We start from the raw sequence: 226,198 nt of genomic DNA on the forward strand, positions 1-226,198 counted from the left end.
CGCCGCCCTGCTCTCCTCCGCCGCCGCGCCCGCGGCCGCCGCGGCCGAACGGCAGGCGCCGCTCAAGACCGTGTACGGCTGGGCGAAGAAGTCGGGGAACTCGGCCATGATCGTCACACCGTACCGGGCGAGCCGGGGCGAGGTCGGCGAGAGCGGGCTGAAGGCCTGGCACCTGGGCAAGCGGGCCGGGGACCCGATCCGGATCGACTACACCGAGGGCCTGCTCTTCCGCCAGGTCAACAAGAAGTGCGGCAAGGCCCCGGCCGGCCACCCGTACGACACCCGGAGCAAGGGGGACCTCGGCGCCAAGACGTGCGACCCGATCGACCTGTACAACCGGCTCCGCAAGGGCAGGGTCCCGGTGAAGGTCGTCTACGACCCGGCGGGCCCGATGGCCGTCAAGGTCTACGAGCTGATCCTGCCCTAGGAGCGCGCCCTGGGATCGCGCCGGGACGACCGTCACCGGGGCCGGCGCGCAGGCCGGCGCCGGAGGGCACCGGCCTCGAGGCCGCCGCTCCCCACGCGGCCGCCGCCCTGCGGGTCCTGCGCACCTACGCGGCCTGAGAGCCCGCCGCCGGGGGCAGGCCGAGCTCGGCGAAGACGGGCCGGTGGTCGGTGTCGGGGAGCGGGTGCACGCTGAAGGCGTGCACCGGCATCCGGGAGTCGGCGAGCACATGGTCGATCGTCACGCCGGGGACGGGCTCCCAGCCGTGCTGCGGCCAGGTCGGCGTCAGTCCCTGGCCGGTCACGTCGGCCGCGTCGTGGTACCCGCTGTCCAGCAGGGCGCGGACCGGCGGGTGGTCGAGGGTGGCGTTGAAGTCGCCGGCCAGCACCTTCAGATGCCCGCCCGCCTCCGGCAGCGCCTCCAGCCCCTCGTTCCAGCACGGGATCTTGCGGGTGTAGTTCGGCGCGCACGGGTGCACGGAGACGACCTCGACCTCGTGCCCGGACGGATGACTGATCACGCCTCTGGCCTGCCGGAACGTGCCCAGTTCGATGATCGGCCGCTCGCTGACGGGATGCCTGGAGTAGATGCCCGAGCCGCCCACGCCGCTCTTGGCGCGGTCGACCACGTGCGGCATGAGCGTGCGCAGCCCCGCGCCGTCCAGGCGGTCTCGGGCCTCCGGGGTGAGCTCCTGCAGCGTGAGCACGTCGGGGCCGAGGTCGCGCACCAGCTTCATCAGGGCCGCGGTGTCGCCCGCGCCCACCGCCAGGTTCGCCGCGAGCACCCGCAGCCGCTGGCCGCCGGAGGGGGGCGCGCCGCCGTCCGTGAGATGCCGGGGGAGCACGACCGCGGCCAGCGCCACGCTCGTGGCCAGGGCCACGGCCGCCGCGGCCCACCGGCGCAGTCCCAGCGCCATGAGCAGCGGGACCGCCGAGGCCGCCGCGACGTAGGGCGTGAACGCCACCAGCGCGATCCACTGCCACACGGGGATCCAGCCGCCGACCCTCAGCACCGCCCACCCGGCGAACGGCAGCAGCACCAGCCAGACCAGCGCGCTCACCCATCTTGTCCTGATCATGGAACGGCAGAGTAACGGGCCCTTGTGCAGATTCCGTGGAGATTCGTGGCGTTGCCGGGGGAGACGCGCCGGTCGTTCCGGCCGGTCCGCGGCGGAGCGGGCCACCGCGGACCGTCGGCGGGCCCGGTGCCGGGCCCCTCCCTACCGGAGCAGGCCGCGGCCGGTGACCAGGGGCAGGTCCAGGGCCGTCAGCAGGCCCGGCGCCGCCTCGACCACCGCGGGAACGGCGTTGACCAGCCGCATCGCGGTCGCCTTCAGCCCGGCGGTGTTGTGGTCGCCGTCGCTTCCCAGCAACTGCAGGTCCAGCGTGTAGTCCGGCTCGCCGGTGACCACGACGCGGTAGCAGCCCTTGCCCGCGGGCTGCGGCCAGTCCGGTCCGAGGTCGTCGCGGAGCCGGGTCACGTGCTCCAGCACGATCACCGGACGGCCCTGCGACATGCCCCTGACCTCGAAGCGCAGCGCGGCGGCCGTGCCCTTCTCGATCGTCCCGGAGGCGACCTCGAACGTCTCCGGCGCCGGCAGGCGGGTGTACCACTCCTCGACGCCGTCGAGCCCGACGTCCAGCCCGGCCGCGAGCTGGCGGACCACGCTGCCCCACGCCATGGTCAGCACCCCCGGCTGGAGCAGGAGCGGGACGTCCTCCATCGGCCGCCCGAAGCCCATGATGTCGAACAGCACGGTGCCCTGGTCGTAGGTGGCGTAGTTGAGCACCTCCATGCAGCGCACCTGGTCGATGCGCTCGCTGATGCCCGTCAGCGAGAGCGGCAGCCAGTCGTTGGCGTAGCCGGGGTCGATGCCGTTCACCCAGATCGACGCCGAGCCCTCCCGGGCGGCCTCGCGGACGGGGCCGTCCAGCGAGCCGTCGGGGAACTGCAGGAAGACCGGGCTGCTGGAGACGACGTTCGCGCCCGAGCGCAGGATCCGGGTCAGGTCGTCCAGCGCCTCGAAGATCCGGTTGTCGGCCATCGCGGTGTAGACGACGCAGTCGGGCCGCAGCGCCAGCAGCGCCTCGGCGTCGCCGGTGGCGGTGACGCCGAGCGGGCCCAGCCCCGCCAGCTCGCCCGCGTCGCGGCCGACCTTGGCCGGGTTCGACACGTAGACGCCGACGAGCTCCAGGTCGGGCCGGGCGCGGATGCCCGCCAGCGTGTGCCGCCCGACGTTGCCGGTGCTCCACTGCACCACCCGGTAGACCATGGTCCCTCCGCAACAGATCGTGTCCGTGAGCGCCGCCGTACCGGTCAGAGGTCGGGCAGGCCGAGGTCGAGGTTGGGCTGGTCGAGGCCGCCGTCGACCTCCAGCACCTTGCCGGTCAGGTAGCCGCCCGCGGGCGAGGCGAGGAACAGCACCGCCGCCGCCACGTCCTCCGGCTCCCCGATCCGCCGCAGGGGGGTGCCCTGCTCCATCTGCGTCCGCAGGACGTCGTCGGTCATGACGATGTCCAGGGCCGAGGTGGCGACCGAGCCGACCGCGATCGCGTTGACGCGGATCCGGGGTGCCAGGTCCCGCGCCGCCAGCCGCGTGTAGTGCGCGAGCGCCGCCTTGGCCGTGCCGTAGGCGAGGTAGCCGCGCCCGGACACGCGTCCCATCGCCGAGGAGATGTTCACCACGGCGCCGCCCGGTTCCAGCAGGTACGGCACGGCGGCCCGGGTCAGCTCGTGCGCGATGCCCACGTTGAACTGGAACGCGTTCTCCAGGTGTCGGCGCCCGGTGTCCAGGAAGGCCCTGGGGAGTGCGCCGCCCACGTTGTTGACCACGACGTCCAGGCGGCCGAAGTCCGCCACGGCCCGCTGCGCGAGCGCCTCGGCGGCCCCGGGCTCGCTCAGGTCGGCGGGGACCACCAGGGCCCGCCTGCCTGCGGCCTCCACCTCGGCGGCCACGTCGCGCAACTGCTCCTCGGTCCGGGCGGAGATCACCACGTCCGCTCCGGCCTGCGCCAGCGCCACCGCGCTCGCGGCCCCGATGCCGCGGCCCGCGCCGGTGACCACGGCGACCCGGCCGGGGATGCGGAAACGGTCCAGGATCATCTGCTCGACCTCCCTGACCGCAGCCTAGAACCAAAATAGAACTTGTTTCAATATCAGGCGCGGGGTGATCCCCTCCGGGAGAGGGATTGTCACCGGTGTGAGCGGGGCCGCAGTGCCGAATGTGCGCCGGGGACAGAAGAACGCCCGCCCGTGCCGGAGTAGCGTCCGGTGCGGGAGGACTCGTGTGCGCTGCCCATGACGTCGAACGCTCGCCGGCCGGCATCCCCCGGGAGTACGCCGAGGTGTTCCGCCCCTATCTGGACGACCTCGCCGAGGAGATGATCGGCGAGATCCGGGCGAGCGTGCCCGAGTACTCCAGGCCGAGCGGGGCCTACGCGCGGGTCGTGCGCCGGGCCGTGGAGGAGGCGCTCAGCGGGTTCGTGAACCGGACGGGCGACCGGGACGCGGGCCATGCCCGGCTGCTGGAGGTCTACCGGAGCATCGGCGCGGGAGAGGCGAGCGAGGGCCGCCCGCTGGACTCGCTCCAGTCCGCGCTGCGGACCTGCGCCCGGGTGGCCTGGCGCCGGATGGCGGTGGAGTCCGAGCGGCTGGACCTGACCCGCCGGCGCATGTGGGAGATCGGTGAGGCGGTCCTGGTCTACCTGGACGAGATCGCCGCGGCGGCGGCCGAGGGGTACGCCGAGGCGCAGGCCAGGGCGGCGGGAGAGCTCGAACTGCGCCGCCGCAGGCTGGTCGGGCTGCTCGTCGCCGACCCGCCGCCCGACGTGCGGGCGGTGGAGGACCTGGCCAGGTCGGCGCGGTGGACCCCGCCGCGCACGCTGGCCTGCGTCGCGCTGGCCCCGCGCGGGCCGGAGCAGCCGCCCAGGCCCGGCCTGCCGCCGGACGTGCTCGCCGACTTCGACCGTCCCGACCTCTGCCTGGTCGTGCCCGACCCGGACGGGCCCGGGCGGCAGGGGCTCCTCGACTCGCTGCTGCCCGACTGGATCGTGGCCGCCGGGCCCGGGGTCGGGCTGGGGGAGGGGGCGCTCTCGTTGCGGCTGGCCGTACGGGCGCTGGCCCTCGCCCGCCGGGGCGTGCTGGGCTCCGCGACGATGGTCAGGGCGGCCGAGCACCTGTCGACTCTCATGATCTTCCAGGACGAGTCGCTGATCCAGATCATGGAGCGGGTACGGCTCGCGCCCCTGCGCGGGCTCCGCCCCGCCCAGCGCGACCGGCTGGCCGAGACGCTGCTGGCCTGGCTGCAGAGCGGCTACAACGCCACCGAGGTCGCGGCCCGGCTGCACATCCATCCGCAGACCGTGCGCTACCGGCTCCGCCAGGCCACCGAGCTCTTCGCCGACCAGCTGAAGGACCCGGAGGGCAGGTTCGAGCTGGAGACCGTGCTGCGGGCCTGGGCCCTGCGCACGGGCGGGCGCGGGCGCTGAGCGGGCGGGCCGCGCCGTACGCCCCGGGCCCGGCGCGTCGGGCTCCGCGCGGTCACCGTCCGGACGGTCGCGGCTCCGGCCCGTCCCGGCGGGGAGGCTCCGGGCCGCCGGGCGGGTGCCCGGAGCTCCCGGAGGGGGACGCGCGCAGGAGCTCCCGGCCGCCGTAGTAGACGATGGCGGTCAGCGGCACCGAGACGAGGGCCCCGGCCACCCCGCCCAGGATGGTGCCCGAGGACAGGGCCAGGCCGATGACGAGGGGGTGGACGCGGACGTAGCCGCCCATCACCCACGGTTCCAGGACGTGCTCCTCCAACTGGTTCTCCACCAGCAGCACGACCAGCAGGACGAGGCCGATCACCGGCCCGCGGGCGCCGAGGGCGACGACGACCGCCAGCGATCCGGCGACGAGGGAGCCGATGAAGGGGATGAAGCTGCCGAAGAAGATGACCACGGCCAGCGGCAGCGCCAGCGGCACGCCCAGCAGCAGCATCGCCAGGCCCAGCACGACCGCGTGGATGGAGGCGATGACCAGCGTGCCCTGGATGTAGTGGCGCAGCACCGACCAGCTCGCGTCCCCGGCCCGGCCGGCCCGCTCCCGATGGCGCTCGGGCAGCCGGTCGACGAGCCAGCGCCAGATCCGGTCACCGTCCTTGATCAGGAAGAACGCGACGAAGACCGCGAGGACCGTGCCCGCGAGGAACTCGACGATCCGCCTGGCCACCGAGGTGAGGCCGCCGGCCTGCCCCAGCTGCCTGCGCAGCGCCTCCAGCGCCTGGTCGTCGGCCCTGGCGAGCTGGTCGGCCGGGACGCCGAGCCGGAGGAGGAGGTCGCGGAGCTGGCGCACGCTCTCCACGAGCCGGTCGGCCAGGGCGGGGAACTCGGCGGCGGCGCCCCGGCCGACCAGCCAGCCCACCGCGCCGATCACCAGCAGCGCGGCGAGCAGGACCAGCCAGGTCGCGGCGAGCCGCGGCATCCGCCGCATGAGCCACGCGGCCGGCGGCCGCAGCACGGTGGTGAGCAGCAGGGCGACCACGCACGCCAGGACCACCAGGCGGAGCTGTACGACCACCTGGAGCAGGAGGTATCCGGCGGCGGCCAGGGCCACCAGCCAGAGCGCCCATCCGCCGGACACGACGAGCGACCGCGGCCACAGCGCCCTGCCGCCGCCCGATCGCCTCATATGTCACCTCAGATCCGTCACATCCCTGGATGCCCGAGATCGGGGACTCCTAACTCGGCGCGGTACGGCGTGCGCGCCTGACATACACCGGCCCGCCGCGGGCAGACCTCCCGGATCGGCGGGACCGCGCCGGAGAGCCCGCACCGGTCCGCGCCGGCGCCGGCACGGGGGCCGGTGCAGGGATCGGCGCCGCGACCGGCACAGGGGCCGGCGCCGGGATCGACACCGTATCGAGGAGGACGCACATGTCTCAGCCTGACGAGGGCAGGCCGCTCGCCGACCGCCGGGGCGGCGGGGAGGAGTACGAGGAGCCGGACATCGCCGGCGAGTTCGCCCCGTCCCCGACGGACCCGGCCGGTCAGCCGGGGGACGATCCGGACGACCGGGTCTACGGGCAGGACGAGGGGTACGAGAAGCCGACCGAGGTGTGAGGCCGAGGCTCGGGACGTACAGTCCCAGGTGGTGACGAACTCTCTTCTTGCGGGGCGAAGGTCATCGCATGGACATCCAGCGGAAAAGGCTTGTACCGGGCGGCCGTGTCCGCCGGGCGGAGAGCGGCCCGTCCGGGGTCTCGTAGAAGACGGCCCCGTGCCGGTCCCGCTGCACGGCCGTACGGGCCGCCACCGAGCCGACCCTCGGTGCGATCCGCCCCTGAGAGAGGAGAGCGCTGGATGAGCATGACCCAGAAGATGGACGTCATCGGTGTGCTGATGCACGACCACCAGGAGGTCGAGCAGATGTTCGCCGAGCTGGAAGGGCTGGGCGCGGGCGACGCCGACCGGCGCCGGCAGCTGACCGAGCAGGTCATCACCGAGCTGGTGCGTCACTCGGTCGCGGAGGAGGCTTACCTCTACCCGGCCGTCCGCCGGCTTGTCGCCGGCGGTGACGCGCTGGCCGACCGGGAGCTGAGCGAGCACGCCGAGGCCGAGGAGACCATGAAGGAGCTGGAGCGGACCGACGTCTCCGAGGCGCGGCACGGCGTCCTGCTCAACCGGCTGATGGCCGAGGTCCGGGCGCACGTGCAGGAGGAGGAGAACGAGCTCTTCCCCAAGCTGCGCGCCGCCGCCGACGAGGGCCAGCTGGCCGAGCTGGGCCACAAGGTCCAGGCGATCAAGAAGATCGCACCGACCCGGCCGCACCCGTCGGCTCCGGACACGCCCCCGGGCAACATGGTGATGGGGCCGCTCGCCGGCCTGGTCGACCGGGTGCGCGACGCCATCACGGGGCGCGGCAAGGAGTGAGACGGCGCTTCCCCCCGGGACCGGTGCGTCCCGGGGGGAAGTTCTCACCTTCTCCGGAGGCGTGCCGGGAAGCCGGGCCGGCGGTTTCGAACCCGGACGGCCCCGGGAGCTGCCGATCACCGGCCCGGACGCGACGGTCCTGGCGGTGGCGGCTCTGACGGCCCGGGCACGGGAGACCGCCGCCCCGGCGCCAGGAGGCGCCGGGGCGGCGGATTCGCGGGATTCTGCCTGCGGGATTCTCAGAGGTTGTTCCCCAGGTCTCCGCGACGCCGGCCCTTGAGGCGGCCGGTCTCGTCGGTGTCGCCCTCGGCGTCGATCTGCTCCTTGCGGACCTTCCCCGAGACGGTCTCCTGCTCGGTGACCTGCTCCTTGGTCAGGCGGACGCGCTCGACGGGGACGGTCTCCGTGGTGATGACGGGCCGCTCCTCGTGCAGGGTGATCTCGTGCTCGTCCTCGGTGAGCTCGGGGCCGCGCAGCGCCTCGTCCACGTTGGCGTCGGTGATGGGCTCGCGCTCCACGCGCGCCCGCTCGCGGGTGACGGGAACGGTGATCTGCTGTTCCTCGGTGACGATGTACTTGCGCAGGCGGGCCCTGCCGGTCGGGTGGGACTCGGTGCCGACGTGCATCCGCTCCTCCGAGCGGGTCATCGCGTCGTCGGTGGAGCGGCCGAGGTCCTCCTCGGAGCGGCCCAGCCGCTCGCGCTCGCGCAGGCCGCCGGTGTGCGCCCAGCCGGTCTCGCCCGGCCGGTTGGCCTCCTGCCAGGACGACTCCCAGTCGATGTCGTAGTAGCGGTAGAGCTCCTGCTCCTCCTCTGCGGAGAGGTGGCCCCGGGCGTCCACGTCGACGTGCGGGGCGTCCTTGATCGTTTCCTTGTCGTAGGGGACCTCGATGTGGTCCTGGACCAGGTTGGCGTCACGAATCGGTACGAAGGTCTCGTTGATGCCGAAGAGTCCCGTCTTCACGCACAGCCACTCGGGCCGGCCTGTGGCGTCGTCGAGGAAGACGTGCTTGACCTCGCCCACCTTGTCGCCGTCGGCGGCATAGAGCGTGTGGTTGATCACCAGCGGTATCTGCTCCTGCGTGATCATCGTTCCCCTCATCTCTCTACTCGTCCGTCCCCGTGGCTATACCGCCGCCTATCTGATGAAAACATCATTTATGGGCGCTTAGCGGATATTTATCAATAAATGTCCGTTGTTGATGCGGGGCGCCAGACCACCTCGCCGTCGATCCGCTCGGCGGTCGGTGCGAGCCCGAGGCGGCGGGCGACGGCCGAGGAGGCGGCGTGGTCCGGATGGATCGCGGCCGCGATCGCGGCCGCGCCCCGGCGGGCGAGCCAGGCGGTCATGGCGAGGGCGGCCTCGGTCGCGACGCCCCTGCCCTGCCACGGCGTGCCGACCACCCAGGCGACCATGGTCCGCTCCGGGGTGACGGTGGACTGGACGTAGCCGACCAGGGCGCCGTCCAGGCGGATCACCCAGTTGAGCCAGGTCTCCGCGCTGCCGGGCGGCGGGCCGGCGACCATCCGGGCGTAGCGGTCGCGCAGTTGCGCGGGGGTGGCGGGGGAGCCGCCGATGAAGGCGTGCAGGGCGGGGTCGGCGAGCGCCCGGGCCATCTCCTCCGCGTGCTCCACCGCCAGCGGTTCGAGCACGAGCCGGTCCGTGGCGATCTCTTCGGCGTGCATGGAAGGCTTCATGGACAGCGGAGTGTGGCACAGCGGGAGATCGTCCGCCTCCCGATTCCGGCGGGTGCGCCGGAGCGCGCGCGGCCGGACGGCGGGCCCGCCGGGGAACTGGACGGAGGGCCCGCCGGGGAACCGGACGGAGGGCTGCCCCTACGCCCGGGTGACGGCCTGGTCGACGGTGTCGGGGGAGAGGACGTGATCGACGACCATGACGGCGGCGCCGATCACGCCCGCCCGGTCGCCCAGCTCGCTGGAGGTGATGGTCAGGTGCTGGGTGGCCAGGGGGAGCGAGCGGCTGTAGATGACCTCGCGCAGGCCGGCGAGCACCTGCTCCCCGGCCTCCGCGATGTCGCCGCCGACCACGATCACCGAGGGGTTGAAGAAGTTCACGATCGAGGCGAGGACGTCGCCGAGCTCGCGTCCGGTCTGGCGGATGAGCTGGACGGCCTGGGTGTTGCCCGCGCGGACCAGGCGGACCACGTCGCGGCTGCCGGCGGCCTCCACGCCGGCGGCGCGGAGCCGGGCCGCCATGGCGGCCCCGCCCGCGACGGCCTCCAGGCAGCCGACGTTGCCGCAGCGGCAGACGGTGTCGAGGGCGGAGGCGACCCGGATGTGCCCGATGTCCCCGGCCGCGCCCTGCGCCCCGCGGTGCAGCCGGCGGTCGCTGATGATGCCGCAGCCGATGCCGGTGCCGACCTTGACGAAGATCAGGTGGTCGGCCTCGGGCCGGGCGGCCCAGTGCTCGCCCAGCGCCATGATGTTCACGTCGTTGTCGGCCAGGACGGGCGCCCCCAGCCGCTCGCCGAGCCACTCGGGGACGGGGAAGCCGTCCCAGCCCGGCATTATCGGCGGGTTGACCGGCCTCCCCGAGCTGTGCTCGACCGGGCCGGGCAGCCCGACGCCGATGCCGCAGACCTCGCGCGGGGAGTGGCCGGTCTCGGCGAGCATCTCCTCGAAGGTGTGCTGGAGCCAGGTGAGCGTCGCCTCGGGGCCCCGGTCGATCGGCACCTCGGCCGCGCGCTCCGCCAGGACCTCGGTGGCCAGGTCGGTGACGGCCACCCGGGCGTGGGTGGCGCCCAGGTCGGCGGCGAGGACGACGCGGGCGGAGCGGTTGAAGGTGAAGGCGACGGCGGGACGGCCGCCCGAGGAGACGGCCTCCTCGGTGGGGACGATCCACTGCTGGCTGAGGAGCGCGTCCAGCCGCTGCGCCAGGGTGGAGCGGGCCAGCCCGGTCAACTGCACCAGCTCGGCCCGGGTCCGGGCCCGGCCGTCGCGCAGGATGCTCAGAAGCGCCCCCGCGCCGGCGATGGAACCGCTCGCTTCGCTCAGCATGCGCACAGTCAACACCCCTCGTTTTCGCCACGTCAAAACGACTTAGCCTGACCCTGCCCGTTCATTATGCCTGATATTGCATCACTTTTGATTGAGTGGCGCCATAAGTAAGGGCTGATGCTCCGGGTGGGGAAGGAAATCAGTCGATCTGCGGCGGATGAGGTCGCCGTGCCCGGCAGGTGGCGGGCACGGCCGGTCACCCGGCGGGGGCCCCTCCCGGATCGCGGTGCTCCAGGCTCTCCCGGAGGTTGCGCCGTACCGGGGCGTAGTGGGCCTCGACGGACCGGATGAACGCGGAGACGTCGCGGGCGGCGACCGCCCGGGCGATCGCGCGGTGCGCCTCGACCGTCTCCCGCACGGACTCGGAGGTCGTGCCGAGCGAGGGCGCCACGATGGCGTGCACGTCCCAGAAGGCGGCGGTGAGCTGGGTGAGCAGCTCGTTGCCGAGCGGTTCCAGGAGCAGCAGGTGGAACTCGCGGTCCTGCTCGATGAAGGACTCGCCCCGGGCGGCGCACTCGGCCATCTGCTCGGCGAGGTCGAGCAGCTCGCCGTGGAGGGACTCGTCGGAGGCGTTGACGATGGAGGCCGCCATCCCCTGCTCCACGGTCTGGCGGACCTCGACCAGCTCGGACAGGACCCTGAAGTCGTCGGCCCGGCTGAGCAGGCCCCGGAAGGTCAGGCTCTCCACGAGCGCGGCCAGGGAGAGCCGCCCGACGTAGGTGCCGTGCCCGTGGCGGACCTCGACGATGTCCAGCGCGGTGAGGGTCTTGATCGCCTCACGGACGCTGGAGCGGCTCGCGCCGACGGCCTCGCACAGCTCCGCCTCGGTCGGCAGGGCGTCGCCCGGCCCCAGGCGGTTCTGCAGGATGTACTGCTTGATGCGCTCGGCGACCTCGTGCCGGCGCGGTGTCGCGCCGCGTGACGGTCGCGAGATGGGCGCGATCTCGACCAACCTCTTGCCCTTCCGTGGGGTGCCCTCTACATTCCAACCCTATCGGCATCAGACATCAGACGTCATATGATTGCCGTGATTCCCCCCGCGGCCTTCCGAGACGGCCGAGAACGAAGAGGAGTGGACGACGTGACCCATCCCACCGCCGTGTCCCTGGACCGCCGAGGCTTCCTGCGGTTCGTCGGGGCGGCGGGCGCCGCCGCCGCGTTCACCGGCTCGCTGGCCGCCTGCTCCGGTCCGGCCTCGACAGGGAGCGCGGCCCCGGCCGCCGCCGACACCATCGAGGCCGGCATCTCCTACGCCCTGTCCACCGGCTTCGACCCGATGACCTCCTCCGGCGCGACCCCGGTCGCCGCCAACATGCACGTCTTCGAGGCCCTGTTCGACCTCGACCCGGTGAGCCGCGAGTCCTACGCCGCGCTGGCCGCCGGCGAGCTGGAGAAGGCCGGCGAGACGACCTACCGGGTCGCGCTCCGGGAGGGCGCGACCTTCCACGACGGCTCGCCGGTGACGGCCGACGACGTGGTCTTCAGTTTCCGGCGGGTGATGGACCCGGCGAACGCCTCGCTCATGGTGCAGTTCATCCCGTTCGTCGAGAGCGTCGCCGCGACCGGCCCGAAGAGCGTGGAGATCAAGCTCAAGTACGCCTTCCCGCTGCTCAAGGAGCGGCTCGCGGTCGTCAAGATCGTGCCCAAGGCGCTCGTGGAGAAGGACGGGACCGCCTTCGACGCCAGGCCCGTCGGATCCGGGCCGTACCGGCTGGTCGAGGCCACCAAGGAAGACAAGATCGTCTTTGAGCGGTGGGACGAGTACAACGGCACCCGCCCGGCCAAGGCGAAGAACATGGTCTGGCGGCTGCTGTCCGACCCGTCGGCCCGCGTCACCGCGCTGGAGTCCGGCCGGGTCGCGGTCATCGAGGACGTCCCCTACATCGACGTGGAGAAGGTCGCCCGCAAGAGCACGCTGGAGGCCGCCCAGTCCTTCGGCCTGCTCTTCCTCATGTTCAACTGCGCCGAGAAGCCCTTCGACGACAAGCGCGTACGGCAGGCGCTGCACTACGCCATCGACACCGAGAAGCTGATCAGGACGGCGATGCTCGGCAACGCCGCCGCGGCCACCGGCTACGTCCAGCAGACCCACCCGGCCTACGCCGAGGCCGCGACCGTCTACGGCTACGACCCCGAGAAGGCCAAGGCTCTGCTGAAGGAGGCGGGCGTCTCCGGGCTGAAGGTCACCATGGTGACCACCGACGCCGGCTGGGTGAAGGACGCCGTCCCGGTCATCAAGGAGGGCTGGGACGCCGCCGGCGTGGAGACCACCCTCGACATCGGCCAGTCCGGCGGGCAGTACACCAACAAGATCGACCCCGGGAAGTTCCAGGTCCTGGTGGCCCCCGGCGATCCGTCGGTCTTCGGCAACGACATGGACCTGCTGCTGCGCTGGTTCTTCGACGGCCTCTGGCCCGAGAAGCGCTTCCGCTGGAACGGCACCGCCGAGGCGGAGAAGGTCCTGGAGCTGCTCGACGCGGCGGCGAAGACGGACGACGCGGCCGAGCAGAAGAGGCTCTGGGCCGAGGCGGTCGACATCATCGCCGAGGAGGCCCCGCTTTACCCGATCCTGCACCGCAAGCTGCCCACCGCCTGGAACGAGAAGAAGCTCACCGGCTTCAGGCCCGTCCCCACCACGGGCCTGTCGTTCCTCGACGTCGGCCTCGCCTGATCCGCACGACCGGCCCGATCCGCGTGATCCGCCCATCCGCGTGATCCACCGCTCCCGGCCGGTCCGCCCGCTGATCCGCCCGCGACGAGAAAGACACCATGTCCGCGTTTCTACGACTGGCCGCGAGACGGCTGGCGACCCTGCCGCTCATGCTGGCCGGGGTCACCCTGCTCGTCTTCGTCGTCCTGCAGTTCTCGCCGAACGACCCGGCCTACAACGCGCTCGGCGAGAGCGCGAGTCCCGAGGCCCGGGCGGCCTACGCGCAGGCGCACGGGCTGAACGACCCGCTCCCGCTGCGGTACGCGCGGTTCCTCGGGCAACTGGCGCAGGGCGACCTCGGCCACACCGCCCCGCCGGCCGCCCCGGTGGCCGACCGCATCGCCACGGCCTTCCCGCTGACCGTGCAGCTCACCCTGCTCGGGCTCGTGCTCGCGGTCGCCGGAGCCCTCGCCCTCGGCATCACCGGCGCGCTCTTCCGCGACCGCTGGCCCGACCAGCTGACCCGGCTGCTCTCGATCGCGGGCGTGGCGGTGCCGTCCTTCTGGCTCGGCATCCTGCTGATCCAGGAGTTCGCGCTCGGCGCCGGGCTCTTCCCGACCGGCGGCTACGTCAACCCCGCCGACTCCCTCACCGGGTGGCTGCAGTCGCTCACCCTCCCGGCGGCCGCCATCGCCGTGCCCGTCGCGGCCTCGCTGGCGCGCCTGGTCCGCACCTCGATGGTCGAGGAGCTGGACCGCGACTACATCCGCACCGCCACGGGCAACGGACTGCCCCGCGCGGTCGTGGTGCGCGGGGCGCTGCGCAACGCGCTCATCACCCCGCTGACCGTGCTCGGCCTGCGGGTGGGCTACCTGCTCAGCGGCGCCGTGGTCATCGAGACCATCTTCGACCTGCCCGGCATGGGCAAGCTCATCCTCGACGGCGTCACCAACGGCGACGTCGCCCTGGTGCAGGGTGCGGTGCTGGCGATCGCGGTGACGTTCCTCGTGGTCAACCTCGTCGTCGACCTGCTCTACCTCGTCGTCAACCCGCGGATCCGGGTGGTGTGACCATGTTCCGATCCCAGCTCACCGCCCGGCTCTCCCGTCCGGGCATCCGCTTCTCCCGCCTCTCCCCGGCCGCGCTCGTCTCCCTCGCCATCCTGGCGGCGGTCGGGCTGCTGGCCGCGGCGGCCCCGCTGGTGGCGGGCGACCCGCTCGCGACCGGCGTCCCGGCCACCCCGCCCGACGCCGAGCACTGGTTCGGCACCGACCGCGCCGGGCGCGACGTCCTGGCCCGCGTCGTGCACGGCGCACGGTCCTCGCTGCTCATCGGCCTGGGGGCGACCGCCGTCGCGGTGCTCGCCGGCGCGGTGCTCGGCAGCCTCGCGGCCACCTCCCGCAAGCTCGTCGGCGAGGGCATCATGCGCGTCCTCGACGTGGTCATGTCCTTCCCCGGAATCGCGCTCGCCGCGGTGCTGGTGGCGGTCTTCGGCCGCAACCTCCCGGTGCTGATCGGGACCATCGCCTTCCTGTACGTCCCGCAGCTCACCCGGGTGGTACGGGCCAACGTCCTGGCCCAGTACGGCGAGGACTACGTCGCGGCCGAACGGGTGATCGGCGCCCCGCGCCGGTACATCCTGGTCCGGCACGTCGCGGTCAACTGCGCCGCACCGATCATGGTCTTCGCGACCGTGCTGGTGGCCGACGCGATCATCTTCGAGGCGAGCCTGTCGTTCATCGGCGCGGGCATCCAGGACCCGGCCCCGAGCTGGGGCAACGTCCTGGCGTACGGCAGGCAGATCGTGCTGTCCGGCGGCTGGTGGGCGACGTTCTTCCCCGGCCTGGCGATCCTGGTCACGGTGCTCGCGCTCAACCTGCTCGCCGAGGGGCTGACCGACGCCTGGGCCGCCCCGCGCACGGCTCTCCGAAAGACGCGGCAGGCCGCCGGGCTCCCGGCCGCCGAGGCCGCGACCGCCGTACCGGCCGCGGACTCCGTGGTGACCGGGCTGGCGGACGGCGCGCGGGCAGACTCCGCGGACGCCGTGGAGGCCGTACCTCCCGGCGGCGCCGCGCCCGTGGACGAGGCGCCGGGCTCCGGCCCGGACGCCGGGGTCCAGGCCGCGCTCGCCCGGCTCGCCGCGGTGACGACCGGGCGCGCGCCCCGGGTCGCCCCGCTGCCGCCGGGGGCCGCGACCCTGCTCTCGGTCAGGGACCTGACGATCCGCTTCCCGCAGCGCTACGGCGACGTCCCGGTCGTGCAGTCGCTCTCGTTCGACGTGCGCGCCGGTGAGACGCTCGGCCTGGTCGGGGAGTCCGGCTGCGGCAAGAGCCTGACCAGCCTCGCGATCATGGGCCTGCTCCCGCGCGGCGCGCAGGCCGGCGGGAGCATCGAGTACGGCGGGCGGGACATCCTCGCCCTGCCTCCCCGGCAGCGGCGGGCGATCTCCGGCCCGGAGATCGCCATGGTCTACCAGGACGCGATGTCCTCGCTGAACCCGTCGGTCCTCGCCGGGACCCAGCTGAGGCAGCTCACCCGCAGGGGCGGCACGCGCAGCCCCGAGGAGCTGCTCGAACTGGTCGGCCTGGACCCCCGGCGGACCCTGCGCAGCTACCCGCACGAGCTCTCCGGCGGCCAGCGCCAGCGGGTGCTGATCGCGATGGCGCTCTCCCGCAGCCCGCGCCTGCTCGTCGCCGACGAGCCGACGACCGCGCTCGACGTGACCGTGCAGGCCCAGGTGGTCGAGCTGCTCGGGCGGCTCCGCGACGAGCTCGGCTTCGCCATGGTGCTCGTCTCGCACGACCTCGGCCTGGTCGGCGAGCTGGCGCACCGGATCGCGGTGATGTACGCCGGCCAGCTCGCGGAGGCCGGCACGGCCCCGGCGCTGTTCTCCGGCGTCCGGCACCACTACGCCCGCGGACTGCTCGGCTCCGTGCTCTCCCTGGAGGCCGGGGCCGAGCGGCTGCACCAGGTCCCGGGCGTGGTGCCCGCGCCGCAGGACTTCGGCCCCGGCTGCCGCTTCGCCGGCCGGTGCGCGGCCGCCACCGGGATCTGCCGCACGACGCGGCCGGAGCTCGACGGCGACCCGCACGTCCACGCGCACGCCTGCTTCCACCCGGGCACCGTACGGGCCGGGGAGCGGTTGCAGCCGAGCGGCGCCCACGAAGGAGGACGGCCGTGAACAAGCCGGTCATGAACAAGCCGGCCATGAACGGGTCGGCCGCGACGGAGCCGGTCGCCGGCGGGCCCGCCGTACCCGCGGGGAACGAGCCGGTCGTCAGCCTCGACCGGGTGCACGTCGTGCACACCGCGCGCAGCGGCGGACTGATCCGCCGCGACCGGGTGCACGCCCTCACCGACGCGACCGTGTCCGTCGGCCGGGGTGAGATCCTCGGCGTCGTCGGGGAGTCCGGCTGCGGCAAGTCCACACTGGCCAAGGTGGTGGTCGGCCTCCAGCCGCCCAGCTCGGGCACGGTGCGCTTCCGCGGCGACGACCTGTGGTCCCTGCCCGCGAAGGCGCGGCGCGAGAGCTTCGGCTCGGCCGTCGCCATGGTGTTCCAGGACGCCTCCACCGCGCTCAACCCCCGGCTGCCCATCCGGCGCATCCTGCGCGACCCGCTGGACGTGCACGGGCGCGGGACCGTACGGCAGCGCGAGGAGCGCGTGCGCGAGCTGCTCGGTCTGGTCGGGCTGCCCGGCCACGTCGCGGACGCGCTGCCCGGCGGGCTCTCCGGCGGGCAGCGCCAGCGGGTCGCCGTGGCCCGCGCCCTGGCGCTCGAACCCGACGTGATCGTCGCCGACGAGCCCACCAGCGCGCTCGACGTCTCGGTCCGCGCCCAGGTGCTCAACCTCCTGGTGGACCTGCGCGCCCGGCTCGGGCTCGGCCTGGTGTTCATCTCGCACGACATCCAGACGGTCCGCTACCTCGCCGACCGGATCGCGGTCATGTACCTCGGCCGCGTCGTCGAGGAGGGCCCGGCCGCCGAGGTGGCCGGGGCGGCCCGCCACCCGTACACCCGCGCGCTGTTCTCCGCCGCCCCGAGCCTGCTCGGCGGGAGCGAGCGGATCGTGCTGACCGGCCCGGTGCCGTCGGCCACGCACCCGCCGTCGGGCTGCCCGTTCCGCACCCGCTGCTGGAAGGCGACCGAGGAGTGCGCGGCAGAGTTCCCCGCAGCAGGGTTCCCGCACGCCGTGCAGGCGGGCCCGGACAGCCGCCACTCCTGGCACTGCATCCACCCGGAGACCCCCGCATGACCGCGGACCTTCGCGCGGGCGGAGGTCTCCACGTGACCGCGGACCCCTCGTGAACGGGGATCCCCGCATGATCGAACGCCTCCGCGCGGCCGGAAACGCCGTACGGACCCATCCCGAAACCCAGATCTCCCCGGAAACCCAGACAAGGAGCACCCTGTGAGCGCCCGTGAACCCCGCTTCGGCGGAGTCGTCCCCCCGGTCGTCACCCCCCTGACACCGGACGGCGAGGTCGACGCCGCCTCGCTGGAGCGGCTGGTCGACTTCCAGATCGAGGCCGGGGTCACCGGCCTGTTCGCGCTCGGCAGCTCCGGCGAGTCCGCCTTCCTCACCGACGCCCGGCGCGACAAGGCGCTGGAGGTCGTCATCCGGACGGCCGCGGGCCGGGTTCCCGTGCTCGCCGGCTGCATCGAGACGACGACCGCCCGGGTGGTCGAGCGGGCCGAGATCGCCGCGAAGCTCGGCGCCGACGCCACCGTGGTGACCGCGCCGTTCTACACCCGCATCCACCCCCTGGAGATCGACCGCCACTTCCGGGCGGTCCGGTCCGCGGTCGACCTGCCGATGTTCGCCTACGACGTACCGGTCTCGGTCCACAGCAAGCTGGCCGTCGACCAGGTGCTGGCGCTGGCCGCCGACGGGGTGATCGACGGGCTCAAGGACTCCAGCGGCGACGACGTCGGCTTCCGCCAGGTCGTGCTCGGCACCGCGGACCTGCCGGGCTTCTCGGCGCTGACCGGCCACGAGGTCGTCGTCGACGCGATGATGCTCGCCGGGGCGGACGGCGCGGTGCCGGGCCTGGGCAACGTCGACCCGCACGGGTACGTGCGCCTGGTCCGGGCCTGCGCCGAGGGCCGCTGGGACGACGCCAGGGCCGAGCAGGACCGCCTGACCCGGCTGTTCGGCATCGTCGACGCGGTGGACCCGGCGACCGCCGGGGGCAGCACCCGGGGCGTCGGCGCGTTCAAGGCGGGGCTCGCCCTGCGCGGCGTCATCGCGCACGCGGCGGTCTCCGCGCCGATGCGCGAGCTGACCGCCGACGAGACCCGCGCCGTGGCCGCCCGCCTGGAGGAGGCCGGGCTCCTGTGATCGCGTTCGCAGCGCGGACCGCTCCGGGCGGAGAGGTCCCGCCGACGTGAGCCCTTCCGAGACGGGCGGGCGGGCCCCGGCGCGTCCGGGGCCGGTCGTCGGAGTGGACATCGGCGGCACCAAGACCTCGGCCGGACTGGTCGATCCCTCCGGCGAGCTGCTGGCCGTACGGACCAGGCCGACCCCCGCGACCCGGGGACCGGCCGAGGTCATGCGGACCGCCGCCGAGCTGGTCCGCGAACTGGCGGAGCTCGGCGGCGGCGCAGGGTCCGGTGGCGGCGTGAAGCCCGGCCACGCGGGGCCCGGCGGCCCGGGGCCCGACGGCGGCCCGGGGACCGTCACGGCGGTGGGCGTCGGCAGCGCCGGGGTCGTCGACCCCCGGCGCGGCGTGGTGGTCTCGGCCACCGGCGCCATCGCCGGGTGGGCCGGCACCGACCTGCGCGGCGAGCTCTCCCGGGCGCTCGGCCTGCCGGTCGCCGTGGACAACGACGTGCACGCGCACGCGCTCGGCGAGCAGTGGCGCGGGGCCGCCGCGGGCTACCGCGACGTGCTGCTGGTCGCGGCCGGCACCGGCATCGGCGCCTCTCTCCTCCTCGGCGGCCGGGTACGGCACGGCGCGCACTCCGCGGCCGGCCACGCCGGTCACCTGCCGGTCGCCGCGGCGGCCGGCCGGCCCTGCCCGTGCGGCGGGCGCGGCCACGTCGAGGCGGTCGCCTCGGGCCCCGCCCTGCTCGCCGAGTACCGCCGCCGCGCCGCCGCCGTCCACACCGGCGAGGCCGCGGTTCCGGGACCCCGTGCCGCCGCGGCCGAAGTCGCCCGTCGGGACGAGGTCACGCACCTCGCCGAGGTCGCCCGGCTCGCCGAGGCGGGCGACCCGGTCGCCGCGGCCGTCCTGACCGAGGGCGCGACCGCGCTCGGCTCGGCGATCGGAGGTCTCCTGAACGTCATCGACCCGGAGATCGTGGTCGTCGGCGGCGGCGTCGCCGGATGCGGCGCGCTCTGGTGGGACGCGCTCCTGGAGGCGGTCAGCGCCGAGGCGCTGCCCGCGCTGCGTGACATCCCCGTCGAACCCGCCGCGCTCGGCGGCGCCGCCGCTCTGCTCGGCGCGGCCCGGCTCGTCCTGGAGCCGGAGCGATGAGCCCGGCATGCACCGCCGTACGGCTGGCTCCGGAGGCGGCCGGACGGACCCCCGCATGATCCGAACGATTTCCGAGGTGTTCCCGTGAATCCGCTACTCGCCGCGTTGCGCGGCCGTCTCGTGGTGTCCTGCCAGGCCTACCCCGGCGAGCCGATGCGCGACCCGGAGACGATGCGCCGGGTGGCGCAGGCGGTCGCGATCGGCGGCGCGGCGGGCATCCGCGCCCAGGGACTGGAGGACCTGCGGCTCATCCGGGCCGCGCTCGACCTGCCGCTCATCGGCCTGTGGAAGGACGGCGACGGCGACGTCTTCATCACGCCCACCCTCGAGCACGCCCTCGCGGTGGCCGGGACCGGCGCCGACGTCGTCGCCCTCGACGGCACCGGCCGCCCGCGCCCGGACCGCCGTACGCTCGCCGAGACCGTCCGGGCGGTGCACGAGCGCACCGGGCGGCCGGTCATGGCCGACGTCTCGACCTACGAGGAGGGCGTGGCCGCTGCGGAGGCGGGCGCCGACGTCGTGGGGACGACCCTCGCCGGATACACCCCGTACTCGCGCGTCGGCCCCGGCCCGGACCTCGACCTGGTCGCCCGGCTCTCCGCGGACCTGCCCGTCCCGGTGATCGCCGAAGGCCGGATCCACAGCCCCGAGCAGGCCGCCGAGGCCCTCCGGCGCGGTGCCCACGCCGTCGTCGTCGGCACCGCCATAACACACCCGGCGACCATCACCCGCTGGTTCACCGAGGCCGTCGCCCAGGACGCCCGCTCCGGCTGAGCGGGACGGTCCGGTCCGTCCCGCGGCCTCCACCTCAGGCCGGGGCACTGGGCGTCTTCGCCGAGCAGGAGATCCGATCCATATTCTGAGATCTCAGCGGAATGCCTGTCTTCGCTGGCCTTCTTGTTTGAATGATCCGACCACTTGCCTCCGGGAGAGCCGTGATCGACGCGCATCACCATGTGTGGGACCTGTCCGTGCGGGACCAGGACTGGATCACCGGGCCGGCGCTGGCGCCGCTGCGGAGGGACTTCGCGATCGGGGACCTCCCGGCCGCGGCGAACGGGGTCACGGCCACCGTGCTCGTGCAGACGGTCACCGTACGGGAGGAGACGCCGGAGTTCCTGGCCCTGGCCGAGGCGCACGGGCTCATCGCGGCGGTGGTCGGCTGGACGGACCTGACCGCGTCCTCGGCCGCCGAGGACCTCGCCGCGCTCCGGGCCGCGCCCGGCGGCGGCTACCTGCGGGGCGTCCGGCACCAGGTGCAGGGGGAGGCGGACCCGCGCTGGCTCTGCCGGGACGACGTGCGCGCCGGACTGCGGGCGGTGGGGGAGGCCGGCCTCGTCTACGAGCTGCTGACCCTGCCGCACCAGCTCCCCGCCGCGATCGAGACCGTGACCGCCCTGCCGGGGACGGCCTTCGTGCTCGACCACTGCTCCAAGCCGCCGGTCGCCTCGGGTGGGCTGGAGCCCTGGGCCGGGCTGGTCCGGGAGCTGGCCGCCCGGCCCAACGTCACCTGCAAGCTCTCCGGGCTGGTCACCGAGGCCGACTGGGCGACGTGGACGGTCGAGGACCTGCGGCCCTACGCCGAGACGGTCCTGGAGGCCTTCGGGCCGGAGCGGGTCATGTTCGGCTCCGACTGGCCCGTCTGCCTGCTCGCCGCGCCGTACGAGGACGTGCTCGGTACGGCGAGGGCGCTCACGGCGGGCCTGTCCGCCGCCGAGCGGGACGACGTGTTCGGCGGCGTCGCGGCCCGGGTGTACGGGATCGGCTGAACCGACCCGGTGTCCCGGGAGACACCGTGTTCCCGGGAGGGCGTTTCCGCCGGGGAGTCCTTGGCTCCTCCCATGGACGGCCGGTGTTCCTCCGGGGCCGGAGTCACTGCAGGGCGGGGGCCTCCTCGGCGAGGATCGCGGCCGGGATGAGGGCGATCGCGCTGATCCCGCCGTAGGGGGAGGGGCGCAGGGTGACCCGGACGCCCTGGCGGGAGGCGAGCATCGCGACCACGAACAGCCCGAGCCGGTCGCTGTCGGCGAGATCGAACTCCGGGCTCTCGGCCAGGCGGCGGTTGAGCTCGGCCAGCTCCGGCTCCGGGATGCCCAGCCCGCGGTCCTCCACTTCGACCGCCAGCCCGGCCGCGGCGAGCTCGGCGCGGACGAGCACCCGGGTCTGCGGCGGGGAGAACACCGTCGCGTTCTCCACCAGTTCCGCGATCAGGTGGATGACGTCGGCCACGGCGCTCCCGGTCAGCGCGGCGGAGGGCACGGGCAGCACCTGCACCCGGGCGTACTCCTCGACCTCCGCCACCGCCGCGCGCAGCACGTCCACCACCGGGACCGGCTTGCGCCAGCCCCGGCCGGGCGTCGCGCCGGACAGGATGATCAGGTTCTCCGCGTGGCGGCGCATCCTGGTGGTGAGGTGGTCCAGGCTGTAGAGGTCGGCGAGCGTCTCGGGCTGCTCCTCCTTGCGCTGCATCGCGTCGAGCTGGGTGAGCTGGCGGTGGAGCAGCGACTGGTTGCGCCGGGCCAGGCTGACGAAGACCTGGCTGACCCCCCGGCGGAGCTTGGCCTGGTCCGCGGCGGCCTCGTAGGCGGTGTGCCGGACCGAGTCCAGCGCGTGCCCGATGTCGCGGATCTCCGGGGCCCCCTCGATCTCGGGCAGCGACTCCTCCGGCGCGTCCTGTCCCCGTCGCAACCGGTCCACCAGGTGCGGGAGCCGTACCTCCGCCAGCTCCCCGGCCGCGTCCCGCAGCGCGCCCAGCTCGGCGGCGAGCCGCCCGGCGAACCGCAGGGAGAGCAGCACCGAGAGCACCAGCATGATCAGGCCGAGCCCGCCGGCGACCGCGATCTGGACCAGGATGCCGACCGCGGCCGGGGTGACCCGGGTGACCAGCAGGTCGACGACCTCGGCCTGGTCGCGCTCCACCTCGGTCCAGAGCCGCTCCACCGGCGTCAGGTCGGACGGCACCTGGCGGGAGGCCGTCACCCGGCTCTCCAGCAGCACGAAGTCGCGGTGGAGCAGGGCGAACTCCCGCCGGTCGTACGGCGCGCGCAGCCCGGCGTCGAGCGTGGCCATGGCCTGCCGCCGCACCAGGCGGTGGGTCGAGACCATCCTGGTGAACGCGGCGTGCTCGGCGTCGCTCAGCCTCCCGCCCCCGCCCGCGGCCGACAGCAGCGCCCGCTGCCGGGCCAGGAGCTCCTTGGCCTCGCCGAGCGCGGTGACCGACCGGGCCTGCTGGTAGATCGTGATGTCCGGGACCAGGATCATCTGGTCGTACACGCGGAACGTCGCATCGATGATCTTGTTGTAGGAGTCGATCACCCGGACGGGGTCCGCGGAGCGGGAGTCGACCAGGGCGCGGATGGCGGGGAGCCGGTCGAGCTCGGCGAAGAGGGTGGTGAGCCGGATCCGCAGGTCCTCGTCGACCGCGTCCTGCGTGTCGTCGGCGGACGCCAGCCTGCGGAACGCCGCGAGAGCCTGGTCGGACGTGAGCCGCTGCCGGACGAGGGTCTCCTGGTCCGCCCTGCCGCGCAGGTGGCGGGCCGACTGCAGCCGCTCGTGCTGGAGCTCGATGACCGCCTTCTCCGACGGGGTGGCCACGCCGTTGACCAGGGTGTTGATCTCCAGGAGCCGCATGCCGTCACCCAGGGTCAGGCCGGCGGCGAAGCCCCAGAGCAGCACGAGGGAGACGATCGGCACCAGCAGCAGGGCGGTGACTTTGAAGCGAATCGGCCGGCCAGAGTTGTCCATGCGTCGCCTTGGGGGGAAATTTCGTGATGAAATGCGCGATCAGGATCGCCTGAGATTACACCTCACGGCGACGGTCAGGTCAGCACCACTCTCCTGGAGGCACCCCGTGCGGCTCCCGCGCACCCCGTCCGGCTGGACCATCGCGGTCTTCGGCCTGCTCGCGTTCCTGCTCGGCCTCCTGGGGCTGTTCTCGCCCTCCACGACACTGGAGATGCTCGGGTTCGAGGTCCTCGAGACCCGCGCGCCCGGCGACTACACCCTGGTCTACATGGCCGCCTCGTCCATGGCCGCGGTGAACATGGGGATCTACTACATGCTCGCGGCGGCCGTGGACTTCCGGCCCTTCTTCCTCTGGACCGTCCCGTTCCGCCTGGTCACCTTCACCGTCTTCACCACGCTGGTGGTCACCGGCGAGGCACCCGCGAAGTTCCTCGGCGTCGGACTGTGGGAGGGACTGGGCGCGGTGATCACCGGGGCTGCGCTGTGGTGGGAGTCCCGCCGGACGCCGGCCCCGCAGGCCGCCTGAAGAAGGCCGCGACCGCGACGGGGTCGACGGAGCCGGTGAGCAGGGCGAGCATCTCGTCCCTGCGCGCGGGGTCCACCTTGAACGGGTGGCCGAACACGCGCGGGCCGGCTCCGTCCGGCAGCACCCGGGTCAGCATCAGGTCGCCGGGAAGGGCCTGCCCGGACAGGAGCGCGTCGGTCACGGTCACCTTGTCCTCGCCGCCGTCCTCGCAGTCGCTCAGGGTGACCTCCTCCCCGGCCACGGACAGGACCTCCCACAGCCGCGTCGGGACCCTCCGCCACGACTCCAGCAGCCGCACCTCGTCCTCGCGCAGCCACTCGCCCCGCGCGTCCAGGAACTCGCCGATCACGTCGTGCTCGAACAGGGCCAGGTCGGCCAGGGCGAGCTCCGCCACCCGCACGCTCCGCGCCACCAGCTCCTCGACCAGATGGCGGCGGGCCGGACGGTAGAGGTAGGCGGTCAGCTGCCGGAACAGGTGCGCGGCCCGGTCCGGGAGCTCCCGGCGGGGGTCGGTGCGGCAGGCGGCGTACTCGGCCGCGTCCCGCTCCGCCGGAGCCAGGCCCGGATCGAGGGCGAGCGCCTCGGCGACGAGGCCGGCCGCCTCGAACGAGCGGCCCTCGCCCTCGGCCGAGCGGGCCGCCAGCAGCAGCGCGGCGGGCTCGGTCCGGGGGAGCGCCGCGACCAGGCCGGGCGGGAGCGGCTCCCGCTCCACCTCGTCGGCGACCCGCGCGAGGGTCTCCGCCGAACGCGACAGGTTGGCGATCACCGCGGACAGGTCCGCGCCCTCGTCCCGGGGCATGAGTTCGCTCATCCGTCCATCATGTTCCAGCGGAGGTGCCCGCGGTGCACCGGGCGGGTTCGCGGAGAGGGGAACGGCGTCCGCCCGGCACGCGGCGGCGCCGCCGTCCCGGGCGGGGGACGGCGGCGCCGCGGTCGTGGTGCGTGCCGGGGACCGGCTCCGCGGCCGGCCCGGCGCCGGTCTACGGCCTGGTCAGGCCGAGGGTGTAGGAACCGGATCCGCTGTAGGCGTGGACCCGGACCCGGTAGGTGCCCGCCGTGCCGTTGTAGGTGAAGGCCTCGTCGGGGTTGGGCGTGATCCCCTGGGCCACGGTGGTCCAGGTGGAGCCGCTGAGCTTCTGCAGGTAGGCGTCGTAGTCGGTGCCGTTCGGGCCGTCCAGGCAGATGCGGTGGGTGCCCGCGGCGGCGGTGTAGCCGCCGGTGCCCGGCTGGTAGGCGTTCTGGTTGGAGCTCAGCGAGCCGTTGTAGGTGTTCTGGTAGCCGGAGCAGCCGGTCGGCGGGGTGGTGCCGCCCGCCAGGGTGAGGCCGTACACCGAGAGGATCTCGTTGACGGGCTGGTGGTAGGTGGTGCCGCCGGAGGAGCAGTTGCCCGAGCCGCCGGAGGTGACGCCCTGGGCCTGGTCGCCGGAGATGTAGGAGCCGCCGGAGTCACCGGGCTCGGCGCACACCGTGGTGCGGGTCACGCCGGAGATGGTGCCCTCGGGGTAGGTGACGCTGGTGTTGTGCTGGCTGATGGTGCCGCAGTGGTAGCCCGTCGTGGAGCCGGAGCGGCAGATGGACGAGCCGACCGCCCGCTGGGTGGAGCCGCGGACCGGCAGGATGCCGGAGTTGTAGGCGTTGACGACGCCGGTGGGGGTCCAGTTCGAGTTGACCTCGACCCAGGCGTAGTCGTTGCCGGGGAAGGACGAGCCGCGGAAGGTGCCCTGGGCGACCCGGTTGTGGCCCTGGGTGGCGGTGCCGACGTCGCCGCAGTGGCCGGCGGTGACGAAGCCGCCCTGGCTGCCGGCCTTGGTCACCGAGAAGCCGACCGAGCAGCGCCCGCCCATGTAGTAGGCGTCGCCGCCGCGCACGTCGTAGAACGGCTTGGGCTCCTCGCTGGAGGCCTCGACCCGGACGAGCGAGGCGTCGAGGCCGCTGCCGTCCACGAAGGACTGGGCCTCGGCGGTGTCGCGGGCGAGCACGACGACGCTGTTGTTCTGCACGTCGACGTACCAGGACGGGATCGACCTGGGCGCGCTGCCGGCCAGCTCGTCGAGCCGGGCCTTGGCCGCGTCCAGCGTGGCCAGCGAGTGCTTGACGAGCTTGGCCTGCGCGCCGGCCTTGAGGATCGCGGAGACCTTGGTGGAGTCGCTGGTGGCGACCACGAACTCGGCGGTGGGGCCGGTCACCCAGGCGCCGGCGAAGTGCTCGCCGAGCTGCCTGCTGAGCGTCGGTTCGACCTTGGCCGCGGCGGCCTCGTTGACCAGGCGGGCCGCGGCCTGCTCGCCGGTGAGGCCGAGGTCGCGCTTGAGGGCGTCGATCAGCCCGGGCTCGGGCTGGGCGGCGGCCGCGGCCTGCGCCTTGGCCTGGGCGTAGAGGGACTCGGGGGCGGATGAGCCGCCGGGGCCCGCGTGGGCGATGGCAGGGGTGGCCACCAGCGTGAGGGCGAGCGCGAAGCCCGCCGTCACGGCACTGCTGCGGAGCATGTGATCTCTCCTCATGTTGGGGGGTGCGCCGTTAACGTAACGGCGCGGCCACGAGGAGCGGCTCTATCAGTTCGTCCCTATCGCCGCGTTATGGGTCCCTTGCGGTAGGGCCGGGCCGCGGGGCGGAAGCCGGTCCGGGCCGGGAAGCGGGGCTTCCCGGCCCGGACCGGGGCGGTGCCGTTCGGCCGGGCACCGGCCCGGCGTCACCCGGCGGTGCGGTTCACAGGCGCTGCCAGAGCGCGGGAACGTTCGGCGGCTCCCAGCCCGGCAGCGAGGTGTGCCCCTGCAGGCACCGGTAGGTCGCGCCGCCGTAGGTCACCTGCGCGCCCACGGCGTAGGCGGTGTTCGGAGCCCAGGTGCCGCCCGGCTGGGTCACGGTCGGCGACGGGCTGGGGTCGGGGCCGCCGCCCGCGGTGGCCAGGGTGAGGCCGTAGGCGGAGAGGATCTCGTTGACGGGCTGGTGGTAGGTGGTGCCGCCGGAGGAGCAGGTGCCCGAGCCGCCGGAGGTGACGCCCTGGGCCTGGTCGCCGGAGATGTAGGAGCCGCCGGAGTCGCCGGGCTCGGCGCACACCGTGGTGCGGGTCACGCCGGTGATGGTGCCCTCGGGGTAGGTGACGCTGGTGTTGTGCTGGCTGATGGTGCCGCAGTGGTACTGGGTGGTGGAGCCGGAGCGGCAGATGGACGAGCCGACCGCCCGCTGGGTGGAGCCGCGGACCGGCAGGATGCCGGAGTTGTAGGCGTTGACGACGCCGGTGGGGGTCCAGTTCGAGTTGACCTCGACCCAGGCGTAGTCGTTGCCGGGGAAGGACGAGCCGCGGAAGGTGCCCTGGGCGACCCGGTTGTGGCCGCTGGTCGTGGTCCCGGCCCGGCCGCAGTGGCCGGCGGTGACGAAGCCGCCCTGGCTGCCGGCCTTGGTCACCGAGAAGCCGACCGAGCAGCGCCCGCCGGAGCCCATGTAGTAGGCGTCGCCGCCGCGCACGTCGTAGAGGGCCCTGGGCTGCTCGTCCGACTGCTCCACGCGGACCACGGAGGCGGCCAGGCCGCTGCCGCCCACGGCGCCGCGGGCCTCGGCGGTGTCGCGGGCGAGCACGACGACGCTGTTGCTCCGCACGTCGACGTACCAGAGCGAGGCCGCCTCGGAGATCTCCTCCGCGCGCTGGTCGAGCTGGGCCTTGGCCGCGTCCAGCGTGGCCAGCGAGTGCTTGACGAGCTTGGCCTGCGCGCCGGCCTTGAGGATGGCGGAGACCTTGGTGGAGTCGCTGGTGGCGACCACGAACTCGGCGGTGGGGCCGGTCACCCAGGCACCGGCGTAGCTTCCGCCGAGCCGCTGGCGCAGGACGGGCTCGACCGCGCTCGCGGCGGCCTCGTTGATCAGGCGGGTGGAGGCCTGCTCGCCGGTGAGGTTCAGGTCGCGCTTGAGGGCCTCGACCATCCCGGGCTCGGGCCGGACGGTGGTCGCCGCCTCCGCCCTGGCCTGGGCGTAGAGGGACTCGGGGGCGGAACCGCCGGAGGTCACGGCGTGGGCGATGGCGGGGACGGCCACCAGCGTGAGGGCGAGCGCGAGGCCCGCCGTCACGGCTCTGCTGCGGAGCATGGGGATCTCTCCTCGTGTTCGGGGGGTGCGCCGCCACGGTAAGGGCGCGGACACGAGGAATGGCTCTCCCAATTAATCACTAGCGTCGTGTTATATATGTTTGTTCGCTAGTAAAGCTCCTTGTGTGACTTAGGTGGATAATGCGAAGTTATGGCCGTCCTGCGGTCCGAGGCTATGGCGAGGTGCCGAAGCTCGGGTTGCCGGCCAGCCAGGAGGCGTAACGGCCGCTGCGCCGTACGGCGTCGGAGTGCGCGGCCCTGGCGTGCTCGGCGACCACGTCGGCGGCCGGTGCGGCGGGCCCGTCCGGGTGCCAGCCGAGCAGTTGCCGCCAGCGCAGCGGCGCGCCGGCGATCGGGACCATTCCCAGCCCGGCCGCGGGCTGGAAGGTCGCCTGGCACAGGACGGCGGCCCGGCCGACCTTGGCCAGATGCATGGCCGTGGCCACGTCGGTCTCGTACATGGTCCGGGGCGTGAACCCCGCGCGGGAGCAGGCCGCGGCGAAGCAGTCGCCGAAGCAGCCGTCGCCCGGGGTGGCCGCCCACTGCTGCCCGGCCAGCTCGGCCAGCTCCACCTCCTGCCGCCCCACCAGCGGATGGTCCTCGTTGAGCAGGACGAAGACCGGGTCCACCCCCACGGTGCGCCACACCACCGGACCGTCCACGGGCGGAGGACTCTCGCCGCAGGTGCCGATGATCGCGAAGTCGAGCCGGCCCGTCATCACCATGGTGGTCAGCTCCCTGGCCGACCAGGAGGAGTAGGTGATGACCGGCGTCGACGGCCAGGCCGTCATGAGCCGGTCCACCAGCCCGCCGAGGATCGGCCCGTTGGTGGCCCCCAGCCGGTACTGGGGGATCTCCCCGCCGGTGTTGGCGAACCGCACGGCCTCCTCCTGGAGCTCCCGGGCGGCGGGCAGCAGCACCCGCGCCCTGGCCAGCACCAGCTCCCCGAGAGGCGTGGGCCTCGCGCCGTTGTGGTCGCGGTCGAACAGCGCCCCCCCGAGCACCCGCTCTATCCGCTTGAGCTGCGCGGTCAGCGCGGGCTGGGCCAGCCCGAGATGGGTGGCCGCCTTGGTGACACTCCCGGCCTCGGCGACCGCGCGCACGATCCTGAGGTGTCGGAGCTCGAGATCCATATCGCGAAGGTAAGGCCGTGACGGTATGCCCGCAATCCAAACAAGTCATGAAATCTGACTCAATTTCGTGGAATCGTTCCAAACGCGGGAGCCGTCCGGGAGGTGAGCACGAGCCGCGACGGGGTAGGCGGATCCCATGACGATGGGAATCGATCCGAAGGACCTGGCGGAGGACGACCTCCTGCGGGAGCTGCGGCAGCTGCACGCGACCCGGACCGACACGTTCCTGCACGGCTCCGGGGACGCGCTGGCCAACCACACCGCGCGCACCGAGGAACTCGAGGAGGAGTACCTGCGCCGCCATCCCGAGCGCCAGGTCGACCCCGAGCGGCTGCGCGAGGGAGCCCGGCAGCGCTGACCGGTGCCCGCGCGGACCGCCGGGCCCGACCCGAGGAGGTACGGCCATGCACATCCAGCACGACGTCCAGACCATGTCCACCGACGACACCACGGTCTACGAGGCGGTGGCCGCGGTCTCCACGCAGCGCCGCGCCGCCCACGTCGCCGACGTGGTCCACATGACGGGCCTGCCCGAGGAGACCGTACGGCGGAGCCTCGCCTTCCTGACGGAGAACGGGTGGCTCAAGACCCGGGGCGGCATCTACATCCTCGGCCCGCACGACTGGGAAGTGGACTACTGACCCGCGGCCCGCTCCACCTGCTCGCCGACGGGCGGCGCCCCGGGACGGTTGTCGATCTCGACGTGCGGGACCGCCGGCGGCTCGTCCACCCTGATCGCCCGCAGGTACTCCCCGAACCGGGCGAGCTTCCCGGCGTCGCGGGCCAGGCCCCGCCGCTCCAGCCGGGCGCGCAGGGTCGGCCCGTCCGACCGCACCCACACCAGCCGGACCGGGGGCCCGCCCAGCTCTGCGACCCAGCGCTCCCACAGCGCCGCGTCATGGACCTGGCTCGTGAAGGGGCCGTCGAGCAGCACCGGGCAGCCGTGGGCGCGGATCTGCCGGGCCAGCGCGGTCAGGCCGGCGTACTCGTGGCACTTGACGTGCTCGTCGTACCACGGCCCCTCGCGCTCGCTGGGATCGCGGCCGTGCGCCCGGAGGGTGGCGGCGGCGAATCCGCCGTAGACCGTGTCCTTGTCCAGCAGCGCGGGCACGGGGGCGAGCCGGGCCAGCAGGGCCGCCGCCACGGTCGACTTGCCCGCTCCCGGCGGCCCGCTGACGATCCACAGGGGCGCGGTCACGACCAGGTCTTGCCCACGGCGTCGGCGACCGCGAGGGCCTGGGCGAGCCCGGCGTCGAAGGCCGGGCGCCAGAGCGCCGGGTCGAGCACGTTGGCGCCGAAGACGGCGACGGACGCCTCGTCGGGGGCGACGTGGGCGACCGCGGCGTCGCCGAGCTCGGCGACCTCGGACCTGAAACGCGACCTCGGGGAGAGGTGCGCCATCGGCTCCACGATCACCACGGCCGAGGAGCCCTTCGCCAGGTCGGCGTTGGTCGCCGAGCGGACGCCGCCGTCCATGTAGCGGCGGCCGCCGATCTCCACCGGGGGGAAGACGCAGGGGACGGCGCAGCTGGAGGCGACCGCCGAGACCAGGGGCGCCCCGGAGTCACGGTCCCAGACGACGAACTCGCCGGTGCCGGCGTCGACCGCGGTGACGAGCAGCCGGCACTCCGGCCACTCCTTCACCGGCAGCCGCTCGCCGATCGTCTCGATCCTGGCCCCGGTGTCCTTGGTCGCCATCGCCATCGCCCCCACCCGCCTGCGGGCCTCCCGGGGCTCCAGCGACGGGTCGAACAGGATGCCGAAGGCGGCCATGACCGCCTCCATGTCGACGGCGGGAACCCTCGCCTCCGTCTCCGACCCGGCCTGGGCGGCGACCGCGCTCTCCAGATCCGCGCCGGTGGTGACCAGCGCGCCCACCACCGATCCCGCCGAGGTGCCCACCACGAGGTCCGCCGTCCCCAGCTCCACGCCCGCGCGCCGCAGGCCGGTGACGATCCCGGCCTCCCACGCGATCCCCGCGACTCCGCCGCCGCCCAGCACCAGTGCTCTCGTCATGTGCCCATTTCTACCCGATCATCCTGTGCAGTCCCAGATGTGCGGGGCCGGACGTCGCGCCCCCGCATGCCGTCGTGCTCCGGGTCGACGCCCCACGAGATGATCCGCTCCGGGTGGATGCGGATGACCTCCCGGCTGAGGTACGGCGCGGGCGGGTCGTGGTCCTCGACGGCCTCGGCGGTGCCCCGGATCTCCACGCCCCTGACCCGCCAGGGGTCGGTGGAGGCCAGGTCGTCCACCACGAACGCCACCCGGCCGGCCGCCCTGACGTTGCGGAACTTCTTCGTCGCGCCCAGCGCCCGGCCGTAGATGTCGATCGTGCCGGTCGCGGGGTTGTACCGGAAGCCGGTGGGACTGTTCTGGAGGGCGCCGCCGGGCGCCGCCGTGGCCAGCCGGCCGAGCCTCTGCCCGGCGAGGTAGTCGAGTTCCGCCTCGGTGAACACCTGTGTGGTCGTCATGGTGGCAGCCTGCAACCTGAAGCATGGTTAAGGTCAAGTAGGGTGAAGCGTGTCCCAGAACTCGGAGCTCACCGTCGGCCAGGTCGCCGCACGCAGTGGAGTCGCCGTCTCGGCCCTGCACTTCTACGAGGCCAAGGGCCTGATCCGCAGCCGCCGTACGGCGGGCAACCAGCGCCGCTACAGCCGCGACACGCTGCGCAGGATCGCCTTCATCCGGGTCTCCCAGCGGGTCGGCATCCCGCTGAAGACGATCCAGCACGCCCTGTCGGCGCTCCCGGACGAGCGCACCCCGAACCGGGAGGACTGGGCGCGGCTCTCGGCGCTGTGGCGGGCGGAGCTGGACGACCGGATCCGGCAGCTCCAGCGCCTGCGCGACGGCCTGACCGACTGCATCGGGTGCGGCTGCCTCTCCCTGGACCGCTGCGCGCTGGCCAACCCCGGCGACATGCTGGCCGCGCAGGGGCCGGGCTCGCGGCTGATGGTCGCACCGCGCCGGGACGTCCCGCGGTCGTGCGAGTACCGGGGCGGGGAGAGCCGGGAGGAGGACGCGGAGGCCGCCGGCGCGTAGGGGGAGGCGGGCCGGGCCTGGCGGGAGCGGCGGGCCGGAGCCGTGCGGGTCCGGGGCCCGGATCCCGTGGGGCCGGATTCCGTGGGCTCAGATCCCGTGGGCCCGGATCCCGTGGACTCAGATCCCGTGGGCGCGGAGCCAGGCGCGGTTGGCGCGCTGGTCGTCCAGGATGCGCCCGATGTCCTGGCCGGAGGCCGGGGCGTCCTGCTCCACGACCAGCCAGCCCTCGTAGCCGCCCAGCTCACGCAGGACGCCGGGCAGGTCGACGTCCCCGCGGCCCAGGGGAGTGAACGCGCCGGCCGCGACCGCCGCCGCCAGGTCGCCGCCCGCCCGCCTGACCCGGTCGAGGACCTCCCGGTCGGCGTCCTTGAGGTGGAGCTGCCCGATCCGGCCGCCCCACCGCCGCGCCGCCGCCACCGGGTCCCCGCCCGCCAGCCAGAGGTGGCCGGTGTCCAGGCAGAGCGAGACGTCGGTGAGGTCGAGCACCCGCTCGACCTCCTCCGGGGTCTCCACCAGCGTGCCCAGGTGGTGGTGGAAGACGGGTTCGAGGCCGGCCTGCCGGCAGCGGTCGGCCGCCCGCTGGATCCGGCCGGCGAAGGCGGCCCACTCCCCGGCCGGCAGCCCCGGCGCGGCTCCGGAGGCGAACCGGGCGGGATGGGCGGGGCAGGCCAGGGTCGGCCGGGGGGCGAACCGCGGGTCGTCTGCCGGGGTGCCGGAGGACACCGGTACGCCGGAGGGCATCGCCGCGCCGGAGAGCACAGCCGTGCCGGGGGACGCAGCCGTGCCGGAGGACACCGCAGCGCCGGAGAAGACCGCCAGCGCGGTCTCCAGCCCGGCCAGATCGGCGGCGAACCCCTCGGCGTCGTCGTAGCGCAGGTCGATCCAGCCGCCCGCCAGGCCCATCCCGGTCCTGGCCAGCCGCTCCCCGAGCGCCGCACCGGTGCCCAGGTAGCCGATCGGGCCGGAGTCGACGCCGTCGTAGCCGGCCTCGGCCAGCGCGTACAGCAGGGCGTCGGGGCCCAGCGGGGCCTCGTCCGTCCGGTAGATCCCGAAGTTGACGGGGGCGTTCGCGACCTTGATCGCCATGGCTACTCCATGGGGGCCAGCCAGCGGAGGGGGTTGTCGTGGGTGATGAGGCGGATGGTCTCCTCGGTGATCCCGGCCTCGCGCAGCCGGGGGAGGAAGGTGCGGAACAGGTGACCGTATCCGGGTCCACCGTACCTCTGGATCTCGGAGACCCGGCAGACTCCGCTGCTGAGCAGCAGCCGGTGGGCGTGGCCCGCCTCGATGAGGTCCAGCGTGTCCCTGAGCCGGTCACCGCCCAGCGAGGTGAGCCGGACGTAGCCGCCGGCCTCGGCGACCTTGCGGGTGACCGCGGGGTCGCTCCCGGTGTCGCCGACGGCGATCCGGGCGGCGGGCAGGCCCTCGGCGAGCAGGATCTCCAGCAGGGCCAGGCCGCCGCGGTGGTGGACGGCGACGGGCAGCCCCGAGGCGAGGGACGCCCGGGCGGCGGCGGCCGCGCAGCGCTCCTCGGTCCCGGAGGGCTCCCCGGTCCAGGCGCCGATCTCGCCGATCACGCCGGGCCGGGCGCTGGTGCCGTCCAGGCCCTCGCCGATCTCGGTCATGAGGTGCCGGGTGAGCTCGTCCACGCCGGCGTCCAGCGCCCAGGAGGGGTTGAACGGGCCGGCGAAGAACCCCGTCCCGGCGACCACGGAGACTCTGCTGCCGGCGGTCGTCCTGGCCAGCGCGGCGGCGTCGCGGCCGGTGCCGATGGCGCTGAGCTCGACGACCAGGCCGAGGCGGTCGGACTGGCGCAGCTCGCGGAGCTCCGCGGTGACCGCCTGCTCCTCGTCGAGCCACCGGTGCGGATCGGAGTCGGCGCCGACCGCCCAGCGCATGTCGTTGCGGAGGCGTTCGCCGGGGAGCACGGATCCGTCGATCTCGGCAGGCGGGACGGGGCCGGTGAGGGTTCTGACCAGAGGCGCATCGGGCATGAACGGACATTAACCCATATTTGGTGTAAAAATCTCACAGCTTTCCAGGGTTTTACCTTCGGGCCGGCCGGCCGGTCTCCGGCCGCCGCCGCACGGGCCCGGTCGCCGTGCGGGCCCGCGCCGGGGGAGGGTCCGCCCGGCGGCCGCCGTGATGAAAATTACATGGGCGCACCCGCCCTTGCATGGCCTTTGTTAGTTGAGTATTCAAACTATTGACGACGCACCGGAGGCCATGTGACCCTCTGGGCGCTCATGCACGCGCATCACGGGCGGTCGAAGGTCAGGTTCCCGCTCCCTGACCGTGCATGGCGGTTTGTCCATTGCTCCGCGGAGGGAAAGCCGTACATGCGAAGAAGACTGGTCGGCGCGCTCGCCGTCGCGGCGGTGACGTGCGCGACGGCGGGTGTGGCCGTCACGGGTCAGGCGGCGTCGGCGGCCGTCGTCCCGGCCGCCACCGTGACCGCCGCCTCGGCCGCGGCCGCCGAGACCAACGAGTGGAAGAACGTCAGGATCGACGGCGGCGGGTTCGTGCCGGGGATCATCTTCAACCAGACAGAGAAGAACCTCGTCTACGCCCGCACCGACATCGGCGGCGCCTACCGGTGGGACCAGCCCACCAAGACCTGGATCCCGCTGCTCGACTGGGTGGGCTGGGACAAGTGGGGCTACAACGGCGTGGTCAGCCTGGCCACCGACCCGGTGGAGCCCGACCGGGTCTACGTCGCCGCCGGGATGTACACCAACGACTGGGACCCCAACAAGGGCGCGATCCTGCGCTCCGCCGACCGGGGCAAGACCTGGAAGGCCACCGAGCTGCCGTTCAAGCTCGGCGGCAACATGCCGGGCCGGGGGATGGGCGAGCGGCTGGCCGTCGACCCGAACGACAACAACGTCGTCTACCTCGGCGCGCCCGACGGCAACGGCCTGTGGCGCAGCACCGACAAGGGAGTCACCTGGGCCAAGGTGACCAGCTTCACCAACCCCGGCGACTACGCCGCCGACCCGAGCGACCCCAACGGCTACATGAGCCACCGGCCGGGCGTGGTCTGGGTGACCTTCGACCCGACCTCGGCGGCGAAGGGGCAGACCACCAAGAAGATCTACGTCGGCGTGGCCGACAAGGAGAACACGGTCTACAGCTCCTCCGACGGCGGCGCCACCTGGTCCCGCGTCGCCGGACAGCCGACCGGCTACATCGCCCACAAGGGCGTGCTGGACCACTCCAGCGGCACCCTCTACATCGCCACCAGCGACACCGGCGGGCCGTACGACGGCGCCAAGGGCGACGTGTGGAAGCTGGACACCGCCACCGGCGCGTGGACGCGGATCAGCCCGGTCCCGTCCAGCTCGGCCGACGACTACTTCGGCTACAGCGGCCTGACGATCGACCGGCAGGACCCCGACACGATCATGGTCGCCACCCAGGTCTCCTGGTGGCCCGACGCGATCTTCTTCCGCTCCACCGACGGCGGCGCGAACTGGACCAGGATCTGGGACTGGGGCTCCTACCCCAGCCGGACCAAGCGCTACACGATGGACGTCTCCTCCTCGCCGTGGCTGACCTTCGGGACGAACCCGCAGCCGCCCGAGGAGGCGCCCAAGCTCGGCTGGATGAACGAGTCGGTGGAGATCGACCCGTTCGACTCCAACCGGATGATGTACGGCACCGGCGCCACGATCTACGGCACCGAGGAGCTGAAGAAGTGGGACACCGGTGAGACGTTCACCATCAAACCGATGGTGAAGGGCCTGGAGGAGACCGCGGTCCTCGACCTGATCAGCCCGCCCTCCGGCGCGCCGCTGGTCAGCGCCCTCGGCGACATCGGCGGCTTCCGGCACACCGACCTCACCAAGGTCCCGCCGATGATGTTCACCGCCCCGAACTTCACCTCGGCCACCAGCCTCGACTACGCCGAGACCAGCCCGGGCGTGATGGTCCGCGCGGGCAACTTCGCCGACGCCGACCGGCCGAACGACAGCCACGTCGCCTTCTCCACCGACGGCGGGGCCAACTGGTTCCAGGGGAGCGAGCCCGCCGGGATCAACGAGGGCGGCACCGTCGCCGCGGCGGCCGACGGCTCCCGGTTCGTCTGGGCGCCCAAGGGCGTGGCCGTGCACTACTCGGTCGGCTACGGCAACAGCTGGACCGCCTCCACCGGCATCCCCACGAGCGCCGTGGTCGAGTCCGACCGGGTGAACGCCAAGAGGTTCTACGGCTTCAGCGCCGGGAAGTTCTACGCCAGCACCGACGGCGGCGCCACGTTCACCGCCACCGCCGCGACCGGCCTGCCCGCCGAGGGCAACGTCAAGTTCAAGGCCGTGCCCGGCCGCGAGGGCCACATCTGGCTCGCGGGCGGCGACGCCGCCAAGGGCGCCTCGGGCATCTGGCGCTCCACCGACGGCGGCGCGTCCTTCACCAGGCTCTCCGGGATCACCGGCGCGGTGAACATCGGCTTCGGCAAGGCCGCCGAGGGCCGGAGCTACCAGGCGCTGTACGCGGTCGCCACGATCGGCGGCGTGACCGGCGTCTTCCGCTCCGACGACACCGGCGCCACCTGGGTCCGGGTCAACGACGACCAGCACCAGTACGGCAACATGGGCGAGGCCCTGACCGGCGACCCCCGGATCTACGGCCGCGTCTACCTGGGCACCAACGGCCGGGGCATCGTCTACGCCGACACCGGCGGCGACACCCCGCCGCCCCCGGACGACACCACCCCGCCGTCCAGGCCCGGCAAGCCCGCCGCCTCGGCGGTCACCCCGACCGGCGCCACGCTGACCTGGACGGCCTCGACCGACGACGTCGGGGTGGAGGGCTACGACGTCTACCGCGAGGCCGGGGCGACGGACGTGAAGGCGGGTTCCTCCTCCTCCGCGTCATTCTCCCTGACCGGGCTGGCGGCGGACACCTCCTACACCTACTACGTCGTGGCCCGCGACGCCGCCGGCAACGCCTCGGCCGCCTCCGACCCGGTGACCTTCACGACCGCCCCGGGCCCCGGCGGCGGAGAGGGCTGCACCGCGGCCTACAAGGCCGGCAACTCCTGGCCCGGAGGTTTCCAGGGCGAGGTGACGGTGAAGAACACCGGCACCGCGGCGATCACGGGCTGGACCGTGAAGTGGTCGTTCCCGGACGGCCAGAAGATCACCCAGCTCTGGAGCGGCGCGCACACCCAGACCGGGGCGGACGTCACGGTCAAGAACGCCGGCTGGAACGGCGCGCTGAACGCGGGCGCGTCCACCTCGTTCGGCTTCACCGGCACCTGGACCGGGGCCAACGGCGCCCCGGCCGCCGTCACCTGCACCGCGAGCTGACGGCCGCACCGTGAGCTGACGGCCGCGCCGGGAGCTGACGGAGCGCCGGGAACCGCCGGCCGCGACGGATACCGCCGCCGTCCCCCGCCCCGGGGACGGCGGCTCATCCGGTCGTACGGCGGGCGTCCGCCGTACGACCGGGTCCGTGTTCCTCCCCGGGGAGGAGCGTCGCCCGGATCCGCCCGCCTATCCTGGAACGAAACCGACTGCCCGGGGGAACGCGTGGCCATCTCAGACAAGATGCGGCAGACCGAGGACGGCATGGAGCCGCCCACCTCGGTCGGTGACGCCGAGGGGATGAAGGCCGACGCCGCCGAGCGCTCTCCCATCCGCTCCGGCCTGCACGGCAGGCTCGACGCGATCAGGGCCACCCGCACCGGCCGGCTCACCCTGAAGATCGTCATCGGCGGCATCGGCGGAGTGCTGGTCGTCGCCGGGCTCATCATGGTGCCCTTCCCGGGCCCCGGCTGGGCGGTCGTCTTCGCCGGCCTGGCGGTGCTGGCCCTGGAGTTCCACTGGGCCCACCGGCTGCTGGAGTTCGGCAAGCGGACCCTGGCGGCCTGGATGGCCTGGCTCGGCCGGCAGAACTGGTTCGTCAAGGCCGCCGTCATCCTCGTGGCAGCCGCCACCGCCACCGCCATCGTCTACTTCGGCGTCAAGCTCAGCTTCGGCGTCGACCTCGTCACCGAGGCCCAGAAGCTCCTGCGCCTGTAGCCCCGCCGTTCCGCCCGCGGGGGGACGGCGGGCGTTGCACGGCGGTGACGCGATCCGCTCCCTGACCCGGCCGCTCCCTGACCCGGCCGCTCCCTGACCCGGCCGCGGCGGGGCGCGGGCCGTACGGGGACCGGCCTTGAAGAGGCAACCGGTTCGGTATAGATCAGAGGTCAGAGGATCTTTCCGGCCTACGCTTCGGTGGTGCCTGTGAGACGTGGGATGTACCGCCTGCTCCGCCGTACCGCCGTCGTGGCCGCGGTGACGGCCACCGCCGTACCCGCGCACGCCGCGTTCCCCGCGCACGCCGCGTTCCCCGCGCACGCCGCGTTCCCCGCGCACGCCGTGACGCGCGCCGCCGCGCCGGTGGACGTCAGGCTGCCCGGCACCTCGACGACCGTGCGCGAGGACCCGGCGGACCCGGCCCGGGTCGCCTCCTACACGGTCGGCAAGGCGGTCTACCTGCGCCGGGGGAGCCGGTTCGTGCGCAGGACCGGCGACGCCGAGGTCACGGTCGCCCCCAAGGGCACCGTGGCGCTGGCCGTGCCGTCCTCCTACACCGCGGGCTACGACTCGGTGACCGTCTTCGACATCGCGACGGGCCGGGGCACCCGGATCCGCACGGTGAGGAAGCCGCTGGTCGCGGGCTTCGCCCGCTGGTCCAGGGACGGGAGGAAGGCGGTGCTGACCGTGCGGAGGAAGTCGGGGAACGGCTGGGCGGCCACCGGCTTCGTGCTCGTCGACGCGGCGGCGAAGTCCGCCCGCGTGGTGACCGTGCCCGGCGCGGACCCGGCCGCGCGTTTCCGGTGGAGCCCCGACGGGGCGGAGCTGGTGGCCGGCCACCGGGGCGGGACCCGCTTCTACGGGCAGGACGGCAAGGTACGGCGCACGCTGGCCGGGACGGGCGCGCCCGCCGGGGGAGACGACGCCTTCTCGCCCTCGGGCCGGGGGATGACGACCTGGTGCCCGGCCGCCTACACCGAGCACGTCTGCGTCTGGGACCGGACCACCGGCAGGCTCGCCGCCAGGGTGAACCTCCGGCCGGAGACCCTGTGGGGCTGGTGGGACGAGAAGCACCTGGTCGCGGTCGTCGCCCACGGCGGCGCCTACCGGGCGATCCTGTCAGACCTGCGCGGCGGGACCGTCCGGGTGCTGGCCGAGATCCCCGCCGCCGACTGGCGGAAGAAGCTCTACCTGGGCTACCGGACGGCGCGTTAGCCCCCGGCGGGGCACGGACGCCGGGCGGCCCGCTCCTCCGGCGGCGGACGCCGGCACGGGAACCCGCCCCCTCCTCTCCGGGGCGCCGCGGCTTCCGGCGGCCCCGGGGCAACCGGGCTGCAAGGGATCCGCAAACGTGCGGATCTACGCTCCGGGCATGCTCGACATGGAGTACTCCAAGACCTTCCGGCCGTTCCTCTTCATCCCCGGCGCGCACATCGTGTGGCTGCCGATCGGGCTCTTCTTCGTGATCGGCGAACTCACCGGGAACGAGATCCCGATGAAGAGCGGATCCGCCCTGACACTGGGGATCATCTTCTGCTCGTTCGGCGTGGCGGCCGTCGTCGCCACGGTCGTGTTCGCCCTCTGCCTGCGGATGCGCGACCGCCGCCGCCGGGCCCTGCTGGAGTACGGCCTGCGGGCGCGGGCCGTCGTCACCGAGGTCTCCGCCATGCCCAGCAGGATCAACGGCCGGCAGCTGATGAAGCTGCACGTCTCGTCGCCCGAGGTACCCGGGCTGGCGTTCCGGCAGGTCACCTTCCACCCGGTGCCCGAGGGGACCGACGTGACCGTGGCCTACGACCCGGAGGAGCCGGGCAGGGGCGTCGTCGCCGACGACCTGCGCGCGCTGGCCCGGGCCGGCGCGAGGGCCTGCGACCACCGGTGCGGGGCGGCGGGCTGACCCTTCCGCCGGCCCCGGAAGGCGGGCCGTCAGAGGTAGAGGCCGGTGCCGTTGTCGGTCTGCAGGGTGGCGACGGCGTGCAGGTCGCGCTCGCGCATGACCAGGTAGAGCTGGCCGTGGACCTCGACCTCGTACTGGTCCTCGGGGTTGAACAGGACCTTGTCGCCGACCTTCACGGTGCGGGCGCCGGCGCCGACGCCGCAGACCTCGCCCCAGACGAGCCGGTTGGCCATCTTCACGGTCGCCGGGATCACGATGCCCGCCGTGCTGCGCCGCTCCTCGCTGTCCTGCTCGACCTTGACCATGACGCGGTCGTGGAGCATCTGGATCTCGAACTTCGGGTCAGCCACGACAGAAGTTTAGGGGACGGGCGGCGCCGTACCGGCTGGTCCGCGCCCCCGCGTCCCGCGGCGCCGGGCGCCGGGAGCGGACCCGCGGTGCGGCGCGCGTTCCAGGCCGGGCCTCCGGGGGCGGTGCGCAGTAGTCTCCGGATATGACGGATCCCTCCCCTGGCCTGGCCGACGAGTTCGTCGACTGGTACCTGAGCGCCAATCCCATCTACGCCTCCCTGGCAGGGGCGCCCGGCCACGACCGGACCCTCGGAGACTTCACCGCGGCGGGCATCCTCGCCCGGGAGAGCGAGTCGCGCCGCTGGCTGGAGCGGCTCCAGGAGGTGAAAGGCGGCGGGTTCGAGGACGAGATCGACCGCGAGCTGATCATCTCCGCGCTGCGGGGCTCTCTCGCCTACGAGGCGTGGCCCTCCTGGCGGCGCGACCCGTCCGGCTACGTGGGGCCGGTCTTCTCGTCCTTCTTCAGCCCCTTCCTGAACCGGCTGGCGGGCGAGGAGGAGCTGGTGGACGCCGCCGCCGCGCGGCTGGCCGAGGTGCCGGACGTGCTGGCCGCCTGCCGGGCGAACCTCGACCCGGAGCTGGCCGCCCCGCTGCTGGTGGAGCGGGGGCTCGGCCAGGCGCGGACCGGCCGGCGCTTCCTCACCGAGACCGTGCCCGCCCTGGTCGCCGACGAGCGGCTGCGCGCCCGGCTGGCCGGGGCGGCCGAGCCCGCGGCGGCGGCCTTCGACGAGCTGGTCGGGTTCCTCGGCGGCTTCGAGGCGCGGGGCGACTGGCGGATGGGGGAGGGGCTCTACTCCACGCTGCTGCGCGAGCGGGAGATGCTCGGGTACGGCGCGGCCGAGCTGCGCGAGCGCGGCCAGGCCGCCTACGACGAGCTGGACGCCGAGATGCGGGAGGTGGCCCGGCGGCTGACCGGCGGCTCCGACGACTGGCACGCGGCCATCGCCGAGCTCCAGGACGACCACGCGCCGACCCTGGAGGACATGCGCGCCGAGTACGAGGCGGAGACCGGGCGGGCCAGGGAGTTCGTCCGCGAGCGCAGGCTGGTGACCTTCGCCGCGGGCGAGGAGTGCCGGGTGGTGCCGTCGCCGGAGTTCCAGCGGCCGATCCTGTCGGTCGCCTCCTACCTCTCGCCGCCGCCGCTGTCGACCTCCCGGATCGGCCACTTCTTCGTGCCGTTCACCCCCGACTCCTTCACCGAGGAGCAGGTCCGCCAGCGGCTGCGGACCAACGCCCGGGCGCAGATGCCCTCGATCGCGGTGCACGAGGCCTACCCCGGCCACCACTGGCACCTGTCGTGGGTGGCCGACAGCCCGCGCCGGGCCCGCAAGCTCTTCCGCACGCCGTACTTCACCGAGGGCTGGGCGCTGTACGTGGAGAAGGTCATGCGGGAGGAGGGCTACTTCACCACCCCCGCGCAGGAGCTCGCCCACCTGGAGTTCCGCCTCTTCCGCGCGGCCCGCATCATCGTGGACACCTCGCTGCACTGCGGGGACATGAGCATCGAGGAGGCGGAGCACTTCATGACCACCAAGTCCTCGCTCACGCCGGGCACCGCCAAGGGCGAGGTCAACCGCTACTGCGCCTGGCCGACCCAGGCCCCCTCCTACCTGACCGGGGCACTGGAGATCGACCGCATCCGCGCCGACTACACGGCGGCCGGCCGCGGCGACCTGCGGACCTTCCACGACACCCTGGCGGGTTCCGGCGGGCTGCCCCTGGGCCTGGCCCGCCGGGTGGCGCTGGAGGGCTGACGCCCCCGGCCGTCCGCGACCGGCGGGGAGCCGGTCCCCCGGGGCGCGGACGGCCGGGGGTCCCGCCCGGCGGCGGGCCGGACGGTCAGCGGGCGGCCGCCCCGCTCTCGACGGGCAGGCCCGCCTCGACCCAGTCCTGGATGCCCTCGCGGTACTTGCGCACGCCGGTGTAGCCGAGGGCGGTCAGCCGGCGGGCCACCGCCTCGCTGTTGCCGCAGGCCGGGTTGGAGCAGTAGGTGACGATGGCGGCGTCGCGGTCGGGGAGGAGCTCGGCCGCGCGGGCGGCGACCTCGCTCTCGACCAGGGCGATCGCGCCGGGCAGGTGCTGCTGGGCGTAGTAGCCGCCGCCGAGGGCGTCCACGACGACGACGGTTCCCGCCTCGATCGCGGTCCTCAGCTCGTCGCGGCTGATCAGTGCGGTCATGCTGGCCTCCTCCGGCCTAAATGGACTATAGTCCGTTTCTGTGAGTGATTCGGAATTTAACGGACCACGGTCCGCTTCGTCAAGCGAGCCGCTGCGGACGCTGCTGGGCGAGCCGCCCAGGGAGCGGGCCGACGCCGCGCGCAACCGGGCGAAGGTGCTGGCCGCGGCGGCCAGGCTGTTCCGGGAGAAGGGGGTGGACGGCGTCTCGATGGACGCCGTCGCGGCCGAGGCGGAGGTGGGCAAGGGCACGCTGTTCCGCCGCTTCGGCGACAAGTCGGGCCTGGCCGCGGCGCTCCTCGACGAACGCGAGCGCGGACTGCAGGAGGCGATCCTGTCCGGCCCGCCGCCCCTGGGACCGGGGGCGCCGGCGGCGGAGCGGCTGGCGGCCTTCGTGGACGCCTACCTCGACCACCTGCTGGACCACCTGGACCTGGCCCGCATGTCGGAGACCGCCAGCCCCGGCGCCCGCTACCGGATCGGCGCCTACCGGTTCTGGCGCCTGCACGTGGCGATCCTGCTGGCCGAGGCGCATCCGGGATGCGACGCCGACCCGCTCGCGCACGCGCTGCTCGCCCCGCTGGCCGCCGACCACATGACGGTCCTGGTCGCCGAGTACGGCCCGGCGCGGGCGAGGGAGGCGGTCCGCGCGCTCGTTCCGGAGTGACCTGGCCGGGAGGGCGGGAACGGGTGCGGTCGCGGAGCCTGCCGAGTCCGAAAAGCTACCGTCAGGTAACCAAAGTCACATGAGTGCCTCTCATAATCAATGATGCGCCCCTTGTGCTCTGAAAGGTCACCTCTGTGCGGATTGCTCCATTTGCCCGTCTATCACGGCCGGTCCGGTGGCTCGCCCGGATCCTCACCGCCCTCCTCGTCCTGGCGATCATCCTCGCCGGGACGGTGACCTGGACGGTCCGCCGGTCGTTCCCACAGCTCTCCGGTGAGGTGAGGCTCCCCGGCCTGGCCGCGGCGGTGACCGTCCACCGGGACGCGCAGGGCATCCCGCAGATCTACGCCGACACCTCGGCCGACCTGCTCAGGGCCCAGGGCTACGTGCACGCCCAGGACCGCTTCTGGGAGATGGACTTCCGCCGCAAGACCACCGCGGGCCGCCTGTCGGAGCTGTTCGGCTCCTCGACCCTGGACATCGACAAGGTCGTGCGGACCCTCGGCTGGCGGCGCACCGCCGAGGCCGAGCTCCCGCTGCTGCGTCCCGAGACCCGCCGGGCGCTGGAGGACTACGCGGCCGGGGTCAACGCCTGGATGGCCCAGCACGACGGGTTCGCCGAGAAGAGCCTCGAGTACGGCGTGCTCAAGCTGACCAACTCCGGCTACGAGCCCGAGCCGTGGACCCCGGCCGACTCCCTTGCCTGGCTCAAGGCCATGGCCTGGGACCTGCGCTCCAACATGGAGTCCGAGATCGACCGCGCCCTGGTCGCGGCCAGGCTCCCGGCCGGGCGGGCCGCGCAGCTCTACCCGGGCTACCCCTTCGACCGGCACCGGACGATCGTGACCGGGACCGGGAGCGGGAGCGCCGAGGAGCCCAAGGGCGGCAGGCCGGTGGGCGCGGCGGACGCGCTGGCGGAGGCCGCCGAGCTGGTGGGCGCCGCCCCCGCCCTCCTGGGGACCGCGGGCGGCGACGTCGCCGGGATCGGCTCCAACTCCTGGGTGGTGGGCGGCGCCCACACCGCCACCGGCAAGCCGCTGCTCGCCAACGACCCGCACCTCGGCCCCAAGATGCCCTCGATCTGGTACCAGGCCGGGCTGCACTGCCGTACCAAGAGCGCGGCCTGCCCCTACGACGTGACCGGCTACACCTTCGCGGGCCTGCCCGGCGTGGTGATCGGCCACAACGACAGGATCGCCTGGGGCTTCACCAACCTCGGCCCCGACGTCAGCGACCTGTACCTGGAGCGCGTCAAGGGCGACACCGTCGAGGTCGAGGGCGAGTGGGAGCCGGTCCGGACGCGCACCGAGCAGATCGAGGTGGCCGGGGGCGAGACGGTCGAGCTGAAGGTCCGCAGCACCGGCCACGGCCCGATCATCTCCGGCGTGCTCGGCGACGCCCGCCAGGCCGTGCCCGGGGCCGCCGCGCGCCTCGGTGAGAAGGCCGACGGGCTGGAGGTGGCGCTGCGCTGGACCGCGCTCGACCCCGGCCGCACCGCCGACGCCATCCTGCTGATGAACCGCGCCGAGAACTTCGAGCAGTTCCGCGAGGGCGCAGCCTCCTTCGAGGCCCCGTCGCAGAACCTGATCTACGCCGACGTCGAGGGCAACATCGGCTACCAGGCGCCCGGGAAGATCCCGGTCCGCTCCGAGGGCGACGGCACCATGCCGGTGCCCGGCTGGGACGGAAAGCACGAGTGGACCGGCTTCGTCCCGTTCGAGAAGCTGCCGTCGGTCTACAACCCGTCCGAGGGCTACATCGTCACCGCCAACAACGCGGTCGTCCGCCCGAGCGAGGACCTCTTCCTGACCTCCGACTGGTCCCACGGCTACCGCTCCCAGCGGATCGTGGAGCGGATCGAGGAGGCCACCGCCGGGGGCAAGGTCACCGCCGAGACCATGGGCGAGATCCTGATGGACGACCGCAACAACCTCGCCCCGCTCCTCGTCCCGCACCTGCTCCGCCTCGGCGCCCCGAACGACACACTCAAGGGCTGGGACTTCGGCCAGGGCCGCGACTCGGCCGGGGCCGCCTACTTCAACGCGGTGTGGCTGAACCTGCTGGAGCGCGTCTTCACCGACGAGCTGTCCGGTCCCGTCGCCCCCGGCGGCAACGACCGCTGGTACGAGGTGGTCCGCAAGCTCCTCGACGCCCCCGAGGACCCCTTCTGGGACGACGTCCGCACCTCCGGCGCCACCGAGCGCCGCGACGACATGCTCAGGGCGGCGATGGCCGACGCCGACGCCGAGCTGCGCGAGCGGCTCGGCGACGACCCGGCGCGCTGGGCCTGGGGCGACCTGCACACCCTGGACCTCACCCACGAGACCTTCGGTACCAGCGGCATCGCCCCGGTCGAGTGGCTGTTCAACCGGGGCCCGCTGCGCACGTCCGGCGGCAAGGACACCGTGAACGCCACCGGCTGGGACGCCACCGAGGGCTACCAGGTCAACTGGGTGCCGTCGATGCGCATGGTCGTGGACCTCGCGGACATGGACCGCTCGCGGTGGATCAACCTGACCGGCGCCTCCGGCCACGCCTTCCACGCCAACTACGACGACCAGGCCGAACTCTGGGCGGACGGGAGGTTCACCCCGATGCTCTCCACCGAGCAGGCCGTACGGCGGGCCGCCGAGAACACCCTCACGCTGACCCCGTGACCCCGTGACCCCGTGACCCCGTGACCCCGTGACCCCGTGACCCGGTGGGCGGCCCGCCCCGGCGCGGGCCGCCCGCCGGCCCGGGTCCGCCCGTCCGGGGACTGCGGCTACGCCGTGGTGCGGGCGCGGCGGCGGGTCTCGGGGACGATCAGCGGGGTGCCGCTCTGCGGGTCGGTGATGATCTCGCAGCGCAGGTCGAAGACCTCCCGGACCAGCTCGGCGGTGACGATCTCCACCGGGTCGCCCTCGGCCACGATCCTGCCGTCGCGCATCACGATCAGGTGGGTGGCGTACCGGCAGGCCTGGTTGAGGTCGTGCAGCACCGCGACCAGCGTCCGCCCCTGCTCGTGCAGGTCGGCGCAGAGGTCGAGGACCTCGATCTGGTGGGCGATGTCGAGGAAGGTCGTCGGCTCGTCCAGCAGCAGGATCGGCGTCTCCTGGGCCAGCGCCATGGCCAGCCAGACGCGCTGGCGCTGGCCGCCGGAGAGCTCGTCCACGCAGCGCTCGGCCAGGTCGGTCACGCCGGTGGACTCCATCGCGGAGGCCACCGCGACCTCGTCCTGCCTGGACCACTGGCGCATCAGCCGCTGGTGCGGGTAGCGGCCCCGGCCGACCAGGTCGGCGACGGTGATGCCGTCGGGCACGATCGAGCTCTGCGGGAGCAGGCCGAGGCGGCGCGCGACCTCCTTGGACGGCAGTGAGGTGATCAGCGCGCCGTCGAGGTGGACCGTCCCGGCGCGCGGCTTGAGCATGCGGGCCAGCGCGCGCAGCGTCGTGGACTTGCCGCAGGCGTTCGGCCCGATGATCACGGTGAACGAGCCGTCCGGGATCGCCACGTCCAGCCCGGTCGCGACCGTGCGCTTGTCGTAGGAGAGCGTCAGTCCGGTGCCGTGCAGTCTCAACGTCGTTCCTTCCGGAGCATGAACACCAGGTACGTGCCGCCGAGCGCGGCGGTCATGATCCCCACGGGGAGCTGGACGGGCGCGAGCACGCGCTGCGCGGCCAGGTCGGCCCCCGCCAGCAGGACCGCGCCCATCAGGGCGGAGGAGACCAGAGTGATGCCGGGGGAGCGGGAGACCCGCCGGGCGAGCTGGGGGGCCGCCATCGCGATGAAGATCACCGGACCGGCGGCCGCGGTGGCGACGCCGCACAGCAGCACGCCCGCCGCGATGGCCGCCGCGCGCACCGGCTCCACCCGGATCCCGGCGGCCCTGGCCGCGTCGTCGCCCATCTCCATCATCCGCAGCGGCCGGGAGACCAGCGCGCAGACCGGCAGGAGGACCGCCAGCGCGCAGGCGACCGGGACCGCGTGCTCCCAGCCGCGCCCGCTCAGGCTGCCGGTGATCCAGGCGCCCGCGCTGGCGGCGTCGTTGATGTTGGCCCGGGTCAGCAGGTACCAGTCGGCGGAGACCAGCAGCGCGCTGACGCCGATGCCGACGAGGATCAGCCGGTAGTTCTGCACGCCGCCCCGGAACGCCAGCGCGTAGACCAGCAGCGCGCACGCCACGCAGCCCAGCAGCGAGCCGCCCGCGATCTGCCAGGCGGACCCTCCCATCATGACCGCGACGATGCCGCCGGTCGAGGCGCCGGCGGTGAAGCCGATGAAGTCGGGGCTGCCGAGCGGGTTGCGGGTCAGGCTCTGGAAGATCGCGCCGCTCAGCCCGAACGCCGCTCCGACCAGCAGGCCCGTCACGACCCGGGGCGCGCGCAGCCTGCCGACGATGAGCTCGGCGGCCGGGGTGCCCTGGCCGAACAGCGAGGACACGATGTCGGGGATGGGGACGGTGAACTCGCCGGTGGAGAGGGAGACCAGGCTGACCGCGACGCCCGTGAGGATCATCGCGACCGCGGCGGCGACTCCGCGGGGGGAGAGCCGCGCGGACCACGGGCCCAGGCGGAGGACGGTCATGGGGCCGGGCTCCTTGTCGCGGAGGACGTCGAACGGGGGCGAGGCGGCGCCGGGCGGGAGGTGCGGCGCGGCGGGGACGGGCGGGCGGTCACAGCGCGGCGAGTCTTCTGCGACGGGCGAGGAGGATGAACACCGGGGCGCCGACGACGGAGCACATGATGCCCACCTGCACCTCCTCGGGTGCCGCGATCACCCGGCCGACGATGTCGGAGCCGAGCAGCACCAGGGGGGAGAGCACGGCGGTGTACGGCAGCACCCAGCGCTGGTCGGGGCCGGTGAAGGAGCGCACCGCGTGCGGTACGGCCAGGCCGACGAACCAGAGCGGTCCGGCGGCGGCGGTGGCGGATCCGCACAGCAGGGTGACGGCGATCGCGGTCAGCGCCCGGGTACGGCCCACGCCCACGCCGAGGGCGCGTCCCGCGTCGTCGCCGAGGGCGAGCGCGTTGAGCGGCCCGGCCAGCAGCAGCCCGAGGACCAGGCCGGCGGCGAGGAACGGCGCGAGCCGTACGGCGATCTCGGGGGTCGGCCCGGCCAGCGAACCGGTCAGCCAGAACCGCATCCGGTCGAAGGTGGCGGTGTCCATGCGGAGGATCGCCGAGGACGCGGCGTGGAAGACCATGCCCAGGGCGACGCCCGCCAGCGCCAGCCGTACCGGGCTCGTTCCGGACCGTCCCGCCGAGCCCAGCGCGTAGACCAGGACGGCCGAGAGCGCCGCTCCGGCGAAGGCGAACCAGACGTAGACCGCCGGGTCGGACAGGCCCAGCAGCCCGAGGGCGACGGTCACGCCGAGCGCGGCGCCGTAGTTGACGCCGAGCAGGCCCGGGTCGGCCAGCGGGTTGCGGGTCAGACTCTGCATGAGCGCCCCGGCCAGGCCGAGCGCCGCGCCCACCCCGAGACCGAGGAAGGTGCGCGGCACGCGCAACTCCCGGATCACGGTGTGGTCGACCGAGCCGTCGGGCGAGGTCAGCGCGTCCACCACGGTGGAGAGCGGGACCGAACGGGAGCCCACGGCGATGCTGACCAGCACCAGCAGCACCAGAACGCCGACGGAGGCCAGCAGCCCTGCGGCCAGCGCGGCGGAGCGCCCTCTGCGGCGGCGCGGCGGCGCCTGCCCGGGCGCCGGTCCGGGATCCCGCCCGGGCGCCGCCTCGATCACACCGGCCGGGCTCACCCGACCCCCCTTCGTCTTCACAGTTAGGTAAGGCTAATCTAAAGTTCAACTACTCAGGTAAGCCTAACCTTTGGAGAGGGAAATGTCGCTACCCGTCCTGTCCCGGAGGGGGTTCCTGGCCGCCGGTCTCGGCACCGCCCTGCTCACCCTCACCGCCTGCGGAGAGGGAGCGGAGAAGGCCCCGGAAGGCGCCGCATCCCCCTCCGCGCCGGCCGCGGGCCCGTGGAGCTTCACCGACGACAGGGGCAAGAAGATCGACCTGCCCAAGCGTCCCGAGCGGATCGTGGCGCAGATCGGCGCCGCCGCCGTGCTCTGGGACTTCGGCGTCCGGCCGATCGCGGTCTTCGGCCCGCACAAGCTGAAGGACGGGTCCAAGGACCCGCAGATCGGCGACGTCGACCTGGCCAAGGTGGAGACGCTCGGCAACGTCTGGGACGAGTTCAACGTCGAGAAGTACATCTCGCTCCAGCCCGAGCTGCTGATCAGCGGCATGTACAACGGCGACACCCTCTGGTATGTCCCGGAGAAGTCCACCGCCACCATCGAGCAGGTCGCGCCCACCCTCGGCGTCAAGCTGTTCGGCAGGTCGATCCCCAACCTGATCGCCAAGTACGGCGAGGTGGCCGCGTCCCTCGGCGCCGACCTGAACGCCCCCGCGGTGACCGGGGCGAAGGCCGGGTTCGAGGCGGCGTCCAAGGCGCTGCCCACCCCCGAGGCCAGGCAGTTGAAGATCATGGTCATGGCGGGCGGTCCGGAGGCACTGTGGATCGCCCACTTCAAGGACCACATCGACGTGGGCTACATGAAGGAGCTGGGCCTGGACGTCGTCGTCCCCGACAAGGTCGAGAAGACCGGCTACTGGGAGACCCTGAGCTGGGAGAACGCCGACAAGTACGACGCGGACGTGATCCTCGTCGACGCCCGCGCCCAGTCCATGCAGGTCCCGGAGATGATGAAGAAGCCGACCTTCGCCCAGCTTCCCGCGGTCAAGGCCGGGCAGGTCTACCCCTGGCGCGCCGAGCAGCGCTACAGCTACCAGGGCTACACCGCCATGCTGGAGGAGCTCGCCGCCAACCTGGCCAAGGCCAAGAAGCTCGACGGCTGACGGGCGCCCGGGGGGACGGGGGCGCCCCACCGCCAGGCGCGGGCACCCGAGGCGCGGGCACCGTCAGGCGTAGGCGCCGCGGACCTCGACGATGTCGGCCAGCGGGAACTCCAGGTAGTCCCCGGCCTCCTCGCACCACGCGTCGAGCACGCCGCTGCGCAGTTCGCCGTGGCTGATGGTGGCGGTCAGGCCGTCGGCCAGGGTGATCCCCGCCCGGACGCCGCGGTCCACCACGAAGCCGAGCAGGGACTGCTGGGCGGTGGGCAGCCGGGAGGCCATCCGGCCGATGACCGCCCACGTGCGCCCGGCGGTCCGCGGGCCCCCGCCCTCGGCGGCGAACAGCCGCCGTGCGTGCTCGCGCGGGTCCGGCGGCGGCTCCACCAGCACCTGGGCGGGCGGCTCCAGTTCGGCGACCTGGCCGCCGGGCAGCAGGATCAGCCGCCCGCCCTGCGGCTCCTCGATCCGGGCGCGCCGGATGGTGATCTCCCCGGTGTCCTCGACGGGCACCGGGGCGTAGCCGTTCTCCCGCAGCGCGGCGAGGGTCCGGTCGGCGGGCATCGCGCTGGCCAGCACGGTCGGCGCGAGCAGCCGCAGGCCCAGCCTGCCCAGCCGCCGGTGGGCGGCGATCTCGGCCAGCAGCGCCGGGTCGGAGGCCTGCACGATGCAGGCGACCGTGGTCACGGTCACCTCGCCGTGCCGTCTGGCCACGTCGCGCACCAGGTAGTCGAGGGGCTGGGGGACCGTGCCCACCTCGCCGAGGTCGGCCAGCAGTCCCTCGGCGGTGTAGCCGGAGTCCAGGGCGCCGCGCACGCTCGCCGGGCTGAAGCGCCACACCGAGGCCGCTCCGCGCGACTCCCGCTCGGCGACCCGGTCCAGCAGCTCGGCGAGCTCGGTGGAGGGCGGCCCGGTCACCACCGCGGTCAGGTCGGCGCCGAACAGGGCGCTCCGCCGCACGCTGGCCAGGGCTCTGGTCGAGCACTCCACCAGAACCGGGTCGTGTTCCACGGCCGGTGAGGAGTCGTCGGTCTCATCCCCGGCGTCGGCGTCCAGGGCGGCCAGGGCGCGGCCCAGATCGGTGATCGCGTCCTGGGCCACCAGTCCGAGCAGCCGGGCCTCCTCCAGCACTCCGGGGACGCACTCGGCGAGCAGCGCCCGGTCGAGCAGCGGGGCGTGCCAGTGGGTCAGCCGGACCAGGCCGGCGCGGTCGGCGCAGGCCGTACTGGCCGGGAGGCCGGCCAGCACGCCGAGAACCGCGCGGCGGGCCCGGGCCACCGCGGGCCCGGAGGGGTCGTCGCCGAGCACCGTGCCGTACTTGCCGCCGCTGCGGCGCAGCGACGAGCGCTCCATCCGCCACCACGCCGCCAGCAGCACCCGGAGCCGGGCCGCCGCGTCGTCCAGCCGCCACCGGTCGAACCGCTCGGTGGGCACCAGCCCGCCGGCCGGCTCGTCCCAGGCCAGCAGCCGGGCCACCGCGCAGATCTCCAGCAGCAGCCGGGTCTCGTCCTCGTCGCAGCCGGTCTCCTTGGCCACCCGCCGGACCTCGCGCACCCCGACGCCGCCCGCCTTGAGCAGCGGCAGCGGGGTCTTGGCGGTGTTCTCCAGCATCGCGGCACACCGCTCGACCACGTGCGGGGCGGCCAGCGTCATCAGGTGGTCCACGCCCTCGGGGTCCACCGGGTGCGTGGCGAGGTCGGGCGGGACGGGGGTGAAGGGCGGGCGGTAGTCGGGGCCGCGCAGCGCGAGCGCCACCTCCCGCGGCATCTCGGCCACGTTCCAGCTGGGCCGGAAGACCAGTCCGTGGTCGGCGGCCCACTTCTCGGGGGTGCCCGGCACGACGAACCGGCCGCCGTCCACGTCGCGGACCGGGCCGTCCCAGGCGAACTCCTCCAGCAGCCGGCCGGCCCCGGCGGGGGCCCGCTCCAGCAGGGCGGCCACCCGCGCCGGGTCGGACAGGATCTCGGAGATCCTGGTGACGGTGCGCCGTTTGGGACCGTGCGGCAGGCCGAGCGAGCGCGCGAGCCCGCGCAGGGCGTCGGCGCTGACCGTCCAGGAGTTCAGGTAGTGGGCCAGCGGCTCGCCCAGCCCGCAGGGGGCCGTCCACCAGCGGGCGAGCGCGCCGACGATCCGGACCCGCCCCTCGTCGTCGGGCCAGGCCAGCGCGTGGTCGAACAGCACGTCGAGCCAGGGGGCGAGCTCGGACGCCGGCACGCCCAGGAGGTCCGCCAGGGACTGCGGGCCGGCCTGGTCGCCCAGGACCAGCGAGGCCTCGGCCACCTCCAGGGCGGGCAGCGGCAGACGGCGCAGCACCTCCATCACGGCGAAGCCGTTGCCCAGCCGCTGCGCCAGGGTGTCCAGGCGGCGCGGCCACGGCGGGGCGATGGCGTCCAGCCGGTTGGCCAGGACTCGGGCGAGCCGTTCTTCGTCGAGGGTTTTCAACCAGCCGAGCAGGTGATCGTCCATCTCGCAGCTCTCTTAGGAATCTCGCTCGGGGGACTCTCCGTGAGCCATGGACATCAACGGTAATGCAGAGGGCATGCCGGGGGGCATGCACCGCGCGGAATGCAACGCGTTCCATGGCGGGCGGGGCGCAGGGTGGCGGGTGCGGGACGGCCTGCGGCACGGTGGGGCGGCCTGCGGCGCGGCGGGGTGCGGCGCGGCGGGGGGCCGGGTGTGGCCCGCTCCGGGACCGGCGACGGGGGGATGCCGGTCCCGGAGCCGGCCGGCGCCAGGTGAGGGGAAGAGGCGGCGCCTTCTCCGGATGGTCTCTGCGGGGTCCCTCCGGGCGGTCCGGATGCCCGGGGACGGGGTGGGGCGGGCGGGGCGGGGGGCGGGCCGGCGGATCCGCGCGGGGCGGCTCAGACGCCCGCGGGGGCCGGGCTCTCCGCGGAGGGTCCGGCGGGGCCCGGGAGGCCGGGCTCTCCGGGGGCCTCGCGGGTCTCGTGGGTCTCGTGGGCGAGGACGGCCCAGACGATCTTTCCGTAGGGGGCGAGCGGCGCCCAGCCCCAGCGGGCGCTGAGCGACTCGACGATGTGCAGCCCGAGCCCGCCGATCTCCAGGGGGGAGGGGTCGCGGAGGGTGGGGGAGCCGGAGCCCGGGTCGTTGAGGGCGCACACGACCAGGACGCCCCGGCGGATCAGGGAGAGCCGTACGGGCTCCCTGGTGCGGGAGTCGGCCAGCCGGAGCCCGTGCCGGATCGCGTTGGTGGCCAGCTCGGAGACGACCAGCTCCATGTTCTCGCACAGGCCGCCGAGCCGCCAGCCGGTGAGGGTCCCCAGGGCGAAGCTCCGCGCGGAGTGCACGGACTCGGTGTTCGGCGGGAGCACGAAAGTGGCGCTGGCCGCGGGGAACGCGGCCGTGGGCGTCGCCGGGGGACCGGACAGGAGGTCACGGGCCGCGTCGGGCCACCAGCCGACCGGGGGCCACCAGTCGAGCGCCGTCCACGTGGAACGCGGAGGAGCGGTTTGGGCGGACTGCACGCAGATCATCATGAGGCAAACTCATGTGCAGGTGCAAGAGCGAATGCACGTGCATAAGGATCGTGCAGGCGCTACGGTACCCCTGATTCGGTAGCTTCCGGCAGAAAGGGGATCTTGTCATTGGCCGGGAAATCCCCGGCTGCGAGGTGACACACTGTCGATCAGGAAGCGAGCAAGGAGCACCACGTGTCCATCGACCCTCCGGGTACCGGTTCCACCGTCCGGCGCATCATGCTCGGCGCGAGCCTGCGCCGCCTGCGTGAGGGGAACGGGCTCACCAGAGAGGCCGCGGGATTCCACATCCGCGCCTCCGAGTCCAAGATCAGCCGGATGGAGCTGGGCCGGGTGGGTTTCAAGACCCGGGACGTGGAGGACCTGCTCACCCTGTACGGCGTGCTCGACGACGCGGAACGGCGCGGCCTGCTGGAGATGGTCCGCGAGGCGAACACCCCGGGCTGGTGGCACAAGTACGGCGATCTGCTGCCGGGCTGGTTCGCCACCTACGTGGGGCTGGAAGAGGCGGCGAACGTGATCCGCACCTACGAGGTGCAGTTCGTTCCCGGCCTCCTGCAGACGTCCGCCTACGCGCGCACCGTCTACCGGCTGGGCTACCCGGACGTGCCGGACGCGGAGATCGAGCGCCGCGTGCATATGCGCATGCAACGGCAGGACCGCCTGACGGCGAAGGGCGGCCCCCGCCTGTGGGCCGTCATCGACGAGGCGGCACTGAAGCGGCCGATCGGAGGCAGGGAGATCATGCGCGAGCAGCTCCAGCACCTGCTGGAGGCGGCCACGCTTCCCAACATCACCCTCCAGGTGATGCCCTTCAAGTTCGGCATGCATGCGGCCGAGGGTGGCGCGTTCAGCATCCTCAGATTTCCCGAGTCCGACCTGTCGGACGTCGTTTACGTCGAGCAGCTCTGGGGGGCCCTCTACCTGGACAAGCGTGAGGACGTGGATCCATACCTCACGGCCATGGAGCAGCTGTGCGTGGAGAGCACAACGCCCGGGGGGACCACCGAGTTACTCGGCGCCCTTCTCAGAGAGATCTAAATGGAGCAGACCTATAACGGCATGCCCGCCACGGACCTGGCCGGGGCCGACTGGCGAAAGAGCCGCTACAGCAACTCGCAGGGCAACTGCGTCGAGCTCGCCGAACTGCCGGACGGCAGCGTAGCGGTCAGGAACTCCCGCTTTCCGGACGGTCCGGCCCTGATCTACACCCGCGACGAGATCCGTGCGCTGGTGCTCGGGGTGAAGGACGGGGAGTTCGACAGCCTGACGGCGTAACACCGTTTTTACCTCCGGCGCGCGCGATTAACCCGGGCGCGCCGGTCGCGTAACAGGGGAGACGGGCCGGCCGGGCAGAGTTCGGACCACAGTCAAGAAGGGGGACCGAACCGTGCTCGACCAGATGACCCTGTACCCCGTGGCCGACGACGTGCTGTTCGCGCCAGGCGGTCGCGTCGTGATCCGGACCTACGGAGTCGGGTCGGCGGCCACGGCCGGCGGCGCGCTCCCGGTGTCCTACCGCACATGGGTCACCGGGGTGCGCGACCGGCCGCGCTACTGGAGCTGGGGCCATTTCGAGGACGCCCGCCGGGGCCACCGGATGGTCGTCGAGTGGCTGACCGGCCGGGGCCCGCAGCCCGCCGCCGCGGCGGCCTGACCCGCGGCCCGCACCGCGATCCGCGCCCTGTACGGCCCGCACCTCCTCGGCTAGTCTACCAACCAAGCATTCGCTTGGGATGGGGAGGCGCCTCCATGCGGCGTGGGATCTACCTGATCGAAGAGGTCGACTTCCGGCCGATGAACTCGCGCAGGCCGCTGGAGTACCTGACCTGGCTCACCCGCTACAAGAAGGAGGACGAGACCCTCGACGCCCCGGAGCTGACCACGGGGCTGTCGATCAGATCGCGCGAGATCGACCTCGTCGGAGCCTTCTACGCCGTGGGCATCACCGGCCACCCGCAGTTCAGGGCCGTCACGCTCTGGGACTGCCACGGCGGCTGGGACGGCGGCTGGCGGCAGATGATGAACATCTACGACGGCGTCGACGACAGGCTGTTCCTGTCCGACATCGACGACCTGCGCTTCTCCGCCTTCTCCCGGCCGCTCGGCGCGGTCCGGGGCAGCCCGGCCCTGGCCGACATCACCGCCGAGGGCTACGCCGCGCCGTTCTACCTCTTCGAGAGCGCGCGGGTCCGCCCCGGCGCGGCCCTGGACTACCTCGACGCCGTCCGCGAGGAGCGCGCACCCGTCCTGGCCGACCACGGCCACCGCCCCGTCGGCCTGTACGAGGTGCTGTTCTGCGACAGCGAGGTGGTCACGGTCTGGGGCATGTCCCTGGACGCGCACCTGGCCGTGCAGCGCGCCCGGGACGCCGCCCTCGGCCTGGACGACGAGGCCGAGCCGGACGAGCGCCTGCTCGCCTGGGGCAGGCGCGCCAGGGACTTCCTCGACGGACCCTGGCGCGAGACCCTCCTGGCCCCCTTCCCCGGCTCCCGCCTCTCCCCGGTGTGAGTCCGCCGGCGGCGGGTGCCGTCCGCCCCGCCTGCCTGCGGCGCGTCCGCGGACCCCGCGGGGCGCCGGCCGTCAGACCGGGGCGTTCCAGGTCAGGAGCACCGGCTTGCCGTGTTCGAAGCCGAGCCGGGAGTACGTGCCGGTGTCCAGCCGGAAGAAGCGGCCCTCCTCGGGAGGCTGGCCCAGCCAGCAGGCCGCCAGGACCCGCAGGAAGTGGCCGTGCGCGACCAGGACGACGTCGCCCGCCGCGGCCCCGGCCCGGGCGATGACCCGGTCGGCGCGCTCGGCGACCTGCGCGGCGCTCTCACCCGGATGCCCGGCGTCGCCGGGGATCACCCCGTCGCGCCAGAGGTACCAGCCCGGACGGGTCTCGCGGATCGAGGCGGTGGTGATGCCCTCGTAGCCGCCGTAGTCCCACTCCCACATGTCCGGCACGGGCTCGTAGCCGGTCAGCCCTGCCAGCTCGGCCGTCCTGCGGGCCCGCAGGGCGGGGCTGACCAGGACGAGGTCGAAGGACCTGCCCGCGACGAGCGGGGCCAGCGCCCGCGCCTGGTCCTCGCCCACGGGCGTCAGCGGGAGGTCGGTGCGCCCGGTGTGCCGCCGGTCGCGGCTCCACTCGGTCTCGCCGTGGCGCAGCAGAATCATCTCGTTCATTGCGACCATCATGCCGGTACGGCTCCCGCCGTCCCGGACCGGCCCCGCCGCGGTTCAGCCTCCCGCGAGCTCCTCGACGACCGGGGTGAAGGCCTCCAGGTCCCGCTCGTGGTGGAGTACGTAGTAGGACAGGTCGTGGGTGTCGCGCCAGTGCCGGAGCTTGTCCGCGACGTCCCCGCGGGTGCCGAGCAGGACCTGGGGGGTCTCGTCCTGCCGGGAGGAGTCGGCGGCGCTCCACGGCTCGTCCCGTCTGCGCTCGCCGAGCTGCTGGACGCTGGTGCCCAGCTCGATCGCGCCGTAGCGCTCCGCCGCGGCCCGCCGTACCACGTCGATCTTGGCGAGGAACGCGGCCAGGCCGCCGTCCGCGCCGTCGGGGCCGGTGCCGTCCGCCCTGACCCGCATGCCGAGGTTGATCACGTCGGCCTCGCGGGCGGCGAGCCGGAGCATGCGCGGCCCGCCGCCGCCGAGCAGCAGCCGGGGGCCGGGCCGCCGGAACGGCTTGGGGTGCTGGTCCAGCCCGTCGATCCGGTAGTGCTCGCCGCGGAAGGTGAACGGGCCGTCGCCCCAGAGCCCCTTGAGGACGGCGATCGCCTCGGCGAGCCGGTCCACCCGGGTGCCCGGCGGATCGAGCGCCAGGCCCGCGGCGGCGTAGTCGGCGGCCATCCAGCCGGTGCCCAGGCCGAGCTCCAGGCGGCCCTCCGAGAGCAGGTCGACGGTGGCCGCCTCCTTGGCGAGCACGGCCGGGTGCCGGAAGTCGTTGGCGAACACCAGGGTGCCGACCTTCAGCCGGCTGGTCGCGCAGGCCGCCGCGGTCATCGCCGCGACCGGGGCCAGGCGCGGGCCCACCAGGTGGTCGGGGACGAGCAGCACGTCGAACCCGGCCCCCTCCAGGCGCCGGGCCTTCTCGGCCCACTCCCTGCCCGAGGAGGCCTGCCTGACCACCGCGGCGAACCGGAACGGCCGATCCATCGGCATCATCCTCCCTGAGAGGTCGGGACGGGGTCCTCCGGCAATTCTGCATACCAAGCGCTTGCTTTAGAAGAGGTGAGGCTCGAAACTGGGCCCATGGCTGACGAGACCCCGGTCCGCGACGTGACCGACGACGAGGTCGCCTTCTTCGGGGAGAACGGCTGGGCGCGGCTGCCGCGCCTGGTGGAGCCCGGCCACGCGGCGCTGCTCCGCGAGCGGGCGATGGAACACCTCGCCGCGCGCACCCGGGCCGTCACCTCCCAGGTGGACCTGGCGTTCGGGCAGTCCAGGGACATCGCCGAGACCGACGGGCACTTCAGGGCGCTGGCCCACGCCCCCGCGCTGGGCCGCTCGGCCGTACGGCTGCTGCGCGGGGTGGCCGCGGTGCGGGTGCAGGTGACGAACCTGCTGATCAAGGAGCCGGAGGGCGGGGGGCACGGCGCCACCGAGTTCCACCAGGACTTCCCGTGGATGCCGATGGACCGCTCGGCGATGCTCACCGTCTGGCTCGCGCTGGCGGACGTGCCCGCCGACATGGGCTCCCTGCGGTTCTACAGCGGCTCCCACCGGTACGGCGTGCTCGGCCGCTCCTTCGCCCGCGACGGCGACGACCAGCTCAGCCAGCACCCCTGGCTCAAGGAGCTGGAGCTCTCCCCGCCGCTCGACCTCGCCGCCGGGGACGCGACCGTGCACCACGCGCTGACCGTGCACGGAGCGGCGGCCAACCGCCGCGACAGCCCCCGGCTGTCGTTCACCGTCACCTACTTCGACGCCGGAGCCCTCTACACCGGCACGCCGTACCGGCAGACCGACGGTCTGGGCCTGGCCGTCAACGAGCCGTTCGAGCACCCGAAGTTCCCGGTGGTCGCCCAGTGAACGCCGGGCACCCGGTGGACGCCGAGCGTCCCGGGGCCGTGGAGACCGTCGCGGGTCCCGTGGCGGACGTGGGCGCGACGCTGATGCACGAGCACGTCTTCGGGCTCAGCCCGGAGATCCTGTGGAACTGGCCGGACATCCCGGAGGGCTGGAACCTGGAGACGCGGGCACGCGAGGCCGCGGACAGGCTGACCGAGCTGAAGGAGCACGGCGTCGACACGATCGTGGACCTGACCGTGATCGGTCTCGGCCGCTACGTGCCCGCCGTCCAGCGGGTGGCCGAGCTGACCGAGGTCAACATCGTCGCCGCGACCGGCCTGTACACCTACGACGCGCTCCCGCCCTACTTCGGCAACCGCGGCCCCGGCTCGCTGTTCGGCGGCCCGGACCGGCTGGCCGAGTTCTTCGTCAGGGACATCACCGAGGGCATCGGCGAGACCGGGGTGAAGGCGGGCGTCCTCAAGTGCGCCTCCGACCACCTGGGCATGACCGCCGGCTGCGAGCGGGTCTTCCGCGCGGTCGCCGAGGCGCACCGGGCCACCGGCGCGCCGATCTCGACCCACTCCCACAGCGCCTCCCGCGGCGGGCTGGAGCAGCAGAGGCTCCTGGCCGCCGAGGGCGTGGACCTGGGCCGGGTGGTGATCGGCCACGCCGGGGACTCCACCGACCTGGCCTACCTGGAGGAGCTCGTCGCGGGCGGCTCCTACCTGGGCATGGACCGCTTCGGCATCGACACGATCAGCTCGTTCGAGGACCGGGTGGCGACGGTGGCGGCCATGTGCGAGCGCGGCCACGCCGGGCGCATGGTCCTGTCCCACGACTCCTACTGCTTCAACGACCGCTTCGACCACGAGGTGGTACGGCGCCGCCACCCCGACTACCACCTGCTGCACATCTCCCGGGACGTCCTGCCCGAGCTGCGCAGGCGGGGCGTGACCGAGGAGCAGATCCACCAGATGCTCGTCGCCAACCCCCGCGACATCCTCACCCCGCGGGAGCCGTACTGAGCCCGCCGCGGCCGAACCCGGAGCAGGGAGCCCATCATGATCGACGCTGACGACTTCGACGTCGGCGCGGCCTGGCACGTCGCCGCGCCGTACGACTTCCTGCGCAGGCTCCGCCACGAGCGGCCGGTCTTCCGCAGCGAGCACCTGGGCGCCTACGTCCTGACCCGGTACGCCGACGTCCGCGCCGCCTACGGCGACCCGAGGCGGTTCTCCTCCGAGGGCTCGCTGACCATCTCCCGGAGCCTGTCCGAGGAGACGCGCCTCAAGCTGGGCGAGCACGGCTCGTTCCTGTCGAGTTTCGTGGCCAACGTGGACCCGCCCGTGCACACCCGGCTGCGCCGCTCCGTCTCGCGGGCCTTCACCCCGCGTGCCGTCGCCGCGCTGGAGCAGCGCTTCCGGGCGCTGAACGGGGAGCTGCTCGACCGGGTGGCCCCGGACGGCGGCGGCGACCTGGTCGCGGAGATCGCGCACGTGCCCTCGGCCAAGCTCACCGCCCGCTTCATCGGCGTTCCCGAGGAGGACGAGGAGTTCGTCAAGCAGCACGTGAAGGACTGGTTCCAGCTGTTCCTCTCGCCGCAGCCGCCCGACCGGCAGCTCGCGCTGGCCGAGAGCTTCCTGGTCTACCTGGACTACGTGGACGGGCTCGTCGCCTCCCGGGCGAAGGATCCCCGCGACGACTTCACCTCCCTGATGACCTCCCTGATCGGCACCGAGCTCTCGCACCGCGAGGTGGTCGAGCTGATCTCCACGATCCTGCTCGGCGGCAACGACACCGTCCCCAACCAGCTCGGCAACAGCGTGCTGCGGCTGCTGCGCGAGGGCGTCTGGCCGGTCCCGCCGGAGCGGGTCCGCAACGCGGTCGAGGAGTGCATGCGCGTCGACGGCGCCAGCCTGGGCTCCTTCCGCTACGCCAGGAGCGACGTCGAACTGCACGGCACGACGATCCCGGCCGGGGCGCTCTGCCTGCTCTCCACCGACTCCGCGGCCCACGACGAGACCGTCTTCGCCGAGCCCGAACGGTTCGTGATCGACCGGCCCAACGCCGACGCGCACATGACCCTGGGCTACGGCATCCACTTCTGCGTCGGCGCGGCCCTGGGCCGGCTCCAGCTCCGCACCGCCCTGGAGGTCCTCGGCGAGCGCCTCCCGGGGCTCCGGCTGGTCCCCGGACAGGAGATCGCCTACCGCGCCTCGATCGTCGGCCGCGGCCTGACCGCGCTGGCCGTGGAGTGGTGACGCACGCGGCGGCGCGCTTCGCCGGGAAGGTCGCGCTGGTCACCGGTGCGGGCTCGGGGATCGGCGCGGCCACCGCGCACCGGCTCGCCGCCGAGGGCGCCCGGGTCGGGGTCGCCGACCTGCGGCCCGCGGGCGCGCGCTCGGTCGCCGCGGCGATCGAGGCCGCGGGCGGTACGGCGCGCGCCCTCCGCTGCGACGTGTCCGACGAGGCGGCCGTGGCGGCGGCCGTCGCCGAGCTGACCGGCTCGTTCGGGCCGCTGGACGTGCTGCACTCCAACGCCGCCTGCCTGGACCGCGAGGTCTACGGCCGGGACCTGGACCTGCTCGACATGGACGTGGAGGTCTGGGACCGGACGATGGCGGTCAACCTGCGCGGCGCGATGCTCACCGTCAAGCACGCGGTCCCGGCGATGGCCGACGGCGGCGCGATCGTGCTGACCTCCTCGGTCTCGGGCCTGGTCGGGGACGCCGACCACGCGGCCTACGGCGCCTCCAAGGCGGCGCTGACCGGGCTCGTCCGCTATGTCGCCACCATGTACGGCTCCCGCGGCATCCGGTGCAACGCGGTCGCCCCCGGCCTGGTCATGACCGACCTGGCGAAGGCCGTGATGACGCCGGAGCGGCTGGCGGAGAAGGCGGCCGAGCGCGTCCTGCCGTGGGCGGCCGAGCCGGGCGACGTGGCCGCGCTCGTCGCCTTCCTCGCCTCCGGTGAGGCGCGCTGCGTGACCGGCCAGACGGTCGTCGTCGACGGCGGCACCACGGCGCACCGGCCCGAACACGCGATCAGGACATGGTCTCGTGAGAAGCTGGACAAGTGACGATTTCTGTGGGTCTGGTGGGCGCCGGCCCGTGGGCGGAGAAGGTGCACGCGCCGGCGCTGGCGGCCGGGCCGCACACCCGGCTGGCGGGAGTGTGGGCCCGCAGGCCCGAGGCGGCGGCCCGGCTGGGCGCCCCGGTCTTCGAGCGGATCGAGGCGCTGTTCGACTCCTGCGAGGCGGTGGTCTTCTCGGTGCCGCCCGACGTGCAGGCCGAGCTGGGAGTGATGGCGGCCAAGGCGGGCAAGGCGCTGCTGCTGGAGAAGCCGCTCGCGGCCGACCTGGACGGCGCGCGGCGGCTCTCCGACGCCATCGGGGAGGCGGGCGTGGCCTCCCAGATGTGCCTGACCTGGCGCTACTCGGCGGCGGTGCGGGCCTTCCTGGCGCGGGTCTCGGCCATCGAGCCGTTCGGCGGGCACGCGGCCAGCATCTCCGGCGCCATGCTCGGCGGAGACTTCGCCAGCCCCTGGCGGCTGGAGCGCGGCGCCGTCCTCGACGTCGGCCCGCACATGATCGACATGCTGGACGCCGCGCTCGGCACGGTGACCGGGGTGCGCGCGCACGGCAACCCGACGGGCTGGGTCGGCCTGCTGCTGGAGCACGAGACCGGCGCGGTCAGCGAGGCCTCGCTCTGCCTGAGCGCGCCCGGGGAGACCCCGCCCTCCCACGTGGACGTCTACGGCAGGCTCGGCCGGGAGTCCGTCGACCGCAACGCCCTGGGCCCCGACGTCTTCACCACGATGATCGCCGAGTTCGCCGGGACCGTGCGCAACGGCGGCGGACACCCGCTCGACGCCCTGCACGGCCTGCGCCTCCAGGAGATCATCGCCGCAGCCGAGGCGCAGCTCGGCTAGGAACGGGCGCCGCGGTGACGGTCCGCCGGAGGGGATGACGGTCTCCCCGGGCGCGCTCGCCGGGACCGGTCCTCGGCGTGCGGGTCAGGCGGACTCCCGGACGACGAGGGCGGGTTCGAAGATGATCGAGGTCGCCGGCCGCTCGGGCTGGTCGACCCGGGCGAGCAGCAGGCGGGCCATCTCGGCGGCCATGTCCTCCACGGGGTGGCGGACGGTGGTGAGCGCCGGACGGCTGGCGGCCGCCACGCTGCTGTCGTCGAAGCCGATCACGGCGACGTCCTCCGGCACCCTGAGGCCGTGCTGCCGGAGCACGAACAGAGCGGCCTGGGCCATCACGTCGTTGGCGGCGAAGACGCCGTCGAGGCCGGGGTGCTCGGCGAGCAGCCGCTCCATGGCGGCCTCCCCGCTGTGGTAGGTGAAGTTCCCCTCGGCGCAGGGGATGTAGGGGTGGCCGTGCACGGCCATGGCGTCCCGGAAGCCGGCCAGCCGGGCCTGCGCGGCCGGCAGGTTGGGCGGGCCGGTGATGGTCGCGACCCGCCGCCGGCCCCGGGCGACGAGGTGGTCGGCGGCGAGCTTGGCCCCGGTCCGGTGCTCGACGTCGACGTAGCTGATCGGGATCGGCTCGGCGGGTCTGGCGAAGAGCACGGCGGGCAGGCCCGCGTCGGCGAGGAGCCGGGGGAGGAGGTCCTCGGCGTGGGTGGAGACCAGCAGTGCCCCGTCGGCGTTGCCCTGGCGCAGGTAGGTGAGCACCTGGGCGCGGGTCTCGGCGTCGTCGGCGAACATCAGGATCGGGTGGATGCCCCGGGGGCGGAGGAACCCGATGATGCCGGAGGCCACCCGGCCGAAGAACGGGTCGGTGAAGACCTGGCCGGGGGAGGGCTCGCCCGGCTCCTCCCCGCTGGCGCCGGAGACGACCAGGGCGACCACGCCGGCGCGGCGGGTCACCAGGGAGCGGGCCGCCTGGTTGGGGACGTAGCCGGTGGCGGCGACGGCCTGCCTGACCGCCTCCTGGATCGCGGGGTCGACGTTTCGGATGCCGTTGATCACCCGGGAGACCGTGGCGCGGGAGACGCCCGCCGCCCGGGCCACGTCCTCCAGGGTGGGGGATGATCCTGAGGGCGGTGGGGCTGCGTTCACCGGGACTTTATAGCACATTCGGAAATCGCTATCCCATGATCTCGCGGCTCTGACCTGGAACTCCGCAGCAGGACGCGGGGTGGAGGCTGCTGGTTCCCGTGATTTTAACGCCTTAGGCTGCAGTGTCCCGTTAGATAGCCGTGATCGTCGGGATCAAAGGTGCTCATCCGATCGAGTTAGAGAGCGCTCTCTAATGGGTTGCGGCACCCTTGTCGCAGGTCGTCGCCGTCAGGGAAGGGCGGAAATGCCCTTTCTGGAGTGCTCTTTGTTACGCAAAGGTGCCCAGAAGGTTTCGGATCGGTGCGGGAGAGCCTTGACATCATTTGCCCGTCGGGTGCACGCTCTCTCACGGAGAGCGCTCTCCCTTCGTTGCCGTCACGCACGGCGGACACCCCCCACACCGAGGAGAGGTCGTGCACCTGACGCGCAGTTCAGGCGGGTACCGGACCGGAACGTCCGGAACCTCCCGCTAGGCCGGCACGGCCGCAAGGCGTGCCCGGTTCGGGGCGGCGCGCCGCAGGCCGGCCGCGGTCCCTCTCCTCCCTCACCATCAAGGACCCAAGGAGGGTTCCATGGGCAAGCTCCGCCCCCGGTTTCTCGCCCCGATGCTCGCCGCGGTCGCGCTGACCGTGGGCGTGGCCGCCTGCGGCGGTGACGGCGGCACCGGCACCGGCACCGCCGCGTCCGGCGCGCCGGCCGAGAAGATCAAGCTCACCGTCGCGCTGTTCAGCGACTTCCACTACGCGCCGCTGTACGAGGAGTTCAAGAAGACCCACCCCAACGTGGAGATCGTGGAGCGCCGCGCGCAGTTCAACGACCACCACACCAACCTCATCACCCAGCTGGCCACCGGCGCGGGCGCCGCGGACGTGGTGGCCGTCGAGGGCGGTTACGTCGGCGCCTTCACCCCCACGCCGGACAAGTTCCACAACCTCAAGGACTACGGCCTGGACAAGCGGCAGAGCGAGTACCTGGACTGGAAGTGGCAGCTGGGCGTCTCCAACGACGGCTCCGCGCTGCTGGGCCTGGGCACCGACGTCGGCGGCCTGGCCATGTGCTACCGCCCCGACCTGTTCGAGAAGGCCGGCCTGCCCACCGCCCGCGACGAGGTGTCGGCGCTCTGGCCCACCTGGGACCAGTACATCGAGACGGGCAAGAAGTTCGTCGCGGCCAAGGTGGAGGGCGCCAAGTTCACCGACGGTCCCGGCGAGCACTTCCGCGCCATGGTCGAGCAGGCCCCGGTCGGCTACTACGACGAGCAGTACAACGTCATCGCGGGGACCAACCCCGAGGTGCGCAAGGCCTACGACATGGGCGTCAGGATCGTCGACGAGGGACTCTCGGCCAAGCTCGCCGCCTTCACTCCGCCGTGGAACACCGGCATCGCCAAGGGCACCTTCGCCACCATGGTCTGCCCCGCCTGGAAGACCGGCACGATCAAGGACCAGAACCCCGGTGAGGGCGCCTGGGACATCGCCGCGGTGCCCGGCGGCGGCGGCAACCAGGGCGGCACCCACCTGATGCTGCCCAAGCAGGGCAAGCACCCCAAGGAGGCGGCCGAGCTCATCGACCTGCTGACGAGCAAGGAGAGCCAGATCAAACTCTTCAAGGAGGCCAGCGCGCTGCCCTCGCTGCCCGCCCTGTACGACGACCCGGCGGTGTCGGAGTTCGTCAACCCGTACTTCGGCAACGCGCCGATCGGCAAGATCTTCACCGACGCGGCCAAGGCGCTCAAGCCGCAGAAGGTGGGCCCCAAGGCCGGCGACATCCTGAAGGCCTTCGGTGACGGCCTGCAGCGGGTCGAGCAGGGCAAGCAGAACCCGGAGGAGGCCTGGGCCCAGGCGCTGAAGGACGTCGACCGGGTCAAGTAGCCCGGCCCCGCGCGCCCGCCGCCGGACCCCTGTCCCGCCCGTCCGCCCGCCCGTCCGCCCGCCGGTCCCGGTACCGCCGGGCGGGCGGGCAGGCGGCGTCCGCTCCCCGACCCCTCCCCGCCCCCACCCGTCACCGAAGGATCTGCCATGGCCACCCGCGCACCCGACCGCCCGGCGGCGGTCGCATCGGGCGAACCGGTGCGACCTCGCCGCCGCCTCCGGCGCCACCTGGTCCACCAGCTCGACGTCAAGGGCTCCCCGTACGCGTACGTGGCCCCGTTCTTCCTGCTCTTCTCCGCGTTCGGGTTGTTCCCGCTCGCCTACACCGCCTGGGTGAGCCTGCACGAGTGGACGCTGCTGGCCGACGAGCACCCCTTCGTCGGCCTGGACAACTTCAGGACGCTGCTGGCCGACGACTACTTCTGGAACGCCGCGTTCAACACCCTGTCCATCGGGGTGCTGTCCACCGCCCCCCAGCTGCTGCTGGCCATCTGGCTGGCCCACCTGCTCAACCGGCCGCTGCGGGCGCAGACCTTCTTCCGCGTCACGCTGCTGCTGCCCAACGTCACCAGCGTGGTCGCGGTGGTGGTCATCTTCAGCCAGCTGTTCGGCCGGGACTTCGGCATGATCAACTGGATGCTGTCCTGGTTCGGGGTCGGAGGCGTCGCCTGGAACGAGGGGGTGGCCAGCTCCCACGCGGCCATCTCCATCATGATCATGTGGCGGTGGACCGGCTACAACGCGCTGATCTTCCTGGCGGCCATGCAGGCCGTACCGCGTGAGCTGTACGAGGCGGCCACCATCGACGGTGCGGGCAGTATGACCCAGCTCCGCCGGATCACGATCCCGATGATCAAGCCCACGATCGTCTTCGTCGTCATCACCTCGACGATCGGCGCCATGCAGGTGCTCGCCGAGCCGCTGCTCTTCGGCAGCTACAGCCCCACGGGCGGCGTGGACCGGCAGTACCAGACGCTCGCGCTGTTCATCTACGAGAACTTCGTCAAGCTCGACTTCGGCTACGCCTCCGCCATCTCCTGGATGATGTTCGTCTTCATCGTCGTGGTCGCGGGCGTCAACTACCTGCTGACCCGACGCACGAAGGGAGGGCTGGTATGACCGCCCCGCGGCCCACGGCCCGTACGGCCAGGCGCGGCGCCCCCGGCGGCGCCCGGCGGCTCACCTACCTCACGCTGCTGGCGGTGGCGTTCTTCTCGGCGGTCCCGCTGTACTACAGCGTCGTGGTGGCCTCCCGCGACAACGCGGCCCTGGCCGAGGTCCCGCCCCCGCTCCTGCCCGGCGGGAACTTCTTCGCCAACGTCGCCCGCGTGTTCGACACCGTGCCCTTCGCGCTGGCGCTGGCCAACTCCGTCCTGGTCTCCGGGACCATCGCGCTGGCGGTGATGTTCTTCTCCACGCTGGCCGGGTTCGCCTTCGCAAAGCTCCGCTTCCGCGGCCGCAACGCCCTGCTGCTGCTCACGGTGGCGACCATGATGGTCCCCACCCAGCTCGGGATCATCCCGCTCTACATGCTCATGGTGAAGCTGGAGTGGACCGGCACCATGTACGCGCTGATCGTCCCCGCGCTGGTCAACGCCTTCGGGGTGTTCTTCATGACGCAGTACCTGTCGCGGGCGCTCCCGACCGAGCTGCTGGAGGCGGGCCGGGTCGACGGCTGCACCACCTGGGGGCTGTTCTGGCACGTGGTGCTCCCGGTCGCCCGCCCCGCGGCCGCCGTGCTCGGCATGCTCACCTTCATGTCCGCCTGGAACGACTACTTCTGGCCGCTGGTCGTGCTGACCCCGGAGAACCCCACCGTGCAGGTCGCCCTGTCCACGCTGGCCGCCGGGTACGTCAACGACTACGTGCTCGGCCTGGCCGGCACCGCGCTCGGCACGCTGCCTCTGGTCATCGTGTTCGGCCTGCTCGGCAAGCAGATCATCGGAGGCATCATGCAGGGAGCCGTCAAGGGGTAGCGGCGCCCCGGTCCCGGTCCCGCTCGGGGGGTCCGGGGCCGGTCCCCCCGCCGTACCGCGGCCCGCGCCCCCGGTCCGCGGTACGGCCTCCCTCTTCTGCCGGGAGCCTGCTCGGAGGCCCTGCGTCACGGTGGTGCTCCGGCGGGTTGATAGCGTTTGCCCGACGCGTGACGTGGAGCGAAGTCCGGTGTGAGCCCGGCGCTGTCCCGCAACTGTCATGGCCTCCACGGCCGAGCCAGGTCGCCTCCCGCCGCGCCGGCGCTGTCAACCCTCGTGGGAAAGGGTGATCCGTCATGTTCCAGCGGGTCCTCGGTTCCAGCAGAAGAAAGGACCCTCTCGTGAGGCCCGTACGTACCGCCTTCGCGGGCGCGCTTCTCGGCGTGCTGGCCCTGGCCGGATGCGGTCAGAGCTCGACCACCGCCCAGCCTGGCGCCCCCGCCTCCGCCTCCGCGACCCCCTCGGCGGCGGGCGCGTTCCCCGTCACCGTCGAGGCGGCCAACGGCCCGGTCACCCTCGCCGAGCGGCCCGAGCGGATCGTCTCCCTCTCGCCCACCGCCACCGAGACCCTGTTCGCCGTCGGCGCCGGAGCCCAGGTCGTCGCGGTCGACGACCAGTCGAACTTCCCGGCCGAGGCGCCCAAGACCGACCTGTCGGGCTTCAAGCCGAACGCCGAGGCGGTCATCGCGCAGAAGCCCGACCTGGTCGTGCTCGCCAACGACGTCGAGGGCATCGTGGCCAAGCTGGCGAAGGTCGGCGTCCCGGTGCTGCTGGAGCCCGCCGCCACCAAGCTCGACGAGGCCTACGACCAGATCGCCGACCTCGGCGCGGCCACCGGCAACACGGCCAAGGCCGAGGAGGTCGTGGCCGGGATGAAGAAGAAGATCGACGAGATCGCGGCCGCCGCGCCCAAGGACAAGAAGCTCACCTACTATCACGAGCTGGACACCACGCCCTACTCGGTGACCTCCACCACCTTCCTCGGCCAGGTCTATGCCCTGTTCGGCCTGACCAACATCGCCGACAAGGCCCCCGACCTGGCCGGCGGCTACCCCAAGCTCTCCTCCGAGTTCGTCGCCCAGGCCGACCCGGACCTGATCTTCCTCGCCGACACCAAGTGCTGCGGCCAGTCCAAGGACACCATCGCCAAGCGTCCCGGCTGGTCCAAGCTCTCCGCCGTCGAGAACGACCGGGTCATCGCCCTGGACGACGACGTCGCCTCCCGCTGGGGGCCGCGCGTGGCCGACCTCGCCCAGCAGGTCGGCGAGGCCGTCCAGAAGGCCGCCTCCGAGTAAGTGACCGATCCATCCGGCTCCGCCGCCCCTGTACGGCGGGCGTCCCGGCTCCGGGCGGGGGCGGCCGCCGCCGCGGTGGGGGTGCTCCTGGTGAGCGCGACCGCCGGGCTGCTGGCCGGGGCGGCGGACATCGCGCCCGGGCGGGTGGTTCTCCAACTGCTCGACTGGCTCCCGTTCGTCTCGGCGGACTCCGGTCTCACCCCGGTCGAGCAGGGCCTGCTCTGGGAGATCCGGCTGCCCCGGGTGCTGCTCGGGGCGGTCGTCGGAGGCCTGCTGGCGATCGCCGGGGCGGCCTACCAGGGCGTGTTCCGCAACCCGCTGGCCGATCCCTACCTGCTCGGCGCCGCCGCGGGCGCGGGACTCACCACCACCGTGGTGGTCGTGTTCCTCAAGGGCGACGACACGTCCCTCGCCGTCCCGGCCGCGGCCTTCGCCGGGGCCGTGGGCGGCGTCCTGCTCGCCTACGCCCTGGGCAACGTCGCCGACCGGAGCGGCGGGACCGCCACCCTGGTCCTGGCCGGGGTCGCGGTGACCTCCTTCCTCACCGCCGTGCAGACGTTCATCCAGCAGCTCGGCATCGAGGAGCTCCAGCGCATCTACGCCTGGATCCTCGGCACCGTCGACGGCGGCTGGGGCAAGGTCACCCTGGTCGTGCCCTACGCGGCCGTCTCGGTGACCGCGCTGCTGCTGCACGGGCGGCTGCTCGACGTGCTCTCCGTCGGCGACGACGAGGCCGTCAGCCTCGGCCTCAACGCGCCGCGGGTCCGGCTCGTCGTGCTGCTGGCCGCCTCCCTGGCCACCGCCTCGGCGGTCGCCGTCAGCGGCCTGATCGGCTTCGTCGGCATCGTCGTCCCGCATGTGGTCCGCCGCCTGGCGGGAGGCTCCTACCGGATCGTGCTCCCGCTCTCCCTGCTCGGCGGAGCGGCCTTCCTGGTCCTCGCCGACGTGATGGCCCGGACCGTGCTCGCCCCGGCGGAACTGCCCATCGGGGTGGTCACCGCCTTCGTCGGCGCGCCGTTCTTCGTGGCCGTCCTGCGCATGACGAGGAGGGTGGAGACGTGAGCCGCACGTCACGCGGGCGGGCCTCCGGATCCGCGGAGCCTCCGGCGCGCGGGGCGGACCCTCCGGGCGGGGAGGGGACGGCCAGCCGCATCAGGGCACGCGACCTGTCGGTCGCCCTCGACGGGCGGACCGTGCTGTCCGGCGTCGCCCTCGACGTGCGGGCCGGTGACTGGCTCGCCGTGATCGGGGCCAACGGCGCGGGCAAGTCCACGCTGCTGAAGGCCGTCGCGGGGGTGCTGCCCTGCTCCGGCGAGGTGCTCATCGACGACACGCCCGTCCGCCGGCTCAGGCCCCGGGAACGGGCACGGCTCCTCGCCTACGCCCCCCAGTCCCCGGCGCTCCCGCCGGACATGACCGTGTTCGACTACGCCCTGCTGGGCCGCACGCCGTACATCCCCTACCTGGGGCGGGAGAGCCGCCACGACCGGGAGGCGACCGCCTCGGTGCTGGAGCGCCTGGACCTGGCGCCGTTCGCCGCCCGCGCGCTCGGCCACCTGTCGGGCGGTGAGCGCCAGCGGGTCGTGCTCGCCCGGGCCCTGGTCCAGCAGGCCCCCGTGCTCCTGCTCGACGAGCCCACCACGGCACTCGACCTGGGCCACCAGCAGCAGGTGCTGGAGCTCGTCGACCGGCTCCGGCTGGCCGACGGCCTGACCGTGGTCACGACCCTGCACGACCTGAGCGTGGCGGGGCAGTACGCCGACTCGATGATGCTGGTCTCCGCGGGCCGGGTCGCCGCTTCGGGGACCCCCGCGGACGTGCTCACCGAGGAACTGATCGACGAGCACTTCGGCGCCCGCGTCCGGATCGGGACCGGTCCGGACGGCAGGCCCGGAGTCCACCTGGAGCGCCCATGCCGCTGACCCCCCCGCCGGAGACCACCGGGCCCGGACCCGTCCGGCCCGGGGGGGCCCGGGACACCGCCGGACCGGACACGGCCCCGATCGGTCACGTGCCGGACGCCGGCCTGCCGGGGCGCCCGCGGCTGAGTCACCGCCAGGAGGACGGCGCCCTCCTGGCCTCGCTGCTGTGGGAGTTCGGCCCCGGCCGGCGGGGGATCTCCTCGGCCATGCTCGGCGGCGGCATCGGCCCGGTCGAGTGGGTGCTCAACGCCCAGGTGCCCGGCGGCTACGCGCGGATGGACCCGGTGGAGCACCTGCTGGAGATGGCCCCGCCCGGCCGCGGCGTCGGCATGCTCACCGCCGCCTCGGTGGGCCGCTTCACCCGGGCGGACGACGGCGGGGCGCACGCGGTGAGCACCGTCGGCCTGCGCGTGCCGACCTGGGCCGCCGCCCCCGAGGGCGCCGCCGACCCCGAGCTCGCCCCCGCGCACCTCCCCGGCACGATCAACATCGTCGTCGCCGTCCCGGTGGCGATGAGCGACGCCGCTCTGGTGAACGCGGTGATGACGGTGACCGAGGCCAAGACCCAGGCGCTGGTCGAGGAGGGCTTCCCCTGCACGGGCACCGCCTCCGACGCGGTCTGCGTCGTGGCCGCCGCGGACGGCCCCGAGGAGCTGTTCGGCGGCCCCCGCTCGGTCTGGGGCGCCCGCATCGCCCGCGCCGTCCACCGGGCCGTACGGCAGGGCGCCCGCGACTGGGCGGGTCAGGGCCCCTCGCGCGCGGCCCGGCGGGCCCGGTAGGCGGCCATCTTGGCGCGGGCGCCGCAGCCGTCCATCGAGCACCAGCGGCGGTGACCGGACCGGCTGGTGTCCAGGAACAGCAGCGTGCACGGCTCCAGTCCGCACTCCCGTACGCGTGCGGCCAGCGGCCCGCCGAGCAGGTCGACGGCGTCGCGGGCGATCTCGGCCAGCAGCGTCTCGGCGGTCGCCTCGCCCCGGACCCGCCGCAGGCGGCCGCCGGAGCCGGCCTCCAGCCGTTCCGCCGGACCCGGCCGGGCGGCCCAGCCGTTCACGACCGCCAGCGCCTCCGGAGGGATCTCCCGTTCCCGCCGCGAGGCGGTGAACAGCTCGTACACCGCCTCGCGGAGGACGTGCGCCTGACGCAGCTCCGGTTCGCCCACCGCGGGAGTCCGGGGGAGCGCCGGGGAGTCAGGGGGGACCAGGCCCGCCTCGGCGAACCAGCGGCCCAGGTCGGCGGGGGTCGCCAGCCGCTCGACGCGCTCCGTCCGCCGTCTGCTCACGGTGGCGATGAGGTTCAGGCAGTGCCGGCCGCCGTGGAACCGGAAAGTGCTCACCGTGTTGAAGTTACCGGATGAGCCGGTAACCTTCCTCCCATGACACCTAACGATCTTGTGGCCCGTGTCCGCGAGGGGCACCGCCGCCTGGAGAACCTGCTCGCCGATCTCGCCGACGCCGACGTCCGGGCGCCTTCCGCGCTGCCGGGGTGGTCGCGCGGCCATGTGATCACCCATCTGGAGCAGAACGCCGCCGCCTTCACCCGCCAGGCGGAGTACGCCCGCCGGAACGAGCTCGTCGACGTCTACGACGGCGGGGCCGCCGGCCGCGCCGCCGCCATCGAGCGCGAGGCCGGCCGCGGAGCCGGGGAGCTCCGCCAGGCCCTCGCCGAGGCGCACGCCGCGCTGGAGGACGCCTGGGCGGGGACCGGGGAGGACGTCTGGGGGCGGCCCGTCCGCTACCGCGACTCCACCCTCCTCGACACGGTCTACGCCCGCTGGCGCGAGGCCGAGGTCCACATGGCCGACCTGGACCTGGGCCACCGGCCGTCGGAGTGGCCGCTCGGCTTCTGCGACCACCTCGTGGACTTCCTGGCCCCCCGCGTGCCCGCCGGGACGCACCTGACGATGGTCGCCGACGACGCGGACCGCCGGTGGAGCGCCGGGAGCGGCGACCCCGTCGTCCTGCGCGGGAACGCGCGCGACCTGGCCGCATGGCTGGCCGGGCGGGCCCCCGTCGGGCCGGTCGCCGCCGAGGCCGGCTCCCCGCCCGAGCTCGGCCCCTGGCCGTGATCACCCCCGCCGCCCTGGAATGATCACCGGGTGGCCGCTCCGTCCTCCCGTACCGTGACGCCGTAGTCGCGGGCCGCCCCCTCGGCCGTGACCTTCCCGGCGCGCAGGTCGGCCGCCACCTCCTCCGGCGGCCGGTCGTACGGCGAGCCGATGCCGCCGCCGCCCGTGGTCTCCACCACGAACGCCTCGCCGGCCGCGAACAGCACGTTGTTGACCTTCGAGTCGAGCCGCTCCAGCGTGCCGTCCGCGTGCCGCCGGTAGAAGCCGCCGACCCGGCCCGGCAGGCCGCCGGAGCGGCCCGGGGGAGGGGTGCGCAGCCGGTCGCCCCGGGTGGTGACGTGCGCGTCGGTCAGGAAGCGGATCACCGTGCGGGAGCCGAGCCCGCCGCGGTGGCGGCCGGGACCGCCGGAGTCGGGGACGGTCTCCACCGACTCCACGATCAGCGGGCAGCGGGTCTCGACCGGTTCGGCCTGCGGGACCGAGTTGCGCCCGATGCCGAAGTGCACCCCCGTCGCGTCCGGCCCGTCCTTGCCCTGCCGGGCCCCGACCCCGCCGAAGTCGTAGGACAGGTGGATCCAGTACGGCGCGCGCACGGCCGCGATGGAGAACGGCTGCAGGATGCCGCTGGCGGCGATGGCCCGCTCGGGCACGGCGTCCGACAGCGCCTGGAAGATCGCCTCCATGGCCGCGTAGATCGGTACGAACCGGCCGCCGCAGGGATGCGGGGAACGGGCGTCGAGCAGCGAGCCGGGCGGGAGCCGTACCTCGATCGCCCGCAGGCAGCCGTCGTTCATCGCGATCGAGGGATCGAGGAAGCAGCGGACCGCGAACACCGCGGCGGCCAGCGACTGCGAGGCCGAGGCGTTGATCGCCGCCGGGACCTGCGGGTCCGTCCCGGTGAAGTCCGCGACCACCCGTCCCCGCTCCACGGTGACCGCCACCCGGACCGTGTGGGAGCGGGCGGTGTCGATGCCGTCGTCGTCGATCGGGTAGGACGAGGCGTAGCGGCCCGGCGGCAGGGCGGCCAGGGCGGCGCGGGTCCTGGCCTCGGTGTGGTCGAGGTAGTCGTCGATGCCCCGCGCGAGCCCGGCGGGGCCGTACTCGCCGAGCATCGCCTCGATCCGGGCGGCGGCGACGGCGGTGCCCGCGATGAGCGCGCGCACGTCGCCCATGACCTTGTCCGGAGTGCGGCTGTTGGCCCGCAGGATCGCCTCGATCGCCGGTTCGATCCCCCGGGCGGTGGCCAGGCGGACCGGCGGGAGCTGGAGGCCCTCCAGGAAGACGTCGGTGGCCAGCGGGGCCATGCCGCCCGCGGACAGGCCGCCGAGGTCGGAGACGTGGATCATCGTGGCGGTGAAGTAGGCGGGGGAGCCGCCGACGAAGACCGGCCGGTAGACCAGCAGGTCGTTGGTGTGCACGCCGCCCCGGTAGGGGTCGTTGAGCACGAAGACGTCGCCGGGGCGCATGACGGCGGCCGGGATGTCCTTCAGCAGCTCCGGCAGGGCGACCTTGAGCGCCATGCTGTTCATGAGCGTGGTGGCCATCGACTGGGCGACCAGGCGGCCGGAGGCGTCGAGGACGGCCGCCGAGGCGTCCGAGCCCTCGACGATGAACGTCGAGTACGCCGACCGGACGACGACGATGCTGGCCTCCTCCGCCGCCACGACCAGCGCGTTCCGCAGCACCTCGGCGGTCAGCGCGTCGCTCATGCGTCCTCCCCGGCCAGGGCGCCCGGCCGGGGCGCGCGGACGCCGGCCCGCCCGGCCGCCGTGCGGACCGCGGTGAGCGTCACCGCCGTGTCCTCCCCCAGGACGGCCCGCCACCCGGGCGGCACCACGATCGTGGACTCCGCGTCCTCCACGATCGCCGGGCCCTCGGCCTCCCGCAGGGAGGCCCTGGTGAACACCGGCGTCTCGACGTACCCTCCGGCCTCGGTGAAGTAGGCCGCCCGCCGCGCGGCGGCCGGGGCGCCGCGCCCCGCCGTGCCCCCGCCCGCCGTGCCCCTGCCCGCAGTGCCCCCGCCCGCCGCGGGGACGGCGGGGCGGGGGGCGGCCTGGGTGACGCGGACGCGGTAGCCGACGACCTCGACCGGGCCCCGCTGGGCGATGCCGTACACCTGCTCGTACCTGGCGGAGAACCGCTCGGCGAGGTCGCCGGGGGAGCCGGTCCAGGGGACGGTGAGGTCGTGGGCCTGGCCGATGAAGCGGACGTCGGCCGAGCGGTCCACCCGCACGCCGGGGGCGCCGAGCCGTACGCCCAGATCGGCGGCGGCCGCCTCGGCGAGCTCGGAGAACACCCGCTCGGGGTCGGCGTCCAGCGCGGAGCGCACGCGGTCGGCCGACAGGTCGCCGGCCAGCAGCCCGGCGGCCGAGGCGACGCCGCAGTGGGCCGGGACGACCACGGTGGAGATGCCGAAGCGGGCGGCGACCCGGGCGGCGTGCATCGGGCCCGCACCGCCGAAGGCGACCATCGCGAAGCCGCGCGGGTCGATGCCGCGCTGGACGGTCACCACGTGCACGGCCGAGCCCATCGAGGCGTTGGCGATCTCGTGGACGGCGTGCGCGGCCTCGGCCCGGGAGACGCCCAGCGGCCCGGCCAGGCGCAGGTCGATCGCCTTCTCGGCGAGCTCCCGGGCGAGCGGCATGGCGCCGCCAGCGAAGGACGCGGGGTCCAGGTAGCCGAGCACCAGGTCGGCGTCCGTCACGGTCGGCTCCTCGCCGCCCAGGCCGTAGCAGGCCGGGCCGGGCGCCGAACCCGCCGAGCGCGGGCCGACGCGCAGCGCGCCGGCCGGATCCACCCACGCGACGCTGCCGCCGCCGGCCCCGACCTCCGCCAGGTCGATGGCGGGCGTCTTGACCGGCACGCCGGTCCCGGCCCGGCGTCCGCCGAAGCTGCCCTTGCCGCCGACGTGGAACTCGTGGGTGATCTCCGGCCTGCCGTTCCTGATCACGCAGGCCTTGGCCGTCGTGCCGCCCATGTCGAAGGAGATCGCGTCCGGGTGCCCGGACGCGACGGCGGCCAGCACCCCGGCCGCCGGGCCGGACTCGATCGTCGCCACCGCCCGCCGCGCGGCCAGCTCGACCGGCATCACACCGCCGCCCGACTCCATCACGCGGATCGGGGCGGTGATCCCGATCCCGGCCAGCCGGGCGGTCAGCCGCCGCAGGTAGCCCTCCATCACCGGCCCGACGTAGGCGGACATGATGGTGGTCGTCGCCCTCTCGTACTCGCGCAGTTCCGGCCAGACCTCGGAGGAGACCACCACGGTGGGGACCGTCCGGCGCAGGATGCCGGCGAGCCGCCGCTCGTGGGAGGGGTCGGCGTAGGAGTGCAGCAGGCAGACGGCGGCCGACGTGATGCCGCGCCGCGCGATCTCCGCGCCGACGCGGGCCGCCGCGTCCTCGTCCAGCGGCTCCAGCTCCTCGCCGGAGCAGGAGATCCGCCCGGGCACCTCGAAGCAGTCCTCGGCCGCGACCGGCGGCGGGGGAGGGTCGAAGCGCAGGTCGTAGCGGTCCTCCTCGACGCGGGCGTAGCGGCCGAGCGGGATCGCGGAGCGGAATCCGGCGGTGGTGACGTAGGCGACCCGGACGCCCCGGCGCTCCAGCACGGCGTTGGTCGCCAGGGTGGTGGCGTGCACGACCCCGGTCACCAGCGCGGGGTCGGTACGGCCCAGCGCGGCGACGACGCCCGCGACGATCCCCTCGGCCGGGTCGTCGTGGGTGCTCAGGCACTTGGCGACCCTGATCCCGCCGTCCGGCCCGCGCAGCACCACGTCCGTGAAGGTCCCGCCGACGTCGACGCCGACCGAGTAGCCCACGAGACCTCCCCGCCCGCCGGTCCGCGGGTTCCCGGACCGCAGATTATTACCCTACCAAGCGCTTGTCTACATTTCCTTCTATTGACTTCAGCCGATAGGTTGCGACCCTTGACCTATCCCCTTCATGGAGTGACGATGCGGCGGCTCGGAACGGTCCTTGCGCTCCTCGGCGGTGCGGCGCTCGCGCTCGCCGCGATGCCGGCTGCCCTGGCGCACGAACATCCCAGCGGGATCACCGACCTGGTGACCCCGGCGGTCGTCCGCGTCGAGGCGAAGGCCAAGGTCGACATCACCCTGCTCGACCACATCGGCGCGCTGGTGCACGTCGAGCGGAGCTACGAGGTGCCGATCGGCAGCGGCACCGGGACCGTCGTCAACCCCGAGGGCGCCATCGTCACCCTGACCCGGGTGGTGCAGACCGACAAGGACGTCGCGATCCACGCCGCGAACAAGATCTTCGCCGAGCACCACAAGGTGAAGATCCCCGACGACTTCGAGCGGCACACCCTTGACGACAAGACCCTCAACCGGCACCTGCAGGAGTGCTACCCGCCGAAGAAGCCGACCGCGACCTGCATCATCGACGTCACCACCGAGATCCGGGTCTTCCCCAACATCTCGCCGGCCGACGACGAGGGGTTCAGCGCGGAGGTCGTCCGTGCCGGGAGCCGGCCGGACAGCCCCGTCGTGCTGATGCCGACCGGGCGCGCCGACGGCAGCGCCGGCCTGCCCACCGCGCCGCTGGCCGCCAAGGTGCCCGACAAGGAGGGCTCGCCGGTCGCGGTGGCCGGGTTCACCGGGCGGCCGTCGGCGGACCTCAAGGAGAAGGTGGACATCGCCCACCTTCGGGCCGGGGGCGCCGGTGACGGCGGGCGGCAGTTCAAGGACCCCGAGGGCAAGGTCGACGAGCCGCCCAAGCTGGGCAAGCTGATCGACCAGGGGCTGCTCGGCGGACCGGTGATCGAGGACAAGGAGGGCAAGGTCGTCGGGCTGCTGGTGGGCGGAGGCGCCGAGGGCCGGATGATCGGCGTCCGGGAGATCACCAAGGCGCTGGCCGAGGCCGGGGTCACCCCGCGGCGCGGCCCGATCGACGCCGCGTTCGAGCAGGCGCTGATCCGCTTCCACACCAAGTACTACGGCGACGCCGTCCCCGGCTTCCAGCGCGTCCTGGAGCTGTACCCCGGGCACACGGTGGCCGCGGCGCACCTGAAGACCTCCCAGGACAAGCGCGGCACCGCCGAGGACGAGGGGACCAGGCGCGCCGCGGCCGAATCCCCCGCCGGCGGGAAGGCGGGCCTGCCGCTCTGGCCGTTCCTGGTGGGCGGCGGCGTCCTGGTGGCGGCCGTGGTCGCCGGCGCGCTGCTGTACTGGCGGCGCGGCGCCCCGCCCGGCGGCGACGGGACCGCGGGGACCGGAGAGCGGGGACTCGGCACCGGCGAGAGGCCGTTCGGCACGGGTGAGCGGCCGTTCGGCACAGGGGAGAGAGGGTTCGGCACCGGAGAGGGGCCGTTCGGCACCGGAGACCGGGCCGCCTTCCCGGCCGGGGCCGCGGGGGGCACCGCCGGGAGCACCGGCCCCCGGACCGGCACGCCGCCCGCCGGGCCCCGCCGTCCCCCGATCGACGAGGAATCCGGCGCCACCGTGGTGGTCGGCCGGTCCTTCCCCCCGCTGCCGGTCGTCTCCCCGCCCGCCGGGCAGACCCCCGCCTCGGGCACGCCCGCCGCCTCCGGCCACCCGGCCGGTCCCGGCCAGGCTCCCGCGGCCGGGCAGCCCGTCCTGGTCGCCAGGAACCCCGGCGCGAGGCCGGGCGACACCGCCGAGGGCACGACCGCGGGCGGCGCCGCGGTCAGCCAGAAGTACTGCACCGCCTGCGGGATGCGGCTCGGTCCCGCGCACCGCTTCTGCGGCTACTGCGGCCATCCGGCCGAGGCGTGACGGCACCGGTGAACGAGAGATCCCTGATCGGCCGGGAAATCGCCGGGTACCACGTCGAGGACGTCATCGGCAAGGGCGGCATGGCCGTGGTCTACCTCGCGGTGGACTCCCGGCTCGGCCGCCGCGTGGCGCTGAAGGTCCTCAACCCGCTGCTGGGCGAGGACGACCGGTTCCGCCAGCGCTTCATCCTGGAGTCGCGGACGGTCGCCGGCATCGACCACCCCAACATCATCCCGATCTACGAGGCGGACGCCGCCGACGACGGCACCCTCTACATCGCGATGCGCTACGTCGACGGCCCCGACCTGCGCCGCCTCTTCTACGACCGGGGGCCGCTGCCGATCAGCCAGGTCAACCGGATCGCGGCCCAGGTCGCCGCGGCGCTGGACACCTCGCACGCGCACGACCTGATCCACCGCGACGTCAAGCCCGCCAACATCCTGATCGCCGGGCACGCCGAGGGCGAGCACGTCTACCTCACCGACTTCGGCATCACCAAGCACCGCACCTCGATCTCCGGGCTGACCCAGACCGACCAGTTCATCGGCACCCCCCGCTACATGTCGCCCGAGCAGATCAACAAGGAGGTCATCGACGGCCGCTGCGACCAGTACGGCCTGGCCTGCGTGGTCTACGAGGCGCTGGCCGGGCGGCTGCCGTTCCAGCGGGACAACGAGATCGCGCTGCTCTGGGCGCACCTGGCCGAGCCGCCCACGCCGCTCAGCTCGCTCCGGCCCGAGCTCCCCGCGGAGGTCGACGGCGTCATGATGCGGGCGCTGGCCAAGTCCCCCGAGCAGCGCTACGGCAGCTGCACCGAGTTCGTCGCCGAGCTCCGCGACGCGATCAGCGGCCAGTCCTACCGGCTCCAGGAGGGCGGCGGGACCCACCAGCTCTCCCGTCCCTACCAGACGGGGGAGGGCGGGCCCCTCACCCGGCCCGGAGCCGCACGGCCGCGCAGGCGGGGCGTCATCGCCGGCGCGGGGGCGGCGATCGCGCTGATCGTCGCGCTGGTGACGGTCCTCGCCCTGATCCTGCGGGGCGGGGGCGACGCGTGGGAGCCCTACCGGGGTTCGGCCGCGGTGCCCGTCGCCTTCGAGCATCCCGAGGGGTGGACCGCGCTCCAGCACGCCGACGCGTTCACGGTGGCGGCCCCCCGGGCGGAGGAGTTCCGGGCGCTGTTCAGCACCCCGGTCACCGCCGACTGGGCGGCCGTCAACGAGATCATCAAGACCGAGCCGGAGGAGGCCACCGGGGTCTACACGCAGACGCTGGACACGCTCGACCCGCGCGGCGGGGCGCAGCAGCTCCAGGAGACCCTGCAGTCCTCGCTGCCCGGCACGGTCAGCGTGTTCTCCCAGGTGGTGCAGGTCAGCGTCGCCGGCCAGCCCGGCGTGCGGCTGGAGGGGTCCATCGCCGACCCGCAGCGCGGCGGGCAGCTCGACTTCGTCGGCTACGCCGTGGAGCGGCCGGAGGAGCCCGCGCTCATGATCTATTTCTGCGCGCCCGGCGGCTGCGACGACTCGGTGGCCAACCGGCTCGTGCGGAGCGTGTCCTTCCCCTCCAAGTGATCTTCTCCATGGCCTGTCCGTCTGGTTGTGTGTACTTGTGATCCGCTTGTAAGCGACTTGTTTGGGCGTTTTGTCCTATATGCAAGGAGGGCGGGAGGGTCTACTCTCCCCGCATGGTGGTTCCCCTCCCCGCCCTCCGGCACCTCCGCACGGTGCCGAGAGTCGATCTGGTGATCGGTGGCGCGATCATCGCCCTCGGCACGCTCGAGGCCTTCACCGTCGCGGCCGAGTACGGCGCGGCCGAGACGCCCGAGCTGTGGTGGATCGGCCAGGCCCTCGTCACGGGCGTGCTGGTCTGGTTCCGCCGCACGTCGCCGGTGGCCGTCTTCATCCTCATGATCATCGCCCAGTACGCCTGGCACCGCCAGGGCTACGAGCACTGCCAGGTCTGGCAGCTGTTCTCCCTGCTGCTCGTCTTCCACACCGTCGGTGCCGAGCTGCCGTTCAAACCCGGCCTGGCCTGGGCCGCCACCGGCGTCCTCGTCTTCGACTCCGGCGCGGTCGACCACCGGTGGCTCCCGATGGAGGAGGTCGTCTTCCTGACCGTCGTCTTCGGCGCCGCCTACCTCACCGGTCTGGCCCTGCACGTCTACGCCTCCCGGGCCCGCCGCCTCGCCGAGCACGCCGTACGGCTGGAACGCGACAGGGAGCTCCGGACCGCCGAGGCCGTCGCCGAGGAGCGGGTCCGCATCGCCCGCGAACTGCACGACGTCGTCGCGCACAGCGTGAGCATGATGGTCATGCAGGCCGGGCTGGTGCGCCGCCGGGGCGGCGGGGACGAGAGCGCGCTGCTCGGCATCGAGCGCTCGGGCCGTGAGGCGGTCGAGGAACTGCGCGTCATGCTCGGCGCGCTGCGCATGCCGCTGGAGGAGTCCATCCCGCAGGCCGGGCTGAACCAGCTCGCCACCACGGTCTCCACGCTCGCCTCCTCGGGCCTGCGGGTCACGCTGGAGGTCGCGGGCGAGCCCGTACGGCTCCCGCCCGGCCTGGACCTGTCGGCCTACCGCATCGCGCAGGAGGCGCTCACCAACGCCGTCAAGCACGCGGGCGAGTCCGCCATCTCGGTCCGCGTCACCTACCACGCCGGCTCCGTGGAGCTGGAGGTCCTGGACGGCGGAGGCGCCCCGGGCGGCGCCCCGTCCGGCCTGTCGACCGGAAACGGCCTCATCGGCATGCGCGAGCGCGCCGAGTTGTTCGGCGGCTCCTTCGAGGCGGGCCCGCGCCCCGAAGGCGGCTTCCGGGTCCACGCACGCCTGCCCATCTCCCAGGAGGTTCTGGTATGACCGCCATCCGCATCGTGATCGCCGACGACCAGGCGATGGTCCGCGCCGGACTGAAGCTCGTGGTGGAGAGCGAGCCCGGCATGGAGGTGGTGGGAGAGGCCCCGGACGGGGTGGAGGCCGTCGCCGTGGCGCTCCGCACGCGCCCCGACATCGTGCTGATGGACATCTCCATGCCCCGCATGGACGGCCTCACCGCGGCCCGGCAGCTGCTCGACCAGCCGGACCCGCCCAAGGTGGTCATGCTCACCACCTTCGACACCGACGAGAACCTCTACGCCGCCCTGCGCGCCGGGACCAGCGGCTTCCTGCTCAAGGTCTCCCCGCCCGAGCAGCTCGTCGAGGCCATCCGCGTGGTGGTCGGCGGCGACGCCCTGCTGGACCCGGCGGTGACGACCCGTGTGATCGCCTCCTTCGCCGGCCGCCACGAGCCCTCGGCCCCGCCCCAGCTCGCCGAGCTGACCCCGCGCGAGCTGGAGGTCCTGCGCTTCCTGGCCCGCGGCCTGACCAACGCGGAGATCGCACGCGAGCTCTTCGTGGGGGAGGCCACGGTCAAGACCCACGTGGCACGGGTGCTGATGAAGCTGCAGCTGCGCGACCGGGCCCAGGCGGTGGTGTTCGCCTACGAGTCGGGCGTGGTACGGCCGGGCGCGGCCGTCTGACGGGTCGTACGGCCGGGCGCGGCCGTCTGACGGGCGGTACGGCCGCTCGCCCCCGTGCCCCCGCCCGCCGGTACGGCGCGGCGGTTCGGGGCTTCCGGGAGCGGGCGGTGCGAGATCCACGGTGGTGCTCAGGCGGTGGTCTTCGCGGGTTCCTGCGCCGTCCGGGCGGCCGGGTAGTGGGAGATCCACTCCTCGCGGCTCATCTTGAGCATCTTGACGCCGAGGTAGCCCAGCGAGATCACCGGGATGCCCCAGAAGACCACGGTCGCCGGGCCGTACGCCACTGCCATGGAGCCGGCGTAGCCGAGCGCGGTGACGAGCGGGACCCACCAGTGGGAGAACCCGGCCAGCCAGACGCCGATGGCCAGGACCGGCATGCCGAAGATGGCGAAGAAGATCCACGGCATCTGGAAGCCGAAGACGACGCCGGGCAGGTTGATCATCTCGTCCATGATGGCCGTGGCCCTGTCGGGGCTGTAGTTCTTCCCGAGCCACCACTCGACCGGGTCGGCCATGAGCAGGCCCGAGGTGTTGATGTAGCCGAGGATGACGAGCGGGCCGGCGATGTGCCCGAACACTGTCGCGCGGCGCCGCATCACGTGCAGCAGGCCGAGGGCGGCCAGGGCCATCAGCAGATACGCCCAGTGGTAGAGCACCGACTGGACCTGGGCGAGGACGGGGTTGTCGCCGAAGCTGACCGCCTCGCGCTCGTCGCCCCAGGTGCCGGGGTCGATGACGACGGCGATCGCCTGCAGGAGCGGGGCGACGATGAGCAGCACGCCGGAGGCGACGCGCCGGAAGTCGGCTGAGTCCTTGAACATGAGGGGTTCCTTGCCTGTGCGGAGGCCTGAACTGGCCTTACGTAGAGGAAGGTAGCCAGCCGGACCGCATCCGGTCGTCCGCCGCCGGGCTGATCCGGCCTCCCCCTGCCGGGGTAAGGGACGTCACCCGTGAGCTGCGACGCCCGCCGCCTCCCGGTCGCGAGAGGTCCGGCATGCGGACGGCGTCCGTGGTTTTTTCCGGTGGCCCTTCCGGAAGGCTCAGTGCGGCCGACTTCGTTGATCAGCCGATATTCATCCGGAAGCCTGACTTTCCTATTTTATTCACTGTTTGTGACGATTAATGAGGCTTTTTCATCTCCGGGTGATCTCGTAGTTCTGCAGGACGGCGATGGCCTTGCACAAGTGCCCGGCCTTGCCGGGACTGCAGCGGAGCCGCCGGAGGATGCGCCGGCTCTTGAGCTGGGCGTTGGCGCGCTCGCCGGGACCACGTAGCCGGGCGTGGGAGCGGTTGGCCTGCTTCTGCGAGACGGGCTTGTTCCGACCCTTGCAGGGCGTGGCGATCGGGCCTTCGGCGCCTTGGTAGCCCTTGCCGGCGAGGGTGAGGATGCCGGCCCGCTCCAGCGCGCGCAGGATGCCCCGGATGCGGGCGGCGGTCAGGTCGTGGACCTTGCCCGGCAGGGCGCCGGAGGTCCACAGGATCGTCCCGTCCGGGGAGGCGATGACCTGCACGTTCATGCCGTGCACGCGGTGCTTGGCCGAGGAGTGCGGCCGGTCCGCCTTCACCCGGTCGGTGCGGATGAGCATGCCGTCCAGGACCAGGTAGTGCGGTCTCTCTTTCCCGGCCTTGCGCAGGGCCCGGTCGAGTTTCGGGGAACGGGTCGGCAGCAGGCGCACGGTCTCCTCCACGTAGCGCCAGGCGGTGGCCACCCGGACGCCGAACCCGGCGGCGATCTCGGCGAACGTCTCGCCCTCGCGCAGGTAGACAAGGACGAGCAGGGCCTGCTGGCCGGGGTTGAGCCGCCGCCGGGGGTGCCGATCGTCTTGCGGTGCCGTCGGATGATGCCGGCCGCGTAGGTCGGCGTTGGACGCGACAAATCGACCGCGGCGCGGTAGAACAGCACCTGAAGCTCCTGGCTGTGACGGTGATGGTTGTGGTGATCAACCCGTCTACCAGGAGCTTCTCTACGTCATCAGGCGAACGCCGTACCCGCCATCATGCTGTGACCGACATGCCTTCCGCTCGGGGATGAAAAAGGTTCATGGCAGAGTGGCTGGATATGATCAATACCACTTCTCGTAGTGGCCTGGCGCTGCCTTGGAGGACTGGTGGCACGGACTCCTATGCCTATCTCCGAAAGATCAACGGAAAATGGTTTGTGGTGCAATATTCGCGTTCCACTGGAGAACTCCTCACGGCCTTCATGCCCAATGCCAAGCAGCTCAACGCGATGCTGAGGATTCTGGGTAAACGCCGATGAGTGAACTCTACTGTGAGCCGCCGCACCTGACGGTCGGAGTTTATGGGCGTGGCCCCGAGGCCGACACCTTCGCGGCACTGTGCTCGATCATGCCGGAAGTCGGCGGCTCTCCGGTCGGCACCTTCGAGGTCGCACCGATCGATCTCTCGTTCGACTTGCTGTCTGATCTCGGAACGTCGAGGCGGGTGATCAAGGCATCCGGCGACAGGCTCAGGAATCTTCTGGCCGGAGAGGACGCGGATTTGCGGGTGGTGAAGGCAGCCTTCTCGCACAGGGCCTTTGGTCCGGTCGTCGTCGAATACATCCTCAAGTATGGGCCGGACAGGCATCCGGTCGGAGTGACGACGAGCGCTGGGACGCTGGGGATGCCGGATTGGACATGGTCGAAGTCCGACCGGAGGAAAGGTCGGTCGCTAGCCGCCTGGAGCGTCGAAGTCCTGCGGGCGGCCGCGGAGAGATGTAAGCCGCTATATGGAGCTGTGGGGGTGGAGTTTTCTCTCCCGACGCCGCAGCAGCTTGTGGTAGATCATGCACTTATGCCGACGGAGATGTACCTCTCCAGGAAACTGCTGGGTGGAGGCGCTGAGTCCGGGGCCGCTTTCCGGGGGTTGTTTCCGCAGACTTCACATTGGAGCGATGGGATGTTTGTCTCCGCGTGGGATCCATATGTAGACCAAGGGAATGGGCTTGGTTCGACCGATTCCATCGCTTCCGCTGTACAGCCGATGATCGCTGCCATGATAAGGCGATCCGGGAGATAGCCTCTGTGTCGGAAAGGGCGGTTTTGGCGGAGGAGACCTCGTGTCGAAGGCGTTCTCTGGTATCTGGCGATCGAGCCCGCGGGGGATCCTATCAGCCCCGCCTTCGACCGCCGCTCACCGGCGGATCGCGGTGCCCCGCGAGGAAGGTTTCCTGAAGGAACTGGAAAGCCTTGGTGAGACCGTCGAGGGGTGCGAACCGTTCGTCGAGGGAAAAGTGTGGCGGAGGGTCTCCGGGTCTGATGTCCTCATGTACTTCGAGGAGAGCGGTGGCCTCGGAGTCATGAGCATCGACGCGTTTTCGTGAGCCGCCGCGGGATCATCGGACCCCTTCGGCGTAAGGATTCGTGTCATCGGCCGGGAGGCCGGGAGGCCGGGAGGCCGGGAGGTGAGATCCCGCCCGGCCGTCGTCTGACGATGCCCCTCGGGGGCGCGGGTGTCTCTCCCCGCCGTGATGGCACGGACGCGATGAGGACTTGGGCCTGCCGCCGGGGAGGCGTCTGATCGCGGGTGTGCTGGGTACGTCGTCCCCGGACCGCATGGGGCCGCCGGGCGGGGTTCCGGGTGCGGGCTCGCCGGATTTCCGGTGGTCACACGGCTGCGGTCGCCATGCCAGGGGGTCCTGATGACTGCGTGACGATCACCCAATAAGGTCTAGACCAAAGCTGTGAAGTCCGACAATCGGGAAGATATGTAATGCTCCACGAGAAGCTGTCGCCGGTCTACGACAACGTGCTCCGCCGCAACCCCGGCGAGACCGAGTTCCACCAGGCCGTCCGGGAGGTGCTGGAGAGCATCGGCCCGGCCCTCGGCAAGCACCCGGAGTACGCCGAATCCAAGATCATCGAACGGATCTGCGAGCCCGAGCGGCAGGTCATCTTCCGGGTGCCGTGGGAGGACGACCGCGGCGAGGTGCACATCAACCGCGGTTTCCGGGTCGAGTTCAACAGCGCGCTGGGGCCGTACAAGGGCGGCCTGCGCTTCCACCCCTCGGTCTACCTGGGCATCGTCAAGTTCCTGGGCTTCGAGCAGATCTTCAAGAACAGCCTGACCGGCCTGCCCATCGGCGGAGGCAAGGGCGGCTCGGACTTCGACCCCAAGGGCCGCTCCCAGCGCGAGATCATGCGCTTCTGCCAGAGCTTCATGACCGAGCTCTACCGCCACATCGGCGAGCACACCGACGTCCCGGCCGGTGACATCGGCGTCGGCGGGCGCGAGGTCGGCTACCTGTTCGGCCAGTACAAGCGGATCACCAACCGCTACGAGTCCGGCGTCATCACCGGCAAGGGCCTCAGCTTCGGCGGCGCGCAGGTGCGCACCGAGGCCACCGGGTACGGCTGCGCGTTCTTCGTCGACGAGATGCTCAAGGCCCGCGGCACCTCCTTCGACGGCAAGCGCGTCGTGGTCTCCGGCTCGGGCAACGTCGCGATCTACACGATCGAGAAGATCCAGCAGCTCGGCGGCACGGTGGTCGCCTGCTCCGACTCCTCCGGCTACGTCGTCGACGACCAGGGCATCGACCTCGCCCTGCTCAAGCAGGTCAAGGAGGTCGAGCGGCTCCGCGTCGACGTCTACGCCAAGCGGCGCGGCGGCGCGGCGTCCTTCGTGCCGGGGCGGAGCGTCTGGGAGGTGCCCTGCGAGGTGGCGATGCCGTCCGCCACGCAGAACGAGATCACCGGTCGCGACGCCGAGCTGCTGGTCCGCGGCGGGTGCATCGCGGTGGGCGAGGGCGCCAACATGCCCACCATGCCGGAGGGCGTCCGGATCTTCCAGGAGGCGGGCGTGGCCTTCGGGCCGGGCAAGGCCGCCAACGCCGGCGGTGTGGCCACCAGCGCGCTGGAGATGCAGCAGAACGCCAGCCGCGACTCGTGGACGTTCGAGTTCTCCGAGCGCCGCCTGGCGGAGATCATGCGCGACATCCACGGCCGCTGCCTGGCCACCGCCGACGAGTACGGCATGCCGGGCAACTATGTGGCCGGCGCCAACATCGACGGCTTCAAGCGGGTCGCCGACGCGATGCTCGCCCTCGGCCTGATCTGACCGGCCTCGGTCCGCCCGGCCGGTCGGGCCGGGTGGATCAGGGGGTGACGGCCCGCCGGATGCCGGCGAGCGAGGCGGCCAGGAGCCGGTCGCGGCCGGTGGACTCCGCGTAGTCGGCGAGCGCCGCGCAGAGGAACACGGCCAGCACGCGCGCCGCCAGCTCGCGCTCGGGGCCGATCGGGCGCCCGTAGGCCGTGAGCAGTGCCGCACGGGATGTGCCGGAGAAACCCGCGTAGGCCAGCGAGAGGTCGACGGCCGGGTCGGCCAGGCAGATGTCCACCCAGTCGATGACGCCGGTCGCCCGGCCGTCCGGGCCGACCAGCAGGTGCCGCAGGTGCAGGTCGCCGTGGACGACTGAGACCGGACCGGGCGGAGGACCCGCCTTCTCGCCCTCGGCCAGGAGCCGTTCGACGGCCGGATCCGGCGTCCGCAGACCACGCCGGGAGAGGGCGGCCAGCCGCTCGCGGGCCATCGGCGCCCGCACCCCGGGATCGCCCCGGCGCATCGGGTCGACGGGCAGCTCCGCGCCCGCCCCGGCGGCCAGGCGCGGGTCGTGCAGGGCCCGCAGGAAAGCGCCGAGACCGGAGGCGGCCCGCACCAGGCCGGCCTCGGAGAGATCGGCCTCGGCCAGCTCCCGGCCGGGGATCAGCTCCGCGCCCCAGAACGGCCACGGGTAGGAGCCGCCGGGACGCCCGACGTGTGTGGGGACCGGAACCGCCAGCGGCAGCCCGGGTGCCAGCGCGGGCAGGGTCGCGATCTCCCGCCCGATGCCGGGCAGCACGACGGCGCGGCGCGGGAACCGGAACACCCACCGCCCGCCGACGAGGTGGACGGTGTTGTCCCAGCCGGTGGCGAGCGGCTCGACCGGCGCGTCGCGCAGGTCGGGGAACTGCCCGCCCACCAGCGCCGCCGCCTCGGCGGTCCCGACGTCGTGCTCGGCCTCCCACTCCGCGCGGGGCGGCGCGCTCCCCGGACCGCTGCTCGTCATGATCGCCATGCTAGCCCGGCGGGCGCACGCCGTACGGGGACCGGGACCGCGTCCGGGCGGAGTGGGAGGCGGCAGGGTGCCGGGCGGTCGCGGGCCGTCCGCGGGCGGGACGTGCCCGGCCGCGGGTGAGGAGACCGGCGGTCCGTCTCTCTGATCCCGGCGCGTCGCGTCCTCTCGGGAATCCCGGTTGACACCACTCTATTCGTAGTACTATGTTCATACCACTCCAAATGGAGTACTACAGGAAGAGTGAAAGAGGATCGCATGCGAAAGCTCGTCTACTACATCGGCATGACCATCGACGGCTTCATCGCCGCCCCCGACGGCGGTGTGGACTTCTTCCCGGTGGGCAAGGACGTCCTGGACTTCATCGTCGAGGAGTATCCGGAGACGCTGCCCACGCACGTCCGCGGGCAGCTCGGCGTCGACGCCGAGAACCGGAGCTTCGACACCGGCATCCAGGGGCGGGTCACCTACGAGCCCGCCCTGGAGATCGGGGTGACCAGCCCCTACGCCCACCTGCGCCAGTACGTGGTCTCGGAGAGCATCACCGAGAGCCCCGACCCGGCGGTCGAGATCGTCTCCGGCGACCCCCTGGCCAAGGTCCGCGAGCTCAAGGCGGAGGACGGCAAGGACATCTACCTGGCGGGCGGCGGCCGGCTCGCCGGGACCCTGCTGCCGGAGATCGACCGGCTGGTCGTCAAGCTCTACCCGGTCGTCGCCGGGGCCGGGATCCCGCTGTTCACCACCGGGTTCTCCCCGGTGGACTTCACGCTCGCCGGCACCCGCGTCCTCGACGGCGGCATGGTCGTGCTCACCTACGACAGGACGTGATCCCGGGCGGAGGGCCGGGCCCCGGACCGAGAGGGACGGGGCCCGGGATTCGCGCGACGCGGGGACCGGGGCTCAGCCGGTGGGCGGCGGGTTTCAGGATCGCGCTCACCGGTTTGTGAAGGGGGCTTGAGCGGAGCCGGGGGTGACGGGCGTGGTCACGCGCATGGCTCCGCCGCCGGTGCCGGGTGGAGGTCGAGGGCGCACCACACGGTGCGCCCGAGGGTGCCGTGGTCGCGCACGCCCCAGCGCCCGCCGGACAGCTCGCGCACGATGGCCAGGCCGCGGCCCCCCTCCACGTCGTCCGGTACGGCGTCGCAGGCACGGGGGCGCGAGAGCGCCCCGCCCGGGTCCGTGACCTCGATGAGGAGGAGGTCCGCCATCCGGACGAGCATGAACAGCACCAGGTCGCACGCCCTGCCGCGGTCGGCGTGCACGGCCGCGTTGGTGACGAGCTCGGAGGTGGCCAGCCGCACGTTCTCGTAGGCCGGATGGTCGGACCCGAGCCATTCCCGCACGCAGGTGCGGGCCTGCGAAGCGGAGGCGGGATCGAGTCTCAGATAGGCCTCTCCGAGGATTTCGGATCCGACCTCTCCCGGGCTGATGACTGCGTTCATGTTGGACCTGTCCGGCGGCGGGTTCGCGGATTCGTCTTCCGAGCATCGCACTCCTTGGATACCGTCTGTAGCGGAACGACCACGCTCATGGTCAACGGAATCCGTGAAATGGACTGTGAAACCGTAGGGGGCGTCCGGTGCCGAAACCCACCGAGCTCGATCCCAGTGTGTCGCCGATCGCCTTTTTCGGCTACGAGCTGCGGAGATACCGGCAGGAGGCCGGTCTGACCCAGTCGAAGCTGGCCAGCCGGGCCGGGTTCGCGCTGGGCACGATCTCGATGGCGGAGACCGGACGGCGGCCTCCGACGGAGGATTTCGCACGGCGCTGCGACGAGGCGTTGGGGGTGGACGGGGCGCTCATCAGGATCAAGGAGATGATCGACAACGTCTCCGCCCGCCTGCCCGCCTGGTTCCGCCCCTGGGCGGAGATAGAGCAGACCGCCGAAGTCCTCCGCACCTGGGAACCGCTCATCGTGCCGGGCCTGCTCCAGACCGAGGAGTACGCCCGGGCGCTCTTCAGCGGCGAGCCGCGCGTCTCGGCCGGGGGAGTGGAGCGGGACGTGGCCGCCCGGATGGAGCGCCAGCGCATCCTGGAACGGGAGGACCCGCCCATGCTCTGGGTCGTCCTCGACGAGGGTGTGCTCGGCCGGTGCATCGGCGGCGACGCCGTCATGGCGGCGCAGCTCGGCCGCCTCCTGGAGGCGGCCGAACTGCCGCACGTCACCGTCCAGGTGCTTCCCTTCGAGGCGGGCAGCACCGTCGGCCTGCTGGGCGGTTTCGTCATTGCACAGGTCCGGGGGCTTGCGAATACTGCCTACATGGAGTCGGCCGGCCAGGGCCAGGTGACCGACCGGCCCGACGACGTGGCGGACATCACCACGAAATACGAGGCGATCCGCGCGGAGGCGCTCCCTCAGCGGGCATCGCTGAAACTTGTGCGGGAGATGAGAGACCGATGGATCGGGAACTGAACGAGGCATTCTGGGTGAAGTCGCCGTTCTCCGGCGGCAACGGCGGCAACTGTGTGGAGATCGCCAAACTGCCGGGCGGCAGGGTCGGCGTCCGCGACAGCAAGGATCGGTCTGGTCCGGCACTGGTGTTCACTCCGTCCGAGTGGACCGCCTTCACCCACTGGGTCCGTATGGACGACACGGTCTGAACGCGTGCCGTACGGCCCGTACGGCCGCGCCCGCCGCACGCGGGCGCGGCCGTGCAGGAGCATCCGGCGGGTGGGACCGGTCAGCGGGTTTCCACCCAGATGTCGACGATCTGGTGCGGGGTGATGCCGGTGACCGAGGCGGTTCCGGCGGGCTGCCACGGGCCGATGATGGGGATCAGGCCGACCTCCGGCAGGAAGTGGCGTTGGAGCACCCGGATCCGGTGCTCGCCCGTTCCGGTGGCGCAGTAGCTGGAGGCCTGCTGCCCGGAGACCTGGTAGCTGCAGTTCGTGGGCGCGGCCGAGGCGCCGGGGGCTGTCGCCGAGGCCAGCACCGTGGTCAGGAACGCGGCCGCCGATACGGCCGCCGCGCGTTTTCTCGCACTCATGCATGACTCCTGAAGGCTGGGGACGTCGTGAGCATGCGGGCGGGGCCGCTGCAGCGGCCGGCGCTTATCTATAGGAAACTTTCCTAAAAGAAAAGCTAGCCCCCGCCCGTCCCGGGGTCAACACTCCGGTGGACGATCTCCTGGGGCTCCAGCTCGGCGCGCACGGGCCGGATCAGGCGGGATCAGGCCGGATCAGGGCGGATCCTCTTCGGAGGCTCGCTCCCCGCGCTGGTCAAGCCAGCCGAGGACCACGGCGGCGTCGCCGGGCGCGAGGTGCTCGGCGAGGACGCGCCGGAACTCCTGCTCACCGAGGGCCTCGCGCTGGCGGCCGAGCCAGTACAGGTTGACGTCCGTCTCGGGCACCTGGAGCTCGGCGTGGACGACCAGGCTGAGAAGGAGGTACGGGACGGCCTCGGCGGCCTGGCCCGTCTCGGCGTACAGCGCGCCGAGCTGGCCGTAGCCGGTCGCGAGGTTCGCGCGGTCGCCGAGCTCCTCGTCGATGTCCAGGGCCTTGCGGTACCACTCCAGCGCCCGGTCGTAGTCCCCGCGGTTCTCGGCGATCATGCCGATGAAGACGAGGACGCCGTGCCGCGCCTCCTGGATCGCCCGCTCGATCGTCTCGACGACGACGGCTCCCGGTGAGCGGAGCACCTCCTCGTAGGTGACGCGCAGCTCCGCCTCGCGGAGCCGGTCGGCGAGCCGGCGGACCCATTCGAGGTCGGCGTCGGTGCAGGAGACGACGCGGGGCCACCGCCCCCCCGGAGGGTGTCCCGCTCGGCGGGGAGGCTTTCGCGGTGCGGCGCCCGGCGGGCCGGCCGCGCACCTGGACCCCGGCGAAGACGGCCGCGACGACGCCCGCGACGGCGCTGACCACGGCGACCGCCAGCTCCGCGATGTCCATATGATCAGATTACGGCGTGGAGCGTTCTGACGGCTCCCGGTCGTCGGAAGCGGTGAATCACCGGTAGGTCCGGGAAGCCGGGCCGCGGACTCCGCGAGGGTTCTCCGGCGGGGGCGCCGCGCCGCTCCGAGCCTTCACGGCCTCGTAAGATTTCGGCGTTTGCGCCGCGTCTACGCTTGCCCCGTGATCAGATCTCGTACGGCGGCCGCCCTCGCGACCGTCGCCCTGCTGTCGGCGGGATGCGCCGCCACCGGGAACGAAGCGGCCGGTCCGGCCCGGGGCGACGGGTCGCCGCCCGCGGATTCCGCGCCCGCTCCGGCCGCCACGCCCGCTCCCGCCACCGCGAGCGGTTCCGGCGAGCGGCCGGAACCGGCGGCCTCGAGGGCCCCCGTCCCGGAGGCGCTGGCGTTCACCGCGAAGACGCTGTCCGGCGAGACCTTCGAGGGGGCGAGCCTGGCGGGCAGACCGGTGGTCTTCTGGTTCTGGGCGCCGTGGTGCCCCAACTGCCGTTCGGAGGCGCCCGCCGTCAAGGCCGCGGCGGAGAAGTACGGCGACGTCGCCTTCGTCGGGGTCGCGAGCCTCGACACCGAGGCCGCGATGAAGGAGTTCGTCCGGAGCACCGGGACCGGGACCGTCACGCATCTCTCCGACGAGAAGGGCGCGGTGTGGACCAGGCTGGGGGTCAGCCGGCAGTCCACGTTCGTGTTCATGAAGCCGGACGGCTCGGCGGAGAAGGCCCCGGGCCCGATGGACTCGGGCGAGCTGAACGGGCACGTCGAGAAGCTGCGCGCCGGATAGTGCCCGCCGACCTGCCGCTCGCACTGGCGCTCGCCGCGGGCACGGTCGCGGCCTTCAACCCGTGCGGCTTCGCGATGCTCCCGGCGTACCTCACCATGCTGATCGTCGACGACGGCGCCGGCGGCGGAACAGGCGGAGCCGTACGGCGCGGCCCGATGGCGCGGGCGGTACTGCTGTCGGCCGCGATGACCGCCGGATTCGTCACCGTCTTCGGCCTGTTCGGACTGGTCGTCACCCTGCTGGCCGTCTCCGTCGGGCGGTACCTGCCGTGGGTGACCGTCGTGATCGGGGCCGCTCTCGCCGGGCTGGGCCTGCGGCTGCTGAGCGGCAGGGAGTTCCTGGTGCGCGTGCCTGGGCTCGGCGGCGGCCGGGTGGCCGCCTCCCCGGTCGCGCTGTACGGCTACGGGCTGTCCTACGCGGTGGCCTCCCTGTCCTGCACCGCCGGGCCGTTCCTCGCGGTCACCTCGGCCTCCCTGACCGGCGGCGGCGTTCTGGGCGGCCTGGCCGTCTTCGCCGCCTACGCGGCCGGCATGGGTGCGGTCGTCACCCTGCTCTCGCTGGCCGTGGCGCTGGCGCACGGCGCGGCGGTCGCCCGGATGCGCCGCGTCCTGCCCCACGTGCCGCGGATCAGCGGAGGTCTCCTGCTGCCGGCCGGGCTGTACGTCGCCTACTACGGCTGGTACGAGCTCCGCGTTCTCGCGGGCTCGTCCGCCGACGATCCGATCGTGGGCGCGGTGACGGCCGTGCAGGGCGCGGTCGCCGCCGGGGTCGAGGCGCTCGGCGCGGGAGGGATCGCCGCCGTGCTCGCCGTTCTCGTCCTCGGCGCGGTGGCTCTGCGCCGGGTACGGCGGGGCGCCCGGCCCCGCCGGTGACGCCCGCCGACCGTGATCGGCCCGGCGGCGCCTGCCCGCTCAGCGCAGGGCCGCGAACCAGCGTCCCGCCTCCCGCCAGTGGTCGGCCGTGCCGAACCCGCCGGCCAGGGCCAGGCGGACGAGGTCGGTCACCGAGACCGTGGCCCACCCGAACCAGCCGCCGACGGCGCCGTCGCGGCGGAGCCGTAACCGCTCGACGCGGCTCCGCGTGCCGGGCGCTTCGGCCTCGACGACGACCCGGCCGCCGGGCCGCACCAGCTCCCGGATCCTGCGCAGCAGCGCCGCCGGGTCGCCGCCGATGCCGATGTTGCCGTCGGCGAGCAGCGCGGTCGCCCAGGCTCCGCCGCCGGGCACGTCGCCGAAGACGTCCCGCAGCAGGGCGAACCCTCCGGCCCGGCGGGTCAGGTGGACGGCGTGCGGGGTGACGTCGATGCCCAGGGCGGGAACGCCCCGCCGGGCGAGGGCGACGGTGAGCCGCCCCGGTCCCGAGCCGACGTCCAGCGTGGGACCGGAGCACCGGGACAGGATCGACTCGTCGCCGTCGATCGGCTCCATCCAGCGGGCCGCCTCCAGCGGCCTGCGGGTCCCGTCGACGTACTCGATCTCGGTCGCCGCTCCGGCGAGGGAGGCGGCGTAGAGCTCTCCCACCATCACGGGGCCCCCGCTCCCGTGACGGCGGCTCCGGGCCGGGCCCCGGCCCCGGTCACGGCCCGGAGCGCGGCGGCGAACCGGGAGCCGGGCGCCCCGGCCGCGATCCGGAGGGCGTCGTCCGCGGTGTCCACGTCGTCCAGCTCCGGCATGACCGCCACCGTCAGCCCGGCCCCGCGCAGGCGCGCGAGCTGGACGGCCCCCGTGTCCGGCCGGGACATGGGCACGCCGAGCAGCAGGGCGGGGTCGGGGCGGCGCAGGCCCAGCAGCCAGAAGCCGCCGTCGGCCGCCGGGCCGTACACCGCGTCACGGCCGTCCAGCGCGACGGCGGCGGCCCGCAGCAGGTCCGGGGAGACCTGTGGGGTGTCCATGCCGATCAGCACGGCGGGCTCCGGATGCAGCCGGAAGGCGTCGGAGAAGGCCGCGGCGAGCCGCTCGTCGAGGCCGGATCCGCGCTGAGGGATCACGGTGAACCCCTCGGGCAGCCAGGCCCCGGGGAGGCCGTCGAGGGCCAGGACCCGGTGCCGCACCGGGACGGCGACGACGGCGCGCAGGGTGTCCTCCAGCGCCGCGGCGGCCAGGCGCGCGGCCTGGCCGGGGGTGAACGGCGGGGTGAGACGGGTCTTGACCCGCCCCGCCACGGGCTCCTTGGCGATGACCACGATCTGCGTCATGCCGTCTCTCCCACGGGCTCCTCCACGGGCTTTCCGGGGAGCCGTCCCATGACACGCCGCATGTCGCCGACGGCCCGCAGGGTCCCGCGCACCGTGCCGGTCACCTTGGACCGCCCGGCGCGGGGCAGGTAGTCCACCCGGGCCTCGCCGATCCGCCAGCCGGCCGCCGCGGCGCGCAGCACCGTCTCCAGCGGGTAGCCGAAGCGGCGGTCGGTCATCCCCAGCCCGAGGAGGCCGCCGCGCCTGGCCGCCCGCATCGGGCCGAGGTCGTGCAGCCGGGCACCGGTGCGCCGCCGCAGGCGCGCGGCCAGTACGGCGTTGCCCGCCCGCGCGTGCACCGGCCAGGAGGCACCGGGCCGCGGGACGCGCCGGCCGAGCATCAGGTCGCTCCAGCCCGCCCGGACCGGGTCGGCGACGAGCGGCAGCTGGCGGGGGTCGAGGGAGGCGTCGGCGTCCATGAAGCACACGATGTCGGCGGTGGCGGCCAGCAGTCCGGCGTGGCAGGCCGCGCCGAACCCGCGCCGGGGCTCGGTGACCACCAGCGCGCCGAGTCCGGCGGCGACCTCGGCGGAGCGGTCGGTGGAGCCGTTGTCGACCACGATCGGGCGGTAGCCGTACGGCATGCGCCCGAGCACCCAGGCGAGCGCGGACTCCTCGTCGAGGCACGGAAGCACCACGTCGATCTTCATGGCTCCGACGGTAGACCGGACGGCACCGGACAACCCTTACGAAGTGATGACATGGTCGGGGGGAGTTCGCAGCTCCGACCTACGGTGAGAAAGTGATCGAAAGCTCCCGGCCCCGGGCCGGAAGGACGGCCGGCCGTCTCGCGCCGGCGGTCTGGGCGGTCCTGGTCGCCGCGGCCTTCGCGGCGGGCGCGGTCCTGCACGGCCTCGGGGTGCTCGCCATCGATCACCTGCCGCCGCTGCACGGCCACTTCCGCGTGCCGCCGATCACGCTGCTGCCCGCCGCCGCCTTCGCGGCCGTGGCGGTCACGCTGCTGCCGTCCCTGGTCATGCGGCAGGGCTTCGGGCAGGCGCTGGCCGTCGCGTACGGCTGCGCGCTGGTGTGGACGGTGCTGCTGGCGGTCTCGGCCGACGGGCTCGCGGAGCCGTTCACCCATCCGGAGGAGTACCCGGCGGTGCTGCCCGCGGTGGGCGGCGACCCGCTGGGCTGGCTGGCCGGTTTCACCGGGCGCCTGCCGGAGTACCCGACCCACGTGCGCGGGCACCCGCCGCTGCCGGTGCTCGTCGTGTGGGCGCTCGCCGCGGCCGGGCTCCCGGGGCCGCTGCCGGCGGCACTGCTGGCCGTCGCCACCGGCTGCTCCGCCTCGGTGGCGATCGCGCTGACCGTGCGGCGGCTGGCCGGGGAGGAGGCGGCCCGCCGGGCGCTGCCGTACCTGGCGCTCACCCCCGCCTCCGTCTGGATCGCCACCAGCATGGACGCCTTCTTCGCCGGGGTGGGGGCGTGGGGCGTCGCCCTGCTGGTCCTCGGCCGGAGCGGGGCGGCGCGGGCCGCCTGCGCGGGTGCCGGGGGCGTGCTGCTGGGTGCGCTGCCGTACCTCAGCTACGGGCTGGTCCCCTACCTGCTGATCCCGGTGGCAGCCGCGGCGGTGGTCCGGCCGCCGCGGGCCGCCGTGCTCGCGGTCCTGGCCGGGGCCGCCGCGGTGACGGCCGCGTTCGCCGCCGGGGGCTTCCTCTGGCCCGCCGGGGTGCTGGCCACCCACGCGGAATGGGCCGCCGATCCCGGCGCGGCCCGGCCGTACCTGTACTTCCTGGTGGCGAACCTGGCCGTGCTGGCGCTGCTGACCGGTCCCGCCGCCGCCACCGGCCTGGCACGGCTCGCGTCCCGCACGGCACCCTCCCGCACGGCACCCTCCCGCACGGCGCCGGAAGGTCCGGCGGCTCCGGGCCGGGCCGCCGCGCGCGGTGTGGGGGCCGTGGTGGCCGCGGCCCTGGTGGCGGTGCTCGCCCTGGACGCCAGCGGGGTGACCCGGGGCGAGGTGGAGCGCATCTGGGTGCCCTACGCGCTCTGGATCGGCCCGGCCGCGAGCCTGGCGGGCGGCCGCCGCCCGCTCGCGGCCCAGGCCGTCACCGGGCTGCTGCTGCAGGGACTGGTCGTCTCGCCCTGGTGAGTCCGCCCGGAGGTCATCCCAGCGGGGCGGTGGAGAACTCCCGCATCCCCTCGGCGAACCCGATGGAGGCGCGGAAGCCGAGCTCCTCACGGGCCCGCTCGGGCGAGGCCGTGATGTGCCGCACGTCGCCGAGCCGGTAGCCGCCCGTGACCACCGGGTCGGGACCGCCGCGCTCGGACGCCAGGGCGGCGGCCATCTCGCCGACGGTGTGCGGGACCCCGCTGGCCACGTTGTAGGCGACCAGCCGTCCCGGTTCCCGCGCGCTCGACGCCGGGCCCGCCGCCAGGTCCGCCGCCGCCAGGTTCGCCTCCGCGACGTCGCGGACGTGGACGAAGTCGCGCCGCTGCCGCCCGTCCTCGAACACCCGGGGCGCCGCGCCCCGCTCCAGCGCCGACCGGAAGATCGCGGCCACGCCCGCGTAGGGGGTGTCGCGGGGCATCCGGGGCCCGTACACGTTGTGGTAGCGCAGGGCGACGGCCGTACCGCCGGTCTCGCGCGCCCAGCCCGCCGCCAGATGCTCCTGGGCCAGTTTGGTGGTGGCGTAGGCGTTGCGCGGGTCGGGCGGGGCGTCCTCGCCGATCGCCGCGGGGTCCAGCGCCGCGCCGCACCGGGGGCAGCGAGGCTCGAACCGCCCCCGTTCGAGATCCCGTACGGCGCGCGGACCCGGCCGGACCCGGCCGTGCTCGGCGCAGTCGTAGGCGCCCTCGCCGTAGACCACCATCGAGGAGGCCAGCACCAGGCGGCCGACGCCGTGCCGGGCCATCGCCGCCAGGAGCACCGCCGTGCCGTACACGTTGACCGACGCGTAGTCCGGCAGATCGGCCACGTCCGCGCCGAGCCCGACCTTGGCCGCCTGGTGGACGACCAGGTCCATCCCGCGCAGCGGCCCGTCGAGCGCACGTCCGTCGCGGACGTCCCCGGCGGTCACCCCCGGGGCGGCCCGCAGGTCGAGGCCGGTCACCTCGTGCCCGGCCCGGCGGAAGGCGTCGGCCGCGTGGCCGCCGATGAACCCGGCGGCACCGGTGATCAGCACTCTCATCGGGCCGACGCTAACCGGGGGACGGAACCGGGGGAAGGCCGGGCGCGGTGACGTTCGCAGGCCGTAAGGACTCGGCGGCCCCGCGGAGCGGAAGGCGAAACGTTCTCACGGCCGTGGACGATCGGAGGCAGTGGCCCGGGCGGCAGCGGGGACTTCAGGGCATGACCATTAGTTGATGTTCTTTTACCTCTTTTGGGAGTAGGCCGTAACCGGCGGGCCGAGTTCTCTCCGGGGTGGATTTCTTTGCATTAAGTGCCAAATTTCGGTCTGGTTGGTGCTCATGTGGGGCAAGGTTCTGTTTTTTCAGCTGAGAATCGGGGAGAGAGACCTAATCTGGGGACAGGCGAAACCCGATCCGGGGAAGATAGGCCGTGGCGCCGTTCGTGGAGCGGCCGGTCGGCCTCCTGGAGGAGGTCCCAGCAGGCGCCTGCCCGCCGTCCCCGTCGTTCAGCGCCGTTTCCTTCCGAGGAGAGTTCCGATATGAGCGATCACCACAGCCGGTGCGGAGAGTGTGGCGGCGTGCGGCCGGCACAGGACACCGCCGAGTACACCCGCGAACGGCTGCTGCTGATCGCCAAGGTCGGATTCTGCGCCTGCCGCGCGGCGACCGCGGACGACGGCCGGGCTCCCGCCGCGCAGGGGCGCGCCGGAGCCGAGGCCGTCGGCGTCAAGGTCGCCGAGGCCCCGGCCGCCGAGTCGCGGTCCGGCGAGCTGAAGGTCGGCGAGCTGAGGATCGGTGAGCCGAAGGCCGGGCCCAGGGTCGCCGAGACCCAGCCCGTCGGCTCCCGCGTCGCCGGTTGAGCCCCACGCCCGGCGTCGCCGGTTGAGCGGTGCGGCACCCGCCCCCGTCCCGGGGCCGGGTGCCGCGCTCTGTCGTGCCCTGCCGGGCTCCCGCGCTCCCGCCTGCCGCCGGTGTCCCTGAGGCCCGTCGGACGGAAGGAAGTCGTGTGCCCAAAACGGGACAAGGTGTGTATATTTTCCTTCAGTGAGTCCCATCTGAAGGAGGATTTGTGGCCAGGGCGTTCCCCCGGGTGCTGTTCGACGAGGCACACAACGAGTCGTGGACCATCCGGCGGGAGGTGGCCGAGGCGATCAATCCCGGCCACCCCGACGACAACAGCTACGCCCGCGCCGCCGAGCTCCTGCGCCGCCTCGGCCACACCGTCGCCGCGCACACCGGGGGCGCCGTCACCCCGGACGTGCTCGCCGGCGCCGACGCCTTCGTGATCGCCCACCCCTCGGCCGCCCGCTGGGAGCGCACCACCGGACTGGGCAGCCCGGTCTTCACCGGCGCCGAGCTCGACGCGATCGAGGCCCACGTCCGCGGCGGCGGCGGCCTGGTCGTCCTGGCCGAGTGCGAGCAGGACAAGTACGGCAGCAACCTCACCGAGCTGCTCGCCCGCTTCGGCGTCGGCGTCGAGCACGCCACCGTCCAGGACCCCAGGAACGCCCACAACGGCGTGGCCTCATGGATCCTCGGCGTCCCCGGCGGCGCCGGCGAGGAGGACCTCCTCGCCGGCGCGGGCCGCGCCTGCTTCTACCGCGCCGGGGTGCTCACCGCCCCCGAGGACGCGACGGTCCTGTTCTCCACCTCGCCCACCGCCGACCCCGCCGGGGAGCCCCTCGCGGTGGCCGTACGGCACGGCGCGGGCCGCGTCGTCGTGATCGCCGACTCCGACCTGTTCGGCGACGACTCGATCGCCGACTACGACCACGCCGCGCTCTGGGGCAACCTCGTCACCTGGGCCTCCCGCATCCCCGCCCCGGACGCGGCGGAGGGTGCGGCGGACCCGTCGTCCAGGGCGGAGGCCCTGGCGACGTTCCGCGAGCTCAAGGACGCGGTCGAGCGGCTCAAGCCGCTGCAGGCCAAGGACGGCTCCATCGAGGGCGACCGGGACCGGGCCGTCGCGCTGATCTCCGAGATCGTCGGGCACGTCGCCGCCCTCGCCCCCCGCTTCCCGCACGACGAGGCCTACCTCGCCGCGGTCGTCGCCGACTTCCGCAAGTGGGTCGAGCAGGGCCTCGGCGTCCCCGACTTCCTCGACTCGCTCGACGCCTTCCACCCCGACACCCAGCGGGTCGACGGCCTGGAGCACCTCGTCGTCTTCCCGATGTACACCCAGAACGGCTCCACCTCCCGGCACGTCGAGGCCGTCTGGATCCGGACCGTCTGGCCGGAGTGGCTGGCCGAACTGGAGCGCACCCGCTACGACAACCCGATGTTCGTGCCGATCGCCTTCGAGGACTTCACCTCCGGCTACGACACCAACTCCGCGGTGCTCTTCCCCGAGACCGTCGCAGTCCGCCAGACCCCGGCCCGCTTCACCTGGGGCGGGATCTTCTGCGACCGCGAGGCCGCCCGCTTCCGCAAGGTCGGTCGCGCGGCCGCCGGCACCCTCAAGCTGGCGCTCCCGCCGGACGCCGCCCGCCTGCTGGAGTCCCAGGAGCTGGCCCAGGACACCTTCGTGCTCTGGGACCTGGTGCACGACCGCACGCACAGCCACGGCGACCTGCCGTTCGACCCGTTCATGATCAAGCAGCGCATGCCGTACTGGCTCTACTCCCTGGAGGAGCTGCGCTGCGACCTGACCGCGTACGGCGAGGCCGTGGAGCTGGAGAAGGAGGGAGTGCCGCACGCCCGCTACGTCCAGTACGCCATCCTGTTCGACCGGCTCTTCCGCTTCCCGATCACCGGTGACCGGGTCCGCAACTACGACGGCCTCGGCGGCCAGCTGCTCTTCGCCTACCTGCACCGCAACGACGTCGTCCGGTGGACCGACAACCGGCTCAGCGTCGACTGGTCCCGGCTCGCCGGCTGCGTCGCCGACCTGCGCGGCGAGGTGGAGAAGCTCTACCGCGACGGCATCGACCGCTCCAAGCTCGCCCACTGGCTCGCCGCCCACGAGCTCGTCGCCGCCTACGTCGAGCCGCACCCGGCCTCGGTCTGGGCGAAGGGCGTGGACGCGCTGCCCACCGAAGGCTTCCCGAAGGCCGTGGTGGACGCGGTGCTGCCCGACGAGTTCCCGCTGAGCATGTTCTACGAGGCCCTGCGCCGTAAGCTCGGCGAGGTCGTCGACTCCACGAAGGGGATCCGAGCATGATCATTGTTGTCGCCGGCGCGGCCGGCCCCGCGGGCCAGGCGGTCGTCCGCCGCTTCACGGACAAGGGACACACCGTCATCGGCGTCGACAAGTCCGGCGCCGACGGCGCGCTCGCCGTCGACCTGCTCGACTTCGACGCCGTGAAGAAGCTGGCCGCCGACGTCCGGGCCGAGCACGGCCGCGTGGACGGCCTGGTCCACCTGGTCGGTGGCTGGCGCGGCTCCAAGACCTTCGCCGAGACGAAGCTGGAGGACTGGGCGCTCCTGCACGACCTGCTGGTCCGCACCCTCCAGCACGTCACGCTCGCCTTCGAGCCCCTGCTCACGGCGAGCGGGCGCGGGCGCTTCGCCATCGTCTCCGCCAAGGCCGCCGAGAGGCCCACCCAGGGCAACGCGGCCTACGGCGCCGCCAAGGCCGCCGCCGAGGCCTGGACCCTCGCCTTCGCCGACGCCCTGCAGGGCACCGGCGCCACCGCGAACATCCTGGTCGTCAAGGCCCTCGTGCACGAGGCCATGCGCGCGGCGGACCCCGAGAAGACGTTCCCCGGCTTCACCGACGTCGACGACCTCGCCGCGGCGGTCGAGGGCCTGTGGGACACCGACGCCAACGGCACCAGAACGGACCTCACGCAGTGACCGACGCAGTGAACGGTGCCGCGGACGCCGCGGGCACCGGCACGACCGACGCCGTCCGCAGGCACGATCCGGCGGTGAAGGGCTTCGCCAGCGACAACTACGCCGGGGTCCACCCGGAGGTCCTCGCCGCGGTCGCGCTCGCCAACGGCGGACACCAGACCGCCTACGGCGACGACGTCTACACCGAGGCGCTCCAGGAGGTCTTCCGCAGGCACTTCGGCCCGGCCGCCGAGGCCTGGCCGGTGTTCAACGGCACCGGCGCCAACGTGGTCGCGCTGCGCGCGATGACCGCCCACTGGGAGGCCGTGGTCTGCGCCGAGTCGGCGCACATCCACACCGATGAGGGCGGTGCGCCGGAGCGCACGGCCGGGCTCAAACTGCTGCCCGTGGCGACCCCCGACGGCAAGCTCACCCCCGAGCTGATCGACCGGCAGGCGTGGGGCTTCGGCGACGAGCACCGCGCCCAGCCCAGGGTCGTCTCGATCACGCAGACCACCGAGCTGGGCACGCTCTACACGCCGGAGGAGGTCAGGGCGATCTGCGAGCACGCCCACGGCCTGGGCATGCTCGTCCACCTCGACGGCGCCCGGGCCGCCAACGCCGCCGCCGCGCTGGACGTGCCGCTGCGCGCGTTCACCACCGACGCGGGCGTGGACGTGATGTCCTTCGGCGGCACCAAGGCCGGGCTGATGTTCGGCGAGGCGGTCGTCGTGCTCGACCCCGGGGCCGTGCGCGGCCTGCGCTACCTGCGCAAGAGCGCGATGCAGCTCGCCTCCAAGATGCGCTTCGTCTCGGTGCAGTTCGAGGCGCTGCTCGCCGGCGACCTGTGGCTGCGCAACGCCCGCAACGCCAACGCGATGGCGCTGCGGCTGGCCGAGGCCGTCCGGGACATCCCGGGTGTGGAGATTCCGCGCCCGGTGCAGGCCAACGCGGTCTTCGCGGTCCTGCCGCGGGACGTCACCGAGCGGCTGCAGAAGCGCTTCCGCTTCTACACCTGGAACGAGGCCACCGGCGAGGTCCGCTGGATGACCGCGTTCGACACCACCGAGGCCGACGTCGACGCCTTCGCCGCCGCCGTCGCCGAGGAGATAGCATTCCCGGTATGAAGCTCCGCAGCCCGGGTCTGTGGCGGGCCGCCTTACGGCGGACCCGCTAGCCAGCCCAGCCTGCGCACAGAGAACGGCCGCCGTCCACCGGCGGCCGTTTCGTCTTCCCACGGCCGGCGGTCCGGCGGTCCCTTCCACCGAGAAAGGGACAGAAATGACATCGACCCCCGTCCAGCCCCCGGTGCGGGCCCAGGCCCCGGCTCCGGCCCGGATGCCGGCTCCGGCGGCGGCCCCGGTGGCCGCGCCGGCGCCCAGGCGCGTCTTCTCCGCCTTCCAGGCGAGCGGCCGCCTCACCCTCGGCAACTACCTCGGCGCGATCCTGCCCGCCGTACGCCTCCAGGACGAAGCCGCCTGCGTCTACGCCGTCGCCGACCTGCACGCCCTGACCGTCAGGCACGACCCCGCGCACCTGCGCGCCCGTACCCGCGAGGTGGCGACCCTGCTCCTGGCCTCCGGGCTGGACCGCTCCCCGCTCTACCTCCAGTCGCGGGTTCCCGCCCACACCGAGCTGTCGTACCTGATGGAGAGCACGGCCCACGACGGCGAGATGCGCAGGATGATCCAGTTCAAGGAGAAGTCGGCGGCCCAGGAGGAGGTACGGCTCTCGCTGCTGACCTATCCCGCGCTGATGGCCGCCGACATCCTGCTCCACCGGGCGGACCTGGTCCCGGTGGGGGAGGACCAGCGCCAGCACCTCGAGCTCACCCGTGACCTGGCGCTCCGCTTCAACCGCCGGTACGGCGAGACCTTCGTCGTCCCCGAGGCCGTCCACCCCGAGACCGCCGCCCGGGTCATGGACCTGGCCGTACCCACCGCGAAGATGAGCAAGTCCGCCGTCTCGGAGGCGGGGACAGTCTACCTGCTCGACCCGCCCGCCGACATCCGGCGCAAGATCATGAGGGCGGTGACCGACTCCGGGAGCGGGGTCCGCCACGATCCGGCGGCCAAGCCGGGGGTCTCCAACCTGCTCGTGATCCTCGCGGCCTGCTCGGGCCGGCCCGTCGCGTCGCTCTCCTACGGCTCGTACGGCGCCCTGAAGAAGGACACCGCCGAGGCGGTCATCGAGGCGCTGACCCCGGTCCGGGAGCGCTTCGCGGTCCTCTCCGCCGACCCGGCGGAACTGGACCGGCTCCTCGCCGCCGCGGCGGCCCGGGTGATCGAGGAGACCTCCGGCCTGATGGCCGCCGCCCGCCGGGCCATCGGCCTGGGTTGAGGCCTCCACGGTCCAGGCCTCCACGGTCCAGGCCTCCACGGTCCAGGCCTCCACGGTCCGTCCCCGGAGGGGCCCGGCCCTCGCGCACGACCCGGCGGGGAGTCGCGGGGGCCGCGGCCCCGTCCGGGGCGCGGACCGGTGCCTACTTGTGGCCGGTCTCGTTCTCGTACTGGGTGAGCTGCTGTTCCAGCGCCTTCATCAGCTCGAACACCTGGCTCGGCGGAATGCGGATCCGGCTGACGATGCGGGTGGGCACGCTGACGAAGTGCTGACCCGAGGACGGGTCGTTGGCGAGCTGGGGCGGCCGTGTGATCACCGCGAAGTCCAGGACGAAGCCATCCTGGGTGTGCCACACCGAAGCGAAATTGGCGTACTGCCCCATCTCGACCTCGGCGGAGATGCTCACCTCCAGGCGGTTCTCCGGCTCGTCGTTCACCATTCAGCCTCCTCCGGCCAGGTCGGCTCCGTGCTGCCCTGACCGGGATCCGGCCGCGCAGGGGGACGCACCGGCGCTATTCACGTATGGAAGGCAGCGGTTTGGCGCCCCGCTGCCTGAGCATGTCGGTCATCAACTTGATCTCGCCGCTCTGGGTGTTGACGATGTGCCGGGCCATGGTGGCCACCTCGTCGCGGTCGGACAGCTTCAGCAGGGCCTCCGCCATCTGCACTCCGCCCTCGTGGTGGCGGATCATGAGCTGGAGGAAGAGGATCTCCTGCTCCTTCCCGGCGGCCCCGCGGAGCCTGCCGAGCTCCTCCTCGCCGGCCATGCCCGGCATCGCACCCGTTGCGGCGGACGGCGTCGCCGCCGTGCCGCCGTGGCCGTGACCGGCCATCCAGGCCATTGCCGGGCGTTCGCTCGACTGGTCGAGCTCCCACTGCTGCAGCCAGCCCATGAACATGCCGCGCTGGGCGGTCTGGGTGACGATGACGTCGTAGGCGAGCAGTCTGAGCGCGTCGTCCGTGCTGCCGTCCCTGGCGGTGAACGACATCTCCACGGCCTGGGCGTGGTGGACGGCCATGTCGCGGGCGAACCCGGCCTCGGCGGAGGCGTCGGTCGGCTCACCGCTCCGGCCGAGGACCAGCACCAGGACGGCGGCCGCGGCCAGGCAGGCCAGAAGCACGCCGAGCACCATGCGCCGCCGGGGGCTCGGAGACGTCTCCGCGGAATTTTCCATGACCAGTCAAGCGTACTCACCCTGGAGAACACCGCGTTATCACGTACCAGCCGTCCCTTATTCTCCCTATACGCCGGGAGGGCATAAGGTGACCCGGAGTTGTGCGCCGGGTGGAGGAACGATGTCGAAGGACAAGACGCAGGCAAGGCGGGACCACCTCGCCAAGATGCGTGCTCAGCAGAAGGCCAAGGAGCGCAAGACCGCGCTGCTGATGTGGGGCGTCGGAGGGGCCGTCATCGTCCTGCTCGTCGGGCTGGTCGGCTTCTACATGGTCAATCAGGCCGAGGAGACCTCGCTGGACGCCGTCACCAGCGCCAAGTACCCCGGCAGCGAGCATGTGCAGACCAAGGTGGCCTACAAGGAGAGCCCGCCGATGGGCGGACCGCACCACCCGGCGTGGCAGAACTGCGGGATCTACGACGCTCCGATCAACAACGAGAACGCCGTGCACTCGATGGAGCACGGCGCCGTGTGGATCACCTACCAGCCGGATCTGCCCAAGGAGCAGGTGGACACCCTGAAGGAGCTGGCCTCCAAGGACTTCATGCTCCTGAGCCCGTACCCCGGCCTGCCCGCCAAGGTCGTGGCCAGCTCCTGGAACAAGCAGCTCAAGCTGAACAGCGCCGACGACCCGCGTCTGCCGAAGTTCATCCAGAAGTACAAGCAGGGCGCCGAGACGCCCGAGCTCGGCGCGACCTGCGACAGCGACATCACCACGACGACCTCGGAGAACCCGATCCCGGAGGCCAGCCCGACGCCGGCCCCGAGCGGCAGTCCGTCCACGGAGCCCGAGGCCTCCCCGTCGCCCAGCTCCTGACGCCCCGGATCCCGGGAACAGGACCCACCGGCCGGTACGGCTCCCGCGGGAGCCGTACCGGCCGGCGCGTTCTCAGGCCAGGACCTGCTCCAACCGGATCGCCTCCAGCCCGTGCGCCTCGGCCACGGGCCGGTTCGTCAGGTGCCCCTCGTGCGTGTTGAGGCCCAGGGCCAGGGCGGGATCGGCGCGCAGCGCCTCGCGCCAGCCCAGGTCGGCGATGGCCAGGGCGTAGGGCAGGGTCACGTTGGTCAGCGCGTAGGTCGAGGTGTGCGGGACCGCGCCCGGCATGTTGGCCACGCAGTAGAAGACCGAGTCGTGGACCCGGTAGGTCGGCTCGGCGTGCGTGGTCGGGCGGGAGTCCTCGAAGCAGCCGCCCTGGTCGATGGAGATGTCCACCAGCACCGAGCCCGGCCGCATCCTGCTGACCAGGTCGTTGCTGACCAGTTTGGGAGCCTTCGCGCCGGGCACCAGCACCGCGCCGATGACCAGGTCGGCGTTGAGGACCGCGCGCTCGACCTCGTAGGTGTTCGACGCGACGGTCTGGCAGTGCCCCCGGTAGACGACGTCGGCCTGGCGGAGCCGGTCGATGTTCCGGTCCAGGAGCACCACCTCGGCGTGCATGCCCAGCGCGATGACCGCGGCGTTCATCCCGGAGACCCCGGCGCCGATCACCACCACGTTGGCCGCGTGCACGCCCGAGACGCCGCCCATCAGCACCCCGCGCCCCCCGCCCTGCCGCATCAGGTGGTAGGCGCCCACCTGCGGGGCGAGCCGCCCGGCCACCTCCGACATCGGGGCCAGCAGCGGCAGGAAGCCGTCCGGGGTCTGCACGGTCTCGTAGGCGACGCCGGTGACGCCGGAGTCGAGCATGGCCCGGGTGCACGCCTCGGAGGCGGCCAGGTGCAGGTAGGTGAAGAGCACCTGCCCCTTGCGCATCCGGTGGTACTCCTCGGCGACGGGCTCCTTGACCTTCAGGACGAGGTCGCCCTCCGCCCACACGTCGTCGGCGCCCTCCAGGATGGTCGCACCCACGCTCTCGAAGTCGGAGTCGGGGATCGAGGACCCGGCGCCGGCGCCCCTCTCGACGAAGACCCGGTGCCCGTGCCGGACGAACTCGTGGGCCCCGGCGGGAGTGAGGGCCACGCGGTACTCGTGGTTCTTGACCTCGCGGGGAACTGCGATCTTCACGACCCCTCCATGAATTCGCGCCTGTCGTCCTCTTCACTCTGCGTTCCCGGGAAAGGGGCCGCCATGCGCAACCTGCAAAGAGTCGATCGCCTGTGATTACATTCTGTTAACTTCAGCTCCTGAACGTGTTCACCCGGATGGATTTGACCGGTTGATTACACGCTCTTTGCGTAGATCGGTAGGCTCACCGCAGCAGACGCGAGGAACGCTGGGACACAGGAAATGACGATGGAGACGCACGCGGGTCCGGGTGGGCCGCCCGGGCCTCAAGGACCTCCACCGAACCCGCCCTACGGCCCCCCGCCGGGGCCCGGCGGCCCTGCGCCGAACCCGCCCCACGGTCCTCCCCGGGGACCGGGAGGCCAGGGGCCCGCGGGCCCGCAGGGCTCCGGGGCGCCGCAGCCCGCCGGGCCGCCCGGCGAGCCCAGGGCCAGCCGGGCCACCACCGTCACACTGATCGTCGCGCTGGTGCTCGTGGTGCTGGTCACCGGGGTGCTCGGCACCATCGCGGTGCTCATGACGCGCAACCCCGACGTGCCGCTCGGCGCCCCGCCGCCCCGCCGGCTGGCCGTGCCCATCCACTTCGCCCCGGTCACCGCGGCGCAGCCGGGAGCCTGCGCGTCCTCCACGGGCTATCCCGACGACACCGGGCAGACCTGTTACACGGTCGCCGCCGGGATCGAGGTCACCGCCGTGCGGAAGATCGAGGCGGTCCGGGAGAGCGGCGGCTCGTACTCCGTCCGGATCGTCTTCGCACCCGCGTTCCGCGACCAGATCGGCAGCGTGACGGAGGAGGCGGACGGCCAGCAGCTCGCGATCGTGGTGGGCGGCAAGGTCGTGGCGGCCCCCCGCGTCGACGAGGTGATCACCGAGGACACCCTGCGGATCTCCGGCTCCCTGACGAAGGAGCAGGCCGAGGCCATGGTCGCCCGGCTCCTGGGCGCCGGCTCGGCGTCCCCCGCGGGACCCTCCACGACGCCCGGCGCGGAGACCTCCGCGGTGCCCTCCGGCGTGCCTTCCACGGTGCCCAGCACGGTGCCGGGCGCGGACACCGGCGCCCCCCGGCCGGGGGCCTCGACCCCGCCGGCCACGGGCGCGCCGTCCGGCTCCGCCGCCCCCTCGTCCCCCGCGACGGCCCCGGCCACCGCCCCCGCGGCGAACCGCACGGCGAACCCGGCGGCGACCAGGACGAACCCCGCCGCCGGCCCCACGTCGAGCGGCCGTCCGTCGTCCGGGAGCGACGCGCACCCCCGTTACCGGGACTGCAGGGAAGCGGTGCGCAACGGCTACGGCCCCTACTACAAGGAGATCCACGAGGAGTACGCCTGGTACGTCGACAAGGACCGGGACGGGGTCGCCTGCGACCTCGACGACCTGCGCTGACAGCGCCCGGGCGTCCGCCGTACGGTCCCGGCCCGGAGCGCCGGCGGTTCAGGCGATGAGCCGCTCGACGGCGTCGATGCCGAAGTACACCAGGAAGACCAGCGCGACCACCCAGAGCAGCCAGGGGAGCCGCCGGGCCCGGCCGGTCGCCGCCTGGACGACCGTGTAGGCGATCACGCCCGCGCCGACCCCGTTGGTGATGCTGTAGGTGAACGGCATCAGCACGATCGTGAGGAACGCCGGGATCGCCATGGTCAGGTCGTCCCAGGGGACGTTCTTGGCCTGCGTCATCATCAGCGCGCCCACCAGCACCAGCGCGGGCGCCGCCGCGGCGGCCGGGACGACCGTCGCGACCGGCGTGAACAGCAGCGTCAGTGTGAACAGCCCGCCGGTGACCAGGGCGGCCAGACCGGTCCTGGCCCCCTCGCCGACCCCGGCCGCCGACTCCACGAAGACCGTGCCCGCCGAGGCGCTGGAGAGCCCGCCGATCGCCCCGGCCACCCCGTCGACGGTCAGGATCGCGCCCAGCCGCGGGACCCGGCCCTGCTCGTCCACCAGCCCCGCCTCGTCGCTGACGCCGATGATGGTGCCCATCGCGTCGAAGAACCCCGACAGCACGAGAGTGAACAGCACGACCGTCGCGGTCACCGCCCCCGCCCTGGCGAACCCGCCGAACAGGTCGACCTGGCCGATCAGCCCGAAATCCGGCGCCGCCACCAGCGCGTCCGGCACGCGCGGGACCACCACGCCCCAGGACGCCGGGTCGATCGCCGCGACCGAGTTCACCACCACCGCCAGCACGGCCGTGACCGCTATGCCGATCAGGATGGCCGCCGGGGTCCTGCGCACGTACAGGACGATCATCAGCAGCAGCCCGAGGCAGAACAACGCGACCGGCCAGCCCGACAGGTGCCCGGTCGTGCCCAGTTGCACGGGCGTGCCCTCGCCCCGCGCCACGAACCCCGCGTCCACGAGGCCGATCAGCGCGATGAAGGCGCCGATCCCCACGCTGATCGCGTGCTTGAGCGCGAGCGGGATGGCGTTCATGATCAGTTGCCGGAGCCCGGAGACGGCCAGCAGCACGATCACCAGGCCCTCCAGCACGACCAGCCCCATGGCCTGCGCCCAGGTCATGTGCGGCGCGGCCTGGTAGGCGACCACCGCGTTCAGCCCCAGCCCCGCCGCGAGGCCGAACGGCGCGTTGCCCGCCACCGCCATGAGGACCGTGCCGACCGCCGCCGCCAGGATGGTGGCCGTGGTGAGCTGCGGCACCGACAGCTTCGCCCCGGTGACGTCGGTGGCCCCGCCCAGGATGATCGGATTGAGCAGGATGATGTAGGCCATCGCCATGAACGTGGTCAGGCCGCCCCGCACCTCCCGGCCGACGGTCGTGCCCCGCGCCGACAGCTCGAAGAACCGGTCCACGGATCCCCCTCTCGCACGTGGGGGATGATCGCCTCCTACCCGCTCAGCGCGATGTCATGGGGGCGGATCGGCACCCGGGGCAGCTCCAGCCCCGTCGCGGCCCGTACCGCGGCCGCCACCGCGGGGGTGGACGAGAGCGTGGGCGGCTCGCCCGCGCCGCGCAGGCCGTACGGCGCGTGCGGGTCGGGGTTCTCCAGGATCGAGACCTTCATCGGCGGCATGTCCAGGACGGTCGGGATCAGGTAGTCGGTGAACGACGGGTTGCGCACCCTGCCGTCCGAGACGACGACCTCCTCCATCAGCGCCAGTCCCAGCCCCTGCGCCGAGCCGCCGTGGATCTGGCCCTCCAGCGCGACCGGGTTCAGGATCCTCCCGACGTCCTGCACCGCCGCCAGCTCCACCACCTTGACCAGGCCGAGCTCGGTGTCCACGTCCACCACCGCCCGGTGCACGCACAGCGCGAGCTGGGTGTGCGAGTCGCCCTGCCCGGTCACCGGATCCATCGGGAAGGTCGGCCGGTGCCGGTAGACCCGGGTCTCCTCGACCGGGCCGCTCCGCTCCAGGGCCTCCGCCAGCGTCGCCCCGGCGGCCCGCAGCGCGTCCAGCCGCTCCCGCACCGCCTCGCACGCGGCCCGGACCGCGCCGCCGGTGACGTACGACTGCCGGGAGGCCGAGGAGGAGCCCGCCGAGCCCACCGCCGTGTCGGCCGCGGCCACCGTCACCCGCTCGATCCCCAGCTCCGTCCGGGCGATCTGCTCCTGGACGGTCACCAGCCCCTGCCCGACCTCGGCCGCCGCGGTGTGCACGAGCACGTGCGGCTCGCCGCCGAGCAGCTCCACCCGGACCCGGGCGGTGGAGTAGTCGTCGAAGCCCTCGGAGAAGCAGATGTTCTTGATGCCCACGCCGTACCCGACGCCGCGCCGCACGCCTTCGCCGCGGGTGGCCTGCGAGACGCCGCCGGGCATGTCCAGCAGGCCGCCGGAGGCCTCGGGCGGGAGCGGCATCGCGGCGAGCTCGCGGAGCATGTCCGCCAGCGGGGCGGGGGAGTCGATCACCTGCCCGTTGGCCAGCCGCGACCCCTGGGAGACGGCGTTGCGGACCCTGATCTCCACCGGGTCCAGGCCGCAGGCGGCGGCGAGCCTGTCCATCTGCGACTCGTAGGCGAAGCACGCCTGCACCGCGCCGAAGCCGCGCATCGCGCCGCACGGCGGGTTGTTGGTGTAGACGCCGTAGGCGTCGACGCGGACGTTCGGGACCACGTACGGCCCCACGCCCAGCGAGGCGGCGTTGCCGACCACGGCCGGGGAGGTGGAGCAGTAGGCCCCGCCGTCCAGCAGGATCTCCGCGCGGACGTAGACCAGCCTCCCGTCGCGGGTCGCGCCGTGCTCGTAGCGCATCCGGGCCGGGTGCCGGTGCACGTGCCCGAAGAACGACTCCTCCCGGCCGTAGACGATCTTCACCGGGCGGCCGGTGCGCAACGCCAGCATGCACGCGTGCACCTGCATGGACAGGTCCTCGCGGGCGCCGAACGCGCCGCCCACCCCGGCCAGCGTCAGCCGTACCTTCTCCGCGGGCAGCCCGAGGCACGGCGCGATCTGGTCGCGGTCCACGTGCAGCCACTGGGTGGCGACGAACAGGTCCACCCCGCCGTCCTCGGCCGGTACGGCCAGGCCCGACTCCGGCCCGAGGAAGGCCTGGTCCTGCATGCCGACCTCGTACTCCCCGGTGACCACGACGGGGGCCTCGAGGGCCGCGGGGCCGAGGCCCACCCGGACCGGCTGGTGGCGCAGCACGTTGCCGGAGCCGTGGACCGCGGGGCAGTCCGGGTCGAAGGCCGCCCGGCGCGGATCGGTCACCGCCTCGCGGACCTCGTAGTCCACGACGACGGCCCGTGCCGCCCGGCGGGCCCGCTCGGGATGGTCGGCGGCGACCAGCGCGACCGGCTCGCCCTGGTAGCGGACCTGGTCCACGGCGAGCACCGGCTGGTCCCTGCGCTCCAGGCCGTAGAACTTCTCGCCCGGCACGTCCTCGTGGGTGAGCACGGCGAACACGCCGGGCATCGCCAGCGCGGGGCCGATGTCGATCGAGCGGATCCACGCCGACGGGTGCGGGCTGCGCAGGGTCACGCCCCAGATCATGTCGGCGAGGTACAGGTCGGAGGAGTAGGCGAACTCGCCCGTCACCTTCAGCGTCCCGTCGGGACGCGGCGCGCTCTCCCCGACGCCCCGGCTGCTGCGCCGTGTCTCGGTTCCGCTCATCCGGCCAGTACATCAAGCCGGTCGGGGAGGCGCCACGGCGCACGCCGCGGAACGCGGGACCCGGTGCACGGCGGCCGGGCGTCCCGGCGTCATGAACGCCGGCGTGCGGAGAAGGTTTTCCCGGCGGGTGGGCGGCGAATTCGGTCACTTTTGCGAAAAGGCTGTGACGGATTATCGCCTGCTCTGCCCCTGTGGATTAAGAATGGCTGTGAGATGAGAGTGGGCTCTCAGGGGAGCCGGGCCGGCCCGGCCGTCCGGCAGGAGGGCCGATCTCTTTTTCGCCGCCGGTCCAGAATAATAATTGGTCGTGCTTTCCCGGGCTTATCCGCTCGTCCGCGGCGGCGGGCGGGCGAAGGCGCCCGGCCCGTCCCGCCCGGTCTCCGGGCGGGGTGCGGGCGCTCCATGCCGCCTCGCTCCGCCGGAGCGAGGCCCCGAGCGCCCGGACCTCTGCGTTCACACAGCTCGCAGTGGGAGCCGTCGTGCGGCGGGCGCCGGGATCCTCTGCTCGTCACGGTGCCGGGGGACCGGTGGCGCATGCCGCGGGGGTGGGCCGGAACCCGGCTTACCAGGGGCCGTTCCAGGCGGAATGCTGAACAGTGGACCCAGAAGGGGCAGACGAATCGGCGGTGGCGGTCGTAGCATTGGCCGTGACGGCCACTGCGGCCGTAAACATAACGGCGAGGGCAGACAAGGCGAGACGTCGGCGCACGGGAGACTCCTGTCGTGGGTTCTGCTATCTAGTCAATATCTTTCAAGGAGTAACGTGGCCGGTCAAGACTTAGTCGGGCAGCGCATCAAAACCGTCCGCCGCCAGCGCGGACTCTCTCAGGCACAGCTGGCTCATCCCGAACTCTCCGACAGCTACGTCTCGCTCATTGAGAGTGGCAAACGTACACCAACTCCGGCGGTTCTGGAGTTGCTGGCCCAGAAGCTCGACTGCTCTCTCACCTATCTGGTGAACGGCGTGACGGCCGAGCAGATGCGGGAGATCGAGCTCAACATGAGCTACGCGCAGCTGGCGCTGGACAACGGAGAGGTGGCCGAGGCCCGCACCCGCTACGCGGAGCTGCTCGCCGACGGCGGGCTCGCCGGCCTGCCGAAGGTCAGGCAGGACGCCGAGTACGGGCTGGCACTGGCGACCGAGGGATCCGGCGACCTGGAGGGCGCCCTCGCCCTGCTGTACGGCCTGAGCCGGAACGGGGCGGCGGACATGACGCCCGAGCGGCACGTCGCCGTGGCCGTGGCGCTCTGCCGGTGCCACCGCGAGCAGGGCGACCTGACGCGGGCGGTGGAGGTGGCCGAGCGGATCCTGGGCGGCGCGGTGCGCCCGGCCTGGACCGAGGAGCTGCTCGCGCTGGCCTCGCAGCTCCTGACCGCCTACATCGAGCGCGGCGACCTCCTGCGCGCCCAGAACTTCACCGCCGAGCTGCTGGCCGCCGCCGAACTGCTCGGCACACCGCACGCACTGACCCTCGCACACTGGGGAGCGGGGATCGTCGCGGTGGAATCCGGGCGTGGCGAGGAGGCGGTCGCGCACATCGAGCGGGCCGTCACCATCCAGTCGGAGTTCGGCGACGCCGGCCGTCTGTGGCGGCTGCGCGGAGACTACGCGCAGCTCATGCTGATGGTGCGGCCCGCCGAGGCCCAGGCCTGGCGCGACCTGCTGCTCCGGGTGGAGGTCGAGCTCGCGGAGAGCCCGGTCACCCGGACGGCGAGGATGCGCTGCGCCATCAACCTCGCCCACGCCGAGCTGCTGCTGGGTCAGCCGGACCGGGCGGTGCAGCACATCCGCACGGTGTGCGACATGCTGGACGGGGTGTCGAAGGACCTCCAGACCAAGGTCCGGCTCCTGGCCGGTCAGACCATGGCCGAGCTGGGCAGGCACGACGAGGCGCTGCTCGAGCTGGCGACGGCGGCGCGGCTGCTGGACGAGGTGCCCGCCACCCGGCTGACCGCCCACTCCTGGCTGACCGCCGCGGAGATCCTGGAGCGGATCGACGAGCCCGAGCGCAGCGTGGCCGCCTACCACCGGGCGCTGGCCTGCGTCGGCCTGTAGGGCGCGGGCGGCGGTGCGGCCCGGCCGCAATGCCGGGAGACGGGGCGGGACCGGGCCACGGCCTCGGTAGCCTTGGGGTTGCCATGAAGACTTCCCCTTTCGCGGCCGCCTTCGTGCTGCTCGCCGCCCTCGTCCTCGGTACGGCCCCCGCCTCGCCTGCCTTCGCCCACGACACGCTCAAGAGCAGCGACCCCGCCAAGGGGGAGAAGGTCGAGAGCCTGGAGGAGGTGAAGCTGACGTTCAGCGCCGGGGTGCGCTTCCCCAACGTGGTCCTGCGCGCCGGGGACGGCACGCCGTACCACGACGGCAAGCCGGCCGCCGACGGCGCGGTGGTGCGGCAGAAGGTCAAGGCGGGCCTCCCCCCGGGCGAGTACGTCATCGCCTACCGGGTGGTCTCCTCCGACGGCCACCCGATCGAGGGCGAGATCCCGTTCACCCTGGCCGGGGACCCGGCGCCGAGCGCCACCTCGTCCGGGAGCGCCACCCCGGACGAGAGCCCCGCACCGGAGGGCTCCGGCACCACCGCCCCGTCGGCCGCTGCTCCGTCGGCCACCGCCCCGTCGACCACGGTGCCGCTCACCCCGGCGGCGGACACGGCGGGAGCGGAGGGCTCCGGCGGCGGGGTGCCCGGCTGGGCCTGGCTCGTGGTCGGCGGCCTGACCGGCGTCGGCATCGGGATGTTCTTCAGCATGCGCAACAAGAAGCAGCCATGAGCGCCGCGGAGAAGGGCCGGAGCGACCGGACCGCCAAGCCGCCGCGGAGCGGCGCCGGCCGGACCGGAGCAGGACAGGGCAGACCGGGGCAGGGCAGACCGGGGCAGGGCAGGCCCGGACAGGGCGGATCCCGGCAGGGCGGGAACGAGCCGGCGGTCGCCGGCCCCGCGCGGGACGGGACCGCCCGGACGGTGCGGCTGGCGCTGGCCGTGGCCGCCGCCGCCGTCGCCGCCCTGGTGGCCGCGATGGTCGCGACCGGCGCCGCGAGCCCCCGGATCATCCCCGGCCTGTCCGACGAGGGCGCGCTCACCCGCTGGGGGCTGCCGCTGGCCAAGCTCACGATGGACGCGGCCGGCGTGCTCACCGTGGGCGCGCTGCTGGCCGCCGCGGTCTTCCTCCCCAGCGACAAGGGCCTGCTCGGCAAGGCCGCCCTGGCCTATGTCAGGGCCGCCTCCTGGCTCGCCCTCGTCTGGGCGGGCGCCGCGGTCGCCACGATGGTCTTCAGCCTGTCCGACGCGCTCGGCCTGCCCGTCGCCGACGTGCTCGGCGGAGACGAGCTCACCAGCTTCGCCGGCCAGGTCTCCCAGGGCATCGCGCTCACCCTGGTCGTGCTGTTCTCGCTGGCGCTCGCGCTGTTCGCCCGGGGGGCGATCACCGCGGGGGCGGCCGGCGGCCTGCTCGTGCTCGCCCTGGCGACCCTGCTCCCGCCCGCGCTGACCGGCCACTCGGCCTCCTCTCCCAACCACGACCTGGCCACCACCGGCGTCGCCGTGCACCTGGTGGTCCTCGCGCTCTGGGTGGGCGGGCTCGCCGTGCTCTGCGCCCACGCGCTGCGCGGGCAGGCGCAGCTGGAGGTCGCCGCCGCCCGGTTCTCCTCCATGGCGCTGTGGTGCTTCGTCGGCGTCGGCCTGTCCGGCCTGTTCAGCGTGGTGGCCCGGCTGACCTCGGCCGCCGAGCTGTTCACCTCCGCGTACGGCCTGCTGCTGCTGGCCAAGACCGCCGCGTTCGCGCTGCTCGGCGCGGCCGGCTGGTGGCACCGGAGGCGGACCCTGCCCGCGCTGGCCTCGGGCGGGAGCGGGGCGTTCGTGCGCTTCGCCTCCGGCGAGATCCTCATCATGTTCGCGGCCGTCGGGCTGGCCGTCGCGCTCTCCCGCACCGCACCGCCCCCCGCGGTCCTCCCGGTCGACCGGGCCTTCGAACTGCTCGGCTACTCCATGCCGCCGGAGATCTCCCTGGCCAACCTGGCCTCCCTGTGGTGGTTCGACCTGTTCTCCGGCACGCTGGTCGCCCTGCTCGCCGGTCTCTACCTCGCGGGCGTGCTCCGGCTCGCCAGGCGGGGCGACTCCTGGCCGTGGGGCCGTACGCTCGCGTGGTTCACCGGCGTGCTGATCCTGCTGGTCGCCACCCAGAGCGGTGTCGCCCGCTACGCCAAGGTGCTGTTCAGCGTGCACATGGCCGAGCACATGACGCTGTCCATGCTGGTCCCGATCTTCCTGGTGCTCGGCGCCCCCGTCACCCTGGCGCTGCGCGCGCTCCGGCCGGCCGCCCGCCGGGGGGACCGGGGCCCCCGCGAGTGGCTGACCGTGATCCTGCACAGCGGGTTCGTGCGCTTCGTCGGCCACCCGGCGATCGCCACCGCCGTCTTCGTCGTCTCCACCTACGCCCTCTACTTCACCCCGCTGTTCACCTCCGCGATGGAGGAGCACCTGGGCCACATCGCGATGACGGTGCACTTCCTGCTCAGCGGCTGCCTGTTCTTCTGGGTGATCATCGGGGTGGATCCGGCGCCGCACCGGCTCCCGCACGTGGCACGGCTGATCCTGCTGTTCGTCACCATGCCCTTCCACGCGTTCTTCGGGATCGCGCTGATGAACATGGGCACCGTGCTCGCCGCCGACTGGTACGACCAGCTCGGCCGTACCTGGGGCGCCTCCTCCCTCGCCGACCAGCAGGACGGCGGGGCCATCGCCTGGGGCTTCGGGGAGATCCCGACGCTGATCGTGCTGATCGCGCTGGCCTTCCAGTGGTGGCGCGACGACGACCGCCGGGCCCGGCGCGCCGACCGCAGGGCCGACGCCGCCGCGGCGCGCACCGGCGGCAGCGGCGACGCCGAGCTCGACGCGTACAACGACTACCTCGCCAAGCTCGACAGGCGCGATCGCGGGGAGTAGCGCGACGGACACGGACCTCTATCCTTCGTGCGCCGCCCCGGCCGCCTGCCGGTAACCTTGCAGACAGGGGTTGGGGCATCGCCGCAGCGGGTGCAGTGCTGGACCTGTCACGCGCCACGCTCATCCATGTGCTCGGCCGGGGGGCCGGCCGCCACATGTGCACCAGGAAGGTTGAGGAGTGTCCGAAGAACTTCGCATGCGCGAGGGACGGAGCCTCGCGCAGGCTCTCGAGGAACACCTCGTCGACTGGTCGGAGCGCACCGGGATCGCGGTCGAGACCTGGGCGCTACCGACCCATGACGCCCCTCCGCGGATCGCGCGGGCCGTCCTGGCCACACTGGGAGAGGCGCTGTCCAACGTGGAGCGGCACAGCGGGGCCGCCCTCGTCTCGGTCGCCGTCACCCTCGGCCCCGGCGGCCTGCGCATGACGGTGAGCGACCACGGCGAGGGCTTCGACGGCCCGGCGACGGGCCGGGGCGTCACCGCCATGCGGGACCACCTGAGGGGGGTCGGCGGCACGCTCACCGTCAACGGGGTCCCGGGCGAGGGCACCACCGTGACCGCGGTGGTGCCCCGCCGCAGACGCGGTTAGCCGTCCCCGGGCCGGGGGAGGCCCCTGATCCGGGGCCGGAGGCTCAGGGGAGGGTCAGGATCTCGTGACCGGTGTCGGTGACGAGGACGGTGTGCTCGAACTGGGCGGTCCGCTTGCGGTCCCTGGTCACCGCGGTCCAGCCGTCGGGCCAGATGTCGTAGTCGATGGTGCCGAGCGTCAGCATGGGTTCGATGGTGAACGTCATGCCGGGCTCCAGGGTGACCGACAGCGACGGGTCGTCGTAGTGCGGGACGATCAGGCCGGAGTGGAAGGTCGTGCCGATGCCGTGGCCGGTGAAGTCGCGCACGACGCCGTAGCCGAACCGCTTGGCGTAGGCCTCGATGATCCGGCCGACCACGTTGAGCTGGCGGCCGGGGGCGACGGCCCTGATGGCCCGGTCGGTGGCCTCGCGGGTGCGCTCGACCAGCAGGCGGGACTCCTCGTCCACCTCGCCCACCAGGAAGGTGGCGTCGGTGTCGCCGTGCACGCCGCCGATGAAGGCGGTGATGTCGACGTTGACGATGTCGCCGTCGCGCAGCACGGTGTCGTCCGGGATGCCGTGGCAGATCACCTCGTTGATGGAGGTGCACAGGGACTTGGGGTAGCCGCGGTAGCCGAGGGTGCTGGGGTAGGCGCCGTGGTCGAGGAGGAACTCGTGGCCGATCCGGTCGAGCTCGTCGGTGGTGACGCCCGGCGCGACGTGCCTGCCGACCTCCTGCAGCGCCTGCCCGGCGAGCCTGCCCGCGATCCGCATCCGCTCGATGATCTCGGGGGTCTTGACGTCGGGCTCACCGGTCTTCGGGGTTTTCTTCCCGACGTACTCCGGCCGCTGGATGTGGGCGGGGACCTTGCGCATGGGCGAGACCCGCCCGGGCTGGAGCACTGTCGTCATGGTTGCAAAGTCTAGTTGCGGTTTCCACCGGGCAGGATTGTCCACATGGGTGATCAGTGGTGGTTCTGCCTGAAGCACATGGCGGTCGAGCCGGAGAAGGGCTGCCCGAACAAGGACAGGATGGGTCCCTACGAGACCAGTGAGGCCGCGGCCGACGCGCTGAGGACCGCGGCCGACCGCAACAAGCGGTGGAAGGAAGGCGACCGGGACTGGGACGGAGACTGACGTCCGCAGGAGCGTCGCCGTCCCGGCGGCGCCCCGGGGCGGAGGGCCCCGCGGTTCCCCGAGAACCCCCGGGGCCCCCGGCCAGGGCGAGGGCTCCCGGGTTCCCCGCCCGGCGGGGACGGGTCCGGGGGCCGTCTCCCGGGTTCCCCGCCCGGAGGCGGACGGTCCCTAGCCGCCGACGACCGCGTAGGCGCGCACCGGGAAGGTGCCCAGTCCCGCCAGCAGCGGCGGGGCGGCGTGGAAGCGGAAGCCGGTGTCGGGGAGCGCGGCCAGGCCGGTCAGGTGCTCCACGATCGGGATGCCCGCCCCGAGCAGCAGCGTGTGTGCGGGGCGGGGCCCGCGCGGCGGGGTGTCGTCGATGTTCAGGCTGTCGATCCCGACCAGCGCCGGTCCCCGGTCCGCGAGCCACTGCGCCGCCTCGGGTTCGAGGTAGGGGTGGTCGCGGAAGTACGCCTCGGTGCCGAAGTGCCGGTCCCAGCCGGTCTGCACGAGCACGGCCCTGCCCCGCACGTCCAGGCCGTCCAGCAGGCCGGTGCCGACCGAGCGCAGGCCCTCGGCCCGCACCACCAGGCCGGGCAGGTCGGCGATCGCCTCCAGCGGCACCCCGGACAGGTCGGGGCCGTCGGGATAGCGGTGGTACGGCGTGTCGAGGTAGGTGCCGGTGTTGGCGACCAGCTCGACGCTGCCGATGTGGAACTCGGTGCCCGGCGCGTAGACCTCGCGCGAGCCCTCCCGGCTCAGGTGCACGCCGAGCCGGGGCCCGGGGATCCCCGGATAGGTGACCATGCCCTCGGTGATCGGGTGGCTCAGCTCGACCAGTCGCCTCACGGGGCGCTCACCGCCTTCTTCTTCGACCGGGCCGTGAGCATCCTGGCGACGGCGGCCACGCCGATCGCGGCCCAGACGACGTTGAGGATGGCCGAGGGCCAGGCCGCGTGGTAGGCCGTGTTGACCAGCAGGGCGATCGAGCCGAAGAGGTTGATCGCCTGGTACGGCATGCCGTCCCCGGCCATCCGGGAGGCCGAGACCATGGCGTAGCCGTACAGCATGGCCGCGGCTCCGGCCCAGCCGATCAGGTTGACGAGAAGGGGCACGGGGTCACGCCCCGAGGGAAGAGGTGCTCATGCGTCCCATGATTCCCAGGGGGTTATCTGAAGGGCAAGTTAAGGTTTCTTACCTGCCGCGTAAGCTGAGCTGCATGGAGATCGACCCCCGCCGCCTGCGGGTGCTGCACGAGGTCGCCCGCCGCGGCGGCGTCGTGCGCGCCGCGGAGGCCATGCACCTGACCGCCTCCGCGGTCTCCCAGCAGCTCGCCCTGCTGGAGAGGGAGGTCGGGCTGGCGCTCATCGACCGCTCGCAGCGCAAGGCCTCCCTCACCCCGGCCGGGCAGGTGCTCGCCGGGTACGCGGAGCGGATCGAGGAGGAACTCGCCGAGGCCCGGCGGGAGCTGACCCGCTTCACCGGGCGCCTGTCCGGGCCGGTGTCCGTGGCGGCCTTCCCGACCGTCATCCGCCATCTGCTGGTGCCCGCCCTGGACATCCTGGCCGAGCGGCATCCGCGGATCGCCCCCCGCATCGTCGAGCTGTACGGCCCGCCCGCGCTGCGGGAACTCCGGCTCGGCGGGGTGGACCTGGTCGTCACCGAGCACGACGCGGACGATCCGGGCCCCGCTCAGCCGTCCCTGCACTCCCACCGGGTCTACGTGGACGAGTACCGGATCGTGGCCCCGCCGGGCTGGGCCGAGGTCCCGGACGACGTGGCGGAGCTGGGCGGCGTCCCCTGGGTGGCCGGCCACCCCGACCAGGCCTGCGGCCGCGCACTGGAGCGGCTGGCGGCGCTGCACGGCTTCACCCCGCGGCGGGTCCACGTGATCGAGGAGTTCCCGCCCACCCTGGCGCTGGTCGCCGCGGGCCACGGCGTGGCGATCGTGCCCTCCCTGGCGCTGCTGGAGGTCCCGGCGGGGGAGGCGGTGGTCACCGGCATCCCCGGGGTCGGCGCGCGCAGGATCGACGCGGTGACCCGCGTCAGCCGTACCCGCTCGGGGGAGCCCGACCCGGTGCAGGCCGTGGTCATCGCGGCCCTGCGCGAGGCCGCCGACGGCCTCGCCGCCCGGCTCGGGGAGCACTGGACGCCGCGGTGGCGCGCCTCTCCCGCGCCCGGACCGGAGCCGGACGGCACGCGGGCGGAGCCGGTGCCCGGGCGCGGGACCGGTGACCCCGGGCAGGGCCGGCCGCAGTAGGGCCGGTCGGGACAGGGAAGGGCGGGCGGGGCCGGTCGGGGCAAGGCAGGGACGGGTGGTCCCGGGCGGCGTCAGTCGGGGAGGCGGGGACCGCTGAGGCGCTCCAGCAGGCGGGCGAGGCGGTCGCGCAGGCCGGGGCGGCGGGAGGGCTCGCCCGCGGCCATGCTCACCAGGTGCTGGGCGCCGTCGAAGGAGAGCGGGGCCCGGGCCGGGACCGCCAGGGCGTCGTGGGCCAGGTCCTCCAGCTCGGGGTCGCCGCCGTCCAGGGCGAGGATCGTCGCCCCGGTGCGGCGGGCGTCGCTCACCCGCTCCAGCAGGGTCTCCGGCGCCCGCTCCTCCGCCACCACGAACAGCGTCTCGCCCCGCTGCGCCCGTTCGATCCGCTCCAGCCCCACCCGCAGGTGGGCGGGGGCGTCCGCGGCCGGGGCCCAGCGGACCAGCGTGGGGGCGAGCTGCGGCAGGCCGGACAGCCGGGCCTCGTCGCCCAGGTGCGCGGCCAGGTGCCAGGGCTCCTCCGCGGGGGTGCCGACCACCAGCAGCCCGCCCGGGGAGCGGGTCGCGCGCAGCGCGAGGCCCAGCTCGCGGGTGCGCTCGACCCAGGAGGTCGATCCCAGGACCTCGCGCAGAAATGCCACCGACCCAGCGTCCATGGGTGCAATCGTGCCTCAGGGACCCTGGGACTGTCTGCGGAACCCAGCTCTGGCATGATCTGGGCTGGAGCGTGCGGGCGGCGGGCCCGGGGAGAGCCCCGGGAGGGCGCGACCGCGCGAGCGGCCCGGCACACAGCGGGGCGAGAGCGATGAGGAGCGATGAGTGAGCACTGACCTTCCGGACGTGAGCGGGATCTCCGTCGGCATCCTGGGCGGCACCGGCGACCAGGGCAAGGGGCTGGCCAGGCGGTTCGCCATCGCGGGGCACACCGTGCTGATCGGGTCGCGCAACGAGGAGCGGGCCCGGGAGGCGGCCGGGAGCCTGTCCGGGCTGGCCGGGCCGGTGCGGGGCGCCGGCAACGCGGCCGTGGCCGCCGAGGCCGACGTGGTGGTCGTGGCGGTGCCGTGGGACGGCCACAGGGCCACCCTGGAGTCCCTCCGCGCCGAGCTCGACGGGAAGATCGTCGTCGACTGCGTCAACCCGCTCGGCTTCGACAAGCAGGGCGCCTACGCGCTGCCCGTCGAGGAGGGCAGCGCGGCCCAGCAGGCCGCCGCCGTCCTGACCGGCAGCCGCGTGGTCGGCGCCTTCCACCACGTCTCGGCCGTGCTGCTGCTGGACCCCGAGGTCGACGAGGTCGACCTGGACGTGCTCGTGCTGGGCGACGACCGCGAGGCCACCGACACCGTCCAGGCGCTGGCGAACCGGATCGCCGGAGTCCGCGGCGTGTACGGCGGCCGCCTGCGCAACGCCCACCAGGTCGAGGCCCTCACCGCCAACCTGATCTCCATCAACCGCCGCTACAAGGCGCACGCCGGCTTCCGCGTCACCGACGTCTGACCGCGCCGCCCGCGACGGGAGGGCGCCCCGTCCCGGCGGACGGGCGCAGCCGGGCCGTGATCCGTGGAGATGCCTTCCGGATCACGATGAGCCCTGCCGGGACGCTAGAGGATCAGGGCCGGCAGGGGGCGGGCGGAGCCGCTGCCGTCGTAGTCGTGCCAGGCGGCGGCGAGCCGGTTCACGGCGTCGGTCAGCTCCTCCTCGGGGAACAGGAACGGCAGCCGGACGAAGTCCCCGTGCCCGCCGAGCGGGTCGAACGCCCGCCCCGGCGGGATCGCGACCCGGTGGCGGAGGGCCACCTGGGCGAAGGCGTCGGCGTCGCCGTGCGGGAGCCGTACCCAGACGGTCTGGCCGCCCAGCGCGGGCTCCACGCTCCAGGAGGGCAGCGCGCGGGCCAGCTCGGCCAGGAGGTGGTCGTGGCGGCGGCGCAGCACCGCGGCGCGCTCGCGGCGCAGCTCGCCGGAACGGGCCAGCAGGCGGGCGGCGGCGAACTGGGAGAGCACGTCGCCGCCGAGGTCGTGCACGGCCCGGAGCCGCGCGAGCCGGGAGACCACCGGTTCGGCGGCGCGGACCCAGCCGACCCGCAGGCCGCCCCAGACGATCTTGCTGAGCGAGCCGATCGTGATGATCTGCTCGCCCGGGTGGAAGGAGCAGAGCGGGGGCGGCGGCTCGCCGGAGAAGCAGAGCTCGGCCGGGACCTCGTCGTCGATGAGCGGCACGTCGTACTCGGCGGCGAGCCCGGCCAGGCGGCGCCGGACCAGGGAGGGCATGACCGAGCCCGTCGGGTTCTGCCCGGTCGGGACCAGGTAGGCGAGGGCGGGCCGGGCGGCCAGCGCCGCGCCGAACCCGGCCGGACCGGGCCCCGCCGCGCCGGCTTCTCCGGGGCGGGCTTCTTGAGGGCCGTGTTCCGCGGTGCCGCGTTCCTGAGGGCCGGACTCCGGCATGACGGCGGCCGTGCGGAACCGGGCGGCCGCCTCCCGGAAGGTCTCCAGAGCGCCGGGATAGGTGACGGGCTCGGTCAGCACGGTGTCGCCGGGGGAGAGGAACACCGCGGCCAGCAGCGTCAGCGCCTGCTGCGCGCCGTTGGTGACGAGGATCTCCCCGGGGGAGGTGGGGACGCCGCGCGCCCGGTAGTAGGCGGCGAGCGCCTCGCGCAGCGCCGGGTGCCCGGCCGGGTGGTAGCCGATGTCGTGGCGGACGGCCGCCAGCTCCGCCGCGGCCTGCGCGTAGGCCTCGATCAGGGCGGGCGGCGGCTCGTCCGGGGCGACGCAGGACAGCAGGGCGACGCCGTCCGGCAGGCCCAGCAGATGCTGGTGCAGGGGGTTGACCGCCATGCCCGCGGACGCCCGGGTGGCGGGCACGGCGGCCGGTGAGACCCGGGTGCCGCTGCCCTGCCTGCGGGTCACCTTGCCCTCCTGCTGGAGCTGGTCGTAGGCCGCGACCACGGTGCCCCGGCCGACCGCGAGCCTGCGGGCCAGGGTGCGCTCGGGCGGGAGCGGGCTACCGGGTGGCAGCTCGCCGTCGTCGATCAGCGCGCGGAGCCGTACGGCCAGCAGCAGGTAGAGCGGGCCCCTGCCGGAGGACCACCTGCCGAGCCGCGCGGTGAGCTCGTCTAAATTGGATCGCATGATGAGCCAATCTTGCCTGATTGGCTCTGACGGACAAGCCATTGAACGGACATCGTTGACATATGACTGAACTGCGCCCGGAGACCCGTACCGTCCACCTGCCCCAGCCGCCGCTGAACGGCAGCCGCCCGATCGCGGTGCCGCTCTACCAGACCTCCGGCTTCGTGTTCGACGACCCGGCCGTCTTCGCCGACGGCATGAACCGCCCCGACGGGGCGTTCGTCTACGGCCGCCTGTCCAACCCCACGGTCCGCGCCCTGGAGGAGGCCGTGGCCGGGCTGGAGGGCGGCGCCGGCGCCGTGGCCACCGGCTCGGGCATGGGCGCGATCAACGCCGTGTTCCTCGGCCTGCTCCAGCCCGGCGACCACCTGATCGCCCAGAAGGCCCTCTACGGCGGCACCGCTGCGGTGATCAACGACCTGGTGGCGCGGTTCGGCATGGAGGTGACCTACGTCCCCGAGGACGACCCGGAGGCGCTGCGCGCGGCGGTCCGGCCGTCCACGAAGCTGGTCTACCTGGAGACGATCGCCAACCCGGTGACGCAGGTGGCCGACCTGCCGGGGATGTGCGCCGCGGCCCGCGAGGCCGGGCTCGTCTCGGTGGTGGACAACACCTTCGCCTCGCCGGTCCTGTGCCGCCCGATCGAGCACGGCGCCGACGTCGTGGTCCACTCCACGACCAAGTACCTCAGCGGCCACGCCGACGTGCTCGGCGGCATCGCGGTCTTCGCCGACGACGGGCTCTACCGGAAGGTGTGGAAGTTCTCCACCCACCTGGGCGCGACCGCCGATCCGTTCGCCGCCTGGCTCACCCTGCGCGGCATCCAGACGCTGCCGCTGCGCATGGAACGCCACTGCGCCAACGCCCGCGAGCTGGCCGTCCGCCTGGACGCCCACCCGGCGGTGGCGGCCGTGCACTGGCCGGGCCTGCCCACCCACCCCTCGTACGCGCTGGCGGCCAAGCTGCTGCCGGACTTCGGCGGGGTCTTCTCCTTCGACCTGGTCGGCGGGCGCGCGGCCGGGGAGAGGTTCATGAGCTCGGTACGGCTGGCGCTGCTGGCCCCCTCGCTCGGCGGCGTGGAGACGCTGATCATGCAGCCGTCGACCACCTCCCACAAGTCGCTGACCGCCGAGGAGCTCGTCCGGCACGGGATCGAGGAGGGGACCGTCCGGGTGGCGGTCGGCATCGAGCACGTCGAGGACCTCTGGGCGGACTTCGCCCAGGCGCTCGCCTGACGCCCGGCCGGTCCCCGGATCCCGGCCCGGCCCGGCCCGGCCCGGGACGGCACGCGCCGGGGCGTTCCCGGCGGCACCGGTCGTCCGGCGCGCGTGCCGGTGCGGTTTCATGGGTCTCCGGATCATCTGCGCGAGAGGGGACGTACGTGAGGGTCGGGGATGTCGAGCGGGCGGCCGAGCGGATCGCCGGGCACGCCCGCCGTACTCCGGTGCTGGAGATGTCGCCGGGGCTGTTCCTGAAGCTGGAGACGGCGCAGCACTCCGGGTCGTTCAAGGTCCGGGGCGGGTTCAACCGCGCGCTGGCCGCGCGGGAGGCCGGGGCGCTGCCCGAGGCCGGCCTGATCGCCGCCAGCGGCGGCAACCACGGCCTGGCGGTGGCCTATGCCGCGCGGGCGCTCGGCGTCCGGGCGGAGATCTTCGTGCCCACGGTGTCGAGCCCGGTGAAGGTCGCCGGGCTGCGGGCGCTGGGCGCGGAGGTGACCCAGACCGGCGAGATCTACGCCGAGGCGTACGAGGCGTCGGCCAAGCGGGCCGCGGCGACCGGCGCGCTGGAGGTCCACGCCTACGACCACCCCGACGTGGTCGCCGGGCAGGGCACGGTGGGGCTGGAGGTGCTGGAGCAGACCGGGGGAGTGGACACGGTCCTGGTCGCGGTCGGCGGCGGCGGGCTGGTCGCCGGGATCACCGCCGCCGTCGCGGGCCGGGCGCGGGTGGTGGCCGTGGAGCCGGAGCTGATCCCCACCCTGAACCGGGCGCTGGCCGCCGGAGGCCCGGTCCAGGTGGAGGTGAGCGGGGTGGGCGCGGACGCCCTGGGCGCCAGCCGGATCGGCCGGATCGCCTACGAGGTGACCAGCGCCGCGGGGGTGGGGAGCCTGCTCGTGCCCGACGAGGCGATCATCGAGGCCCGGCAGGAGCTCTGGCGCTCCTGCCGCCTCGCGGCCGAGCCCGCCGGGGCCGCGGCCTTCGCCGCCCTGCACTCCGGCGCCTACGTCCCGGCCCCGGGGGAGCGGGTGGCCGTCATCGTCTGCGGGGCCAACACCGACCCGGCCACCCTGGGGAAGCGGGCCGGCTGAGGGCGGCGGGCCGCCGGACCGGGGTCCGGCGGCCCGCCGCGCGAGAGGTCAGTGGTAGCTGTGCTCGGGGGCGGGGAAGGCCCCGCCGGACACCTCGTCGGCGAAGGCGCGCACCGCCCGGTCCATCTCCTCGGCCAGGTTGGAGTACTTCTTGACGAACTTGGCCGGGCGCTCGGTGAGGCCCATGAGGTCCTGCCAGACGAGGACCTGGGCGTCGGTCGACGGGCCCGCGCCGATGCCGATCGTGGGAATCGACAGGGAGGTCGTGACCCGCTCGGCGAGGTCGGCCGGGACGCACTCCAGGACGACGGAGAAGGCGCCGGCCGCCTCCAGGTCCTTGGCGTCGGCCATCAGCTCGTCACCGGACTGGCCGCGGCCCTGCACCCGGTAGCCGCCGAAGGCGTTGACCGACTGCGGGGTCAGGCCGAGGTGGGCCATGACCGGGATGCCGGCCGAGACGAGGGCCTCGACCTGCGGGAGCACCCGGCGCCCGCCCTCCAGCTTGACCGCGTGGGCGCCCGCCTCCTTCATGAACCGCACGGCCGTCTCCAGGGCCTGCTGGGGAGAGGCCTGGTAGGAGCCGAAGGGCAGGTCGGCCACGACCAGAGCGCGGGAGGAGCCCCGCACCACGGCCGCGGTCAGCGGCATGAGGTCGTCGACGGAGACCGGCAGCGTCGAGTCGTATCCGTAGACCACCATGGCCGCCGAGTCGCCGACGAGCAGGACCGGGATGCCGGCCTCGTCGAAGACCCTGGCGGTCATCGCGTCGTACGCGGTGACCATCGGCCACCTCTCGCCCCGCTCCTTGGCGGCGGCGATGTCGCGTACGGTGATCCTTCGCCCTGCCTGGCCGCCGTAGAGAGCGGTCGGCCGACCGGTGACGGAAGAGGACATGGGAACCCTCCAGAGTCTCGAGGCGCCCCTGTGGCGTCCCCGGACGTTTCCGATGATGACATGCGTTCGCTTGGTTAAACACCCCCCGCTCCCGAGGTAATCCGGTGGCGGAGCGGTCGGTGCCGTACGCCACAATGCGGGGGGAGGTAAGCAACGAAAATGGCCATCGAACCTTACCGTCGGTTGCTGGCACTGCCGGGCGTGCGGACGCTGCTCCTGGTCGGCCTGCTCGCGAGGGTCCCGTCCACCGCCGTGAACATGACGCTCACGCTGCACGTGGCGGAGACCCTGGACCTGGGTTTCACGCAGGTGGGTCTGATCGTGCTGGCCGCCACGGTCGGCACGGCCGTCGGGTCGCCGCTGTCCGGGCGGTTCGTCGACCGGTACGGCCTGCGCCCCGTGCTGCTGGCGACCACCGCCGCCCAGGCGGTCTTCTGGGCGACGGCGTGGGCGATGCCGTTCCCGGTCCTCCTCGTCTGCTCCGCGGCGGCGGGCCTGCTGGCCCTCCCGGTGTTCAGCGTGATCCGCCAGTGCCTGGCCGCGCTGCTCCCGGTGGAGCAGCGCCGGACCGGCTTCTCCCTCGACTCGATGCTGGTCGAGGTGTCCTACATGACGGGGCCCGCACTCGGCGTGGCCGGCATGACGACGCTCGGCAGCGCGTGGACGATGGGCTTCCTCGCGGCCGGCCTGGTCGGCTCCGGGTCGGCGCTCATCCTGCTGAACCCGCCCACCCGCTCCGCCGAGGAGATGGAGACGGCCGGGGAGAAGGTCCCCCGGCGCCAGTGGCTCACCCCGGGCCTGGTCACCCTGCTCGGCACCGCCGCGGCGGCCACCTTCGTGCTGACCGCCACCGAGCTCTCGCTGGTCGCGGTGATGAAGAACGCGGGCGACACGGCATGGACCGGCCTGGCCATCGGCATCTGGTGCGTCTACTCGCTGATCGGCGGCTTCGTGTACGGCGGGCTGCCGCGCGGGCTCTCGCCGCTGGTCCTGATCGGGGCGATGGGCCTGCTCACCATCCCCGTCGGGCTGATCGACGGCGACTGGTGGTGGCTGGTGCTGGCGCTGGTCCCCGCCGGGGTGCTGTGCGCCCCCGGTCTCTCCTCCACGGTCGAGGCCCTGAGCCGCCGGGTCCCCGCCGGAGCGCGGGGCGAGGCCATGGGGCTGCACGGCACGGCGCTCCTGATCGGTGGCGCGGCCTCCGCGCCGATCGCAGGGGCGGTCATCGACGGCCCCGGCCCCGGCTGGGCGTTCGCCGTCGCGGGGCTGGTGGGCGTGGTGATGGTACTGATCGCCCTGCCGTTCTGGCGCAGGGCCGCCTCCCCGGTCGGGAAGTCCGAGCCGGTCGCGGTCTGAGGCCGTACGGGGCCGGGTCCCCGGACCGGGCGGGCGGCCGGTGAACGCCCGATTAATACGAAACGGCACCGTTGCGTATCGAAACAGATAGCGATACGCTTGCGTTGCGAAACTTTGTCGTATCGAAAAACGGGGTTCCCATGAATGAGCGGCTCGGCCACCCGCGGCGGTGGCAGATCCTGGGAGTGCTGGTCTTCAGCCTCCTGGCGGTCGTCCTCGACAACACCATCCTCAACGTCGCGCTGAAGACGATCGCCGACCCCCGGGAAGGGCTGGGCGCGACCCAGGGGCAGCTGGAGTGGGCGATCAACTCCTACACGCTCGTCTTCGCCGGGCTGCTGTTCACCTTCGGGGTGATCGGAGACCGGACCGGGCGCAAGCGCATGCTGATGATCGGCATGGTCCTGTTCGGCCTGGCCTCGCTGGCCAGCGCCTACGCCCAGGATCCGGCCCAGCTGATCGTGGCCCGGGCGTTCATGGGGATCGGCGGCGCCGCGATCATGCCGGCCACCCTGGCGATCATCTCCAACGTCTTCCCGCCGCAGGAGCGCGGCAAGGCGATCGGCGTCTGGGCCGGCGGCGTCGGCCTGGCCGTGGCGATCGGCCCCATCACCGGGGGCCTGCTCCTGGAGCACTTCTGGTGGGGGTCGGTCTTCCTGGTCAACCTGCCGATCGTGGCGGTCAGCATGGTGCTCATCGGCCTGGTCGTGCCCGAGTCGCGCGACCCCAGGCCGTCCAAGCTCGACCCGGTCGGCGTGATCCTGTCCATCGTGGGCCTGGTCGCCCTCACCTACGGCATCATCCGCGGCGGAGAGCTGGCCACGGTCGCCAGCGTCGAGGTGCTCGCCCCGGTGATCCTGGGCCTGGCCGTGCTGGCCGCCTTCGTCTGGTACGAGCGCCGCATCGACCACCCGGCCTTCGACGTCACCTACTTCCGCGACCCCCGCTTCTCCACCGCGATCGGCCTGATCGGGATCGTGTTCTTCGCGATGATGGGCGCGATGTTCTTCCTGGTCTTCTACCTGCAGATCGTGCTGGGCTTCACCCCGCTGCAGGCCGGGGCGCTGATGATCCCGTTCGCCGTGGCGCAGCTCGTCTTCGCCCCCCTCAGCCAGCAGGTGACCGCCCGCTTCGGCGCCAGGCTGACCGCCACGGTGAGCATGGTCGTCGTGGCCGCCGCCCTCGCCGCCTACGCGCTGATGGACCGCGACACCCCGATCCTGGTGTTCGAGATCGTCTTCTTCGTCCAGGGCGCGGCGATGGCCAACCTCATGCCGCCCGCCACCACCGCGATCATGGAGGCGCTGCCCCGTGAGAAGGCGGGCGTCGGCTCGGCCATGAGCAACACCGTCCGCCAGGTGGCCGGCGCGCTCGGCGTGGCCCTGCTCGGCTCGCTGCTCTCGGCGAACTACCGCGACGGGATCACCCCGGCCCTGGCCGGCCTGCCGGAGGAGCTGCGGCACACGGCGGCCGAATCCCTGCCCGCCACCACGGCCCTCGCCGAGAGGCTCGGCGAGCGCGGTACCGCGCTGGTCGAGCCCGCCATGCGGGCCTTCCTCGACGGCATGCACGTCACCGCCCTGGTCGCGGCGGGCATCGCCCTCGCCGGAGCCCTGATGGTCATGCGCTGGCTGCCCGGCAAGCACGCTCCCGCGGTCGCGGCCGCGGAGCGGGGGCCGGAGAAGGAACCGGCGGTAGTGTAGGCACGCTATGACGACCAGGGACGAGACACGGCCGGCGCGCCCCGCGGGCCGGCCCCGCAGCGAGAAGGCGGAGAAGGCGATCATCGAGGCGACCCTCGACCTGATCAGCGAGAGCGCGAGCATCTCCGACCTCTCGATCGAGGCGATCGCCGCCCGGGCGGGTGTGGGCAAGACCACGATCTACCGGCGCTGGTCCAACAAGGAGGACCTGGTCGTCGACGCCCTCGCCGTGCTCAAGTCCCCGCTGCCCCCGCTGGCGGGCCGGTCGGTCCGCGAAGACCTGATCACCTGCATGGAGGTCATGCGCCGGGAGGCCGGCGACGTGCGCGGCCGGTGCGTGATGAACATCGCGATGAACGAGAACGACCGGCACCCCCGCCTGGTGGAGCGCGTCCGCCAGGCGACGCTCCAGCCGCGCCAGGAGGCGCTGCGGGCGATGCTCCAGCGGGGTGTCGAGACCGGCGAGCTCCGGGCCGACCTCGACGTCGCGATCGCGACGGCGATGGTGGTCGGCACCGTGATGTGGTACGTCAAGTCGGCGGGACCCGGTGAGGCCGGGGCGGACTCCGGGACCCTCGCCGAACGCCTCGCCGACCACATCCTGGCCGGTCTCTCCGACCGCTGATCCGTCCCGGGACCGGCGCGGGCGGCATTCCTCCGCGGGCGCGGGCGCGCAGGGCGCGGTCTCCGGACCGCGCCCTGCGGCTTTCCCCGCCGGGGATCCGCCGGGGATCCCGTCCGGCCGGACCCGAGGCGCCGCGGGGGAAAACCCCTCTAGGAAAAACATGAACATTGTTCTACTCTCGCGGGCATGCGTCCGTTGCGCAGGGCCGCGACCGCCGTCGCGCTGACCCTCGGCCTCCTGCTGCCCGCCACCGCCGCCCTCGCCCACGAGGAGCGCCCGGTCACCTTCCCCGACGGCACGGGCAGCGTCCCGCAGCGCCGTACCTCCGAACCCGACCTGCTCGTCTGCAAGACCGACCGGGCGGACTTCGAGAAGCGGATCGCCGGCTTCCCCGCCGACCTGAGACGGCGCAACCTGGAGCTGTTCGAGCGCTGCCGGGAGAAGGGATACCGGCACCTGCAGGAGGCCGTCGACCGGGTCGACCGGGCGGGGATGAACATCGCCATCCTGCCCGGCGTCTACCTGGAGGAGCCCAGCCAGCCCGAACCCGCGGGGAAGTGCGCGAACCTGGACGCCCGCTGGTCGGACTGGGGCTACCAGATCCTCTCCTTCGAGCAGCAGAAGCAGTGCCCGCACAACCAGAACCTGGTCGCCGTCCTCGGCGTCGAGGACCTGCAGATCGAGGGCACCGGCGCGGGCCCGCTGGATGTGATCATCGACGCGCAGTACAAGAAGCTGAACGCCATCCGCGCCGACATGACCGACGGGATCTACTTCCGCAACTTCACCGCCCAGCGGACCACGTTCAACTCGCTGTACATCCTGGCCACCGACGGGTTCGTCATCGACGGCATGCTCACCCGGTGGAACGACGAGTACGGCTTCCTCACCTTCGCCAGCGACCACGGCCTCTACACCGACTGCGAGTCCTACGGCAACGGCGACTCCGGCATCTACCCGGGCAGCGCCTCCGACATCAACGACGGCCGCGGCCACGACGTGCCGCGCTACTCGATCGAGATCCGGCGCTGCAAGAGCCACCACAACATGGTCGGCTACTCCGGTACGGCGGGCGACTCGGTCTACGCCCACGACAACGAGTTCTACGAGAACATGGGCGGCGCCTCGATGGACAGCGCCTTCGCCGGGCACCCGGGCCTGCCGCAGAACCACGCGAAGTTCGAGCGGAACAAGATCTACGACAACAACCAGGACTACTACCGGCACGTCGCCGACGGCACCTGCGCCAAGCCCCCGGCCGAGCGCGGCTACGAGCGGGGCGTCGTCTGCCCGCAGATCGGAATGCCCCCGGGCACCGGGATCATCACCGCGGGCGGCAACTGGAACGTCTTCCGGGACAACTGGATCTGGGGCCACGACAAGGCCGCCTTCAACCTGCTGGCCGTACCCGCCTTCATCCGGGGGGAGGAGGCGTGGGACAAGCAGTTCGACACCTCCCACCACAACCTCTACGAGGGCAACCGGCTCGGGGTCTCTCCCACCGGGGAGGCCCGCCCCAACGGCGCGGGCGTCTCCTGGGACGGCCAGGGCACCGGCAACTGCTGGCAGCGCGACATCGGCCCCTCCACCCCCTGGGCGCTGCCCGCCTGCGGCTCGGCCGGACCGTCCCGGGTCCTCAGCGAGCCGGTGAAGATCGCCAAGAACTACCTGTGCAACGACTACAGCATCAGGGACCGGCGGCTCCCGGCTGGCTGCGACTGGTACGGCTCGACCGGCCTGGCCCGCGTCGAGGTCCAGCTCGCCCTGGCCACGTCCCTGGTGCTCGGGCTGGTGGCGGTCCTGCTCCGGCGCCGCAGGCTCCCCTCGCGCGCCGGGCTGGCGGTCACGCTCACCGGACTGGCGGGCCTGGTCCTGGACGTCTTCGGGGCGGCCTACGAGTACACCGTGCTGCCCGCCGCCGCCCTGGCGCTGATGGGCGCGTGGTGGATCGGGGCCGGGCGGCTCGCGGGGCTCGCCGGGCGCAGGGTGTTCGGCTGGTTCACGGTCGTCCTCGGCGTCCTCGCCCTGGCCGACGCGTTCGACAAGGCGGTCATGATGATCCCGCTGCTCCCGGTCGGCCCCGGCTGGATCCGCGGCCTGCTCACCGGCGTCTGGACGCTCTGGGCGGTCGTCCTGCTCGCCCCGCGGCCCCGCCGTACGGCTCCCGCCGGGGTTGCGCAGGAGGCGCACGCGTGAGGCCCTCGCTCAGGGCGTCGGCGCTGGCGGGCGCCTGCCTGCTGCTGGCCGCGTGCAACGTCTCCACCGGCCACCACGCCCCCGGCACCGACCACGGCGTGGCCACCGCGCCTCCGGCCTACGACACCTACGGCGCTCCCAAGGGCCCGACGATCGAGATCACGATCACCGGGGGGAGGGCCACCCCCGCCCCCGGCCGCGTCGAGGTCGTCAAGGGGCACGCGGTCCGCCTGGTCGTCACCTCCGACACCGCCGACGAGCTCCACGTGCACGGCTTCGACCTGACCCGCGCCCTGGAACCGGGGACGCCGGCCACCGTCGACTTCATCGCCGACCGCACCGGCCTGTTCGAGGTCGAGACCCACGACTCCGGGCTGGTCCTGACCCAGCTCGCCGTACGATGACCCTCCCGGCGGCGGAAGTCCTCGCGCACGGCGTGGGGGACCGGCACGACCTGCCGATCCCGCTGTTCTACGCCTTCGCCGGGGCCTTCGCGGCGCTGTTCGCCTCGTTCCTGGGGCTCGCCCTGCTCTGGGCGGACTCCCGGTTCAGGGGCGGCGCGGCGGGGCGGCCGGTGCGGCTCCCCGAGGGTCCGCGGACCCGCTGGACCCTGCGGATCCTCGGCCTGGCCGGGACCGCCTTCACCGCTGCGTGGATGGTCCTGGGCCCCGACGACCCGGAGCGGAACCCGGCCGCCCACCTGGTCTACGTGGTCCTCTGGGTCGGGCTCGTCCCGGCGTCGCTGCTGTTCGGCCCGGTCTGGAAGCTGCTCAACCCGCTGCGCACGATCCATCTGCTCGTGAGCGGCCGGGGCGGCGGCCGCAGCGGCGGCACCCGCGACGACCCCGGGGCCCGCGGCCCCGCCCCCTTCGGCTACTGGCCGGCCGCGCTCGGCCTGGCCGCCTTCACCTGGATGGAGCTGGTCTCCCCGGAACCGGCCTCGACGACCACCCTGCTGGTCTTCTTCGCCCTGTACGGCGCGGCGCATGTGACGGGGGCCTTCGTCTACGGCCCGGTCTGGTTCGACCGGGCCGACGCCTTCGAGGTCTACTCCGCCCTGATCGGCAGGCTGGCCCCGCTGGGCCGCAGGGACGACGGCAGGCTCGTGCTGCGCAACCCCTTCGACGGGCTCGACGCCCTGCGCCCCGCCCGCGGCCTGGTCGCCACCGTGTGCGTGCTGCTCGGCTCGACCGGCTACGACGGCTTCTCCGGCTCCCCGTGGTGGGTGGAGACCCTGCAGACCGGGCCGCTGGGCCGTACCGCCACCGGCACCCTCGGCCTGCTCGCCGCGATCCTCCTGGTGGCGCTGCTGTTCGGAGCGTGCGCCGGCGCGGCAGGGCTGATCGGGGGCGCCCGTACGGCGGGCGCGGCAGGAGCGGCCGGAGCAAGCGGAGCGGCGGGGACGATCAGAGCGGCGGGGACGGCCGGGGGAGCCGTACCCGCCGGGGCGCCCGCCGTACCGGCCGGGACCGGGACGGCCCCGAGGTTCGCCCACTCGCTGGTCCCGATCGCGGTCGGCTACCTGGTCGCGCACTACTTCTCCCTCCTCGTCATCGAGGGGCAGCAGGCGGCGATCCTCTCCCTCGGCCTGGACCGGACCGTGGACGCCGAGGCCGTCGGCCCCGGCGTGATCGCCTCCGTCCAGGTCCTGGCCATCGTGGGCGGCCACGTCGCGGGCGTCGTCGCCGCCCACGACCGCTCCGTCCGGCTCTTCGCCCCGGCGAGGGCGGTCGCCGGGCAGATCCCGCTGCTGGTCCTGATGATCTGCTACACCGTCGGCGGGCTCACCCTCCTGTTCGCGGCATGATGGAGGCCGTGGGATCCTCCGTACGACGAAGCCCGGTCCAGCAGCGCAGCGTGGAACGGGTGAACCAGATGCTCGACGCGGCCGCCGCCCTGCTCGACGAGGGCGGCTACGACGCACTGAGCACCCGCGCCGTGGCGGTCCGCGCCGAGGTGCCGATCGGCTCGATCTACCACTTCTTCCGCGACAAGCGCGGCCTGGCCGACGCCCTGGCCCGGCGCAACCTGGAGAGCTTCCTCGCCGGGATCGACCGGCGGCTGGACGGCGCGACGCACTGGCAGGCCATCGTCGACCTGGTCGTCGACGAGTACGTCGAGATGAAGCGCACGGTCCCCGGCTTCGCGGTCGTGGACTTCCACGGCAACCGCGTGGTCGCCGAGTCCCTGGCCGCCCACCTCGCCCAGCGCATCGCCCCGGTCGACGCCGACGCCCTGACCCGCCCGCTCCTGGTCGCCGTCGAGGCCGCCGACGCCCTCCTCAAACTCGCCTTCCGCGAGTCACCGGAGGGCGACCCCTACTACGTCACCGAGACCAAGGAACTCCTCCGCGCCTACCTCGGCCGTGCCCTGCCCCACTGAGTGCGGGGCCCGGCCGCCGGTGACGGGGCGGCAGCGCGACCGCCTTCCCGGATGCCTTCCGGCTCAGGCCACGAGCAGGCGGAGGCCGAGATCTGCCGCGTCGAGGCCGGCGAGACCGCTGTTGCGCTCGGCCCACCGGCCGGAGCCGAGGTCGTCGCCGAGGCTCCGTACCGCCCGCTGCTCGGCCTCCGGCCCGACCCTCGTCCACACCGACATCGCACGGCGCACGTGATCCTCCAGATACGCCGCCGGTCGGCGCCAGTACGCCTCGAACAGGCCGTCGGCGCAGTCCCACGGGATGGGCACCGGCTCGGCGCGGGCGCCGATCGCGTCGGCCATCCCGGCGAGCGAGGGAAATTCCGCGAGGACGGTGGCGAACTCGGGCAGGTAGTCGCGGGTGAGCCAGAAGCGGTCCCGCCATCCGGGTTCGTCGGTGTCGAACGTGAGCACCACCACGCGGTGGGCCACGCGCCGCATCTCGCGCAGCCCCGCCATCGGGTCCCCCCAGTGGTGAACGGTGGAGACGGCCATCGCGACGTCGAAGGAGCGGTCCTCGAACGGCAGGCTCTCCGCGGCGGCGGCCACGCACGGCGCCGAGCCGGCAGGCCGCTGCCCCCGCATGACCGCCGACGGCTCCACCGCGGTCACGTCGCGATCGGCAGGCTCGTAGGAGCCGGTGCCGGCCCCGACGTTCAGCACCGTCCGCGCGTCCCCGAGCGCGTCCCAGATCTGCGCGGCGATCCGCGGCTCGGTACGCCGTGTCGCGGTGTAAGCGCCGCCGATCGCGTCGTACAGCCGTGCGCCGAGCATCTCCAGTTGCTCCTCCGGCGTCACTTCCAGTCCCTTCGCCCGTGCCGCAAGCTCCCTGTCGATGGCCGCCACCATGGCGTCAGCGCGATCACGCCGCTCCAGCAGCAGGCCGCGCAGCCGGCGCAGGTGCGCGACCGCGTCGGTGGACGGGTCGCCGACCAGTTCCGCGACCTCCCGCAGCCCGAAGCCCAACCGCCGGTAGGCCAGCACCTCCCGCAGCCGCTCCACGTCGCCCGCCGAATAGGCCCGGTACCCGGCCGCCGTCCGCGCCGACGGCCGGACGAGTCCGATCCCGTCATAGTGATGCAGCGTGCGGACGCTCACGCCGGCCAGCCCGGCCACGTGCCCCACGGTCCAGTGATCCTCCACGGAACCGACTATGCCGCCTGACGCCACGTGAGGGTCAAGACTCACTCACGGCGGCAAGGCTTGAGCTCGCGGCCAAGGTGCAGGTGAGCCCGCCGTATCGGAACGGCGTCCCTCCTGCCCGGTGACCTCCGGCCGTCAGCGGCGGCGGGGGCCGACGAGGACGGCGGGGTCGAAGACGATCTCGTACGGCTCGACGAGGGAGAGCAGCTCCCCGGCCCGCGCGGCGGCGATCTTGACGGACTCGCCCTCCTCGGCGGCGAACACCTCCACCAGGGGCATCACGCCCTCGCCGTGCAGCTCCACCCGCATGAACACCGGGACCCCGGCCGCGGCGTAGGACGCGGGCTTGACGAGGTAGTCGCGCTTGCGGTTGCTGGGACTGACGATCTCGACGGCCATGAGGACGTCGCCGGAGTCCAGCACGACCTCGTTGGCGATGATGGGCTCCGCCCACCCGACCACGACGTCCGGGATGAACCCCTCCTCGCGGACCCGGACGTTCGCCGCCTCCACCACCTCGACGTCGTCCGGGGCGGCGTCGTCGAGGATGCGCACCAGCCGCTTCGCGCAGAGCGCGTGGCCGGAGGCGGGGGCAGGACTCACGACGAAACTCCCGTCGATGAGCTCGATGCGCTCCTCGGTCTCGGGAAGCGCCAGCCAGTCCTCGACGGTGTAGGGCCCGTGCTGCGAAGGGAGAAGGACCAGCGAGCGGTGGGACTCCCGCGCCTCCGGCCACTCCTCGTCGGGAAGTGCGCTCATCGGCTCCTCGCCTTGCATGCAGCCCAGTCTGGCACCCCCCCACCCCGCCCTGCCAGGGGAGGAGACGCCGCATCGCGAACCGTGAAGGGGAGATTACCGCGGTTACGATCCGTTGACCGACCGGATACGGAGAGGTGTCAGGGGGCGGTCTCGCGCCAGCGGTTGGTGATGGGCAGGCGGCGGTCGCGGCCGAAGTTCTTGGGGGTGATCTTGGGGCCCGGAGGATACTGGCGGCGCTTGTACTCGGCCAGGTCGACCAGGCGGATCACCCGGGCGACCAGCGCGGGGTCGTGGCCGGCGGCGGTCAGCTCGGCCGAGCCCATGTCCTTTTCGACGTAGTCGTCCAGGAGCCGGTCCAGCACGTCGTACTCCGGCAGGGAGTCGGTGTCGCGCTGGTCGGGGCGGAGCTCCGCGCTGGGCTCCTTCTCGATGGAGTTCTCCGGGATCGGCGGGACCGCGAAACCGTGCAGGAACGCGCCGGACGTGCCCGCCTGGGCGTTGCGCCAGCGGGCCAGCTTCCAGACCAGGGTCTTCAGGACGTCCTTGATGGGCGCGAAGCCGCCCGCCGAGTCGCCGTAGAGCGTCGAGTAGCCGGTGGCCAGCTCGCTCTTGTTGCCGGTGGTCAGCACCAGGTGGCCGTGCTGGTTGGACAGGCCCATCAGGATCATGCCGCGCACCCGGGCCTGGAGGTTCTCCGCCGCCAGGCCGGTCAGGTGGACGTCCTTCTCGAAGGCGGCCACGATGTCGGCGATCGGCACGATCTGGGCGTTGATCCCCTGCCGGTCCACCAGCTCCTGCGCGTCGCCCAGCGAGTGCTCGGAGGAGTAGATCGAGGGCATCAGCACCGCGTGGACCCGGTCGGGGCCGATCGCGTCGGAGGCGATGGTGGCGGTCAGCGCCGAGTCGATGCCGCCGGACAGCCCGAGGATCACGGACCGGAAGCCGTTCTTGGCGACGTAGTCGCGGACCGCCAGGACCAGGGCGGAGTAGACCTCGGCGGTGTCGTCGAGGTGCGCGGCGACCGTCGGGGGCTCCGGCTCGTACGGCTCCAGCGGCCGGGCCGAGAGCTCCACCCGCTCCACCGTGATCACGGTGCCGTCCCCGGCGTCCACCTCGAACGCGCCCAGCCCGCCGTAGGTCGCCTCGGGCAGCTCCAGGTCCGCCACCAGCAGCTCCTCGGTGAACTGCGCGGCCCGCGCGACCAGCTCGCCCGAGGCGGAGACGACGATCGAGTCGCCGTCGAAGACCAGCTCGTCCTGGCCGCCCACCTGGTTGGCGTAGGCGAGGGTGCAGCCCGCCTCCCGGGCCCGCCGGGAGACGAGCGCCAGGCGCACGTCGTCCTTCTCCCGCTCGTACGGCGAGGCGTTCGGCACCACCAGCAGCCCGGCTCCGGCCTCGGCCGCCACCGCGACCGGCCCGCCGTCCTGCCACAGGTCCTCGCAGACCGCGATCGCCACGTCCACCCCGTGCAGCCGGAAGACCGGGAGCCGGTCGCCGCGGACGAAGTAGCGGTACTCGTCGAAGACGCCGTAGTTCGGAAGGTGGTGCTTGGCGGTCTTGACGACCACCCGGCCCCGGTGGAGCAGCGCCGCCGCGTCGAGCGGGGCGCCCTTGGGCTGCCCGACCCGGGGGGCGAGCCCGGCCCGGTCGACGTACCCGACGACGACCGGGATCTCGCCGAGCCCCTCCTCGGCCAGGCGGCGGGCCGCCGACTCGACCGCCGAGATCGACGCCTCCACGAACGAGGTCCGCAGCACGAGGTCCTCGACCGGGTAGCCGGTGAGGAACATCTCGGTGAAGACGGCCAGGTGCGCGCCGCGGTCGGCGGCGCGCCGGGTCCACTCGACGAGCTTGCCGGCGTTGGCCGCCAGGTCGCCGACCGCGGGGTTGGTCTGGGCCAGGGCGATTCGGAGTTGAGCCACGATCTCACCTTATTCCCGTCATGCGGGGGGACGGGAAGAGGGTGGCTCGGGGCCGCTCAGCCCAGGACGTGGAGCAGGCCGAGGTTCCTGGCCGCGGCGGGCTCGGTCACCTGCTGCCGGCGCCCGTCGGGCCCGATGTACACCAGGGTGTTGCGGGTCGTGCCCTTGACCCGGACCACCAGGCGGCCGTCGGGCAGGTAGCGGGCGCCGATCAGCCTGCCCTTGACCGGGACGGCGGTCCGGGCGCCGGTCCGGGTGTCGTAGATCGCCGGAGTGAAGGCCTGCGGCCAGCCGCCGTCCCCGGCCGGCGCGTTCGCGCCGATCACGTTCACCACGACCCTGCCGCCGTCCTCCGACAGGCTCTCCACGTGGTTGGCGAGCCTGATGCCGGGAACGCGGCGGGAGGCGCCGGTGACGGTGTCCAGCAGGTGGACGCCCTCGGCGGTCCCGGCGTAACCGGCCAGCGTCCGGCCGTCCCCGGACCAGGCCAGGTGGCAGACGCCGAGGGTCTTGCCGAGCTTCTTCAGGCCCTTGCCGTCCGCGCCGACCACCGCGACGGTCGCCGCCTCGGTGGTGCCCTTCAGGGGGAAGGCGACGCGCCTGCCGTCGGGCGACCAGACCGGGGTCATGCAGGGCCCGCCGTACGCCGCGCCCCGGGCGATCACCTTGTCGCCGGCGGCGCTCTTGACGTGCAGCCGGGAGCCGCCGTCGATCCACGCGATCCGCCGGCCGTCCGGGGAGGCGGAGAACTGGCCGGCGAAGCTTCCCCCGCCGACCGACTGGCGGCTCCAGCCGCCCCGGTAGGCCGACACCTCGACCTTGCCGTTCGCCGCGTAGGCGAAGTAGACGGCGGCTCCGGAGGGCCGCGCGGGGGCCTCGGCCGAGGCGGGGGCGGCGGCGGACACGGCGAGCGCGGCGCCGAGGGCGAGAGCCCGGTACTTCACGACGATCTCCTAGGGGAAACGCGGCGGCGACGATCGGAGCCCGGGGAAGCCGGTGGGGCCCGTCGCGGCCACGGAGAGCAGACTGCGCCGTAACCTATCGCCCCTCCCCGGCCCGGCCGCGGCCCGGGGAGGCCTTTCCCGGCCGTGTCCGCCAGGTCGCGGCCGCACCCGCCGGGCCGTCGTCCCCGGAACCCCGCTGTCCCCGGAACCCCGTCATCTCCGGAACCCCGTCATCTCCGGAACCCCGTCATCTCCGGAACCCCGTCATCTCCGGAACCAGGCCGTGCTCCCCGGAGCCACCGCCCCGGCGGACGCCTCGGCGGAGGCGAGCACCGGCGTGCCGTGCTCCACCGGGTACGGCTCGCCGCCGAAGACGGTCACGCAGACCATGTCCCCGCGCCGGAACGCGAGCACGTCCTCCCGGCCGGTGGGCAGCCACTCCAGCGGGCCCTCGAAGCCGGGGCGCATCCGCAGGGCGTCGCGGTGCAGGCTCCAGGTCGACTCCGGCCGGGACATCTGCTCCTCGATCGCGAACGCCCCGAACCACTCCGGCTGCGGCAGCCACGTCTCCGCCGAGGCGGAGAAGCCGAACGACGGACCCGCCGCCGTCCACGGCAGCGGCACCCGGCAGCCGTCGCGGCCGTGCTCGGTCCTGCCCGAGCGGAACCAGGTGGGGTCCTGGCGGGCCTCGTCCGGCAGGTCCATGACCTCCGGCAGGCCGGCCTCCTCGCCCTGGTACAGGTAGACCGAGCCGGGCAGGGCCAGCACCAGCATCGCCGCCGCCCGCGCCCGCCGTACGCCCAGCTCGACGTCGACCGTCCCGCGCGGCCGGGTGTCCGGGCCGCCGGTGCGGGAGACCAGGCCGTAGCGGCTGACCGCCCGGTGCACGTCGTGGTTGGCCAGCGTCCAGGTGATCACCGCTCCGGTGGAGACGACCTGCTCCAGGCCCCGGTCGATGGAGTCGCGGAAGCGGGCGGCGTCCCAGGGGCAGACCAGCAGGTCGAAGTAGAACGCCTGCTGCAGTTCGTCGGGGCGCAGGTACAGCGCCAGGTCGCCCACCGTCGGCACCCAGATCTCCCCCACCAGCGTGCGCTCGCGGGCGTCGGCGAGCTTGCGCCAGCGGCGCAGCACCTCGTGCACCTCCGGCTGGTTCTGGGCCAGGATGTTGTACTCGGGGTGGTGCGGCCAGTCGGGCAGGTCGGCGTGCTTGAACAGCATGTGCACCACGTCGATGCGGAAGCCGTCCACCCCCCGGTCGAACCAGAAGCGCAGCACGTCCTCGAAGTAGGCGGCCACCTCGGGGTTGCGCCAGTTGAAGTCGGGCTGAGCGGGATCGAAGCTGTGCAGGTACCACGCGTCGCCGACCCGGGTCCACGCCGGGCCGCCGAAGACCGAGAGCCAGTTGTTGGGCGGGTCGCCGTCCCGGTCGGGCCGGAAGATGAACCGCTCGCGGGCCGCCGGGTCACCGGCCAGCGCCGCCCGGAACCACGGGTGCTCCACCGAGCAGTGGTTGGGCACCAGGTCCATGAAGACCTTCAGCCCGCGGGCGTGGGCGTCGGCCAGCAGCCGGTCGAAGGCCGGCAGCCCGCCGTAGCGGGTGTCGATGCCGGTGTAGTCGGCCACGTCGTAGCCGTGGTCGGCGCCGGGGGAGGGGTAGCAGGGGTTCAGCCAGATCCCGTCGACGCCCAGCGCGGTCAGGTAGTCCAGCCGGGTGCGCAGCCCGTCCAGGTCGCCGACGCCGTCGCCGTCTGCGTCGGCGAACGAACGCAGGTACACCTGGTAGACGACGGCGTCACGCCACCACATGGATTCCTCCCCGTCGGAGCCCGGACCTGTCCGCAGGGGTTCCTCCCCGCCGGATTCCGGATCTACCCCCGTCCGAGCGGGAGGACGGCCTCCACGGACGTGCCGCCGCCGGGCGCCGGCCTCACCGCGCAGGTCCCGCCCAGTTCGGTGGCGCGCTCGCGCATCGAGACCATGCCGATCCCGGACCTGGACCCCTGGGGCAGCCCGCACCCGTCGTCGGTGATCCGGACCGTGAGCGAGGACCCCCCGCGCCGCAGCGCGACCGCCGCCGAGCGGGCCCCCGCGTGCTTGCGGACGTTGGTGAGCGCCTCCTGCGCGATCCGGTAGGCGGCGACCTCGGCCGCCGCGGGCAGGTCGGAGAGGTCCCCCGAGGCCTCCACCGCGACCGGGAGCCCGCCCTCGGCCGCCAGCGCCCGTACGGCTCCCGCCAGGCCGAGTTCGTCCAGGGTGGGCGGGCGCAGGCCGTAGACCAGCTCCTTGATCTCCTGGCTGACCGAGTCCATCCCGGCGCGCAGGTCGAGCAGGAGCCGGTCGGCCGAGGCCGGGGCGGTGCGCAGGCTGATCCTGGCCATGTTGATCGACATCGCCATGTCGGCCAGCGCGTGGCCCAGCCCGTCGTGCAGGTCCCTGCGCAGGCGGCGGCGCTCCTCCTCGCGGGCGGTCAGGATGCGCTCCCGGGAGCGCTGCAGGTCGGCGGTCAGCCGTACGGCGTGCGCCACGTCGGCCACATACGGCGCGACCGCGGCGATCAGCCGGTCGTTGTGGGCCGCGGCGAACCGGCGCGGCCCCGGAGAGCCGAGCAGCAGGCGGCCGACCGGCTCTCCGTGCCAGACCAGCGGGACCACCCGCGGGGCCGGGCCCAGCAGGCCGAGGTTCACCCGCCGTCCCTCGATCCCGTCCACCTCGACGGCGACTCCGGTGACGCCGAGCCCGTCGCGGATCACGGCGGCGACGGCGGCCAGCGCGCCCGCGGGCTCGGCCTCGCCGACCTCCCGCGCCAGCCGGGCGGCCAGGACGGCCGGATCGCCGTGCGTGCCGTACATGAGCCGGTCGACCAGGAGCCGGAGCCGGTCGCGCAGGGGGTGGAAGAAGACCCCGGCGGACAGGGCGGCGACCAGGCCGCCGATCCGGTCGTAGCCGGAGAGCACCAGCCCGGTCACGGCACTCGCGCCGAAGTAGACCGTGCTGACCGCGGCGATCAGTCCGGCGGCCACGAAGGCGCGGCTGATCACGGTGTCGATGCCGTACAGCCGGTAGCGCAGCGCGGCGAAGGCGAGGGCGACGGCGGTGATGGCGGTCCACAGGGTGGACATCGGCCACCAGTCCCGCCCTCCGGCGAGGAAGACCGTGTAGATCGCGAAGGCGGAGAGGGGCCAGGCGATCTGGCGCCGTCCGGTGGGGCCGGCCCGGAGGAAGCGCAGCACCAGGGAGAGCATGGCCACCACCACGAGCGCCACGAGCAGGTTCTGGAAGAGGACCTGGCCGGTGACGGAGTAGGGGGCGAGCGCCTCCACTCCGATCGGGTTGGGGATCGGCTCGGGCCAGGGGGAAAGCTCCCGGGGCGGTGACGGCAGGAGGAGCTGGTAGACCGTCTGCCCGGCCATCGCGGCCGCCGCCAGCGCCGCCACCGGCCGCCAGCGCGCCGACGGCAGGCGGCCGTCGGGGGAGTAGAGCGGGAGGATGATGGCCAGCAGCGCGCCGCCGCTTCCCCAGCCCACGGCCATCACCCAGCGCAGGTATCCGGCGGCGGCGAGGTCCCCGCCGCCCGCGGCGGCCAGCACCGCCGAGGTGGCGAAGACGTTGAGCGCGCAGCCCAGGCCGCCCGCGCACATCAGCCAGCCCGTGACCGGGGGCGCGCGGTGGGCCAGCAGGAACACCCCCACCAGGGGGAAGGTCACGCCCGCCACGTGGTCGGGCGTCGCCGGGATGTCCGGCGTCCAGCCGGGGGGCAGGTCGAGGCTCATGACGAACCCCGCCACGGTGAGCAGGACGGAGGCGACGGCCATGGCGGCGGCGAGGGCCCCACGGGGAGAGGCGGCGAACGCGGCCGTCGCTCCCGGGCCCGGGCGGCCGGCGGCCGCGGGATCGTGCGCCGGGTCCCCCGCGCCGGGTCCGCGCGTGACCTCCTGCGCCTCCTCCGCGCAGGGAAGGGCGCGGCCTTCCGCCCGCCTGGACACCGCTACCTGCCCGGGTCGCCCGGATTGACCAGACCCGACTCGTACGCCGCGACGACGAGCTGCGCGCGGTCGAACAGGCCGAGGTGCTCCAGGAGCTTGCTCACCGTCCCGGCCACGTCCTGCTCGGCCACCATGAGGGTGGCCGCGATCTGCCGGTTGGTGAGCCCCCGGGCGACCAGCTTCAGCAGGTCCAGCTCGGCGTCGCCGAGCCCGGCGAGCGCGGGCGGGGCGGCGGGGTCGGTGCGCCCGGCGAAGGCCGAGATGAGCCGGGTGGTGACGGCGGGGTCGATCAGCGCGTCCCCGGCCTGCGCGGCGCGCATCGCGCTGATGAGCTGCTCGGGCGCGGAGGTCTTGAGCACGAAGCCGCTCACCCCGGCCCGCAGCGCCGAGTAGAGGTTGTCGTCGGTGCCGAACGTGGTCATCATGATCACCTTGGGCGGGTCCTGGTCGGCGAGGATCCGCCGTGCGGCGGTCAGGCCGTCCAGCCGGGGCATCTGGATGTCCATCAGCACCACGTCGGGACGGGCCTCGCGGACCAGTGCGATCGCCTGCTCGCCGTCCCCCGCCTCACCGGCCAGCTCGAAGCCGGGCTCGTTGTCCAGCACCACCCGCAGGCCGGTGCGGACCAGCGCCTGGTCGTCGACCACGACGACCCGCAGGGCCGGCTCCCCGCCCCGGGGCTTCCCCGCCGGGGGCTCTCCCGCCGGGCGTACGGCCGACCGCTCCCCGGGCAGGTCCAGGTGGGGGGCCTGGACCAGCATGTCGGACTCCAGGCGCTGCAGGGTGGCGCCGAGGTCCAGGCCCAGCTCGTCGCGGAGCACGGCCCTGGCGCGGCGGAGTGCGCCCAGCGCGTCGCCCTGCCGGCCGCCCCGGTAGAGGGCGAGCGCCAGCAGCCGCCAGCCCTCCTCCCGGAGCGGATGGGCCGAGACGTGCGCCTCCAGGTCCGCGACCAGCGCCGAGGACTGGCCCAGCGCGAGCCCGGCGTCGGCGTGGCGCTCGATCGCGGTCAGCCGGAGCTCCTCCAGCCGTCCGGCCTCCGTGACCGCCCACGACAGGTCGGCGAACTCGGCCAGCGCGGGACCCCGCCACAGCGAGAGCGCCTCCCGGGTGCGTTCCCACACCGCCGCCGGGCCGCCCTCCAGCTTGACCAGGCTCTCGAACCGCCAGGAGTCCACCTGGCCGGTCTCGGCGCGCAGCGCGTAGCCCGGCGGGGCCGAGACCAGCACCGCGGCCTCCTCGCGCGGCGCGCGGTGCGGCTCCAGCGCGCGCCGCAGCCGCGAGACGTATCCCTGGATGGTGGACAGCGCCTGGGCCGGCGGCTCGCCCGGCCAGAGCTCGTCGATGAGCACGCTCACCGGGACGGCGCGGCCCCCCGCCACCAGGAGCCGGGCCAGCACCGCCATCTGGCGTTGACCGCCGAGGTCGAGCACCACGTCGCCGTGGCGCGCCTGGAACGGTCCTAGAGTACGAAATGTCAGCATCGCAGCTGTAAGAGTACGGCTACCTGGACTGACGTCATACGGCAACATTCACCATCGCTCGCTTGCTGGGAGAAGGATCAGCGGCAGGGTTCCGCGTCCAGGGTCAGCGGCAGCACCGCCTCGACCACCGTTCCGCCCTCCGGCGGCGATGTGATCGAGCAGGTGCCGCCGAGCTCGGCGGCCCGCTCGCGCATGGAGGCCAGCCCCACGCCGGACCTCCGGCCGGGCGGCACCCCCGGGCCGCCGTCGCTCACCCGGACGCGCAGGCGGGCGCCGCCCGGGTCTCCGCCGGCCGGGTCTCCGCCGTGCGGGCCTCCGCCGCGCTCCAGCGAGACCCGTACGGCGCTCGCCCCGGCGTGCTTGCGCGCGTTGGTCAGCGCCTCCTGGACGATCCGGTAGGCCGCCACCTCGGCGGCGGCCGGCAGGCCGGTGAGGTCGCCGCTCGCCTCGACCGCGACGGCGGGCCCGGCCATCTCCCCGATCGCCCCGGCCAGGCCGAGCTCGTCCAGGGCAGGGGGGCGCAGGCCGTACACCAGGTGCCTGATGTCGCTGGTCACGCTGTCCATGCCGGAGCGCAGCCCGTCGAGCAGCCGCTCGGCGCTCTCCGGGGAGACGCGCAGGGAACGCCGGGCCGCGTTGATGGACATCGCCATGCCGCTGAGCGACTGGCCGAGACCGTCGTGCAGGTCGCGGCGGAGGCGGCGGCGCTCCTCCTCGCGGGCGGCGATGATCCGCTCGCGGGAGCGGTGCAGCGCGCCGACCAGCCGGACCGCGTGGGCGGCGTCGGCGATGTACGGCGCGAGCGCGGCGATGACCCGCTCGTTGTGCGCGGCGGGCAGCCGCCGGGTCCCCGGAGGACCGATGAGCAGGTGCCCGACCGGCTCGCCGTGCCAGACCAGGGGGACCTCGCGGACCACCTCGCCGAGCTCGCCCGCGCCCGCCTGGCCGGGCCACTCCCCGAAGGCGCCTGCCGGGGACGGCTCCGCCCCGGGAGGCGCGGGCGGTTCGGCGAACCGCACGGCCACTCCCGTGACGGAGAGCCCCTCACGCAGCACCTCCAGGGCCGCGGGCAGCCCCTCGGCGGGATCGGTCCGCTGCAGCCGCCGCCTCAGCTCCCCGGCCAGCGCCACCGGGTCGCCCTTGCTGCCGTAGAGCAGCCGGTCGGCGCCGCGCTGCAGCACCCTGCGGAGCGGATGGAAGAAGGCACCGGCGAGCAGCGCGGCCAGCAGTCCGCCGAACTGGTCGAGATCCGACAGCAGCAGGCTGGAGGCGGCGCCCGCCCCCACGTAGACGCCGCCGATGACACCGACGAGACCCGCGCCGACCAGGGTCCGGGTGATCAGGGTGTCGATCTCGTAGAGCCCGTGCCGCAGGATCGCGAACGCGATCGCGGCGGGGATGAGCGGGATGGTGAACGAGGCCAGCCACCAGAGCGGGCCGCCCGCCACCCACGGGACGATCAGGCCCGCGAACGCGAGCAGCGGCCAGGCGATCCGCCGCCGCTCGACCGGGTCCGCCCGGTGGAAGCGCACCGCCAGGGAGAGGAACGCCAGTCCCATCGCCGCGGTGCCGAGCCAGTACAGGATCTCCTTGGCGGCCGGCGACGGCGGCACCGCCTCGATGACGACGAGCAGCGAGCGCAGGGCCTCCAGCCCCTGCACCAGGCAGGCGAAGACGACCAGCGCCCGCCACCGGGGCGAGGGCGGCCGGCCGGTCGGATAGAGCAGGGGCAGCAGCACGCCCAGCAGGAGCGTCGCCAGCGCCCAGCTCAGCCCGACGGCCGCCCACAGGGGTTTGGGCGCGCCGAAGGCGTAGGGGGAGGAGGAGTGCAGCCGCGCGACGTTGCCCGCCAGGATGTTGACCGCGCAGGCCAGGCCGCCCGCCACCAGCAGCCAGCCGACGGCCAGCCGCGGCCGCCGCAGGATCAGCAGCGCCCCGAAGACCGGGAAGGCGGTCCCCGCCATGTCCTCGGGCGCGAAGGGCAGCGGGGTGTACGACGGCTGCGGCAGCATGGCGGTCACCACGATGTTCGCGCACTCCATGGCCACGGAGAGTGCGGCGGTCAGCACGCCGGCCAGGCGCAGGCGCCCATGCGCCGTCGCGGGACGGCCCCCTGGCTCCGGGAGGACGCCTCCCGGCCCGGGTCGGTCCGGCTCGCGCGCCACCTTGCCCCTCCGTGCCCCTCTATATGCGGACTTAGAGGGACACTAGCCGGAATAGAGCAATGTTCAATCAACATGCGCTCAACATGATGTCGCCGCAGTACGGCGGCGCAGCGCCGGGCCGATCGCGAGCAGCCCGGCGGCGGCGACGAGGTTGACCGCGCCGACGGTCAGCCAGAGGGCGGCGGGGCCGGCCGCGAGCAGCCGGGTGCCGAGCAGCGGGGCCAGCATGGTCCCGGCCGACCAGGCGAAGCCGAACATGCCCGAGTAGCGCCCGCGCAGGTGGGGCGGGGCGAGCGAGGCCACGATGGCGCCGGGGATGCCCGCGGTGACGATCTCGCCGAGTGTCCAGACCACCACGGTGGACGCGTACCCGGCGACGCCGGAGACGAGGACGTTCAGCGCGAAGCCCCCGCCGATGACCGCGTACCCGATCGCCAGCACGGTGCTGTGGTCCCGCTTGCCGAACCAGTCGCCGGTCAGCGGCTGGACGAGCACGATCAGGACGCCGTTGACCGCCATGACCAGGCCGTAGGAGCTCTCACCGAGGCCCGCGCCGGTCATGGCCAGCGGCAGCGTCGTGAACGCCTGGGCGTAGACCAGGCTGGAGAGCACGCAGATCACGATGTAGGCGACCATCAGCCGGTCCCTCAGCACCGCGCCGAACCCGCCGCCCGCGCGCTCGCCCGGCTCCGGGCGGGTCTCCGGCACCGCCCGCCACACCAGCAGGCCGAAGACCACCGCGGTGACCGCGTTGAACCAGAACATCCAGGCGTACCCTGCCTCGGCCAGCCGGCCCCCGATCACCATCGCCACCGCGAAGCCCAGGTTCAGCGCCCAGAACAGCAGGCCGTAGGCGCGCGGCCGGTCCTCGGGCGAGACGAGGTCGGCCACCAGCGCGTTGGAGGCGGGCCGGTAGGCGTCGATCGTGAGGCCGAGCACGAACATCGCCGTCACGATCGCGGGCAGCGAGGTGCTCGCCCCCAGCGCGACCATGGTCACGGCGGTCGCGACCATGCCGCCGGTCAGGGTGATCCGCCGCCCGAACCGGTCGGCCAGCCAGCCGGCGAGGATCTGCGAGATCAGCGAGCCCGCGCCGAACACCGCCATCACCGCGCCCGCGGCCGCCAGCGACATGCCGCGCGACTGGGTCAGGTAGACGCCGATGAACGGCTCGACCATCATGCCCACCCGGTTGACCAGCGTCCCCGTCCACAGGGCCCAGAACGCCCGGGGAAGTCCGCCGATCTTGGATTGCAGGAACGTGGGCTTGGGCTTGGGCTTGGCGATGGTCGTGGTCGTCATGGGACCAGGGTTGGACAGGTGTTCGCAAAGCTGCCAATCTTTTAGCCGTGTCTAAAGGGTCGGGCGGTGTCCGGAAGAGGTCCTGCCACGTCGAGTGGGTCTTCGCTCCCGACGACGTGGCCCGGATCCGCTTCGCCTTCTCACCGATCTGGGAGCTGGTCGCCAGCCTGCGCACGCTCCGCGACCCGGCCCGGCGCTCCCTCCACCTGCCCTGGCTGCGCGCCGTACGGCCCCGCCTGGCGGGCCTGGACCTGTCCGAGCTGTTCGCCCTGGTGCCCACGGCCGGCTACCTCGTCGACTTCGTCACCCCTACTCCCGACACCCCCGAGCCCGACTTCGCCGCCGAACTGGAGCGGGTCCGGCGCACGCCGCCGGACCGGGCCGCCGTCGAGGCGGGCTGGGTCTCCGGGGCCGACCCGCGGATCATCGAGCGGTTCCGGGCCGACCCCGGGACGGGGGTGGCCCGGGTCGCCGACACCCTCCAGCGCTACTGGGAGGTCGCCTTCGCCGAGTTCTGGCCCCGCGTCCACGGGCTGCTGGAGGCGGAGGTGACCCGCCGCTCCCGTCAGCTCGCCGCGGGCGGCGCCCGGGAGCTCTTCGCCGACCTGCACCCGAACGTCTCCTGGCGCGGCGACCGGCTCGCGGTCGTGCGCAACTGGGAGTACTCCGCCCCGCTCGGCGGAGACGGCCTGGTGCTCGTGCCGACCGCCTTCTGGTGGCCGGACACGGCCACGATGGTCGAGCCGTACCAGCCGATGCTCGTCTACCCGGCCACCGGCGTCGGCACCCTGTGGAGCTCGGGCCCGCCGCCCGCGCCCGGCGCGCTGGCCGCGCTGATCGGCCGGACCCGCGCGCAGATCCTCCTCGCCCTCGCCGACCCGTCGACCACCTCGGCCCTGGCCCGGCGGATGGAGCTCACCCCGGGCGCGGTCAGCCAGCACCTGACCGTCCTGACCGGCGGCGGCCTGGCGGTCCGCCGGCGGCTCGGCCGCGAGGTCGTCTACAGCCGCACCCCGGTCGGCGACTCCCTGGTCTGCACCCCCTGAGCCCGAGGCGGACCGCGCCCGCCGGAAACGGGACGGAGTAACGTGGGCGAAACACACAGCGGGCAGACTGGGTAGAGGACCAGGCGTGTCGCACCGCGCCGGCAATGGAGGAGAGGCCTTGGACCGCCAGCAGGAGTTCGTTCTCCGCACGCTCGAGGAGCGCGACATCCGGTTCATCCGGCTCTGGTTCACCGACGTGCTCGGGTTCCTCAAGTCGGTCGCCATCGCCCCGGCCGAGCTGGAGGGCGCCTTCGCCGAGGGCATCGGCTTCGACGGCTCGGCGATCGAGGGCTTCGCCCGCGTCTACGAGTCGGACATGCTGGCCAAGCCCGACCCCTCCACCTTCCAGATCCTGCCCTGGCGCAGCGAGAACCCGGGCGCCGCCCGGATGTTCTGCGACATCCTCATGCCGGACGGCTCGCCCTCGCACGCCGACCCCCGCTGGGTGCTCAAGAAGACCCTGGCCAAGGCCTCCGACATGGGCTTCAGCTTCTACACCCACCCCGAGGTCGAGTTCTTCCTGCTGAAGAACCGGCCCGAGCGCGGCACCCGCCCCGAGCCCATCGACGAGGGCGGCTACTTCGACCACACCCCGCACAGCTCCGGCCACGACTTCCGGCGCCAGGCGATCATGATGCTGGAGTCGATGGGCATCTCCGTCGAGTACAGCCACCACGAGGGCGGCCCCGGCCAGCAGGAGATCGACCTGCGCTACGCCGACGCGCTGACCACCGCCGACAACATCATGACCTTCCGGCTGGTCATGAAGGAGGTCGCGCTGGAGCAGGGCATCTGGGCGAGCTTCATGCCCAAGCCCTTCACCGAGTACCCCGGTTCCGGCATGCACACCCACATGTCGCTGTTCGAGGGCGACCGCAACGCCTTCCACGAGCCCGGCGCCGAGTACCAGCTCTCCAAGACCGGCCGCGCCTTCATCGGCGGCCTGCTCACCCACGCCGCCGAGATCACCGCCGTCTGCAACCAGTGGGTCAACTCCTACAAGCGCCTGTGGGGCGGGGCCGAGGCGATCGCCGGTCAGGGCGGCGAGGCCCCCAGCTACATCTCCTGGGGCCACAACAACCGCTCCGCGCTGGTCCGCGTCCCGATGTACAAGCCGCACAAGAGCGGATCCACCCGCATCGAGTTCCGCTCGCTCGACTCCGCCTGCAACCCCTACCTGGCCTTCGCGGTGATCCTCGCCGCCGGGCTCAAGGGCATCGAGGAGGGCTACGAGATGCCCCCCGGCGCCGAGGACGACGTCTGGGCGCTGACCAGCGCCGAACGCCGCGCCCTGGGCATCGCCCCGCTCCCGCAGTCGCTGGACGAGGCCATCGCGGTCATGGAGCGCAGCGAGCTGGTCGCCGAGACCCTCGGCGAGCACGTCTTCGACTACTTCCTGCGCAACAAGCGCACCGAGTGGAACGAGTACCGCCGCCAGGTCACCGAGTTCGAGCTCGGCCGCTACCTCCCGGTGCTGTAAGACCAGGCCAGAGCAATTCTTGCAACGTAGAGGTGCTTCCGGTACGGCTTGCGCCAGGTGTCCCCGGAGCGGGGACGTGATGCCTACTTTCTCGACGGCGCTGCGCCGGGGCGAGGTGGCATTCGGGGACGGACGGCCCGTGAGCCGCTCGCGCGGCCGTCCGGCCGCGTACGCGGGCATCGGCGCTGATCGCGTCGCCCGACCGGGCGGGGCCGGAGATCGCCGCGGGGCAGGGGATGCCGTTCGGTGCCGGGGCCGCACCGCGGACTCGCCGGACGAGTCGCGCCCGCCTGCTCGACGCCCTCGATCAGCGCGGCTGCGAGCGGCACCGGCCCCGCATCCCTTCTCTCGTACTTCATCCGAAGGCGCGCCACGAAGGCCGTCCGCGCTTCCGCATGCGCCCGGCCGGCCTCGTCGACGGTCTCCTGCACGTCGGCCTCGTCGTCCCGGAACCACGCCATGAGACTCCAACCCTCCCGGTCGACGTGCCATGGTCGCCGGAACGGGCAACGGTCTCGAGCCTGAAAGGGTTCCGCGACACGACGCGGCGCCTCCCGGACGAGCGGCAGCCGAGTATGTCGGAGGTCCCGGCTGGATTCCGTGCACATGACCGACTTCGATGGGCAGGACCGGCCGGAGCCTCCTCTCGCGGGCGATGAGACCGCCACCCTCCTGGGGCCGGGCTCCCAGCCTGCGCTGGATCCTGTGCCATATGATCGAGGAGTACGCGCGGCACAACGGCCACGCCGACCTCCTCCGCGAGTCGGTGGACGGTCTGACGGGGGAGTAGCGGCCGGGGCGTCGGCCGGTCACGGGCCGTGGCCGCCGCGGGCGGACGCCGTTCACGGGCGCCGCCCGTCCGGCGGTCGCACGCGCCGGGCGTGGTGCTCCCGTTACCGGGTCTTCACGCCGGCGGTACCCGCCCCTGGTTGGGTTTAGCCTCAACCATTCCGGTAATATCGGCCGGTCTCTTTGCTTGTCACATATCAATGATCGATCGCCGATTGAGGCGACAGGAGGTGCGGCATGACGACGGCTGCTGGTCTGCAGACCGTGGTGACCGTCCCGGCACGTTTCCGCGGCCCCGAAGGCGTCGCGAACGGCGGATGGATCGCGGGCACGGTCTCCGAGGCGCTGCACGGCGCCCGGTACGACTCGGCCGTCGAGGTCACGCTGCACGCGCCCACCCCGCTGGAGACCGAGCTGGACCTGCGCCAGCTGGCCAACACCGCCACCCTCACGCACGGTGAGACCCTCCTCGTCGAGGCCATCGCGGTGGCCGAGCGGCTCGACGCCCCGGCGTTCGTGCCCTTCAACGAGGCGGCCCGCGCCGAGCGCGGCTTCGCCGGGCTGACCGCCCACGCCTTCTCCGGCTGCTTCGCCTGCGGCCTGCGCGAGCCCGGCGACGGCCTGCGCATCTTCCCCGGCCGGGTCGAGGGCGCCGAGTCGGTGGCCGCCGGCTGGCGGGTGCCGATCACGGTCGCCGACCAGGACGGCGTCATCCCCGACGCCGTCGTCTGGGCCGCGCTCGACTGCGCCACCGGCTGGGCCCACTTCGCGCCCGGCGAGTTCGCGCTGCTCGGCCGGCTGACCGCCCAGGTCCACCGGCGGATCTACCCCGGCGGCACCTACTCCGTGGTCGCCCGCGCCACCGGCCGCGAGGGCCGCAAGCTCTTCGGTGAGAGCGCGATCTACGAGGTGGACGGCACCCTGGTCGCCGCCGCCAAGGCCACCTGGATCGCCCCCGCCTGACCCGGCCCGGCCGGGGGAGACCCCGGCCGGAGCCCTCGCCTCCGCGGTGCCCGGTAGGGGCCGCCGAGCCCGCGCTCCCGCCGCGGGCGGTCTCCGGCCGACCGGGTTCCCGCCGCCCGCACCGTCACCCGGGGCCCCGCCGCGGGCGGCTGCTCGCGGGGTGACAATTTCCGCCGGATAAATCGCCCTCCGGGGCGGAGAGCCCGCCGCGATCCGCGACTACCTTCGGCGGGCATGGCCTCCTCTTCCGCCGCACCGCAGGACCTGGCCGCAGCCCCCGTGCCGTGGTTCGAGCGCCTGCTCGTCGTCCTGTTCGTCGTGGTGCCCTTCCTCGCGGTGCTGGCCGCCGTCCCCTTCGCCTGGGGATGGGGCCTGACCTGGCGGGACGTGGTCATCGCCGGGGTGATGTACCTCGTCACCGGATTCGGCATCACCGTTGGCTACCACCGGCACTTCACCCACCGCTCCTTCCAGGCGAAGACCTGGCTGCGGGTCGTGATGGCGGTCGCCGGGGGCATGTCGCTCCAGGGCCCGGTCATCCGCTGGGTGGCCGACCACCGGCGGCACCACAAGTACGCCGACCGGGAGGGCGATCCGCACTCGCCGTGGCGGTTCGGCTCCGGTTTCGTCGGGCTGAGCAAGGGGCTGTTCCACGCCCACGTCGGCTGGCTGTTCCGCCCGGAGCGCACCTCGCGGCGGCGCTTCTGCCCCGACCTGCTCGCCGACCGGCCGATCAGGATCCTCTCCCACAACCTGGCGTACGTGCCGGTCGTGCTGCTCTCGCTCGGCCTGCCCACCCTCGCGGGAGGGCTGTGGGGCGGCTCGTGGCACGCCGCCCTGACCGCCTACTTCTGGGGCGGGCTGGTACGGATCTTCGCCCAGCACCACGTGACCTGGTCGATCAACTCCGTCTGCCACACCTTCGGCAAGGAGGAGTTCTCGGTCAGGGACCGCTCCCGGAACGTGTGGTGGCTGGCCGTCGTCTCGCTGGGCGAGGCCTGGCACAACCTGCACCACGCCGACCCCACCTGCGCCCGGCACGGCGTGCTCCGCGGCCAGCTCGACCCCAGCGCCAGGCTGATCTGGCTGTTCGAGCGGTTCGGCTGGGCCTGGGACGTGCGCTGGCCGGACACCGCCCGCCTCGCCGCCCGCCGCGTGAACGCCGTGGCCTGAGCGCGGTGGCCTGAGCGCGGTGGCCTGAGCGCGGTGGCCTCGGCGCCACCGCGACCCGCCGGCTGCCGGCCGGGGAACCGGCCGCCCGGCTGGCCGACACGCTGGGCAGGGCGAGGCGCTGCGCGAGACGGTCTCCGCGCTGCTGCGCAGCGGCCGCCGGCCGGGCGTCTCCCTGATCGCCGCGCTGGCCTGCCTTCTCGTGCTGTCCCCGGTGACCGCACCATCCCGCCGGGCGCGACGGGAGACGAGAGACGGGGGACGGGGGACGGGGGACGGGGGACCGGGTGCCGGCGCGGTCCGTGACCGTACGGCGGGCGGATGAGAGCGGCCTCCCCGCCGGGGCGAACACCGGGAGAACGGACTTTCCCCGCACGCCGCATAATTGCCGCATGAGGATCACCGTCATCGAGCACGAGACCGCGGCGGGCCTGGGATTCTTCGCCGAGTGGCTGGCCGGGGCCGGGGCCGGCTGCGAGGTCGTCCGGCCGTATCTGGGGGAGGCGGTGCCGGAGCGCGCGGCCGACGGGCTGATCGTGCTCGGCGGCGAGGCGGCGGCCTGGGAGGACGAGGACCACCCCTGGCTGCCCGCCACCCGCGGCCTGCTCCGCCGCTCGGTGGACGGCGGCGTGCCGACCCTGGGCGTCTGCCTGGGCGCCCAGCTGCTGACCCTCGCCTGCGGCGGGACGGTCGAGCGCGGCGACCGCGGGCTGGAGGTCGGCGCGTGCCGGGTCGCCCCGCTGCCCGCCGCGAGCGGCGATCCGCTCTTCGACGGGCTGCTCGACGGCGCGGAGCCCGCGGTGGCGGTGCAGTACCACCGGGACGCGATGACCCGGCTGCCTCCGGGCGCGGTGCCGCTGGCCACCGGGGACGTCTACCCCAACCAGGCCTACCGGCTCGGCGAGCGGGCGTGGGCGGTGCAGTTCCATCCCGAGGCGACCCCCGAGATCTTCCTCGACTGGACGAACGGCTCCGCCGACCACCTGACCGGCCAGGGCCACTCCGTCGAGGAGCTGAACACCGGGGTCAAGGCCGCCGAGGCGCGGCTCGCCGCGACCTGGAGGCCGCTCGCGGAGCGCTTCGCCGCCGTGGTCGCGGACACGTGATCGGCCGATCGCGGGGAGGAACGGCCGGCGGCGCCGCACGGCTCCGGCGGTAGCCCGGGCGGCGGCGTTCCGGGGGCGTGACGTGTGCTCTGTGATCCCGTGATGCAGGATTGAGGAGGCCGGCGGTGCTCGCGACCGGAGACGAGGAAGGGGCGGTGGACACCGTGCCCCGCATGCAGACGACCGCCGGGCGGCTGGCCCGGCTCGGCTTCGCCGACGGGGCCAGGGCCGAGCGGCTCCTCCACGGGCTCGGGCCCGAGGCCGCCGGCGACCTGGCCCTGCTGGAGTCCCTCGTCGGCGCGGCCGACCCCGATCTGGCGCTCACCTCGCTCGACCGGCTCGCCGAGAAGGACCCGGGCGTGCTCGGCGCGCTCCGCGGGGACCCCGGCCTGCGGGCCGGCCTGCTCGGCGTCTTCGGCGTCAGCGCGGCCCTCGGGGAGCACGTGGTCCGGCACCCCGGGCACTGGCGGCTGCTGGAGGGCGAGCGGGCCGGGCGCCGCCCCTCCGGGACCGAGCTCCGCGCCGAGCTGCTGACGGCGGTCGGGGCCGACCCCGGCGACCCCGAGCCGCGCGCCCGGGACGCCTCCACCGCCGCCCTGGCCGCGCTGCGGGTCGCCTACCGGGGCCGCCTGCTCCACCTGGCCGCGCGGGACGTCACCGGGCGGGCCGCACTCGCCGAGGTCACCGCGGAGCTGTCCGACCTGGCGGGGGCCGCGCTGGAGGCGGGGCTCGCGGTCGCCCGGGCCGAGCACGGGGAGGCGGGCTCGGTACGGCTGGCCGTCATCGGCATGGGCAAGTGCGGGGCCCGGGAACTCAACTACATCAGCGACGTGGACGTGATCTTCGTGGCCGAGCCGCGCGAGGACGCGGCCGAGCCGGTCGACGAGGCGACGGCCCTGCGGGTCGCCACCCGCCTGGCCCAGAGCACGATGCGCGCCTGCTCGGCCGCGACCCCCGAGGGCTCGCTCTGGGAGGTGGACGCGGCGCTGCGCCCCGAGGGCAAGGCCGGGCCGCTGGTCCGGACGCTCGCCAGCCACCTGGCCTACTACAGGCGCTGGGCCAAGACGTGGGAGTTCCAGGCGCTGCTGAAGGCACGCCCGGTCGCCGGGGACGCCGAGCTCGGCAACCGCTACGCCGAGGCGGTGGACGAGCTGGTCTGGCAGGCCGCCACCCGCGAGAGGTTCGTCGAGGACGTGCAGGCCATGCGCCGCCGGGTGGAGGCCCACATCCGGGCGGGGGAGGCCGAGCGGCAGCTCAAGCTCGGCCCCGGCGGGCTGCGCGACATCGAGTTCGCCGTCCAGCTCCTGCAGCTCGTGCACGGCCGCCTGGACCCGCTGCTGCGCCGCCGCGCCACGCTTCCCGCGCTCGCCGCCCTGTCCCGGGGCGGCTACGTCGGCCGGGACGACGCCAGGGCGCTCGCCGAGGCCTACTCCTTCCTGCGCCAGGTCGAGCACCTGCTCCAGCTGCACCGGCTCCGCCGTACCCACGTGGTGCCCGAGGGCGAGGGCGACCTGCGGCGGCTCGGCCGCGGCCTGGGCATGACCGCCGACCCGGTGGGGGAGTTCACCACCCGGTGGCGGCGGCACGCGCTGGAGGTCCGCCGCCTGCACGAGAAGCTGTTCTACCGGCCGCTGCTGCAGGCCGTGGCGCGGCTGCCCGAGTCGGAGGACCGGTTGTCCACCGCCGCCGCGCAGGCCCGTCTGGAGGCCCTCGGCTACACCGACCCGGCCGGGGCGCTGCGCCACATCAGCGCGCTGACCAGCGGTGTCTCCCGCAGGGCGGCGATCCAGCGCACGCTGCTGCCGGTCATGCTCGGCTGGTTCGCCGACGCCCCCGACCCCGACGCCGGGCTGCTCGGCTTCCGGCAGATCTCCGACAAGCTCGGCGCCACCTCCTGGTACCTGCGGCTGCTGCGCGACGAGACCGCGGTGGCCTCCCGGATGGCCCGGCTCCTGGGCACCAGCAGGTACGCGGCCGGGTTGCTGCTGCACGCCCCGGAGGCCGTCGCGCTGCTCGGCTCCGACACCGAGCTGGACCCCCGGCGCCCCGGCGCGCTGCTGGCCGAGGCGCGGGCCACGGTCGGCCGGTACCCCGGGCACGCCGAGACCGCGGTCGCCGCCGCGCGCGCCCTGCGGCGCAGGGAGCTGTTCCGTACGGCGGTCGCCGACCTCACCGGCCACCTGGACATCGAGCAGGTCGGCCAGGCGCTGTCCACGCTCAACGACGTGACGGTCCAGGCCGCGCTGGACGCCGCGATCGCCAAGGTCGAGATGGAGCGGCGTGCCCCGCTGGGCACCCGGTTCGCGGTGATCGCGATGGGCCGCCTGGGCGGGGTCGAGTGCTCCTACGGCAGCGACGCCGACGTGATGTTCGTCCACGAGCCGCTGCCGGGCGTGCCGGAGAAGGACGCCACGGACGCCGCGCACGCCGTCGCCAACGAGCTGCGCCGGCTGCTGGCCCTGCCCGCCCCGGACCCGCCGCTGCTCGTCGACCCCGGCCTGCGTCCGGAGGGCCGCCAGGGGCCGCTGGTCCGCACGCTGGCCTCCTACGCCGCCTACTACGAGCGCTGGTCGGCGCCGTGGGAGTCGCAGGCGCTGCTGCGGGCCCGCTTCTGCGCCGGGGACGCCGGGCTCGGCACCGGGCTGCTGCACCTGGCCGATCCGCTGCGCTATCCGGCCGAGGGGGTGAGCGACGCCGCCGTGCTGCAGATCCGCAAGCTGAAGGCGCGGATGGAGGCCGAACGGCTGCCGCGCGGGGCCGACCCCGCCCTGCACACGAAGCTCGGCCGGGGCGGCCTGTCGGACGTGGAGTGGGTGGCCCAGCTCCTCCAGCTCCGGCACGCCGGCCGGCTGCCCTCCCTGCGGACCACCCGGACCCTGGAGGCGCTGCGCGCGGCGGTCGCCGAGAAGCTGCTCGACCCCGCCGACGAGGCGGTGCTCGCCGACGCCTGGCGGTTCGCCTCCCGGGTCCGGGACGCGATCGTCCTGGTCCGGGGACGGGCCTCCGACTCCGTCCCGGCGGACGTCCGCGAGCGCACGCTCCTCGCACGCGCCCTGGGCTACCCGCCGGACGGCAGCGAGGACTTCGTGGACGACTACCGCCGGGTCACCCGCCGGGCCCGCGCCGTGGTGGAGCGCGTCTTCTACGGAGACTGATCCGGGGCGCGAGGGTTCCGGCCGGTGCCTGGGTGCCCCCGGCCGGAAGGAGCCGATATTTCCGGCTTATGGGGATCGGTGTTCCTGTTGCGCCCGCCGGGAGCGGCGTGTATCAACGATCCGGGTGATCTACTTTGATATCCGTTTACGCTGATCTGGCCATCGGACTGGTGCTGGCCTTCCTGCTGCTCTCGCTCCTGGTGAGCGGGATCAACGAGGCCTTCGTCCGGCTGCTCGGGATCCGCAGCAAGTTCCTGTGGGCCTACCTCCGCGACACCATGGACGGCGGCTCCTCGGAGGGCACGTCCTGGATCCCCTCCAAGATCGCTGACGTCTTCGGCAAGCTGCCCTTCTCGAAGGACGACCCGCGCCCCGCGCACAGCCCCGACCCGGCTCCCCCCGTGGTGGCGCCGATGCCGGTGGACCCGACGGCCGTGCTGGCCGCCGAGGCGCCCGTCCCCGAGGTCGACATGACCGAGCGGCTCTACCGGCGGCTGCAGGAGATCGACCATCCCAAGGGCGCGCGGACCACCATCTCCGACATCCCGCCCGAGCGGTTCTCCGGCGCGGTGATGGAGCTGATCGCCGCCGAGGAGGGCGGCGTGGAGGGCCTGCTGGCGAAACTGGAGGCCATCCGCAGCCCGCTCGCCGGGCACCTGCGCGGCGTGTGGAAGGGCGCCGAGGAGGACCTGGCGAAGTTCCGGCGGGGCGTGGAGAACTGGTTCGACGGGGAGATGAAGCGCCTGTCCGGGCTCTACCGGCGCTACGTCACGTGGGTGGTGTTCGCGCTCGGGGTGGTGCTGACGCTGCTGTTCAGCATGGACGCGCTGGAGTACGGCAAGACCCTGCTGCGGGACAACGCCTTCCGGGCCGGGGTGGCGGCCATCGCCGGCGGCAGCGAGGACGGGCTGGCCGCGCTGAAGGACAAGTGCACCGTCACCGGTGCCGCCGAGCCGTACGAGTGCGTGACCGAGTCCTTCAGCTCACCCGCCCTGGTCAAGATCTTCGATCACGCCATCGTGAGCATCACCGTCCCGCCGGACGGCGGTGACCCCTCCCTGAACTGGAACGGCGCCGTCTGGTGGGACCGGCTGATCACCCTCGGCCACTGGCCCGGCTACCTGCTCACCGCCGTCGCCCTGCTGTTCGGCGCACCCTTCTGGTGGGACGTGCTGCGCCGCCTGACCGGCTTCCGCAACCGCTCCTAGCCGGGCGCGCCGCCGCCCGGCCGGAGTGCCCTCCGCAGGCCGCGCCGGTCCCCGGAGCGGGGACCGGCGCGGCCCCGCTAGCGCAGAACGGCGAGGATCCGGTCGACGTGGCCGAGGGGCTCGGCGCCGACCGGGCGGAGCACCACGGTGTCCGCCCCGGCCTCCCACAGCGACCGCACGACGTCCGCGGCCTCGGCGGCCGAGCCCGCGGCCATCGGCACGTCCTCCGGCGCGACGCCCAGGAATCCGGCCTGCTCCGCCGCGGCGGGCCGTACGGCCTCCCGGACCCGTGCGGGGTCGTCGTCGACGTAGAGGTGGACGAAGACCACCACCTCGTGGTCGCCTCCGGTCTCGCCGATCAGCTTCCGGGCCTCCGCGACCCGGCCGGCGTCGAAGCCCTCGGGCAGGATCGTTCCCTCGGCCACCCGCCCGGACAGCGCCAGCGAGCGGGGCCGTACCACCCCAGTCAGGACGGGCGGCGGCACGGCGGGAGGGTGCACCAGGCGCACGCCGTCGAGCCGTACGGCGCGGCCCTCGGCGGTGACCGTCTCGCCGCGCAGCAGCGCCCGCACCGCGACGACGGTCTCCTCCAGCAGCGCCAGCGGTGACGGAGCGAGGGCGCCCGCCCGGCGCATCCAGTCCTGCACGCCGTGGCCGATCCCGGCGGCGAGCCGGTGCGGGTGCAGGCGGGCCAGGTTGCCCAGCTCCATGGCGAGCAGGGCCGGGTTGCGCAGCGGCGCGGGCGCGATGCCGATGCCGACGCGGAGCCGTTCGGTGACGGCGAGCGCGGTGGCCGCCGACGAGACCGACCCCGTCCAGCCCAGGTCCTCCACCACCCACAGGTCGTCGGCGTCGGTGGTGTCCAGATGGCGGGCGAAGGGGATGAGGGACTCGGGGGGAAGATCGCGTTCGAACATGACGCCCAGGCGCATGTCTCTCCTCACGTGGGTCCGAAGAAGTTCATGGGGTATGTGCTGGTTCGTGGGGAATACTCCCACTAGGTCCCGCGAGGACACCGCGGACAGAGCCCGCGGGACCGCCCGCGACCGGGGACGGCCCGGGCCGCCGGGGCCTCAGAGATAGCGGAAGTACCCTGCGAAGTCGTCGAGCCGGGTGAGGGGGTCGACCCGGATCTCGGTACCGGTCCGCAGAGCGTTGATCATCTTCCCCTGCCCGATGTAGACGCCGACGTGGTGGGTCCTGACCCTGCGCCTGCTCACCGTGCCGTAGAAGACGAGATCGCCCGGTCGGGCCTCGGCGGCCGGGACCCTGGTGAGCCGCCGGACGTGGTCGTCGGTGTTGCCGGGGCCCAGGACGTCGCGCCCGTAGGCCAGGTGGTAGACCCACCTGGCCAGCCCGGAGCAGTCGAGGCCGAGGGTCCTGGTGGCCGGGCACGGCGTGATCGAGCCCCGGTAGCCCCGGCACGTGCCCAGCGAAGGGCCGGGCTCCTCGTCGTGGCCGCCGCCCCAGGAGTAGGGGATCGGCCCGCCCCTCCAGCCGGGCTGGCCGATCCCGGCGTGGATCGCGTGGGCGACGGCGGCCGGCCGGTTGAGCGTGACGGGCAGGACCGGCACCGAGGCGCTCACCCCCGCCAGGAGCACCGCGAGCATCCCGGCCGGGGCCGCCCACCGGCGACGCCCGGAGACCTCGGCCACCCTGATCGACCTCGCTCTGTCAGTTCAAATCATGATTCATTCTGCCGAATGAACCGTGGCCTCGCGCAGCTCTCGCCGGTGCGCTCGTCGCCGGCCGCGGGCGCCTCGGCGCCCCACCGCCGCGCCCCCGGGATCGGCGGGTTCATGGTCCTCCACGTGGTGAGTCTTGAAGATGCCGGCGGTTTTCTCCCGTCCGAACCTGAGAAGGAACAGCGGTGAAAGGAATCCGGGCGTCGGGTTCTGCCGGGAAAGCGCTGATCGCGGAACTCTTCGAAGCCCGAGGGCCGGCAGCCGGCGTGTACAGGCGGTGCGCGGGAGCGGGGGCCCGTACCCTGCCCGGCCTGTGACGTGGAGGAATCGATGGTGGTCAAGCGGGATCTTTCCGAGGTGCTGGCCGGTCTGAGCGTCGAGGAGATGAGCGTGGACGAGGAGGGCCGGGTCACGATCAGAGATCCGGAGATCGCCAGGAGACTGCGCGACGCGGTCGGAGCGGCCCCGGTCACGGCGACGGCGCCGAATCAGACCAGCTGCAGCTCGAACGACTCCAACTGCAGCCCGAACCTCTCGCAGTGCGGCGGGATCGTATAGCCCTTGAACCCGTGTGCCGGGCGTGCCGGTGCGATGACGTGAACCTACGCTCCGCCTGATCCGCGGATTTGGAGGAATCGATGGTGGTCGAACGAGGTCTTTCCGAGGTGCTGGCCGGTCTGAGCGTCGAGGAGATGAGCGTGGACGAGGAGGGCCGGGTCACGATCAGGGATCCGGAGATCGCCAGGAGACTGCGCGACGCGGTCGACGGGGCCGCGGCCGCGGCGGACGCCACGAATGCGAGTACCTGCAGTTCGAACGGCTCCGGATGCAGGCCCAACATCTCGCGCTGCAATCCGGCCTGAACCTTCGAACCCGCTGAAAAGAACGGACGCCCGTGGCTGCTCGGACCGCGTCCGGAGAAGAATCTCCGGACGATTTCATCACAGAGCTCGGAACCTCGCTCCGCAACGATGCGCTGCACCTGATCCTGCTGCCCACCGAGAAGTGCAACTTCAGGTGCACCTACTGCTACGAGGACTTCTCCATCGGCCGGATGGGCGCCTCGACCGTCGAGGGCGTCAAACGCCTGGTCGACAGGCGTCTGGACGGGTTGCGATTCCTCAACGTCTCGTGGTTCGGCGGGGAGCCGCTGCTGGCCCGCCCGGTGGTCGAGGACATCTCCGCCCACATCGCCGCCGCCGTGGCGGAGCGGCCGGACGTGGAGTACGTCGGCGACATGACGACGAACGGCTATCTCCTCGACACGCCGGCCGTGACCCGGCTGGGCGCGCTGGGAATCCGCCGCTACCAGATCTCGCTCGACGGACCGCAGCACATCCATGACCGAACCCGCGTCCAGGCCGGCGGAGCCGGTTCGTTCCGCCGGATATGGAGCAACCTGCTGGCGATCCGGGACGATCCGGCACCTGTCGACGTCCTCCTTCGCGTGCATCTCACTCCGGCCAACGTGCCCCTGATGCCGGAGTTCCTGGCGGAGATCCGGGACACGTTCCTCGCGGACGCGCGATTCTCGGTGATACTCAAGCCGGTGGAACGGCTCGGCGGACCCAACGACGACGCCATGGACGTCGTCGGCGAGGAGGAGCGGGAGGGCATCCTGGCCGGACTGCGGTCGGTGGTGCTCGGCGGGGGAGACGGCCGTCGCCTGCAGCCTGTTCCGGACGTCTGCTACGCCTCCCGCCCCAACTCCCTGATGATCCGCGCCAACGGCGTCGTCGGGAAATGCACGGTGGCGTTGACCGACCCGGCCAACGCCATCGGAAAACTGCGCCGGGACGGCACGCTGGAGATCGACAACCTTCTCCTGCGCCCCTGGCTGCGCGGGTGGGAGTCCCGTGACTGGACGGCTCTGGGCTGCCCCGCCGACGGCCTTCCCCGCGACCGGACGGTGCTTGTGCAGCTGGGTGCCACGCGACTCGGACTCGGCGCGCGGGCGTGACGTGAACACCGTCGCCGCCCGATCGGGGAGTTCGCTCGCAGGAGATTTCCTGGTGGACCACGACCGGCCGGCGCGGCGTGCGCTGGACGGCTGGGCGGTCGAGCTGCGCGGGAAGCTGAGCGCTCTCGGCGCGGAGCCGCCGCTCTCCGCCGGCGGAAGAGGGGCGAAAGCCGCCTGCATGAACCTGGCCGCCCTCGTCGTCGCGCACGCGGGTGACCTGCAGACCGCCGAGCGCCTGTGCCGGCTTCAGCTGGAATGGCTGGCGCGGCTCGCATCCGAGTCCGGCGACCCGTCCGTTCTGGGAGACGCCTTGCAGCCATGGATCAATCTGGGGCGTCTGCGTGTTCTGCGGGGCGACGCGGACGGCGCCCGGCCCCACTTCGTCCTCGCCGAGCACCTGCGCGATCTCCGTCCCGTGCGGCTCGGACCGTGCCGGCTCCCCGCCGGCGCGTGGCCGCTCGTCGTGGCCGCCGACGCGGGCATCCCCGAGGTGCTGTGGAACGTGTACGCGATCGACCAGCTGAAGGCGTACCTGCGAGCCGGAGACCCGGAGGGTGCGCTGGCCTTCATCCCGCGCCTGCGCCGCCTCACCCCGCCGGGGACCCGCCGGTTCGTCGACGAGGGCGAGGTTCTCGCCCTCCTGCGCGGCGGGCGCGCCGGAGAGGCCCTGGAGAAGGCCGCCGAGGCCGATCCCGCGACGACGGCCGACGAGATGGCGTTCCTGCTGCATCGCGTGGCCGCTCTGGCGGCCCTGGGACAGGAGGGGTCCGCGCGGCGGCTCGCCGTCGGGCTCACGGCGATCGCGACGCGGACGGAACCGCGGTACGCGACGCCTCCCACCTTCCTCCGGCAGCTCAAACGGCTCGGGCTGCTCCTGGAGACGCTCGGAGAGGAGCGCTACGCCCTGGCGGTCTACGTCCGAGGGCTGGACATGTGCGGCGGGCATGAGGACGAGCCCCTCCACCTGGAGTTCGTCGAGGGGGCGCTGCGGCTGGCCCCCGGCCACCGAGCCTCGGCCGAGTGGCGCCCGGTGCGCGACCGGCTGCTCGGACGGTCCCTGTACTTCGAGGTACGCCGGAGGTACGGCAGAGCCGCGGAACCCGGCCACGCCGCGATCCGGGACCTGGTCGCCGCCGTCGAATCCGCCGCCGTCGAATCCGCCGCCTAGCGGGGGATCCCGGTGGAGCCGGGGCGCCCCGCCGGACGCTCAGGGCGCCGGGCCGGCCTTTCCGGCGCCCGGCCCGGGGAGATCTCGCGTTCCGCTCACTCGCAGTCGTCGACGTCGACGTCGACCTTCTTCTTCTTGGGCTTCGACGGCTTCCGGTCCGCCGAGGAGTCCGCGGCGGACAGGGTGAACGAGGCCGCCGCCGTACTGACGGAGGCGGCGCACGCCTCGTCGCCCGCGCTGCAGGCGACGAGCGAGGACAGGGCGATGACGATGACGCCGGCGGTGGTGGCGACGGTGCGGAACACGGTGGTCGGTTCTCCTGGTCGTATGTTCGGTCAACGCCTCATTGGTATCAGGAATGACTTGTAGAGGGCTTTCTCCTCGCTTGCACCGCGGGGTCGTGGGGGCCTGCGGGCGGCGCGCCGGAGGGGCCGGGCACGTGGACGCCGCGCTCGAAGAAGGTCTCCAGCACGACGACGGTCCGGGTTCCGGCCACTCCGTCGATCTCGAACAGCCGGCGCAGGACGGCCTGCAGTTCCCGGGTGCTCGACGCGCGGATCTTGGCCAGCACCGACGCCGGGCCCGCGATCACATGGGCCTCCTCGATCTCGGGGATCGCCCTGAGCGCCTCGCCGGTACCGCCCATCCACGCGTTTCCGTCGATCATCACGTAGGCCAGCACGCCCCTGCCCGCCGCCACCGGGTCGACCTCCACGGTGGTCCGCCGGATCAGCCCGCGCTCGCGCAGCTTCCTGACCCGCTCGTGGGCCGCGCCGCCCGACAGGCCCACGGCCGCCCCGAGCGCCGCGTACGAGCGGGTGGCGTCCTCCTGCAGCAGACCTATCAACATTCTGTCAATGTCATCCATGACAGGACATTATCAAGTCATAATGGTATTTGACATGATGATATTCGATGCTATTTGCTCTCCTCATGATGGAAACCATCCCCGCCGAGTTCGACGTCCTGGACGACCGCTTCGCCACGGTGGGCGGTGACGAGCAGATCGAGAGGATCCACCGGGGCTGCCGCTGGGCGGAAGGACCCGTGTACGTGCCCGCGGGCCGCTACCTCCTGTGGAGCGACATCCCCAACGACCGCATGCTCCGCTGGGACGAGCAGACCGGCGCCGTCGGCCCGTTCCGCGCCCCGGCCGGCCACACCAACGGCCACACCCTCGACGCCCAGGGCCGCCTGGTCTCCTGCGAGCAGGGCAACCGCCGCGTGACCCGCACCGAGCACGACGGCTCGATCACCGTGATCGCCGACCGGTGGGAGGGCAGGCGCCTCAACAGCCCCAACGACGTGGTGGTGAAGTCCGACGGCTCCATCTGGTTCACCGACCCCTCCTACGGCATCACCAGCGACTACGAGGGGCATCGGGCGGACAGCGAGATCGGCGCGGACAACGTCTACCGCGCCGACCCGGTCACCGGCGAGGTCCGCCTGGTGGCGGGCGACTTCGTCCGCCCCAACGGCCTGGCCTTCTCCCTGGACGAGGAGCGGCTCTACGTCGTCGACACCAGGCGCAAGCACCTGCGGGCCTTCGACGTGCACGGCGACGGCACGCTCTCGGGCGGCAAGGTGCTCGCCGAGTGCACGGCGGGCTCCTTCGACGGGATCAGGCTCGACGACACCGGCCGCATCTGGGCCGCCACGCACGAGGGCGTGCACTGCCTGGCCCCCGACGGCACGCTGATCGGCAGACTCCGGCTCCCGGAGAAGACCTCCAACCTCGTCTTCGGCGGTCTGAAGCGCAACTGGCTGTTCGTCACCGCCTCGACCTCCGTCTACGCCCTCATGACCAACGTCCGCGGCGCCCGCCCCGCCTACGCGTGAGGGACCGCTCCCACCGTCCTGCGGTACGGAGGACGGGCCGGGCGCCCGCGGGAGCCCGGCGGCGTCGGTGGTGCCGCCGGGGGCATTGTCGGGGGAGCAGTGCAGGATCGGGGCATCGGTCTACGGCGAGAACAGGAGATCGCGATGTCGCCCACGAATCAGCAGGTGGTCAAGCATGCGTTCCTCAGAGGCATGTACGAGGACGGGTATTTCCCGGATCACGTCGTCGACAAGGGGAGAGCGGTCCTGCTGAGGCTGTGCGAGCGGATCGAGGCCGAGCGTCCGCCGGACCTGACGGCCCTGTACGCGCTCACGGAGGCCGCGACGGAGGAGTTCAACGCCCTGGAGGCGGAGTTCGAGGCGGCCGGCAGCGGGATCGAGACCGTCGCGCGAGAGGTGATCGCCGAGGACTTCCGGTTCGTGGCGTCGGCGTACGGGTTCGCGGATGCGGACGCGGAAGAACTGGTCGCCGCCCGGGACTGGTGACACGGCGATCCGCGCCGGAGCGGTGCCCGGTGCGGCCGGGCACCGGGTGCCGCGGCAGCGCCCGACGCCCATCCCGCCAGCGGGAACACCGCCTCCGGCGCCACCGCCACACGCTTCATCCCGGCAGGGGGAGCGCACGCGAAAGGCCGCCGAGCGTGTCCTGAGCGGACGGTCGCCCGACGGCCTCGCACATGATGCCTGAGTGCCCTGCACGTGCCCCGGAGGGTCACCTGCCAGAGTCTCCGCAGGTCACGGTGATCAGACGTCGTAGTAGAGCTCGAACTCGTGCGGGTGCGGGCGCAGGCGGATCGGGTCGACCTCGTTCTCGCGCTTGTAGGAGATCCAGGTCTCGATCAGGTCCGGCGTGAAGACGCCGCCCTCCAGCAGGTACTCGTGGTCGGCCTCCAGGGCGGCGAGCACCTCCGACAGGGAGCCGGGGACCTGCGGGATGTTGCGGGCCTCCTCCGGGGGGAGCTCGTAGAGGTCCTTGTCGACCGGCTCGACCGGCTCGATCTTGTTGCGGATGCCGTCGATGCCGGCCATGAGCTGGGCGGCGAAGGCGAAGTACGGGTTGCACGACGGGTCCGGCACGCGGAACTCGATGCGCTTGGCCTTCGGGTTGGAGCCGGTGATCGGGATGCGGATGCAGGCCGAGCGGTTGCGCTGGGAGTAGACCAGGTTGACCGGGGCCTCGTAGCCGGGGACCAGGCGGTGGTAGGAGTTGACCGTCGGGTTGGTGAAGGCCAGCAGCGACGGGGCGTGCTTGAGCAGGCCGCCGATGTAGTAGCGGGCGGTGTCGGACAGGCCGGCGTAGCCCACCTCGTCGTAGAAGAGCGGCTCGCCGTCCTTCCACAGCGACTGGTGGCAGTGCATGCCGGAGCCGTTGTCGCCGAAGATCGGCTTGGGCATGAAGGTGACCGTGTGGCCGTACTCCAGGGCCGTGCTCTTGACGATGTACTTGTACAGCATCAGGGTGTCGGCGGCCTTGAGCAGCGTGTTGAACCGGAAGTCGATCTCGGCCTGGCCTGCGGTGCCCACCTCGTGGTGCTGCATCTCCACCTCGATGCCCGCGTCGATGAGGCGGCGGACCATCTCCGAGCGCAGGTCGGTGAAGTGGTCCATCGGCGGCACCGGGAAGTAGCCGCCCTTGTAGCGCGGCTTGTAGCCGAGGTTGCCGCCCTCCTGGGCCTTGCCGGTGTTCCAGGCGCCCTCGATGGAGTCGATGTGGTAGTAGCTCGTGTGCGCGCTGGTCTCGAACCGCACGTCGTCGAAGATGTAGAACTCGGCCTCGGGGCCGAAGTAGACGGTGTCGGCGATTCCGGTGCCGCGGAGGTACTCCTCGGCCTTGCGGGCGACGTTGCGCGGGTCGCGGCTGTAGGCCTCGCCGGTCAGCGGGTCGTGCACGAAGAAGTTGAGGTTGAGCGTCTTGTGGTCGCGGAAGGGGTCCAGCACCGCCGTGGAGGGGTCGGGCAGCAGGAGCATGTCCGACTCGTGGATGGCCTGGAAACCGCGGATCGAGGAGCCGTCGAACATCAGTCCGTCGGTGAAGACGCTCGCGCCGAAGTTCTCCGTGGGGAAGGTGAAGTGGTGCGTCGTCCCGGGCAGGTCGGTGAACCTGACATCGACGAACTGCACCCCTTCGTCCTTGATGAACTTCAGGACGTCGTCGGCTGAGTTGAACACGCGAACCTCCCAAGGGGCACGGGCTACCGGACCGAACGTAGGCCTGCGCCGTTACCGCCCCGTGTCTCGATTGTTTCACCCGTGTTAAGGGACGCCGCCCCCACGCTAACCCGGGAACGGGGGAGGCCCCAGGGGGAAACCCGTGTTTTGCGTTGCTTTCACGTTCCGGTCGTCAGGCGGCAGCCCTCCTGCTCGCTCTCCTCCAGGTCGTAGGGGTCGATCGGGGCGCCGGTCGCCTTGGCCACCTCCCTGTCCTCGGGCGAGTCCTCGTAGGAGGGGTGAACGAAGCCGTCGTCGACGTCGCACCGGGCGCCCGCCGTACCGTCGCCGTTCCAGTTGCGGACCCAGATCACCAGCCTGCCGTTCTCGCGGTAGGCGGCCATCTCGCCGGCGTTGTGCGCGACCACGCGCATGGCGGTGTACGGCCGGCCGGGCCGCTGGACGGCGTAGACGAACAGGTAGTTCACCTTGATCCGGACCCCGGTGCGCCGGCCGTCCTTCAGCGGGGAGAGCTTCGTCCTCCCGTTGACCTTGATCACATCGGTGACGGGCTCGGCGGTCCCGGGGGCGAAGGAGGTCAGCCAGTACCGGGTGTTGAAGTCGCCTTTCCGCGGCTTCCTGCGGTCGAGGTTCTTGAGGAACCACTCGCGTTCCTCGGGGTCGAGAAGCCTGCTGAAGGGTTTGTGCCCGGCCTTGAACAGGACGCGGCGGTCGAGGTTGGACGCCTTGAGGAGGTCCTTGGCGCGCTTCAGAGCGGCGGCGACGTCCTCTTCGCTCAGCCCGCCCATCGCCTTGGCCGGAGGCATCACCAGGCCGTCGGCCCCGTCCGGGTAGTCCATCGCCGGGGAGCCCTCGAACGGCGACACCTTGACCGGGTCCACGCTCACCGGCGTCGTCTCCTCGGGAACCGGCCCCGCCGTCTCCCCGGGGAGCGGTCCCGCGGACGGATCGTCGCGGTCGGCCGTCCCGGCGAGCCGCTCGGAGAAGGCGGTGACCGCCCCCTCCAGCAGCTCGGGCCGGTAGGTGACGAGGCCTCCGGTCGCGGCGACCGCGACCACCGCCACCAGCGCGGTGATCCGCCACCTCCGGCGGCGCCTGTTCCGGGGGAGCGCCGCCCACTCCGCGTGGGCCGCCCTGGACGCCCTCCTCCGCTCCTCCACGCTGATCTGGGCGGCGAGCTCGTTGAAACGCCGGTCGAGGTCGTCGTCTGGCACGCGGATGCTCCGGATGAAGGGGGATGATGTGACAGTTGATGCTCATAATGGTGGGTTTCCGCCTCATTTCGGTAACCGGTTCGACTGGATTCGGGGGCGGCACCCCGGGCGGCTACCGTTGGGGGCATGAGCAGCAGGCAGCAGCCCCGTTGGACCCAGACCTGGCTCGGCGGCGTCAGGTCGGCCGGAGTCGACCTGGGATACCCGGGGGAGCGGCTCGGCCTGCCCGAGGAGGGCAGCGGCGCGGTGGCCGGGTTCGGCCGCAGGATCGGCGCCCTGGCGATCGACTGGATCATCTGCACCTGGGCCATCGCCCAGGGCATCCTGCGCGTCAGCCCCGCCGAGCAGCCGTGGGCCCCCCTGGTGGTCTTCGGTGTGGTGAACCTTCTGCTGGTGGGCACCATGGGGATGACCTTCGGCATGCGCCTGCTCGGCATCCGCGTCGCCGCCCTCGACGGCGGCAACCCCCGGTTCCTGCCCGTCCTGGTGCGCAGCCTGCTGCTGTGCCTGGCCGTGCCGGCGCTCATCTGGGACCGCGACCGGCGCGGCCTGCACGACCGCGCCGCCAACACCGTGGTCGTGCGCCTCTGACCCCTCCCCCTCGGCCGGAGGGGGACTCCCGGCTCGCGCCGCCCGCCCGTCCGGTGGACGGGCGGGCCTCACGCGGTCAGCGGCGGCCGGGGCGGAACCCGCCCGTCGGGCTCAGGCGGGCCTGACGCAGGTGAAGATCGCGGTGCCGGGCAGGTGGCGGCCGCGCAGCGGGCTCCACCCGCCCCACACCCGCTCGTGGCCCTCGGGCCACTCCGGCTCGGTCAGCGCCGCCAGGACCAGTCCCGAGGCCGTGATGTGCCCGACCCAGTCGGCCATCGTGCGGTGGTGCTCGACGTAGCTCGGCCGCCCGTCGGGGCCGGTCTCCACGTACGGCGTGCGGTCGAAGTAGGACCGGTCGGAGGTCAGCCCGCGGGTGCCGGGGTCGTCGGGGAAGGCCCAGCGGACCGGGTGGCTGACGGAGAAGACGAAGCGCCCGCCGGGCCGCAGCACCCGGCGGGTCTCGGTGAACACGGCCGCCGGGTCGGCGACGAACGGCAGCGCGCCGTACGCCGAGCAGGCCAGGTCGAAGGAGCCGTCGGCGAAGGGCAGGGCCTCGGCGTCGGCCTGGACCACCGGGAGCCCGCCACCGGAGCCGTCACCGGAGTCGTCGTCGAGGTCGATCCGGCGGGAGTGCTGGAGCTGGCGGAAGGACAGGTCGAAGGCGGCGACCCGGGCACCCCGCCCGGCCAGCCAGCGCCCGCACTGGCCCGCCCCGCAGCCGATCTCCAGGACGTCCCTGCCCGCGACCTCGCCCAGCAGCCCGGCGTCGGCCTCGTCGAGGCCCTCGGGGCACCAGACGAAGCCGGAGTCACGCAGGAACGCGCCGTGCTCCGCCTGGTACTCGTCGGCGGCACCGTCCCACCAGCCGCGGTTGGCCCGCGAGGTGGCGAGGGCGTCCACCCGGTGGCGGCCGACCCCTTCCGGGGACATCAGCGCAGCTTCGGGCGGGGCATCTTCGCGCCGCGGGGCAGCGGCCCCTTGGGCATCGGCAGCGTCTGGGGGAGGGCCTTCAGCCGGTTGTTGATCTCGTAGACCGCGGGCTTCTTCAGGTTGCGGGGCAGCTTCATCAGATGCCGCTGGAGCTTGCCGATCGGGATCTGGCCCTCGCCGTCACCGGACTGGATGTCGTAGACCGGAACGTCGAGCGCGACCCGCTGGACGCGCTTCTTCTCCGCGACGAGCATCTTCTGCACCCGGCTGCCCGGCCCTTCGGAGACGAGGATGATGCCCGGGTAGCCGACCACGCGGTGGACGATGTCCTGGTCGCGGTTGACCGCGACGGCCGGGGTGACCTCCCAGTTGCCGCGCATGCCCTGCAGGATCGCGGCGGCGGCGCCGGGCTGGCCCTGCAGCATGGAGTACTGCGCCTTCTGGGCGAGCTGGCCGAAGACCACCAGACCGGCGGTGAGGGCCATCATGACGCCGATGACGTACAGCGGCCACCAGCCTGTGACCAGGCCGAGCACGACGAACAGCACGAGCGTGCCGAGCGCCGACGCGTAGACGATCGGCATCCCCTTGGGGTTGGCCTTCTTGATGATCTGCGCGATCATGCGGAGCTGCTTCACGCGCCCCATGCGCTCCGGGTCCTCCGGCTTCTTCGCCATATGGACAAGGATACAAATCCGATGCTCAAGAAATGAAAACGTGACCTCCGCGCCGCGTGCCGGACCGGCTCGCGGCGCGGAGGCGCGGCCTCACGCCGGGGCGGGCGGGACCCGCCCCGGCGGCGTCAGGCCCGGCGCCGTCAGGCCCGGACGGAGACGACCGCGGCGAGCCGCCGGTCGGCGACGCTGCGGCCGGCCTCGACGGTGTGGTCGCCGGGGACGGTCGCCCAGCCGGCGTCCGTCCAGACCTGGAAGGCGCGTTCGGGCACGGTGATCGTCGTGATCACGGTCTGGCCGGGTCCGGCGTCGACGACGTCGAACCCGGCGAGCGCGCGGGCGGGCCGCCCGCCGTCCTGCCCCGCGGAAGAGCCGGTGGAAGAGCCGGTGGGAGACTCCGGGGGAGAGAGGTAGAACTGCACGATCTCGCGGCCCGGCCGCGTCCCGGTGTTGGTCACCGCCACCGTCACCGTGCGCTCGGTCACCGCGATCGTGTCGTAGGACCAGGTCGTGTAGCCCAGGCCGTGGCCGAACCAGAAGGCCGGGGTGCGCCCCGCACGCTCCCAGGCGCGGTAGCCGATGAAGACGCCCTCGTCGTAGGCGACCTCGCCGTCCACCGGCGTCACGTCCAGGACGGGCGCGTCGGCCTCGCGGACCGGCCAGGTGGTGGGCAGCCGCCCGCCCGGCTCGGCGTCGCCGAACAGCACGTCGGCCAGCGCGTCGCCGGCCTCCTGGCCGGGGAACCAGGTCAGCAGGACCGCGGAGACCTCCTCCAGCCACGGCATCTCCACCGGTGAGCCGGCGTTGACGACCACGACCGTGCGCGGGTTGGCCTCGGCGACCTTCGCGATCAGCTCGTCCTGCCGGCCGGGCAGGGCCAGGCTCGTCCGGTCGAAGCCCTCGCTCTCCACCTCCAGCGTGGTGGAGGCGACCACGACGGCCACGTCGGCGTCCGCGGCGGCCCGTACGGCCTCGGCGATGAGCGCGTCGTCACCGGGGGAGGGGTCGGCGTGGCCCAGGGTGAACGCCACGAAGGCCATGCCGCCGAACGCCCCGGCCGGGTGGCGCACGCTCAGCTCGACCGGCACGCCCTCGGTGAGGTGGGCCGTGATCCGGTGCTCGGGCGGGGACAGGAACGCGGCGGCGGGGTCGCCGCCCTCGAGGGCGATCTCGGCGTCGAAGACCGTCTCGCCGCCGACCGTCACGGCGAACGCGCCGACGCCCGCGACGGAGAACTCGTGCGGGCCGGTCACGCCGGGGGTGTAGCCGGTGCGGAGCTCCACCGCGGCCAGCCTCCCGCCGTCCACGTCCGGCGGGAGGCTGCCGACCCAGCGGGCCTCGGTGGTGGCCAGCGGGTGCTCGGCCAGGACCTCGCCGTCGGCGTCCAGGAACAGGGCCCGGGTCGGGCAGGTCAGCGGCGCGAGCCGCAGGCGGGGGTCCGTGCCGAGCGCGTGGCGGACCTCCACGCCTGGCCGGGCGCGCAGGCCGTCCAGCGGCGAGACGATCCGGTCGGGGAAGACCTGGGCGCTGCCGCCGCCCATGATCCTCGCCTCCGCCGCCGCGGACCCGATCAGGGCCACGCTCCGCACGCCGGCCAGCGGGAGCAGGCCGTCCTCGTTGCGCAGGAGGGTGAACGAGCGGGCGGCCACCTCCCGGGCCAGGGCCGTCCCGTCGATCACGGTACGGCCGGCGCCGGAGGCGTCCACCGTGCCGTCCGCCGTGCCGCCCGCCGTACCGGCGCCGGGGGAGAGGGCGGCGGGGGAGGCGGTACCGGACGCGGTGGAGGAGCCGGTGGACGCGGGCTTCAGGGCGCCGACGCGATGGGCGAGCCGCAGGACGCGGCGGACCTGCTCGTCGACGACCTCCTCGGAGACGCGGCCCTCGCGGACGGCGGCCTCCAGCTTCTCGCCCCAGGGGCCGAACGGCCCGGGCATGGCCACGTCGAGGCCGCCCTCGGCGGTCGCCTCGGTGGACCGGGCCGCGGTCCAGTCGGAGACGACGAAGCCGTCGAAGCCCCACTCGTCCTTCAGCACGTCCCGCTGCAGGGCCCGGTGCTCGGTCATCGTGGTCCCGTTGACCGCGTTGTAGGCCGCCATCATGCCCCACGCACCGGCCCGGACCACCCGCTCGAACGGCGCCAGGTACGCCTCGCGGAGCGCCTTCTCGCTCACCTTCACGTTCACCGTGAACCGGTCGGTCTCGAAGTCGTTGGCCACGAAGTGCTTGGGCGTGGTGCCCACCCCGCCCTCCTGCACTCCCTCCACGTAGGCGGCGCCGATCTCCCCGGTCAGGTACGGGTCCTCGGAGAAGCACTCGAAGTGGCGGCCGCCGAGCGGGCTGCGGTGCAGGTTGACGGTGGGGGCCAGGAGCACGTGCACGCCCTTGCGCCGGGCCTCCTGGGCCAGCAGCCGCCCGGTCCTGCGGACCAGCTCCACGTCCCAGGTGGCGGCGAGCGCCGTGGGGCTGGGCAGGGCGATCGACGGGTCGGCGGAGGTCCACTGCTCGCCCCGGACGCCGATCGGGCCGTCGCTCATCACCAGCCGCTCCAGCCCGATCTCGGGCAGCGCGGGCAGGGACCACATGTCCGCGCCGGTCAGCAGGCGCACCTTGGTGCTCAGGTCGAGCTTCCTGATCAGTTCTTCGATGTCCACGCCGACAGTCTCACTCAGAAAACCGAGTGCTCGGTAGGTATCATGTCCATACTGTTATAAATGGATCCGGGGTGTGCAGAAGGGGCCCGGGGCAACGAAAAAAGGCCCCGCGCGAACGCGGGGCCTCGACGGCGGGAAGTCCGGGGACGGGCCCGGAGGGCGGGGGTCAGGCGCGCTGGCGGGCCTCCATGGCCTGCTTGTAGAGGCGCCCGGCCCGGTAGGAGGAGCGGACCAGCGGGCCGGACAGCACCCCGGCGAAGCCGATGGCCTCGGCGTCCTTCTGGAACTGCACGAACTCCTCGGGCTTGACCCAGCGCTCCACCGGGTGGTGGCGGGGGGTGGGCCGCAGGTACTGCGTGACGGTGAGCAGGTCGCACCCGGCCCCGTGCAGGTCGCGCATGGCCTCCAGGACCTCCTCGGGCTCCTCTCCCATGCCCAGGATCAGGTTGGACTTGGTCACCAGCCCGGCCTCGCGGGCCTTGGAGATCACTTCCAGGGAGCGCTCGTAGCGGAAGCCCGGGCGGATGCGCTTGAAGATCCGCGGCACGGTCTCGATGTTGTGCGCGAACACCTCGGGCCGGGCGGAGAAGACCTCCTCCAGCTGGTCCCGGTCGCCGTTGAAGTCGGGGACCAGCAGCTCGACGCCGCAGCCGGGGAGCAGCGCGTGGATCTGCCGGGCGGTCTCGGCGTACAGCCAGGCGCCGCCGTCGGGCAGGTCGTCACGGGCGACACCCGTCACGGTCGCGTAGTTGAGGCCCATCTGGCGGACCGACTCGGCCACGCGGCGCGGCTCGTCGGTGTCGTACTCCTTGGGCTTGCCGGTGTCGATCTGGCAGAAGTCGCAGCGCCGGGTGCACTGGTCGCCGCCGATGAGGAAGGTCGCCTCACGGTCCTCCCAGCACTCCGAGATGTTGGGACACCCGGCCTCCTGGCAGACGGTGTGCAGACCCTCCCGCTTGACCAGCGCCCGCAGCTCGGTGTGGTTGGGGCCGGTCCGGAACCGGGTCTTGATCCACTCGGGCTTCTTCTCGATGGGGGTCTCGGCGTTGCGAACCTCCAGGCGGAGGAGCTTTCGGCCTTCTGGAGCTACCGTCACGGTTACACCTTACGTCCACCGGGAAAAGTGCGTGGACCCGGGGCGCGCGGCCCCGCCGGGGCACGCCGCTCCCGGGGCTCAGCGCCGGAAGAGATCCTCCTCCGGCAGGTCGAAGGCCTGCGCGCCGAGCGCCTCGGCCAGGCGCTTCTCGGCGTACGGCACGACGTCGTCGACCACGATCCGGCGGCCGGTCTCCGCCGACAGCGAGGAGACCCCCGCACCGGCGATCCCGCAGGGGGAGATCCGGTTGTACCAGCTCGGATCGTTGGCGCAGTTGAGCGCGTAGCCGTGCATGGTGACGCCCTGGGTGACCCGGACGCCGATCGCGCCCACCTGCCGGTCCGGCAGGCCGTGGGAGGGGTCGCCGGCCGCCCAGACGCCGCCGCGCCCCGGGATCCGGCCCACCGCCACCCCGAAGTCGGCGCAGACCTGGGTGAGGACCTCCTCCAGAAGCGCGACGTAGCCGGCCACGTTCAGCCGGCCGCCCAGCCGGATGATCGGATAGCCGACGAGCTGCCCGGGACCGTGCCAGGTGATCCGGCCGCCCCGGTCGACGTCGATGACCGGGGTGCCGTCACCCGGCCGCTCGTTCGGGGCCGTACGCCTGCCCGCGGTGTAGACCGGCGCGTGCTCGAGGATCAGGCAGGCGTCGGGCATCCGGTCGGCGACCCGCCGGGCGTGGATCCGCCGCTGGAGGTCCCAGGCCTGCTCGTAGGGGACATCGACACCGAGACGGACGATCGCCAGCTCACTCACGGATAAAGGGTAGTTGACCGGGCCGAGGCGACGAGAGGCGGAGACGGGCGGAGCCGTCCACGGCCTGGCCGGGATCACAACGTGAGAAGCCGCGGCTCGATGCGGAACTCCTTGACCCCGTCCGCCCCGTCGTGCTCGACCTTGTAGGCGTAGCCGCCCGGGTTCACGGTGACCGCCTGGATGAACTCGGTGCCCACGTAGTGCAGGGCGACGCCCTCGTCGGCGGCGTAGCCGCCGGGCAGCTCTCCGGAGGCCACCGAGGCGTGCAGGAGCTCGCGGCGCTGCGGGTCGGAGTCGTAGTGCACGCCGCAGGAGTAGGGCAGCAGGGCCAGGCCCTCCGACCACGGCTGCAGCCGGGGGCCGAAGGAGTCGGTGTTGCCGCCCACGTGCCAGCAGAGCGCGCCCGCGCTCTGCCCGGCCAGCACCACTCCCGCCCGCCAGGCCTCCTCGAAGACCTCGTCCAGGCCGTGCAGGCGCCACAGCGCCGCGAGGTTGGCCACGCTGCCGCCGCTGACGTAGATCATGTCCTGGCTCAGCACCCACTCGCGCGGGTCGTCGACGTTGGGCATCGGGAACACGGTCAGGTGGCTGACCTCGACGTCCCAGTCGCGGAACGCCCCGTACATCTTCAGCAGCCACTCGGAGTCGTCGCCCGTCGCGGTGGCGAGCAGCCCGAGCCGGGGCCGGTCCTGGCCGGTCAGGTCGAGGGCGTAGCGCAGCAGCGCGCTCGCCTCGATGAACCCGTAACGCTCGGACGGGCGGAACGAGCCCCCGCCGATGGCGAGGATGTGGGACTGGCCGGACCTGCTCATGATGATCTCCCCGGTGGCTCCAGTGGGAACAGGGACCCTAGAGTACGGCGGGCAGTGCCTCGTTGAGGTGGATATGCCGGAACGTGTACCCCGTATCGAGCAGGCGCCGGGGGACCACCCGCTGCCCGGTCAGCACCCCCTCCTGCGCGAATCCGCCGATCGCGGCGCGCAGCACCGGCCCGGGGACGGCCAGCGGCATCGTGGGCCGGCGGAGCGCCCGGCCGAGGGCCGCGGTGAAGGCGGCGTTGGTGACGGGCTCCGGCGAGGTGAGGTTCACCGGGCCCTCGATCCCCCGGTCGCCGAGGATGTGCCGTACGGCGTGCACCCAGTCGTCGATGGTGATCCACGACCAGTACTGCCGCCCCGAGCCCAGCGGCGCCCCCAGTCCGAGCTTGAAGATCGGCAGGATCCGGGGGAGCATGCCGCCCCGGCGGCTCAGCACCAGCCCGGTGCGCAGCCGCACGGTCCGGACGCCCGCCGCCGCGGCGGGCTCCGCCTCGGCCTCCCAGGCGCGCACCACCTCGGGCAGGAAGCCCTCTCCCGGCGGGTCCGACTCGTCCACCGCGCGGTCGCCGGTGTCCCCGTAGTAGCCGATCGCGGACCCCGACAGCAGGACCGCGGGCCTGGCCGACAGGCCCGCCAGCGCGTTCGCGAGGGTCCGGGTGCCCTCCACCCGGCTGCGCAGGACCTCGCGCTTGTGCTGCTCGGTCCACCGGCGGTCGCCGATGCCCGCCCCGGCGAGGTGGACCACGGCCTCGGCGCCCTCCAGCGCGGCCGGGTCGACGAGGCCCTTCGCCGGGTTCCAGAACGACTCGTCACCGCCCTGCGGCGCCCGCCGTACCAGCCGGACCACCCGGACACCGTCGGCACGCAGGGCCGTGACCAGGGCCGACCCCAGCAGGCCCGAGGAGCCGGTCACGATGATCGTCATTCGTCCAATGTAACCGACCCCGCGCTGCGCCTCCGGGAGGCGGGCTCCTGCGGCCCCCGCGGCTCCGCTGCGGCCCCCGCGGCTCCGCTGCGGCCCGCTGCGGCCCGCTGCGGTGCCGCTGTGGTTCCACTGCGCGGGCCCGGCGGGGAAGCACGTGGGAAGGGAACGGGCCGGTCCGCGTGACGCGGACCGGCCCGGTGCCTCCGGGCGGAGGCGGTGCCTTCGAGGCCTTCGAGGCCTTCGAGGCCTTCGAGCGGAGACTAGGCGTTGAGGCCCAGCTGGTTCTCGAAGCGGCCCTCCTCCAGGCGGCGCTTGACCGTCGTCAGGAAGCGGGCGGCGTCGGCGCCGTCGACCAGGCGGTGGTCGTAGCTGAGCGCGAGGTACACCATCGAGCGGACGGCGATGACCTCGCCCTCGGGGGTGTCCACGACGACCGGGCGCTTGACGACCGCGCCGGTGCCCAGCATGCCGACCTGCGGCTGGTTGAGGATCGGCGTGTCGAACAGGGCGCCGCGGCTGCCGGTGTTGGTCAGCGTGAAGGTGCCGCCGGTGATCTCGTCGGGGCTCACCTTGTTGGCCCGGGTGCGCTCGGCCAGGTCGGCGATCTTGCGGGCGAGACCGGCGATGTTGAGGTCGCCCGCGTCCTTGATCACCGGGACGAGCAGGCCGCGCTCGGTGTCCGTCGCGAAGCCGAGGTGCTCGGCGTCGAAGTAGGTGACCTCGTTGGTCTCGTTGTTGATCGTGGCGTTCAGCTTCGGGTGCTGCTTGAGCGCCTCGACGGTGGCCAGGGCGAAGAACGGCATGAACGAGAGCTTGACGCCCTCACGCCGCTGGAACTCGGCCTTGGCCCGGTCGCGCAGACGCGCGATCTTCGTGACGTCGACCTCGACCACCGTGGTGAGCTGCGCCGAGACCTGGAGCGACTCGACCATGCGCTTGGCGATGGTCTGGCGCAGGCGGGACATCTTCTCGGTACGGCCGCGCAGGGTGGTGTCCACCGCGACCGGCTCGGGGGCCGGAGCGGGGGCCTGGGCCTGCGCCGGAGCGGCGGCCTGCGGGGCGGGAGCCGCGGCCGGAGCCGGGGCGGCGGCCCGCTCGCGCTGGGCGCGCGCGGCCTCCAGCACGTCCTGCTTGCGGATGCGGCCGCCGACGCCGGTGCCGTTCAGGCTGTCCAGGTCCACGTTGTGCTCGCCGGCGAGCTTGCGGACCAGCGGCGTGACGTACGGGCTCTCGGAGGCCGGAGCGGAGGCCGGAGCGGCCTGCTGCGGAGCAGGGGCGGGGGCGGGAGCCGGGGCGGGCGGAGGCGTCTGGAAGGCCGGCGCCGGGGCCGGGGCCGGGGCCTGCGGCGCGGGCGCCTGCGGGGCCGGGGCGGGGGCCGGCTGCGGGATCGAGGAGATCGGGGCGGGGGCGGGCTCGGGAGCCGGGGCCGGGGCCGGGGCCGGGGCGGCGGGGGCCGGGGCCTCCTGGGCCGGGGCCGCGGCGCCCTCGGTGGCGTTCTCGTCGATGAGGGCGAGCTCGGTGCCGACCTCGACGGTCTCGTCCTCGGCAACGATGATCTTCGTGAGGATGCCCGCCGCCGGCGACGGGATCTCGGTGTCGACCTTGTCGGTGGAGACCTCGAGGAGCGGCTCGTCGGCCTCGACGCGCTCGCCCTCCTTCTTCAGCCAGCGGGTGACGGTGCCCTCGGTGACGCTCTCGCCGAGCTGGGGCATCTGTACGGACTTCGGCATGGTGTCTTCTCTCGCGCTTTCGAGTGAGGGCTACGGCTAGTTGTGGACGTGCAGCGGCTTGCCGGCCAGGGCGAGCATCGCCTCGCCGACGGCCTCGGACTGGGTCGGGTGGGCGTGGATGAGCTGGGCGACCTCGGAGGGCAGCGCCTCCCAGTTGTAGATCAGCTGGCCCTCGGTGACGAGCTCGCCGATGCGGCGGCCCACCATGTGCACGCCGAGCACCGGCCCGTCCTTCTGGGCGATGACCTTGACCGCGCCCTGCGTCCCCAGGATCTGGCTCTTGGGGTTGCCCGCGAGGTCGTAGGTCATCTCGACGATCTCGTAGCCCTTCTCGCGCGCCTGGGCGGAGGTGATGCCGACCGAGGCGACCTCGGGGTCGGAGTAGGTGATCCGCGGCACGCCGTCGTAGTCGATCGCGGGCGGGTTGAGGCCGGCGATGTGCTCGGCCACCATGATGCCCTCGGCGAAGCCCGCGTGGGCCAGCTGCAGGGTCGGGATCAGGTCGCCGACCGCGTAGACGCCCGGCACGCTGGTCTGGCAGTGCTCGTCGACCACGACGGTGCCGCGCTCGATCGCGATGCCCGCCTCCTCGAAGCCCATGCCGGACGAGACCGCGCCGCGGCCGACGGCGACGAGCAACAGCTCGGCGTCGATGGTCTTGCCGTTGGCGAGGCTGACGACCACGCCGGTGTCGGTGCTCTTGACGCCCTCGAAGAAGACGCCGAGCTCCTGCTTGATGCCGCGGCGGCGGAAGGCCCGCTCCAGCAGCTTGGAGCTGGACTCCTCCTCCAGCGGGAGCAGGTGCGGCAGGGCCTCGACGATCGTCACCTCGGCGCCGAAGGACCGCCAGACGCTGGCGAACTCCACACCGATGACGCCGCCGCCGAGGACGACCACCGAGGAGGGCACGCGGTCCAGCTTGAGCGCGTGCTCGCTGGTGATGATCCGCTCGCCGTCGATCTCCAGGCCGGGCAGCGACCTGGGCGCGGAGCCCGTGGCCAGCACGATGGTGCGGCCCTCGTAGACGTCGTCGCCCACGGCGATCCGGGTCGGGCCCACCAGGCGGCCCTCGCCCTCGACGATCGTGATGCCCTTGCTCTTGAGCAGGCCCTGCACGCCCTTCCAGGCGCGGGTGACGATCTTGTCCTTGAACGCGTGCACGGCGGGGACGTCGATGCCCTCGAACCGGGCCTTGACGCCGTAGGTCGCGCTCTCCCGCGTCTCGTCGGCCACCTCGGCCGAGTGCAGGAGGGCCTTGGTGGGGATGCATCCCCGGTGCAGGCACGTGCCGCCGATCTTGTCCCGCTCGATCAGCGCGACGGACTTGCCCAGCTCGGCCGCCCGCAGGGCGCAGGCGTAGCCACCGCTACCTCCGCCCAGGACGACGATGTCGTAGGGGCCACTGCCATCAGCCACAGGAATGCTCCTTGTCGGATCGGTATGCCGCCGGGGACCCGCCGTCGGCCCGGCCCCGGCAACCGCATCTTTTCACTTGTCGTTGTCGTTGGTGCCCCGCTCGCGCGGGGCGGAACGCCCTGTCCCGCACGGTGTGCGGGACAGGGCGGGACCGGTTATCCCGAGTAGCGCTCGGCGATGCCGACGAGGGTCCGGGTGATCGCGCCGGTCCCGCCCTTGGGCGTGTAGCCGTGCGCCTCGCCCTTGTTGAAGGCGGGGCCGGCCATGTCGATGTGCGCCCACTTGACGCCGTCCGGCACGAACTCGCGCAGGAAGACGCCCGCGCTGAGCATGCCGCCGAAGCGGTCGGGGTTCAGGTTGGCGATGTCGGCCACGGAGGAGTCCAGGCCCTTGCGGAGCTCCTCGGGCAGGGGCATGCCCCAGGCGTTCTCGCCCTGCTCTCCGGCGACCGCGACGACCTCCTCGCGGAGCGCGTCGTCGTTGGCCATGACGCCCGCCGTGCGCCAGCCGAGCGCGACGATCTGCGCGCCGGTGAGCGTGGCGATGTCCACGATCAGGTCCGGATCGTCCTGGCCGGCGCGGGCGATGCCGTCGATCAGGACCAGGCGGCCCTCGGCGTCGGTGTCGAGCACCTCGACGGTCTTGCCCGCGAGGCTGGTGAACACGTCGGAGGGGCGCTGCGCGGTGCCGCTCGGCATGTTCTCCGCCAGGCAGAGGTAGCCGACCGCGTTGACCTTCAGGCCCAGCCGGGCGATGGCGACGAGCGCGCCGAAGACCGCGCCCGCGCCGCCCATGTCGGACTTCATCCAGTCCATCGAGGAGGTCGGCTTGAGGGACAGGCCGCCCGAGTCGAAGGTGATGCCCTTGCCGACGAACGCGACGGTCTTGGCCGCCTCCGGGTGGCTGTAGGCCAGGCGGACCAGGCGCGGCGGGTTGACCGAGCCCTGGCCGACGGCGACGATGCCGCCGTAGCCGCCCTCCTTGAGGGCCTTCTCGTCGAGGACCTCGACCGAGAGGCCGGCCTCGGCGCCGGTCTGCTCGGCGATCTCGGCGAAGCGGGCCGGCCACAGGTCCGACGGCGGGGTGTTGACCAGGTCGCGGACGAGGTGGACCGAGGCGGCGACGGTGGCGGCGCGCTCGACGGCGGCGTCGGCGCCCGCGGCGCCGCTCAGCACGGTGATCTCGCCCGCCGGGGCGGTCTGCTGCCCGCCGGTCCGGTAGGCGGTGAAGGAGTAGGCGCCGAGCAGGCCGCCCAGGGCCAGGGCGCCGGCCTGCTCCGCGGAGGCGGCGGGCAGGGCGAGCGCGACGCGGGCGGTCCCGGCCAGGGCGCGGGCGGCGACGCCCGCGGCGCGGCGGAGGGTCTCCGGGTCGTATTCGCCCTCGGGCGCGTCGCCGAGGCCGACGACGACGAGGAGCGGGGCGGTCAGCGCGCCGAAGGTCGGCACCTTGGCGATCTCGCCGGGCTTGCCCTTGACGCCCACGGCGTCGAGGGTCGCGGCCAGCCTGCCGCCGAGCGCCTCGTCGAGCCCCTCGGCACCGGGAGCGGCCCGCAGGCCGTCCGGGCCGGTGTGGACTCCGACGACCAGCGCATCGGTGTCGAAAGAGACGACGTTGTCACTTGGGTTCAGCCGCACAGTGGTCACATCCGCAGATGCTAGTCCTGCTTCGGGCCTTCGCGTAAACGGGGGTTCATCCTACCTATCGGTAATCAAGAAAATGGTGCCAATTCAGTTAGCTTCATTCTCCGTATAGTGCTACTGTCGATATCACCATGTTGCTCACTCTCGATCTGAACGATCCCCGCCCGCTGCACGAACAGGTCGCCGGGGCGATCCGCCGCGCCATCGCCGACGGCTCCTACACGCCCGGGGACCGCCTCCCGCCCGCCAGGGACCTGGCGGACGCGCTCGGCATCAACGCCAACACGGTGCTGCGCGCGCTGCGCGAGCTGCGGGACGAGGGACTGCTGGAGTTCCGCCGCGGCCGGGGCGTCAGCGTGCTCAGCCGCCCCGACGCCCGCGCGGTGCTGGTGGAGGCGGCGCGCGAACTGCTCGCCGAGGCCGACCGGTACGGCTACGGCCCGGAAGAAGTGATCCACATCATCAGGGAGCTCTCATGACCTCGTCCCTCCCCTCGAAGTCCCTCCCCTCGAAGAGCCGCGCGATCACCGTCGCGGGACTCTGGGGCGCGCTCGTCACCGCGGTCCTGGCCGTCGTGCCGCTCGCGCTCCGCGACCGCCTCCCCGACCCGCTGGCCACCCACTGGAGCGGCGGATCCCTCCCCGACGGGAACGCCTCCTTCGCCGGAAGCCTCGCCTTCGTCCTGATCTTCTGGGGTGCCACCTGGGCCGCTCTGCTCGGTGCCGCTCTGCACGGCGCGATCCTGCGCGGGCGGCTGTCCCGCGTGCACTGGTGGGGCCTCCTCTTCGGCGGGGCCGTGTTCACGCTGGGCATGCACGGCGTGACGCTCGCGGCCAACCTCGACGCCGCCACCTGGCGTGAGGCGCTCCTGCCCGGCTGGCAGATCGTCGCCGTGCTCGCCGCGAGCGCCGGGGCGGGCGTGCTCGCGGGCTACCTCGGCCGGGGCGGGCCCGACGTCGCCCCGGCCCGTTCCCGCGAGACGCCGGTCATGCGGCTGCGGCCCGGGCAGCGGGCGGTCTGGGTGAGCCGCGTCTCCAACCCGTGGCTGGCCGGGCTGACCACGGTGTCCCTGCTGTCGGCGGCGGTCGTCTGCGGGTTCGCCGCCATGGGCATGGTAGGGGCCTCCGCCGCGTGGATGAGCCTCGCCGTCGCCGTCCCCCTGACACTGCTCGGGCTGGCCACGGCCACGGTCCAGGTCAGGACCGACGCGGAGGGACTGCGCGTCGGGTTCGGCCCGTGGGGCCGGCCCGCCCGCCGTACCCCCATCGGCGCGATCGAGTCGGCCTGGGCGGAGAGGCTCACCCCGGCCGAGGTCGGCGGGTGGGGCGTGCGCGGCATCCCCGGCACAGGCCGGACGACGCTCATGCTGCGCGGCGGCGACCACCTGGTCGTCCGCCGCACCGGGGGAGGGGAGTTCGCCGTCTCCGCCGACGACGCCGAGCGCGGCGCGGCCCTGCTGAACGCCTACATCGCCGAGACCACCGGCTCGTGACCCGCCGCCACGAGCCCTGCCTCCCGGCCGACCCGCACTCCGCCGCCGGGCCCCCGTCCCGCCGTCCTCCGGCCCCTCGCCGGCTCCCGATCCCGGCACCCACCCCCTGTTCTCCGGCCCCCGCCCCGCCCCGGGCGGGCCCGGTGCGCCCCCGACCCGCGAAAGGCGGCACTGTGCCACGACGTTCCACGGATCTCTGGTTGTTCCTGCTCGTCGCGTACGGCCTGTCCTGGTTGTTCGCGCTCCCCTTCTGGCTGGGGAGCGTCTCCCTCGGTTCCCCGCCCGCCGCCGCGATCAGCGTGGCGATGATGTCCACCCCGGCGCTCGGCGTACTGGCCGTACGGCTGCACGCCGGGCGGCACGGAGCCCCCGGCACCGCCTGGCGCGAGTGGGCCGGGCGGACCGGACTGGGACTGGGCGGGAACCGGCGCCGCACCCTGGCCCTCTCCGCACTCGCCTGGCTGGGCACCCCGCTGCTGACCGCCGCGGCGATCGCGCTCAGCGCCGCCCTCGGCCTGCTCGCCCTGGACCTCGACGGGCTCAGCCTGTACCGCCGGACCCTGGAGCAGTCCGCACCGGGGCAGGGGCTCCCGGCCGACCCCGCGACCCTGGTCGCAGCACAGGCCGCCGCGGCGATGACGGTCGCACCGCTGGTCAACTCGGTGGCGGCGTTCGGCGAGGAGTGGGGCTGGCGGGGCTGGCTGCTGCCGCGCCTGATGCCGCTGGGCACCGCGCGGGCGCTGCTGCTGTCCGGCGTGATCTGGGGGGCCTGGCACGCCCCGCTCACCCTGCTCGGCTACAACTACCCCGACCTGGGAGCCTGGGCCGCGCCCATGTTCGTCATCTTCTGCGTGGCCTACGGGGCCCTGCTCGGCTGGCTCCGGCTGCGCACGGACAGCGTCTGGCCCGCGGTCGTCGGCCACGGCGCGCTGAACGCCTCGGCCGGTCTCGTCCTGCTCGTGGGCGACGCCGCGGCCCCGCCGGACCTCGCGGTCGCCGGGATCACCGGCCTGACCGGCTCGGCGCTGCTCGCGGCGCTCTCCGCCGCGCTGCTCGCCCGATGGCCGGTACGGCGGCCCGCCCCGGTCTCCGTCTGAGCGCGCCCCGCCCGGCCAGACCGCCGGGTCTCCACGGACGCCCTCGGGACGCGGCGGGACCCCGCAGGAGCCCGGCCCGAGGCCCCGTCACCGTCAGGACAGGATCGCGCACGTCACCAGGGCCGCGGTCGCGGCGGTCTCGACGAGCGCGCCGAGCACGTCCCCGGTGATCCCGCCCAGCCGCCGCACCGCCCTGCGCCGCAGCGCCCACGCGGCCGCCAGGCCCACCGCCACCGCCGGCAGGACCGCCGCCACCGCCGGCAGGACCGTCACCACCGCGGGGAGGGCGAGGAGCGGTGCCCCGGACAGGCGGAGAGTGCCTTCGGCGAAGGAGACCTCCAGCGCGCCCGCGTATTCCGGGCTCATCCCCACCCCCTTGAGAGGGGCGTAGGAGCCGTCGTAGACGATGCCGTCCGCTGGGGAGTAGTCCGCGTAGCGGCGGTCGAGGCCGCCGCCGGAAGCGGAGAGCAGGCCGAGGGCGCCGAGGCAGAACACGAACGTCACGGCGGCCACGCCCGCGAAGGAGAGCGCGGTGGAAGCCAGGGCGGGTCCGCGCCGTACCGTCCCGGCGACCATGGCGCCCAGCCCGCCGGGCCGGGCGGCGGGCACGCGCTCGCGGCAGGCCCAGGTGAGCGCCAGCCGCCCCGCGACGCAGGCCGTCACCAGCGCGGGCGGCCCGATTCCCGCCGCCGCGGCCTCCGCCAGCGCCGCCACCTGGACCAGCAGCGTGAGGACCAGCGTCACGACGCCGAAGGGGCCGATGTCGGAGCGCTTCATGACGTCCAGCGCCCGGTCGGCGGGCCTGCCGCTGCCCAGCCCGTCGGCCAGGTCGGCCAGCCCGTCCAGGTGCAGCGCCCGGGTGAGCAGCGCCAGCAGGCCCACGGCCAGCGCCGAGGCGAGCAGCGGGGAGACCCCGAGCCGGAGCGCGGCCGCGAGCACGGCCGCCGCGACCCCGCCGAGCAGCGCCCCCACCAGCGGGGCGAGCGCCATCGCCCGGCCGCCCGCCCGGCGGTCGACCGTGCCCGGCCGTACCGGGAAGACGGTCAGCGTGCCCACCGCCAGCCGGAACCCGTCGGCGAGCGTGGACGGGCGGCCGGGGGCGCCGGGCCGCCGCGAAGGCGCGGGCGGGTCCTCCGGGACGCCCGGCCCCTCCGGGCCGTCCGGGTCCTGCGGTCGCCGCGGGCCGTCCGGGTCGTCCGGCGGGCTCTGCGGGGGCGGTGTCTCGGGCACAAGCGGTGATCGTAGTGCGGAGCCGTCCGGCCGGGTGAACGCCTCCGCCGGCGGCGGCCCGGGGCCGGTGACGACCGGCGCGGGCCCGCCCGGTCAGACCGGCAGGGGCAGCAGGCGGCCGGCGACGACGAGGGCGACGTCCTCGGACTCGGCGGCCAGGCGCTGGTTCAGCCGGCCCAGGGCGTCGCGGAAGGCCCGGCCGCTGGAGGTGGCGGGGACCACCCCCAGGCCGACCTCGTCGGAGACGGCCACCACCCGCGCGCGCGACCCCCGCCACGCGGCCACCAGCTCGTCGCACCGGGCCTCGACCCGCTCGCGGGCCGCCGCGCCGCCCTCCCAGGCGCCGCACTCGTCGAACACGGCGGTGATCCAGGTGCCGAGCCCGTCGATCAGCAGGGGCGCCCGCGCGCTCCCCAGCAGCCCGGCCAGGTCCGTGGTCTCGGCCGTCTCCCAGTGCGCGGGGCGGCGCTCCCGGTGGCCGCGGACCCGCGCGAGCCACTCCGGGTCGTCGCCGCCGGACGGGCCGGTCGCCACGTAGACGACCTCGGGCTCGGCCAGCAGCCGCAGCTCGGCCTCGGCCGACTTGCCCGACCGCGACCCGCCCAGCAGGAGCGTCCTGCGCGGCGGCGCGGGCCGGGCGGGCGCGGGCCGGCCGGTGTCGAGCACCGTCCCGTCGGGTACGGCCAGCGCCCCCCACAGCGCCAGCCGCCGCTCCAGTTCCGCCTCGCTCGGCACCCGGTGGTCGATCCCCACCGCCACGACGCGGGTCCGCTCCCCGGCCAGCCCCTCGCGGCGCAGCTCGCCCAGGCGCTCGGGCCGGTCCAGCACGTCCATCAGGACCACGTCGAAGACCCCGCCGCCGCCGGGGAGGAGGCCGGGGACCACGTGGAGCAGGCGGCTCCCGTCGGCGGCGGTGACGGCAGAACCGCCCGGCGGGAGCATCCGGCCGTCGACGGCGATCCTGGCGGGACGGCGGTGGCCGGCGGGCAGGCGGGCGCAGGAGGCGCAGCCGCACCCCGGGACGGGCCAGCCGTACGGCCCGGCGGTGCCTTCGAACAGGACTTTCACCCTGAAAGGGTCGCACGGTCCGGGGCCTGCGTGATCAGGAGGCGAAACGCGGGCAGCATGATCCGGCGGGACCCGTCCGGGGCCCGCGGAGATAGTAAGGTTCGCTGAGCCGTCGAGGGCGGTGGCGGGAACCCGCGAGAAGGGGCGTGTGGCATGACGTGGCGCTGGCGTTACGAGAACGCGGACGGTGGCGAGGTCACCGGAGGAGTCCTGCAGGGCGACACGTTCTCGAACCAGGCCGACGCGGAGTCCTGGCTGGGTGAGAACTGGCGCGAGCTGCTGGAGTCCGGAGTCGAGAGGGTCACCCTCCTGGAGGACGACCGGCCCGAGTACGAGGGGATGTCCCTGCGTCCCGAATGACCCCTTCCGGGCCTCCCGGACGGGAGGGTCCGGGTCCCTCCGCGGAGAGGGACCCGGAGAGCCCGCGGGGCCCGGCTACGGGCGCTTGGCGGGGCTGACGGTCTTGGCCGGGTCCCGCTCGACGATCGGGTCCAGCACGGCGTCGATCCTCTTCATCACCTCGGCGTCCAGCTTCACCCCGGCGGCCCGGACGTTGTCGCGGACCTGCTCGGGCTTGGTGGCGCCGACGATGGCCGAGGCCACGTTCGGGTTCTGCAGCACCCACGCCACCGCGAGCTGGGCCATGGTGAGGCCGAGGTCGGCGGCGATCGGCTTCAGCTCCTGCACGCGGGTGAGCACGTCGTCGGTGAGCATCCGGGAGATGAAGTTGCCCCCGGTCGGGTCGGTGGCCCGGGAGCCGGCGGGCGGCGGCCGGCCGGGCAGGTACTTGCCGGTGAGCACGCCCTGCGCGATCGGGGACCAGACGATCTGGCTGAGACCCTCCTTCTCGCACAGCGGCACGACCTCGGACTCGATGACCCGCCACAGCATGGAGTACTGCGGCTGGTTGGAGACCAGGCGGTCGAAGCCCATCTCGTCGGCGATCTTCAGGGCGGCGGCGATCTGCTCGGCGTTCCACTCGCTGACGCCGACGTAGAGGACCTTGCCCTGCCGTACGAGGTCGTCGAAGGTCTTGAGGGTCTCCTCGAGGGGGGTCTCCACGTCGAAGCGGTGGGCCTGGTAGAGGTCGACGTAGTCGGTCTGCAGGCGGCGCAGCGAGCCGTTGACCGACTCGGTGATGTGCTTGCGGGACAGCCCGCGGTCGTTGGGGCCGGAGCCCGTCGGCCAGTAGACCTTGGTGAAGATCTCCAGCGACTCGCGGCGGACGCCCTTGAGGGCGCGGCCGAGCACCTCCTCGGCCCTGGTGCCGGCGTAGACGTCGGCCGTGTCGAAGGTGGTGATCCCCTCGTCGAGCGCCGCCTTCACGCATTCCTTGGCGGCGTCCTCCTCGACCTGGGAGCCGTGCGTGATCCAGTTGCCGTAGCTGATCTCGCTGACCATGAGACCGCTGCGGCCAAGGTGACGGAATTCCATGCTCCGACCCTAGTAGGTGTCCTGGTGTGGGCTGATCCGGGATACTCTGCCCGGCGTGTTGCGGTTGATCGGTTCTCGGCGGGTACGGCTCGCGCTCGCGGCCGTCGTGGTGGTGGCGGCGGTCGCGGTGGCGGTGCTCAGGTTCCGGCGCGGCCCCGCCCCCTCGGGACCGGTGTCCGGGGCGGCGGGGAACGGGGAGGCCCCGCGGGGCTCCGATGCGCAGGCGTCCGGGGTACGGGCGTCCGGTGCGCGGGCGTCCCGGGAGGCGGCGGCCGCGGCGCCGTGGCCGCCCGTCCCGGTCCTCGGCATCCCGACGGACGCCGACCTCGCGCGCTACGCCGCCGCGCCGTACGAGCCGGGGGAGCTCCCGCCGCCGCGACCGCCGCTGGACGAGGCGGCCCGCCGCCGCGTGGTCCGCTGGGGGGCGGCGGCGATCGCGCTGTGCGTGCTGGTCTTCGCCGCCCAGGCGCTGGAGACGGCGGTCTTCTCCGACGAGACGGCCACCGGGCCCGAGTACACGGAGGAGCACGTCTACCCGGAGGACCTGCAGGACCTCTTCGCCGATCGCGACTGCACGCCGCCCACGAGGGAGGCCGGCGGCATGCTCCGCACCTTCTGCGTCGCGGTGGTGGAGCGGACGCCGCCCGCATCCGGGGACGGCGACGTCCCGGAGGACTCGGCCCCGCAGGCCGAGGACCTCTCCGCCGCCGCCCGCGGTGAGGCGGCGGAGCCGTCCGGCACCGCGCCCGACGAGGACTGCCGGCCGGGGACGGGGACCCCGGCGGTGCGGAAGGTGAACCCGAGGGTGACCCGGGCGGTGAACCGGCAGTGGGCGCGGATCGAGAGGTGGCTCAGGGCCAACGCGCCCGGGAGCCACCGCACGCTCGCCCCGCCCGCCCGCGCCCGGACGATCGCGGTCGCCGAGGCGCAGATGGGCCTGCGCTTCCCCGACGACCTTCGGGCCTCTCTGCTGCGGCACAACGGATCCGTTCACGCCGGCAGGGTCTGGGGGTTCGGGTTCCTCATGAACGAGAGCCTGGGGGTGCGAGCGATCCGCGACACCTGGCGGGGGCTGTGCGAGACCGACGCCGGCGACGGCGCGGACGACCCGCGCTCGGACTGGTGGGACGGCCGCATGATCCCGGTCGGCTCGGACGGGCTGGGAAACCACCTGGTGGTCGACTCGGTCCGGCGCGACGTCGGCGGCACCGACCACGAGGGGTCCATGGACTTCGCGCCGGGCGGCGTGCGGATCCGCTCCTACCACGCGCTGCTGAAGCTGACCGCGGACGCGCTGGAGCGCGGCGGATCCATCGGGTTCTGGAAGCCCGTGGTCGTCGGCGGCGAGCTCGACTGGACGGTGGCCGACGGCTGACGGCCCGGCCGCCGGGGCGGGGCGGGGCGCGCCGTGCCGTACGGCGGGCGGCGCGGCACCGGACCGCGGGACCGCCCGGACGGAGAAACCCCGCGCCCGAGGGACGCGGGGTTTCCGGGAGGACCTACTTCTTCGGCGGGACGGGCTTGCCGCCGGGGAGGAACTGGGGCGGCGGGAAGCGCAGCTTGCGGATCTGCAGCGCGCGCATGGCCGCGTAGAAGCCGACGCCCTTGAGGCTCTCGCCGGGGAACTTCTCGGCCGCGAGCTTCTTGACCTTCCAGGACACCCAGATCGAGGTGAACAGGACGCCGACCATCATGAGCGGCCAGCCGACGACGATCACGGCCTCGTAGACGTAGCGCTGGACCTGCGGGGGGAAGGGGATCCACGTGAACAGCAGGATCACCAGCGAGAACGGCAGGAAGTACTGGCTGACCAGGCGGCGGGAGTCGACCCAGTCCCGGGCGAACCTGCGCGCCGGGCCCCGGTCGCGTGCCGGGAAGTAGCGCTCGTCGCCGCGCATCATGCCCTCGCGCGCCTTCGCCCGGTCGGAGGCCTGGCGCTCGCGGAGCTGCTTGTAGGCCTCCTTGCGGTTCTGCGGGGCGTTCACCGGCTGGCGGCGGCGGCCCTCGGCGTCCCTGCGCTTGGGGGTGGGGCGTCCCTTGCCCGCGGGCTTGGGATCGGTGGCGGTGGCGGGGGCGTCGTCCGCGGCGGCATGGGTACGTCGGAACACAACGTCAGCCTACCGGGACTGCAACTTAGTGACGCCCCCGTGCGTTATGCGTAGGGTGAACCCATGTGGATCCGCCGCTTTTTCCGGGGAGACGGAAACACTGGGGAGACCCGGAGCGCATTTGAAGAAGGGGACGGCCGACGCGCATGAGCGTGATGAAGAGACTTTCCATGATCTTTAAGTCCAAGGCGAACAACGCCTTGGACAAGATGGAGGATCCGCGCGAGACCCTGGACTACTCCTATCAGCGGCAGCTGGAGCTGCTGCAGAAGGTGCGCCGGGGCGTGGCCGACGTGGCGACCTCGCGCAAGCGGGTCGAGCTGCAGATCAACCAGATCGAGGCGCAGGCGCGCAAGCTTGAGGACCAGGGCCGCAAGGCGCTCGGGGTCGGCCGCGAGGACCTGGCCCGCGAGGCGCTGACCCGCCGCAGCAGCCTGCAGACCCAGATCGCGGACCTGCGTGTGCAGCATGACAACCTGCAGGCCGAGGAGGAGAAGCTCACCACCGCCTCGCACCGCCTGCAGGCCAAGGTCGACTCCTTCCGCACCCGCAAGGAGACCATCAAGGCCACTTACACGGCCGCCGAGGCGCAGACGCGGATCAACGAGGCCTTCTCCGGGATCTCCGAGGAGATGGGCGACGTCGGCCTGGCGATCCAGCGCGCCGAGGACAAGACCGCGCAGATGCAGGCGCGGGCCGGCGCCATCGACGAGCTGCTCGCGAGCGGTGCGCTCGACGACTTCAGCGGCTCGCGCGGCGACGACATCCAGGCGGAGCTCGACCGCATGGGCGGCGGCCGGGACGTGGAGCTGGAGATCGCCCGGATGAAGGCGGAGCTTGGGCAGGGACCGGCGCCGCAGAGCGCGATCACGCCCGGCCAGCCCCAGCAGCAGCCGCAGGCCGAGCCGTACCAGGAGCCCTACCAGCAGCCGCAGTCGCAGCCGACGCAGCAGTACCGCCAGCCGGGGGAGGGACAGTGATCGTTCGCATCATGGGCGAGGGCCAGGTCGAGATCGCCGCGGGCGACCTCGTCGTCCTCAACGACCTGGACGGGCAGCTGGAGGCCGCGATCGAGGCCGGGGAGGAGGAGGCGTTCCGCGCCCGGCTGCACGCCCTGCTGGACCAGGTCCGGCTCGTCGGCAAGGCGCTTCCCGACGAGAGCCTGGAGCCCTCGGAGCTCATCCTGCCCCCGGCCGACGCCTCGATGGAGGAGGTCCGGGAGATGCTCGGCGACGAGGGCCTGATCCCCGGATAGGGCGAGGCCGGCTCCTCCCTGCGCGCGCCGTACGGCACAGGCCTGGTCTGTCCGGACCGGGCCTGTATGTCGGTTTTTTGTTGATATGACGCAAGTCGTGATGTGCGGGTGTTGTGTTCTGTCCCCGCGCCGACCCTCCGCCCTCGGGGAAGAGGGCTTCCCGCTCCAGACCGGGGCGGACGACGGCCGAGCCCTGGCTGATGCCCTTTTCGGGACGCGGTGAAACGCCATCGGGGAAGCGATTCCCCGATGGGGCGAACTCGGCAGTACCCTCGCTAGATCTGACGGGACAGAAAAATCCCTAAACGGAGGGTTTCGTTATGCCGGATCTTGCGCCCCTGCGGCCCGGGGATCCCGAGAGGGTGCGGGAGTACCGGCTCACCGCCCGCCTCGGCGAGGGCGGTCAGGGCACGGTCTACCTCGGTGAGTCCCCGGCCGGGGCACGTGTCGCGGTCAAGCTGCTCCGCGCCGACCTCGCGCAGGATCAGGAAGCTTTGGAACGTTTCGTTCGCGAGGTCAGCACCACCCAGAAGGTCTCGCCGTTCTGCACCGCCGCGGTGCTGGAGACCGGGGTGGAGGACCACCGGCCGTACATCGTCAGCGAGTACATCGACGGGCCGACCCTCGACTCGGTCGTGAACACCGAGGGGCCGCGCACCGGCTCGGCGCTGCACCGGCTCGCGATCGGCACGGTCACCGCGCTCGTCGCGATCCACCAGGCCGGGATCGTGCACCGTGACTTCAAGCCGTCCAACGTGCTGCTCGCCCCCGACGGTCCCCGGGTCATCGACTTCGGCATCGCCAAGGCCCTCGACCGGACCTCGACGCTGACCGCGACGGCGATCGGCACCCCCTCCTACATGACCCCCGAGCAGCTCGCCGGGGAGAACGCGGGCCCGGCCGCGGACATGTTCGCCTGGGGCTGCACGATGGTCTTCGCCGCCACCGGGCAGCCGCCGTTCGGCACCGACAGCCTTCCGGCGATCTTCAACCGCATCATGAACATGGAGCCGGACCTGTCGGCGATCGCCGACCCGGCCCTGCGCGAACTGGTCGGCGTCTGCCTGGCCAAGGACGCCGCCCGGCGCCCGACGGCGAGCGAGGCGCTGATGCGCCTGCTCGGCCACGCCGGCGCGAGCACGCCGGGCACGCCGCCACCCGTCTCGCCGCGGGGCATGCTCGCCGAGGGGCTGGCCGCCGCGGCCCAGACCGGTTCCGAGGGGTACCCCTACCCGTCCGGACCGCAGGGGCCGGCGCCGTACCAGACGGGTCCGGGGGCCTTCGCGCAGCAGCCGGGACCGGCCGGATACCCGCCCCACCAGACCGGTCCGGGCGGCTATCCGCCCCACCAGACCGGTCCCGGCGGTTTCCCGCCGCACCAGACGGGGCCGGGCGCCCCGCACCAGACCGGTCCGGGGGGATACCCGCCGCACCAGACGGGGCCGGGCGCCCCGTACCCGTCCGGGCCGCAGGGGCCGGCGCCCTACCCGTCCGGGACCCACGGGCACGCCCCGCACCAGACGGGTCCGGGGGGCTTCGCGCAGCAGCAGGTCCCCGGCGGGTTCGCCCAGCAGCCCTACGCGGACCCGACCGTCCCGTCCCGGGGCGCCTCGCCGTACCCCGCGCCGCAGCCGGCGAAGGCCTCCGGCGGGCGCGTGCGCCGGATATGGGTCGCCGTCGGCGCCGGGCTCGTGGTCGCGCTCGTCGCGGTCGGGATCACGGTGCTGACGCGGGGCGGCGGCACGCCCTCGCCGAGCCCCACCCCCCAGGCCGGGCGGTCCTCCGGCACGCCCACCCCCGCGGCGGCCACGGTGCCGGAGGCGGACCGGCGGACCAAGCTCCCGGGCGGCTCGACCACGATCCACGAGAGCGACGAGGACCCGCTCAGGCTGACCTCCTACACGCTCCCGGCGGGCAAGGACTTCGCCCTCTACGTGCGCGAGCACGGGGGGAACGACTTCACCAAGAACGACAAGTACTACGACTACACGGCGGACGCCTCGGGCGACAGGGCGCTCGGCACCGACAAGGAGTACAGCGCGGACAACTACTTCCAGCTCTCGATCATCAATCGGGCCGACGGCTCCGCGGACCGGATCAAGACGACGAAGTATCCGGTCTACCCGACCTTCCCCCAGTGGTCCCCGGACGGGACCAAGGCCCTGGTGACGCTGAACCAGGTGGTCGAGGGCAACGGCAGCACCAGCAGCAAGCCGTACGGCTTCGCGGTCGTCGACATCGCCACGAAGAAGGTGAAGATCATCCAGGTGAAGGAGAAGGACGCCGGCACCTGGAGCTACTTCTGGCGGGGCGACAGCCGGGCGGTCGGGACCTGGGCGATCGACGGGAAGGTGCAGCGCATCCGCTTCTACGACCCGCAGAGCGGCGTCGTGCTGCAGACCCTGCTGGACGTGGGCACTCCGCTCACCGTCGAGGGCGACGACCTCAACCCGTCCGGCACGCAGCTCATGACGTACTGCAAGGGGACCGAGCAGGAGATCTGCGTCTGGTCCACCGCCGCCGACGGGGAGCCGACGGCCCGGATCCCGTTCGTGACCAAGCGCGTCATCGGCTGGTACGACGACCGGCACATCGCGGCCTGGCGGTCCAAGGGGTCCGGCTACGAGGCCGTTGTGATCGACCTCAAGGGGCAGGTGAAGCGGGTGCTCGCCGAGACCCCCGTCGCCAAGGAGTTCGACGGCCAGTTCATGCGCTACACCCGGGTGGACTGACCCGCGGGCGTACGACGACGGCCCCGGCGGGCGCCCGCCGGGGCCGTCGTCGTACGGGTCCCGGGACCGGGAAGGGGGATCAGGGCAGGGCGAGCATGCGGTCCAGGGCGACCTTGGCCCAGTGGGTGGTGTCGGCGTCCACGGTGATCTGGTTGACGACCTGGCCGGCGGCGAGGGACTCCAGCGCCCACACCAGGTGCGGCAGGTCGATGCGGTTCATCGTCGAGCAGTAGCAGACGGTCCGGTCCAGGAACGTCACGTGCTTGTCGGGGAACATGGCCCCGAGCCGCTTGACGAGGTTCAGCTCGGTGCCGACCGCCCAGGAGGAGCCCGCGGGAGCCTCCTGGAGCTTGTTGATGATGTACTCGGTCGAGCCGACGTGGTCGGCCTTGACGACGACCTCGTGCCTGCACTCGGGGTGGACCAGCACGTTGACGCCCGGGATGCGCGCGCGCACGTCGTCGACGTTCTGCGCCGAGAAGCGGCCGTGCACCGAGCAGTGCCCCCGCCACAGGATCATCTTCGCGTCGCGCAGCTGCTGCCCGGTCAGCCCGCCGTTCGGCCGGTGCGGGTTGTAGACGACGCAGTCGTCCAGCGACAGGCCCATCTCCAGCACCGCCGTGTTGCGGCCCAGGTGCTGGTCGGGCAGGAACAGGACCTTCTCCCCGCGGGAGAACGCCCAGTCCAGGGCACGCCTGGCGTTGGAGGAGGTGCACACGGCGCCGCCGTTGCGCCCGCAGAAGGCCTTGATGTCGGCGCTGGAGTTCATGTAGGTCACCGGGACGGTGACCTCGGCGATCCCGGCGTCCTCCAGCGCCTCCCAGCACTCCTCGACCTGGTCGAAGGTGGCCATGTCGGCCATCGAGCAGCCGGCCGCCATGTCGGGCAGCACGACCCGCTGGGCGTCGCTCGTCAGGATGTCGGCGGACTCGGCCATGAAGTGCACGCCGCAGAAGACGATGTACTCGGCCCCGGGACGGGCCGCGGCCTCGCGGGCGAGTTTGAACGAGTCGCCGGTCACATCGGCGAACTGGATGACCTCGTCGCGCTGGTAGTGGTGGCCGAGCACGAAGACCCGGTCGCCGAGCGCCGCCTTGGCCCGCCGCGCGCGCTCCACGAGCGCCGGGTCGGAGGCGGGCGGCAGCTCCCCGGGGCAGTCCACCCCGCGCTCGCTGTGCGCGTCGGCGCCCTGGCCGAGGACGAAGAGTGGAAGCCCGGTCTCGGTGGTCGTCACGACCACACCCCCTTATCGTCGAACTGACGACTAATGATGACACACGGCCCCCGGCGTTTATTCCGGGGGAGGGGCGTGGAATGTGTGGCAGTGGACAGGTGTTGGTAGCGTCTAAGAAGGACGTCGAAAACAGACAGCCGCTCCGGATGGGCGGCTGACGCGGACGCGGGAGTCACCACATGTCGGTTGAGAGCAGCGAGACCACGGCGCAGGGCCTGATCCTCAGCGATGCGGCCGCAGCCAAGGTCAAGAGCCTGCTGGAGCAGCAGGGCGAGGAAGGCCTCCAGCTGCGCGTGGCCGTGCAGCCCGGTGGCTGCTCCGGCCTGCGCTACCAGCTCTTCTTCGACGACCGTTCGATGGACGGCGACGTCGTCACGGACTTCAACGGCGTCAGCGTGGTCACCGACCGGATGAGCGCTCCCTACCTCGTGGGTGCGACGGTCGACTTCGTCGACACGATCGAGAAGCAGGGCTTCACGATCGACAACCCGAACGCCACGGGCTCCTGCGCCTGCGGCGACTCGTTCAACTAGGCGGTCGGCCAGGCGGGATCCGTCCCTGCCGCACGGGCCACGAAGCCCTGTCGGGTGAGATGTTCCTCACGCGGCAGGGCTCTGCCGTGTCTCCGGGTCGCGTATTCTTGCGGGGCTCATTTCCCGAGATGCTGACAACGAGGAGAAGGATCCCGTGCGCATCGCCGTCACCGGCTCAATCGCGACCGACCACCTGATGACCTTCCCGGGCCGCTTCGGCGACCAGCTCATCGCCGACCAGCTCGACCGGGTCTCCCTGTCGTTCCTCGTGGACGACCTGCAGGTCCGCCGCGGCGGATGCGCGGCCAACATCAGTTTCGGGATGGGCTGCCTGGGCCTGTCGCCGATCCTCGTCGGCGCGGTCGGCACCGACTTCGCCGACTACCGGTCCTGGCTGGAGCGTCACGGCGTCGACTGCGCCTCGGTGCACATCTCCGAGACGTACCACACGGCCCGGTTCCTGTGCACGACCGACGAGGAGCACAACCAGATCGCGTCGTTCTACACCGGCGCGATGGCCGATGCCCGGCTGATCGAGCTGCAGCCGATCGCCGACCGGGTGGGCGGGCTCGACCTGGTGCTGATCAGCCCCAACGACCCCGACGCGATGCTCCGCCACACCGACGAGGCCCGCCAGCGCGGCATCCCGTTCGCCGCCGACCCCTCCCAGCAGCTGGCCCGCATGCCCGGCGAGCAGATCCGCACGCTGATCGACGGCGCCGCCTACCTGTTCAGCAACGACTACGAGAAGGGCCTGATCGAGCAGAAGACCGGCTGGTCCGACGAGGAGGTCCTCGGCAGGGTCGGCGTCCGGATCACCACGCTCGGCCCCAAGGGCGCCGTGATCGACCGCAAGGGCGAGCCCTCCCTGCACGTCGCGCCCGCTCCCGAGCTGGGCAAGGCCGACCCCACCGGCGTCGGTGACGCCTTCCGCTCCGGGTTCCTGGCCGGCCTGGCCTGGGGCCTGTCCCTGGAGCGCTGCGGCCAGGTCGGCAACCTCACCGCCACCCACGTGCTGGAGCGCGTCGGCTGCCAGGAGTACGAGCTCGGCCAGAAGGTCTTCCTGGAGCGCTTCGCGGCCGCCTACGGCGCCGACGCCGCCGCCGAGGTGGCCCGGCACGTGCGCTGCCACCACGCCTGACCCCCGCCGCAGGGCCCGCCGTACTCCACGCTCCTCGCCGCACCGCGCGGAGGAGATCAGGCTCCCGCGTAGACCCGGTGGACGAAGTCGGCCAGCTGGTCGTCGGAGAGGTTCTTGGCCAGGTCGGCCTCGCTGATCATGCCGACGATGCGCCCGTCCTCGATCACCGGAAGCCGCTTGATCTGGTTCTGCTCCATCTTGGAGAGAGCCTCCTCGACGCTGGCGTCCGCCGAGACCCAGACCAGGCCGGTGGCCAGCTCGCCCGCGGTGACCTGGGACGGGCTCTTGCCCTGCGCCACGCACTTCACGACGATGTCGCGGTCGGTGATGATGCCCTTCAGCCGGTCGTCGGGCCCGCAGATCGGCAGCGCCCCGACGCCCAGCTCCTCCATCAGCTGGGCGGCGCGCTCGAGCGACTGGTCCGACTCGATGCACTGGCAGCCGGAGCTCATCACGTCCTTGGCGGTTTCTCCGCTCATACCGTTTCCCCCCGAAACGTGTGGTGGATTTGCGGGGGAGGTCCTACCCACTTTCCGGCATGTCAGTAATTGCGGCGCACGTGGATCGACCAGCCGCCCTGGGGGAGCTCGTGGCTGCCCACGTGGTGGTGCGACTTCAGACGGCACCACGCGGGGATGTCGGTGAAGGCCGCCGGGTCGTCGGCGAGCACGGCGACGACCGCGTTCAGCGGGACGTGGTTGATCTGCTCGGCGAGCATGATGATGGGGATCGGGCACTTCCTGCCCAGCGCGTCGATGGTCAGCGCCGGGGTCTGGGCGGCCTGCCCCGCGGCGGTGTGCCTGGACGTCATCGCGCTCTCACTCCCCGAATCATGATCACGATCTTACGCCCGCCTCCGCCCGGATCCTCCGGACGATGTCCGGGAGGACGGCGAGGAAGCGGTCCACGTCCGCGGTGGAGGTGCCACGGGGCAGCGATACCCGGACGTTCCCGTGCGTAAGCACGCCCATGGCCTCCAGGACATGTGATGGACGAAGCGTACTCGCCGTGCACGAACTTCCGGACGATACGGAGAATCCGGCCTTGTCGAGCTCGGCGAGCAGCGCCTCGCCCTCCACGTACAGGCAGGAGAAGGTGACGATGTGCGGCGCCCTGGCGGCGGGCTCGCCGATGACCTCGACGTCCGGGACGAGCCGGGGCACCTCCGCCCTGATCCGGTCGACCAGCGCCGCCAGCCGGGCCCCCTCCCGCTCGGATCCGGCCGCGGCGGCGCGCAGCGCGGCGGCCGCCGCGACGATCGCGGGCACGTTCTCGAACCCCGGCACCCTGCGGCGCTCGCGCTCGTCCTCCGGGAGCGGGCCGCGCCACCGGGTGCCCTTGCGTACGGCCAGCACGCCGACCCCGGCCGGGCCGCCCCACTTGTGCGCGCTCGCGGCCAGCACCGACCAGCCTCCCGGCAGCGGCATCCGGCCCGCCGTCTGCGCGGCGTCCACCAGCAGCGGCACGCCGGCCTCGGCGCACAGCGCGGCCGCCTCGGCGACCGGCTGGAGGGTGCCGACCTCGTGGTTGGCGGTCTGCAGGCAGGCCAGGGCCGTCCCTCCGGCGTCCCCGCCGCCCTCGCCCCGGCCGTCCGCCGCGTTCCCGCCGCCGGTGGCGCCCGCGCGGTCCCCCGCGCCCTCGCCGCGCACCGCCGCGCCGAACGCGGCCAGGTCCACCACGCCGGTGCGGCCGACGCCGACCGTCTCCACCGAGCCGCCGTCGCGCTCGTGGACCTGGGCGGCGTGCAGCACGCTGGAGTGCTCCACCGCCGAGACGACCAGGCGGCGCCCGGCGCGGCGCCGCCCCCGCGCCGCGCCGAGCACGCCCAGGTGCACGGCCTGGGTGCCGGAGGCGGTGAAGGAGACCTCGTCGGGCCGGCAGCCGAGGACCTCGGCGACCTCGGCCCGGGCCTGTTCCAGTAACATCCTTGCCCGGCGGGCGGGGCCGTACAGTCTCGCCGGGTCGGCCCAGCCGGCGTCGAGCGCCGTGATCAGGGCCTCGCGCGCCTGGGGATGCAGCGGCTCGGTGGAGGCCGCGTCGAAGTACGCCACGCCCCAATCGTCGCACCATACGCGACACAATCGGGGGCTGCGCGGGAGGGCGGGGGCGGCCCGCGCTAATGTGTCCCCCAGCGTAAAGCTGTGAACTGCAAGCTGTGAACCTGAATAAACGACCGCCCAGGAGAGACTTCTGGGCTTCATCTGTGGGGTAGGCGATCCGTGAGTCCGACCCGCCGTTCTGCACGGCGTCCGTTGGCCCGCCGCCGGGTGCCACGCACTGCCGCTCTGGCGCTGCTGCTGGTGTCCGCGACGGCGTGTAGTGCTGAAGACTGGTCCCGTGGCGGCATGCCCGAGGGCATCACCGAGCAGGCCGAGGTCGTCCAGAGTCTGTGGAACGGATCCTGGATCGCGGCTCTCGCCACCGGTGCGGTCGTGTGGGGCCTGATCCTGTGGTCCGTGGCGTTCCACCGCAAGCGGAAGAACTCCCAGGAGCTGCCGCCGCAGGTGCGGTACAACCTGCCGATCGAGATGCTCTACACGATCGTGCCGCTGATCATGGTCAGCGTGCTGTTCTTCTTCACCGCCCGCGACCAGGACTACCTCAACGAGATGTCGGGCACCCCCGACGTCAAGGTCAAGGTCGAGGCCTTCCAGTGGAGCTGGCGCTTCACGAGTGAGACCGGCGGGAAGAAGGCCGAGGTCGTGGGGGTCCCCGCCGACAACTACGAGCAGGGCCCGCAACTGGTCCTGCCGGTCGGCAAGACGATCGAGTTCGACCTCGTCTCGCCGGACGTCATCCACTCCTTCTGGGTCCCCGCCTTCAAGTTCAAGCGCGACGTGATCCCGGGCGTGGACAACAAGTTCCAGGTGAAGACGCTCGACAAGCCCGGCGTCTACGCCGGCCGCTGCGCGGAGCTCTGCGGCGTCGACCACAGCCGGATGCTCTTCAACGTCAAGCTCGTGCCGCAGGCCGAGTTCGACCAGTACATCGCTACTCAGGCGGGTGCCCAGTGACCGCACTTAACGAACCTGTCGCCCTGGCGCCGGTGGCGACCCGCAAGGGCTCGATCATCGCGAAGTGGGCGTCGTCCACCGACCACAAGGTCATCGGACACCTCTACCTCATCACCTCGTTCGTGTTCTTCATCATCGGCGGCGTCATGGCGCTGATCATGAGGGCGGAACTGGCCCAGCCGGGCCTTCAGGTCACCAGCAACGAGCAGTTCAACCAGCTGTTCACCATGCACGGCACGGTCATGCTGCTGATGTTCGCGACGCCGCTGTTCGCCGGCTTCGCCAACGAGCTCATGCCGCTGCAGATCGGCGCGCCCGACGTGGCGTTCCCGCGGCTGAACATGGTCAGCTACTGGCTGTTCACCTTCGGCAGCCTCATCGCCCTGTCGGGCTTCATCACCCCGGGCGGCGCGGCCAGCTTCGGCTGGTTCGCCTACACCCCGCTGTCGAACTCGATCGCCTCGCCCGGCATCGGCGGCGACCTGTGGATCATGGGTCTGACCATCAGCGGCCTGGGCACGATCCTCGGCTCGGTCAACTTCATCACCACGATCATCTGCATGCGCGCGCCCGGCATGACCATGTTCCGCATGCCGATGTTCACCTGGAACGTGCTGCTGACCTCGATCCTGGTGCTGATGGCCTTCCCGGTGCTGGCCGCCGCGCTGCTGGCCCTGGAGGCCGACCGCAAGCTCGGCACCCACATCTTCGCCCCGGAGACCGGCGGCGCGCTGCTCTGGCAGCACCTGTTCTGGTTCTTCGGCCATCCCGAGGTCTACATCATCGCGCTGCCGTTCTTCGGCATCGTGACCGAGATCCTGCCGGTCTTCAGCCGCAAGCCGCTCTTCGGCTACATCGGCCTGGTCGGCGCGACCATCGCCATCGCCGGTCTGTCGATCACCGTGTGGGCGCACCACATGTTCCCGACCGGCCAGGTGCTGCTGCCGTTCTTCTCGTTCATGACCTTCCTCATCGCGGTCCCGACCGGAGTGAAGTTCTTCAACTGGATCGGCACGATGTGGCGGGGGCACCTGTCCTTCGAGTCGCCGATGCTGTTCTCGATCGGCTTCCTGGTCACCTTCCTGTTCGGCGGTCTGACCGGCGTCATCCTGGCCTCGCCGCCGCTGGACTTCCAGGTGTCGGACTCCTACTTCGTGGTGGCCCACTTCCACTACGTCGTCTTCGGCACCGTGGTCTTCGCGATGTTCGCCGGCTTCTACTTCTGGTGGCCGAAGTTCACCGGCAAGATGCTGAACGACGCCCTGGGCAAGTTCCACTTCTGGACCCTGTTCATCGGCTTCCACACCACCTTCCTGGTGCAGCACTGGCTGGGCGCGCAGGGCTTCCCGCGCCGCTACGCCGACTACAGCCCGATCGACGGCTTCACCGACCTGAACATGGTCTCCTCGGTCGGAGCGTTCGTCCTGGGCGCCTCCACGCTGCCGTTCCTCTACAACGTGTGGGTGACGGCCAAGAAGGCGCCCAAGGTCACGGTCGACGACCCGTGGGGCTACGGCGGCTCGCTCGAATGGGCCACCTCCTGCCCGCCGCCGCGGCACAACTTCACCTCGCTGCCGCGCATCAGGTCCGAGCGCCCCGCGTTCGACCTCAAGCACCCGCACATCACGGCCCCGGGGATCTCCGGGTCGCCGACCCCTCCTGCTGAGCGCAAGGGCCCGCGCAGCAAGGACTCGCACGGGCCGAAGGAGATCCGATGAAGGTTCAGGGCTGGCTGTTCATCCTCTGCGGCCTCTTCTTCGCCGCGATCGACATCCTCTACTGGTTCTGGTCCAAGGAGCCGGTCGGCACGACGGCGATGGCGATCTCGGTCGGCTTCGCCCTCATGATCGGCTACTACCTGATGTACACGGCCCGCCGCATCGGCGACCAGCCGGAGGACAACAAGGAGGGCGAGATCAGCGAGGGCGCCGGAGAGCTCGGCTTCTTCAGCCCGCACAGCTGGTGGCCGCTCTTCGTCTGCATGGCCGTCGCGCTCACCGCGTTCGGCTTCGCCGTCGGCTGGTGGCTCTTCCTGATCGGCGTCGCCGCGACGATCATGACCATGATCGGGTTCGTCTTCGAGTACTACCGGGGCAACTTCTCGCACTGAGCCCCGCCCGAACGGGCCGCGTCCGGACGGAGCTCCTCCGCCCGGACGCGAGCCGGCCCCGCAGGCCCGGGCGGCCCCGCCGCACTTCACCGGAGAGCGGGTCACGGAAACCTTCCGTGGCCCGCTTTTTGGCGTTTATTGCCAGCTCAAGGGGGATGTATCAGATGCCGTGACGCTTGCTCCGGGTAGTAACGCACTGGAGAAGATCAAGCGGAAACGGGGGACTTCACGTGCGGCAGGCGATCCGTGGCTCGACGTACGCGCCGGGGCTGCTGGCCCTGGCACTGGTGACGGTGTGCCCGGCGGCGAACGCCGCGGCCATCCAGGAGCGGGCCATCCAGGAGCGGGCCGGCCAGGAGACGGCGTCCCGGCGGACGGCGAGTCCCGTCCAGCGGGCCGGCGCGGCTCCGGGGACGGTGCGGGCGGCCGCGAGCGTGATCGTGGCGCCCGCGGACCGGAGCGACGGTGTGCCGACCGACACCACCATCCTGGTCGGCGCCCGGGACGGGACGCTGAAGAAGGTCACGGTGAAGGGCCCCAGAGGCTCCCTGCCGGGCGTGCTGAGCGCGGACGGCACCCAGTGGCGCAGCCGGGGCACCGCGGCCCCTGGAACCGCCTACGAGGTCACCGCGGTGGCGGTCAACCCCGACGGCGAGACGACCGAGTCCGTCACCTCCTTCTCCACGGCGAAGGCCGACGGCACCTTCTCCATCGCGAACCTCATGCCGCACAAGGACTACACGGGTCTGACCGTGGGCGTGGGCATGCCCATCATGATCACGTTCGACCGCGACGTCACCGACCGCGTCTCCGTCGAGCGGAACCTGGTGGTCCGCACCTCCAGACCGGTCCTGGGCGCCTGGCACTGGTTCGACGACCGGACGATCCACTTCCGCCCCAAGACCTTCTGGCCGGCCGGCACGAAGGTCCGCCTGGAGGCCCACCTGTCCGGGGTCCCCGGTGGCGGCGGCCTGTACGGCAGAGGCGACCGCGTCCTCGACTTCAGGATCGGCCGCGCCCAGATAACCGAGGGCAGCATCCAGAGCCACCACCTGACGGTCCGCCGGAACGGCGAGGAGATCCGCCGGATCCCGATGAGCGCGGGCCAGGGCGGGCAGTGGAAGTACCACACGACCAGCGGCGTCCACCTGGCCATGTCCCGCGAGCCGGTGACCATCATGACCTCGCCGGGCATAGGCCCGGGCCAGCCGGGTTACTACCGCAAGACCGTCTACGACACCGTGCGGATCTCCAACAGCGGCGAGTACGTCCACAGCGCACCGTGGTCGGTCGGCTCCCAGGGCTCGGCCAACGTCAGCCACGGCTGCGTCAACGTCAGCCCGGCCCACGCGCGCTGGTTCATCGACAACACCCTGATCGGCGACCCGATCATCATCACCGGCTCGCCCCGCGAGCTCGAGCCCCTGAACGGCTGGGGCCACTGGCAGGAGGACTGGGGGCAGTGGACCCGGTGGAGCAGCACCAAGAGCTTCACCACCGAGAGAGCCTGAGGCCGTCCGGCGGGGAGGGCTGCGGAAGAGGAAACGGGAGGCCCGGGCGGATCAACCGCCCGGGCCTCCCGTCGTTCTGACCGGTCGTCTCCGGCTAGTGGGTGAGGGACCTGTCCTCGCCCGCGCCCACGGCCGTGTGCTCGCCGTCGCCGTGGGCGTGGTGGCCGTGGCCGTCGTCCAGCGGGATCTTCTCGCCGCCGTAGGCCTTGCTCATCTTGGCCTTCAGCTTGCCGATCGGGCCGCGCAGGCCCTTCGGCGGGATGCCGCCGGGCTCGGTGTCGGCCCCGGCGATGACCGGGATCGCCTCCTTGCCCCGCATGTGGGCCTCGATGTCCTCCGACGGAGGAACGTGGACCTCGATGTACTCGCCGTGGGGCAGGCGCTTGATGACGCCCGACTCCACACCGTGCCCGATGACCGCGGCGTCGCTGCGCTGCAGGCCGAGGCAGAGCCGGTAGGTGACGATGTAGGCGACGACCGGGGCCACGAAGATCAGGACCCGGCCGATGTAGGTCGTCCAGTTCAGCGAGATGTGGAAGGTCCAGGAGATCTCGTCGTTGGCGCCGAGGATCCACAGCAGCCCGTAGAACGTGATCGCCGAGACGCCGATCGAGGTGCGGTGCGGGTTGTTGCGGGGACGGTCCGCGACGTGGTGCTCGCGGCGGTCGCCGGTGACCCACTGCTCGACGAACGGGTACAGCGCCAGGCCGGTCATGATGATCCCCATCGGGACCAGCGCCGGGATCAGCACGCTCAGCGGGAGCGTGAAGCCCCAGATGTTGATCTCCCAGGCGGGCATCATGCGGAGCGCGCCCTCCAGGAAGCCCATGTAGTAGTCGGGCTGGGAGCCCGCCGAGATGTCCGCCGGCGTGTAGGGGCCGAACAGCCAGATCGGGTTGATCTGCCCGAAGGTGCCCAGCAGCGCGATGACGCCGAAGGTGAACATGAAGTAGGCGCCGGCCTTGGCCATGAAGGCCGGGTAGAACGGGGCGCCCACCACGTTGTTGTTCGTCCGGCCCTTGCCCGGCATCTGCGTGTGCTTCTGGACCCACATGAGGATCATGTGGGCGGAGATCAGCGCCAGCAGGATGCCCGGGATGAGCAGGATGTGCAGCGAGTAGAACCGGGAGATGACGTCCTCACCCGGATACTCGCCGCCGAACAGGAAGAACGTGATCCACGTGCCGACCAGCGGCAGCGAGATCGCCACGCCCTCGGTGATCCGCAGGCCCGCGCCGGAGAGCAGGTCGTCGGGGAGGGAGTAGCCGGTCAGGCCCTCCAGCAGCGCCAGGGTGAGCATCAGGACGCCGATGACCCAGTTCAGCTCGCGCGGCTTGCGGTACGCACCGGTGAAGAACACGCGGAGCGCGTGCACCATCATGCCCGCGACGAACAGGAGGGCGGCCCAGTGGTGCATCTGCCGCATGAGCAGACCACCGCGGACGTCGAAGCTGATCTCCAGCGCCGAGGCGTACGCCGCGGACATCCCGACACCCTTGAGCCCGTCGTAGGAGCCGTCGTAGATGACGTGCTCCATGCTGGGCTTGAAGAAGAACGTCAGGAACGTGCCGGTGAGCAGCAGGACGATGAACGAGTAGAGCGCGATCTCGCCCAGCAGGAACGACCAGTGGTCGGGGAAGACCTTGCGCAGGTTGCGCTTGAGGAAGTTCCCCGCGCCGAGGCGGTCGTCGAGGTAGCTGCTCGGGCCCGCGATGGCCTTGGGGACATCGGCGGGGCCGGAAGCGTCGGAGTGGCTCATGCGTGGCCTCCCTTCTCACGGACCTCGGCCTCGGCGTCGCCGCGCTCCCAGAAGCTGGGACCGACGGGGACGGCGAAGTCGCCCGTGGCGACGAGGTATCCCTCGTTGTCGACCGTGATCGGCAGCTGGGGCAGCGGCCGGGCGGCCGGGCCGAAGACGACCTTGGCGCCGTCGGCGGCGTCGAAGGTCGACTGGTGGCACGGGCACAGGATGTGGTGCGTGCTCTGCTCGTACAGGGCCGCGGGGCAGCCGACGTGCGTGCAGATCTTGGAGTAGGCCACGATGCCGTCGTGCGTCCAGTTCAGGTTCGTACCGGACTTGAGCTCCTCCGGCCGGAACTTGATCAGGATCAGGACGGCCTTGGCCAGGGCGTTCAGGTCGTGCTCGTACCCTTCGGGCACGACCGACAGGATGCCGCCGGGGGAGTTGAAGTCCGCCGCGCGGATCGGCGCGCCGGTGCCCTCGACGACGAGCCTGCGGTTCTTGCCGTCCTTGGTCTTCTCGCCCCAGACGGTGTGCCGCAGCTTCTCCGGGAAGTCCGAGTAGCTCGGGCCGAGGTCGCGCAGGAGCACCAGCGGCGCCAGGCCCAGCGGGGCCGCGGCGGCCAGGAGCGTACGGCGCAGCAGCGGCCGCTTGGTGATGCCGCTCTCGGCCGCGCCCTGCAGGAAGGTCTCGCCGACGTACGAGCGGGTCTCGCCGTCGGAGGCCATCAGGTGGCGCTCCTGGACCAGCTTGTACTTGGGCATGATCATGCGGACCCAGACCACCAGGCCCGAGGCCAGCGAGAGCAGCGCCAGCGTGAGCGAGGCGCCCAGGGCCAGGTTGGAGATCTCGGTGCTCTCCACGTCGCCGACCTGGAACGCCACGTAGGAGGCGATGAAGGCGATGCCGGACAGGAGCGTGATCGTGAAGCAGAGGGCGGCGATCTTCTCGCCCTTCTTCGCGGTCTTCTCGTCCTGCAGGTTCACGCCGGGGGCCTCCGCCGTCCTGGCGGTCTCCTTGGCGCCGAGCAGGGTCGTGCTCGCGGCGGGCGAGGGCGTGCCCACGACGCGCTTGGGAACGCGATCGTCGGGCTGCTCGATGTCGTGATTGTTGTCTGTCATTGGGCCTGTCGCTTCTTCGCGGTGATCCAGATGGCGGCCAGGACGAGCAGGCTGATGCCCACGACCCACAGCAGCAGGCCCTCGGTGACCGGGCCGATGCGGCCGAGGCCGGCGCCGCCCGGGTTGGGCTCCTGCTGAAGCCCCACGATGTAAGCGATCATGTCTCGCTTCTGGTCGGGGGTGATGACGCTGTCGTTGAACACCGGCATCGCCTGCGGGCCGGTGGCCATGGCCTCGTAGATCTGCTTCGGGGTGGCCTCGGTCAGCTCGGGGGCGTACTTGCCCTGGGTCAGGGCACCGCCGGCGCCGACGAAGTTGTGGCACTGGATGCAGTTCGCGCGGAACAGCTCACCGCCCTTCGCCCTGTTGCCCTTGGCGGGGTCGACCTGCTCCTCCGTCGGGGGCACCGGGCCGCCGCCGAGGGACTGGATGTAGGCGCCGAGCTGCTTGATGGTCTCGTCGTTGACCCAGTCGGCGGGCTTCTTGCGCGGAGCCTGGGCACCGGGCTGGGTCATCGGCATACGGCCGCTGCTGACCTGGAAGTCCACCGCCGCCCAACCGACGCCGACCAGGCTCGGGCCGCGGTCGGGGATGCCCTCGGCGTTGAGACCGTGGCAGCTCGAGCAGCTCTGCTCGAACAGCCGCTTGCCCTCCGCCACGTTGTCGACCTTGCCCGAGGCGATGGACGCGGCGGCCCGGTCGTCCGTCGGGACCACCAGGGTGTACGCGACCCCCAGCAGCCCCAAGGCCAGAAGCAGGACGGCGTATCTCGCGAGGGGATGCCGCCGCCCAGCGGTGATCCTATTCACAGAGATCCCCGATTCCTTAATGGATGCCGTAGATGGTTACGAAAAGCCCGATCCAGACCACGTCGACGAAGTGCCAGTAGTAGGACACGACGATCGCGCTGGTCGCCTGCTCACGGGTGAAGCGCTTCGCGGCGTACGTGCGTCCCAGCATGAACAGGAACGCGATCAGTCCACCGGTCACGTGGAGTCCGTGGAAGCCCGTGGCCAGGTAGAACACCGAGTCGTACGCGGTGTGCGACAGGGTGTGCCCCTCGGCGACAAGCTGGGCGTACTCGTACAGCTGACCGGCGACGAAGACGGCGCCCATGATGAAGCTGACGATGTACCAGAACCGCAGCTTGGCGACCTGGCCCTTCTCGGCGGCCCAGACGCCCAGCTGGCAGGTCACACTGGAAAGGACCAGGATGATCGTGTTGGCCAACGCGAACGGGACGTTCAGGTGAGCCTCGGGCCATTCCGTGATGCCCTGGCCGATGCTCACCGACCGGATGGTGAAGTACATCGCGAACAGCGCCGCGAAGAACATGAGCTCAGAGGACAGCCAGACGATCGTCCCGACGCTGACCAGATCGGGTCGGCCGGACGAGTGTGCTGTCGTCGTCGTTGATATTGCGGATGCTGTCGCCACGGGCAGCATTATTGCGGCTCCCCTGCTCGGGTCGCCGCACGACCCCCCGGTAGGGGGTTCAAACGTCCCTCTAATCTGGACGTATGGGGCATTTTATGCGCCAGGGCCTCCGGTCTGGGTCTCCAGACGGGGCGACCGGTAGCATCCCAGGTGACCATACATCGACAAGGGATAGTGAGCGCGACCGTGAGCACCGACGACAGGATGAGGGTTCTCGTCTACAGCGACGACGCGAGCACCCGCGAGAAGGTGCGCCAGGCGATCGGCCGGCGTCCCGCGGCAGACGTGCCCCTCGTGGAGATCGTGGAGTGCGCCACCCACGCGAAGGTCGTCCAGCACTTCGACTCGGGTGAGATCGACGTCGCCGTGCTCGACGCCGAGGCCCAGCCGGCCGGCGGCATGGGGGTGGCCCGCCAGGCGAAGGACGAGGTCCACGACTGCCCGCCGATCTGCCTGCTGATCGCCCGCCGCGACGACCGCTGGCTGGCCGAGTGGTCCCGCGCCGAGGCGGTCGTGCCGCAGCCGATCGACCCCGTGACGCTGGCCGACGCCGTGGCCGACCTGATGCGCCGGCGCCTCTCCACCCGCCTGACCGCCCGATAGAAGCACCGGCCCCCTCGACACGACCGGTAGACCCCTTACGGAGACCCCCATGGACGCGCGCACGACCTGGCCCGCGCTGCTGTCGGCCCTGCTCGCCGACGAGCACCTGACCGCGGACGAGACCTCCTGGGCGATGAACGAGATCATGTCCGGCTCGGCGACGCCCGCGCAGATCGCCGGGTTCGCCATGGCGCTGCGCGCCAAGGGGGAGACGGTCGCGGAGGTGACCGGCCTGGCCCGCACGATGCTGGAGCGGGCCACCCCGCTCTCGGTCGAGGGCCCCGTCGTCGACATCGTCGGCACCGGAGGCGACCGGGCCCACACGGTCAACGTCTCCACCATGGCCGCGATCGTGGCCGCCGCCGCGGGTGCGCGGGTGGTCAAGCACGGCAACCGGGCGGCCTCCTCCTCCTGCGGCGCCGCCGACGTGCTGGAGCACCTCGGAGTCGTGCTGGACCTGGCTCCGGCGGACACCGCCAGGGTCGCGGTCGAGGCGGGCATCGCCTTCTGCTTCGCGCCGGTCTACCACCCCGCGTTCCGCTTCACCGGCCCGCCGCGCAAGGAGCTCGGCGTGCCGACGGTCTTCAACTTCCTCGGCCCGCTGACCAACCCGGCCCGCCCGGCCGCCCAGGCGATCGGGGTCTACGACGCGCGCATGCTCCCGGTCGTGGCCGGGGTCTTCGCCGAGCGGGGCGTCTCCGCCCTGGTCTTCCGGGGCGACGACGGTCTCGACGAGCTCACCATCGCCACCACCTCCACGGTCTGGGTCGTCCGGGACGGCACCGCCACGCAGACCGTCTTCGACCCGGCCGTGCTCGGCATCCCGCGGGCCGAGGCGGAGGCGCTGCGCGGCGGGGACGTGGCCTTCAACGCCCAGGCCGTGCACGACCTCCTCGGCGGGAAGACCGGGCCGGTCCGCGACGCGGTGCTGCTCAACGCCGCCGCCGCCCTGGTGGCCCTCGACGGCCCCGGGGACGACCTGGAGGCCGCGATGACGGAGGCCTACGGCCGGACCGTGCGGGCCGTCGACTCCGGCGCCGCCGCGACCACCCTGGAGCGCTGGATCGAGGTCAGCGCGTCGCTGCGGCCGTGACGCCGCGGCTGTGACACCACCGCCGGAGCCCGGCGGCCGCGGTGATCGGCCGCGGCCGTGCCGTGGCGGCGGGCCCGGGGCCTTCCGGGGCGGGAGCCGCGCGGCTCCCGCCGCTCCCGGGGCCGGGGGCCCGCCGTCCTTCTCAGTCGGACTCGCTGAGCCCGATGGAGAAGGCGGCGTCGAGGTCGTGCCGGGAGTACGCGCGGAAGGCGATGTGCGTCTCGGTGTGCAGGACGCCGGCCACCTTGTTGATCCGGCCCGGGACGAGCTCGGCGATCTCCTCGTAGGCGGCGACGCGGACCATGGCCATCAGGTCGTACTCCCCGGTGATCGAGTAGACCTCGCTCACCCCGTCGATCTCGGCGATCGTCTGGGCGACCTCGGGGATCCTGTCCACCTCGGCGTTGATGTGCACGATCGCGGTGACCACGAGCTTCCTCCTCGTTGAGTACGGCTTGCCGCCTCCGAAGTTATCAGCGCTCCGGACGGCCCTCGCGCCGCCGGTGCGGCTCCGTGCCGAGCCCCTGGTAGGCGCGGTCGATGCGTTCCTTGAGCCGGCCCGCGCCCGCCGCCGGCAGGCTCCAGCCGCCCTCCACCTGGACCAGCCGCACCCCCGGCGACTCCAGCCAGCGCAGGATGCACTCGGTCTCCTCCGCGCCGGCCGCCGGGATGGGGCCGGGCCCCGGCGCGACGGTCTCCGCGGTGGCCGTCAGCGCGTCCACGAACGGTGTGGGATGGGCGCCCCTGGGCATGACCCCGGCCGAGGCCAGGCGGCCGTACCGGACGACGTGGATCTCCCACCGGCCGTCCGCCACCGGGGCGGCGGCGATCAGCTGCGGGATGGAGGTCAGCGACCGGAGCCGCTGCATCCGGGCCGAGACCCGCACGTAGGAGGCGAGCCGGTCGCGGTCGGCGGCGGCCTCCTCGTAGCGCTGGTCCTGCGAGAGCCGCTCCATCCTGGCCTCGATCGCGGAGAAGACCGGGCCAGCGTCCAGCTCCATGGCCTGGCGGGCGGCAGCGACGTGCACGCCGTACTCTTCGGGGCTCTGGCGGCCCTCGCACGGCGCGCCGCACCTGCCGAGCCCGGCCAGCGCGCACGCCGAGCGCCTGGTGCGGTCGGTGACCCGCAGCGGGATCTTGTCGGTGCACTGGCGCAGCGGCACCGCCTCGTGCAGCGCGGCACGGGCCTCCTCGGCGGCGCGGACGTTGCCGAACGGGCCCAGGTAGCCGGCCCCGTCGTCCTTGAGCTCGCGGACGACCGACAGGCGGGGGAAGGGCTCGTCGGTGAGCTTGAGCCAGACGACCTTCTCCGGGAAGCGCGACCTGCGGTTGTAACGCGGCTTGGCCGAGCCGATCAGCCGCAGCTCCCGGACCTCGGCCTCCAGCGCGGTCGCGCAGACGATCGGCCGGACCCGCACGGCGATGCCGACCATCTCCCTGATCCGGGGCCGGGTCTCGCTCGCGGTGAAGTAACTGCGCACCCGGGTGCGCAGGTTGACGCTCTTGCCGACGTAGAGGGGGTCGCCGCGCTCGTCCTCGAAGACGTAGACGCCGGGGGCGGCGGGGACCGCCTCGGCCAGGTGCCGCTTGCGGCGCTGCTCGGGGGTGGGCGCGCGGGTGAAGCCCTTCAGCTCCTCCAGGGTGTGCACGCCGAAGGAGCCCGCCCGCTCCAGCAGGGCGTGCAGCACGTCCACGGTGGCCCGGGCGTCGGACAGGGCGCGGTGGCAGGGCTCGGTCGAGCTGAACAGCCGGGCCAGCGTGGAGAGCTTGCAGTTGGGCGCCTCGTCGCGGGTCAGCAGCCTGCGGGCCAGGGTGACGGTGTCGACGACGGGGTGCTCCGGAGGGGGGTGGCCGTGGGCGGCGCAGGCCGCCTTGAGGAACCCCACGTCGAAGCCGGCGTTGTGGGCCACCAGCGTGGCGCCGCGGGCGAACTCCAGGAAGGCCGGGAGCACGGACCCGATCTTCGGCGCCGCCGCGACCATGACGTCGGTGATGCCGGTCAGCACCGAGATGAACGGGGGGATCGGCGTCCCGGGGTCGACCAGGGTGCCGAACTCGCCCAGCACCCGCCCGCCCCGGACCTTGACGGCGCCGATCTCGGTGATCGCGTGCTCTTCCGCGGAGACTCCCGTGGTCTCCAGGTCGAACACCACGAACGTGATCTCGCTGAGCGGCGTGCCCAGCTCGTCCAGCGTCCCCTGTACGGCGTTTTCCACGCTCACGACCATAGGAGCCCCGACCGACATTTACCGCCGCGCCCGTCGGGAGACGCTCAGGCGAGCGGTTCCTACGCCCGCTTCCCCGCCGCCGTGTACAGGAACAGGCCGATCAAGCCGAGCACGACGCCCGCGAAGACCTCGTATCCGTCCAGGAAGCCGATGTGGTTGACCAGGAGCAGGTCGTGCGCCCACCGCCACCAGCCCAGGACGGTGTTCACCACGGTTCCCCAGCCCTGCAGCAGCAGGAGCACGCCCAGCAGTTTGAGGAGTTCCTTCATGCCGTCGATCCTCGTCCGGCGCGACGAGGGCCCGCTACGGCACAAGGTAGGCGCGGCATCGACTTTGGTCGGTTCCAGGTCTGCCCGCATTACCCGTAATGTCGTGGAATGTGACCCAATCCGCGATGGAGTACCGATGGCTGCTGCCCGGCAGCCTGCGTGACGCGCAGCGGAGGGAGCGCCCCAGGGTCCGGCGGTCGACCCGCGACTGGATCGTGGACATCGTCATCTTCCTGCTGTCCGTCGGCATGGGGTTGGTCACGGCGGAGCAGGTGCAGGCCGAACCCGGCCTGCCGGAGCCGCTGCGGGTCGCCGACCAGCTCCTCGGCGCCGTCGCGTGCATCGCGATCTGGCTGCGCCGACGCTGGCCCGTGGGGCTCACCCTCGTGCTCATTCCGGTCTCGTTCGTCTCGGCCGTCTCGGGCGGAGCGGCCCTGGCGGCGCTGTTCACCGTGGCCGTGCATCGGCCCTTCAGGTACGTGGCACTGACGGGCGGGCTGAACCTGGCGACGGTCCCCCTCTACCTGCACCTGCGACCGGATCCCGAATTGTCCTTCCGGGAAGGGATCGCGCTGGTGACGCTGATGTTCCTGGTCGTGATGATCTGGGGCATGCTCGTGCGGGCCCGGCGGCAACTCGTGGTCTCGCTGCGCGAGCGCGCCGAGCGGGCCGAGGTGGAGGCGGAGCTGCGGGTGGAGCGGGCCAGGCACCTGGAGCGCGAGCGCATCGCCAGGGAGATGCACGACGTGCTCGCCCACCGGCTCTCGCTGCTCAGCGTGCACGCGGGCGCGCTGGAGTACCGGCCGGACATGCCGTCGCAGGACGTGGTCCGGGCGGCCGGGGTGATCCGCTCCGGGGCCCACCAGGCCCTCCAGGACCTGCGTGAGGTCATCGGCGTGCTCAGGCACGGCGCCGAGGGCGCCGAGGGCATCGATCCCGCCCGCCCGCAGCCGACCCTGGCGGACCTGGCCGCCCTGGTGGAGGAGTCCAGGGACGCGGGCATGGAGGTGACGCTCGACATGCGCGTGGACGAGCGGGCGGAGGCACCGGCGCAGCTCGGCCGGAACGTCTACCGGATCGTGCAGGAGGGCCTGACCAACGCGCGCAAGCACGCCGCCGCCGCGGCCGTGGACATGGTGGTGGCGGGCGGGCCCGGCGACGGGCTCACCGTCGAGATCCGCAACCCGGTGACCGGCGGCCAGCCGATCCCCGGCAGCGGCACCGGCCTGATCGGGCTCACCGAGCGGGCCGAGCTCGTGGGCGGGCGCCTGGAGTACGGCCGCGCGCCCGACGGCGGGTTCCGGCTCTGCGCCTGGCTGCCGTGGACGGCCTGAGGCGGTGCCGGTGCGCAGGGAGGACACCGCTAACGTGACCGGCATGAGCTCACCACCCCCGCGCGAGCCGATCCGCGTGCTGATCGTCGACGACGACGCCCTCGTCCGGGCCGGGCTCTCGATGATCCTCGGCGGCTCCGGCGACATCGTCGTCGTCGGTGAGGCGGCGGACGGGGACGAGGTGCCGCCGCTGGTGGCCGGGCAGCGGCCGGACGTGGTGCTGATGGACATCCGCATGCCCCGGGTGGACGGCCTGACCGCCACCGAACGCCTGCGCGCCGCCGTCCCGGCTCCCGAGGTGGTGATCCTGACGACCTTCCACGCCGACGCCCAGGTGCTGCGCGCGCTGCGCGCGGGGGCGGCCGGATTCCTGCTCAAGGACACCCCGCCGGGCGAGCTGGTCTCCGCGATCCGCCGGGTGGGGGCGGGGGAGCCCATCCTCTCGCCCGCGGTGACCCGCCAGCTCATCGCGCACGTCGCCGACGGGGGCGCCGGATCCCGCCGCGAGCGGGCGCTGGAGCTGCTGGCGGGGCTCAGCGAACGCGAACGCGAGGTCGCGGTCGCCGTCGGCCGGGGGAGGTCGAACGCCGAGATCGCCGCCGGGCTGTACATGAGCGTGGCCACGGTGAAGGCCCACGTCTCGCGGATCCTGACCAAGCTCGGCCTGAACAACCGGGTCCAGATCGCGCTGGTCGTCCACGACGCCGGAGGCCTGGGCGGCTGACCGGCGGTGCGGCCCTCCCGCGGGCCCCGGGCAGGGCGTCCGGGCCTATCTCCAGTAGCTCCCGTCGAGCATCCGCTCCAGGGCGGCGCGGTGCATGACCAGGTCGTCGGGGTCCTCGGGCATGGGCTGCTCGCCGAAGTGGATCCGCCGGTGCCAGACGCGGGCCATGATGATGCCGTGCCGCAGCGCGGCGTACATCTCGTAGAACTCCATGTCCCGCGGCTGATAACCCGTCATCTCCTGATATGTACGGCACACGTCCTCGCGCCGCATGAAGTCCGGCAGGCCGGGGAGGCCCATGACCTCGGTGACCTCCTGGAAGAACCGGTGCAGGAAGATCATCCAGGCGATGTCCAGCTCGCGGGGGCCGACGGCCGCCATCTCCCAGTCGAGCACCGCCACCGGGGTGAAGTCGCGGTACATCACGTTCCCGATGCGCGCGTCGCCCCAGCTCAGCACGTCGGGCCCGGGGTCGGCCGGCCAGTGCTCCTCCAGCCAGCCGAACGCCCGCTCCAGCACCGGGATCCGCATCGAGGAGTGCGCCCACTCGTAGTAGGCCCGCTGGTCGTTGACGTGCCTGCGCAGCGCGGACCCGCCGGGCCGGCCGAGCTGGAAGGGGCGCAGCTCCCCGGGGGTGAACGGGGCGTCGTGCAGACCGGCCAGGATGGCCACGCTCTCCCGCTGCAGCCGCGCCCGGTCGGCGGGGGAGGCCTCCAGCAGCCAGCCCTCGAAGGTGTAGGGCAGCACGTCCGGCGGCACGTCCCCGGCCAGCCGTTCCATCACGAAGAAGGGCGTGCCCAGCGGGGCGGGGTCGGGCTCGAACCACAGGGTGCGCGGCGCGGGCGTGCCCGCGCGCTCCCTGGCCATCCGCATGGCCTCGAACTGCCTGCCGAGGTCGTAGCTCGGGAAGACCGGCACGGCCTCGCTCGCCGGGGCCATCCGGGCGACGCACGCGACCTGCCGCCCGCCCTCGGCGTCCGCCCAGGAGGCGTCGAACAGCAGGGTCTCGCTGGACATGCCGTTGCCCGAGGGATGGGAGAGCGCGGAGACCGCGACCGGGCAGCCCAGGCGCCCGCCGAGCCACGAGCGCACCCGGTCGCGGAGCTCGTCCAGGTCCCGGGTGGAGGTCCGCATCGACTCGCCCTGCTCCCGCTGTTCGTCCATCGTGCTCTCCCGGGACTGCTCCGCGACACGCCGTACACCGCCGAGACAGTCGTATACCGCCGAGCAAACGCTTGTCCACCGCGTGTTCACCGGCAGGTCAGGCGTGCTTCGATCTTTTATCCGTTCGGCGGCCCGGCGCGGGGGCCGTACCCTTGACGGATAGACCGATCCGAGTAGGGGCCGTTGATGAGTTCAGCCGGAGAGGGCCTGTCTCGTCCGCTGCCGGAGCAGGTCCGCTCGCACGTCGTGGAGCTGGCAGCCCAGATCCTCGGCTCGATGCCCGCCGCCGCGGTGCCGCCGCCGCTGCGCACCATCGCCAGGTTCGACCCGCGCAAGCGCGCCAAGCTGGGCGGCACGCCGATCGCCGCGCAACTGGAGACCGACAAGAAGTTCCGCGAGCTCGTCGCCGAGGCGCTGGCCGCGGGCTGGCCCGAGCTGGTCGCAGGGCTGGCGGAGGGGGCCGTGCCGCCGGCCGCCGAGCCCGTCATGGTCGCCGCCGCCGCCTACCTGACCCGGCCGCCGGGCTGGGCGGAGATGGTGGAGAACGCCCGCGCCGACATCGAGCGGTCGGCCGTGGTGGCGGAGGGCTCGGCGCTGGAGCAGACGCTCACCCGGCTGCGCGAGCAGCTGGCCGCGCAGAAGACCGCCGCCAAGGAGGAGTCCGAGCGGCTGCGCGAGCAGCTCAGGGGCGCACGCACGGAGATCTCCGACCTCCGCCGCAAGCTGCACGAGGCCCGCGAGCGGGCGAAGGCGGCAGACGCCCGTGCCGCCGAGATGGCGGAGGCCGCCCAGGAGGCCAGGGCGGCCGCCGCGGCGGCGGGCAGCACGGGGGAGAGCGAGCTGCGCCGCCTCCGCGAGCGGCTGACCGACTCCGAGCGGCAGCTGGAGGCCGCCCGCAGGGCCGCCCGCGAGGGGCGCAGCGTGGAGGACGCCAGGGTCCGCGTGCTGCTCGACGCGCTCCAGGACGCCGCGGCCGGGCTGCGCAGGGAGCTGGCCATGCCCTCGGGCATCAGCCGGCCCGCCGACTCCGTCGTCTCGGTCGCCCCCGGGCGGCCGGGGGTCCAGGCGGTGCCCGCCCGGGCGCTGGCCGACGACGATCCGGCCCTGCTCGACCAGCTGCTCACGCTGCCGCAGGTCCACCTGATCGTGGACGGCTACAACGTGACCAAGACCGGGTACGGCACCCTCACCCTCGCCGACCAGCGCAACCGGCTGCTCACCGGGCTCGGCGCGCTGTACGCGCAGACCCGCACCGAGCTGACCTGCGTCTTCGACGGCGCCGAGCTGAACGGCCCGGTCCCGGTCTCGGCCCCGCGGGGGGTGCGGGTGCTGTTCAGCGCGCCCGGCCAGATCGCCGACGACCTGATCCGCCAGCTGGTCCAGGCCGAGCCGGCCGGGCGCGCGCTGGCGGTGGTCTCCTCCGACCGGGAGGTGGCCGAGTCCGTCCGCCGGATGGGCGCCCGGCCGGTCCCCGCCGGGCTGCTGCTCAAACGCCTCGGGCGCGCCTGACGGAGGTCCGCGGCGGGCCGGAGACGCGCGGTCGGGCCCGGTGACGGCCCGGGCCGGTGTACGGCCCCGCCTGCGGATTCGGAGCCGCTCCTTGCCGATAAGCAACGAAACGGCCGAAAAGGTGAGTTCCCCCTTACCGGTTCTGTACTATTTCGCCCCAGTGGCTTTACGCGGGGAGGGCGTCGTAGTGGCCGTGGCGGGCATGCAGAAGAGTTCCGGGCGCAGACCCGTGGCGGCCGGGCTGGTGCTCGCGGCGCTCCTGCTGCCGGTCCTGCCGTTCGGCGACGCTCTCGCAGAGCCCAAGCCCACGATCGCGCAGGCGAAGAAGAAGCTGAAGCGGCTCAACGAAGAGGCCGACAAGATCGTTGAGAAGTACAACCAGGCCGGCGAGAAGTGGAAGAAGGCCAGGAAGAAGTACAAGACGCTCAACGACGCGTTCACCCGGCAGAACGCGAAGGTCGCGGGGCTGCGCAAGGAACTCGTCACGATGGCCGTCAGCTCCTACCAGCTCGGCGGTGTGACCGGCTGGGAGGCCCTGGTCGGCCAGGCGAGCCCCGAGAACATGCTGAGCGGTCTGGCCGCCGCCGACCAGCTCTCGGCCTCGCGCGCCCAGTCCCTCAACGCCTTCGACGAGGCCAACAAGACCCTGAAGGGCGACCGCGACAAGGCCAAGGCCGCCCTGGCCGAGGCCGACCGGACGCGTGACGAGCTGGCCGCGGAGAAGGCCAAGGCCGACAAGATGGTCAAGGCCCAGACCAAGCTCCTGCGCGAGCTCGGCGCCTTCAGGACCGGTGACCCCGACAGCGCGGGCATCGCCTACACCGGCCCGGCCTCCGGCAACGCCCGCGCGGCCCTGGAGTTCGCCTTCGCCCAGGTCGGCAAGCCGTACCAGTACGGGGGGACGGGACCGGGCGGCTGGGACTGCTCCGGCCTCGTCCAGGCCTCCTGGCGCGCCGGCGGCGTCAGCCTGCCCCGCACGACCTGGGAGCAGTGGAGCTGGGGCGCGAGCCGCAAGGTCTCCCTGGACGACCTCCAGCCCGGCGATCTGATCTTCAGTGAAGGGCTCGGGCACGTGAGCCTGTACGCCGGCAACGGCCAGATCGTGCACGCCCCGCAGACGGGGGACGTCGTCAAGGTCGTCAGCCTCTCCTCCTACGGCCGCCGCCTCGTCGGCGCGGTCCGCCCCTGACCCTTCCGGACGCCTGAGCGCCTTTCTCCGGTGCCGGTCCCCGGGCGGTGGCCCGAGGCGGCCGACCGGGGCCGCGCGGCGCCCTCCGCCGCCCTCCGGGCCGTGGGCCCGGACGAACGGGGCATCGGCGGCTGATCCATCGGCGGGCGCGGGGACGCGGGACCATCTCACCGCCCGGGCCCGCGTGAAGTCACCGGGCCGTCGCGTGGCGCCCGGAGCCAAACCATGACAAAACAGACTTACGTGCGCAAACCTCTGCGTAGGCGGACCCTCCTGGGAATGTCGCCCGCGCCGGTCCGGCTCAGGTCCATCTCCGGGCAAGGCCCGAGTCAAGATCGATACCAATGTGACTGATGTGACTGGAGTGACGTTTTCACGGCGGTGCTCCGGGGGATGTGACGAGAGTCATAAAGGGGCAGCGAAACTGTCGATTACGCAGGGGTTATGGATTCGTGATCAAGCCGGGGCGACCCACTCCCGATGGGGAACCCTTTGCTGAAATTTGCTGATCCGAGTACCTTCTGGCGTCGCGGCGAGCAAGCCATGCCGTCGCACTGAATGTCGGCCTTCCCAACGCCGATGTCCCGCATAGAAATCCATCCGGCCGCTTCACGCGCGCTTCAGCCGCGGCGGCCAGCCGAATCCATGCAGCCAGGAGGCATGGAACCGGGGACCCAACCGGCCTCGAACACGTGGTCAGGGGTGAATCGGCATGTCGTCATGCCGTAGGGCGCCTTCCCAGCCCGAATCCGTCAGCTAACCCGGTAGGCATCAGTGGAAGTCCCAAGGAGAAATCCTGTCTACCACCCTGCATAACCCTTGTTCGTCGCGCCTTTTCCGCCTTTCCGTGGGCGGGCTCGCCCTTACCCTGACCGCCTCAGCCGGAGCGGTCACGATGGGCTCCACCCGGGCTCAGGCCCAGGTGCAGGCGACGTCGAACAGCACGACCGCCGTATCGGCTCCGGCCGTCCGGGGGTCCGCCGCGGGCGCCACCGCGTACGTCAAGGTGAGCGCCAAGATGGCCAGGGCCGCGCGGCAGAAGGCGAGGGCCGCCAAGGCCGTCTCGACGGCAAGGAAGCAGATCGGCGATCCGTACCGGTGGGGGGCCACCGGCCCCGGCTCGTTCGACTGCTCGGGCCTCGTGCAGTACTCGTGGCGCTCGGCGGGCGTGAGACTCCCCCGGATCTCGCACAGCCAGTATCGGGCCGTCAGGAAGAAGGTCTCGTGGCGCAGCCTGCGCCCCGGCGACCTGCTCTTCTTCCGGGGCAAGGGCCACGTCGGCATCTACGTCGGCAAGGGGAGGATGGTCCACTCGCCCAGCAGCGGCAAGACGGTCCGGATCGTGAGGCTGAAGGGGTACTACCGGTCCTCCTTCGCCGGAGCGGTCCGGCCCGGCGCCTGACACCGAGGTACGGCCCCGCACGCCCCCTGACGGATGGCGTGCGGGGCCGTCCCGCTTCCGCGTCACGTACGATCGAGCCCTATGTCCGTCCCGCAGCGGCGCCGCGCCGTGCTCACCGGGATGCTGGCGCTGGCAGGCGCCGCCCTGGCCTCCGGGGCCGCGCCGCTCCCGGAGGGCCCCTGGCCCGACGCCACCGTGATCCGGGGCGAGCACTACGTCGTCATGGGCCACCGCGTCCCCGCCGCCCGTCTGGCCGACCTCGCCGCCAGGACCGAGCGCGCGCGCCGTACGGTCGCCGCGATCTGGGGGCCGGTCCGACCGGTGGTCCTGTTCCCGGAGACCGACGCCGAGGCCGGGGCGCTCGCGGGGGCCGGGGCCACCGGCGGGCTGGCCGCGCTGGCCACCGCCGACCGGGTGATCGTGCTGCCGGACGGCTACGGGAGGCTCACCGAGACCGGCAGGGACGTGGTGCTCGCCCACGAGATCACCCACGTGGCCACCGGGGCGACGAGGGGAGGCCGGGTCCCCATGTGGCTGTCGGAGGGGTTCGCCGACTACGTCGGCTACTCGGCGGCCGGGCTCGGGGTCCGCACGGTCGCCTCCGAACTGGCCGCGGAGGTGGCGGCGGGCGTCCTGCCCGACCGGCTCCCCGGGCCCGCCGACTTCGCCCCGGGGGCGGTACGGCTGGCGCAGGCCTACGAGGAGGCCTGGCTCGCCTGCCGCTACGTCGCCGGGCGTTTCGGCGAGAGGACGCTCGTGAGGCTCTACGGTGGCGATGTCGGGACCGTCCTCGGCCTGACCCCGGCCGAGTTCACCGCCGGCTGGCGCGACTACCTCCGGAAGGAGCTCGGTTGACCTCCCCTCACGGCCCGGACGCCTCCCGTCCGCGGGACCACGATGACGCGGATCCGGCGACGGCGGGAAACGGCGCGACAGCGCCCGGCACGGCCGCCCCGGGCCTGCGGGCCGCGGGGTGGGCGCTGGCCGTCCTCGGCGCGGCCACCCTGGCGATCACGGCGTTCACCACGCCCTGGCGGGCGCTGCCGGAGCAGGCCCCGCCGGTCGCCCCGGACGCGGCCCGTGACTTCACCGCGGAGCAGCTCGCCCGGTCCGCGGCGTTCGACGCCGTGGTCGGCCCGCCCGCTTACCTCTCCCTCGGCCTGACCCTGGTGACGGCCGGGGTGCTGGCGGCCACCCCGCTGGGCGCGAGGCTGCTCGGGCGGCTCAAGGGGCCGTGGTGGTTGCGGGTCCTGCTCGGTGTGCTCGCCGTCACGGTGGCCGTGGAACTGCTGCGCTGGCCGCTGGGCATGTGGCAGGAGACCCATCTGCGCGACTACGGCCTGTCCGTGCAGACCTGGCCCGCCTGGGCGGCCGACCGGGTCAAGGGCATCGGGATCAGGACCGGGCTGACGGCGGTCATGGTGCTCGCCGTCGTCGCGCTCGCCCGGAGGGTCCAGCGCTGGTGGCTCCCGGCCGCGCTCGGCGCCTTCACGCTGACCGTGGCGGCCTCCTTCGCCTACCCGGTCCTGGTCGAGCCGGTCTTCAACGACTTCCGGCCGATGGCCGCCGGGCAGCTCCGCGACGACCTGCTGGCCATGGCCGCCCGCGACGGGGTGCCGGTCGAGGACGTGCTCGTCGCCGACGCCTCCCGGCGCACGACGGCGCTCAACGCCTACGTCTCCGGGTTCGGGGCGACGCGCAGGATCGTGGTCTACGACACGCTGCTGCGCGCCCCGGCCGACGAGGTCGAACTGGTCGTGGCGCACGAGCTGGGCCACGCCGAGAGCGGCGACGTGCTCTACGGCACGCTGGTCGGCGGCCTGGGCGCGGCCTGCGGGGCCTGCCTGCTGTACCTCGTCTCCTCCGCGCGCACCGTCCGGCGCCGCAGCGGCGTCCCGTCACTCGCCGACCCGCGGGCGGCCGGCCTGATCATGGGTCTGGTGAGCCTGGCCACGGGGCTCTCCGGCCCGGTGCAGAACCTGGTGAGCAGGCAGGTCGAGGCCCGCGCCGACGTGCACGCGCTGGACCTGACCCGCGACCCGGCCACGTTCGCCGCCATGCAGAAGCGGCTGGCGATCTCCAACATCTCCGATCTATCGCCAGATATCGTTGAATATGTACTTTATGCCTCGCATCCCTCGATACCGGAGCGCATCGCCCTGGCGCGCTCCTGGGCCGCGCTGAACGGCCTGCCGGAGCCGTGAAGCGCACACTGATCGTCACCAACGACTTCCCGCCCCGTCCGGGGGGCATCCAGTCGTTCGTCCACGGCCTCGCCGGCCGCCTGCCCCCGGACTCCGTGACGGTCTACGCTCCCGCCTGGCGCGGCTGCGAGGATTTCGACGCCCGCCTGCCGTACCCCGTCGTGCGCCACCCCACCTCCCTGATGCTCCCCGTCCGCGCGGTCGCCCGCCGGGCCGCCGCCCTGGTCGCGGAGCTCGGCTGCGAGACGGTGGTGTTCGGCGCGGCGGCCCCGCTCGGCCTGCTCGCGCCGGAGATGCGCGCCGCCGGGGCGCGGCGCGTCGTCATGCTCACCCACGGCCACGAGGCCTCCTGGGCCCGGGTCCCGGTCGCCCGGCGGCTGCTGGCCAGGATCGGCGGGCACGCGGACGTGGTCACCTACCTCGGGGAGTACACGCGGCGGCTGCTGGCCACGGTGATCCCCGAGGAGAAGCTGGTACGGCTCACGCCCGGCGTGGACACCGAGCTGTTCTCCCCGGAGGCGGACCGCGGAGCGGAGGGCACGCCGGCCGTCGCCGGAGGGATCGGCGCCGGGCCGGTGGTCGTCTGCGTCTCCAGGCTCGTGCCGCGCAAGGGGCAGGACACACTGATCCGCGCCTGGCCCCGGGTGCTGCGGGCGATACCGGAGGCCCGGCTGCTGCTGGTCGGCGGCGGGCCGTACCGGCGGAGGCTGGAGCGCCTGGCGGGCTCGCTCGGACTGGGCCCGGCGGTCCTGCTGACCGGTTCGGTGGACGCCGCCGACCTGCCCCGTTACTTCGCCCTCGGCGACGTGTTCGCGATGCCGTGCCGCAGCCGGCTGGGCGGGATCGACGTCGAGGGGCTCGGCATCGTCTACCTGGAGGCGGCGGCCAGCGGGCTGCCGGTGCTGGCCGGCGCCTCGGGCGGGGCGCCCGACGCGGTGCTGCCCGGTGAGACCGGCCTCGTCGTGGACGGCGCCTCACCCGAGGCGGTGGCCGGCGCCCTGGTCGAGCTGCTCGCCGACCCGGCCCGCGCCCGCGCGATGGGGGAGCGCGGGCGGGAGTGGGTCACCAGGGAGTGGGGCTGGGACCGGGTCGCCGCCCGCTTCACCGAACTGCTCGAACCCGCCCAGACCCCGTGAGCCCGCCGGCGGTCAGCTGTACAGGTCGTCGATGTGCTTGGCGAAGTCGCGCATCACGAGGTTGCGCTTGACCTTCAGGGTCGGGGTGAGGTGGCCGCTCTCCTCGGTGATGTCGATGTCGAGGACCGCGAACTTCTTGATCTGCTCGGCCTTGGAGACGGTCTTGTTGGCGTCGTCCACGGCCTTCTGCACCTCGGCGAGGATCAGCGGGTCGGCGCTGAGCTCGGCGAGGGTGGCCGAGGCCCGGCCGTTGGACGCCTTCCACTGCTCCAGCGCCTCCGGGTCGAGGGTGACGATCGCGGCCACGAAGGGCCTGTCGTCGCCGACCACCATCGCCTGGCTGACCAGGGGGTGGGCGCGGATGCGGTCCTCCATCGGGGCCGGGGCGACGTTCTTGCCCGCGGCGGTGACGAGGATCTCCTTCTTCCGGCCGGTGATCCTCACGTAGCCGTCGGCGTCGATCTCGCCGATGTCACCGGTGTGGAACCAGCCGTCGGCGTCGACCGCCTCGGCGGTGGCCTTGTCGTTGTTCCAGTAGCCGTCGAAGATGTGGCGGCCCTTGACCAGGATCTCACCGTCCTCGCCGATGCCGACCGTGACGCCGGGGAACGGCTTGCCGACGGTGCCGATCTTGTTGGCGCCGGGCAGGTTGACCGTGGAGGGGGCGGAGGTCTCGGTCAGGCCCCAGCCCTCGACGATCTCGATGCCCACGCCCCGGAAGAAGTGGCCGAGCCGCTCGCCCAGGGCCGAGCCGCCGCAGATCGCGGCCGAGAGGTTGCCGCCGGTGGCCTCGCGCAGCTTGCCGTAGACCAGCCTGTCGAACAGGGCGTGCTTGAGCTTGAGGCCGAGGCCGGCGCCGCCGGACGACTCCGCCTTGCTCCACGCGATCGCCGCGTCCGCCGCGGCGTGGAAGATCTTGGCCTTGCCACCGGCCGCGGCCTTCTGCTCGGCGCCGTTGTAGACCTTCTCGAACACGCGCGGCACGCCCAGCAGGAACGACGGCTTGAACGCCTGAAGGTCGGGGGCGACGTTCTTCATGTTCGGGGTGTGGCCGAGGACCGTGCCGGTCTCGATCAGCACCACCTGGATGATGCGGGCGAAGACGTGCGCCAGGGGGAGGAACAGCAGCACGGAGCGGTCGTGGACGGTGAACAGCCGCTCCAGCGGGCCGTTCGCCACGTTCCTGGCGGTGAACAGCAGGTTGTCGTGGGTCAGCCGGCAGCCCTTGGGCAGGCCGGTGGTGCCGGAGGTGTAGACGATCGTGGCCAGGTCGGCGACGCCGCGCCCGGTCCTGCGCCCGGTCAGCGTCTCGTCGGAGACCTCCGCGCCGTCCGCGGCCAGCTCCTCCAGGGCGCCGCCCTCGATGCACCAGACGTGCTTCAGCTCGCCG

210 protein-coding genes, 1 pseudogene and 1 riboswitch (2 of these 212 running past the window's edge) are annotated in these 226,198 nt (G+C 73.1%); of the genes and pseudogenes, 117 read left to right on the forward strand and 94 right to left on the reverse strand.

All coding sequences use genetic code 11. The annotated features are described in order from the left end of the window. A protein-coding gene (locus FHS22_RS04040; RefSeq protein ID WP_184938533.1) for a hypothetical protein crosses the window boundary here: on the forward strand, positions 1 to 427 show its 3' portion. The gene continues 35 nt to the left of window position 1, outside the view; only the last 427 of its 462 coding nucleotides appear in the window; its start codon lies off the left edge, out of view; the stop codon is at positions 425 to 427. A 124-nt stretch (positions 428 to 551) separates the two neighbouring features. Here the strand turns inward: FHS22_RS04040 and FHS22_RS04045 are convergent, their stop codons facing one another. From FHS22_RS04045 to FHS22_RS04055, 3 genes are all read right to left on the reverse strand, one after another. Beyond that, complete coding sequence (locus tag FHS22_RS04045; RefSeq protein WP_184938534.1) at positions 552 to 1,523, reverse strand: endonuclease/exonuclease/phosphatase family protein; 972 nt, start codon at positions 1,521 to 1,523, stop codon at positions 552 to 554. A gap of 141 nt (positions 1,524 to 1,664) precedes the next feature. Continuing rightward, complete coding sequence (locus FHS22_RS04050; protein WP_184938535.1) at positions 1,665 to 2,717, reverse strand: NAD(P)H-dependent amine dehydrogenase family protein; 1,053 nt, start codon at positions 2,715 to 2,717, stop codon at positions 1,665 to 1,667. 44 nt (positions 2,718 to 2,761) lie between these two features. Then, entirely contained in the window at positions 2,762 to 3,547 is a 786-nt protein-coding gene (locus tag FHS22_RS04055; protein WP_184938536.1) for an SDR family oxidoreductase, read from the reverse strand. Between the two features lie 182 nt (positions 3,548 to 3,729). Between FHS22_RS04055 and FHS22_RS04060 the strand changes: the two genes are divergently transcribed. Next, the gene (locus tag FHS22_RS04060) at positions 3,730 to 4,932 is read left to right on the forward strand and encodes a PucR family transcriptional regulator (protein ID WP_338047582.1); all 1,203 of its coding nucleotides are present in this window, start codon (positions 3,730 to 3,732) and stop codon (positions 4,930 to 4,932) included. A gap of 52 nt (positions 4,933 to 4,984) precedes the next feature. On the opposite strand, the gene FHS22_RS04065 is transcribed toward FHS22_RS04060, so the two are convergent. Beyond that, on the reverse strand, positions 4,985 to 6,112 hold the full coding sequence (locus tag FHS22_RS04065; RefSeq protein ID WP_184938539.1) for an AI-2E family transporter: 1,128 nt from the start codon (positions 6,110 to 6,112) through the stop codon (positions 4,985 to 4,987). 245 nt (positions 6,113 to 6,357) lie between these two features. Here FHS22_RS04065 and FHS22_RS04070 point away from each other — a divergent pair, with 245 nt between their 5' ends. Continuing rightward, positions 6,358 to 6,543, forward strand: a complete 186-nt coding sequence (locus FHS22_RS04070; RefSeq protein WP_184938540.1) for a hypothetical protein — start codon at positions 6,358 to 6,360, stop codon at positions 6,541 to 6,543. Positions 6,544 to 6,783: 240 nt separating this feature from the next. Then, on the forward strand, positions 6,784 to 7,353 hold the full coding sequence (locus tag FHS22_RS04075; protein ID WP_260407647.1) for a hemerythrin domain-containing protein: 570 nt from the start codon (positions 6,784 to 6,786) through the stop codon (positions 7,351 to 7,353). A 239-nt stretch (positions 7,354 to 7,592) separates the two neighbouring features. Here the strand turns inward: FHS22_RS04075 and FHS22_RS04080 are convergent, their stop codons facing one another. The 4 genes from FHS22_RS04080 to FHS22_RS04095 all read right to left on the reverse strand — a co-directional run bounded on the left by FHS22_RS04080 (position 7,593) and on the right by FHS22_RS04095 (position 11,321). Further along, the gene (locus tag FHS22_RS04080) at positions 7,593 to 8,441 is read right to left on the reverse strand and encodes a DUF2382 domain-containing protein (RefSeq protein WP_184938542.1); all 849 of its coding nucleotides are present in this window, start codon (positions 8,439 to 8,441) and stop codon (positions 7,593 to 7,595) included. 92 nt (positions 8,442 to 8,533) lie between these two features. Beyond that, entirely contained in the window at positions 8,534 to 9,049 is a 516-nt protein-coding gene (locus tag FHS22_RS04085) for a GNAT family N-acetyltransferase (RefSeq protein ID WP_184938544.1), read from the reverse strand. 138 nt (positions 9,050 to 9,187) lie between these two features. Then, the gene (locus FHS22_RS04090; RefSeq protein ID WP_184938546.1) at positions 9,188 to 10,369 is read right to left on the reverse strand and encodes an ROK family protein; all 1,182 of its coding nucleotides are present in this window, start codon (positions 10,367 to 10,369) and stop codon (positions 9,188 to 9,190) included. Positions 10,370 to 10,565: 196 nt separating this feature from the next. Next, the gene (locus FHS22_RS04095) at positions 10,566 to 11,321 is read right to left on the reverse strand and encodes a FadR/GntR family transcriptional regulator (RefSeq protein ID WP_221473205.1); all 756 of its coding nucleotides are present in this window, start codon (positions 11,319 to 11,321) and stop codon (positions 10,566 to 10,568) included. Between the two features lie 129 nt (positions 11,322 to 11,450). On the opposite strand from FHS22_RS04095, the gene FHS22_RS04100 reads away from it, so the two are divergent. The 8 genes from FHS22_RS04100 to FHS22_RS04135 all read left to right on the forward strand — a co-directional run bounded on the left by FHS22_RS04100 (position 11,451) and on the right by FHS22_RS04135 (position 21,266). Continuing rightward, the gene (locus FHS22_RS04100; protein WP_338047583.1) at positions 11,451 to 13,040 is read left to right on the forward strand and encodes an ABC transporter substrate-binding protein; all 1,590 of its coding nucleotides are present in this window, start codon (positions 11,451 to 11,453) and stop codon (positions 13,038 to 13,040) included. A gap of 98 nt (positions 13,041 to 13,138) precedes the next feature. Further along, positions 13,139 to 14,089, forward strand: a complete 951-nt coding sequence (locus tag FHS22_RS04105) for an ABC transporter permease (RefSeq protein WP_184938550.1) — start codon at positions 13,139 to 13,141, stop codon at positions 14,087 to 14,089. Positions 14,090 to 14,091: 2 nt separating this feature from the next. Then, positions 14,092 to 16,200 carry a dipeptide/oligopeptide/nickel ABC transporter permease/ATP-binding protein gene (locus tag FHS22_RS04110; RefSeq protein ID WP_184938551.1) on the forward strand — a complete coding sequence of 703 codons (2,109 nt, stop codon included), beginning with the start codon at positions 14,092 to 14,094 and terminating at the stop codon, positions 16,198 to 16,200. Continuing rightward, on the forward strand, positions 16,197 to 17,273 hold the full coding sequence (locus FHS22_RS04115; RefSeq protein WP_338047584.1) for an oligopeptide/dipeptide ABC transporter ATP-binding protein: 1,077 nt from the start codon (positions 16,197 to 16,199) through the stop codon (positions 17,271 to 17,273). The genes FHS22_RS04110 and FHS22_RS04115 overlap by 4 nt, the downstream gene beginning before the upstream one ends. A 156-nt stretch (positions 17,274 to 17,429) precedes the next feature. Beyond that, positions 17,430 to 18,359 carry a dihydrodipicolinate synthase family protein gene (locus FHS22_RS04120; RefSeq protein ID WP_184938553.1) on the forward strand — a complete coding sequence of 310 codons (930 nt, stop codon included), beginning with the start codon at positions 17,430 to 17,432 and terminating at the stop codon, positions 18,357 to 18,359. Positions 18,360 to 18,405: 46 nt separating this feature from the next. Then, positions 18,406 to 19,497 carry an ROK family protein gene (locus FHS22_RS04125; protein WP_338047585.1) on the forward strand — a complete coding sequence of 364 codons (1,092 nt, stop codon included), beginning with the start codon at positions 18,406 to 18,408 and terminating at the stop codon, positions 19,495 to 19,497. A gap of 84 nt (positions 19,498 to 19,581) precedes the next feature. After that, the gene (locus FHS22_RS04130; RefSeq protein ID WP_184938555.1) at positions 19,582 to 20,271 is read left to right on the forward strand and encodes an N-acetylmannosamine-6-phosphate 2-epimerase; all 690 of its coding nucleotides are present in this window, start codon (positions 19,582 to 19,584) and stop codon (positions 20,269 to 20,271) included. A gap of 161 nt (positions 20,272 to 20,432) precedes the next feature. Beyond that, a complete protein-coding gene (locus tag FHS22_RS04135; protein ID WP_338047586.1) occupies positions 20,433 to 21,266 on the forward strand; it encodes an amidohydrolase family protein in 834 nt (277 codons plus the stop codon). A gap of 103 nt (positions 21,267 to 21,369) precedes the next feature. Here the strand turns inward: FHS22_RS04135 and FHS22_RS04140 are convergent, their stop codons facing one another. Continuing rightward, entirely contained in the window at positions 21,370 to 23,241 is a 1,872-nt protein-coding gene (locus FHS22_RS04140; protein ID WP_184938559.1) for a sensor histidine kinase, read from the reverse strand. 106 nt (positions 23,242 to 23,347) lie between these two features. Between FHS22_RS04140 and FHS22_RS04145 the strand changes: the two genes are divergently transcribed. Next, positions 23,348 to 23,767 (forward strand): hypothetical protein, encoded by a 420-nt coding sequence (locus FHS22_RS04145; protein ID WP_184938561.1) that lies wholly within the window; start codon positions 23,348 to 23,350, stop codon positions 23,765 to 23,767. On the opposite strand, the gene FHS22_RS04150 is transcribed toward FHS22_RS04145, so the two are convergent. The 4 genes from FHS22_RS04150 to FHS22_RS04165 all read right to left on the reverse strand — a co-directional run bounded on the left by FHS22_RS04150 (position 23,709) and on the right by FHS22_RS04165 (position 28,976). Then, a complete protein-coding gene (locus FHS22_RS04150) occupies positions 23,709 to 24,578 on the reverse strand; it encodes a hypothetical protein (RefSeq protein ID WP_184938563.1) in 870 nt (289 codons plus the stop codon). The two genes, FHS22_RS04145 and FHS22_RS04150, sit on opposite strands and share 59 nt — an antisense overlap. Positions 24,579 to 24,747: 169 nt before the next feature. Beyond that, positions 24,748 to 26,250 carry a S1 family peptidase gene (locus tag FHS22_RS04155; protein WP_184938565.1) on the reverse strand — a complete coding sequence of 501 codons (1,503 nt, stop codon included), beginning with the start codon at positions 26,248 to 26,250 and terminating at the stop codon, positions 24,748 to 24,750. 220 nt (positions 26,251 to 26,470) lie between these two features. After that, entirely contained in the window at positions 26,471 to 27,844 is a 1,374-nt protein-coding gene (locus FHS22_RS04160) for a carbohydrate-binding protein (RefSeq protein WP_184938567.1), read from the reverse strand. Between the two features lie 172 nt (positions 27,845 to 28,016). Further along, complete coding sequence (locus tag FHS22_RS04165) at positions 28,017 to 28,976, reverse strand: LysR family transcriptional regulator (RefSeq protein WP_184938569.1); 960 nt, start codon at positions 28,974 to 28,976, stop codon at positions 28,017 to 28,019. 136 nt (positions 28,977 to 29,112) lie between these two features. On the opposite strand from FHS22_RS04165, the gene FHS22_RS04170 reads away from it, so the two are divergent. Next, entirely contained in the window at positions 29,113 to 29,334 is a 222-nt protein-coding gene (locus tag FHS22_RS04170; RefSeq protein ID WP_184938571.1) for a DUF6158 family protein, read from the forward strand. Positions 29,335 to 29,380: 46 nt separating this feature from the next. Beyond that, positions 29,381 to 29,617 carry a helix-turn-helix domain-containing protein gene (locus tag FHS22_RS04175; protein ID WP_184938573.1) on the forward strand — a complete coding sequence of 79 codons (237 nt, stop codon included), beginning with the start codon at positions 29,381 to 29,383 and terminating at the stop codon, positions 29,615 to 29,617. Here the strand turns inward: FHS22_RS04175 and FHS22_RS04180 are convergent. Genes FHS22_RS04180 through FHS22_RS04190 form a run of 3 tightly spaced genes read right to left on the reverse strand, consistent with a single transcriptional unit; the run spans position 29,611 to position 31,450 of the window. After that, a complete protein-coding gene (locus FHS22_RS04180) occupies positions 29,611 to 30,174 on the reverse strand; it encodes a P-loop nucleotide/nucleoside kinase family protein (protein WP_184938575.1) in 564 nt (187 codons plus the stop codon). The two genes, FHS22_RS04175 and FHS22_RS04180, sit on opposite strands and share 7 nt — an antisense overlap. Beyond that, on the reverse strand, positions 30,171 to 30,992 hold the full coding sequence (locus tag FHS22_RS04185; RefSeq protein WP_184938576.1) for a patatin-like phospholipase family protein: 822 nt from the start codon (positions 30,990 to 30,992) through the stop codon (positions 30,171 to 30,173). Before FHS22_RS04185 ends, FHS22_RS04180 begins: the two co-directional genes overlap by 4 nt. Then, entirely contained in the window at positions 30,989 to 31,450 is a 462-nt protein-coding gene (locus FHS22_RS04190; RefSeq protein WP_184938578.1) for a PPOX class F420-dependent oxidoreductase, read from the reverse strand. Before FHS22_RS04190 ends, FHS22_RS04185 begins: the two co-directional genes overlap by 4 nt. Positions 31,451 to 31,499: 49 nt before the next feature. On the opposite strand from FHS22_RS04190, the gene soxR reads away from it, so the two are divergent. Then, the gene (gene soxR / locus FHS22_RS04195; RefSeq protein WP_184938580.1) at positions 31,500 to 32,018 is read left to right on the forward strand and encodes a redox-sensitive transcriptional activator SoxR; all 519 of its coding nucleotides are present in this window, start codon (positions 31,500 to 31,502) and stop codon (positions 32,016 to 32,018) included. A gap of 117 nt (positions 32,019 to 32,135) precedes the next feature. Here the strand turns inward: soxR and FHS22_RS04200 are convergent, their stop codons facing one another. After that, complete coding sequence (locus tag FHS22_RS04200) at positions 32,136 to 33,104, reverse strand: sugar phosphate isomerase/epimerase family protein (protein ID WP_184938582.1); 969 nt, start codon at positions 33,102 to 33,104, stop codon at positions 32,136 to 32,138. 2 nt (positions 33,105 to 33,106) lie between these two features. Further along, on the reverse strand, positions 33,107 to 34,012 hold the full coding sequence (locus tag FHS22_RS04205) for a phosphotriesterase family protein (protein ID WP_184938584.1): 906 nt from the start codon (positions 34,010 to 34,012) through the stop codon (positions 33,107 to 33,109). 345 nt (positions 34,013 to 34,357) lie between these two features. Between FHS22_RS04205 and FHS22_RS04210 the strand changes: the two genes are divergently transcribed. From FHS22_RS04210 to FHS22_RS04225, 4 genes are all read left to right on the forward strand, one after another. Next, positions 34,358 to 37,327: a cellulose binding domain-containing protein gene (locus FHS22_RS04210; protein WP_184938586.1), complete on the forward strand. Its 2,970-nt coding sequence runs from the start codon at positions 34,358 to 34,360 to the stop codon at positions 37,325 to 37,327. Positions 37,328 to 37,549: 222 nt separating this feature from the next. Continuing rightward, positions 37,550 to 38,041 (forward strand): TIGR02611 family protein, encoded by a 492-nt coding sequence (locus FHS22_RS04215; RefSeq protein WP_338047587.1) that lies wholly within the window; start codon positions 37,550 to 37,552, stop codon positions 38,039 to 38,041. A gap of 201 nt (positions 38,042 to 38,242) precedes the next feature. Continuing rightward, a complete protein-coding gene (locus FHS22_RS04220) occupies positions 38,243 to 39,256 on the forward strand; it encodes a TolB-like translocation protein (protein WP_184938587.1) in 1,014 nt (337 codons plus the stop codon). Between the two features lie 136 nt (positions 39,257 to 39,392). After that, a complete protein-coding gene (locus FHS22_RS04225; RefSeq protein ID WP_184938589.1) occupies positions 39,393 to 39,938 on the forward strand; it encodes a DUF3592 domain-containing protein in 546 nt (181 codons plus the stop codon). A gap of 29 nt (positions 39,939 to 39,967) precedes the next feature. On the opposite strand, the gene FHS22_RS04230 is transcribed toward FHS22_RS04225, so the two are convergent. Next, the gene (locus tag FHS22_RS04230) at positions 39,968 to 40,288 is read right to left on the reverse strand and encodes a GroES family chaperonin (RefSeq protein ID WP_184938591.1); all 321 of its coding nucleotides are present in this window, start codon (positions 40,286 to 40,288) and stop codon (positions 39,968 to 39,970) included. Between the two features lie 143 nt (positions 40,289 to 40,431). On the opposite strand from FHS22_RS04230, the gene FHS22_RS04235 reads away from it, so the two are divergent. Further along, positions 40,432 to 42,042 (forward strand): DUF885 domain-containing protein, encoded by a 1,611-nt coding sequence (locus tag FHS22_RS04235; RefSeq protein WP_184938593.1) that lies wholly within the window; start codon positions 40,432 to 40,434, stop codon positions 42,040 to 42,042. An 85-nt stretch (positions 42,043 to 42,127) separates the two neighbouring features. On the opposite strand, the gene FHS22_RS04240 is transcribed toward FHS22_RS04235, so the two are convergent. Continuing rightward, positions 42,128 to 42,466 (reverse strand): rhodanese-like domain-containing protein, encoded by a 339-nt coding sequence (locus FHS22_RS04240; protein ID WP_184938595.1) that lies wholly within the window; start codon positions 42,464 to 42,466, stop codon positions 42,128 to 42,130. Positions 42,467 to 42,506: 40 nt separating this feature from the next. On the opposite strand from FHS22_RS04240, the gene FHS22_RS38895 reads away from it, so the two are divergent. Next, the gene (locus FHS22_RS38895) at positions 42,507 to 43,130 is read left to right on the forward strand and encodes a TetR/AcrR family transcriptional regulator (RefSeq protein ID WP_184938597.1); all 624 of its coding nucleotides are present in this window, start codon (positions 42,507 to 42,509) and stop codon (positions 43,128 to 43,130) included. 134 nt (positions 43,131 to 43,264) lie between these two features. After that, complete coding sequence (locus FHS22_RS04250) at positions 43,265 to 45,787, forward strand: penicillin acylase family protein (protein ID WP_184938598.1); 2,523 nt, start codon at positions 43,265 to 43,267, stop codon at positions 45,785 to 45,787. Between the two features lie 107 nt (positions 45,788 to 45,894). Here the strand turns inward: FHS22_RS04250 and FHS22_RS04255 are convergent, their stop codons facing one another. The 3 genes from FHS22_RS04255 to FHS22_RS04265 form a co-directional block, all read right to left on the reverse strand. Continuing rightward, entirely contained in the window at positions 45,895 to 46,689 is a 795-nt protein-coding gene (locus FHS22_RS04255) for an ABC transporter ATP-binding protein (protein WP_184938599.1), read from the reverse strand. After that, positions 46,686 to 47,696, reverse strand: coding sequence for a FecCD family ABC transporter permease (locus FHS22_RS04260; RefSeq protein WP_184938600.1), 1,011 nt, complete (start codon positions 47,694 to 47,696; stop codon positions 46,686 to 46,688). The genes FHS22_RS04255 and FHS22_RS04260 overlap by 4 nt, the downstream gene beginning before the upstream one ends. Positions 47,697 to 47,784: 88 nt before the next feature. Then, a complete protein-coding gene (locus tag FHS22_RS04265; protein ID WP_338047588.1) occupies positions 47,785 to 48,867 on the reverse strand; it encodes a FecCD family ABC transporter permease in 1,083 nt (360 codons plus the stop codon). Between the two features lie 82 nt (positions 48,868 to 48,949). Here FHS22_RS04265 and FHS22_RS04270 point away from each other — a divergent pair, with 82 nt between their 5' ends. Continuing rightward, positions 48,950 to 49,972 carry an ABC transporter substrate-binding protein gene (locus tag FHS22_RS04270; protein ID WP_184938601.1) on the forward strand — a complete coding sequence of 341 codons (1,023 nt, stop codon included), beginning with the start codon at positions 48,950 to 48,952 and terminating at the stop codon, positions 49,970 to 49,972. A 63-nt stretch (positions 49,973 to 50,035) separates the two neighbouring features. Here FHS22_RS04270 and FHS22_RS04275 read toward each other — a convergent pair whose 3' ends face one another. Together FHS22_RS04275 and FHS22_RS39130 are read right to left on the reverse strand one after the other, a co-directional pair. Further along, positions 50,036 to 52,432, reverse strand: coding sequence for a helicase-associated domain-containing protein (locus FHS22_RS04275; RefSeq protein WP_184938602.1), 2,397 nt, complete (start codon positions 52,430 to 52,432; stop codon positions 50,036 to 50,038). A 395-nt stretch (positions 52,433 to 52,827) separates the two neighbouring features. Continuing rightward, positions 52,828 to 53,448, reverse strand: a complete 621-nt coding sequence (locus FHS22_RS39130; RefSeq protein ID WP_338047589.1) for an ATP-binding protein — start codon at positions 53,446 to 53,448, stop codon at positions 52,828 to 52,830. A gap of 231 nt (positions 53,449 to 53,679) precedes the next feature. Between FHS22_RS39130 and FHS22_RS04285 the strand changes: the two genes are divergently transcribed. The 4 genes from FHS22_RS04285 to FHS22_RS04300 all read left to right on the forward strand — a co-directional run bounded on the left by FHS22_RS04285 (position 53,680) and on the right by FHS22_RS04300 (position 55,971). Further along, complete coding sequence (locus FHS22_RS04285) at positions 53,680 to 54,501, forward strand: helix-turn-helix domain-containing protein (RefSeq protein ID WP_221473236.1); 822 nt, start codon at positions 53,680 to 53,682, stop codon at positions 54,499 to 54,501. After that, positions 54,502 to 54,738 carry a DUF397 domain-containing protein gene (locus FHS22_RS04290; RefSeq protein WP_184938604.1) on the forward strand — a complete coding sequence of 79 codons (237 nt, stop codon included), beginning with the start codon at positions 54,502 to 54,504 and terminating at the stop codon, positions 54,736 to 54,738. A gap of 112 nt (positions 54,739 to 54,850) precedes the next feature. Beyond that, complete coding sequence (locus FHS22_RS04295) at positions 54,851 to 55,117, forward strand: hypothetical protein (protein WP_184938606.1); 267 nt, start codon at positions 54,851 to 54,853, stop codon at positions 55,115 to 55,117. Positions 55,118 to 55,212: 95 nt separating this feature from the next. Then, a complete protein-coding gene (locus tag FHS22_RS04300) occupies positions 55,213 to 55,971 on the forward strand; it encodes a hypothetical protein (RefSeq protein WP_184938608.1) in 759 nt (252 codons plus the stop codon). Positions 55,972 to 56,043: 72 nt separating this feature from the next. Here FHS22_RS04300 and FHS22_RS04305 read toward each other — a convergent pair whose 3' ends face one another. Further along, the gene (locus FHS22_RS04305) at positions 56,044 to 56,625 is read right to left on the reverse strand and encodes a histidine phosphatase family protein (RefSeq protein ID WP_184938610.1); all 582 of its coding nucleotides are present in this window, start codon (positions 56,623 to 56,625) and stop codon (positions 56,044 to 56,046) included. A 54-nt stretch (positions 56,626 to 56,679) separates the two neighbouring features. Then, positions 56,680 to 57,594, reverse strand: coding sequence for a TIGR03621 family F420-dependent LLM class oxidoreductase (locus FHS22_RS04310; RefSeq protein ID WP_184938612.1), 915 nt, complete (start codon positions 57,592 to 57,594; stop codon positions 56,680 to 56,682). 96 nt (positions 57,595 to 57,690) lie between these two features. On the opposite strand from FHS22_RS04310, the gene FHS22_RS04315 reads away from it, so the two are divergent. From FHS22_RS04315 to FHS22_RS04335, 5 genes are read left to right on the forward strand one after another with little or no spacing between them, the layout of a single operon-like run. Then, positions 57,691 to 58,470 (forward strand): phytanoyl-CoA dioxygenase family protein, encoded by a 780-nt coding sequence (locus FHS22_RS04315; protein WP_184938614.1) that lies wholly within the window; start codon positions 57,691 to 57,693, stop codon positions 58,468 to 58,470. Further along, on the forward strand, positions 58,467 to 59,477 hold the full coding sequence (locus FHS22_RS04320) for a phosphotriesterase family protein (protein WP_338047590.1): 1,011 nt from the start codon (positions 58,467 to 58,469) through the stop codon (positions 59,475 to 59,477). Before FHS22_RS04315 ends, FHS22_RS04320 begins: the two co-directional genes overlap by 4 nt. A 36-nt stretch (positions 59,478 to 59,513) precedes the next feature. Further along, entirely contained in the window at positions 59,514 to 60,713 is a 1,200-nt protein-coding gene (locus FHS22_RS04325) for a cytochrome P450 (protein WP_184938616.1), read from the forward strand. Continuing rightward, complete coding sequence (locus FHS22_RS04330; protein ID WP_184938618.1) at positions 60,710 to 61,531, forward strand: SDR family oxidoreductase; 822 nt, start codon at positions 60,710 to 60,712, stop codon at positions 61,529 to 61,531. Before FHS22_RS04325 ends, FHS22_RS04330 begins: the two co-directional genes overlap by 4 nt. Continuing rightward, on the forward strand, positions 61,528 to 62,382 hold the full coding sequence (locus FHS22_RS04335; RefSeq protein WP_184938620.1) for a Gfo/Idh/MocA family protein: 855 nt from the start codon (positions 61,528 to 61,530) through the stop codon (positions 62,380 to 62,382). The genes FHS22_RS04330 and FHS22_RS04335 overlap by 4 nt, the downstream gene beginning before the upstream one ends. An 84-nt stretch (positions 62,383 to 62,466) precedes the next feature. Here FHS22_RS04335 and FHS22_RS04340 read toward each other — a convergent pair whose 3' ends face one another. Continuing rightward, positions 62,467 to 63,519, reverse strand: a complete 1,053-nt coding sequence (locus FHS22_RS04340; protein ID WP_338047591.1) for a LacI family DNA-binding transcriptional regulator — start codon at positions 63,517 to 63,519, stop codon at positions 62,467 to 62,469. A gap of 572 nt (positions 63,520 to 64,091) precedes the next feature. Here FHS22_RS04340 and FHS22_RS04345 point away from each other — a divergent pair. From FHS22_RS04345 to FHS22_RS04375, 7 genes are all read left to right on the forward strand, one after another. Continuing rightward, positions 64,092 to 65,390 carry an ABC transporter substrate-binding protein gene (locus FHS22_RS04345; RefSeq protein WP_184938622.1) on the forward strand — a complete coding sequence of 433 codons (1,299 nt, stop codon included), beginning with the start codon at positions 64,092 to 64,094 and terminating at the stop codon, positions 65,388 to 65,390. Between the two features lie 147 nt (positions 65,391 to 65,537). After that, entirely contained in the window at positions 65,538 to 66,509 is a 972-nt protein-coding gene (locus tag FHS22_RS04350; RefSeq protein ID WP_184938623.1) for a carbohydrate ABC transporter permease, read from the forward strand. Continuing rightward, positions 66,506 to 67,366 (forward strand): carbohydrate ABC transporter permease, encoded by an 861-nt coding sequence (locus tag FHS22_RS04355; protein ID WP_184938624.1) that lies wholly within the window; start codon positions 66,506 to 66,508, stop codon positions 67,364 to 67,366. Before FHS22_RS04350 ends, FHS22_RS04355 begins: the two co-directional genes overlap by 4 nt. A 338-nt stretch (positions 67,367 to 67,704) precedes the next feature. Beyond that, the gene (locus FHS22_RS04360) at positions 67,705 to 68,658 is read left to right on the forward strand and encodes an ABC transporter substrate-binding protein (RefSeq protein WP_184938625.1); all 954 of its coding nucleotides are present in this window, start codon (positions 67,705 to 67,707) and stop codon (positions 68,656 to 68,658) included. Further along, entirely contained in the window at positions 68,659 to 69,720 is a 1,062-nt protein-coding gene (locus tag FHS22_RS04365) for a FecCD family ABC transporter permease (protein ID WP_184938626.1), read from the forward strand. Continuing rightward, positions 69,717 to 70,580: an ABC transporter ATP-binding protein gene (locus tag FHS22_RS04370; RefSeq protein ID WP_338047592.1), complete on the forward strand. Its 864-nt coding sequence runs from the start codon at positions 69,717 to 69,719 to the stop codon at positions 70,578 to 70,580. The genes FHS22_RS04365 and FHS22_RS04370 overlap by 4 nt, the downstream gene beginning before the upstream one ends. Beyond that, a complete protein-coding gene (locus FHS22_RS04375; RefSeq protein WP_184938628.1) occupies positions 70,571 to 71,359 on the forward strand; it encodes an adenosylcobinamide amidohydrolase in 789 nt (262 codons plus the stop codon). Before FHS22_RS04370 ends, FHS22_RS04375 begins: the two co-directional genes overlap by 10 nt. On the opposite strand, the gene FHS22_RS04380 is transcribed toward FHS22_RS04375, so the two are convergent. Then, positions 71,323 to 71,913 (reverse strand): ABATE domain-containing protein, encoded by a 591-nt coding sequence (locus tag FHS22_RS04380; RefSeq protein ID WP_184938630.1) that lies wholly within the window; start codon positions 71,911 to 71,913, stop codon positions 71,323 to 71,325. The two genes, FHS22_RS04375 and FHS22_RS04380, sit on opposite strands and share 37 nt — an antisense overlap. 39 nt (positions 71,914 to 71,952) lie before the next feature. Here FHS22_RS04380 and FHS22_RS04385 point away from each other — a divergent pair, with 39 nt between their 5' ends. Continuing rightward, positions 71,953 to 72,645: a maleylpyruvate isomerase family mycothiol-dependent enzyme gene (locus FHS22_RS04385; protein ID WP_184938632.1), complete on the forward strand. Its 693-nt coding sequence runs from the start codon at positions 71,953 to 71,955 to the stop codon at positions 72,643 to 72,645. A gap of 23 nt (positions 72,646 to 72,668) precedes the next feature. Here the strand turns inward: FHS22_RS04385 and FHS22_RS04390 are convergent, their stop codons facing one another. Both FHS22_RS04390 and FHS22_RS04395 read right to left on the reverse strand, forming a co-directional pair. Beyond that, the gene (locus FHS22_RS04390) at positions 72,669 to 74,354 is read right to left on the reverse strand and encodes a hydantoinase B/oxoprolinase family protein (RefSeq protein ID WP_184938634.1); all 1,686 of its coding nucleotides are present in this window, start codon (positions 74,352 to 74,354) and stop codon (positions 72,669 to 72,671) included. Further along, on the reverse strand, positions 74,351 to 76,462 hold the full coding sequence (locus tag FHS22_RS04395; RefSeq protein ID WP_184938636.1) for a hydantoinase/oxoprolinase family protein: 2,112 nt from the start codon (positions 76,460 to 76,462) through the stop codon (positions 74,351 to 74,353). The genes FHS22_RS04390 and FHS22_RS04395 overlap by 4 nt, the downstream gene beginning before the upstream one ends. A 135-nt stretch (positions 76,463 to 76,597) precedes the next feature. Here FHS22_RS04395 and FHS22_RS38900 point away from each other — a divergent pair, with 135 nt between their 5' ends. From FHS22_RS38900 to FHS22_RS04415, 4 genes are all read left to right on the forward strand, one after another. Beyond that, positions 76,598 to 78,397 carry a zinc ribbon domain-containing protein gene (locus FHS22_RS38900; protein WP_184938638.1) on the forward strand — a complete coding sequence of 600 codons (1,800 nt, stop codon included), beginning with the start codon at positions 76,598 to 76,600 and terminating at the stop codon, positions 78,395 to 78,397. Positions 78,398 to 78,405: 8 nt separating this feature from the next. Next, positions 78,406 to 79,965, forward strand: a complete 1,560-nt coding sequence (locus tag FHS22_RS04405; protein WP_338047593.1) for a serine/threonine-protein kinase — start codon at positions 78,406 to 78,408, stop codon at positions 79,963 to 79,965. A gap of 113 nt (positions 79,966 to 80,078) precedes the next feature. Then, a complete protein-coding gene (locus FHS22_RS04410; RefSeq protein WP_184938642.1) occupies positions 80,079 to 81,248 on the forward strand; it encodes a sensor histidine kinase in 1,170 nt (389 codons plus the stop codon). After that, positions 81,245 to 81,907 carry a response regulator gene (locus FHS22_RS04415; protein WP_184938644.1) on the forward strand — a complete coding sequence of 221 codons (663 nt, stop codon included), beginning with the start codon at positions 81,245 to 81,247 and terminating at the stop codon, positions 81,905 to 81,907. Before FHS22_RS04410 ends, FHS22_RS04415 begins: the two co-directional genes overlap by 4 nt. A 128-nt stretch (positions 81,908 to 82,035) precedes the next feature. On the opposite strand, the gene FHS22_RS04420 is transcribed toward FHS22_RS04415, so the two are convergent. Both FHS22_RS04420 and FHS22_RS04425 read right to left on the reverse strand, forming a co-directional pair. Further along, complete coding sequence (locus tag FHS22_RS04420) at positions 82,036 to 82,728, reverse strand: hypothetical protein (protein ID WP_184938645.1); 693 nt, start codon at positions 82,726 to 82,728, stop codon at positions 82,036 to 82,038. Positions 82,729 to 83,040: 312 nt separating this feature from the next. Continuing rightward, a pseudogene (locus FHS22_RS04425) lies at positions 83,041 to 83,810 on the reverse strand (transposase family protein). 138 nt (positions 83,811 to 83,948) lie between these two features. Here FHS22_RS04425 and FHS22_RS04430 point away from each other — a divergent pair. The 4 genes from FHS22_RS04430 to gdhA all read left to right on the forward strand — a co-directional run bounded on the left by FHS22_RS04430 (position 83,949) and on the right by gdhA (position 86,965). After that, a complete protein-coding gene (locus FHS22_RS04430) occupies positions 83,949 to 84,167 on the forward strand; it encodes a hypothetical protein (RefSeq protein WP_184938648.1) in 219 nt (72 codons plus the stop codon). Next, positions 84,164 to 84,928, forward strand: coding sequence for a hypothetical protein (locus tag FHS22_RS04435; protein ID WP_184938651.1), 765 nt, complete (start codon positions 84,164 to 84,166; stop codon positions 84,926 to 84,928). Before FHS22_RS04430 ends, FHS22_RS04435 begins: the two co-directional genes overlap by 4 nt. A 40-nt stretch (positions 84,929 to 84,968) precedes the next feature. Then, entirely contained in the window at positions 84,969 to 85,232 is a 264-nt protein-coding gene (locus FHS22_RS04440; RefSeq protein ID WP_184938653.1) for a hypothetical protein, read from the forward strand. 389 nt (positions 85,233 to 85,621) lie between these two features. After that, positions 85,622 to 86,965: an NADP-specific glutamate dehydrogenase gene (gdhA, locus tag FHS22_RS04445; RefSeq protein WP_184938656.1), complete on the forward strand. Its 1,344-nt coding sequence runs from the start codon at positions 85,622 to 85,624 to the stop codon at positions 86,963 to 86,965. A 37-nt stretch (positions 86,966 to 87,002) separates the two neighbouring features. Here the strand turns inward: gdhA and FHS22_RS04450 are convergent, their stop codons facing one another. After that, positions 87,003 to 87,953: a phosphotransferase gene (locus tag FHS22_RS04450; protein WP_184938658.1), complete on the reverse strand. Its 951-nt coding sequence runs from the start codon at positions 87,951 to 87,953 to the stop codon at positions 87,003 to 87,005. A gap of 264 nt (positions 87,954 to 88,217) precedes the next feature. Between FHS22_RS04450 and FHS22_RS04455 the strand changes: the two genes are divergently transcribed. Beyond that, positions 88,218 to 88,787 carry a dihydrofolate reductase family protein gene (locus tag FHS22_RS04455; protein ID WP_184938660.1) on the forward strand — a complete coding sequence of 190 codons (570 nt, stop codon included), beginning with the start codon at positions 88,218 to 88,220 and terminating at the stop codon, positions 88,785 to 88,787. A gap of 155 nt (positions 88,788 to 88,942) precedes the next feature. Here the strand turns inward: FHS22_RS04455 and FHS22_RS04460 are convergent, their stop codons facing one another. Beyond that, entirely contained in the window at positions 88,943 to 89,401 is a 459-nt protein-coding gene (locus FHS22_RS04460; protein WP_184938663.1) for an ATP-binding protein, read from the reverse strand. 137 nt (positions 89,402 to 89,538) lie between these two features. Between FHS22_RS04460 and FHS22_RS04465 the strand changes: the two genes are divergently transcribed. After that, positions 89,539 to 90,372, forward strand: a complete 834-nt coding sequence (locus tag FHS22_RS04465) for a helix-turn-helix domain-containing protein (protein ID WP_184938665.1) — start codon at positions 89,539 to 89,541, stop codon at positions 90,370 to 90,372. Beyond that, a complete protein-coding gene (locus tag FHS22_RS04470; protein WP_184938668.1) occupies positions 90,357 to 90,560 on the forward strand; it encodes a DUF397 domain-containing protein in 204 nt (67 codons plus the stop codon). Before FHS22_RS04465 ends, FHS22_RS04470 begins: the two co-directional genes overlap by 16 nt. Before the next feature lie 80 nt (positions 90,561 to 90,640). Here FHS22_RS04470 and FHS22_RS04475 read toward each other — a convergent pair whose 3' ends face one another. Next, complete coding sequence (locus tag FHS22_RS04475; protein ID WP_184938669.1) at positions 90,641 to 90,946, reverse strand: hypothetical protein; 306 nt, start codon at positions 90,944 to 90,946, stop codon at positions 90,641 to 90,643. A 192-nt stretch (positions 90,947 to 91,138) separates the two neighbouring features. Next, the gene (locus FHS22_RS37775) at positions 91,139 to 91,855 is read right to left on the reverse strand and encodes a toll/interleukin-1 receptor domain-containing protein (protein WP_260407677.1); all 717 of its coding nucleotides are present in this window, start codon (positions 91,853 to 91,855) and stop codon (positions 91,139 to 91,141) included. Between the two features lie 175 nt (positions 91,856 to 92,030). Between FHS22_RS37775 and FHS22_RS04485 the strand changes: the two genes are divergently transcribed. Together FHS22_RS04485 and FHS22_RS04490 are read left to right on the forward strand one after the other, a co-directional pair. Continuing rightward, positions 92,031 to 92,645, forward strand: coding sequence for a redoxin domain-containing protein (locus tag FHS22_RS04485; protein WP_184938675.1), 615 nt, complete (start codon positions 92,031 to 92,033; stop codon positions 92,643 to 92,645). Then, on the forward strand, positions 92,645 to 93,517 hold the full coding sequence (locus FHS22_RS04490; protein ID WP_184938678.1) for a cytochrome c biogenesis CcdA family protein: 873 nt from the start codon (positions 92,645 to 92,647) through the stop codon (positions 93,515 to 93,517). Before FHS22_RS04485 ends, FHS22_RS04490 begins: the two co-directional genes overlap by 1 nt. Before the next feature lie 39 nt (positions 93,518 to 93,556). On the opposite strand, the gene FHS22_RS04495 is transcribed toward FHS22_RS04490, so the two are convergent. From FHS22_RS04495 to FHS22_RS04505, 3 genes are read right to left on the reverse strand one after another with little or no spacing between them, the layout of a single operon-like run. Continuing rightward, the gene (locus FHS22_RS04495) at positions 93,557 to 94,168 is read right to left on the reverse strand and encodes a class I SAM-dependent methyltransferase (protein ID WP_184939062.1); all 612 of its coding nucleotides are present in this window, start codon (positions 94,166 to 94,168) and stop codon (positions 93,557 to 93,559) included. After that, entirely contained in the window at positions 94,168 to 94,839 is a 672-nt protein-coding gene (locus FHS22_RS04500) for a TIGR04282 family arsenosugar biosynthesis glycosyltransferase (protein WP_184938681.1), read from the reverse strand. Before FHS22_RS04500 ends, FHS22_RS04495 begins: the two co-directional genes overlap by 1 nt. Continuing rightward, entirely contained in the window at positions 94,836 to 95,528 is a 693-nt protein-coding gene (locus FHS22_RS04505) for a glycosyltransferase family 2 protein (protein WP_184938683.1), read from the reverse strand. The genes FHS22_RS04500 and FHS22_RS04505 overlap by 4 nt, the downstream gene beginning before the upstream one ends. Positions 95,529 to 95,620: 92 nt before the next feature. On the opposite strand from FHS22_RS04505, the gene FHS22_RS04510 reads away from it, so the two are divergent. Beyond that, positions 95,621 to 96,973, forward strand: coding sequence for a hypothetical protein (locus tag FHS22_RS04510; protein ID WP_184938686.1), 1,353 nt, complete (start codon positions 95,621 to 95,623; stop codon positions 96,971 to 96,973). A gap of 13 nt (positions 96,974 to 96,986) precedes the next feature. Here FHS22_RS04510 and FHS22_RS04515 read toward each other — a convergent pair whose 3' ends face one another. Next, positions 96,987 to 98,012, reverse strand: coding sequence for an NAD-dependent epimerase/dehydratase family protein (locus FHS22_RS04515; protein ID WP_184938688.1), 1,026 nt, complete (start codon positions 98,010 to 98,012; stop codon positions 96,987 to 96,989). A 519-nt stretch (positions 98,013 to 98,531) separates the two neighbouring features. Between FHS22_RS04515 and FHS22_RS04520 the strand changes: the two genes are divergently transcribed. From FHS22_RS04520 to trpS, 5 genes are all read left to right on the forward strand, one after another. Continuing rightward, positions 98,532 to 98,813: a hypothetical protein gene (locus FHS22_RS04520; protein WP_184938690.1), complete on the forward strand. Its 282-nt coding sequence runs from the start codon at positions 98,532 to 98,534 to the stop codon at positions 98,811 to 98,813. Positions 98,814 to 99,022: 209 nt separating this feature from the next. Beyond that, positions 99,023 to 101,113, forward strand: a complete 2,091-nt coding sequence (locus FHS22_RS04525) for a DUF6421 family protein (protein ID WP_338047594.1) — start codon at positions 99,023 to 99,025, stop codon at positions 101,111 to 101,113. Beyond that, on the forward strand, positions 101,110 to 101,748 hold the full coding sequence (locus FHS22_RS04530) for an SDR family NAD(P)-dependent oxidoreductase (protein WP_184938693.1): 639 nt from the start codon (positions 101,110 to 101,112) through the stop codon (positions 101,746 to 101,748). The genes FHS22_RS04525 and FHS22_RS04530 overlap by 4 nt, the downstream gene beginning before the upstream one ends. After that, positions 101,745 to 102,854, forward strand: coding sequence for a threonine aldolase family protein (locus tag FHS22_RS04535; protein WP_184938695.1), 1,110 nt, complete (start codon positions 101,745 to 101,747; stop codon positions 102,852 to 102,854). The genes FHS22_RS04530 and FHS22_RS04535 overlap by 4 nt, the downstream gene beginning before the upstream one ends. Before the next feature lie 154 nt (positions 102,855 to 103,008). Beyond that, on the forward strand, positions 103,009 to 104,067 hold the full coding sequence (gene trpS, locus FHS22_RS04540) for a tryptophan--tRNA ligase (RefSeq protein ID WP_260407651.1): 1,059 nt from the start codon (positions 103,009 to 103,011) through the stop codon (positions 104,065 to 104,067). A 142-nt stretch (positions 104,068 to 104,209) separates the two neighbouring features. Here the strand turns inward: trpS and FHS22_RS04545 are convergent, their stop codons facing one another. Both FHS22_RS04545 and FHS22_RS04550 read right to left on the reverse strand, forming a co-directional pair. Continuing rightward, positions 104,210 to 104,506 carry a DUF3467 domain-containing protein gene (locus FHS22_RS04545; RefSeq protein WP_184938698.1) on the reverse strand — a complete coding sequence of 99 codons (297 nt, stop codon included), beginning with the start codon at positions 104,504 to 104,506 and terminating at the stop codon, positions 104,210 to 104,212. 73 nt (positions 104,507 to 104,579) lie between these two features. Continuing rightward, positions 104,580 to 105,242, reverse strand: coding sequence for a DUF305 domain-containing protein (locus tag FHS22_RS04550; protein WP_184938701.1), 663 nt, complete (start codon positions 105,240 to 105,242; stop codon positions 104,580 to 104,582). A gap of 121 nt (positions 105,243 to 105,363) precedes the next feature. On the opposite strand from FHS22_RS04550, the gene FHS22_RS04555 reads away from it, so the two are divergent. Continuing rightward, positions 105,364 to 106,059 carry a DUF3105 domain-containing protein gene (locus FHS22_RS04555; protein ID WP_184938704.1) on the forward strand — a complete coding sequence of 232 codons (696 nt, stop codon included), beginning with the start codon at positions 105,364 to 105,366 and terminating at the stop codon, positions 106,057 to 106,059. Between the two features lie 72 nt (positions 106,060 to 106,131). On the opposite strand, the gene ald is transcribed toward FHS22_RS04555, so the two are convergent. Beyond that, positions 106,132 to 107,247 (reverse strand): alanine dehydrogenase, encoded by a 1,116-nt coding sequence (gene ald / locus FHS22_RS04560; protein WP_184938706.1) that lies wholly within the window; start codon positions 107,245 to 107,247, stop codon positions 106,132 to 106,134. 468 nt (positions 107,248 to 107,715) lie between these two features. Between ald and FHS22_RS39135 the strand changes: the two genes are divergently transcribed. Then, the gene (locus FHS22_RS39135) at positions 107,716 to 108,630 is read left to right on the forward strand and encodes a SecDF P1 head subdomain-containing protein (protein WP_184938708.1); all 915 of its coding nucleotides are present in this window, start codon (positions 107,716 to 107,718) and stop codon (positions 108,628 to 108,630) included. Between the two features lie 48 nt (positions 108,631 to 108,678). On the opposite strand, the gene FHS22_RS04570 is transcribed toward FHS22_RS39135, so the two are convergent. Both FHS22_RS04570 and FHS22_RS04575 read right to left on the reverse strand, forming a co-directional pair. Further along, positions 108,679 to 110,055, reverse strand: a complete 1,377-nt coding sequence (locus tag FHS22_RS04570; protein WP_184938710.1) for an NCS2 family permease — start codon at positions 110,053 to 110,055, stop codon at positions 108,679 to 108,681. A gap of 35 nt (positions 110,056 to 110,090) precedes the next feature. Beyond that, on the reverse strand, positions 110,091 to 112,313 hold the full coding sequence (locus FHS22_RS04575) for a molybdopterin cofactor-binding domain-containing protein (protein ID WP_184938712.1): 2,223 nt from the start codon (positions 112,311 to 112,313) through the stop codon (positions 110,091 to 110,093). A gap of 763 nt (positions 112,314 to 113,076) precedes the next feature. On the opposite strand from FHS22_RS04575, the gene FHS22_RS04580 reads away from it, so the two are divergent. From FHS22_RS04580 to FHS22_RS04595, 4 genes are all read left to right on the forward strand, one after another. After that, entirely contained in the window at positions 113,077 to 114,369 is a 1,293-nt protein-coding gene (locus FHS22_RS04580) for a helix-turn-helix domain-containing protein (protein ID WP_184938714.1), read from the forward strand. Positions 114,370 to 114,452: 83 nt separating this feature from the next. Next, on the forward strand, positions 114,453 to 115,082 hold the full coding sequence (locus FHS22_RS04585; RefSeq protein ID WP_184938716.1) for a copper resistance CopC family protein: 630 nt from the start codon (positions 114,453 to 114,455) through the stop codon (positions 115,080 to 115,082). Further along, entirely contained in the window at positions 115,079 to 117,253 is a 2,175-nt protein-coding gene (locus tag FHS22_RS04590) for a bifunctional copper resistance protein CopD/cytochrome c oxidase assembly protein (RefSeq protein ID WP_260407652.1), read from the forward strand. Before FHS22_RS04585 ends, FHS22_RS04590 begins: the two co-directional genes overlap by 4 nt. 178 nt (positions 117,254 to 117,431) lie before the next feature. Further along, positions 117,432 to 117,845: a sensor histidine kinase gene (locus FHS22_RS04595; protein WP_184938719.1), complete on the forward strand. Its 414-nt coding sequence runs from the start codon at positions 117,432 to 117,434 to the stop codon at positions 117,843 to 117,845. Positions 117,846 to 117,888: 43 nt separating this feature from the next. Here the strand turns inward: FHS22_RS04595 and map are convergent, their stop codons facing one another. Further along, on the reverse strand, positions 117,889 to 118,737 hold the full coding sequence (gene map, locus FHS22_RS04600; RefSeq protein WP_184938721.1) for a type I methionyl aminopeptidase: 849 nt from the start codon (positions 118,735 to 118,737) through the stop codon (positions 117,889 to 117,891). Between the two features lie 45 nt (positions 118,738 to 118,782). On the opposite strand from map, the gene FHS22_RS04605 reads away from it, so the two are divergent. Further along, a complete protein-coding gene (locus FHS22_RS04605; protein ID WP_184938723.1) occupies positions 118,783 to 118,962 on the forward strand; it encodes a hypothetical protein in 180 nt (59 codons plus the stop codon). A 168-nt stretch (positions 118,963 to 119,130) separates the two neighbouring features. Here the strand turns inward: FHS22_RS04605 and FHS22_RS04610 are convergent, their stop codons facing one another. Continuing rightward, the gene (locus FHS22_RS04610; protein ID WP_184938725.1) at positions 119,131 to 119,790 is read right to left on the reverse strand and encodes a cyclase family protein; all 660 of its coding nucleotides are present in this window, start codon (positions 119,788 to 119,790) and stop codon (positions 119,131 to 119,133) included. Further along, a complete protein-coding gene (locus FHS22_RS04615) occupies positions 119,787 to 120,056 on the reverse strand; it encodes a CBU_0592 family membrane protein (protein ID WP_184938726.1) in 270 nt (89 codons plus the stop codon). The genes FHS22_RS04610 and FHS22_RS04615 overlap by 4 nt, the downstream gene beginning before the upstream one ends. A 104-nt stretch (positions 120,057 to 120,160) precedes the next feature. Here FHS22_RS04615 and FHS22_RS04620 point away from each other — a divergent pair, with 104 nt between their 5' ends. Beyond that, positions 120,161 to 121,201, forward strand: coding sequence for a LysR family transcriptional regulator (locus tag FHS22_RS04620; protein ID WP_184938728.1), 1,041 nt, complete (start codon positions 120,161 to 120,163; stop codon positions 121,199 to 121,201). A 71-nt stretch (positions 121,202 to 121,272) separates the two neighbouring features. Here FHS22_RS04620 and FHS22_RS04625 read toward each other — a convergent pair whose 3' ends face one another. After that, positions 121,273 to 121,851 carry a hypothetical protein gene (locus FHS22_RS04625; protein ID WP_184938730.1) on the reverse strand — a complete coding sequence of 193 codons (579 nt, stop codon included), beginning with the start codon at positions 121,849 to 121,851 and terminating at the stop codon, positions 121,273 to 121,275. 163 nt (positions 121,852 to 122,014) lie between these two features. Between FHS22_RS04625 and npdG the strand changes: the two genes are divergently transcribed. Further along, the gene (gene npdG / locus FHS22_RS04630) at positions 122,015 to 122,689 is read left to right on the forward strand and encodes an NADPH-dependent F420 reductase (protein WP_184938731.1); all 675 of its coding nucleotides are present in this window, start codon (positions 122,015 to 122,017) and stop codon (positions 122,687 to 122,689) included. Between the two features lie 104 nt (positions 122,690 to 122,793). Here the strand turns inward: npdG and FHS22_RS04635 are convergent, their stop codons facing one another. Beyond that, the gene (locus tag FHS22_RS04635; protein ID WP_184938732.1) at positions 122,794 to 124,317 is read right to left on the reverse strand and encodes an aminotransferase-like domain-containing protein; all 1,524 of its coding nucleotides are present in this window, start codon (positions 124,315 to 124,317) and stop codon (positions 122,794 to 122,796) included. Between the two features lie 62 nt (positions 124,318 to 124,379). Between FHS22_RS04635 and FHS22_RS04640 the strand changes: the two genes are divergently transcribed. Continuing rightward, the gene (locus tag FHS22_RS04640) at positions 124,380 to 125,552 is read left to right on the forward strand and encodes a trans-sulfuration enzyme family protein (protein ID WP_184938733.1); all 1,173 of its coding nucleotides are present in this window, start codon (positions 124,380 to 124,382) and stop codon (positions 125,550 to 125,552) included. Between the two features lie 146 nt (positions 125,553 to 125,698). Then, a complete protein-coding gene (locus FHS22_RS04645; protein WP_184938734.1) occupies positions 125,699 to 126,625 on the forward strand; it encodes a threonine/serine dehydratase in 927 nt (308 codons plus the stop codon). Between the two features lie 48 nt (positions 126,626 to 126,673). On the opposite strand, the gene panB is transcribed toward FHS22_RS04645, so the two are convergent. Then, complete coding sequence (gene panB / locus FHS22_RS04650; RefSeq protein WP_184938736.1) at positions 126,674 to 127,519, reverse strand: 3-methyl-2-oxobutanoate hydroxymethyltransferase; 846 nt, start codon at positions 127,517 to 127,519, stop codon at positions 126,674 to 126,676. Between the two features lie 159 nt (positions 127,520 to 127,678). On the opposite strand from panB, the gene FHS22_RS04655 reads away from it, so the two are divergent. From FHS22_RS04655 to FHS22_RS04685, 7 genes are all read left to right on the forward strand, one after another. After that, positions 127,679 to 128,875 (forward strand): MFS transporter, encoded by a 1,197-nt coding sequence (locus tag FHS22_RS04655; protein WP_184938738.1) that lies wholly within the window; start codon positions 127,679 to 127,681, stop codon positions 128,873 to 128,875. Between the two features lie 140 nt (positions 128,876 to 129,015). After that, the gene (locus FHS22_RS04660; RefSeq protein WP_184938740.1) at positions 129,016 to 130,578 is read left to right on the forward strand and encodes an MFS transporter; all 1,563 of its coding nucleotides are present in this window, start codon (positions 129,016 to 129,018) and stop codon (positions 130,576 to 130,578) included. A gap of 7 nt (positions 130,579 to 130,585) precedes the next feature. Next, positions 130,586 to 131,203 carry a TetR/AcrR family transcriptional regulator gene (locus tag FHS22_RS04665; protein ID WP_184938742.1) on the forward strand — a complete coding sequence of 206 codons (618 nt, stop codon included), beginning with the start codon at positions 130,586 to 130,588 and terminating at the stop codon, positions 131,201 to 131,203. Positions 131,204 to 131,389: 186 nt separating this feature from the next. After that, positions 131,390 to 133,399: a right-handed parallel beta-helix repeat-containing protein gene (locus FHS22_RS04670; protein WP_184938744.1), complete on the forward strand. Its 2,010-nt coding sequence runs from the start codon at positions 131,390 to 131,392 to the stop codon at positions 133,397 to 133,399. Next, a complete protein-coding gene (locus tag FHS22_RS04675; RefSeq protein ID WP_184938745.1) occupies positions 133,396 to 133,803 on the forward strand; it encodes a cupredoxin domain-containing protein in 408 nt (135 codons plus the stop codon). Before FHS22_RS04670 ends, FHS22_RS04675 begins: the two co-directional genes overlap by 4 nt. Further along, positions 133,800 to 135,206: a hypothetical protein gene (locus FHS22_RS04680; protein WP_184938747.1), complete on the forward strand. Its 1,407-nt coding sequence runs from the start codon at positions 133,800 to 133,802 to the stop codon at positions 135,204 to 135,206. The genes FHS22_RS04675 and FHS22_RS04680 overlap by 4 nt, the downstream gene beginning before the upstream one ends. Continuing rightward, on the forward strand, positions 135,206 to 135,781 hold the full coding sequence (locus FHS22_RS04685) for a TetR/AcrR family transcriptional regulator (protein ID WP_184939067.1): 576 nt from the start codon (positions 135,206 to 135,208) through the stop codon (positions 135,779 to 135,781). The genes FHS22_RS04680 and FHS22_RS04685 overlap by 1 nt, the downstream gene beginning before the upstream one ends. Positions 135,782 to 135,844: 63 nt before the next feature. Here the strand turns inward: FHS22_RS04685 and FHS22_RS04690 are convergent, their stop codons facing one another. The 9 genes from FHS22_RS04690 to FHS22_RS04730 all read right to left on the reverse strand — a co-directional run bounded on the left by FHS22_RS04690 (position 135,845) and on the right by FHS22_RS04730 (position 149,516). Beyond that, on the reverse strand, positions 135,845 to 136,960 hold the full coding sequence (locus tag FHS22_RS04690; RefSeq protein ID WP_221473210.1) for a MerR family transcriptional regulator: 1,116 nt from the start codon (positions 136,958 to 136,960) through the stop codon (positions 135,845 to 135,847). Positions 136,961 to 137,095: 135 nt separating this feature from the next. Then, positions 137,096 to 137,719, reverse strand: a complete 624-nt coding sequence (locus tag FHS22_RS04695; RefSeq protein ID WP_184938748.1) for a Uma2 family endonuclease — start codon at positions 137,717 to 137,719, stop codon at positions 137,096 to 137,098. Between the two features lie 137 nt (positions 137,720 to 137,856). Then, entirely contained in the window at positions 137,857 to 139,641 is a 1,785-nt protein-coding gene (locus FHS22_RS04700) for an NAD+ synthase (protein ID WP_184938750.1), read from the reverse strand. 56 nt (positions 139,642 to 139,697) lie between these two features. After that, positions 139,698 to 140,585: a TolB family protein gene (locus tag FHS22_RS04705; RefSeq protein ID WP_184938752.1), complete on the reverse strand. Its 888-nt coding sequence runs from the start codon at positions 140,583 to 140,585 to the stop codon at positions 139,698 to 139,700. 264 nt (positions 140,586 to 140,849) lie between these two features. Beyond that, positions 140,850 to 142,391, reverse strand: a complete 1,542-nt coding sequence (locus tag FHS22_RS04710) for a glycoside hydrolase family 13 protein (protein WP_184938754.1) — start codon at positions 142,389 to 142,391, stop codon at positions 140,850 to 140,852. Between the two features lie 62 nt (positions 142,392 to 142,453). Continuing rightward, positions 142,454 to 144,568, reverse strand: coding sequence for a sensor histidine kinase (locus tag FHS22_RS39140; protein ID WP_338047596.1), 2,115 nt, complete (start codon positions 144,566 to 144,568; stop codon positions 142,454 to 142,456). Between the two features lie 2 nt (positions 144,569 to 144,570). Then, positions 144,571 to 146,049: a BTAD domain-containing putative transcriptional regulator gene (locus tag FHS22_RS39145; protein ID WP_184938756.1), complete on the reverse strand. Its 1,479-nt coding sequence runs from the start codon at positions 146,047 to 146,049 to the stop codon at positions 144,571 to 144,573. Positions 146,050 to 146,126: 77 nt separating this feature from the next. After that, positions 146,127 to 148,118 (reverse strand): sensor histidine kinase, encoded by a 1,992-nt coding sequence (locus tag FHS22_RS04725; RefSeq protein WP_338047597.1) that lies wholly within the window; start codon positions 148,116 to 148,118, stop codon positions 146,127 to 146,129. A 174-nt stretch (positions 148,119 to 148,292) separates the two neighbouring features. Then, positions 148,293 to 149,516: an MDR family MFS transporter gene (locus tag FHS22_RS04730; protein WP_184938758.1), complete on the reverse strand. Its 1,224-nt coding sequence runs from the start codon at positions 149,514 to 149,516 to the stop codon at positions 148,293 to 148,295. A 47-nt stretch (positions 149,517 to 149,563) separates the two neighbouring features. On the opposite strand from FHS22_RS04730, the gene FHS22_RS04735 reads away from it, so the two are divergent. The 8 genes from FHS22_RS04735 to FHS22_RS04770 all read left to right on the forward strand — a co-directional run bounded on the left by FHS22_RS04735 (position 149,564) and on the right by FHS22_RS04770 (position 160,433). Continuing rightward, positions 149,564 to 150,562, forward strand: a complete 999-nt coding sequence (locus FHS22_RS04735) for an ArsR/SmtB family transcription factor (protein ID WP_184938760.1) — start codon at positions 149,564 to 149,566, stop codon at positions 150,560 to 150,562. Between the two features lie 118 nt (positions 150,563 to 150,680). Further along, positions 150,681 to 152,042: a type I glutamate--ammonia ligase gene (gene glnA / locus FHS22_RS04740; protein WP_184938762.1), complete on the forward strand. Its 1,362-nt coding sequence runs from the start codon at positions 150,681 to 150,683 to the stop codon at positions 152,040 to 152,042. A gap of 655 nt (positions 152,043 to 152,697) precedes the next feature. Then, on the forward strand, positions 152,698 to 152,832 hold the full coding sequence (locus FHS22_RS04745; protein WP_377295567.1) for a mycothiol transferase: 135 nt from the start codon (positions 152,698 to 152,700) through the stop codon (positions 152,830 to 152,832). 236 nt (positions 152,833 to 153,068) lie between these two features. Next, positions 153,069 to 153,794, forward strand: coding sequence for a hotdog fold domain-containing protein (locus tag FHS22_RS04750; protein WP_184938765.1), 726 nt, complete (start codon positions 153,069 to 153,071; stop codon positions 153,792 to 153,794). A gap of 234 nt (positions 153,795 to 154,028) precedes the next feature. Next, on the forward strand, positions 154,029 to 154,967 hold the full coding sequence (locus tag FHS22_RS04755; RefSeq protein ID WP_184938766.1) for an acyl-CoA desaturase: 939 nt from the start codon (positions 154,029 to 154,031) through the stop codon (positions 154,965 to 154,967). A gap of 389 nt (positions 154,968 to 155,356) precedes the next feature. Beyond that, on the forward strand, positions 155,357 to 156,070 hold the full coding sequence (locus tag FHS22_RS04760; protein WP_184938768.1) for a type 1 glutamine amidotransferase: 714 nt from the start codon (positions 155,357 to 155,359) through the stop codon (positions 156,068 to 156,070). A 173-nt stretch (positions 156,071 to 156,243) separates the two neighbouring features. Continuing rightward, positions 156,244 to 159,225, forward strand: coding sequence for a bifunctional [glutamine synthetase] adenylyltransferase/[glutamine synthetase]-adenylyl-L-tyrosine phosphorylase (locus tag FHS22_RS04765; RefSeq protein WP_184939072.1), 2,982 nt, complete (start codon positions 156,244 to 156,246; stop codon positions 159,223 to 159,225). A 134-nt stretch (positions 159,226 to 159,359) separates the two neighbouring features. Next, complete coding sequence (locus FHS22_RS04770) at positions 159,360 to 160,433, forward strand: hypothetical protein (RefSeq protein WP_184938770.1); 1,074 nt, start codon at positions 159,360 to 159,362, stop codon at positions 160,431 to 160,433. A gap of 77 nt (positions 160,434 to 160,510) precedes the next feature. Here the strand turns inward: FHS22_RS04770 and FHS22_RS04775 are convergent, their stop codons facing one another. Together FHS22_RS04775 and FHS22_RS04780 are read right to left on the reverse strand one after the other, a co-directional pair. After that, a complete protein-coding gene (locus tag FHS22_RS04775; RefSeq protein WP_184938772.1) occupies positions 160,511 to 161,365 on the reverse strand; it encodes an LLM class flavin-dependent oxidoreductase in 855 nt (284 codons plus the stop codon). Positions 161,366 to 161,506: 141 nt separating this feature from the next. Further along, positions 161,507 to 162,088, reverse strand: a complete 582-nt coding sequence (locus FHS22_RS04780; protein ID WP_338047598.1) for a C40 family peptidase — start codon at positions 162,086 to 162,088, stop codon at positions 161,507 to 161,509. A gap of 360 nt (positions 162,089 to 162,448) precedes the next feature. Between FHS22_RS04780 and FHS22_RS04785 the strand changes: the two genes are divergently transcribed. The 4 genes from FHS22_RS04785 (at position 162,449) to FHS22_RS04800 (ending at position 165,246) form a co-directional block, all read left to right on the forward strand. Further along, complete coding sequence (locus FHS22_RS04785) at positions 162,449 to 162,676, forward strand: hypothetical protein (RefSeq protein WP_184938774.1); 228 nt, start codon at positions 162,449 to 162,451, stop codon at positions 162,674 to 162,676. An 80-nt stretch (positions 162,677 to 162,756) separates the two neighbouring features. Beyond that, positions 162,757 to 162,981 carry a hypothetical protein gene (locus FHS22_RS04790; protein WP_184938776.1) on the forward strand — a complete coding sequence of 75 codons (225 nt, stop codon included), beginning with the start codon at positions 162,757 to 162,759 and terminating at the stop codon, positions 162,979 to 162,981. A gap of 32 nt (positions 162,982 to 163,013) precedes the next feature. Further along, on the forward strand, positions 163,014 to 164,078 hold the full coding sequence (locus FHS22_RS04795) for a radical SAM protein (protein ID WP_221473211.1): 1,065 nt from the start codon (positions 163,014 to 163,016) through the stop codon (positions 164,076 to 164,078). A gap of 52 nt (positions 164,079 to 164,130) precedes the next feature. Further along, complete coding sequence (locus FHS22_RS04800) at positions 164,131 to 165,246, forward strand: hypothetical protein (protein ID WP_184938778.1); 1,116 nt, start codon at positions 164,131 to 164,133, stop codon at positions 165,244 to 165,246. A 95-nt stretch (positions 165,247 to 165,341) separates the two neighbouring features. Here FHS22_RS04800 and FHS22_RS04805 read toward each other — a convergent pair whose 3' ends face one another. Together FHS22_RS04805 and FHS22_RS04810 are read right to left on the reverse strand one after the other, a co-directional pair. After that, a complete protein-coding gene (locus tag FHS22_RS04805) occupies positions 165,342 to 165,551 on the reverse strand; it encodes a hypothetical protein (RefSeq protein ID WP_184938780.1) in 210 nt (69 codons plus the stop codon). 47 nt (positions 165,552 to 165,598) lie between these two features. Beyond that, on the reverse strand, positions 165,599 to 166,114 hold the full coding sequence (locus tag FHS22_RS04810) for an Lrp/AsnC family transcriptional regulator (protein ID WP_184938782.1): 516 nt from the start codon (positions 166,112 to 166,114) through the stop codon (positions 165,599 to 165,601). A 65-nt stretch (positions 166,115 to 166,179) separates the two neighbouring features. Between FHS22_RS04810 and FHS22_RS04815 the strand changes: the two genes are divergently transcribed. Continuing rightward, entirely contained in the window at positions 166,180 to 167,085 is a 906-nt protein-coding gene (locus FHS22_RS04815; protein ID WP_184938784.1) for an SMP-30/gluconolactonase/LRE family protein, read from the forward strand. Between the two features lie 144 nt (positions 167,086 to 167,229). Then, on the forward strand, positions 167,230 to 167,571 hold the full coding sequence (locus FHS22_RS04820; protein WP_184938786.1) for a DUF5713 family protein: 342 nt from the start codon (positions 167,230 to 167,232) through the stop codon (positions 167,569 to 167,571). A 258-nt stretch (positions 167,572 to 167,829) separates the two neighbouring features. Here the strand turns inward: FHS22_RS04820 and glnA (FHS22_RS04825) are convergent, their stop codons facing one another. Both glnA (FHS22_RS04825) and FHS22_RS04830 read right to left on the reverse strand, forming a co-directional pair. Then, positions 167,830 to 169,254 (reverse strand): type I glutamate--ammonia ligase, encoded by a 1,425-nt coding sequence (glnA, locus tag FHS22_RS04825; RefSeq protein ID WP_184938788.1) that lies wholly within the window; start codon positions 169,252 to 169,254, stop codon positions 167,830 to 167,832. A gap of 158 nt (positions 169,255 to 169,412) precedes the next feature. Continuing rightward, positions 169,413 to 170,468 (reverse strand): hypothetical protein, encoded by a 1,056-nt coding sequence (locus tag FHS22_RS04830; protein ID WP_184938790.1) that lies wholly within the window; start codon positions 170,466 to 170,468, stop codon positions 169,413 to 169,415. Between the two features lie 126 nt (positions 170,469 to 170,594). Here FHS22_RS04830 and FHS22_RS04835 point away from each other — a divergent pair, with 126 nt between their 5' ends. Beyond that, positions 170,595 to 171,059, forward strand: coding sequence for an RDD family protein (locus FHS22_RS04835; protein ID WP_184938791.1), 465 nt, complete (start codon positions 170,595 to 170,597; stop codon positions 171,057 to 171,059). Between the two features lie 111 nt (positions 171,060 to 171,170). Here FHS22_RS04835 and FHS22_RS04840 read toward each other — a convergent pair whose 3' ends face one another. From FHS22_RS04840 to FHS22_RS04885, 10 genes are all read right to left on the reverse strand, one after another. Next, positions 171,171 to 171,989, reverse strand: coding sequence for a class I SAM-dependent methyltransferase (locus FHS22_RS04840; protein ID WP_184938793.1), 819 nt, complete (start codon positions 171,987 to 171,989; stop codon positions 171,171 to 171,173). Continuing rightward, positions 171,989 to 172,666 (reverse strand): DUF4191 domain-containing protein, encoded by a 678-nt coding sequence (locus tag FHS22_RS04845; RefSeq protein WP_184938795.1) that lies wholly within the window; start codon positions 172,664 to 172,666, stop codon positions 171,989 to 171,991. The genes FHS22_RS04840 and FHS22_RS04845 overlap by 1 nt, the downstream gene beginning before the upstream one ends. Positions 172,667 to 172,806: 140 nt before the next feature. Then, positions 172,807 to 175,314, reverse strand: a complete 2,508-nt coding sequence (locus FHS22_RS04850) for a beta-glucosidase family protein (protein WP_184938797.1) — start codon at positions 175,312 to 175,314, stop codon at positions 172,807 to 172,809. 166 nt (positions 175,315 to 175,480) lie between these two features. After that, positions 175,481 to 176,410, reverse strand: a complete 930-nt coding sequence (gene lipA / locus FHS22_RS04855) for a lipoyl synthase (protein ID WP_184938800.1) — start codon at positions 176,408 to 176,410, stop codon at positions 175,481 to 175,483. A 78-nt stretch (positions 176,411 to 176,488) separates the two neighbouring features. After that, entirely contained in the window at positions 176,489 to 177,166 is a 678-nt protein-coding gene (lipB, locus tag FHS22_RS04860) for a lipoyl(octanoyl) transferase LipB (protein WP_184938802.1), read from the reverse strand. Positions 177,167 to 177,240: 74 nt separating this feature from the next. Beyond that, positions 177,241 to 177,978, reverse strand: coding sequence for a Type 1 glutamine amidotransferase-like domain-containing protein (locus tag FHS22_RS04865; RefSeq protein WP_184938804.1), 738 nt, complete (start codon positions 177,976 to 177,978; stop codon positions 177,241 to 177,243). A gap of 37 nt (positions 177,979 to 178,015) precedes the next feature. Continuing rightward, positions 178,016 to 178,909: a TIGR01777 family oxidoreductase gene (locus FHS22_RS04870; RefSeq protein ID WP_184938806.1), complete on the reverse strand. Its 894-nt coding sequence runs from the start codon at positions 178,907 to 178,909 to the stop codon at positions 178,016 to 178,018. Between the two features lie 260 nt (positions 178,910 to 179,169). Next, positions 179,170 to 180,639, reverse strand: coding sequence for a 2-oxoglutarate dehydrogenase, E2 component, dihydrolipoamide succinyltransferase (gene sucB, locus FHS22_RS04875; protein WP_184938807.1), 1,470 nt, complete (start codon positions 180,637 to 180,639; stop codon positions 179,170 to 179,172). Positions 180,640 to 180,675: 36 nt separating this feature from the next. Continuing rightward, positions 180,676 to 182,055, reverse strand: a complete 1,380-nt coding sequence (gene lpdA, locus FHS22_RS04880; protein ID WP_184938809.1) for a dihydrolipoyl dehydrogenase — start codon at positions 182,053 to 182,055, stop codon at positions 180,676 to 180,678. A 155-nt stretch (positions 182,056 to 182,210) separates the two neighbouring features. Then, positions 182,211 to 183,698, reverse strand: a complete 1,488-nt coding sequence (locus FHS22_RS04885) for a leucyl aminopeptidase (protein WP_184938811.1) — start codon at positions 183,696 to 183,698, stop codon at positions 182,211 to 182,213. A gap of 128 nt (positions 183,699 to 183,826) precedes the next feature. Between FHS22_RS04885 and FHS22_RS04890 the strand changes: the two genes are divergently transcribed. The 3 genes from FHS22_RS04890 (at position 183,827) to FHS22_RS04900 (ending at position 186,284) form a co-directional block, all read left to right on the forward strand. Continuing rightward, positions 183,827 to 184,174 carry a GntR family transcriptional regulator gene (locus tag FHS22_RS04890; RefSeq protein WP_184938813.1) on the forward strand — a complete coding sequence of 116 codons (348 nt, stop codon included), beginning with the start codon at positions 183,827 to 183,829 and terminating at the stop codon, positions 184,172 to 184,174. Further along, on the forward strand, positions 184,171 to 185,187 hold the full coding sequence (locus tag FHS22_RS04895; protein WP_184938814.1) for a DUF1648 domain-containing protein: 1,017 nt from the start codon (positions 184,171 to 184,173) through the stop codon (positions 185,185 to 185,187). Before FHS22_RS04890 ends, FHS22_RS04895 begins: the two co-directional genes overlap by 4 nt. A 173-nt stretch (positions 185,188 to 185,360) precedes the next feature. Then, positions 185,361 to 186,284, forward strand: coding sequence for a CPBP family glutamic-type intramembrane protease (locus FHS22_RS04900; RefSeq protein ID WP_184938815.1), 924 nt, complete (start codon positions 185,361 to 185,363; stop codon positions 186,282 to 186,284). Positions 186,285 to 186,377: 93 nt separating this feature from the next. On the opposite strand, the gene FHS22_RS39550 is transcribed toward FHS22_RS04900, so the two are convergent. Together FHS22_RS39550 and FHS22_RS04910 are read right to left on the reverse strand one after the other, a co-directional pair. Then, entirely contained in the window at positions 186,378 to 187,514 is a 1,137-nt protein-coding gene (locus FHS22_RS39550) for an adenosylcobinamide-GDP ribazoletransferase (RefSeq protein WP_377295557.1), read from the reverse strand. Between the two features lie 93 nt (positions 187,515 to 187,607). Continuing rightward, entirely contained in the window at positions 187,608 to 188,582 is a 975-nt protein-coding gene (locus tag FHS22_RS04910) for a bifunctional adenosylcobinamide kinase/adenosylcobinamide-phosphate guanylyltransferase (protein WP_184938816.1), read from the reverse strand. 153 nt (positions 188,583 to 188,735) lie between these two features. Between FHS22_RS04910 and FHS22_RS04915 the strand changes: the two genes are divergently transcribed. Further along, the gene (locus FHS22_RS04915) at positions 188,736 to 188,942 is read left to right on the forward strand and encodes a hypothetical protein (protein ID WP_184938817.1); all 207 of its coding nucleotides are present in this window, start codon (positions 188,736 to 188,738) and stop codon (positions 188,940 to 188,942) included. Positions 188,943 to 189,017: 75 nt separating this feature from the next. Here FHS22_RS04915 and FHS22_RS04920 read toward each other — a convergent pair whose 3' ends face one another. Then, positions 189,018 to 190,016, reverse strand: coding sequence for an aldo/keto reductase family protein (locus tag FHS22_RS04920; RefSeq protein WP_184938819.1), 999 nt, complete (start codon positions 190,014 to 190,016; stop codon positions 189,018 to 189,020). 55 nt (positions 190,017 to 190,071) lie between these two features. Between FHS22_RS04920 and FHS22_RS04925 the strand changes: the two genes are divergently transcribed. Further along, positions 190,072 to 191,391 (forward strand): SMI1/KNR4 family protein, encoded by a 1,320-nt coding sequence (locus FHS22_RS04925; protein WP_184938821.1) that lies wholly within the window; start codon positions 190,072 to 190,074, stop codon positions 191,389 to 191,391. A gap of 124 nt (positions 191,392 to 191,515) precedes the next feature. On the opposite strand, the gene FHS22_RS04930 is transcribed toward FHS22_RS04925, so the two are convergent. Beyond that, a complete protein-coding gene (locus tag FHS22_RS04930) occupies positions 191,516 to 192,124 on the reverse strand; it encodes a DUF3043 domain-containing protein (RefSeq protein WP_184938823.1) in 609 nt (202 codons plus the stop codon). A 146-nt stretch (positions 192,125 to 192,270) separates the two neighbouring features. Between FHS22_RS04930 and FHS22_RS04935 the strand changes: the two genes are divergently transcribed. The 3 genes from FHS22_RS04935 to FHS22_RS04945 all read left to right on the forward strand — a co-directional run bounded on the left by FHS22_RS04935 (position 192,271) and on the right by FHS22_RS04945 (position 196,111). Next, positions 192,271 to 193,104 carry a PspA/IM30 family protein gene (locus tag FHS22_RS04935; RefSeq protein ID WP_184938825.1) on the forward strand — a complete coding sequence of 278 codons (834 nt, stop codon included), beginning with the start codon at positions 192,271 to 192,273 and terminating at the stop codon, positions 193,102 to 193,104. Next, entirely contained in the window at positions 193,101 to 193,379 is a 279-nt protein-coding gene (gene pspAA / locus FHS22_RS04940) for a PspA-associated protein PspAA (protein WP_184938827.1), read from the forward strand. Before FHS22_RS04935 ends, pspAA begins: the two co-directional genes overlap by 4 nt. A gap of 320 nt (positions 193,380 to 193,699) precedes the next feature. Further along, on the forward strand, positions 193,700 to 196,111 hold the full coding sequence (locus FHS22_RS04945) for a serine/threonine protein kinase (RefSeq protein ID WP_184938829.1): 2,412 nt from the start codon (positions 193,700 to 193,702) through the stop codon (positions 196,109 to 196,111). Positions 196,112 to 196,190: 79 nt separating this feature from the next. Here the strand turns inward: FHS22_RS04945 and nadA are convergent, their stop codons facing one another. After that, positions 196,191 to 197,345 (reverse strand): quinolinate synthase NadA, encoded by a 1,155-nt coding sequence (gene nadA, locus FHS22_RS04950; protein WP_184938831.1) that lies wholly within the window; start codon positions 197,343 to 197,345, stop codon positions 196,191 to 196,193. 179 nt (positions 197,346 to 197,524) lie between these two features. On the opposite strand from nadA, the gene erpA reads away from it, so the two are divergent. After that, the gene (gene erpA / locus FHS22_RS04955; RefSeq protein ID WP_068894270.1) at positions 197,525 to 197,878 is read left to right on the forward strand and encodes an iron-sulfur cluster insertion protein ErpA; all 354 of its coding nucleotides are present in this window, start codon (positions 197,525 to 197,527) and stop codon (positions 197,876 to 197,878) included. A 154-nt stretch (positions 197,879 to 198,032) separates the two neighbouring features. Then, on the forward strand, positions 198,033 to 199,019 hold the full coding sequence (locus tag FHS22_RS04960; protein ID WP_184938833.1) for a carbohydrate kinase family protein: 987 nt from the start codon (positions 198,033 to 198,035) through the stop codon (positions 199,017 to 199,019). Between the two features lie 56 nt (positions 199,020 to 199,075). On the opposite strand, the gene FHS22_RS04965 is transcribed toward FHS22_RS04960, so the two are convergent. The 3 genes from FHS22_RS04965 to FHS22_RS04975 form a co-directional block, all read right to left on the reverse strand. Further along, on the reverse strand, positions 199,076 to 199,498 hold the full coding sequence (locus FHS22_RS04965; protein ID WP_184938835.1) for a CBS domain-containing protein: 423 nt from the start codon (positions 199,496 to 199,498) through the stop codon (positions 199,076 to 199,078). A 62-nt stretch (positions 199,499 to 199,560) separates the two neighbouring features. Next, the gene (locus tag FHS22_RS04970; RefSeq protein WP_184938837.1) at positions 199,561 to 199,830 is read right to left on the reverse strand and encodes a sulfurtransferase TusA family protein; all 270 of its coding nucleotides are present in this window, start codon (positions 199,828 to 199,830) and stop codon (positions 199,561 to 199,563) included. A gap of 25 nt (positions 199,831 to 199,855) precedes the next feature. Beyond that, a complete protein-coding gene (locus FHS22_RS04975; RefSeq protein WP_338047599.1) occupies positions 199,856 to 201,070 on the reverse strand; it encodes a cysteine desulfurase family protein in 1,215 nt (404 codons plus the stop codon). Between the two features lie 216 nt (positions 201,071 to 201,286). Between FHS22_RS04975 and ctaC the strand changes: the two genes are divergently transcribed. The 4 genes from ctaC (at position 201,287) to FHS22_RS04995 (ending at position 205,654) form a co-directional block, all read left to right on the forward strand. Continuing rightward, positions 201,287 to 202,033 carry an aa3-type cytochrome oxidase subunit II gene (gene ctaC, locus FHS22_RS04980; protein ID WP_476704282.1) on the forward strand — a complete coding sequence of 249 codons (747 nt, stop codon included), beginning with the start codon at positions 201,287 to 201,289 and terminating at the stop codon, positions 202,031 to 202,033. Continuing rightward, positions 202,030 to 203,751: an aa3-type cytochrome oxidase subunit I gene (gene ctaD, locus FHS22_RS04985; protein ID WP_338047600.1), complete on the forward strand. Its 1,722-nt coding sequence runs from the start codon at positions 202,030 to 202,032 to the stop codon at positions 203,749 to 203,751. Before ctaC ends, ctaD begins: the two co-directional genes overlap by 4 nt. Further along, positions 203,748 to 204,143, forward strand: a complete 396-nt coding sequence (locus FHS22_RS04990; protein ID WP_184938842.1) for a cytochrome c oxidase subunit 4 — start codon at positions 203,748 to 203,750, stop codon at positions 204,141 to 204,143. Before ctaD ends, FHS22_RS04990 begins: the two co-directional genes overlap by 4 nt. A gap of 230 nt (positions 204,144 to 204,373) precedes the next feature. Continuing rightward, positions 204,374 to 205,654, forward strand: a complete 1,281-nt coding sequence (locus FHS22_RS04995; RefSeq protein ID WP_184938844.1) for a L,D-transpeptidase — start codon at positions 204,374 to 204,376, stop codon at positions 205,652 to 205,654. 94 nt (positions 205,655 to 205,748) lie between these two features. Here the strand turns inward: FHS22_RS04995 and qcrB are convergent, their stop codons facing one another. Genes qcrB through ctaE form a run of 4 tightly spaced genes read right to left on the reverse strand, consistent with a single transcriptional unit; the run spans position 205,749 to position 209,962 of the window. After that, positions 205,749 to 207,413, reverse strand: a complete 1,665-nt coding sequence (gene qcrB / locus FHS22_RS05000; RefSeq protein ID WP_184938846.1) for a cytochrome bc1 complex cytochrome b subunit — start codon at positions 207,411 to 207,413, stop codon at positions 205,749 to 205,751. Then, complete coding sequence (gene qcrA, locus FHS22_RS05005) at positions 207,410 to 208,516, reverse strand: cytochrome bc1 complex Rieske iron-sulfur subunit (RefSeq protein ID WP_184938848.1); 1,107 nt, start codon at positions 208,514 to 208,516, stop codon at positions 207,410 to 207,412. Before qcrA ends, qcrB begins: the two co-directional genes overlap by 4 nt. Further along, entirely contained in the window at positions 208,513 to 209,325 is an 813-nt protein-coding gene (gene qcrC / locus FHS22_RS05010; protein WP_184938849.1) for a cytochrome bc1 complex diheme cytochrome c subunit, read from the reverse strand. The genes qcrA and qcrC overlap by 4 nt, the downstream gene beginning before the upstream one ends. 16 nt (positions 209,326 to 209,341) lie before the next feature. Continuing rightward, positions 209,342 to 209,962, reverse strand: coding sequence for an aa3-type cytochrome oxidase subunit III (gene ctaE / locus FHS22_RS05015; RefSeq protein WP_184938851.1), 621 nt, complete (start codon positions 209,960 to 209,962; stop codon positions 209,342 to 209,344). A gap of 195 nt (positions 209,963 to 210,157) precedes the next feature. On the opposite strand from ctaE, the gene FHS22_RS05020 reads away from it, so the two are divergent. Together FHS22_RS05020 and trpD are read left to right on the forward strand one after the other, a co-directional pair. Beyond that, the gene (locus FHS22_RS05020; RefSeq protein WP_184939078.1) at positions 210,158 to 210,556 is read left to right on the forward strand and encodes a DNA-binding transcriptional response regulator; all 399 of its coding nucleotides are present in this window, start codon (positions 210,158 to 210,160) and stop codon (positions 210,554 to 210,556) included. A gap of 49 nt (positions 210,557 to 210,605) precedes the next feature. Continuing rightward, positions 210,606 to 211,649 carry an anthranilate phosphoribosyltransferase gene (gene trpD, locus FHS22_RS05025; RefSeq protein WP_184938853.1) on the forward strand — a complete coding sequence of 348 codons (1,044 nt, stop codon included), beginning with the start codon at positions 210,606 to 210,608 and terminating at the stop codon, positions 211,647 to 211,649. Between the two features lie 142 nt (positions 211,650 to 211,791). Here the strand turns inward: trpD and FHS22_RS05030 are convergent, their stop codons facing one another. Genes FHS22_RS05030 through FHS22_RS05040 form a run of 3 tightly spaced genes read right to left on the reverse strand, consistent with a single transcriptional unit; the run spans position 211,792 to position 214,146 of the window. After that, positions 211,792 to 212,079, reverse strand: coding sequence for an Lrp/AsnC family transcriptional regulator (locus tag FHS22_RS05030; RefSeq protein ID WP_184938855.1), 288 nt, complete (start codon positions 212,077 to 212,079; stop codon positions 211,792 to 211,794). 43 nt (positions 212,080 to 212,122) lie between these two features. Further along, positions 212,123 to 213,877, reverse strand: a complete 1,755-nt coding sequence (locus FHS22_RS05035) for a DEDD exonuclease domain-containing protein (RefSeq protein WP_184938857.1) — start codon at positions 213,875 to 213,877, stop codon at positions 212,123 to 212,125. Between the two features lie 59 nt (positions 213,878 to 213,936). Next, positions 213,937 to 214,146, reverse strand: a complete 210-nt coding sequence (locus FHS22_RS05040; RefSeq protein ID WP_184938859.1) for a hypothetical protein — start codon at positions 214,144 to 214,146, stop codon at positions 213,937 to 213,939. Between the two features lie 110 nt (positions 214,147 to 214,256). Here FHS22_RS05040 and FHS22_RS05045 point away from each other — a divergent pair, with 110 nt between their 5' ends. Further along, positions 214,257 to 215,480: a sensor histidine kinase gene (locus FHS22_RS05045; protein WP_338047602.1), complete on the forward strand. Its 1,224-nt coding sequence runs from the start codon at positions 214,257 to 214,259 to the stop codon at positions 215,478 to 215,480. Between the two features lie 43 nt (positions 215,481 to 215,523). Next, complete coding sequence (locus FHS22_RS05050; RefSeq protein ID WP_184938863.1) at positions 215,524 to 216,204, forward strand: response regulator transcription factor; 681 nt, start codon at positions 215,524 to 215,526, stop codon at positions 216,202 to 216,204. 45 nt (positions 216,205 to 216,249) lie between these two features. On the opposite strand, the gene FHS22_RS05055 is transcribed toward FHS22_RS05050, so the two are convergent. Next, on the reverse strand, positions 216,250 to 217,368 hold the full coding sequence (locus FHS22_RS05055; RefSeq protein ID WP_184938864.1) for a phosphotransferase family protein: 1,119 nt from the start codon (positions 217,366 to 217,368) through the stop codon (positions 216,250 to 216,252). A 186-nt stretch (positions 217,369 to 217,554) separates the two neighbouring features. Between FHS22_RS05055 and FHS22_RS05060 the strand changes: the two genes are divergently transcribed. From FHS22_RS05060 to FHS22_RS05085, 6 genes are all read left to right on the forward strand, one after another. Next, positions 217,555 to 218,877, forward strand: coding sequence for an NYN domain-containing protein (locus tag FHS22_RS05060; RefSeq protein ID WP_184938866.1), 1,323 nt, complete (start codon positions 217,555 to 217,557; stop codon positions 218,875 to 218,877). Between the two features lie 160 nt (positions 218,878 to 219,037). Then, complete coding sequence (locus FHS22_RS38915; protein WP_338047603.1) at positions 219,038 to 220,066, forward strand: C40 family peptidase; 1,029 nt, start codon at positions 219,038 to 219,040, stop codon at positions 220,064 to 220,066. Positions 220,067 to 220,691: 625 nt separating this feature from the next. Then, a riboswitch (cyclic di-AMP (ydaO/yuaA leader) is annotated at positions 220,692 to 220,852 on the forward strand. A gap of 109 nt (positions 220,853 to 220,961) precedes the next feature. Further along, a complete protein-coding gene (locus FHS22_RS05070; protein ID WP_184938868.1) occupies positions 220,962 to 221,468 on the forward strand; it encodes a C40 family peptidase in 507 nt (168 codons plus the stop codon). Between the two features lie 81 nt (positions 221,469 to 221,549). Beyond that, positions 221,550 to 222,323 carry a gluzincin family metallopeptidase gene (locus FHS22_RS05075; RefSeq protein ID WP_184938870.1) on the forward strand — a complete coding sequence of 258 codons (774 nt, stop codon included), beginning with the start codon at positions 221,550 to 221,552 and terminating at the stop codon, positions 222,321 to 222,323. Beyond that, positions 222,320 to 223,672 (forward strand): M48 family metallopeptidase, encoded by a 1,353-nt coding sequence (locus FHS22_RS05080; protein ID WP_260407655.1) that lies wholly within the window; start codon positions 222,320 to 222,322, stop codon positions 223,670 to 223,672. The genes FHS22_RS05075 and FHS22_RS05080 overlap by 4 nt, the downstream gene beginning before the upstream one ends. Continuing rightward, complete coding sequence (locus tag FHS22_RS05085) at positions 223,669 to 224,808, forward strand: glycosyltransferase family 4 protein (protein ID WP_184938872.1); 1,140 nt, start codon at positions 223,669 to 223,671, stop codon at positions 224,806 to 224,808. The genes FHS22_RS05080 and FHS22_RS05085 overlap by 4 nt, the downstream gene beginning before the upstream one ends. A 12-nt stretch (positions 224,809 to 224,820) precedes the next feature. Here FHS22_RS05085 and FHS22_RS05090 read toward each other — a convergent pair whose 3' ends face one another. Beyond that, positions 224,821 to 226,198: the 3' portion of an AMP-binding protein gene (locus tag FHS22_RS05090; RefSeq protein WP_184938874.1), read on the reverse strand. 416 nt of this gene lie beyond the right edge of the window; 1,378 of the gene's 1,794 nt are visible here — the last part of the coding sequence; the start codon falls outside the window, past its right edge; the stop codon is at positions 224,821 to 224,823.

Source organism: Thiemannella venezuelensis, assembly GCF_014203605.1.
Lineage (GTDB): Bacteria > Actinomycetota > Actinomycetes > Streptosporangiales > Streptosporangiaceae > Planomonospora_A > Planomonospora_A venezuelensis.

Bases quoted from the DNA above. Each gene is read 5' to 3' on its own strand.
- FHS22_RS04455 (WP_184938660.1), top strand. From the start codon at position 88,218: ATGCGAAAGCTCGTCTACTACATCGGCATGACCATCGACGGCTTCATC.
- FHS22_RS04090 (WP_184938546.1), bottom strand. From the start codon at position 10,369: ATGCTGAGCGAAGCGAGCGGTTCCATCGCCGGCGCGGGGGCGCTTCTG.
- FHS22_RS04315 (WP_184938614.1), top strand. From the start codon at position 57,691: ATGGCTGACGAGACCCCGGTCCGCGACGTGACCGACGACGAGGTCGCC.
- FHS22_RS04500 (WP_184938681.1), bottom strand. From the start codon at position 94,839: ATGACGCAGATCGTGGTCATCGCCAAGGAGCCCGTGGCGGGGCGGGTC.
- FHS22_RS04270 (WP_184938601.1), top strand. From the start codon at position 48,950: ATGTCGCTACCCGTCCTGTCCCGGAGGGGGTTCCTGGCCGCCGGTCTC.
- FHS22_RS04990 (WP_184938842.1), top strand. From the start codon at position 203,748: ATGAAGGTTCAGGGCTGGCTGTTCATCCTCTGCGGCCTCTTCTTCGCC.
- FHS22_RS04110 (WP_184938551.1), top strand. From the start codon at position 14,092: ATGTTCCGATCCCAGCTCACCGCCCGGCTCTCCCGTCCGGGCATCCGC.
- FHS22_RS04605 (WP_184938723.1), top strand. From the start codon at position 118,783: ATGGGTGATCAGTGGTGGTTCTGCCTGAAGCACATGGCGGTCGAGCCG.
- FHS22_RS04970 (WP_184938837.1), bottom strand. From the start codon at position 199,830: ATGACGTCCAGGCACACCGCCGCGGGGCAGGCCGCCCAGACCCCGGCG.
- FHS22_RS04710 (WP_184938754.1), bottom strand. From the start codon at position 142,391: ATGTGGTGGCGTGACGCCGTCGTCTACCAGGTGTACCTGCGTTCGTTC.
- FHS22_RS04055 (WP_184938536.1), bottom strand. From the start codon at position 3,547: ATGATCCTGGACCGTTTCCGCATCCCCGGCCGGGTCGCCGTGGTCACC.
- FHS22_RS04815 (WP_184938784.1), top strand. From the start codon at position 166,180: ATGATGGAAACCATCCCCGCCGAGTTCGACGTCCTGGACGACCGCTTC.
- FHS22_RS04260 (WP_184938600.1), bottom strand. From the start codon at position 47,696: ATGACCGTCCTCCGCCTGGGCCCGTGGTCCGCGCGGCTCTCCCCCCGC.
- FHS22_RS04915 (WP_184938817.1), top strand. From the start codon at position 188,736: ATGACGTGGCGCTGGCGTTACGAGAACGCGGACGGTGGCGAGGTCACC.
- FHS22_RS04350 (WP_184938623.1), top strand. From the start codon at position 65,538: ATGGCCACCCGCGCACCCGACCGCCCGGCGGCGGTCGCATCGGGCGAA.
- FHS22_RS04205 (WP_184938584.1), bottom strand. From the start codon at position 34,012: ATGCCCGATGCGCCTCTGGTCAGAACCCTCACCGGCCCCGTCCCGCCT.
- FHS22_RS04105 (WP_184938550.1), top strand. From the start codon at position 13,139: ATGTCCGCGTTTCTACGACTGGCCGCGAGACGGCTGGCGACCCTGCCG.
- FHS22_RS04845 (WP_184938795.1), bottom strand. From the start codon at position 172,666: ATGGCGAAGAAGCCGGAGGACCCGGAGCGCATGGGGCGCGTGAAGCAG.
- FHS22_RS04290 (WP_184938604.1), top strand. From the start codon at position 54,502: ATGGAGCAGACCTATAACGGCATGCCCGCCACGGACCTGGCCGGGGCC.
- FHS22_RS04470 (WP_184938668.1), top strand. From the start codon at position 90,357: ATGGATCGGGAACTGAACGAGGCATTCTGGGTGAAGTCGCCGTTCTCC.
- FHS22_RS04835 (WP_184938791.1), top strand. From the start codon at position 170,595: ATGAGCAGCAGGCAGCAGCCCCGTTGGACCCAGACCTGGCTCGGCGGC.
- qcrA (WP_184938848.1), bottom strand. From the start codon at position 208,516: ATGACAGACAACAATCACGACATCGAGCAGCCCGACGATCGCGTTCCC.
- FHS22_RS04640 (WP_184938733.1), top strand. From the start codon at position 124,380: ATGACTGAACTGCGCCCGGAGACCCGTACCGTCCACCTGCCCCAGCCG.
- FHS22_RS04810 (WP_184938782.1), bottom strand. From the start codon at position 166,114: ATGGATGACATTGACAGAATGTTGATAGGTCTGCTGCAGGAGGACGCC.
- FHS22_RS04495 (WP_184939062.1), bottom strand. From the start codon at position 94,168: ATGGTGGGAGAGCTCTACGCCGCCTCCCTCGCCGGAGCGGCGACCGAG.
- ctaE (WP_184938851.1), bottom strand. From the start codon at position 209,962: ATGCTGCCCGTGGCGACAGCATCCGCAATATCAACGACGACGACAGCA.
- FHS22_RS05055 (WP_184938864.1), bottom strand. From the start codon at position 217,368: ATGGACGAACAGCGGGAGCAGGGCGAGTCGATGCGGACCTCCACCCGG.
- FHS22_RS04410 (WP_184938642.1), top strand. From the start codon at position 80,079: ATGGTGGTTCCCCTCCCCGCCCTCCGGCACCTCCGCACGGTGCCGAGA.
- FHS22_RS04665 (WP_184938742.1), top strand. From the start codon at position 130,586: ATGACGACCAGGGACGAGACACGGCCGGCGCGCCCCGCGGGCCGGCCC.
- FHS22_RS04965 (WP_184938835.1), bottom strand. From the start codon at position 199,498: ATGAGCGGAGAAACCGCCAAGGACGTGATGAGCTCCGGCTGCCAGTGC.
- FHS22_RS04285 (WP_221473236.1), top strand. From the start codon at position 53,680: ATGCTCGGCGCGAGCCTGCGCCGCCTGCGTGAGGGGAACGGGCTCACC.
- FHS22_RS04450 (WP_184938658.1), bottom strand. From the start codon at position 87,953: ATGACGAGCAGCGGTCCGGGGAGCGCGCCGCCCCGCGCGGAGTGGGAG.
- FHS22_RS04475 (WP_184938669.1), bottom strand. From the start codon at position 90,946: ATGAGTGCGAGAAAACGCGCGGCGGCCGTATCGGCGGCCGCGTTCCTG.
- FHS22_RS04550 (WP_184938701.1), bottom strand. From the start codon at position 105,242: ATGGAAAATTCCGCGGAGACGTCTCCGAGCCCCCGGCGGCGCATGGTG.
- FHS22_RS04165 (WP_184938569.1), bottom strand. From the start codon at position 28,976: ATGGATCTCGAGCTCCGACACCTCAGGATCGTGCGCGCGGTCGCCGAG.
- FHS22_RS04765 (WP_184939072.1), top strand. From the start codon at position 156,244: ATGCAGACGACCGCCGGGCGGCTGGCCCGGCTCGGCTTCGCCGACGGG.
- FHS22_RS04310 (WP_184938612.1), bottom strand. From the start codon at position 57,594: ATGGATCGGCCGTTCCGGTTCGCCGCGGTGGTCAGGCAGGCCTCCTCG.
- FHS22_RS39145 (WP_184938756.1), bottom strand. From the start codon at position 146,049: ATGCTGACATTTCGTACTCTAGGACCGTTCCAGGCGCGCCACGGCGAC.
- FHS22_RS04670 (WP_184938744.1), top strand. From the start codon at position 131,390: ATGCGTCCGTTGCGCAGGGCCGCGACCGCCGTCGCGCTGACCCTCGGC.
- FHS22_RS04555 (WP_184938704.1), top strand. From the start codon at position 105,364: ATGTCGAAGGACAAGACGCAGGCAAGGCGGGACCACCTCGCCAAGATG.
- FHS22_RS04080 (WP_184938542.1), bottom strand. From the start codon at position 8,441: ATGATCACGCAGGAGCAGATACCGCTGGTGATCAACCACACGCTCTAT.
- FHS22_RS04200 (WP_184938582.1), bottom strand. From the start codon at position 33,104: ATGGCGATCAAGGTCGCGAACGCCCCCGTCAACTTCGGGATCTACCGG.
- FHS22_RS04140 (WP_184938559.1), bottom strand. From the start codon at position 23,241: ATGGACAACTCTGGCCGGCCGATTCGCTTCAAAGTCACCGCCCTGCTG.
- erpA (WP_068894270.1), top strand. From the start codon at position 197,525: ATGTCGGTTGAGAGCAGCGAGACCACGGCGCAGGGCCTGATCCTCAGC.
- trpS (WP_260407651.1), top strand. From the start codon at position 103,009: ATGACATCGACCCCCGTCCAGCCCCCGGTGCGGGCCCAGGCCCCGGCT.
- FHS22_RS05035 (WP_184938857.1), bottom strand. From the start codon at position 213,877: ATGGTCGTGAGCGTGGAAAACGCCGTACAGGGGACGCTGGACGAGCTG.
- FHS22_RS04870 (WP_184938806.1), bottom strand. From the start codon at position 178,909: ATGACGATCATCGTGACCGGCTCCTCGGGCCTGCTGGGGTCGGCCCTG.
- FHS22_RS04190 (WP_184938578.1), bottom strand. From the start codon at position 31,450: ATGACGACCACACAGGTGTTCACCGAGGCGGAACTCGACTACCTCGCC.
- FHS22_RS04275 (WP_184938602.1), bottom strand. From the start codon at position 52,432: ATGGACGATCACCTGCTCGGCTGGTTGAAAACCCTCGACGAAGAACGG.
- FHS22_RS04730 (WP_184938758.1), bottom strand. From the start codon at position 149,516: ATGACGACCACGACCATCGCCAAGCCCAAGCCCAAGCCCACGTTCCTG.
- map (WP_184938721.1), bottom strand. From the start codon at position 118,737: ATGACGACAGTGCTCCAGCCCGGGCGGGTCTCGCCCATGCGCAAGGTC.
- FHS22_RS04945 (WP_184938829.1), top strand. From the start codon at position 193,700: ATGCCGGATCTTGCGCCCCTGCGGCCCGGGGATCCCGAGAGGGTGCGG.
- FHS22_RS04680 (WP_184938747.1), top strand. From the start codon at position 133,800: ATGACCCTCCCGGCGGCGGAAGTCCTCGCGCACGGCGTGGGGGACCGG.
- sucB (WP_184938807.1), bottom strand. From the start codon at position 180,639: ATGCCGAAGTCCGTACAGATGCCCCAGCTCGGCGAGAGCGTCACCGAG.
- FHS22_RS04685 (WP_184939067.1), top strand. From the start codon at position 135,206: ATGGAGGCCGTGGGATCCTCCGTACGACGAAGCCCGGTCCAGCAGCGC.
- FHS22_RS04355 (WP_184938624.1), top strand. From the start codon at position 66,506: ATGACCGCCCCGCGGCCCACGGCCCGTACGGCCAGGCGCGGCGCCCCC.
- FHS22_RS04175 (WP_184938573.1), top strand. From the start codon at position 29,381: ATGCACATCCAGCACGACGTCCAGACCATGTCCACCGACGACACCACG.
- FHS22_RS04065 (WP_184938539.1), bottom strand. From the start codon at position 6,112: ATGAGGCGATCGGGCGGCGGCAGGGCGCTGTGGCCGCGGTCGCTCGTC.
- FHS22_RS04755 (WP_184938766.1), top strand. From the start codon at position 154,029: ATGGCCTCCTCTTCCGCCGCACCGCAGGACCTGGCCGCAGCCCCCGTG.
- FHS22_RS04785 (WP_184938774.1), top strand. From the start codon at position 162,449: ATGGTGGTCAAGCGGGATCTTTCCGAGGTGCTGGCCGGTCTGAGCGTC.
- FHS22_RS38900 (WP_184938638.1), top strand. From the start codon at position 76,598: ATGCGGCGGCTCGGAACGGTCCTTGCGCTCCTCGGCGGTGCGGCGCTC.
- FHS22_RS04210 (WP_184938586.1), top strand. From the start codon at position 34,358: ATGCGAAGAAGACTGGTCGGCGCGCTCGCCGTCGCGGCGGTGACGTGC.
- FHS22_RS04890 (WP_184938813.1), top strand. From the start codon at position 183,827: ATGTTGCTCACTCTCGATCTGAACGATCCCCGCCCGCTGCACGAACAG.
- FHS22_RS04435 (WP_184938651.1), top strand. From the start codon at position 84,164: ATGAGTGAACTCTACTGTGAGCCGCCGCACCTGACGGTCGGAGTTTAT.
- FHS22_RS05060 (WP_184938866.1), top strand. From the start codon at position 217,555: ATGAGTTCAGCCGGAGAGGGCCTGTCTCGTCCGCTGCCGGAGCAGGTC.
- FHS22_RS04305 (WP_184938610.1), bottom strand. From the start codon at position 56,625: ATGAACGAGATGATTCTGCTGCGCCACGGCGAGACCGAGTGGAGCCGC.
- FHS22_RS04545 (WP_184938698.1), bottom strand. From the start codon at position 104,506: ATGGTGAACGACGAGCCGGAGAACCGCCTGGAGGTGAGCATCTCCGCC.
- FHS22_RS04420 (WP_184938645.1), bottom strand. From the start codon at position 82,728: ATGTTCAAGGACTCAGCCGACTTCCGGCGCGTCGCCTCCGGCGTGCTG.
- FHS22_RS04505 (WP_184938683.1), bottom strand. From the start codon at position 95,528: ATGAAGATCGACGTGGTGCTTCCGTGCCTCGACGAGGAGTCCGCGCTC.
- gdhA (WP_184938656.1), top strand. From the start codon at position 85,622: ATGCTCCACGAGAAGCTGTCGCCGGTCTACGACAACGTGCTCCGCCGC.
- FHS22_RS04075 (WP_260407647.1), top strand. From the start codon at position 6,784: ATGAGCATGACCCAGAAGATGGACGTCATCGGTGTGCTGATGCACGAC.
- FHS22_RS04750 (WP_184938765.1), top strand. From the start codon at position 153,069: ATGACGACGGCTGCTGGTCTGCAGACCGTGGTGACCGTCCCGGCACGT.
- qcrB (WP_184938846.1), bottom strand. From the start codon at position 207,413: ATGAGCCACTCCGACGCTTCCGGCCCCGCCGATGTCCCCAAGGCCATC.
- FHS22_RS04070 (WP_184938540.1), top strand. From the start codon at position 6,358: ATGTCTCAGCCTGACGAGGGCAGGCCGCTCGCCGACCGCCGGGGCGGC.
- FHS22_RS04460 (WP_184938663.1), bottom strand. From the start codon at position 89,401: ATGAACGCAGTCATCAGCCCGGGAGAGGTCGGATCCGAAATCCTCGGA.
- FHS22_RS04050 (WP_184938535.1), bottom strand. From the start codon at position 2,717: ATGGTCTACCGGGTGGTGCAGTGGAGCACCGGCAACGTCGGGCGGCAC.
- FHS22_RS04160 (WP_184938567.1), bottom strand. From the start codon at position 27,844: ATGCTCCGCAGCAGAGCCGTGACGGCGGGCCTCGCGCTCGCCCTCACG.
- FHS22_RS05020 (WP_184939078.1), top strand. From the start codon at position 210,158: ATGAGGGTTCTCGTCTACAGCGACGACGCGAGCACCCGCGAGAAGGTG.
- FHS22_RS04865 (WP_184938804.1), bottom strand. From the start codon at position 177,978: ATGAGCAGGTCCGGCCAGTCCCACATCCTCGCCATCGGCGGGGGCTCG.
- FHS22_RS04840 (WP_184938793.1), bottom strand. From the start codon at position 171,989: ATGTCCCCGGAAGGGGTCGGCCGCCACCGGGTGGACGCCCTCGCCACC.
- FHS22_RS04575 (WP_184938712.1), bottom strand. From the start codon at position 112,313: ATGAGCGGAACCGAGACACGGCGCAGCAGCCGGGGCGTCGGGGAGAGC.
- FHS22_RS04625 (WP_184938730.1), bottom strand. From the start codon at position 121,851: ATGGACGCTGGGTCGGTGGCATTTCTGCGCGAGGTCCTGGGATCGACC.
- FHS22_RS04170 (WP_184938571.1), top strand. From the start codon at position 29,113: ATGACGATGGGAATCGATCCGAAGGACCTGGCGGAGGACGACCTCCTG.
- FHS22_RS04390 (WP_184938634.1), bottom strand. From the start codon at position 74,354: ATGAGCGACGCGCTGACCGCCGAGGTGCTGCGGAACGCGCTGGTCGTG.
- FHS22_RS04325 (WP_184938616.1), top strand. From the start codon at position 59,514: ATGATCGACGCTGACGACTTCGACGTCGGCGCGGCCTGGCACGTCGCC.
- FHS22_RS04745 (WP_377295567.1), top strand. From the start codon at position 152,698: ATGAGACCGCCACCCTCCTGGGGCCGGGCTCCCAGCCTGCGCTGGATC.
- FHS22_RS04695 (WP_184938748.1), bottom strand. From the start codon at position 137,719: ATGAGCGCACTTCCCGACGAGGAGTGGCCGGAGGCGCGGGAGTCCCAC.
- FHS22_RS04760 (WP_184938768.1), top strand. From the start codon at position 155,357: ATGAGGATCACCGTCATCGAGCACGAGACCGCGGCGGGCCTGGGATTC.
- FHS22_RS04775 (WP_184938772.1), bottom strand. From the start codon at position 161,365: ATGCGCCTGGGCGTCATGTTCGAACGCGATCTTCCCCCCGAGTCCCTC.
- panB (WP_184938736.1), bottom strand. From the start codon at position 127,519: ATGTCCTCTTCCGTCACCGGTCGGCCGACCGCTCTCTACGGCGGCCAG.
- FHS22_RS04045 (WP_184938534.1), bottom strand. From the start codon at position 1,523: ATGATCAGGACAAGATGGGTGAGCGCGCTGGTCTGGCTGGTGCTGCTG.
- FHS22_RS04385 (WP_184938632.1), top strand. From the start codon at position 71,953: ATGACACCTAACGATCTTGTGGCCCGTGTCCGCGAGGGGCACCGCCGC.
- FHS22_RS04620 (WP_184938728.1), top strand. From the start codon at position 120,161: ATGGAGATCGACCCCCGCCGCCTGCGGGTGCTGCACGAGGTCGCCCGC.
- FHS22_RS04635 (WP_184938732.1), bottom strand. From the start codon at position 124,317: ATGCGATCCAATTTAGACGAGCTCACCGCGCGGCTCGGCAGGTGGTCC.
- FHS22_RS04590 (WP_260407652.1), top strand. From the start codon at position 115,079: ATGAGCGCCGCGGAGAAGGGCCGGAGCGACCGGACCGCCAAGCCGCCG.
- FHS22_RS04790 (WP_184938776.1), top strand. From the start codon at position 162,757: ATGGTGGTCGAACGAGGTCTTTCCGAGGTGCTGGCCGGTCTGAGCGTC.
- FHS22_RS04155 (WP_184938565.1), bottom strand. From the start codon at position 26,250: ATGCTCCGCAGCAGTGCCGTGACGGCGGGCTTCGCGCTCGCCCTCACG.
- FHS22_RS04235 (WP_184938593.1), top strand. From the start codon at position 40,432: ATGACGGATCCCTCCCCTGGCCTGGCCGACGAGTTCGTCGACTGGTAC.
- FHS22_RS05075 (WP_184938870.1), top strand. From the start codon at position 221,550: ATGTCCGTCCCGCAGCGGCGCCGCGCCGTGCTCACCGGGATGCTGGCG.
- FHS22_RS04530 (WP_184938693.1), top strand. From the start codon at position 101,110: ATGATCATTGTTGTCGCCGGCGCGGCCGGCCCCGCGGGCCAGGCGGTC.
- FHS22_RS04240 (WP_184938595.1), bottom strand. From the start codon at position 42,466: ATGACCGCACTGATCAGCCGCGACGAGCTGAGGACCGCGATCGAGGCG.
- FHS22_RS05040 (WP_184938859.1), bottom strand. From the start codon at position 214,146: ATGAAGGAACTCCTCAAACTGCTGGGCGTGCTCCTGCTGCTGCAGGGC.
- FHS22_RS04345 (WP_184938622.1), top strand. From the start codon at position 64,092: ATGGGCAAGCTCCGCCCCCGGTTTCTCGCCCCGATGCTCGCCGCGGTC.
- FHS22_RS04920 (WP_184938819.1), bottom strand. From the start codon at position 190,016: ATGGAATTCCGTCACCTTGGCCGCAGCGGTCTCATGGTCAGCGAGATC.
- trpD (WP_184938853.1), top strand. From the start codon at position 210,606: ATGGACGCGCGCACGACCTGGCCCGCGCTGCTGTCGGCCCTGCTCGCC.
- FHS22_RS04375 (WP_184938628.1), top strand. From the start codon at position 70,571: ATGCCGCTGACCCCCCCGCCGGAGACCACCGGGCCCGGACCCGTCCGG.
- FHS22_RS04300 (WP_184938608.1), top strand. From the start codon at position 55,213: ATGCGGCGTGGGATCTACCTGATCGAAGAGGTCGACTTCCGGCCGATG.
- FHS22_RS04820 (WP_184938786.1), top strand. From the start codon at position 167,230: ATGTCGCCCACGAATCAGCAGGTGGTCAAGCATGCGTTCCTCAGAGGC.
- FHS22_RS04430 (WP_184938648.1), top strand. From the start codon at position 83,949: ATGGCAGAGTGGCTGGATATGATCAATACCACTTCTCGTAGTGGCCTG.
- FHS22_RS04185 (WP_184938576.1), bottom strand. From the start codon at position 30,992: ATGACGAGAGCACTGGTGCTGGGCGGCGGCGGAGTCGCGGGGATCGCG.
- FHS22_RS05070 (WP_184938868.1), top strand. From the start codon at position 220,962: ATGGGCTCCACCCGGGCTCAGGCCCAGGTGCAGGCGACGTCGAACAGC.
- FHS22_RS04655 (WP_184938738.1), top strand. From the start codon at position 127,679: ATGGCCATCGAACCTTACCGTCGGTTGCTGGCACTGCCGGGCGTGCGG.
- FHS22_RS04585 (WP_184938716.1), top strand. From the start codon at position 114,453: ATGAAGACTTCCCCTTTCGCGGCCGCCTTCGTGCTGCTCGCCGCCCTC.
- FHS22_RS04415 (WP_184938644.1), top strand. From the start codon at position 81,245: ATGACCGCCATCCGCATCGTGATCGCCGACGACCAGGCGATGGTCCGC.
- FHS22_RS04150 (WP_184938563.1), bottom strand. From the start codon at position 24,578: ATGAGCGAACTCATGCCCCGGGACGAGGGCGCGGACCTGTCCGCGGTG.
- FHS22_RS04515 (WP_184938688.1), bottom strand. From the start codon at position 98,012: ATGAGAGTGCTGATCACCGGTGCCGCCGGGTTCATCGGCGGCCACGCG.
- FHS22_RS04660 (WP_184938740.1), top strand. From the start codon at position 129,016: ATGAATGAGCGGCTCGGCCACCCGCGGCGGTGGCAGATCCTGGGAGTG.
- FHS22_RS05050 (WP_184938863.1), top strand. From the start codon at position 215,524: ATGAGCTCACCACCCCCGCGCGAGCCGATCCGCGTGCTGATCGTCGAC.
- FHS22_RS04085 (WP_184938544.1), bottom strand. From the start codon at position 9,049: ATGAAGCCTTCCATGCACGCCGAAGAGATCGCCACGGACCGGCTCGTG.
- FHS22_RS04935 (WP_184938825.1), top strand. From the start codon at position 192,271: ATGAGCGTGATGAAGAGACTTTCCATGATCTTTAAGTCCAAGGCGAAC.
- FHS22_RS04895 (WP_184938814.1), top strand. From the start codon at position 184,171: ATGACCTCGTCCCTCCCCTCGAAGTCCCTCCCCTCGAAGAGCCGCGCG.